Source organism: Escherichia sp. E14V7 (genome assembly GCF_004212225.1).
GTDB lineage: Bacteria > Pseudomonadota > Gammaproteobacteria > Enterobacterales > Enterobacteriaceae > Escherichia.
This window is the reverse complement of sequence record NZ_RHJJ01000002.1, coordinates 1-222,995: the sequence shown is the minus strand read 5'-3', so window position 1 is coordinate 222,995 and position 222,995 is coordinate 1. Positions and strand designations below refer to the sequence as shown.

The 222,995-nt window shown below is 51.5% G+C and carries 213 protein-coding genes and 3 pseudogenes; 99 read left to right on the top strand and 117 right to left on the bottom strand.

The features are described 5' to 3' along the window. The 9 genes from tuf to fkpA all read right to left on the bottom strand — a co-directional run. The coding region (gene tuf / locus D9741_RS03640) for an elongation factor Tu (protein ID WP_001364266.1) at positions 1–1,154 on the bottom strand (1,154 nt) is incomplete at its 3' end. 70 nt (positions 1,155–1,224) lie between these two features. Further along, entirely contained in the window at positions 1,225–3,339 is a 2,115-nt protein-coding gene (gene fusA / locus D9741_RS03635) for an elongation factor G (protein ID WP_000124701.1), read from the bottom strand. 96 nt (positions 3,340–3,435) lie between these two features. Continuing rightward, positions 3,436–3,906: a 30S ribosomal protein S7 gene (gene rpsG / locus D9741_RS03630; RefSeq protein WP_001138043.1), complete on the bottom strand. Its 471-nt coding sequence runs from the start codon at positions 3,904–3,906 to the stop codon at positions 3,436–3,438. Positions 3,907–4,002: 96 nt separating this feature from the next. Beyond that, positions 4,003–4,377, bottom strand: coding sequence for a 30S ribosomal protein S12 (rpsL, locus tag D9741_RS03625; protein ID WP_000246815.1), 375 nt, complete (start codon positions 4,375–4,377; stop codon positions 4,003–4,005). 125 nt (positions 4,378–4,502) lie between these two features. Beyond that, the gene (tusB, locus tag D9741_RS03620) at positions 4,503–4,790 is read right to left on the bottom strand and encodes a sulfurtransferase complex subunit TusB (protein WP_130217612.1); all 288 of its coding nucleotides are present in this window, start codon (positions 4,788–4,790) and stop codon (positions 4,503–4,505) included. A gap of 7 nt (positions 4,791–4,797) precedes the next feature. Then, complete coding sequence (gene tusC / locus D9741_RS03615; RefSeq protein ID WP_130217614.1) at positions 4,798–5,157, bottom strand: sulfurtransferase complex subunit TusC; 360 nt, start codon at positions 5,155–5,157, stop codon at positions 4,798–4,800. After that, positions 5,157–5,543, bottom strand: a complete 387-nt coding sequence (gene tusD, locus D9741_RS03610) for a sulfurtransferase complex subunit TusD (protein WP_001209689.1) — start codon at positions 5,541–5,543, stop codon at positions 5,157–5,159. The genes tusC and tusD overlap by 1 nt, the downstream gene beginning before the upstream one ends. Next, on the bottom strand, positions 5,543–6,265 hold the full coding sequence (locus D9741_RS03605) for a transcriptional regulator (RefSeq protein WP_000091466.1): 723 nt from the start codon (positions 6,263–6,265) through the stop codon (positions 5,543–5,545). Before D9741_RS03605 ends, tusD begins: the two co-directional genes overlap by 1 nt. 166 nt (positions 6,266–6,431) lie before the next feature. Next, positions 6,432–7,244 (bottom strand): FKBP-type peptidyl-prolyl cis-trans isomerase, encoded by an 813-nt coding sequence (gene fkpA, locus D9741_RS03600; RefSeq protein ID WP_130208921.1) that lies wholly within the window; start codon positions 7,242–7,244, stop codon positions 6,432–6,434. Positions 7,245–7,464: 220 nt separating this feature from the next. On the opposite strand from fkpA, the gene D9741_RS03595 reads away from it, so the two are divergent. Continuing rightward, on the top strand, positions 7,465–7,683 hold the full coding sequence (locus D9741_RS03595; protein WP_064527535.1) for a protein SlyX: 219 nt from the start codon (positions 7,465–7,467) through the stop codon (positions 7,681–7,683). A 48-nt stretch (positions 7,684–7,731) separates the two neighbouring features. Here D9741_RS03595 and slyD read toward each other — a convergent pair whose 3' ends face one another. From slyD to kefG, 4 genes are all read right to left on the bottom strand, one after another. Next, positions 7,732–8,322 (bottom strand): peptidylprolyl isomerase, encoded by a 591-nt coding sequence (gene slyD / locus D9741_RS03590; RefSeq protein WP_000861334.1) that lies wholly within the window; start codon positions 8,320–8,322, stop codon positions 7,732–7,734. A 94-nt stretch (positions 8,323–8,416) separates the two neighbouring features. Next, positions 8,417–8,617: a YheV family putative zinc ribbon protein gene (locus tag D9741_RS03585; protein ID WP_001007734.1), complete on the bottom strand. Its 201-nt coding sequence runs from the start codon at positions 8,615–8,617 to the stop codon at positions 8,417–8,419. 9 nt (positions 8,618–8,626) lie between these two features. Then, positions 8,627–10,432: a glutathione-regulated potassium-efflux system protein KefB gene (gene kefB / locus D9741_RS03580; RefSeq protein WP_000399122.1), complete on the bottom strand. Its 1,806-nt coding sequence runs from the start codon at positions 10,430–10,432 to the stop codon at positions 8,627–8,629. Beyond that, on the bottom strand, positions 10,432–10,983 hold the full coding sequence (gene kefG, locus D9741_RS03575; RefSeq protein ID WP_130217848.1) for a glutathione-regulated potassium-efflux system ancillary protein KefG: 552 nt from the start codon (positions 10,981–10,983) through the stop codon (positions 10,432–10,434). Before kefG ends, kefB begins: the two co-directional genes overlap by 1 nt. A 130-nt stretch (positions 10,984–11,113) precedes the next feature. Between kefG and D9741_RS03570 the strand changes: the two genes are divergently transcribed. From D9741_RS03570 to D9741_RS03555, 4 genes are read left to right on the top strand one after another with little or no spacing between them, the layout of a single operon-like run. Further along, positions 11,114–13,027, top strand: coding sequence for an ABC transporter ATP-binding protein (locus tag D9741_RS03570; protein ID WP_042002854.1), 1,914 nt, complete (start codon positions 11,114–11,116; stop codon positions 13,025–13,027). Then, positions 13,027–14,049 (top strand): hydrolase, encoded by a 1,023-nt coding sequence (locus D9741_RS03565; protein WP_130217616.1) that lies wholly within the window; start codon positions 13,027–13,029, stop codon positions 14,047–14,049. The genes D9741_RS03570 and D9741_RS03565 overlap by 1 nt, the downstream gene beginning before the upstream one ends. Further along, positions 14,043–14,261: a YheU family protein gene (locus tag D9741_RS03560; protein WP_064527543.1), complete on the top strand. Its 219-nt coding sequence runs from the start codon at positions 14,043–14,045 to the stop codon at positions 14,259–14,261. Before D9741_RS03565 ends, D9741_RS03560 begins: the two co-directional genes overlap by 7 nt. A gap of 53 nt (positions 14,262–14,314) precedes the next feature. Continuing rightward, the gene (locus D9741_RS03555; protein ID WP_130217618.1) at positions 14,315–15,184 is read left to right on the top strand and encodes a phosphoribulokinase; all 870 of its coding nucleotides are present in this window, start codon (positions 14,315–14,317) and stop codon (positions 15,182–15,184) included. 54 nt (positions 15,185–15,238) lie between these two features. On the opposite strand, the gene D9741_RS03550 is transcribed toward D9741_RS03555, so the two are convergent. Beyond that, positions 15,239–15,643 (bottom strand): OsmC family protein, encoded by a 405-nt coding sequence (locus tag D9741_RS03550; protein WP_001148908.1) that lies wholly within the window; start codon positions 15,641–15,643, stop codon positions 15,239–15,241. 301 nt (positions 15,644–15,944) lie between these two features. On the opposite strand from D9741_RS03550, the gene crp reads away from it, so the two are divergent. After that, positions 15,945–16,577, top strand: coding sequence for a cAMP-activated global transcriptional regulator CRP (crp, locus tag D9741_RS03545; protein ID WP_000242755.1), 633 nt, complete (start codon positions 15,945–15,947; stop codon positions 16,575–16,577). A gap of 50 nt (positions 16,578–16,627) precedes the next feature. Beyond that, positions 16,628–18,718 (top strand): YccS/YhfK family putative transporter, encoded by a 2,091-nt coding sequence (locus D9741_RS03540; protein ID WP_130217850.1) that lies wholly within the window; start codon positions 16,628–16,630, stop codon positions 18,716–18,718. 149 nt (positions 18,719–18,867) lie between these two features. Here the strand turns inward: D9741_RS03540 and argD are convergent, their stop codons facing one another. The 5 genes from argD to ppiA all read right to left on the bottom strand — a co-directional run bounded on the left by argD (position 18,868) and on the right by ppiA (position 22,205). Next, a complete protein-coding gene (gene argD, locus D9741_RS03535) occupies positions 18,868–20,088 on the bottom strand; it encodes a bifunctional acetylornithine/succinyldiaminopimelate transaminase (protein ID WP_130217620.1) in 1,221 nt (406 codons plus the stop codon). 85 nt (positions 20,089–20,173) lie between these two features. Then, positions 20,174–20,737 carry an aminodeoxychorismate synthase component 2 gene (pabA, locus tag D9741_RS03530; protein ID WP_130217622.1) on the bottom strand — a complete coding sequence of 188 codons (564 nt, stop codon included), beginning with the start codon at positions 20,735–20,737 and terminating at the stop codon, positions 20,174–20,176. Between the two features lie 31 nt (positions 20,738–20,768). Continuing rightward, positions 20,769–21,371: a putative adenosine monophosphate-protein transferase Fic gene (locus tag D9741_RS03525; protein ID WP_130217624.1), complete on the bottom strand. Its 603-nt coding sequence runs from the start codon at positions 21,369–21,371 to the stop codon at positions 20,769–20,771. Then, positions 21,361–21,528, bottom strand: a complete 168-nt coding sequence (locus D9741_RS03520; protein ID WP_000736860.1) for a YhfG family protein — start codon at positions 21,526–21,528, stop codon at positions 21,361–21,363. Before D9741_RS03520 ends, D9741_RS03525 begins: the two co-directional genes overlap by 11 nt. A gap of 104 nt (positions 21,529–21,632) precedes the next feature. Beyond that, complete coding sequence (gene ppiA / locus D9741_RS03515; protein WP_064527557.1) at positions 21,633–22,205, bottom strand: peptidylprolyl isomerase A; 573 nt, start codon at positions 22,203–22,205, stop codon at positions 21,633–21,635. Between the two features lie 264 nt (positions 22,206–22,469). Between ppiA and tsgA the strand changes: the two genes are divergently transcribed. From tsgA to D9741_RS03485, 6 genes are all read left to right on the top strand, one after another. Further along, positions 22,470–23,651 (top strand): MFS transporter TsgA, encoded by a 1,182-nt coding sequence (gene tsgA, locus D9741_RS03510; RefSeq protein ID WP_130208935.1) that lies wholly within the window; start codon positions 22,470–22,472, stop codon positions 23,649–23,651. A 261-nt stretch (positions 23,652–23,912) separates the two neighbouring features. Beyond that, positions 23,913–26,456 carry an NADPH-nitrite reductase large subunit gene (gene nirB / locus D9741_RS03505; RefSeq protein ID WP_000049213.1) on the top strand — a complete coding sequence of 848 codons (2,544 nt, stop codon included), beginning with the start codon at positions 23,913–23,915 and terminating at the stop codon, positions 26,454–26,456. Then, positions 26,453–26,779, top strand: coding sequence for a nitrite reductase small subunit NirD (gene nirD / locus D9741_RS03500; protein WP_000084764.1), 327 nt, complete (start codon positions 26,453–26,455; stop codon positions 26,777–26,779). The genes nirB and nirD overlap by 4 nt, the downstream gene beginning before the upstream one ends. A 125-nt stretch (positions 26,780–26,904) precedes the next feature. After that, positions 26,905–27,711 carry a nitrite transporter NirC gene (gene nirC, locus D9741_RS03495; RefSeq protein WP_130217626.1) on the top strand — a complete coding sequence of 269 codons (807 nt, stop codon included), beginning with the start codon at positions 26,905–26,907 and terminating at the stop codon, positions 27,709–27,711. Between the two features lie 18 nt (positions 27,712–27,729). Then, positions 27,730–29,103: a siroheme synthase CysG gene (cysG, locus tag D9741_RS03490; protein ID WP_130217628.1), complete on the top strand. Its 1,374-nt coding sequence runs from the start codon at positions 27,730–27,732 to the stop codon at positions 29,101–29,103. Positions 29,104–29,379: 276 nt separating this feature from the next. Beyond that, positions 29,380–29,547: a YhfL family protein gene (locus D9741_RS03485; protein WP_064527562.1), complete on the top strand. Its 168-nt coding sequence runs from the start codon at positions 29,380–29,382 to the stop codon at positions 29,545–29,547. A gap of 107 nt (positions 29,548–29,654) precedes the next feature. Here the strand turns inward: D9741_RS03485 and D9741_RS03480 are convergent, their stop codons facing one another. From D9741_RS03480 to hofM, 20 genes are all read right to left on the bottom strand, one after another. After that, positions 29,655–30,740, bottom strand: coding sequence for an aminotransferase class I/II-fold pyridoxal phosphate-dependent enzyme (locus D9741_RS03480; RefSeq protein WP_130217630.1), 1,086 nt, complete (start codon positions 30,738–30,740; stop codon positions 29,655–29,657). An 11-nt stretch (positions 30,741–30,751) separates the two neighbouring features. Continuing rightward, on the bottom strand, positions 30,752–32,056 hold the full coding sequence (locus D9741_RS03475) for a YhfT family protein (RefSeq protein WP_000366844.1): 1,305 nt from the start codon (positions 32,054–32,056) through the stop codon (positions 30,752–30,754). Positions 32,057–32,067: 11 nt separating this feature from the next. Then, positions 32,068–32,421 carry a DUF2620 domain-containing protein gene (locus tag D9741_RS03470; protein WP_000719728.1) on the bottom strand — a complete coding sequence of 118 codons (354 nt, stop codon included), beginning with the start codon at positions 32,419–32,421 and terminating at the stop codon, positions 32,068–32,070. 10 nt (positions 32,422–32,431) lie between these two features. Beyond that, positions 32,432–33,310: a phosphotriesterase-related protein gene (locus tag D9741_RS03465; protein WP_130217632.1), complete on the bottom strand. Its 879-nt coding sequence runs from the start codon at positions 33,308–33,310 to the stop codon at positions 32,432–32,434. Beyond that, positions 33,307–34,533 carry a phosphopentomutase gene (locus tag D9741_RS03460; RefSeq protein ID WP_130217634.1) on the bottom strand — a complete coding sequence of 409 codons (1,227 nt, stop codon included), beginning with the start codon at positions 34,531–34,533 and terminating at the stop codon, positions 33,307–33,309. Before D9741_RS03460 ends, D9741_RS03465 begins: the two co-directional genes overlap by 4 nt. Beyond that, entirely contained in the window at positions 34,512–35,696 is a 1,185-nt protein-coding gene (locus D9741_RS03455) for a YhfX family PLP-dependent enzyme (protein ID WP_130217636.1), read from the bottom strand. The genes D9741_RS03460 and D9741_RS03455 overlap by 22 nt, the downstream gene beginning before the upstream one ends. Positions 35,697–35,779: 83 nt before the next feature. Continuing rightward, complete coding sequence (locus D9741_RS03450) at positions 35,780–36,142, bottom strand: PRD domain-containing protein (RefSeq protein ID WP_130208951.1); 363 nt, start codon at positions 36,140–36,142, stop codon at positions 35,780–35,782. A gap of 16 nt (positions 36,143–36,158) precedes the next feature. Further along, the gene (gene yhfZ, locus D9741_RS03445) at positions 36,159–37,064 is read right to left on the bottom strand and encodes a GntR family transcriptional regulator YhfZ (RefSeq protein WP_064527578.1); all 906 of its coding nucleotides are present in this window, start codon (positions 37,062–37,064) and stop codon (positions 36,159–36,161) included. 290 nt (positions 37,065–37,354) lie between these two features. Further along, the gene (gene trpS / locus D9741_RS03440; protein ID WP_130217638.1) at positions 37,355–38,359 is read right to left on the bottom strand and encodes a tryptophan--tRNA ligase; all 1,005 of its coding nucleotides are present in this window, start codon (positions 38,357–38,359) and stop codon (positions 37,355–37,357) included. Then, the gene (gene gph / locus D9741_RS03435) at positions 38,352–39,110 is read right to left on the bottom strand and encodes a phosphoglycolate phosphatase (protein WP_130217640.1); all 759 of its coding nucleotides are present in this window, start codon (positions 39,108–39,110) and stop codon (positions 38,352–38,354) included. Before gph ends, trpS begins: the two co-directional genes overlap by 8 nt. Next, a complete protein-coding gene (gene rpe / locus D9741_RS03430; RefSeq protein WP_000816280.1) occupies positions 39,103–39,780 on the bottom strand; it encodes a ribulose-phosphate 3-epimerase in 678 nt (225 codons plus the stop codon). The genes gph and rpe overlap by 8 nt, the downstream gene beginning before the upstream one ends. Before the next feature lie 17 nt (positions 39,781–39,797). Further along, a complete protein-coding gene (gene dam / locus D9741_RS03425) occupies positions 39,798–40,634 on the bottom strand; it encodes an adenine-specific DNA-methyltransferase (RefSeq protein WP_130217642.1) in 837 nt (278 codons plus the stop codon). Between the two features lie 106 nt (positions 40,635–40,740). Then, on the bottom strand, positions 40,741–42,039 hold the full coding sequence (gene damX / locus D9741_RS03420) for a cell division protein DamX (protein ID WP_130217644.1): 1,299 nt from the start codon (positions 42,037–42,039) through the stop codon (positions 40,741–40,743). 91 nt (positions 42,040–42,130) lie between these two features. Beyond that, on the bottom strand, positions 42,131–43,219 hold the full coding sequence (gene aroB / locus D9741_RS03415; protein WP_130208963.1) for a 3-dehydroquinate synthase: 1,089 nt from the start codon (positions 43,217–43,219) through the stop codon (positions 42,131–42,133). A 56-nt stretch (positions 43,220–43,275) separates the two neighbouring features. Further along, complete coding sequence (gene aroK / locus D9741_RS03410; protein WP_001507994.1) at positions 43,276–43,797, bottom strand: shikimate kinase AroK; 522 nt, start codon at positions 43,795–43,797, stop codon at positions 43,276–43,278. 400 nt (positions 43,798–44,197) lie between these two features. Continuing rightward, positions 44,198–45,436: a DNA uptake porin HofQ gene (gene hofQ / locus D9741_RS03405; RefSeq protein WP_130217646.1), complete on the bottom strand. Its 1,239-nt coding sequence runs from the start codon at positions 45,434–45,436 to the stop codon at positions 44,198–44,200. Beyond that, positions 45,348–45,752: a DNA utilization protein HofP gene (gene hofP / locus D9741_RS03400; RefSeq protein WP_130217648.1), complete on the bottom strand. Its 405-nt coding sequence runs from the start codon at positions 45,750–45,752 to the stop codon at positions 45,348–45,350. Before hofP ends, hofQ begins: the two co-directional genes overlap by 89 nt. Next, entirely contained in the window at positions 45,742–46,182 is a 441-nt protein-coding gene (locus tag D9741_RS03395; RefSeq protein ID WP_130217650.1) for a DNA utilization protein HofO, read from the bottom strand. Before D9741_RS03395 ends, hofP begins: the two co-directional genes overlap by 11 nt. Continuing rightward, on the bottom strand, positions 46,166–46,705 hold the full coding sequence (locus D9741_RS03390; RefSeq protein ID WP_130217652.1) for a PilN domain-containing protein: 540 nt from the start codon (positions 46,703–46,705) through the stop codon (positions 46,166–46,168). Before D9741_RS03390 ends, D9741_RS03395 begins: the two co-directional genes overlap by 17 nt. Beyond that, positions 46,705–47,484, bottom strand: coding sequence for a DNA utilization protein HofM (hofM, locus tag D9741_RS03385; protein WP_130217654.1), 780 nt, complete (start codon positions 47,482–47,484; stop codon positions 46,705–46,707). Before hofM ends, D9741_RS03390 begins: the two co-directional genes overlap by 1 nt. Before the next feature lie 119 nt (positions 47,485–47,603). On the opposite strand from hofM, the gene mrcA reads away from it, so the two are divergent. Continuing rightward, entirely contained in the window at positions 47,604–50,156 is a 2,553-nt protein-coding gene (mrcA, locus tag D9741_RS03380) for a peptidoglycan glycosyltransferase/peptidoglycan DD-transpeptidase MrcA (RefSeq protein WP_130208973.1), read from the top strand. Positions 50,157–50,322: 166 nt separating this feature from the next. On the opposite strand, the gene nudE is transcribed toward mrcA, so the two are convergent. Then, positions 50,323–50,883 carry an ADP compounds hydrolase NudE gene (gene nudE, locus D9741_RS03375; RefSeq protein WP_126511443.1) on the bottom strand — a complete coding sequence of 187 codons (561 nt, stop codon included), beginning with the start codon at positions 50,881–50,883 and terminating at the stop codon, positions 50,323–50,325. Between the two features lie 321 nt (positions 50,884–51,204). On the opposite strand from nudE, the gene igaA reads away from it, so the two are divergent. The 4 genes from igaA to hslO all read left to right on the top strand — a co-directional run bounded on the left by igaA (position 51,205) and on the right by hslO (position 55,388). Continuing rightward, positions 51,205–53,340, top strand: coding sequence for an intracellular growth attenuator protein IgaA (gene igaA / locus D9741_RS03370; protein ID WP_130217656.1), 2,136 nt, complete (start codon positions 51,205–51,207; stop codon positions 53,338–53,340). A gap of 64 nt (positions 53,341–53,404) precedes the next feature. Continuing rightward, on the top strand, positions 53,405–54,073 hold the full coding sequence (gene yrfG, locus D9741_RS03365) for a GMP/IMP nucleotidase (protein WP_130208977.1): 669 nt from the start codon (positions 53,405–53,407) through the stop codon (positions 54,071–54,073). A gap of 10 nt (positions 54,074–54,083) precedes the next feature. Continuing rightward, complete coding sequence (hslR, locus tag D9741_RS03360) at positions 54,084–54,485, top strand: ribosome-associated heat shock protein Hsp15 (RefSeq protein ID WP_000660487.1); 402 nt, start codon at positions 54,084–54,086, stop codon at positions 54,483–54,485. A 24-nt stretch (positions 54,486–54,509) separates the two neighbouring features. Then, positions 54,510–55,388, top strand: coding sequence for an Hsp33 family molecular chaperone HslO (gene hslO, locus D9741_RS03355; RefSeq protein ID WP_130217658.1), 879 nt, complete (start codon positions 54,510–54,512; stop codon positions 55,386–55,388). 130 nt (positions 55,389–55,518) lie between these two features. On the opposite strand, the gene D9741_RS03350 is transcribed toward hslO, so the two are convergent. After that, positions 55,519–57,243: a DUF4153 domain-containing protein gene (locus D9741_RS03350; RefSeq protein ID WP_130217660.1), complete on the bottom strand. Its 1,725-nt coding sequence runs from the start codon at positions 57,241–57,243 to the stop codon at positions 55,519–55,521. Positions 57,244–57,621: 378 nt separating this feature from the next. On the opposite strand from D9741_RS03350, the gene pckA reads away from it, so the two are divergent. The 3 genes and pseudogenes from pckA to nadS all read left to right on the top strand — a co-directional run bounded on the left by pckA (position 57,622) and on the right by nadS (position 59,843). Next, positions 57,622–59,244: a phosphoenolpyruvate carboxykinase (ATP) gene (gene pckA / locus D9741_RS03345; RefSeq protein WP_130208983.1), complete on the top strand. Its 1,623-nt coding sequence runs from the start codon at positions 57,622–57,624 to the stop codon at positions 59,242–59,244. 61 nt (positions 59,245–59,305) lie between these two features. Further along, a pseudogene (locus D9741_RS03340) lies at positions 59,306–59,488 on the top strand (type II toxin-antitoxin system RelE/ParE family toxin); the annotation flags it as partial. Positions 59,489–59,546: 58 nt separating this feature from the next. Then, entirely contained in the window at positions 59,547–59,843 is a 297-nt protein-coding gene (gene nadS, locus D9741_RS03335; RefSeq protein WP_130208987.1) for a NadS family protein, read from the top strand. A gap of 30 nt (positions 59,844–59,873) precedes the next feature. Here nadS and envZ read toward each other — a convergent pair whose 3' ends face one another. Then, entirely contained in the window at positions 59,874–61,226 is a 1,353-nt protein-coding gene (gene envZ / locus D9741_RS03330) for a two-component system sensor histidine kinase EnvZ (RefSeq protein ID WP_130217662.1), read from the bottom strand. After that, positions 61,223–61,942: a two-component system response regulator OmpR gene (ompR, locus tag D9741_RS03325; RefSeq protein ID WP_001157751.1), complete on the bottom strand. Its 720-nt coding sequence runs from the start codon at positions 61,940–61,942 to the stop codon at positions 61,223–61,225. The genes envZ and ompR overlap by 4 nt, the downstream gene beginning before the upstream one ends. A gap of 227 nt (positions 61,943–62,169) precedes the next feature. On the opposite strand from ompR, the gene greB reads away from it, so the two are divergent. The 8 genes from greB to D9741_RS03285 all read left to right on the top strand — a co-directional run bounded on the left by greB (position 62,170) and on the right by D9741_RS03285 (position 70,118). Then, on the top strand, positions 62,170–62,646 hold the full coding sequence (greB, locus tag D9741_RS03320) for a transcription elongation factor GreB (protein WP_000856744.1): 477 nt from the start codon (positions 62,170–62,172) through the stop codon (positions 62,644–62,646). A 96-nt stretch (positions 62,647–62,742) separates the two neighbouring features. Continuing rightward, positions 62,743–65,064, top strand: a complete 2,322-nt coding sequence (locus tag D9741_RS03315; RefSeq protein ID WP_130217664.1) for a Tex family protein — start codon at positions 62,743–62,745, stop codon at positions 65,062–65,064. Positions 65,065–65,520: 456 nt separating this feature from the next. Further along, a complete protein-coding gene (feoA, locus tag D9741_RS03310; protein ID WP_001200455.1) occupies positions 65,521–65,748 on the top strand; it encodes a ferrous iron transporter A in 228 nt (75 codons plus the stop codon). A gap of 16 nt (positions 65,749–65,764) precedes the next feature. Next, a complete protein-coding gene (feoB, locus tag D9741_RS03305) occupies positions 65,765–68,086 on the top strand; it encodes a Fe(2+) transporter permease subunit FeoB (RefSeq protein WP_130217666.1) in 2,322 nt (773 codons plus the stop codon). Positions 68,087–68,096: 10 nt separating this feature from the next. Further along, positions 68,097–68,333 carry a [Fe-S]-dependent transcriptional repressor FeoC gene (gene feoC / locus D9741_RS03300; RefSeq protein ID WP_000157586.1) on the top strand — a complete coding sequence of 79 codons (237 nt, stop codon included), beginning with the start codon at positions 68,097–68,099 and terminating at the stop codon, positions 68,331–68,333. A gap of 203 nt (positions 68,334–68,536) precedes the next feature. Then, positions 68,537–69,415: a recombination-promoting nuclease RpnA gene (rpnA, locus tag D9741_RS03295; RefSeq protein ID WP_130217668.1), complete on the top strand. Its 879-nt coding sequence runs from the start codon at positions 68,537–68,539 to the stop codon at positions 69,413–69,415. A 71-nt stretch (positions 69,416–69,486) separates the two neighbouring features. Next, positions 69,487–69,756 carry an AbrB/MazE/SpoVT family DNA-binding domain-containing protein gene (locus D9741_RS03290; RefSeq protein WP_130217670.1) on the top strand — a complete coding sequence of 90 codons (270 nt, stop codon included), beginning with the start codon at positions 69,487–69,489 and terminating at the stop codon, positions 69,754–69,756. Next, a complete protein-coding gene (locus tag D9741_RS03285; protein WP_130217672.1) occupies positions 69,750–70,118 on the top strand; it encodes a type II toxin-antitoxin system PemK/MazF family toxin in 369 nt (122 codons plus the stop codon). Before D9741_RS03290 ends, D9741_RS03285 begins: the two co-directional genes overlap by 7 nt. Positions 70,119–70,132: 14 nt before the next feature. Here the strand turns inward: D9741_RS03285 and bioH are convergent, their stop codons facing one another. After that, entirely contained in the window at positions 70,133–70,903 is a 771-nt protein-coding gene (bioH, locus tag D9741_RS03280) for a pimeloyl-ACP methyl ester esterase BioH (RefSeq protein WP_130217674.1), read from the bottom strand. A 37-nt stretch (positions 70,904–70,940) separates the two neighbouring features. Between bioH and gntX the strand changes: the two genes are divergently transcribed. From gntX to gntT, 3 genes are all read left to right on the top strand, one after another. After that, positions 70,941–71,624 (top strand): DNA utilization protein GntX, encoded by a 684-nt coding sequence (gntX, locus tag D9741_RS03275; protein ID WP_130217676.1) that lies wholly within the window; start codon positions 70,941–70,943, stop codon positions 71,622–71,624. A 58-nt stretch (positions 71,625–71,682) separates the two neighbouring features. After that, complete coding sequence (gene nfuA, locus D9741_RS03270; RefSeq protein ID WP_000619389.1) at positions 71,683–72,258, top strand: Fe-S biogenesis protein NfuA; 576 nt, start codon at positions 71,683–71,685, stop codon at positions 72,256–72,258. A gap of 349 nt (positions 72,259–72,607) precedes the next feature. Further along, positions 72,608–73,924, top strand: a complete 1,317-nt coding sequence (gntT, locus tag D9741_RS03265; protein WP_001131744.1) for a gluconate transporter — start codon at positions 72,608–72,610, stop codon at positions 73,922–73,924. A gap of 110 nt (positions 73,925–74,034) precedes the next feature. Here the strand turns inward: gntT and malQ are convergent, their stop codons facing one another. Then, positions 74,035–76,119, bottom strand: coding sequence for a 4-alpha-glucanotransferase (gene malQ, locus D9741_RS03260; protein ID WP_130217678.1), 2,085 nt, complete (start codon positions 76,117–76,119; stop codon positions 74,035–74,037). Between the two features lie 9 nt (positions 76,120–76,128). Beyond that, on the bottom strand, positions 76,129–78,522 hold the full coding sequence (malP, locus tag D9741_RS03255; protein WP_130217680.1) for a maltodextrin phosphorylase: 2,394 nt from the start codon (positions 78,520–78,522) through the stop codon (positions 76,129–76,131). A 623-nt stretch (positions 78,523–79,145) separates the two neighbouring features. Here malP and malT point away from each other — a divergent pair. Then, positions 79,146–81,851 (top strand): HTH-type transcriptional regulator MalT, encoded by a 2,706-nt coding sequence (gene malT, locus D9741_RS03250; protein WP_130217682.1) that lies wholly within the window; start codon positions 79,146–79,148, stop codon positions 81,849–81,851. A 42-nt stretch (positions 81,852–81,893) separates the two neighbouring features. Here the strand turns inward: malT and rtcA are convergent, their stop codons facing one another. Together rtcA and rtcB are read right to left on the bottom strand one after the other, a co-directional pair. After that, positions 81,894–82,910, bottom strand: coding sequence for an RNA 3'-terminal phosphate cyclase (gene rtcA, locus D9741_RS03245; protein WP_130217684.1), 1,017 nt, complete (start codon positions 82,908–82,910; stop codon positions 81,894–81,896). Between the two features lie 3 nt (positions 82,911–82,913). Then, the gene (gene rtcB, locus D9741_RS03240) at positions 82,914–84,140 is read right to left on the bottom strand and encodes an RNA-splicing ligase RtcB (RefSeq protein ID WP_130217686.1); all 1,227 of its coding nucleotides are present in this window, start codon (positions 84,138–84,140) and stop codon (positions 82,914–82,916) included. A gap of 188 nt (positions 84,141–84,328) precedes the next feature. Here rtcB and rtcR point away from each other — a divergent pair, with 188 nt between their 5' ends. After that, positions 84,329–85,927 (top strand): DNA-binding transcriptional regulator RtcR, encoded by a 1,599-nt coding sequence (rtcR, locus tag D9741_RS03235; RefSeq protein ID WP_130217688.1) that lies wholly within the window; start codon positions 84,329–84,331, stop codon positions 85,925–85,927. Here rtcR and D9741_RS03230 read toward each other — a convergent pair. Genes D9741_RS03230 through glpE form a run of 3 tightly spaced genes read right to left on the bottom strand, consistent with a single transcriptional unit; the run spans position 85,909 to position 87,885 of the window. After that, on the bottom strand, positions 85,909–86,667 hold the full coding sequence (locus D9741_RS03230) for a DeoR/GlpR family transcriptional regulator (protein WP_021550071.1): 759 nt from the start codon (positions 86,665–86,667) through the stop codon (positions 85,909–85,911). The genes rtcR and D9741_RS03230 overlap by 19 nt on opposite strands. A gap of 16 nt (positions 86,668–86,683) precedes the next feature. After that, complete coding sequence (gene glpG, locus D9741_RS03225) at positions 86,684–87,514, bottom strand: rhomboid family intramembrane serine protease GlpG (protein ID WP_032223910.1); 831 nt, start codon at positions 87,512–87,514, stop codon at positions 86,684–86,686. 44 nt (positions 87,515–87,558) lie between these two features. Continuing rightward, positions 87,559–87,885 (bottom strand): thiosulfate sulfurtransferase GlpE, encoded by a 327-nt coding sequence (gene glpE, locus D9741_RS03220; protein ID WP_130217690.1) that lies wholly within the window; start codon positions 87,883–87,885, stop codon positions 87,559–87,561. Between the two features lie 189 nt (positions 87,886–88,074). On the opposite strand from glpE, the gene glpD reads away from it, so the two are divergent. Beyond that, the gene (gene glpD / locus D9741_RS03215; RefSeq protein ID WP_130217692.1) at positions 88,075–89,580 is read left to right on the top strand and encodes a glycerol-3-phosphate dehydrogenase; all 1,506 of its coding nucleotides are present in this window, start codon (positions 88,075–88,077) and stop codon (positions 89,578–89,580) included. Between the two features lie 231 nt (positions 89,581–89,811). Here the strand turns inward: glpD and D9741_RS03210 are convergent, their stop codons facing one another. From D9741_RS03210 to asd, 17 genes are all read right to left on the bottom strand, one after another. After that, positions 89,812–90,411: a hypothetical protein gene (locus D9741_RS03210; protein WP_130217694.1), complete on the bottom strand. Its 600-nt coding sequence runs from the start codon at positions 90,409–90,411 to the stop codon at positions 89,812–89,814. A 2-nt stretch (positions 90,412–90,413) separates the two neighbouring features. Continuing rightward, positions 90,414–91,190 carry a hypothetical protein gene (locus tag D9741_RS03205; protein WP_130217696.1) on the bottom strand — a complete coding sequence of 259 codons (777 nt, stop codon included), beginning with the start codon at positions 91,188–91,190 and terminating at the stop codon, positions 90,414–90,416. Positions 91,191–91,293: 103 nt separating this feature from the next. Further along, on the bottom strand, positions 91,294–92,271 hold the full coding sequence (locus D9741_RS03200) for a PstS family phosphate ABC transporter substrate-binding protein (protein ID WP_130217698.1): 978 nt from the start codon (positions 92,269–92,271) through the stop codon (positions 91,294–91,296). A gap of 25 nt (positions 92,272–92,296) precedes the next feature. Next, the gene (locus D9741_RS03195; protein ID WP_130217700.1) at positions 92,297–93,802 is read right to left on the bottom strand and encodes a PstS family phosphate ABC transporter substrate-binding protein; all 1,506 of its coding nucleotides are present in this window, start codon (positions 93,800–93,802) and stop codon (positions 92,297–92,299) included. An 83-nt stretch (positions 93,803–93,885) separates the two neighbouring features. Then, the gene (locus D9741_RS03190; RefSeq protein ID WP_130217854.1) at positions 93,886–95,016 is read right to left on the bottom strand and encodes a fimbrial protein; all 1,131 of its coding nucleotides are present in this window, start codon (positions 95,014–95,016) and stop codon (positions 93,886–93,888) included. Positions 95,017–95,029: 13 nt separating this feature from the next. Then, a complete protein-coding gene (locus D9741_RS03185) occupies positions 95,030–95,806 on the bottom strand; it encodes a molecular chaperone (RefSeq protein ID WP_130217702.1) in 777 nt (258 codons plus the stop codon). After that, positions 95,772–96,296, bottom strand: coding sequence for a fimbrial protein (locus D9741_RS03180; RefSeq protein ID WP_130217704.1), 525 nt, complete (start codon positions 96,294–96,296; stop codon positions 95,772–95,774). The genes D9741_RS03185 and D9741_RS03180 overlap by 35 nt, the downstream gene beginning before the upstream one ends. Before the next feature lie 7 nt (positions 96,297–96,303). Beyond that, positions 96,304–96,867 (bottom strand): fimbrial protein, encoded by a 564-nt coding sequence (locus D9741_RS03175; RefSeq protein WP_122991110.1) that lies wholly within the window; start codon positions 96,865–96,867, stop codon positions 96,304–96,306. After that, positions 96,867–99,458: a fimbrial biogenesis usher protein gene (locus D9741_RS03170; RefSeq protein ID WP_165383437.1), complete on the bottom strand. Its 2,592-nt coding sequence runs from the start codon at positions 99,456–99,458 to the stop codon at positions 96,867–96,869. The genes D9741_RS03175 and D9741_RS03170 overlap by 1 nt, the downstream gene beginning before the upstream one ends. A 41-nt stretch (positions 99,459–99,499) precedes the next feature. Next, on the bottom strand, positions 99,500–100,252 hold the full coding sequence (locus tag D9741_RS03165) for a fimbria/pilus periplasmic chaperone (protein WP_130217706.1): 753 nt from the start codon (positions 100,250–100,252) through the stop codon (positions 99,500–99,502). Positions 100,253–100,372: 120 nt separating this feature from the next. After that, positions 100,373–101,077, bottom strand: coding sequence for a fimbrial protein (locus D9741_RS03160; protein WP_130217708.1), 705 nt, complete (start codon positions 101,075–101,077; stop codon positions 100,373–100,375). Positions 101,078–101,560: 483 nt separating this feature from the next. Continuing rightward, entirely contained in the window at positions 101,561–104,008 is a 2,448-nt protein-coding gene (glgP, locus tag D9741_RS03155; RefSeq protein WP_130217710.1) for a glycogen phosphorylase, read from the bottom strand. Between the two features lie 18 nt (positions 104,009–104,026). Beyond that, the gene (gene glgA / locus D9741_RS03150) at positions 104,027–105,460 is read right to left on the bottom strand and encodes a glycogen synthase GlgA (RefSeq protein WP_130217712.1); all 1,434 of its coding nucleotides are present in this window, start codon (positions 105,458–105,460) and stop codon (positions 104,027–104,029) included. Beyond that, positions 105,460–106,755: a glucose-1-phosphate adenylyltransferase gene (gene glgC / locus D9741_RS03145; RefSeq protein WP_130217714.1), complete on the bottom strand. Its 1,296-nt coding sequence runs from the start codon at positions 106,753–106,755 to the stop codon at positions 105,460–105,462. Before glgC ends, glgA begins: the two co-directional genes overlap by 1 nt. Before the next feature lie 17 nt (positions 106,756–106,772). Then, entirely contained in the window at positions 106,773–108,746 is a 1,974-nt protein-coding gene (gene glgX / locus D9741_RS03140; protein ID WP_130209041.1) for a glycogen debranching protein GlgX, read from the bottom strand. Beyond that, entirely contained in the window at positions 108,743–110,929 is a 2,187-nt protein-coding gene (gene glgB / locus D9741_RS03135) for a 1,4-alpha-glucan branching enzyme (RefSeq protein ID WP_130209043.1), read from the bottom strand. Before glgB ends, glgX begins: the two co-directional genes overlap by 4 nt. A 271-nt stretch (positions 110,930–111,200) precedes the next feature. Then, on the bottom strand, positions 111,201–112,304 hold the full coding sequence (gene asd / locus D9741_RS03130) for an aspartate-semialdehyde dehydrogenase (protein WP_130217716.1): 1,104 nt from the start codon (positions 112,302–112,304) through the stop codon (positions 111,201–111,203). Positions 112,305–112,495: 191 nt separating this feature from the next. On the opposite strand from asd, the gene yhgN reads away from it, so the two are divergent. Next, on the top strand, positions 112,496–113,089 hold the full coding sequence (gene yhgN, locus D9741_RS03125; protein ID WP_130217718.1) for an NAAT family transporter YhgN: 594 nt from the start codon (positions 112,496–112,498) through the stop codon (positions 113,087–113,089). A gap of 45 nt (positions 113,090–113,134) precedes the next feature. Here the strand turns inward: yhgN and D9741_RS03120 are convergent, their stop codons facing one another. The 7 genes from D9741_RS03120 to D9741_RS03090 all read right to left on the bottom strand — a co-directional run bounded on the left by D9741_RS03120 (position 113,135) and on the right by D9741_RS03090 (position 121,527). Then, positions 113,135–114,430, bottom strand: coding sequence for a DNA-processing protein DprA (locus D9741_RS03120; protein ID WP_130217720.1), 1,296 nt, complete (start codon positions 114,428–114,430; stop codon positions 113,135–113,137). Beyond that, a complete protein-coding gene (locus tag D9741_RS03115) occupies positions 114,337–116,433 on the bottom strand; it encodes a RecQ family ATP-dependent DNA helicase (protein ID WP_130217722.1) in 2,097 nt (698 codons plus the stop codon). The genes D9741_RS03120 and D9741_RS03115 overlap by 94 nt, the downstream gene beginning before the upstream one ends. 139 nt (positions 116,434–116,572) lie before the next feature. Beyond that, complete coding sequence (gene gntU, locus D9741_RS03110; protein WP_000210111.1) at positions 116,573–117,913, bottom strand: gluconate transporter; 1,341 nt, start codon at positions 117,911–117,913, stop codon at positions 116,573–116,575. Positions 117,914–117,916: 3 nt separating this feature from the next. Next, positions 117,917–118,444 (bottom strand): gluconokinase, encoded by a 528-nt coding sequence (gntK, locus tag D9741_RS03105; RefSeq protein ID WP_000108330.1) that lies wholly within the window; start codon positions 118,442–118,444, stop codon positions 117,917–117,919. 138 nt (positions 118,445–118,582) lie between these two features. Beyond that, positions 118,583–119,578: a gluconate operon transcriptional repressor GntR gene (gene gntR / locus D9741_RS03100; RefSeq protein WP_130209047.1), complete on the bottom strand. Its 996-nt coding sequence runs from the start codon at positions 119,576–119,578 to the stop codon at positions 118,583–118,585. A gap of 93 nt (positions 119,579–119,671) precedes the next feature. Then, entirely contained in the window at positions 119,672–120,367 is a 696-nt protein-coding gene (gene yhhW / locus D9741_RS03095; protein WP_130209049.1) for a quercetin 2,3-dioxygenase, read from the bottom strand. Positions 120,368–120,489: 122 nt separating this feature from the next. Continuing rightward, positions 120,490–121,527, bottom strand: a complete 1,038-nt coding sequence (locus tag D9741_RS03090; RefSeq protein WP_130217724.1) for an oxidoreductase — start codon at positions 121,525–121,527, stop codon at positions 120,490–120,492. A 455-nt stretch (positions 121,528–121,982) separates the two neighbouring features. Between D9741_RS03090 and yhhY the strand changes: the two genes are divergently transcribed. Then, positions 121,983–122,471 (top strand): N-acetyltransferase, encoded by a 489-nt coding sequence (gene yhhY, locus D9741_RS03080; protein WP_130217728.1) that lies wholly within the window; start codon positions 121,983–121,985, stop codon positions 122,469–122,471. Positions 122,472–122,531: 60 nt separating this feature from the next. Here yhhY and ggt read toward each other — a convergent pair whose 3' ends face one another. Continuing rightward, a complete protein-coding gene (gene ggt / locus D9741_RS03075; protein ID WP_130217730.1) occupies positions 122,532–124,265 on the bottom strand; it encodes a gamma-glutamyltransferase in 1,734 nt (577 codons plus the stop codon). A gap of 120 nt (positions 124,266–124,385) precedes the next feature. Here ggt and D9741_RS03070 point away from each other — a divergent pair, with 120 nt between their 5' ends. Next, the gene (locus D9741_RS03070) at positions 124,386–124,826 is read left to right on the top strand and encodes a DUF2756 family protein (protein ID WP_130209058.1); all 441 of its coding nucleotides are present in this window, start codon (positions 124,386–124,388) and stop codon (positions 124,824–124,826) included. Here D9741_RS03070 and ugpQ read toward each other — a convergent pair. The 12 genes from ugpQ to livK form a co-directional block, all read right to left on the bottom strand. Continuing rightward, positions 124,813–125,556 carry a glycerophosphodiester phosphodiesterase gene (ugpQ, locus tag D9741_RS03065; protein ID WP_130217732.1) on the bottom strand — a complete coding sequence of 248 codons (744 nt, stop codon included), beginning with the start codon at positions 125,554–125,556 and terminating at the stop codon, positions 124,813–124,815. The two genes, D9741_RS03070 and ugpQ, sit on opposite strands and share 14 nt — an antisense overlap. Then, the gene (gene ugpC / locus D9741_RS03060; RefSeq protein WP_130217734.1) at positions 125,553–126,623 is read right to left on the bottom strand and encodes a sn-glycerol 3-phosphate ABC transporter ATP binding protein UgpC; all 1,071 of its coding nucleotides are present in this window, start codon (positions 126,621–126,623) and stop codon (positions 125,553–125,555) included. The genes ugpQ and ugpC overlap by 4 nt, the downstream gene beginning before the upstream one ends. A 1-nt stretch (position 126,624) precedes the next feature. Next, on the bottom strand, positions 126,625–127,470 hold the full coding sequence (gene ugpE / locus D9741_RS03055) for a sn-glycerol-3-phosphate ABC transporter permease UgpE (protein ID WP_000572183.1): 846 nt from the start codon (positions 127,468–127,470) through the stop codon (positions 126,625–126,627). Further along, a complete protein-coding gene (gene ugpA / locus D9741_RS03050) occupies positions 127,467–128,354 on the bottom strand; it encodes a sn-glycerol-3-phosphate ABC transporter permease UgpA (RefSeq protein WP_000099289.1) in 888 nt (295 codons plus the stop codon). The genes ugpE and ugpA overlap by 4 nt, the downstream gene beginning before the upstream one ends. A gap of 97 nt (positions 128,355–128,451) precedes the next feature. Then, positions 128,452–129,768, bottom strand: coding sequence for a sn-glycerol-3-phosphate ABC transporter substrate-binding protein UgpB (gene ugpB / locus D9741_RS03045; protein ID WP_000803190.1), 1,317 nt, complete (start codon positions 129,766–129,768; stop codon positions 128,452–128,454). A 242-nt stretch (positions 129,769–130,010) separates the two neighbouring features. Continuing rightward, entirely contained in the window at positions 130,011–130,694 is a 684-nt protein-coding gene (locus D9741_RS03040; protein WP_130217736.1) for an SMI1/KNR4 family protein, read from the bottom strand. A 20-nt stretch (positions 130,695–130,714) separates the two neighbouring features. Continuing rightward, a complete protein-coding gene (locus tag D9741_RS03035; RefSeq protein ID WP_130217738.1) occupies positions 130,715–131,461 on the bottom strand; it encodes a hypothetical protein in 747 nt (248 codons plus the stop codon). A 117-nt stretch (positions 131,462–131,578) separates the two neighbouring features. Next, on the bottom strand, positions 131,579–132,292 hold the full coding sequence (gene livF / locus D9741_RS03030) for a high-affinity branched-chain amino acid ABC transporter ATP-binding protein LivF (protein WP_000416895.1): 714 nt from the start codon (positions 132,290–132,292) through the stop codon (positions 131,579–131,581). Between the two features lies 1 nt (position 132,293). Continuing rightward, complete coding sequence (gene livG, locus D9741_RS03025; protein WP_000082101.1) at positions 132,294–133,061, bottom strand: high-affinity branched-chain amino acid ABC transporter ATP-binding protein LivG; 768 nt, start codon at positions 133,059–133,061, stop codon at positions 132,294–132,296. Further along, the gene (livM, locus tag D9741_RS03020; RefSeq protein ID WP_130217740.1) at positions 133,058–134,335 is read right to left on the bottom strand and encodes a branched chain amino acid ABC transporter permease LivM; all 1,278 of its coding nucleotides are present in this window, start codon (positions 134,333–134,335) and stop codon (positions 133,058–133,060) included. The genes livG and livM overlap by 4 nt, the downstream gene beginning before the upstream one ends. Then, entirely contained in the window at positions 134,332–135,258 is a 927-nt protein-coding gene (gene livH / locus D9741_RS03015; protein WP_001295111.1) for a high-affinity branched-chain amino acid ABC transporter permease LivH, read from the bottom strand. The genes livM and livH overlap by 4 nt, the downstream gene beginning before the upstream one ends. Positions 135,259–135,305: 47 nt before the next feature. Continuing rightward, positions 135,306–136,415 carry a high-affinity branched-chain amino acid ABC transporter substrate-binding protein LivK gene (gene livK / locus D9741_RS03010; RefSeq protein ID WP_130217742.1) on the bottom strand — a complete coding sequence of 370 codons (1,110 nt, stop codon included), beginning with the start codon at positions 136,413–136,415 and terminating at the stop codon, positions 135,306–135,308. A gap of 423 nt (positions 136,416–136,838) precedes the next feature. On the opposite strand from livK, the gene panM reads away from it, so the two are divergent. Next, positions 136,839–137,222, top strand: coding sequence for an aspartate 1-decarboxylase autocleavage activator PanM (gene panM, locus D9741_RS03005; protein WP_130217744.1), 384 nt, complete (start codon positions 136,839–136,841; stop codon positions 137,220–137,222). Here panM and D9741_RS03000 read toward each other — a convergent pair. From D9741_RS03000 to ftsY, 7 genes and pseudogenes are all read right to left on the bottom strand, one after another. Further along, positions 137,219–137,416 (bottom strand): annotated as a pseudogene (locus D9741_RS03000) (N-acetyltransferase); the annotation flags it as partial. The gene panM and the pseudogene D9741_RS03000 overlap by 4 nt on opposite strands. Before the next feature lie 6 nt (positions 137,417–137,422). Then, entirely contained in the window at positions 137,423–137,707 is a 285-nt protein-coding gene (locus tag D9741_RS02995; RefSeq protein ID WP_130217746.1) for a DUF1778 domain-containing protein, read from the bottom strand. 273 nt (positions 137,708–137,980) lie between these two features. Next, positions 137,981–139,084 (bottom strand): branched chain amino acid ABC transporter substrate-binding protein LivJ, encoded by a 1,104-nt coding sequence (gene livJ, locus D9741_RS02990; RefSeq protein WP_094322783.1) that lies wholly within the window; start codon positions 139,082–139,084, stop codon positions 137,981–137,983. 270 nt (positions 139,085–139,354) lie between these two features. Continuing rightward, the gene (rpoH, locus tag D9741_RS02985; protein ID WP_000130217.1) at positions 139,355–140,209 is read right to left on the bottom strand and encodes an RNA polymerase sigma factor RpoH; all 855 of its coding nucleotides are present in this window, start codon (positions 140,207–140,209) and stop codon (positions 139,355–139,357) included. A gap of 244 nt (positions 140,210–140,453) precedes the next feature. After that, positions 140,454–141,512, bottom strand: a complete 1,059-nt coding sequence (ftsX, locus tag D9741_RS02980) for a permease-like cell division protein FtsX (RefSeq protein ID WP_130209080.1) — start codon at positions 141,510–141,512, stop codon at positions 140,454–140,456. Then, positions 141,505–142,173: a cell division ATP-binding protein FtsE gene (gene ftsE / locus D9741_RS02975; protein WP_000617723.1), complete on the bottom strand. Its 669-nt coding sequence runs from the start codon at positions 142,171–142,173 to the stop codon at positions 141,505–141,507. Before ftsE ends, ftsX begins: the two co-directional genes overlap by 8 nt. 2 nt (positions 142,174–142,175) lie before the next feature. Beyond that, positions 142,176–143,714: a signal recognition particle-docking protein FtsY gene (gene ftsY / locus D9741_RS02970; protein WP_130217748.1), complete on the bottom strand. Its 1,539-nt coding sequence runs from the start codon at positions 143,712–143,714 to the stop codon at positions 142,176–142,178. 149 nt (positions 143,715–143,863) lie between these two features. Here ftsY and rsmD point away from each other — a divergent pair, with 149 nt between their 5' ends. Then, positions 143,864–144,460 (top strand): 16S rRNA (guanine(966)-N(2))-methyltransferase, encoded by a 597-nt coding sequence (rsmD, locus tag D9741_RS02965; protein WP_130209084.1) that lies wholly within the window; start codon positions 143,864–143,866, stop codon positions 144,458–144,460. Then, positions 144,450–144,719: a DUF1145 family protein gene (locus D9741_RS02960; RefSeq protein WP_130217750.1), complete on the top strand. Its 270-nt coding sequence runs from the start codon at positions 144,450–144,452 to the stop codon at positions 144,717–144,719. The genes rsmD and D9741_RS02960 overlap by 11 nt, the downstream gene beginning before the upstream one ends. 2 nt (positions 144,720–144,721) lie before the next feature. On the opposite strand, the gene D9741_RS02955 is transcribed toward D9741_RS02960, so the two are convergent. Then, entirely contained in the window at positions 144,722–145,081 is a 360-nt protein-coding gene (locus D9741_RS02955) for a DUF2500 domain-containing protein (protein ID WP_130217752.1), read from the bottom strand. Between the two features lie 141 nt (positions 145,082–145,222). Here D9741_RS02955 and D9741_RS02950 point away from each other — a divergent pair, with 141 nt between their 5' ends. Then, entirely contained in the window at positions 145,223–145,849 is a 627-nt protein-coding gene (locus tag D9741_RS02950) for a lysoplasmalogenase (protein ID WP_064527705.1), read from the top strand. Between the two features lie 73 nt (positions 145,850–145,922). Then, on the top strand, positions 145,923–148,121 hold the full coding sequence (zntA, locus tag D9741_RS02945; protein ID WP_130217754.1) for a Zn(II)/Cd(II)/Pb(II) translocating P-type ATPase ZntA: 2,199 nt from the start codon (positions 145,923–145,925) through the stop codon (positions 148,119–148,121). A 32-nt stretch (positions 148,122–148,153) separates the two neighbouring features. Here zntA and D9741_RS02940 read toward each other — a convergent pair whose 3' ends face one another. Further along, the gene (locus D9741_RS02940; protein ID WP_130217756.1) at positions 148,154–148,453 is read right to left on the bottom strand and encodes a hypothetical protein; all 300 of its coding nucleotides are present in this window, start codon (positions 148,451–148,453) and stop codon (positions 148,154–148,156) included. A gap of 263 nt (positions 148,454–148,716) precedes the next feature. After that, positions 148,717–148,962 carry a sulfurtransferase TusA gene (gene tusA, locus D9741_RS02935; protein WP_000130621.1) on the bottom strand — a complete coding sequence of 82 codons (246 nt, stop codon included), beginning with the start codon at positions 148,960–148,962 and terminating at the stop codon, positions 148,717–148,719. Between the two features lie 220 nt (positions 148,963–149,182). Here tusA and D9741_RS02930 point away from each other — a divergent pair, with 220 nt between their 5' ends. Both D9741_RS02930 and dcrB read left to right on the top strand, forming a co-directional pair. Continuing rightward, positions 149,183–149,848 carry a 7-cyano-7-deazaguanine/7-aminomethyl-7-deazaguanine transporter gene (locus D9741_RS02930; protein ID WP_130217758.1) on the top strand — a complete coding sequence of 222 codons (666 nt, stop codon included), beginning with the start codon at positions 149,183–149,185 and terminating at the stop codon, positions 149,846–149,848. A 72-nt stretch (positions 149,849–149,920) separates the two neighbouring features. Then, complete coding sequence (dcrB, locus tag D9741_RS02925; RefSeq protein ID WP_130217760.1) at positions 149,921–150,478, top strand: phage sensitivity protein DcrB; 558 nt, start codon at positions 149,921–149,923, stop codon at positions 150,476–150,478. A gap of 3 nt (positions 150,479–150,481) precedes the next feature. Here dcrB and D9741_RS02920 read toward each other — a convergent pair whose 3' ends face one another. Continuing rightward, positions 150,482–151,732: an MFS transporter gene (locus tag D9741_RS02920; protein WP_130209098.1), complete on the bottom strand. Its 1,251-nt coding sequence runs from the start codon at positions 151,730–151,732 to the stop codon at positions 150,482–150,484. 98 nt (positions 151,733–151,830) lie between these two features. Here D9741_RS02920 and D9741_RS02915 point away from each other — a divergent pair, with 98 nt between their 5' ends. The 33 genes from D9741_RS02915 (at position 151,831) to D9741_RS02755 (ending at position 180,113) form a co-directional block, all read left to right on the top strand. Next, positions 151,831–152,880 carry an AI-2E family transporter gene (locus D9741_RS02915; RefSeq protein WP_130217762.1) on the top strand — a complete coding sequence of 350 codons (1,050 nt, stop codon included), beginning with the start codon at positions 151,831–151,833 and terminating at the stop codon, positions 152,878–152,880. A gap of 395 nt (positions 152,881–153,275) precedes the next feature. Further along, on the top strand, positions 153,276–153,653 hold the full coding sequence (locus D9741_RS02910; protein ID WP_130209208.1) for a hypothetical protein: 378 nt from the start codon (positions 153,276–153,278) through the stop codon (positions 153,651–153,653). 68 nt (positions 153,654–153,721) lie between these two features. Beyond that, entirely contained in the window at positions 153,722–154,780 is a 1,059-nt protein-coding gene (locus D9741_RS02905) for a methyltransferase (protein ID WP_130217764.1), read from the top strand. A 40-nt stretch (positions 154,781–154,820) separates the two neighbouring features. Then, complete coding sequence (locus D9741_RS02900) at positions 154,821–155,543, top strand: beta-ketoacyl synthase chain length factor (RefSeq protein ID WP_130217766.1); 723 nt, start codon at positions 154,821–154,823, stop codon at positions 155,541–155,543. Then, the gene (locus tag D9741_RS02895) at positions 155,540–156,361 is read left to right on the top strand and encodes a lysophospholipid acyltransferase family protein (protein WP_130217768.1); all 822 of its coding nucleotides are present in this window, start codon (positions 155,540–155,542) and stop codon (positions 156,359–156,361) included. Before D9741_RS02900 ends, D9741_RS02895 begins: the two co-directional genes overlap by 4 nt. Then, positions 156,336–156,593: a phosphopantetheine-binding protein gene (locus D9741_RS02890; protein WP_047643688.1), complete on the top strand. Its 258-nt coding sequence runs from the start codon at positions 156,336–156,338 to the stop codon at positions 156,591–156,593. The genes D9741_RS02895 and D9741_RS02890 overlap by 26 nt, the downstream gene beginning before the upstream one ends. Before the next feature lie 11 nt (positions 156,594–156,604). Further along, complete coding sequence (locus D9741_RS02885) at positions 156,605–156,856, top strand: acyl carrier protein (RefSeq protein WP_000139646.1); 252 nt, start codon at positions 156,605–156,607, stop codon at positions 156,854–156,856. Positions 156,857–156,860: 4 nt separating this feature from the next. After that, a complete protein-coding gene (locus D9741_RS02880) occupies positions 156,861–157,442 on the top strand; it encodes a hypothetical protein (protein ID WP_130217770.1) in 582 nt (193 codons plus the stop codon). Next, the gene (locus tag D9741_RS02875) at positions 157,439–158,800 is read left to right on the top strand and encodes an acyl-CoA synthetase (RefSeq protein ID WP_130217772.1); all 1,362 of its coding nucleotides are present in this window, start codon (positions 157,439–157,441) and stop codon (positions 158,798–158,800) included. Before D9741_RS02880 ends, D9741_RS02875 begins: the two co-directional genes overlap by 4 nt. After that, positions 158,787–159,140, top strand: a complete 354-nt coding sequence (locus tag D9741_RS02870) for a beta-hydroxyacyl-ACP dehydratase (RefSeq protein ID WP_130217774.1) — start codon at positions 158,787–158,789, stop codon at positions 159,138–159,140. The genes D9741_RS02875 and D9741_RS02870 overlap by 14 nt, the downstream gene beginning before the upstream one ends. Further along, the gene (locus D9741_RS02865; RefSeq protein WP_130217776.1) at positions 159,131–160,807 is read left to right on the top strand and encodes a glycosyltransferase; all 1,677 of its coding nucleotides are present in this window, start codon (positions 159,131–159,133) and stop codon (positions 160,805–160,807) included. The genes D9741_RS02870 and D9741_RS02865 overlap by 10 nt, the downstream gene beginning before the upstream one ends. Positions 160,808–160,810: 3 nt before the next feature. Next, on the top strand, positions 160,811–161,233 hold the full coding sequence (locus D9741_RS02860; protein WP_130217778.1) for a thioesterase family protein: 423 nt from the start codon (positions 160,811–160,813) through the stop codon (positions 161,231–161,233). Next, positions 161,230–161,835, top strand: coding sequence for an outer membrane lipoprotein carrier protein LolA (locus tag D9741_RS02855; protein WP_130217780.1), 606 nt, complete (start codon positions 161,230–161,232; stop codon positions 161,833–161,835). Before D9741_RS02860 ends, D9741_RS02855 begins: the two co-directional genes overlap by 4 nt. After that, positions 161,804–164,122 (top strand): MMPL family transporter, encoded by a 2,319-nt coding sequence (locus D9741_RS02850; protein ID WP_130217782.1) that lies wholly within the window; start codon positions 161,804–161,806, stop codon positions 164,120–164,122. The genes D9741_RS02855 and D9741_RS02850 overlap by 32 nt, the downstream gene beginning before the upstream one ends. Continuing rightward, positions 164,119–164,703, top strand: coding sequence for a DUF3261 domain-containing protein (locus D9741_RS02845; RefSeq protein ID WP_000595148.1), 585 nt, complete (start codon positions 164,119–164,121; stop codon positions 164,701–164,703). Before D9741_RS02850 ends, D9741_RS02845 begins: the two co-directional genes overlap by 4 nt. A gap of 1 nt (position 164,704) precedes the next feature. Continuing rightward, positions 164,705–165,874 (top strand): beta-ketoacyl-[acyl-carrier-protein] synthase family protein, encoded by a 1,170-nt coding sequence (locus D9741_RS02840; protein ID WP_130217784.1) that lies wholly within the window; start codon positions 164,705–164,707, stop codon positions 165,872–165,874. After that, complete coding sequence (locus D9741_RS02835) at positions 165,871–166,335, top strand: 3-hydroxy-fatty acyl-ACP dehydratase (RefSeq protein WP_130217786.1); 465 nt, start codon at positions 165,871–165,873, stop codon at positions 166,333–166,335. Before D9741_RS02840 ends, D9741_RS02835 begins: the two co-directional genes overlap by 4 nt. Then, positions 166,335–167,066: a 3-ketoacyl-ACP reductase FabG2 gene (locus tag D9741_RS02830; protein WP_000091664.1), complete on the top strand. Its 732-nt coding sequence runs from the start codon at positions 166,335–166,337 to the stop codon at positions 167,064–167,066. Before D9741_RS02835 ends, D9741_RS02830 begins: the two co-directional genes overlap by 1 nt. Next, a complete protein-coding gene (locus D9741_RS02825; protein ID WP_000198472.1) occupies positions 167,063–168,292 on the top strand; it encodes a beta-ketoacyl-ACP synthase in 1,230 nt (409 codons plus the stop codon). Before D9741_RS02830 ends, D9741_RS02825 begins: the two co-directional genes overlap by 4 nt. A 1-nt stretch (position 168,293) precedes the next feature. Beyond that, a complete protein-coding gene (acpT, locus tag D9741_RS02820; RefSeq protein WP_130217788.1) occupies positions 168,294–168,881 on the top strand; it encodes a 4'-phosphopantetheinyl transferase AcpT in 588 nt (195 codons plus the stop codon). A 110-nt stretch (positions 168,882–168,991) separates the two neighbouring features. Further along, complete coding sequence (gene nikA / locus D9741_RS02815; RefSeq protein ID WP_130217790.1) at positions 168,992–170,566, top strand: nickel ABC transporter substrate-binding protein; 1,575 nt, start codon at positions 168,992–168,994, stop codon at positions 170,564–170,566. Next, entirely contained in the window at positions 170,566–171,510 is a 945-nt protein-coding gene (gene nikB / locus D9741_RS02810; RefSeq protein ID WP_000947068.1) for a nickel ABC transporter permease subunit NikB, read from the top strand. The genes nikA and nikB overlap by 1 nt, the downstream gene beginning before the upstream one ends. Then, positions 171,507–172,340 (top strand): nickel ABC transporter permease subunit NikC, encoded by an 834-nt coding sequence (gene nikC / locus D9741_RS02805; protein ID WP_130217792.1) that lies wholly within the window; start codon positions 171,507–171,509, stop codon positions 172,338–172,340. Before nikB ends, nikC begins: the two co-directional genes overlap by 4 nt. Continuing rightward, positions 172,340–173,104: a nickel import ATP-binding protein NikD gene (gene nikD, locus D9741_RS02800; protein WP_130217794.1), complete on the top strand. Its 765-nt coding sequence runs from the start codon at positions 172,340–172,342 to the stop codon at positions 173,102–173,104. The genes nikC and nikD overlap by 1 nt, the downstream gene beginning before the upstream one ends. Beyond that, on the top strand, positions 173,101–173,907 hold the full coding sequence (gene nikE, locus D9741_RS02795) for a nickel import ATP-binding protein NikE (protein WP_130217796.1): 807 nt from the start codon (positions 173,101–173,103) through the stop codon (positions 173,905–173,907). The genes nikD and nikE overlap by 4 nt, the downstream gene beginning before the upstream one ends. Before the next feature lie 5 nt (positions 173,908–173,912). Beyond that, complete coding sequence (gene nikR, locus D9741_RS02790; protein ID WP_001190062.1) at positions 173,913–174,314, top strand: nickel-responsive transcriptional regulator NikR; 402 nt, start codon at positions 173,913–173,915, stop codon at positions 174,312–174,314. A gap of 198 nt (positions 174,315–174,512) precedes the next feature. Then, on the top strand, positions 174,513–175,259 hold the full coding sequence (locus tag D9741_RS02785) for a GntR family transcriptional regulator (protein ID WP_001308115.1): 747 nt from the start codon (positions 174,513–174,515) through the stop codon (positions 175,257–175,259). Positions 175,260–175,283: 24 nt separating this feature from the next. Continuing rightward, positions 175,284–175,757: a PTS sugar transporter subunit IIA gene (locus D9741_RS02780; RefSeq protein ID WP_130217798.1), complete on the top strand. Its 474-nt coding sequence runs from the start codon at positions 175,284–175,286 to the stop codon at positions 175,755–175,757. Further along, the gene (locus tag D9741_RS02775) at positions 175,754–176,035 is read left to right on the top strand and encodes a PTS sugar transporter subunit IIB (protein WP_000084025.1); all 282 of its coding nucleotides are present in this window, start codon (positions 175,754–175,756) and stop codon (positions 176,033–176,035) included. The genes D9741_RS02780 and D9741_RS02775 overlap by 4 nt, the downstream gene beginning before the upstream one ends. 76 nt (positions 176,036–176,111) lie before the next feature. After that, a complete protein-coding gene (locus D9741_RS02770) occupies positions 176,112–177,470 on the top strand; it encodes a PTS galactitol transporter subunit IIC (protein WP_001308116.1) in 1,359 nt (452 codons plus the stop codon). Then, positions 177,463–178,971, top strand: a complete 1,509-nt coding sequence (locus D9741_RS02765; protein ID WP_130217800.1) for an FGGY-family carbohydrate kinase — start codon at positions 177,463–177,465, stop codon at positions 178,969–178,971. The genes D9741_RS02770 and D9741_RS02765 overlap by 8 nt, the downstream gene beginning before the upstream one ends. Next, positions 178,961–179,230 (top strand): HPr family phosphocarrier protein, encoded by a 270-nt coding sequence (locus D9741_RS02760; protein ID WP_130217802.1) that lies wholly within the window; start codon positions 178,961–178,963, stop codon positions 179,228–179,230. The genes D9741_RS02765 and D9741_RS02760 overlap by 11 nt, the downstream gene beginning before the upstream one ends. Before the next feature lie 31 nt (positions 179,231–179,261). Next, positions 179,262–180,113: a class II aldolase gene (locus D9741_RS02755; RefSeq protein WP_001131787.1), complete on the top strand. Its 852-nt coding sequence runs from the start codon at positions 179,262–179,264 to the stop codon at positions 180,111–180,113. Positions 180,114–180,224: 111 nt separating this feature from the next. Here D9741_RS02755 and D9741_RS02750 read toward each other — a convergent pair whose 3' ends face one another. The 4 genes from D9741_RS02750 to D9741_RS23520 all read right to left on the bottom strand — a co-directional run bounded on the left by D9741_RS02750 (position 180,225) and on the right by D9741_RS23520 (position 185,324). After that, positions 180,225–181,349, bottom strand: a complete 1,125-nt coding sequence (locus tag D9741_RS02750) for an ABC transporter permease (protein ID WP_001314210.1) — start codon at positions 181,347–181,349, stop codon at positions 180,225–180,227. Continuing rightward, the gene (gene rbbA / locus D9741_RS02745; protein ID WP_130217804.1) at positions 181,349–184,084 is read right to left on the bottom strand and encodes a ribosome-associated ATPase/putative transporter RbbA; all 2,736 of its coding nucleotides are present in this window, start codon (positions 184,082–184,084) and stop codon (positions 181,349–181,351) included. Before rbbA ends, D9741_RS02750 begins: the two co-directional genes overlap by 1 nt. Further along, positions 184,081–185,148: an HlyD family secretion protein gene (locus D9741_RS02740; RefSeq protein ID WP_130217806.1), complete on the bottom strand. Its 1,068-nt coding sequence runs from the start codon at positions 185,146–185,148 to the stop codon at positions 184,081–184,083. The genes rbbA and D9741_RS02740 overlap by 4 nt, the downstream gene beginning before the upstream one ends. Positions 185,149–185,210: 62 nt before the next feature. After that, positions 185,211–185,324 (bottom strand): hypothetical protein, encoded by a 114-nt coding sequence (locus D9741_RS23520; protein WP_214251098.1) that lies wholly within the window; start codon positions 185,322–185,324, stop codon positions 185,211–185,213. A gap of 552 nt (positions 185,325–185,876) precedes the next feature. On the opposite strand from D9741_RS23520, the gene D9741_RS02735 reads away from it, so the two are divergent. Then, positions 185,877–186,929: a DUF2776 family protein gene (locus D9741_RS02735; protein ID WP_130217808.1), complete on the top strand. Its 1,053-nt coding sequence runs from the start codon at positions 185,877–185,879 to the stop codon at positions 186,927–186,929. Between the two features lie 99 nt (positions 186,930–187,028). On the opposite strand, the gene D9741_RS02730 is transcribed toward D9741_RS02735, so the two are convergent. Continuing rightward, complete coding sequence (locus D9741_RS02730; RefSeq protein ID WP_130217810.1) at positions 187,029–188,222, bottom strand: NAD(P)/FAD-dependent oxidoreductase; 1,194 nt, start codon at positions 188,220–188,222, stop codon at positions 187,029–187,031. A 230-nt stretch (positions 188,223–188,452) separates the two neighbouring features. Here D9741_RS02730 and pitA point away from each other — a divergent pair, with 230 nt between their 5' ends. Then, complete coding sequence (gene pitA / locus D9741_RS02725) at positions 188,453–189,952, top strand: inorganic phosphate transporter PitA (RefSeq protein WP_130217812.1); 1,500 nt, start codon at positions 188,453–188,455, stop codon at positions 189,950–189,952. 67 nt (positions 189,953–190,019) lie between these two features. Here the strand turns inward: pitA and uspB are convergent, their stop codons facing one another. After that, positions 190,020–190,355, bottom strand: a complete 336-nt coding sequence (uspB, locus tag D9741_RS02720; RefSeq protein WP_000626187.1) for a universal stress protein UspB — start codon at positions 190,353–190,355, stop codon at positions 190,020–190,022. A gap of 390 nt (positions 190,356–190,745) precedes the next feature. Between uspB and uspA the strand changes: the two genes are divergently transcribed. Both uspA and dtpB read left to right on the top strand, forming a co-directional pair. Then, a complete protein-coding gene (uspA, locus tag D9741_RS02715) occupies positions 190,746–191,180 on the top strand; it encodes a universal stress protein UspA (RefSeq protein WP_000323571.1) in 435 nt (144 codons plus the stop codon). 354 nt (positions 191,181–191,534) lie between these two features. After that, entirely contained in the window at positions 191,535–193,004 is a 1,470-nt protein-coding gene (dtpB, locus tag D9741_RS02710) for a dipeptide/tripeptide permease DtpB (RefSeq protein WP_130209158.1), read from the top strand. 48 nt (positions 193,005–193,052) lie between these two features. Here the strand turns inward: dtpB and rsmJ are convergent, their stop codons facing one another. Together rsmJ and prlC are read right to left on the bottom strand one after the other, a co-directional pair. Then, entirely contained in the window at positions 193,053–193,805 is a 753-nt protein-coding gene (rsmJ, locus tag D9741_RS02705; protein ID WP_130217814.1) for a 16S rRNA (guanine(1516)-N(2))-methyltransferase RsmJ, read from the bottom strand. 7 nt (positions 193,806–193,812) lie between these two features. After that, a complete protein-coding gene (gene prlC / locus D9741_RS02700) occupies positions 193,813–195,855 on the bottom strand; it encodes an oligopeptidase A (protein WP_001298719.1) in 2,043 nt (680 codons plus the stop codon). Positions 195,856–196,057: 202 nt separating this feature from the next. On the opposite strand from prlC, the gene rlmJ reads away from it, so the two are divergent. Then, positions 196,058–196,900, top strand: coding sequence for a 23S rRNA (adenine(2030)-N(6))-methyltransferase (gene rlmJ, locus D9741_RS02695; RefSeq protein ID WP_130209162.1), 843 nt, complete (start codon positions 196,058–196,060; stop codon positions 196,898–196,900). Between the two features lie 71 nt (positions 196,901–196,971). Continuing rightward, positions 196,972–198,324: a glutathione-disulfide reductase gene (gorA, locus tag D9741_RS02690; RefSeq protein ID WP_130217816.1), complete on the top strand. Its 1,353-nt coding sequence runs from the start codon at positions 196,972–196,974 to the stop codon at positions 198,322–198,324. A gap of 53 nt (positions 198,325–198,377) precedes the next feature. Here the strand turns inward: gorA and dinQ are convergent, their stop codons facing one another. Further along, complete coding sequence (dinQ, locus tag D9741_RS02685; protein ID WP_001295215.1) at positions 198,378–198,461, bottom strand: damage-inducible type I toxin DinQ; 84 nt, start codon at positions 198,459–198,461, stop codon at positions 198,378–198,380. A gap of 742 nt (positions 198,462–199,203) precedes the next feature. Here dinQ and arsR point away from each other — a divergent pair. From arsR to D9741_RS02655, 5 genes are all read left to right on the top strand, one after another. Then, positions 199,204–199,557 carry an As(III)-sensing metalloregulatory transcriptional repressor ArsR gene (arsR, locus tag D9741_RS02675; protein ID WP_130217818.1) on the top strand — a complete coding sequence of 118 codons (354 nt, stop codon included), beginning with the start codon at positions 199,204–199,206 and terminating at the stop codon, positions 199,555–199,557. 54 nt (positions 199,558–199,611) lie between these two features. Continuing rightward, positions 199,612–200,901 carry an arsenite/antimonite:H(+) antiporter ArsB gene (gene arsB / locus D9741_RS02670; RefSeq protein ID WP_130217820.1) on the top strand — a complete coding sequence of 430 codons (1,290 nt, stop codon included), beginning with the start codon at positions 199,612–199,614 and terminating at the stop codon, positions 200,899–200,901. Positions 200,902–200,913: 12 nt separating this feature from the next. Beyond that, positions 200,914–201,339 carry a glutaredoxin-dependent arsenate reductase gene (gene arsC, locus D9741_RS02665; RefSeq protein WP_130217822.1) on the top strand — a complete coding sequence of 142 codons (426 nt, stop codon included), beginning with the start codon at positions 200,914–200,916 and terminating at the stop codon, positions 201,337–201,339. Positions 201,340–201,792: 453 nt separating this feature from the next. Continuing rightward, complete coding sequence (gene slp, locus D9741_RS02660) at positions 201,793–202,359, top strand: outer membrane lipoprotein Slp (RefSeq protein WP_130217824.1); 567 nt, start codon at positions 201,793–201,795, stop codon at positions 202,357–202,359. Positions 202,360–202,501: 142 nt separating this feature from the next. Beyond that, positions 202,502–203,032: a LuxR C-terminal-related transcriptional regulator gene (locus D9741_RS02655; RefSeq protein WP_130217826.1), complete on the top strand. Its 531-nt coding sequence runs from the start codon at positions 202,502–202,504 to the stop codon at positions 203,030–203,032. A 61-nt stretch (positions 203,033–203,093) separates the two neighbouring features. On the opposite strand, the gene chuS is transcribed toward D9741_RS02655, so the two are convergent. The 3 genes from chuS to D9741_RS23320 form a co-directional block, all read right to left on the bottom strand. Next, positions 203,094–204,122 carry a hematinate-forming heme oxygenase ChuS gene (gene chuS, locus D9741_RS02650; RefSeq protein WP_130217828.1) on the bottom strand — a complete coding sequence of 343 codons (1,029 nt, stop codon included), beginning with the start codon at positions 204,120–204,122 and terminating at the stop codon, positions 203,094–203,096. Positions 204,123–204,170: 48 nt separating this feature from the next. Next, on the bottom strand, positions 204,171–206,153 hold the full coding sequence (gene chuA / locus D9741_RS02645; protein WP_130217830.1) for a TonB-dependent heme/hemoglobin receptor ChuA/ShuA: 1,983 nt from the start codon (positions 206,151–206,153) through the stop codon (positions 204,171–204,173). A gap of 416 nt (positions 206,154–206,569) precedes the next feature. After that, the gene (locus tag D9741_RS23320; RefSeq protein ID WP_165383436.1) at positions 206,570–206,770 is read right to left on the bottom strand and encodes a hypothetical protein; all 201 of its coding nucleotides are present in this window, start codon (positions 206,768–206,770) and stop codon (positions 206,570–206,572) included. Between the two features lie 55 nt (positions 206,771–206,825). Here D9741_RS23320 and shuT point away from each other — a divergent pair, with 55 nt between their 5' ends. Genes shuT through D9741_RS02610 form a run of 6 tightly spaced genes read left to right on the top strand, consistent with a single transcriptional unit; the run spans position 206,826 to position 212,037 of the window. Then, positions 206,826–207,740: a heme ABC transporter substrate-binding protein ShuT gene (gene shuT, locus D9741_RS02635; RefSeq protein WP_130217858.1), complete on the top strand. Its 915-nt coding sequence runs from the start codon at positions 206,826–206,828 to the stop codon at positions 207,738–207,740. Positions 207,741–207,759: 19 nt separating this feature from the next. Next, on the top strand, positions 207,760–209,097 hold the full coding sequence (gene hutW, locus D9741_RS02630) for a heme anaerobic degradation radical SAM methyltransferase ChuW/HutW (RefSeq protein WP_130217832.1): 1,338 nt from the start codon (positions 207,760–207,762) through the stop codon (positions 209,095–209,097). A 12-nt stretch (positions 209,098–209,109) separates the two neighbouring features. After that, a complete protein-coding gene (gene hutX, locus D9741_RS02625) occupies positions 209,110–209,604 on the top strand; it encodes a heme utilization cystosolic carrier protein HutX (RefSeq protein WP_021550030.1) in 495 nt (164 codons plus the stop codon). Further along, positions 209,604–210,227: an anaerobilin reductase gene (gene chuY / locus D9741_RS02620; RefSeq protein WP_130217834.1), complete on the top strand. Its 624-nt coding sequence runs from the start codon at positions 209,604–209,606 to the stop codon at positions 210,225–210,227. Before hutX ends, chuY begins: the two co-directional genes overlap by 1 nt. A 50-nt stretch (positions 210,228–210,277) precedes the next feature. Continuing rightward, positions 210,278–211,270 carry an iron ABC transporter permease gene (shuU, locus tag D9741_RS02615; RefSeq protein WP_214251097.1) on the top strand — a complete coding sequence of 331 codons (993 nt, stop codon included), beginning with the start codon at positions 210,278–210,280 and terminating at the stop codon, positions 211,268–211,270. Next, on the top strand, positions 211,267–212,037 hold the full coding sequence (locus D9741_RS02610) for a heme ABC transporter ATP-binding protein (RefSeq protein WP_130217836.1): 771 nt from the start codon (positions 211,267–211,269) through the stop codon (positions 212,035–212,037). Before shuU ends, D9741_RS02610 begins: the two co-directional genes overlap by 4 nt. A gap of 51 nt (positions 212,038–212,088) precedes the next feature. On the opposite strand, the gene D9741_RS02605 is transcribed toward D9741_RS02610, so the two are convergent. The 3 genes from D9741_RS02605 to hdeA form a co-directional block, all read right to left on the bottom strand. Next, complete coding sequence (locus tag D9741_RS02605; protein WP_130217838.1) at positions 212,089–212,736, bottom strand: MgtC/SapB family protein; 648 nt, start codon at positions 212,734–212,736, stop codon at positions 212,089–212,091. A gap of 63 nt (positions 212,737–212,799) precedes the next feature. Further along, positions 212,800–213,126 carry an acid-activated periplasmic chaperone HdeB gene (gene hdeB / locus D9741_RS02600; RefSeq protein ID WP_130209187.1) on the bottom strand — a complete coding sequence of 109 codons (327 nt, stop codon included), beginning with the start codon at positions 213,124–213,126 and terminating at the stop codon, positions 212,800–212,802. A 116-nt stretch (positions 213,127–213,242) separates the two neighbouring features. After that, positions 213,243–213,575 carry an acid-activated periplasmic chaperone HdeA gene (gene hdeA / locus D9741_RS02595; protein WP_130209189.1) on the bottom strand — a complete coding sequence of 111 codons (333 nt, stop codon included), beginning with the start codon at positions 213,573–213,575 and terminating at the stop codon, positions 213,243–213,245. Positions 213,576–213,829: 254 nt separating this feature from the next. Here hdeA and hdeD point away from each other — a divergent pair, with 254 nt between their 5' ends. After that, on the top strand, positions 213,830–214,399 hold the full coding sequence (gene hdeD, locus D9741_RS02590; protein ID WP_130217840.1) for an acid-resistance protein HdeD: 570 nt from the start codon (positions 213,830–213,832) through the stop codon (positions 214,397–214,399). A 721-nt stretch (positions 214,400–215,120) separates the two neighbouring features. Beyond that, a complete protein-coding gene (gene gadE, locus D9741_RS02585; RefSeq protein ID WP_064527778.1) occupies positions 215,121–215,648 on the top strand; it encodes an acid resistance transcriptional activator GadE in 528 nt (175 codons plus the stop codon). A gap of 19 nt (positions 215,649–215,667) precedes the next feature. On the opposite strand, the pseudogene D9741_RS23825 reads toward gadE, so the two are convergent. Beyond that, positions 215,668–215,952 (bottom strand): annotated as a pseudogene (locus D9741_RS23825) (hypothetical protein); the annotation flags it as partial. Between the two features lie 107 nt (positions 215,953–216,059). Between D9741_RS23825 and mdtE the strand changes: the two are divergent. Both mdtE and mdtF read left to right on the top strand, forming a co-directional pair. Further along, positions 216,060–217,169, top strand: coding sequence for a multidrug transporter subunit MdtE (gene mdtE, locus D9741_RS02575; RefSeq protein ID WP_346461577.1), 1,110 nt, complete (start codon positions 216,060–216,062; stop codon positions 217,167–217,169). Positions 217,170–217,193: 24 nt separating this feature from the next. Continuing rightward, a complete protein-coding gene (mdtF, locus tag D9741_RS02570) occupies positions 217,194–220,307 on the top strand; it encodes a multidrug efflux pump RND permease MdtF (RefSeq protein WP_130217844.1) in 3,114 nt (1,037 codons plus the stop codon). Between the two features lie 363 nt (positions 220,308–220,670). Here mdtF and gadW read toward each other — a convergent pair whose 3' ends face one another. Both gadW and gadX read right to left on the bottom strand, forming a co-directional pair. Further along, positions 220,671–221,399, bottom strand: coding sequence for an acid resistance transcriptional activator GadW (gene gadW / locus D9741_RS02565; RefSeq protein ID WP_130217846.1), 729 nt, complete (start codon positions 221,397–221,399; stop codon positions 220,671–220,673). A 368-nt stretch (positions 221,400–221,767) separates the two neighbouring features. Then, the gene (gene gadX, locus D9741_RS02560; protein WP_130217862.1) at positions 221,768–222,583 is read right to left on the bottom strand and encodes a DNA-binding transcriptional regulator GadX; all 816 of its coding nucleotides are present in this window, start codon (positions 222,581–222,583) and stop codon (positions 221,768–221,770) included. Positions 222,584–222,995 lie beyond the last annotated feature (412 nt).

The window sequence follows — 222,995 nt, the reverse complement described above, 5'->3', positions numbered from 1 at the left end:
CCAACGGTACGGCCGCCTTCACGGATTGCGAAACGCAGACCGTCGTCCATCGCGATCGGGTGGATCAGGGTAACAACCATTTTGATGTTGTCGCCCGGCATTACCATCTCTACGCCTTCCGGCAGTTCGATGGTACCAGTCACGTCAGTAGTACGGAAGTAGAACTGCGGACGGTAGCCTTTGAAGAACGGAGTATGACGGCCGCCTTCATCTTTGGACAGAATGTACACTTCAGATTCGAACTTGGTGTGCGGCTTGATGGTGCCCGGCTTAGCCAGTACCTGACCACGTTCGATTTCTTCACGTTTGATACCACGCAGCAGAACACCTACGTTCTCACCAGCACGGCCTTCGTCCAGCAGTTTGCGGAACATTTCAACGCCAGTACAGGTAGACTTCTGAGTCTCTTTGATACCAACGATTTCAACTTCTTCACCAACTTTGATGATACCGCGTTCTACACGACCGGTAACAACGGTACCACGACCGGAGATGGAGAATACGTCTTCGATCGGCAGCAGGAACGGCTTGTCAATCGCACGCTCTGGTTCCGGAATGTAAGAATCCAGGAAGCCAGCCAGTTCCAGGATTTTCGCTTCCCACTCTGCGTCGCCTTCCAGCGCTTTCAGAGCAGAACCACGAACGATCGGAGTGTCGTCGCCCGGGAAGTCGTACTGAGACAGAAGTTCACGAACTTCCATTTCAACCAGTTCCAGCAGCTCTTCGTCATCAACCATGTCACATTTGTTCAGGAACACGATGATGTACGGAACGCCTACCTGACGACCCAGCAGGATGTGCTCACGAGTCTGCGGCATCGGGCCGTCAGTCGCAGCAACTACCAGGATCGCGCCGTCCATCTGAGCAGCACCAGTGATCATGTTTTTAACATAGTCGGCGTGCCCCGGGCAGTCTACGTGTGCGTAGTGACGGGTCGGGGTGTCATATTCAACGTGAGAAGTGTTGATGGTGATACCACGAGCTTTTTCTTCCGGCGCGTTATCGATCTGGTCGAATGCACGAGCAGCACCGCCGTAGGTTTTAGCCAGTACGGTGGTGATTGCAGCGGTCAGAGTAGTTTTACCGTGGTCAACGTGGCCGATAGTACCAACGTTAACGTGCGGTTTTGTACGTTCAAATTTTTCTTTAGACACGGCTATATTCCTTACTATAGTGCTCTCCCCTTCAGGAGAGAGCACGGGACTTTGGTATTAACCCTTAGGCTTATTTACCACGGGCTTCAATTACGGCCTGAGCAACGTTACTCGGCGCTTCATCATACTTCAGGAATTCCATGGTGTATGATGCACGACCTTTGGTCAGAGAACGCAGCTGAGTTGCATATCCGAACATTTCAGACAGCGGTACTTCAGCGTGGATCTTAACGCCAGTAACTTCAGATTCCTGACCTTTGAGCATACCACGACGACGGCTCAAGTCACCGATAACGTCACCGGTGTTCTCTTCTGGAGTTTCTACTTCAACCTTCATGATCGGCTCAAGCAGAACTGGTTTCGCTTTCTTAAAGCCTTCTTTAAAGGCGATAGAAGCAGCCAGTTTAAACGCCAGTTCAGAGGAGTCAACGTCATGGTAAGAACCGAAGTGCAGACGAACACCCATGTCTACTACCGGGTAGCCTGCCAGCGGACCTGCTTTCAGCTGTTCCTGGATACCTTTATCAACGGCCGGGATGTATTCGCCAGGGATTACACCACCTTTAATGTCGTTGATGAACTCGTAGCCTTTCGGGTTTGAACCCGGCTCCAGCGGGTACATGTCGATAACAACATGACCATACTGACCACGACCACCAGACTGTTTCGCGTGTTTACCTTCAACATCGGTAACTTTCTGGCGGATAGTTTCACGGTAAGCAACCTGCGGTTTACCTACGTTCGCTTCAACGTTGAATTCACGCTTCATACGGTCAACGATGATGTCGAGGTGCAGTTCGCCCATACCCGCGATGATGGTCTGGTTAGATTCTTCGTCAGTCCATACACGGAAAGACGGGTCTTCTTTAGCCAGACGGCCCAGAGCCAGACCCATTTTTTCCTGGTCAGCTTTGGTTTTCGGTTCAACTGCGATGGAGATTACCGGCTCAGGGAATTCCATACGTTCCAGAATGATCGGCGCATCCGGGTCACACAGGGTGTCACCAGTGGTTACGTCTTTCAGACCGATTGCAGCAGCGATGTCGCCCGCGCGAACTTCTTTGATCTCTTCACGTTTGTTAGCGTGCATCTGAACGATACGACCGAAACGCTCACGTGCAGCTTTCACGGAGTTCAGTACGGTATCACCAGAGTTAACCACACCGGAGTAAACACGGAAGAAGGTCAGGTTACCAACAAACGGGTCGGTAGCGATTTTGAACGCCAGTGCAGAGAACGGCTCGTCATCACTTGCGTGACGTTCAGCCGGAGTGTCTTTACCGTCGTCCAAGATACCGTTGATCGCAGGTACATCAACCGGGGATGGCAGGTAATCAATTACCGCATCCAGCATCGCCTGAACACCTTTGTTCTTGAACGCAGAACCACAGGTTACCAGGATGATTTCGTTGTTCAGAACGCGCTGACGCAGAGCACCTTTGATTTCTGCTTCAGTCAGTTCTTCACCACCCAGGTATTTTTCCATCAGCTCTTCAGAAGCTTCAGCTGCGGATTCGATCAGGTTCTGGTGCCATTCGTTAGCCAGTTCAACCATGTCTGCCGGGATATCTTCGTATTCGAAGGTTACGCCCTGGTCAGCGTCGTTCCAGTTGATAGCTTTCATTTTCACCAGGTCAACAACACCGGTGAAATGTTCTTCAGCACCAATCGCCAGCTGCAGCGGAACCGGGTTCGCGCCCAGACGGGTTTTGATCTGGTTAACAACTTTCAGGAAGTTCGCACCCATGCGGTCCATTTTGTTAACGAACGCAATGCGCGGAACTTTATATTTGTTTGCCTGACGCCATACGGTTTCAGACTGCGGCTGAACACCACCAACTGCGCAGTAAACCATTACCGCACCATCGAGAACACGCATGGAACGTTCTACTTCGATTGTGAAGTCAACGTGCCCCGGGGTGTCGATGATGTTGATGCGATGCGGCTCATACTGCTTAGCCATACCAGACCAGAATGCAGTAGTTGCAGCGGAAGTGATGGTAATACCACGTTCCTGCTCCTGCTCCATCCAGTCCATGGTTGCAGCGCCGTCATGAACTTCACCGATTTTATGGTTTACACCGGTGTAGAACAGAATACGTTCGGTAGTAGTGGTTTTACCGGCGTCGATGTGCGCACTGATACCGATGTTACGGTAACGTGCGATGGGTGTTGTACGAGCCATTTGTTTCCTCGTTTATCTTTTAGGCGTTCAATTTAAGTAGCCCAAAGCGGGCTGCTTACTGGAAGCGCCCGCCTGGTGACTAAAACTCCGAAGGGATTACCAACGGTAGTGTGCGAACGCCTTGTTGGCTTCGGCCATACGGTGAACGTCTTCACGTTTCTTAACTGCAGTACCTTTGTTTTCTGCAGCATCGGAAAGTTCGTTCGCCAGGCGCAGAGCCATGGATTTATCACCGCGTTTACGAGCAGCTTCAACGATCCAACGCATTGCCAGAGCATTACGACGAACCGGACGGACTTCAACTGGTACCTGATAAGTAGAACCACCAACGCGGCGAGACTTAACTTCTACAGTCGGGCGCACGTTTTCGAGAGCTACTTCGAATGCTTCCAGTTCAGATTTACCAGAGCGCTGAGCCAGGGTCTCCAGCGCGCTGTATACGATAGATTCGGCAGTAGATTTTTTACCATCTACCATCAGGATATTTACAAATTTAGCCAGCAGTTCTGATCCGAACTTCGGATCCGGCAGAATTTTACGCTGACCAATGACGCGACGACGTGGCATGGAAATACTCCGTTGTTAATTCAGGATTGTCCAAAACTCTACGAGTTTAGTTTGACATTTAAGTTAAAACGTTTGGCCTTACTTAACGGAGAACCATTAAGCCTTAGGACGCTTCACGCCATACTTGGAACGAGCCTGCTTACGGTCTTTAACGCCGGAGCAGTCAAGCGCACCACGTACGGTGTGGTAACGAACACCCGGGAGGTCTTTAACACGACCGCCACGGATCAGGATCACGGAGTGCTCCTGCAGGTTGTGACCTTCACCACCGATGTAGGAAGTCACTTCGAAACCGTTAGTCAGACGAACACGGCATACTTTACGCAGTGCGGAGTTCGGTTTTTTAGGGGTGGTAGTATATACACGGGTACATACGCCACGTTTTTGCGGGCATGCTTCCAGCGCAGGCACGTTGCTTTTCGCAACTTTGCGAGCACGTGGTTTGCGTACCAGCTGGTTAACTGTTGCCATTAAATAGCTCCTGGTTTTAGCTTTTGCTTCGTAAACACGTAATAAAACGTCCTCACACAATATGAGGACGCCGAATTTTAGGGCGGTGTCGAAAAGGTGTCAAGAAATATACAACGATCCCGCCGTCACCAGGCCATCTGGCTGGTGTGCTTAACCGTAAGTCTGACGAAATCAGTATAGTCAATTGGGATGATATCGTTCGAAATTTGAGCAGTCAAACCGCGGGCAATGAGGTCTTCGTTCAGGGCATAAACCTTAATGGGGGCATTACGCAGACTTTCAAGGTAGCGGTTGCCGTCAACTGCGGCAGTTACGCCATCCTGTAATAACAGCAGTTCGTCGCCCTCACTGAGCAGACGCAGCAGCGCAGGAAAATCTGTCAGCCAGGGAGAGCGATGTAATGTGTGCAACATGTACGCCTCAAAATTTCAAAATAACATCGTAGTTGGCGAGTTCGCGGCGTAAGGCATCTGCTTCGAGCGGCGTGGCTTCGACAACAAAGGGTGTCTGCGGATCTAACCCTCGTTCGCGCAGAGAAGCCGCACAAACCCAGCACTGTTCAATGTCATACAGACCCAGCAATTTAAAAGTGGCAATGTAATCACGCGCCAGCACCGCATCGGGCTTTTGTTCTGGCAGAAGCTGAAAAACGCCATCGGCGATAAAGAAGACGGCGAGATCGTCAGTTAAAGCGGAAGTTGCGAGTAAAGCATCTAATCCCTCGCGACCAGCCGCGGTGCCATGAGGCGCAGTAGAAAAGACAAACGCTATTCTTTTCATCAGAACTGTACCACCCTGTCACAGGTTAGCGAGGCTTCTGCCAGAGCGCCAAGTCCGCTTAAGGTAAATCCCGGCTGAAGGTTTGACGAGGCCAGTCCCAGTCTTCCAGCTTCAGTTTCATCGACGATACCGCGGCGTAACGCTGCCGCCACGCAGATATTCAGTGCCACACCATGTTGCGCATTCAACTGTTGCCAGCCGCGCACAAGGTCAAATTCGTCGCTTGCCGGTGAGGTCAATTGGTTAGCGTTATAGACCCCTTCCCGGTAGAAAAAGACGCTACTCAACTCATGGCCTTCTGCTATCAGCGCCTGTGCAAACTGAAAAGCACTACTCGCCTGTTGCGTTCCGTATGCTGGCCCGGTTACCACGATGGCAAAACGCATTACTTATCTTGCCCCTGGAAATCACCGCTCTTGAACTGACGGATATAGAGATAAACAGTATGTTTGGAGATGTTGAGACGATCAGCAACCTGGTTGATCGCATCTTTGATATCGAAAATGCCTTTCTCGTAAAGATTCAACACGATTTGACGATTTTTGGCGTTATTAGAAACATTACGATCGGCGTTCACTTCTTCAATGGTGAACTCCAGTGTTTGGGTAACCAGATCTTCAACCGAAGACGCAAAGTTGACACTTGAACCGACGTCCGGGGTTTCTGGCGGCACAAAGGTACTCATAATCTGCGAGAAGGGAACATCAAGATTCATATTGATGCACAGCAGACCAATTACACGCTGTTCGCGGTTACGAATCGCGATGGTCAGGGACTTCATTAATACGCCGCTTTTGGCGCGAGTAAAGTAGCATTTAGAAACGCTGCTATCCGCTCCCGTCATGTCGTGCAGCATACGCAGTGCCAGATCGGTAATTGGCGAGCCAATCTTCCGGCCTGTATGTTCGCCGTTGGCAATACGAATGGCTGAACATTTTAAATCCTGCAAAGAGTGCAAAACGATTTCACAGTGGGAACCAATGAGCATCGCTAACCCGTCCACCACCGCTTCGTAGGATTTCAGAATATCAAAATCGGTCTGGTCGAAAGGACGTTGATCCAGTAAATCCAACTCACTGGTTTCGTTGGTTAAAAGCGACCTGGACATGAAAAAAAACACTCCTTTTCAGGAGCCTGTCGTTAACTTTTCAGGGCAGGCTCATTAATGATGCGGGTAATTAAATTAATACAGCGGAGGTTCCGCTTTCCAGCACTAATTATATCCGGCCTGCAATAAAAAAACCGCCGCCTGGTCAGGCGGCGGTTTTTAATGCTTATTTTTTAGCAGAATCTGCTGCTTTAGCATCTGCTTCTGGCTTCGTATCAGCCTTCGGTGCTGGTTTCACATCCAGCAGTTCTACGTCAAATACCAGAGTAGAGTTCGGTGGGATCCCCGGAACGCCCGCTTTGCCGTAAGCCAGCTCTGGTGGAATAACCAGTTTGATCTTACCGCCTTTCTTGATGTTCTTCAGACCTTCAGTCCAGCCAGGGATCACGCCGTCCAGACGGAACGAGAGCGGTTCACCACGGGTATATGAGTTATCGAACTCTTTACCGTCAATCAGCGTACCTTTGTAGTTCACTACTACAGTATCGCTGTCTTTCGGTGCTTCACCTTTACCGGCTTCCACTACCTGATAAACCAGGCCAGTTGAAGAGGTTTTTACACCTTTCTCTTTGGCAAATTTCTCGCGGTACTCTTTACCTTTCGCTTCGTTATCAGCAGCATCTTTTTCCATCTTCGCCTGAGCGGAGGACTTCACGCGTGCTTCAAACGCTTGCAGAGTCTGTTCGATCTCTTGATCAGAGAGTTTGCTTTTATCAGCAAATGCATCCTGAACACCCGCGATTAGCTGATCTTTATCCAGTTTGATGCCCAGCTTTTCTTGTTCTTTCAGAGAATTGTCCATGTAACGACCGAGCGAAGCACCCAGCGCGTAAGCTGATTTCTGATCGTCATTTTTGAACGCTGCTTTGCTGTCAGCAGTTGCAGTTGGTTTCGCCGCTTCGGCAGCAAAAGTGATTGGTGCATGCAGGGCAACGGCCATTGTGGTCGCCAGCAGCGTTACTTTAAACAGTGATTTCATCCATATCTCCAGGATCGGGGCATCTCACCCCTGGGTTAACTATTATCAGAAAGGTACTATAAAACGTTGTCGAACAAATCTACATACAGATACGCCCTATTATCATCTATTTTCAGACTCTTTTTGTTTAAATTAGTTTCGATGACTGCGAAATGAGTGCTGTCTCGGGCAGCAAAGTTAAGTAGAATCCGCGGCGACCATTCGACAAAAGAGGTGAATCATGCAGGATTTAACTTTGGAAGCACGCCTGGCAGAACTGGAGAGCCGGCTGGCTTTTCAGGAAATCACCATTGAAGAACTGAACGTCACGGTGACCGCTCATGAAATGGAGATGGCGAAACTGCGCGATCATCTGCGTCTGCTGACCGAGAAGTTAAAAGCCAGCCAGCCGTCGAACATCGCGTCGCAGGCTGAAGAAACGCCACCGCCGCATTATTGAGGCGTAAAAAAAGCGGGGATTCCCCGCTTTTTTGTCGCTTTTTCGGTATTAGTGGCAACCGCAACCGCCGTTACCTTTACCGCCACAGCAGCCTTCGCCACCGTGTTCATGACCGTGATCGTGGCCATGACCGCCGCAGCAACCGTCGTGGTCGTGATCGTGGTGATGATCGTGCGCGCCATGAACGTGACCATGAGCCAGTTCTTCTTCAGTCGCTTCGCGAATCGCCACAACTTCAACGTTAAATTTCAGGTTCTGACCGGCCAGCATGTGGTTACCATCAACCACGACGTGATCGTCTTCAACCGCAGTGATTTCAACCGGTACCGGCCCCTGGTCGGTTTCAGCCAGGAAACGCATACCTACCTGCAGTTCATCAACGCCCATAAATACGTCTTTAGGAACGCGCTGCACCAGGTTTTCGTCGTACTGACCGTAAGCGTCGTTCGCGCCAACAGCGACATCAAATTTGTCGCCAACTTCATGACCTTCCAGCGCTGTTTCCAGGCCAGAGATCAGGGAACCGTGACCATGCAGATAGTCCAGCGGCGCACTCACCGGAGACTCATCAACCAACACACCGTCTTCTGTACGTACCTGATAGGCCAGGCTGACCACCAGGTCTTTTGCTACTTTCATGATATCTCCTGAGCATGGGAAGAATAGTGGCGCAGATTGTAGCGGAATTCTGCAGCCGTGTACTCACTAGCTTAAAAAAACTCGGCGCATATCGCTAGTCCGGATGAAAAATCCCGATCACTTGCTCATCTTTGCGAACGTGATCGCGGGCTTCTTTATCGACTTCACGCATCTGGTGTCCACACTTAACACATTCAACAATATCAATATTATTTTCGCGCCACATCGCCATGGAATCTTGCGCCTGACAGGCCGGGCATTTTGCGCCCGCGATAAAACGTTTTCGGATTGCCATCTTTACCCTCTACTCAAATTCATCCCAGCCGTCCAGCTGGCGTCGTTCTTGTTGCATTTCACGCTGGAAAATCTCTTCCAGTTCGCGTCGGGCTTCCCTGGCGCGAGAAATTTGTACGGTATCAGCATGCATCGGGATTAACTCCCGCAGCATTCGCATATCCAGGCGGCGAAAATGCAGTTGCGCGCGCTGCGCCTGATGCGGATGCATGCCAAGCGTGACCAGCGTTTTGCGCCCCAGCTCTAACGCACTGGAGAATGTCTCACGGGAAAACTGCGTCACCCCGGCCTGTAATAACTCATGCGCTTCCACACGTCCGCGCGCTCGCGCAAGAATATGCAAATGCGGAAAGTGTTGCTGGCAAATCTCCACCAGCTTCATGGTGTCTTCCGGCTCGTTACAGGTAATGACAATAGACTCTGCGGCCTCTGCACCCGCAGAACGTAAAAGATCTACCTGCGTGGCGTCGCCGTAATAAACTTTGTAGCCATATTTACGCATCAGGTTAACGGCACTGATATCCCGCTCCAGCACGGTAATGCGCATTTTATTTGCCATCAGCAAACGACCAATCACCTGACCAAAACGCCCAAAGCCCACGACTATAACCTGCGGTTTATCATCGTTGACCCACGGTTTTTCATCCTCTTCTTCCGGTCCGTTAAACTGGCGGGATAGCCATTTATCCACCAGCTTCATCAGCAACGGCGTGGTCATCATGGAAAGCGTCACCGTCACCAGCAACAGCGCCATCTGGTCGCCCTGGAATAAGCGTTGTGAAGAAGCGGTAGAAAAGAGGACAAAGGCAAACTCACCGCCCTGACTCAACACGCCAGCAAACTGCATCCGCTCTGAGCTACGCACGCCATACAATCGCGCCAGCAGATACAGCACGAGAATTTTCACCGCCACCAGCACAACCACGCTTATCACTACCCACAGCAGATGGGTATAAAGCACACCGAGGTTGAGCGACATGCCGACAGAGATAAAGAACAAACCGAGCAGCAAGCCTTTGAAGGGATCGATAGCCGTTTCCAGTTCATGGCGATATTCACTTTCCGCCAGCAGCACGCCCGCAATAAACGTACCGAGCGCCATCGACAGTCCCAGCGCATCCATAAACAATGCGGAACCCAACACCAGCAGCAGCGTCGCGGCGGTGAACACTTCCCGCACGCCAGAAGCTGCAATAAAGCGGAATACCGGACGCAGTAAATAGCGCCCGCCAATCAGCATGCCGACAAACGCCAGCACCTTCATGCCGATCTTCATCCAGTCGAAATGTTCATCTGCTGACCCCGCCAACAACGGCACTAACGCCAGTGCCGGGATCACCGCCAGATCCTGAAACAGTAACACCGAGAAACCTAACTGGCCGGATTCGCTGCGATTCATCCCTTTCTCACGCATCAATTGCAACGCCATTGCAGTTGAAGACATCGCAAGGCCAATGCCACCGACCACTGCCGCCTGCCAGGCGAAATCCGTCAGCATCAATAATCCCGCCAGCAACGCCGCGCTTAACAGCACCTGTGCCGCGCCTACGCCAAAAATCGAGCGTCGCAATTGCCAAAGTTTGGAAGGATTCAACTCCAGGCCGATGATAAACATCAGGAACACCACGCCGAGTTCCGAAAAGTGGAGGATCTCATCGACGTCGCTAATAAACCCCAGCCCCCACGGGCCAATTGCAATCCCTGCCAGCAAATATCCCAACACAGCGCCAATACCCAGCCGCGATGCCAGCGGCACCGCAGCCACCGCCGCGAAGAGAAACAGCACTCCTGCGAGTAAAAAATCGGAACCTTCCATCAGCGGCCTCCTGGAGACAGCGGATTTGCCAGCCAGTCACTGTAGGCTCTGGCGTGGCTCGCCAGCTCCTGTGCGCTTTGCCGTCTCGCCCAGTAAATAATGATGGGGCTTAACCAATGCATCCGGCACATGCCCGCCGCCAGTTCAAAGGGGCGCAGAACATCGCTCATCGGGTAGCGATTCAATGCGTCATAACGGTAAGCACTTTCCGGCTCGCCGGTGGTAATCACGCTACGCCAGTACTTTCCCGCCAGTTGGTTTCCCCCCGGCCCGCTGGCAAAACCACGACTTAATACCCGGTCCAGCCACTCTTTCAGTAGCGCCGGGCAGCTATAGGTATAAAGAGGATGCTGAAAGACAATCACCTCGTGCTTGCGCAGTAATGCCTGCTCACGGGGGATATCAATAAAAAAATCGGGATAGTGCGCGTAAAGGTCGTGCACGGTAACATTGCTGAGCTGCGTGGCCGGTTTAAGCAGTACCCGGTTTGCCACCGAGTCCTGAGATTCCGGATGGGCATACAGCAGCAAAACTTTCGCTGGCTGAGACATCATCCCCCTCCCGGTATGGTTTTTGTGTATAGTCGCTGTTTTGGGCTACCATTGCGCCCGGTGCGGCAGCTCGCCCATACATTACATTATCATAATGATAAGTTAACATAGTCTGAACATACGGCGCCTTATGATTGTTTTCTCCTCGTTACAAATTCGTCGCGGCGTGCGCGTCCTGCTGGATAATGCCACCGCCACCATCAACCCCGGGCAGAAAGTCGGCCTGGTGGGTAAAAACGGCTGTGGTAAATCTACCCTGCTGGCATTGCTGAAAAATGAAATCAGCGCCGACGGCGGCAGCTACACCTTTCCGGGAAGCTGGCAACTGGCGTGGGTGAATCAGGAAACGCCGGCGTTACCGCAAGCGGCGCTGGAATATGTCATTGACGGCGACCGTGAATATCGTCAACTGGAAGCGCAGCTGCACGACGCCAACGAACGTAACGACGGGCACGCCATTGCGACCATTCATGGCAAGCTGGATGCTATTGACGCATGGAGTATTCGCTCCCGTGCCGCCAGCCTGCTGCACGGCCTCGGTTTCAGCAATGAACAACTGGAGCGCCCGGTGAGTGATTTCTCCGGTGGCTGGCGTATGCGTCTTAACCTTGCCCAGGCGCTGATTTGCCGTTCAGACTTGCTGCTGCTCGACGAACCGACTAACCACCTCGATCTTGATGCCGTTATCTGGCTGGAAAAATGGCTGAAGAGCTATCAGGGCACGCTGATCCTGATCTCTCACGACCGCGACTTCCTCGATCCGATAGTGGATAAAATTATTCATATCGAACAACAAAGCATGTTCGAGTACACCGGTAACTACAGTTCGTTTGAAGTACAGCGCGCCACCCGTCTGGCGCAACAACAAGCGATGTATGAAAGCCAGCAGGAACGCGTAGCGCATCTGCAAAGTTATATCGACCGTTTCCGTGCCAAAGCCACCAAAGCGAAGCAGGCCCAGAGCCGCATTAAGATGCTCGAGCGTATGGAGCTGATTGCCCCCGCGCACGTCGACAACCCGTTCCGCTTTAGCTTCCGCGCGCCGGAAAGTCTGCCAAATCCGTTACTGAAGATGGAAAAAGTCAGTGCGGGCTATGGCGATCGCATTATTCTCGACTCGATTAAACTGAATCTGGTCCCCGGCTCGCGCATTGGTCTGTTAGGCCGCAACGGCGCGGGTAAATCGACATTAATCAAACTGTTAGCCGGTGAACTTGCGCCAGTCAGCGGTGAAATTGGTCTGGCGAAAGGGATCAAGCTCGGCTACTTCGCCCAGCATCAACTTGAATACCTGCGCGCCGACGAATCGCCTATTCAACATCTGGCACGTTTAGCGCCGCAGGAGCTGGAGCAAAAACTGCGTGACTATCTCGGCGGCTTTGGTTTCCAGGGCGATAAAGTGACGGAAGAAACGCGCCGCTTTTCCGGTGGTGAAAAAGCCCGCCTGGTGCTGGCATTAATTGTCTGGCAGCGTCCGAATCTGCTGCTGCTCGACGAACCGACCAACCACCTTGACCTCGACATGCGTCAGGCACTGACAGAAGCGTTGATCGAGTTTGAAGGCGCGCTGGTTGTTGTTTCGCACGACCGTCATTTGCTGCGTTCCACCACTGACGATCTCTATCTGGTTCACGATCGTAAAGTCGAACCGTTCGACGGCGATCTGGAAGATTATCAACAGTGGTTGAGCGACGTACAAAAGCAGGAAAACCAGGCCGACGACGCGCCAAAAGAGAACGCGAACAGCGCCCAGGCGCGTAAAGATCAGAAGCGTCGGGAAGCGGAGCTGCGTGCGCAAACCCAGCCACTGCGTAAAGAGATCGCCCGTCTGGAAAAAGAGATGGAGAAGCTGAATGCGCAACTGGCGCAGGCGGAAGAGAAACTCGGCGACAGCGAGCTGTACGACCAGAGCCGTAAAGCGGAACTGACCGCCTGCCTGCAACAACAAGCGAGCGCTAAATCCGGGCTGGAAGAATGCGAAATGGCATGGCTGGAGGCCCAGGAGCAGCTTGAGCAGATGCTGCTTGAAGGCCAAAGCAACTGATGGCGCAGATAACGACGACCGATGCCAATGAATTCAGCAGCAGTGCTGAATTCATCCCTATGCGCGGTTTCAGCAATTGCCATCTACAAACCATGCTGCCGCGTCTGTTTCGTCGTCAGGTGAAATTTACTCCGCACTGGCAGCGGCTGGAGTTGCCCGACGGTGATTTTGTCGATCTCGCGTGGAGTGAAGATCCTGCACAGGCGCAACATAAACCGCGTTTAGTGGTGTTTCACGGGCTGGAAGGCAGCCTCAATAGCCCTTACGCCCACGGCCTGGTTGATGCGGCGAAAAAGCGCGGCTGGCTGGGTGTGGTGATGCATTTTCGCGGATGCAGCGGTGAACCTAACCGCATGCACCGCATTTACCATTCGGGCGAAACCGAAGATGCCAGTTGGTTTTTACGCTGGCTGCAACGCGAATTTGGTCATGCGCCAACGGCTGCCGTCGGCTATTCGCTCGGCGGTAATATGCTGGCCTGTTTGCTGGCAAAAGAAGGCAATGATCTCCCGATTGATGCGGCGGTGATTGTCTCCGCGCCGTTTGTGTTGGAAGCCTGTAGTTACCATATGGAAAAGGGCTTTTCCCGCGTTTATCAGCGTTATTTGCTGAACCTGCTAAAAGCCAATGCTGCGCGCAAGCTGGCGGCCTACCCCGGTACGCTGCCGATTAATCTCGCGCAGTTAAAATCGGTACGTCGCATCCGTGAATTTGACGATCTGATCACCGCCAGAATTCACGGCTACGCCGACGCTATCGACTATTATCGTCAGTGTAGCGCCATGCCGATGCTCAATCGGATCGCCAAACCGACGCTGATTATTCACGCCAAAGACGATCCGTTTATGGATCATCAGGTGATCCCGAAACCGGAAAATCTTCCTCCGCAAGTAGAGTATCAACTGACCGAACATGGGGGTCATGTTGGTTTTCTTGGCGGTACATTACTTCACCCGCAAATGTGGCTGGAGTCACGCATTCCTGACTGGTTAACAACGTATCTGGAGGCGAAATCATGTTGATTCCCTGGCAAGACATCTCCCCTGAAACGCTGGAAAATTTAATTGAAAGCTTTGTGTTACGTGAAGGCACCGATTATGGTGAACAAGAGCGTACGCTTGAACAGAAAGTCGCCGACGTCAAACGCCAGCTACAGTGCGGAGAAGCGGTACTGGTCTGGTCGGAACTGCACGAGACGGTCAATATCATGCCGCGCAGTCAGTTTCGCGAATAACCTGCAACCGTCGGCGGACGAAATAATAATGATAGCCAAGTCATGGAGTTACTATGTCTGCCAAACATCCGGTCATTGCGGTAACAGGATCCAGCGGCGCGGGGACTACCACCACCAGCCTCGCGTTTCGTAAAATATTCGCCCAGTTAAATCTGCAAGCCGCCGAGGTGGAAGGCGACAGTTTTCACCGCTACACCCGCCCGGAAATGGACATGGCGATCCGCAAAGCGCGCGACGCCGGGCGGCATATCAGCTACTTCGGTCCCGAAGCCAACGACTTCGGCCTGCTGGAACAGACCTTTATTGAATACGGCCAGAGCGGCAAAGGGAAATCTCGCAGATATCTGCATACCTACGACGAAGCCGTACCGTGGAATCAGGTACCGGGGACATTCACCCCCTGGCAACCTTTACCGGAACCGACTGATGTACTGTTTTATGAAGGTTTACACGGCGGCGTAGTCACGCCACAGCATAACGTTGCGCAGCATGTAGACTTACTGGTTGGCGTGGTGCCTATCGTTAACCTTGAGTGGATTCAAAAACTGATCCGCGACACCAGCGAGCGCGGGCACTCACGAGAAGCAGTGATGGACTCTGTAGTGCGTTCAATGGAAGACTATATCAACTACATCACGCCGCAGTTTTCCCGCACCCATCTTAACTTCCAGCGCGTTCCCACCGTCGACACTTCAAACCCGTTCGCGGCAAAAGGCATTCCATCGCTGGATGAAAGCTTTGTGGTGATCCATTTTCGTAATCTGGAAGGGATCGATTTCCCCTGGCTACTGGCGATGTTGCAGGGCTCATTCATTTCCCACATCAATACATTAGTGGTGCCGGGCGGCAAAATGGGTCTGGCAATGGAGTTAATTATGCTGCCGCTGGTGCAACGACTGATGGAAGGGAAGAAAATCGAGTAGCGCCGCTAATAAGCCGGATAAAATACTATCCGGCGTCACAACGGGATAGTTAAATCACGCAGCAACCACTTCATACGAGTGGGTAATATTCACGGCTTTTTCCAGCATCAGCGCCACTGAACAATATTTCTCAGCAGAGAGATCCACCGCACGCGCAACCGCTGCGTCCTTCAGGTCGCGACCTGTGACGATAAAATGCAAATTGATATGGGTAAACAGGCGCGGGGCCTCTTCGCGGCGTTCAGAGGTCAGTTTTACTTCACAATCAACCACATCCTGACGCCCTTTTTGCAGGATAGAAACCACATCAATGGCGCTACAGCCACCCGCCGCCATCAGCACCATTTCCATCGGGCTGGGCGCTTTATCGCCGGAGTTGCCATCCATTAAAATCTGGTGACCAGAGGCGGATTCGCCCAAAAAAGTTAACCCTTCAACCCACTTCACACGCGCTTGCATAATCGGAACTCCATTGCGTCAATTTTCCTGACAGAGTACGCGTACTGACCAAATCGCGCAACGGAAGGCGACCTGGGTCATGCTGAAGCGAGACACCAGGAGACACAGAGCGAAAGCTATGCTAAAACAGTCAGGATGCTACAGTAATACATTGATGTACTGCATGTATGTAAAGGACGTCACATTACCGTGCAGTTCAGTTGATAGCCCCTTCCCAGGTAGCGGGAAGCACATTTCGGCAACCCAGAGACAGCGCCGTTTTCTGGCTCTGGAGAAAGCTTATAACAGAGGATAACCGCGCATGGTGCTTGGCAAACCGCAAACAGACCCGACTCTCGAATGGTTCTTGTCTCATTGCCACATTCATAAGTATCCATCCAAGAGCACGCTTATTCACCAGGGTGAAAAAGCGGAAACGCTGTACTACATCGTTAAAGGCTCTGTGGCAGTGCTGATCAAAGACGAGGAGGGTAAAGAAATGATCCTCTCCTATCTGAATCAGGGTGATTTTATTGGCGAATTGGGCCTGTTTGAAGAAGGCCAGGAACGTAGCGCATGGGTACGTGCAAAAACCGCCTGTGAAGTAGCTGAAATTTCCTACAAAAAATTTCGTCAGTTAATTCAGGTTAACCCGGATATTCTGATGCGTCTCTCCGCGCAGATGGCGCGTCGTCTGCAAGTCACTTCAGAGAAAGTGGGCAACCTCGCTTTCCTCGACGTTACAGGTCGCATCGCGCAGACGCTGCTGAATCTGGCAAAACAACCGGATGCCATGACTCACCCGGACGGTATGCAAATTAAAATTACCCGTCAGGAAATTGGTCAAATTGTCGGCTGTTCTCGTGAAACCGTGGGGCGCATTCTGAAGATGCTGGAAGATCAGAACCTGATCTCCGCACACGGTAAAACCATCGTCGTTTACGGCACCCGTTAACCCCATCGGAGTGGCGCGTTACCTGGTAGCGCGCCATTTTGTTTAAACCGATGTGGCGCAGACTGATTTATCATCCTGATATCAACTATGCACTACGACAAACACTGGTGCTATGTTTGCCCGTGGCCGTTGGTCTGTTGTTTGGCGAATTAAGACTCGGCCTGCTGTTTTCACTCGTCCCTGCCTGTTGCAATATTGCGGGGCTTGATACCCCCCATAAACGTTTTTTCAAACGCTTGATTATTGGCGCGTCGCTGTTTGCTACCTGTAGCTTACTGACACAGCTGCTGTTGGAAAAAGATATCCCCCTACCCTTTCTGCTGACTGGGTTAACGCTGGTACTTGGCGTCACTGCTGAGCTTGGGCCATTACACGCAAAATTGCTTCCTGCATCGCTGCTGGCTGCCATTTTTACCCTCAGTCTGGCGGGATATATGCCGGTATGGGAGCCATTGCTCATTTATGCGTTAGGCACACTCTGGTACGGGCTGTTTAACTGGTTTTGGTTCTGGATCTGGCGCGAACAACCCCTACGCGAATCACTTAGTCTGCTCTACCGTGAACTGGCTGATTACTGTGAAATCAAATACAGTCTGCTCACTCAGCACACCGATCCCGAAAAAGCGCTCCCGCCACTACTGGTACGCCAGCAAAAAGCGGTCGATTTAATTACCCAGTGCTATCAGCAAATGCACATGCTTTCCGCGCAAAATAATACTGACTACAAGCGGATGTTGCGCATTTTCCAGGAAGCTCTGGATTTACAGGAACATATTTCGGTCAGTTTGCATCAACCTGAAGAGGTGCAAAAGTTGGTCGAGCGTAGCCATGCGGAGGAAGTTATCCGCTGGAATGCGCAAACCGTCGCCGCTCGCCTGCGCGTGCTGGCTGATGACATTCTTTACCATCGCCTGCCGACGCGTTTTACGATGGAGAAGCAAATTGGCGCACTGGAGAAAATCGCCCGTCAGCACCCGGATAATCCTGTTGGGCAATTCTGCTACTGGCACTTCAGCCGCATCGCTCGTGTGCTGCGTACCCAGAAACCGCTCTATGCCCGCGATCTGCTGGCGGATAAACAGCGGCGGATGCCATTACTTCCGGCGTTAAAAAGTTATCTTTCATTGAAATCTCCGGCACTGCGCAATGCCGGGCGACTCAGTGTGATGTTGAGCGTCGCCAGCCTGATGGGCACCGCGCTGCATCTGCCGAAGTCGTATTGGATCCTGATGACGGTGTTGCTGGTGACACAAAATGGTTACGGCGCGACCCGTCTGAGGATTGTGAATCGCTCCGTGGGAACCGTGGTCGGGTTAATCATTGCGGGCGTGGCGCTGCACTTTAAAATTCCCGAAGGTTACACCCTGACGCTGATGCTGTTTACCACCCTCGCCAGCTACCTGATATTGCGCAAAAACTACGGCTGGGCAACGGTCGGCTTTACCATTACTGCGGTGTATACCCTGCAACTGTTGTGGCTGAACGGCGAGCAATACATCATTCCGCGTCTTATCGATACCATTATTGGTTGTTTGATAGCCTTCGGTGGCACGGTATGGCTGTGGCCGCAGTGGCAGAGCGGGTTATTGCGTAAGAACGCCCATGATGCTTTAGAAACCTACCAGGAAGCGATTCGTCTGATCCTGAGTAAAGATCCGCAACCAACACCACTGGCCTGGCAGCGAATGCGGGTTAATCAGGCACATAACACTCTGTATAACTCATTAAATCAAGCGATGCAGGAACCCGCATTTAACAGCCATTATCTGGCTGACATGAAACTGTGGGTAACACATAGTCAGTTTATTGTTGAACATATTAATGCCATGACCACGCTGGCGCGAGAACACCGGACATTACCACAGGAGCTGGCGCAAGAGTATTTGCAGTCTTGTGAAATCGCTATTCAACGCTGTCAACAGCGGCTGGAATATGACGAGCCGGGCGGGTCTGGTGACGCCAATATCATAGACGCGCCAGAGATGCTGCCGCACGAAGGCGCGGCTGGTACCCTGGAACAGCATTTACAACGGGTTATTGGCCATCTGAATACCATGCACACCATATCGTCGATGGCGTGGCGTCAGCGACCGCATCACGGGATTTGGTTGAGTCGCAAGTTGCGGGATTCGAAGGCGTAATCAATTCATTGCCAGAAGCGACCCCCTTTGCCTGATACGACGCTAACGCGTCTTATCAGCCGACAAGCATACACTCGAACCGTAGGTCGGATAAGGCGTTCACGCCGCATCCGACATCTTTTGCCTGATGCGACGCTGACGCGTCTTATTTACGCCCCAACCACCTTCGCCACCGCGTGGGCGAAACGTTGCATCCCTTCATCGATATCCGCATCTTCCACCACCAGCGACGGCGCCAAACGCATCACATCCGGCCCGGCGTTCAGCACCATTACGCCAGCCTCTGCGCCCGCATAAAGGAAATCACGCGCCTGACCTTTGTATTGTGGTTTCAGCTCCGCGCCAATCAACAACCCCATGCCGCGAATATCGCTAAACACATCAAACTGCTGGTCAATCTTCTGCAAATGGTCAACAAAACGCTGACGTTTCACCTGAATGCCTTCCAGCACATCCGGTGTATTGATGATATCAAATGCCGCGCCCGCGACTGCACAGGCCAGTGGATTACCGCCGTAGGTGGAACCGTGAGAACCAGGATGAAACGCTGAAGCAATCTCCGCCGTGGTCAGCATGGCGCTAATCGGGAAGCCGCCGCCCAGGGCTTTCGCAGAGGTCAAAATATCTGGCGTCACGCCGTAGTGCATATAGGCAAACAAATCGCCAGTCCGCCCCATTCCACACTGCACTTCATCAAACACCAGCAATGCCTGATGCTGATCGCACAACTCACGCAAGCCCTGCAAAAACGCTGGCGTCGCCGCTGTCACGCCGCCCTCGCCCTGAATCGGCTCAACCACCACCGCGCAGGTATGGTCATCCATCACCGCTTTCACTGCGTGAAGATCATTAAAAGGCACGTGGATAATATCTGCCGGTTTTGGCCCAAAGCCGTCGGAATATTTCGGCTGCCCGCCCACAGAAACGGTAAACAACGAGCGACCATGAAAGGCGTTATGGAAGGCGATGATTTTGGTTTTGAACGGGCTATGACGCACACAGGCGTAATGGCGTGCCAGTTTAAAGGCGGTTTCGTTAGCTTCCGTGCCGGAGTTCATAAACACCACGCGTTCGGCAAACGTCGTCTCAATCAGTTTACGCCCAAGACGCAGTGCCGGTTCATTGGTGAAAACGTTGCTGATATGCCACAGGGTTTCCCCCTGGGTTTTTAACGCTTCCACCAGCGCCGGATGGCAATGGCCTAACGCCGTTACCGCAATCCCACCCGCGAAATCGACATACTCCTTGCCTTGCTGATCCCAGACTCGGCTGCCCTGACCTTTTACCGGAATAAACTCTGCCGGTGCATAAATCGGCAGGATCACTTCATCGAAAGTCGCGCGTGTAATTGCTGCTTGTTCAGTTGCCATCTCATGATCACCCTGTTACGCATAAACCAATGTGAAATTATAATCACAAAATATGCATAAAAAATCACTAGATAGCAACCAGAAATCAGCGATGCAGAAAATTCGCCAGCAGTTGATGCCCCTGCTCGCTGAGAATGCTTTCCGGATGGAACTGCACACCTTCAAGATCCCACTGGCGATGACGAATCCCCATAATCTCCCCGGTTTCGCTCCAGGCAGTCACGTCAAAGCACGCTGGCAATGAGTCAGGTTCCACCACCAGCGAATGGTAGCGCGTCACGGTGAGTGGATTCGCCAGCCCCAGGAATACGCCCTGGCCGTTATGCGTAATCGGTGATGTTTTACCGTGCATGACCTTTGCGGCGCGCACAACTTTGCCGCCAAAAGCCTGCGCCATCGCCTGATGACCGAGGCAGACGCCAAGAATCGGCAAGCGCCCGGCATAGTGGCGAATAACGTCAAGGGAGATCCCGGCTTCATCTGGCGTACAGGGGCCGGGTGAGATGACAATTTTTTGTGGTTTAAGGGCGTCGATATCCACCAGTGTCAACGCATCGTTGCGCTTAACCAGCACATCGGCCCCCAGTTCACAAAAGTACTGGTAGAGGTTCCAGGTGAAAGAATCGTAGTTATCAATAAGCAGGATCATGGCGGCTCCGGTACGAAAGAACCGCGCTATTTTACTCAGATTCCCCGGCTTCGCTTACCACTTTGCTAAATATCGTCTGCAGAGCCGTAAGGTCTCCCATTGCCCCATTCTGATTCGCCTGATTCCAGGCCTCTTCACCAATACCTTGCCAGTTCAGTTGATAGCCGGCATGAATCGCCAGTTGCTCGAAGAAGATCCGCTGTGCCAGGCCACTTCCCGCACGGAATGGGTGCAGGACGTTGATTTCACAATAGTAGTGCGCCAGCCGCTCGACGAACTTCGCTTTCTCAAGACCAACCAGATAACCTTCTTCCTCCAGATCCTGCATCAGGGCATTGCCCTCTTTTTCGATATAGGCAAAGTGGCAGAACGGCGTATCGCCCTGATAAATATCAACTTCGCGCAGTTGCCCTGCCCAGTCGAAAATATCCTGATACAGCTGGCGGTGAATAGCACGCAAATGCGGTAAACCGCGCACCAGTGGACCAAGCTCAATGGTCGCGGCACGCAGTGCCGTCATTTCGTAAGCGGCCTGTTCCAGCCGCTGCTGCTGGTGAATGTTCAGTCGATTACGCATGATATCAAGGCCAGGATAAAGATACGGGTCGCGCCCTTCGCCGAATTTATCGCTCATAGTGCCTCCTCAGCTCTTCAAGGCGTGCTAAAGCCTCTGCGGCAGTAAGAGTGACTAATGGCATCTCGACGCCTTCAAGGCGGCGGCTGGCCTGGAAATTACGATTACGCTGAAGCTCCCAGAGACGGGACTTTTGCTTATCGGTGAGTTTCTTCACTTGATGCCTCCCTGAACGTGTCCGTTTGCCACAAGTATAAGCGGCAAATCCAGGTTACGCCGGGAGAGCAGAGGCGCGGGCAAGATTACCCGCGCGAGAAATCCTTACGGCAGGACTTTAGCGGAAAGGATAACTACCGGTTTTGACGGCACATTCTGGTACGGGCCAACATCATGGGTTGGGACCTGGGAAATCTTGTCAGCAACATCCATGCCTTTCACCACTTTACCAAATACCGCGTAACCAAAATCACGCTGACCGTGGTCGAGGAAGGCGTTATCGGCAACGTTGATGAAGAACTGGCTGGTAGCGCTGTCTTTGTCGGCAGTACGCGCCATCGCGATGGTGCCACGGGTGTTACGCAGACCGTTATCAGCCTCATTTTTGATCGGCGGATTCGGTTTTTTCTGCTGCATCTGCTCGGTAAATCCACCACCCTGAATCATAAAGCCCGGGATCACCCGGTGAAAAGTGGTGTTGTTATAAAAGCCGCTGTTCACATAATCGACGAAATTTTGCACTGATACTGGCGCTTTCTGGCTATCCAGCTCCAGTTCGATATTACCAGCAGAGGTTGTTAACAATACGTGCGGATCCCCTTTCGCTGCCATTGCTTCAGGTGAGAGAGCAGAAAGAGCGAAAACAGCTACAACAGCTGCCAGGGTCGATTTGAACATGAGATTTCCTTAACAGAGCAGAAAAAAAGCAAGTGGAGAGATTCTAAATAGCCTTCAATGACAAGGCCATTCCTTTACCTAATTTTACGCACTTGAAATATATGTAACCTGATGATCACGTATATTTCGTGATGAGAATCACTTTAAACATTGCAAATTAGCAACCGTTTGCAATTAAATATTTAATCAGATCACAAAATCACCTAAAATCGCCCGCTCGCAGCATATCCACTATGCCATTTTATCTTTTAACGCAGGCCAATCATGACTAACAGCAATCGCATCAAGCTCACATGGATTAGCTTTCTCTCCTACGCACTGACCGGTGCGTTGGTTATTGTCACCGGGATGGTGATGGGAAACATCGCCGATTATTTCAATCTGCCTGTTTCCAGTATGAGTAATACCTTCACCTTCCTCAATGCCGGCATTTTAATCTCTATCTTCCTTAACGCCTGGCTGATGGAAATCGTCCCGTTGAAAACGCAGTTACGTTTTGGCTTTCTCCTGATGGTGCTGGCGGTTGCCGGTTTGATGTTCAGCCACAGCCTGGCGCTGTTCTCGGCGGCGATGTTCATTCTCGGGGTGGTTAGCGGCATCACCATGTCGATTGGTACGTTCCTGATAACGCAAATGTATGAAGGGCGTCAGCGCGGTTCCCGCCTGTTATTTACCGACTCCTTCTTCAGTATGGCCGGGATGATTTTCCCGATGATCGCCGCGTATCTGCTGGCACGCAGCATTGAGTGGTACTGGGTTTATGCCTGCATCGGACTGGTTTACGTCGCTATCTTTATTCTGACCTTCGGCTGTGAGTTCCCGGCGCTGGGCAAACATGCGCCAAAAACGGACGCTCCGGTAGCGAAAGAAAAATGGGGGATCGGCGTGCTGTTTCTCTCCATTGCGGCACTGTGCTACATCCTCGGTCAGTTAGGTTTTATCTCCTGGGTGCCGGAGTATGCCAAAGGTTTGGGCATGAGCCTGAATGACGCTGGCACGCTGGTGAGTAACTTCTGGATGTCGTACATGGTTGGCATGTGGGCATTCAGCTTTATTCTTCGCTTCTTTGATCTGCAACGCATTCTGACCGTACTGGCTGGTCTGGCTGCGATTCTGATGTATGTCTTTAACACCGGAACACCGGCACATATGGCGTGGTCAATTCTCGCCCTGGGCTTCTTCTCCAGCGCGATCTATACCACCATCATCACCCTGGGTTCACAGCAGACCAAAGTACCATCGCCAAAACTGGTTAACTTTGTCCTGACCTGCGGAACCATCGGCACCATGTTGACCTTTGTGGTTACCGGACCGATTGTTGAACATAGCGGTCCACAGGCAGCACTGCTCACTGCAAACGGTCTGTACGCTGTGGTATTCGTGATGTGCTTCCTGTTAGGTTTTGTCAGCCGTCACCGTCAGCACAACACCCTGACCTCTCATTAATTGCTCATGCCGGGCGGCGCTATCGTCGTCCGGCCTTTTCTTCTCTTCCCCCGCAACGTGCCTTCATCTCTATAAAACCTTTCATTTTGTGTGTTTTTTACACAAACATGAAATGTCAGACAATTCCGTGACTTAAGAAAATTTATACAAATCAGCAGTATACCACTTAAGGAGTATATAAAGGTGAATTTGATTTACATCAATAAGCAGGGTTGCTGAATCGTTAAGGTAGGCGGTAATAAAAAAGAAATCGAGGCAAAAATGAGCAAAGTCAGACTCGCAATTATCGGTAACGGTATGGTCGGCCATCGCTTTATCGAAGATCTTCTTGATAAATCTGATGCGGCCAACTTTGATATTACCGTTTTCTGTGAAGAACCGCGCATCGCTTATGACCGCGTACACCTCTCGTCTTACTTCTCTCACCACACCGCCGAAGAGCTGTCGCTGGTGCGCGAAGGCTTCTACGAGAAACACGGCATCAAAGTTCTGGTCGGCGAACGCGCTATCACCATCAACCGTCAGGAGAAGGTGATCCACTCCAGCGCCGGGCGTACCGTTTTTTATGACAAGCTGATCATGGCGACTGGTTCCTATCCGTGGATCCCGCCAATCAAAGGTTCTGATACTCAGGACTGCTTTGTCTATCGCACCATTGAAGACCTCAACGCCATTGAATCCTGCGCCCGTCGCAGCAAGCGCGGTGCCGTTGTTGGTGGCGGCCTGTTAGGTCTGGAAGCCGCTGGCGCGCTGAAAAACTTAGGTATTGAAACCCACGTTATCGAATTTGCCCCTATGCTGATGGCAGAACAGCTTGATCAGATGGGTGGCGAGCAGCTGCGTCGCAAAATCGAGAGCATGGGTGTACGCGTTCACACCAGCAAAAACACCCTTGAGATTGTGCAGGAAGGTGTCGAAGCGCGTAAAACCATGCGTTTTGCCGACGGCAGCGAGCTGGAAGTTGACTTTATCGTCTTCTCTACCGGTATCCGTCCGCGCGATAAGCTGGCAACCCAGTGTGGTCTGGACGTAGCGCCGCGTGGGGGTATCGTCATTAATGATTCCTGCCAGACTTCCGATCCGGATATCTACGCCATCGGTGAATGCGCAAGCTGGAACAACCGTGTATTTGGTCTGGTAGCACCGGGCTACAAAATGGCGCAGGTCGCCGTTGACCACATTCTCGGTAGCGAAAACGCCTTTGAAGGTGCTGACCTTAGCGCCAAGCTGAAACTGCTGGGCGTAGACGTAGGCGGTATTGGTGATGCGCACGGTCGCACGCCTGGCGCACGTAGCTACGTTTACCTCGACGAAAGCAAAGAGATCTACAAACGCCTGATTGTCAGCGAAGACAACAAAACCCTGCTCGGTGCGGTACTGGTGGGCGATACCAGCGACTACGGTAACCTGCTGCAACTGGTGCTGAACGCTATCGAGCTGCCGGAAAACCCGGATTCCCTGATCCTGCCGGCGCACTCTGGTAGCGGTAAGCCGTCTATCGGTGTTGATAAACTGCCGGACAGCGCGCAAATCTGCTCCTGCTTCGACGTCACTAAAGGCGACCTGATTGCTGCCATCAACAAAGGCTGCCACACCGTTGCGGCGCTGAAAGCCGAAACCAAAGCAGGTACTGGCTGCGGTGGCTGTATCCCGCTGGTCACTCAGGTACTGAACGCGGAACTGGCGAAACAGGGCATCGAAGTTAACAACAACCTGTGCGAACACTTTGCTTATTCGCGTCAGGAACTGTTCCATTTGATCCGCGTTGAAGGCATTAAAACCTTCGAAGAACTGCTGGCGAAACACGGCAAAGGCTACGGTTGTGAAGTTTGTAAACCGACCGTCGGTTCGCTGCTGGCCTCCTGCTGGAACGAATACATTCTGAAGCCGGAACATACTCCGCTGCAGGATTCTAACGACAACTTCCTCGCTAACATCCAGAAAGACGGCACCTACTCGGTGATCCCGCGTTCTCCGGGCGGTGAAATCACCCCGGAAGGGCTGATGGCAGTGGGTCGTATCGCGCGTGAATTTAATCTCTACACCAAAATCACCGGCTCCCAGCGCCTGGCGATGTTTGGCGCACAAAAAGACGATCTGCCGGAGATCTGGCGTCAGCTGATTGAAGCAGGCTTCGAAACCGGCCATGCCTATGCGAAAGCACTGCGTATGGCGAAAACCTGCGTGGGTAGCACCTGGTGCCGCTACGGCGTTGGCGACAGCGTCGGCCTCGGCGTGGAACTGGAAAACCGCTACAAAGGCATCCGTACTCCGCACAAAATGAAGTTCGGTGTCTCCGGCTGTACCCGTGAATGTTCAGAAGCTCAGGGTAAAGACGTGGGTATTATCGCCACTGAAAAAGGCTGGAACCTGTATGTTTGCGGTAACGGCGGCATGAAACCGCGTCATGCGGATCTGCTGGCGGCGGATATCGATCGCGAAACGCTGATCAAATATCTCGACCGCTTCATGATGTTCTACATCCGTACCGCCGACAAACTGACGCGTACCGCACCGTGGTTAGAAAACCTTGAAGGCGGCATTGATTACCTGAAAGCGGTGATCATTGACGACAAACTGGGGCTGAACGCACATCTGGAAGAAGAGATGGCGCGCCTGCGTGAAGCGGTAGTGTGTGAGTGGACTGAAACGGTCAATACGCCGTCTGCGCAGACTCGCTTCAAACACTTCATCAACAGCGACAAGCGTGACCCGAACGTGCAGATGGTGCCAGAGCGCGAACAGCACCGTCCGGCAACGCCGTATGAACGTATCCCGGTAACTCTGGTGGAGGACAACGCATGAGCCAGTGGAAAGACATCTGCAAAATCGATGACATCCTGCCTGAAACCGGCGTCTGCGCGCTGTTAGGTGACGAGCAGGTAGCAATTTTCCGCCCGTATCACAGCGACCAGGTGTTTGCGATCAGCAACATCGATCCGTTCTTCGAGTCCAGCGTGCTGTCACGCGGGCTGATTGCAGAACACCAGGGCGAGCTGTGGGTCGCCAGCCCGCTGAAAAAACAGCGTTTTCGCTTAAGCGACGGCTTGTGCATGGAAGACGAGCAGTTTTCCGTCAAGCATTACGAAGCGCGAGTGAAAGACGGCGTGGTACAGCTGCGCGGTTAATGTTTTAACGGGAGGCGCAATGCCTCCCCTTTTTGCATTGTCCTGTAATGACCTTCGGTATATTGCAGGACATTTTTTAAACTTTTTGTTTTATTTTTTGTTTTTATTTTTTAAAGGATAATCAAATGTTTACAGACACTATTAATAAGTGTGCGGCTAATGCTGCGCGCATTGCACGCCTGTCGGCAAATAACCCGCTCGGCTTTTGGGTCAGCTCCGCCATGGCGGGTGCATATGTGGGTCTTGGGATCATCCTGATTTTCACGCTCGGTAATTTGCTCGATCCGTCCATACGTCCTCTGGTGATGGGCGCGACCTTTGGTATCGCCTTAACGCTGGTGATTATCGCCGGTTCTGAACTGTTCACCGGACACACCATGTTCCTCACCTTAGGGGTGAAAGCGGGCACCATCAGCCACGGGCAAATGTGGGCAATCCTGCCGCAAACCTGGCTGGGTAACCTGGTCGGTTCCGTCTTTGTTGCCATGCTTTATAACTGGGGCGGCGGTAGCCTGCTGCCGGTAGATACCAGCATCATTCACTCCGTCGCGCTGGCTAAAACTACCGCTCCGGCAATGGTACTGTTCTTCAAAGGCGCATTGTGTAACTGGCTGGTTTGTCTGGCAATCTGGATGGCGCTGCGCACTGAAGGGGCGGCGAAATTTATCGCTATCTGGTGGTGTCTGCTGGCATTTATCGCGTCCGGCTACGAGCACTCCATCGCTAACATGACGCTGTTCGCGCTCTCCTGGTTCGGCAACCACAGCGAAGCCTACACGCTGGCAGGCATTGGTCATAACCTGCTGTGGGTGACGCTGGGTAATACTTTATCGGGCGCCGTATTCATGGGATTGGGTTATTGGTATGCTACGCCGAAAGCGAATCGTCCGATTGCGGACAAATTTAATCAAACTGAAACGGCTGCCGGTTAATTACTAAGGGGTTTTTACGTGGATCATTTGCCTATATTTTGCCAATTACGCGATCGCGACTGTCTGATTGTCGGCGGTGGTGATGTCGCGGAACGCAAAGCAAGGTTGCTGTTAGACGCAGGTGCTCGCTTAACGGTGAATGCATTAGCGTTTATTCCACAGTTCACCGCATGGGCAGATGCAGGCATGTTAACCCTCGTCGAAGGGCCATTTGATGAAAGCCTTCTCGACACCTGCTGGCTGGCGATCGCAGCGACGGATGATGACGCGCTTAACCAGCGTGTCAGCGAAGCCGCTGAAGCTCGTCGCATCTTCTGTAACGTGGTCGATGCGCCGAAAGCCGCCAGCTTTATTATGCCGTCGATTATTGACCGCTCACCGCTCATGGTAGCGGTCTCCTCTGGCGGCACCTCTCCGGTTCTGGCACGCCTGTTGCGCGAAAAACTCGAATCACTGCTGCCGTTGCATCTGGGCCAGGTAGCGAAATACGCAGGGCAATTACGCGGTCGAGTGAAACAACAGTTCGCGACAATGGGTGAACGTCGCCGTTTCTGGGAAAAACTGTTCGTTAACGACCGCCTGGCGCAGTCGCTGGCGAACAACGATCAGAAAGCCATTACTGAAACCACCGAACAGTTAATCAACGAACCGCTCGATCATCGTGGTGAAGTGGTGCTGGTTGGCGCAGGTCCGGGCGATGCCGGGCTGCTGACGCTGAAAGGTCTGCAACAAATTCAGCAAGCTGATGTGGTGGTCTATGACCGTCTGGTTTCTGACGATATTATGAATCTGGTACGCCGTGATGCGGATCGTGTCTTCGTCGGTAAACGCGCGGGATATCACTGCGTACCGCAGGAAGAGATTAACCAGATCCTGCTGCGGGAAGCGCAAAAAGGCAAACGCGTGGTGCGTCTGAAAGGCGGCGATCCGTTTATTTTCGGCCGTGGTGGCGAAGAGCTGGAAACACTGTGCAACGCGGGCATTCCGTTCTCGGTGGTTCCGGGTATTACCGCAGCTTCTGGTTGCTCTGCCTATTCGGGTATTCCACTTACGCATCGCGATTATGCTCAGAGCGTACGCTTAATTACCGGACACTTAAAAACCGGTGGCGAGCTGGACTGGGAAAATCTGGCGGCAGAAAAACAGACGCTGGTGTTCTATATGGGGCTGAATCAGGCCGCGACCATTCAGCAAAAACTGATTGAACACGGAATGCCTGGTGAAATGCCAGTGGCGATTGTTGAAAACGGCACGGCGGTCACGCAACGCGTGATTGACGGTACGCTCGCGCAGCTAGGTGAACTGGCTCAACAAATGAACAGCCCATCATTAATTATTATTGGTCGGGTCGTTGGCCTGCGCAATAAATTAAATTGGTTCTCTAACCATTAATTTAAAAAAAATTAACTAAGGCCGGATATTTCTGGCCTTTTTTTATTTACAAACATACTTATATTAATGTTTATTTTCAGCATACATAAAACAAACTTTTAACTAATTTATTTTAATAACGCCCTGCAGTTACAGCGGCTTACAAATATAAGCATAATATTCATAGTCCGTTCACTGACGCATAATAGATATTCCTGTATCGTCTTTAGCGAGCTGTTTGCTTATATTCACATAATCAATGAATATTACTCGATATATTTTACATAGGGAATGAAAATGAACAAGTTTATTAAAGTGGCACTGGTTGGTGCAGTTCTGGCAACATTAACTGCATGTACTGGTCATATTGAAAACCGTGAAAAGAACTGCTCTTACGACTACTTGCTGCACCCGGCAATTTCTATTTCTAAAATCATTGGCGGCTGCGGTCCTACTGCACAGTAAGTCTCTGACTGAAATTAGCTAACGCTGATTTAATTACCTGACGCCCTCGGGATTACCTGAGGGCGTATTTGTTTTTGTATTAACTCCGTAAACGTCATTCACAACGATTAAATACTGCCAATACTCTCACGTAAAATCCGCAGTACCGTCTCCTCACCGCTACGATTTGGATTAATGCGAATCGCGCAATGTTCTAATTGCGGATTCGCCTGACGAAACGTTCCGGAAAGACGGTAAAAGAGCGGTGGGATCTCATATTTCGACTCCGCACCCACCGGGTAAGGCAACGCGCCGCGCTTTTGCGCCTCTTCCAGCACCCTGGCGGCAATCGGCTGATGAAACTCCACAATCAACACCTTCGACTGCGCATTGGCAATGACGGCGCTTTTCACTTCCGCCACCGCGCCACCGTTGAGCAAGGCCAGCAACCGTTCAGATACCCCCGCCTGCACCGCGTGCATCACTGGCGCGAACACCAGCCCACGCAACACTTCCAGCGCCTGAGCGCCCTGAATCTGGCTGCCGCCGGAGTAAAGCGTGGCGCGAATCCGACGAATAACATCGGCATCACCTACCACCGCGCCAACACCCTCTGGCCCAAACAGCTTGAAGCAGGAGAATGTCGAGACATTCGCCCCGCATTCGCAGCCGATTCGCGCTACCTTCATCACCGCATAGTTGTCATCGGTTAACGCTGGCACGCCAGACGAGCGCAACGTTGCCAGCACATCTGCCAGCACGTAGCTGTCCTGTGGCTGCTGGCGCGTATGCTGTACCAGCGCCGCATCCGGTTGTTGCGCTTCAATGGCCTGCTTCAGTGCCGCCAGGTCATTGAAATCAGCAGTGATAAGCGTCAGCCCCATCTGCTCAACAATGACCTGAGTCGTCGGATAAACAGGCGCGTCATGCACCAGAAGACGCTGCCCCGGTTTGAGCAAAGCCGCCAGCCCGGCGCGAATCGCTCCAGTCCCCGCGCCCTGCACCAGCGCCGCGGCCTGTGCGTGAAATGCATCAGCCAGCACCTGCTCCACCCGTTGGGTAATACGCGGTTGATTCAGACCTGGAGTTAACCCTAAATCACCGCCAGTAAGAAACTCGCTGCCGGGGAAATGGCGACAAATGCTATCCACCAGCGCAAACTGCTTTTGCTGCGCCTCAATAATCGTCAGGCTTTGCAGAGGAAACGTCTTCATCGATGCCTTCCTTAAGCCGGAACGAACAGGCCAAGCCAGTAAAGAACATTCAGCAGGATGCCGGTGATCATTACTGCCACGACCGGTGCCGCCATTTTCTGTACCGGACGGCCCAGAGATTCGTTGAGGAAGTAAATGGCAACCGCGATAGAGAATCCGGTATAACCCGCCATCTTAATTGCTGCGAAAATCGAACCGACCAGCAGAGCCACTTCCATCAGCATATTCATGGCGTTACGGATGTTATCCGACGCATTACGCACCGACGGGTAGCGCCCCAGCCATTTGCCGATCGAACGAAGCAGCAAGACTTCTGCCGAAATAACCACTGCACCTAATACCGCTGCAACCATCGGATTCGGCGAGAGATAGCCCACCGCATAAACAAAGGTAAAGCCCGCAACTGCATATACGCCGGTGGCTAACGCGGTGGTGGCAATCAACGGCACAAATCCCAGTCCGCGCATGAATTCTGCCAGAGCTGCCTGGTTAATCAGCGTTTGTGATTGTTCCGGCGTTACGCCTGCGGAGTACGCTTTCTCCAGTGTGAAGATCGAAACTTCGCTACCAGCAAAAATCTTCATGCTGGCAACGGCAGCAATCAATGCCCCCACGATAGCGATATAGGGTAAGTTTTTGATAATCCGCGACGTACGTTCTTCAAACACCGAAAGCCCGCTGGCATCGATGTCATTTTCATCACGATGACGCAGGTCGTGAGTTATCGCGATCCCCAGCAGCATTACCATGCCAATAAAGATTTCGATGGATTCCGGATTGAGATGCGGGAAATAGCGCACGACTACCACACGGGTCATCAGCACAACCACGGCGGCGATCAGACTTTGCTTCCAGCCAAACTGGTAGAAAATCGCCACCAGTGGGAACAGTGCAAAAGCTGAAACCACCGGCGAGCTTAATTCCCCCAGACTACCTAATACATCCACCGGTAGCGCGGTCAGCAGCTGGTTTACTGGCAACAGGCAGGTGAGGATCAATATCCCCCAGATAGCGCCAAGGCCAAACGCCATCAGGCTGTTTATCGCCAGTACGCCGAGGATATCGGTAGGAAGAAAGAGTAGCCATGCGTTTAGCAGCCCGGTTTTCAGGGTAAAAGAGATCCCCACCGAGGCCACAAAACCAATGCTCAGACCAAAAGCGATACTCCCCGCCTCGCGACGGTTCATATAGCCTTCAATCAGTTGCGGCAGGATCGGGCGGATACCGTCATGAAAAACAGCCGCCGAGCGATGCGCCAGAAGCGATGTCATACCCGTCAGGCACGCCACCACGATAATCTGAATATACAGATCCATAGTCGTGCCTTTTATTTCAGATGGTTAATCAACATCGGAATCGCGTGTTCGACGTGCTCAACGGAAAGCCCAAACGCCACTTTCCCTTCGGCGATCATTTTGGCGATATGCTCGTCTTTCGCTTTAATGCCCGGCTTGGCAATGGTGCAACTTTTGTTATAGCCAATCACCGCGATGGCAATCGACAATGCCGCGCCCGCACCGGTATTACACGCGCCGATGTAGTAATCCAGTTGCCCGGATTTCACTTTCATTGCCGCTTCCATGTCGTTGTGAATGAAAACTTCAAAACAGCCAGGAGCCGTCGCTTCGATGGTTTTTTTAATCTGCTCACGCTGTAAGCCTGCAACGCCAATCTTTTTCATTAGTCTGTCCTTATTGGAAAAATTGAGAGGGATTTTCACGTAACATCACATCCACATCGGCCTGACTGAATCCTGACTGGCGCAATTGCGGAATAAAGGTGGTCAATAAAAAGTCATAGCCATAACCACCGTTGGCTTTTAAATGGGAGCGGCGCGTAATATCCATCGACAGCATGACGCGGTTCAGCAACCCACGGTCACGTAGCGCGTGGAGCATCGCAATGCGCTTTTCGTCCGGGTAGTAGCTGTTCTTGCCGATGGTGTCGAACTGCACATACGCGCCGAGATCGATCATCTTCAAAATGTTGTCGAGGTTGTCTTTCAGATCGCAGTGACCAACGGTGACGCGCGAAAGATCAACTCCGTGGGCTTGCAACAGAGCCAGTTGTTCCAGCCCCATCGTGCTAAAAGAGGTATGTGTGGAGATCGGGCGTCCGGTCTGGTTATGTGCCAGCGCGGCGGCAATAAACACTTTCTCTTCCAGCGGCGTAATCTTTCCTTCGCTGGAGCCAATCTCCGCGATGATCCCGGCTTTCAGCTCCGTGCCATCGATACCCTGCTCAATTTCATCGACCATCTCCTGCGCCAGTTCCTGCACGCTGCGGGTCGCCACATGTTCCGGGAAAAACGCGTCCTGGTAATAACCGGTACAGGCCACCACGTTGATCCCGGTTTCGCGCATTACATCGAGCATAAATTGCGTATTGCGCCCCATGTAACGGTTGGTCATCTCAATCACATTACGCACGCCCTGGGCCATCAGGTCGTTCATCTCCTGGCAAATGAACGCATACTGATCAAGGCGGCAGTCCACGTTGTTTTTAAAGCCGGAGAGATCAATATGCAGATGCTCATGGGCCAGGGTGTAGCCCGTTGAATCAAAACTCATAGGGTGTCTCCTGCAAACCGGAGGGAGGAAAGAAAAGAGCGACCATTTTGTGGCGGTGGCGCACGGAAAAATTCACACACGGTAGCCCCCACATCAGAAAGCGTGGTGCGAACACCTAGCTGAGTAGCAGCCAGGCCTTGCTGAAAAACCAGCACCGGCACGACTTCGCGGGTATGGTGGCTGTGACCGATTGTCGGGTCGTTGCCGTGATCAGCCATGACGATCAGGCAGTCATCTGGCTGCATCGCCTCAACCAGGAGAGCAAGATTACGGTCAACGACCTGCAAACGTTCGGCATAACGTGCGACGTCTTCTGCGTGACCAGCGAGGTCGGTTTCCTGAATGTTGGTGCAAATAAACGCTGTCTGATGGGTGATAAATTCGTCGAGGGTGATATCCATAATCCGCTGGCTATCCACCAGGTTTTGCCAGCTCACGCCATAAGGATTGTTGACAATATCTGCCACCTTACCCACCAGCACGGTTGGCACGCCTGCTTCATACAGTTTTTGCGGCACCTGCACTTTTTCATCGACGCCGTAGCCCATATGCACGACCTGGAAACCATTGTCATAAGCGCCAGAACGCGGCGCATTAATACCAATAAAGCGCCCTTCTTTGCTTTCTGCGGCATCGAGAATACGCTGACTGTCGGTTAACAGGCCACCAAATGTAATGACCCGACCGACCTGTACCTGGTCACGCACGATACGACCAATTTTGATTGCGTCGTCAAAAGAGATCACAGAGAGATTGGCGGTAATGTTATAGACTTGGCCTAAATCCGCCTCGAGATTATCGCCAATCGCAACCGCCTGATTGACCCACAGAAATTGCAGATCATCACCACGACGCTCCACCTGCCAACCAGCGTTAAGTAATGCTTGCTCAACACGGTCAATCACATCGCGAAAGGGCATCCGTAGCGGCGGTAACGGGCGCGTGCCTAAAATTTCCTGATGCCCCATAAAGGTATCGCCACCTTCATGTTGCAGCTCTGCCACGCCCCAGGTTGCAGAATCTGACGGCTGCATATCTCCAGGCGCATAACCTAATGCGTTGATTAGCCCCATTTTCTCCAGCGTTGGCAGCTGCAAATGCGGCAGCTGGCTCAAAATGTGACCACAGGTATTCGCTCCCGCATCTTGCGGGCGCACCAACGTGACATCTTTCATTGCGCCTACGCCAAAGCTATCAATCACTAACACCACGAATCGCGCCAATACGCCCCCAGAGAGTTTCCAAGACTGTCATAACGACCGACGATTTCCGGTTCGCCACGCTGAATACCCGATACCAGCACCACATCACTGCGGGTAACAAAAATTTGTGTACGAAAACAGAACACTACGGCACTACTCACCGGAAACTCGCCTGCTAACGGCAGGGTGTAGTCGATACTGCTGTCATCTACAGTTTTGAGGTTGGTTTCAGTAATCTTTTGATTTTCTTTAGTAAAAACCAGAGCGCGGTGAGCATGACCACGACGGTAGTAACCGCCGCCGTAGCAGTAGCTGTCGCCACGGAAATGGTGGGAAATTTCGCTCAGCCAAAGCATCGCGACACGTTCAGGTTGGTCGCCCTGCTGGTTTGTCGGAATAGTGCCCGTCAGCGCATGACCGGGTTCGGCATGAGTCACACCGTATTGCGCCAGCAATGGCAGCGAAGTGCAGCTGGTCGCTGAAGGCGCGTTCAGTTGCTCAATCGCAATACCAGATTTCGCCAGTTGATCCCGTGCTTGTACCAGCGTGTGAAGATTCGGTGTCGGCAAAACTTTCCCGGCAGCCTCATCCCAAAGCAGGCAAGGGAAATGGGTAAGTCCCGCCAAATGTAGTCCTGGTAGTTTTTGGATTTCAGCGACAATGTCATGCAGCGTGTTTTGGGGAAAACCGCTCTCCTGGCCCGGATAAAGAAAATCATCATCGCTATAAACTTTGAGCAGCACAGACTGCACACGTCCGGCCTTCACCGCTGCTGCAGAGACTTCCCGCGCTTTATCGAGAGTAAACACGGTGATGACGTCAGTTCCCTGTGCAACGGCGTCAGAAACCTGGTGACAAGGGATTTGCACCAGATGTCCCTGATGCGCCACCGGCAGACCGGCGCGGCGCATGACCCGCGCCTCTTTGTAATCCACCGCCACAATGCCGCTGTAGCCCAGTGCCAGAAGTTTTTCCGCCAGCCACGGATTACGGCCAAACTGCTTGGTCATCAGATACAGCTCAATGCCGTAAAGTCGCGCCGTCTCAATCAGCCTCTTACCGTTTTCCAGTATCTGATCCACGTCGACAACCCAACTGTCCGGGGCGATCTTGCCCTGTTGCCACAAGCTTAGTGCGGCGGAAATCAGCGCTGGGTTCTGGCGTTTCAATGCTTCTACAAACATCTTGTTGCCTCGTTTCTATTCCTTGAATTAAACATTCATTTTTTTGAATATTTAAGTTATGTGACGCGGGTTTGCCGTATAACTCAGACACCTTCGTTGGCGGCCATCCATAATCCATAGAGATTGGCCAGCAAATACCCTTCTTCACACGGGTTAATTTCCAGCGCGAATTCCTTCAATAGCACCTGATGCAATTGCACAATCGCTGGCCAGTATGTGGATTGCGCCAGTTCCGCCAGTAATTCGTCATCCAGCGGCAGTATGTGTTCGCCCCGACGACTGCGCATCAGCGCACTCGCCATATGCGTCATCGCCATCGTTCCCTGCTCGCTGCGTATGGGAAGATGGCATTCTGTTTCCAGTACTTTGACGACCTGCATCATGCCTTTGCAGATGTCCTTATCAATGACGCCTGCCTCGCAAAGCAGGTTGAGTCTGTTTTCCATTTAAGACGCCTTTCGCTTAATAACTGGGTTCAAGTTCCCCACTGACGACTCGCTGTTGATGAGCAAGCAGGGCATGTTTATCAACAACCGCACGTAGCAATTGTTGCATCGGGTAATCATCGGCTCGCGTTAGCACCACGGCTTCAGTGGCCTGTAAAAATCGTGGATCGTTCGTCAGCGGCGTCGCTTCTAATCCCAGCATGGCCAGTTCGCTTTCCGCCACCACGTTCCAGATAACCGCATCGACATCGCCTTTTACAATGCGTTGTAAACTCTCGTGATATGAGAGGTCAACGCGCTCCACATCACTATTGCCAAAAAAGACATCGGTCATGATTTTCTGATCCGCCGAGCGGTTATCCAGCCCCACGCGTTTCACGTTGCCGGACGCCCCTTTACGGCAAATCAGCTGGTGCTCGCCAACATAGGTATGCGGCCCCAACTCCAGCGCGAGGCATAACCCTTTTTGCGTGAGATAACTTTCTGCCGCCAGACGGGACACTACCGCCATGTCATACACGCCGTTAAGCAAACACTCCACGCGAATATCCGCGCCACGCATATGCGCATAGTAAAAAGGAATGCCATCAAACTGGGCTTTCAATCCGCTCGCCAGTCCTTCGTACAAACGGGTATAGGGCAAGGGCATCGCACATACCACGTTGTTGATATCCACATGAGTCAGCAATGCTTTGTTATCCATCTCGACCAGATAACTGCCATTGCGCCCACGGCGTTCAATTCGTATCGCGCCGCTTGATTCCAGCGTTTTCAGCGCGGCCTGTGTCAGACCAACCGATGAATGGCATTCAGTTGCCAGTTCATCTATTGTTTTCAATCGATTACCGCACTTTTCACCTAACAGATAACGAGCCAGAGTCGTGATGACGACGCCTTCTTTTTTAATAAACGTTCGACGCATAGTATATTTTCAATAAAGTGAATATTTATATCTTCATTAAAATGAAGATAAGTGGCAACCAAGAGATGTGGAAACGGCGAGGCACTTCACATTTTTTCGGGTTGTTGCGAAAAGAGGATGAAAAAACCGGGTTTCCCCGGTTTCAGAGTGATGATAAAAGCAACATTGCCTGAGGCGCTACACTTATCAGGCCTACATTTCCTTGCAATATGTGCATTACTTTGTAGGCCGGATAAGGCGTTCACGCTGCATCCGGCATGAACAAAGCGCAATTTGCCAGCAAGAGTGAATTACGGCTTCGCCACAAAACCAATCGCTTCATACACCGCTTTCAGCGTACGGGAAGCGTGCGCGCTGGCTTTTTCTGCGCCGTCTTTCATCACCTGTTGCAGGAAGGCTTCGTCATTGCGGAAACGGTGATAGCGTTCCTGCAATTCAGTCAGCATACCGGAAACGGCATCAGCCACTTCGCCTTTCAGATGACCATACATCTTGCCTTCGAACTGTTTTTCCAGTTCCGGGATGCTCTTGCCAGTAACTGCAGAAAGGATATCCAGCAGGTTGGAAACGCCCGCTTTGTTCTCCACATCGTAGCGAACTACCGGTGGCTCGTCGGAGTCAGTAACCGCACGTTTGATTTTCTTCACTACCGATTTCGGATCTTCCAGCAGGCCGATAACGTTATTGCGGTTATCGTCAGACTTGGACATCTTCTTGGTCGGCTCCAGCAGCGACATTACACGCGCGCCAGATTTTGGAATAAACGGCTCCGGCACCTTAAAGATATCGCCGTACAGCGCGTTGAAACGCTGGGCGATATCGCGGCTCAGTTCGAGGTGCTGTTTCTGGTCTTCACCCACCGGTACCAGATTAGTTTGATACAGCAGGATGTCCGCAGCCATCAGCACCGGATAGTCAAACAGACCTGCGTTGATGTTCTCGGCATAACGCGCAGATTTATCTTTAAACTGCGTCATGCGGCTCAGTTCGCCGAAGTAGGTATAGCAGTTCAGTGCCCAGCCTAACTGCGCATGTTCCGGTACGTGGGACTGAACAAAAATGGTGCTTTTCTCAGGATCGATGCCACATGCCAGGTACAACGCCAGCGTATCCAGCGTCGCTTTACGCAGTTTCTGTGCGTCCTGGCGCACGGTGATCGCGTGTTGGTCAACGATACAGTAAATGCAATGGTAGTCATCCTGCATGTTTACCCACTGACGCAGCGCACCCATGTAGTTACCAATGGTCAATTCACCTGAGGGCTGTGCGCCACTAAAAACGATGGGCTTAGTCATTTTTCGATTCCTGATTTTCGCTATGCGGAAGCCCTAATGCGGGCAGAAGGTCATTTATAGAGTGATAAATTACATCAGGCTGGCTGAGATCGATAGCCTCGCCGTAGTTATATCCGTAGGTTAAGCCAACTGATGGGCAACCTGCCGCTTTTGCCGCCTGAATATCATTGCGTGAGTCGCCAACAAACAGCATCTGTTGTGGGGCAATTCCCATCCGCTCAGCCACCAGTAACAGCGGGTCCGGATGCGGTTTTTTGTTTTGCACGTCATCGCCACCAATCACCACGCTGAAGTATTTGGCGATATCTAAGGCTTCGAGCAGCGGCGCGACGAACGGCGTCGGTTTGTTGGTAACCAGGCCTAGCGGCAGGCCTTTAGCCTGCAACGCGCCCAGCGTATCGGCAACGTGCGGGAACAAAAACGTCCCCTCTTCGGCAACTTCGCCATAGTAGCGATCGAACAGTTTACGCAGAATACGTACCTGTTCTTCTGCCGGAATGTCGTCATCAACGGGCGGTTTCCCCATTGTTTTACGCAGAGTCGCACGTTCCTGACGCGCCCAGGTCAATGCGCGCTCCATCAGAACATCTGCGCCGTTACCAATCCAGGTAATAACGCGTTCTTCACCTGCAACAGGCAACTCCAGCGCATACAGCGCCATATCTACCGCAGCAGCAAGACCAGGAGCACTGTCCACCAGCGTACCGTCGAGATCAAATGCGACGCCGCGAATATCTTCAAACTTATTCATGACTTACCTTTGCCAGTTCACTGCGCATTTCATCAATGACTTTTTTGTAGTCTGGCTGGTCGAAGATTGCCGAACCGGCGACGAACATATCCGCTCCCGCCGCAGCGATTTCGCCAATGTTGTTCACCTTCACGCCACCGTCCACTTCCAGACGGATATCAAAGCCCGACTCATCGATGCGGCGGCGCACTTCGCGCAGTTTATCCAGTGTTTGCGGAATGAAAGACTGACCGCCGAAACCAGGGTTGACGGACATCAGCAGGATCACATCCAGCTTGTCCATCACATAATCCAGATAGCTCAATGGTGTCGCCGGGTTAAATACCAGCCCCGCTTTACAGCCATTTTCTTTAATCAGTTGCAGCGTGCGGTCAACATGCTCGGAGGCTTCTGGATGAAAGGTAATGATACTGGCGCCAGCAGCAGCGAAATCCGGCACAATGCGATCGACGGGTTTCACCATCAGATGCACGTCGATAGGGGCGGTAATGCCGTAGTTACGCAAGGATTTCAGCACCATTGGCCCAATTGTCAGGTTGGGAACATAGTGGTTATCCATGACGTCAAAATGCACGACATCAGCGCCAGCTGCCAGGGCCTTTGCGGTATCTTCACCCAGGCGGGCAAAATCAGCCGACAGAATTGAGGGGGCAATCAAATACTGTTTCATCCGCTTCTCCTTGAGAATTATTTTTTCGCGGGTGAAACGACTCCTGGTTTGTACAAAGCCAGCAGTTCGTCCACCTTTTTACGTGTGCCGCCGTTGCTGCTTATACTGCGTCGAACTTTGACGACATGCAATTTTGCGCGCTGATACCACTCACGCGTTAACATCGTATCGTGATTGGAGATCAGCACAGGAATATGGCGATCAACCAGACCTTCTGCGATCTCCGCCAGATGGGCTTGTTGTTCAAGCGTAAAACTGTTTGTGTGATATGCCGTGAAGTTAGCGGTCGCAGAAAGCGGCGCATAAGGCGGATCGCAATAAACGACGGATGCATCATCTGCGCGCGCCATGCTGTCGGCGTAAGACTCACAATAGAAAAAGGCATTCTGCGCTTTTTCGGCAAAATGATACAACTCAGCTTCCGGGAAATAGGGCTTTTTATAACGGCCAAACGGCACGTTAAATTCACCGCGCAGATTGTAACGGCACAAACCGTTGTAACCGTAGCGGTTCAAATATAAAAACAGTACTGCCCGACGCAAGGGATCCTGGCTTTTGTTGAACTCTTCGCGGAACTGATAGTAGACCTCCGCGCAATTTGTTTCGGGAACAAACAGCTCGCGGGCAGCCTGCACATACTCTTCAGTACGCGTCTTTACAATGTTGTAGAGACTAATCAGATCGCTGTTGATATCAGCAAGGATATAACGAGAAAAGTCGGTGTTAAGAAACACCGACCCGGCACCCACAAAAGGCTCAACCAGACATTCGCCCTTAGGCAAATGCCGTTTAATATCATCAAGCAAGGGATATTTGCCCCCTGCCCACTTCAAAAAAGCGCGATTTTTCTTCATGCTGACTAACTAATTACACCTTCTCCGGCTGTGGAGAAAGCTCCGACAGCATCCAGCGCTTCAGGCAGTTCCCGCAACGGTTATCCATTGCGGGAAATAGCCTTGATTACTTCAGATCGGCCTGTACCTGACGCAGCGGTTTCGCCCAAGGATTTTTGGCCTGGACATCGGCTGGCAATGTAGATACCGCTTTTTTCGCTTCTTCTTTCGAAGCGTACACGCCAGAAACCAGGACATACCACGGCTGACCATTACGCGTCGTTTCATAGACAACGTAGTTTTTCAGGTTCTCTTTCTTCGCCCAACCGTTCAGGTTGTCGTAGTTAGAGGAACTGCTCAACTGCAGAGTGTAATGGCTTGACGGTGCCGATTTCAACGAACCAACATTACCCGCGCTCTTCGCCCCAGCAGCTGGTGTTGTTGTGGTTTGCGCCGGAGATGCCGTTTGTGCCGGCTCCGTGCTGGCAGTCGCATTCGGCGCTGGCGTTGCCGCTGGCGTAGAAGTCGCAGCCGGTGCCTTCGAGCTCGCCACTGGCGCTGCTGGTTCGGTACGCTTCGGTTGCTGTGCTACCGGCTTCGGTTCGGTTTTCACAGTTGCTTGCGGTTTTTTCGGTTCAATCACTGCCTGCTGACGAGGCGGACGCGTGGTGGTCGGACGTTCAGCGGTTTGCGTTTTTGCCGTGTCGCGCGATGCATTGCCATTGCGTACTGGCGCAACCGTTGCGGGTTCGGTCGGCAATGTCGAATTTACCGCCACATTGTTCAGCTGTTGCTGATTTTGCGGCTGGGTCAGGGCATTGTTCAGATCACCCTGTACTTCAACACGCTGTTGACCATCCGTTGTCGCCGGGGTTTGCCCCTGGGTCGGCGTAGAAGAAATCGGCGGCAGAGAAACATCCTGCTGAGTATTTTCCGCAGACGTGGTTCCCGGTGCTGGCTGCACGCCATTCGCCTGATCGGTCGCATTGCCAGCAAGATCAATACTCTTCTCGCCAGACGCAGTTTGATCGCTGGAAGAGGTCGAGGGGGCTTTTAACGCAGAACCGATACCGATGATCAACAGCAACAGAACCAGAATACCGACGCCCATCATCATATACTGACGAGAAGCGGGTTTACTGGCTGCTTTTTTGCGCTTACGCGGACGCCGCTCTACGCGCTCTTCATCCAACGTTTCATCTTCGGATTCGTCATATTCTTGTTCGATTTCCGGTTCCTCATCGCGCTCTTTTTGCGCGCGGGTCGGACGGCGATCATCCGTATCATCAAGTTCAATATCATCAAAATTGATCTGCGGTTCGCCACGTTCAGTACGTTCAGAACGCTCAGAAGATTGACGAGAACGACCAGTACGACGATCGCTGGGATCGGGTTTCAGCTCGTCTTCTGGTTTGAATTCATCCATTTAACACCCCACTAAAAGGTTAATGCTTACCACGTTGCAATTAACCTGAAGCTAATAAACCGCCGGATAAGCGGCCTGACCTTTCTTGTTGTTACGCTAACTGACAATCAGCAATGGCGTTAAGAACGATATCGTGCGAAACACCGCCGCGAACTTCGCTCTTACCAATTGCCAGCGGAAGAATTAAGCGCATTTCTCCCGCAAGAACTTTCTTGTCACGCAGCATATGCGGTAAATATGCCTGCGCGGACATTTCGCGCGGCCCATTGACCGGTAACCCAGCCCGCGTGAGCAGGGTAATAATACGCTGCGTTTCGGCAGAACTGAACTGCCCGAGACGTTCCGATGTGCGCGCCGCCATTACCATACCCGCAGCAACCGCTTCACCGTGTAGCCAATTACCATAGCCCATTTCAGCTTCAATGGCATGACCAAAGGTATGTCCAAGATTGAGTAAAGCACGTAAGCCAGCTTCACGCTCGTCGGCGGCGACAACTTCTGCTTTCAGCTCACAGCAGCGGCGAATACAGTACGCCATTGCAGGGCCATCCAGACGAAGCAGCGCGTCGAGATTCTCTTCCAGCCAATGGAAAAACTCGCCGTCAAGAATAATGCCGTATTTGATGACTTCCGCTAGCCCCGAAGCCAACTCACGCTGAGGAAGCGTTTTCAGACAATCGAGATCTACCACCACCGATGCAGGTTGGTAAAACGCGCCAATCATGTTTTTACCGAGGGGATGGTTTACCGCGGTTTTGCCGCCAACGGAGGAGTCAACCTGCGACAATAGCGTCGTTGGGACTTGAATGAAGCGAACGCCGCGCTGATAGCTCGCCGCCGCGAAACCGGTAAGATCGCCCACCACGCCGCCGCCAAGTGCAACCAGTGTAGTATCGCGGCCATGCGGCTTTTGCAACAACGCTGTAAAGACGGTGTCGAGTACTGCCAGGCTTTTATACTGCTCGCCGTCAGGGAGGATAACGCTATCGACGTTAACACCCGCCTGTTCAAGTACGCCGCGGACCTTATCGAGATACAGAGGAGCCAGGGTTTCGTTGGTGACCAACATCACCTGCTCGCCCGATTTCAGCGGTAAGAATGAAGCTGGTTCGTTAAACAAACCAGATGCGATGGTAATTGGGTAACTACGTTCCCCGAGAGTGACGACTATCCTCTCCATAACGCGACATCCACCTTAATTACTGTACCCGCAGACGAGTGTATTTAAAGCCAGAATTAGTTGCTTTCCAGCATGTTAATAATCTGGTTTGCGACCACTTTAGCGCTTTGGTCATCAGTACGAATGGTCACGTCGGCAATCTCTTCATACAGCGGATTGCGTTCATTGGCCAACGCTTCCAGAACTTCACGTGGCGGTGTTTCAACGTGCAGCAACGGGCGTTTTTTATCACGCTGCGTGCGTGCAAGTTGCTTTTCGATGGTCGTTTCAAGATAAACGACAACGCCACGAGCGGAAAGACGGTTACGCGTTTCGCGGGATTTCACAGAGCCGCCGCCAGTAGCCAGCACAATACCCTGCTTCTCGGTCAATTCATTGATGACCTTTTCTTCGCGATCGCGGAAGCCTTCTTCGCCTTCTAAATCGAAAACCCAGCCCACATCAGCTCCGGTTCGTTTCTCAATCTCTTGATCGGAATCGTAAAATTCCATATTGAGTTGTTGAGCTAACTGGCGCCCAATAGTGCTTTTTCCGGCACCCATAGGCCCAACCAGAAAGATATTGCGTTTCTCTGCCATTTTTTCGGTACTACTAAGACTATTCGTTAATGATAAACCCGCTTCGCTCAGAGAGCGCAGCAGGACATGAACTGAAACCTCATAAGATATTGCGAGAGTCAGACTGAAAATTATCTCAATACTCCAGCAGGTTTGGCAACTGAATAAATCGCCCATCCCTCTGCATATCTGGTCGCTGCAGGCATGCTGCCTTGCTATCACCGCTTTGGCGATAAATCACCGGGTAAGATTAGCGTAAAAAAGACAGCAAAATGCCGCCTGAATGATAAATCATCATCATAAAACGCAGGCAGCTAAGAGCACCAACTCTCAAATCGGTACTCCTTGTATGCTAAATACCTGCGCGCGTCAAATAGATGAAACACGTTCAACGTAAAAACATCACCGCTTTTGCGGCGGTTTACTCACTGGAAACCAGTCGTGGCGTGATAAACACCACTAACTCACGTCGTTCATCTTCTTTTCCGTCATGACGAAATAATTGCCCGAACCAGGGAATGTCACCCAACAGCGGTACGCTATCCTGACCCGATTTATTTTTACGGGTAAAAATGCCGCCCAGCGCCAACGTTTCTCCGCTTTTGACCTCGACTTGCGTTTCGATCTCCTGCTTATCAATTGCCAGCACTTCGCCATCGGCTTGTTGAAGGACCTGCCCCGGAACGTTCTGGCTGATGTGTAATTTCAGCCGGATGCGACCTTTTTGTAACACCGTGGGCGTGACCTCCATTCCCAGTACCGCCTCTTTAAACTCCACCGATGTTGCACCACTTTCACCACTGGAAACCTGATACGGAATTTCGCTTCCCTGTTTAATGCTGGCAGGCTGGAGATGCGAAGCCAGTAAACGAGGGCTGGCGATGATATCCAGTTGCTGTTTCTGTTCTAGTGCGGAAAGCTCCAGATCCAGCAAACGTCCGTTGATCCGCCCAATGTTAAAACCGATATGCGTCGTCGCCGTCGCCACCGCGAGATCGCTACCGAGCGTAGTCACTTGCCCAACGCCGCCAGCGTGTTGCGCATCGGCCAGCGTCCATTTCACGCCTAACTCACGCAAACTTTTTTCATTAATGGTGACAATATGCGCCGACAGTTCAACCTGGCCTACCGGCAAATCCATTTGCATGACCCACTGTTCCAGTGCAGTTAACGCCGCCTGGTTATCGCGCAGCAAAAGGCGATTGGTGCGTTTATCAACGGTCATGCTGCCTTTGGCACTCAGTAGCTTCTCCCCCGCTTTCGCCAGCTCTCCGGCGTCGGCGTATTGCAGAGTAATATTGCGATTTTCCAGCGGCAGATTTGCCTGCGCCCGCGCCTGCTCCGCCTCCTGGCGGGCGATATTGTCATTCTGCCAGGCAATGGAATGCACTGAGAGAATGTTGCCCTCCTGGCGCGTTATCAGTCCGGCGCTTTTCACTACCGTTTGTAGTGCCTGCTTCCAGGGAACATCTGTTAGATGTAACGACACCGTACCGCTGACGTCTGGCGACACCACCAGGTTTAGCTTCTCCTGTTCGGCCAGCGCCTGCAAAACCTGAGCAACCGGAACGTCATCCACCATCAGCGTCACTTTTTGCGGCTTTGCCGCCTGTACGCCGGGTATCAGCATCAACAGTAGTGCGGCTATCCATTGCTTCATTTGTATCTCCTTGCCGTTGCCACAACCACTGTGGCGGTTCGCAGTTTGTCCCGGTTCCCAGCGTTAGTGTGTCTGGCGTCAGCTGTAAGATCGTCCAGCCGTTTTCCAGCACATCGTTTTGCTGCACCCGTCGCCATTTCTTTTGCCCATCTTTTATTACGCCGATAACGCGCTCGCCTCTTCCTACCATCCCCTGATAGCGCCACTGGGTAAGTTCGCTAATCCGGCATAGATCTTCCGGTGGTTTAAACGGGTCGCGCATGCCGGTTAATAGCCATAATGCAACACCAGCCAGCAGCCAACGTTTAGCCATCATTCGCCCCCTCCAGTTGGAGCGTGAACAAGAGTTCATCACCTTCCACACTTAACGAAAAACGACTTACGCTGACGTTGCGCTCTGCCAGTCGTGTAAATGCCGACGGCACCGCTTCCCAGAGCGTTTTCAACGCCAACTCCCCTCCCTGGGCGGACGGATGCCAGTAAACCAGTTGCGCGCCAGGCAACTGAAAATCCAGCGGCGAAAAGGGCAACGTCTTTTCTTCGCGGATGGGTGTGGTGTCTACCAGGCGATGCAGTGCAGCCCACTGCTGGTGATTACTTGCCCGCAGTCGAATTAATGCGTCGCTCTCTTCCTGATGAGCCAATGAAAGAACGATGATTGTGAACAACACCAGCAACCAGACTGCCCAGCCAAACTGACGGGTACGAGGAGATGTGGCAAACCACCAGTCAAAGAGCGAGTTCATCACTAACCTTCCTTGTTAACTGATACGCAAATTGCCAGCGCCCTTGTGCATCCTGCTGCGTGGCCCCTCGCTGGTTGAGCTGAAAAGAGGCATCCTCACGGAGTGACTTCTCCAACACATTTAGTGCGGTGATGTTCGACGTAAGTCCTTTGACTTCCAGCGTTCCCTGCTGCCAGCTCAGCGTGGTCAGCCAGGCTTTTTCTGGTAAAAGCATCGCCAGCGCTTCCAGCGCTGGTTGCCAGTCGCGGGTAAATTGTCGCTGACGCTGACGTCGCAAATGCTGTTCGCGTAACTGTTGGCGTTCCAGCAAACGTGGCTTAGTGACCTGTAAGCTACGGGCGAGTTGTTGTTCTCCCTCGAGCAAAATGGCGTCTACACGTGCTTCGGCGTTATATGCCAGACGCTGCATTAGCGTTATCCCTACGGTCAGCAGCAGAGGGGCAACAAACATCTGCAACCAGAAGCGAAAAAAGGCCGCACGGCGTTGCTGTCGCCAGGGCAAAAAATTGATTGGTGGGTTCATTAGCGACTCTCCCCAAGCGCCAACCCCAGCGCAATGGCGAAGTCTCCACCTGGTGGCGGTAGCGGCGGCTGACGAACAGAAACCGCCTCCCAGGGGTCAAATCCGCCTTCGCCGCATATTGCGATACTGTCGGGGTCCACGGATAACATCGCTGCAAGGTCATTCGCGCTTGTCATCCCCACCACCAGCTTGCGCCCCCAGTTATAACGCGTCGCCCACAACCACTGTTCGTGGTCACACCAGGCCAGACATTGCTTGTGAGGGGGTAAAAAAGGCAGAAACCGTTGTAAAGCGCAGGCATCTGGGGTAATCGCGCTAACGTGAACACGCAATCTTTCTGCCAGGGTAAGTAACGTTGCCAACTCTTTGCTTTGCGCGGCGGTCACGTTATAGGCCGGGCTTAGTGAATCTTCGCTATAATCGAAGCGCAGAGAGTCCGGTTCCATATCCAGCTCGCGTGCCATTGTGCCTGCCAGCCATGCCGTTTGCTCTCGCTCACCGAGAGACATCGCCGGGCGTGGAAATGCCCTCTGTAACGTTCGACCAGCAGGAAATGCCAGCATAATGTGATGTCGATGCGGCAGTTCACGACTCCACGGTAACAACGTTTTTGCCAGCCGCTCTGTATCGAGAATGCGTCCATCTTTGATAATGTCTGTCGCCAGCGGCAAACGCCACCAACGTTGCAAAAAACATTCTTTTGCACCACGCACGATAGCAACCGCCACCGCTTCTTGCTGTTGTAAATGCAACCCAATTTGCCAGTTCTTAAATGCCATTGTGATGATCTCCTTATCACCCGTCACTCTGACGGGTATATCAATGCGTCTGGCTTGCCTTTATACTACCGCGCGTTTGTTTATAAACTGCCCAAATGAAACCAAATCGGAAATTTCCAGTGAAGTTCGTAAAGTATTTATTGATCCTTGCAGTCTGTTGCATTCTGCTGGGAGCAGGCTCGATTTATGGCCTCTACCGCTACATCGAGCCACAACTGCCGGATGTGGCGACATTAAAAGATGTTCGCCTACAAATTCCGATGCAGATTTACAGCGCCGATGGCGAGCTAATTGCGCAATATGGTGAAAAGCGTCGTATTCCGGTTACGTTGGATCAAATCCCGCCGGAAATGGTGAAAGCCTTTATCGCGACGGAGGACAGCCGCTTTTATGAGCATCACGGCGTTGACCCGGTGGGGATCTTCCGTGCGGCAAGTGTGGCGTTGTTCTCTGGTCACGCGTCACAAGGGGCGAGTACCATTACCCAGCAACTGGCGAGAAACTTCTTCCTCAGTCCGGAACGCACGCTGATGCGTAAGATTAAGGAAGTCTTCCTCGCGATTCGTATTGAACAGTTGCTGACTAAAGACGAGATCCTCGAGCTTTATCTGAACAAGATTTACCTCGGTTACCGTGCCTATGGTGTCGGTGCTGCGGCACAAGTCTATTTCGGTAAAACGGTCGACCAACTGACGCTGAACGAAATGGCGGTGATTGCCGGGCTGCCAAAAGCCCCATCCACTTTCAACCCGCTCTACTCAATGGATCGCGCCGTCGCGCGGCGTAACGTTGTGCTGTCACGTATGTTGAGCGAAGGGTATATCACCCAGCAGCAATACGATCAGACGCGTAGTGAGCCGATTAACGCCAATTATCACGCACCGGAAATTGCGTTCTCGGCGCCGTATCTCACCGAAATGGTGCGTCAGGAGATGTATAGCCGTTACGGCGAAAGCGCTTATGAAGACGGTTATCGCATTTACACCACCATTACCCGCAAAGTTCAGCAGGCCGCGCAGCAAGCGGTGCGTAACAACGTGCTGGACTACGACATGCGTCACGGTTATCGCGGCCCGGCTAATGTGCTGTGGAAAGTGGGTGAGACGGCGTGGGACACCAAAAAGATAACCAATACTCTGAAAGCGTTGCCGACTTACGGTCCGCTGCTGCCTGCCGCAGTTACCAGCACCAATCCGCAGGAAGCGACAGCGATGCTGGCTGACGGAACGTCCGTAACGTTGCGTATGGAAGGCGTTCGCTGGGCGCGTCCTTACCGTTCAGACACTCAACAGGGACCGACGCCGCGTAAAGTGACTGATGTGGTGCAAACGGGTCAGCAAATCTGGGTTCGCCAGGTTGGCGATGCCTGGTGGCTGGCGCAGGTGCCAGAGGTGAACTCGGCGCTTGTGTCGATCAATCCGCAAAACGGTGCCGTCATGGCGCTGGTGGGTGGCTTTGACTTCAACCAGAGCAAGTTCAACCGCGCAACTCAGGCGCTGCGTCAGGTGGGTTCGAATATCAAACCGTTCCTCTACACCGCAGCAATGGATAAAGGTCTGACGCTGGCAAGTATGCTGAACGATGTGCCGATTTCCCGCTGGGACGCCGGTGCTGGTTCTGACTGGGAGCCGAAAAACTCACCGCCGCAATATGCCGGTCCAATCCGTTTACGTCAGGGACTGGGCCAGTCGAAGAACGTAGTGATGGTGCGTGCAATGCGGGCTATGGGCGTTGACTACGCTGCAGAGTATCTGCAACGCTTCGGCTTCCCGGCGCAAAACATTGTTCATACCGAATCGCTGGCGCTGGGTTCCGCGTCCTTCACGCCGCTGCAGGTGGCGCGCGGCTACGCAGTAATGGCGAACGGTGGCTTCCTGGTGGATCCGTGGTTTATCAGCAAAATTGAAAACGACCAGGGCGGCGTGATTTTCGAAGCGAAACCGAAAGTAGCTTGCCCGGAATGCGATATCCCGGTGATTTACGGCGATACGCAAAAATCGAACGTGCTGGAAAATAACGACGTTGAAGACGTGGCTATCTCCCGCGAGCAGCAAAATGTTTCGGTGCCGATGCCGCAACTAGAGCAAGCTAATCAGACATTAGTCGCGAAGACCGGAGCGCAGGAGTATGCACCGCACGTTATCAGCACTCCGCTGGCATTCCTGATTAAGAGCGCACTGAACACCAATATCTTTGGTGAACCAGGCTGGCAAGGTACTGGCTGGCGCGCAGGTCGTGATTTGCAACGTCATGATATCGGCGGGAAAACCGGGACCACCAACAGCTCGAAGGATGCATGGTTCTCGGGTTACGGACCAGGCGTAGTAACCTCAGTATGGATTGGCTTTGACGACCACCGTCGTAATCTCGGTCATACCACGGCTTCAGGGGCAATTAAAGATCAGATCTCTGGTTATGAAGGTGGTGCTAAAAGCGCGCAGCCTGCATGGGACGCTTATATGAAAGCCGTTCTGGAAGGCGTACCGGAACAACCGCTGACGCCGCCGCCGGGTATTGTGACGGTGAATATCGATCGCAGCACTGGGCAACTGGCCAGCGGCGGCAACAGCCGCGAAGAGTACTTCATTGAAGGTACACAGCCTACACAGCAGGCGGTGCGCGAGGTGGGAACGACCATTATCGATAATGGTGAGGCACAGGAATTGTTCTAATTAAAAAGGCGCTTCGGCGCCTTTTCAGTTTGCTGGCAAAGTGCGCGTTGTTCATGCCGGATGCGGCATGAACGCCTTAGCCGGCATGCAACACATTGAAAATTCAATACATTGCAGGAATCCCGTAGGCCTGGTAAGCATGGCGCATCAGGCAAGCTCTACATATTTACAACCGCCCCTGCCCCTTCAACCACTCACGTACCAGAAACAGCGCACTGACATTGCGCGCTTCATTGAAGTCAGGATCTTCAAGCAAATCCATCATATGCGCCAGCGGCCAGCGAACCTGCGGTAGCGGCTCTGGCTCATCGCCTTCCAGCGACTCCGGGTAGAGATCCTGCGCCACCACAATATTCATTTTGCTGGAAAAGTAAGACGGCGCCATGCTGAGTTTCTTCAAAAAAGTCAGATCGTTCGCACCAAATCCCACTTCTTCTTTTAGCTCGCGGTTAGCTGCTTCGTAGACGCTTTCACCGGGATCAATCAGCCCTTTCGAAAACCCTAACTCATAGGATTCAGTTCCCACCGCATACTCACGAATCAGGATCAGATGGTCGTCCACAATAGGCACAATCATCACCGCTTCCCTGTTGGTTGGACGCATTCGTTCATAAACACGCCGCACGCCATTGCTGAACTCCAGATCCACGCTTTCGACGGTAAACAGTCGGGAACGGGCTACAGTTTCAACATTCAGAATGGTGGGTTTTTGTAATGATTTTCTCATTGTGGAATCTTTGCAGTGAAATCAGTATTTATTGTGCGATATCGGACACCGTTTCGGCAATGTGAATTGCATGTTATTTACATTTATGCAACCTGATAAATAATCGTTCTCAAATCAAATTAAAAGTCAATAGGTTGAAATAACTCCAGGAATTTGCTGATATTCCGCCCTCAGAGGGTTTGCTATGATCAGCGGTTACTGGGATGCGCTTAATGATGCTCAAGTTCAACTCCACGCTTGCCGATAGCCAACCGCAGAATCCTATATTGTGTCCAGGGTGCGAATAATCACGCCTGACAAATTAAGTAAGATGGGGAAAGCATGAGCACCATTGTGATTTTTTTAGCTGCTTTGCTGGCCTGCTCACTACTTGCGGGATGGCTGATAAAAACCCGCACCAGGCGGCGACAATTGCCCTGGGCTAACGCCTTCGCTGATGCGCAAACGCGCAAACTCACTCCGGAAGAACGTAGCGCTGTTGAAAATTATCTCGAGAGCCTGACGCAGATTTTGCAGGTTCCCGGCCCGACGGGTGCCAGCACGGCGCCTGTCTCTCTGACGCTGAACGCCGAAAGCAATAATGTGATGATGCTGACGCACGCTATCACACGTTATGGCATCTCTACCGACGATCCCAATAAATGGCGCTACTACCTTGACTCGGTAGAAGTCCACCTGCCGCCTTTCTGGGAGCAGTACATCAACGACGAAAACACCGTTGAACTGATTTATACCGACTCACTCCCATTAGTCATTTCACTCAACGGCCATACGCTGCAAGAGTATATGCAGGAGACTCGCGGTTACACGTTACAACCTATTCCATCAACACAGGCATCGATTCGCGGTGAAGAGAGCGAACAAATTGAGTTGCTCAACATTCGCCAGGAAACGCACGAAGAGTATGCACTTAGCCGCCCACGAGGATTGCGGGAAGCGCTGCTGATTGTCGCCTCATTCCTGATGTTCTATTTCTGCCTGGTGACCCCAGATGTATTTGTCCCGTGGTTGGTTGGCGGCGCGCTACTGCTGCTGGGCGCGGGCCTGTGGGGATTATATGCGCCACCTGCCAAATCTTCCCTAAGGGAAATCCACTGCCTGCGCGGGACACCGCGTCGCTGGGGGCTGTTTGGTGAAAACTCTCAGGAACAGATTAACAATATTTCGCTTGGTATTATCGATCTGGTCTACCCCGCGCACTGGCAACCTTACATTGCCCAGGATCTCGGACAACAAACCGATATAGATATCTACCTCGACCGTCACGTCGTGCGCCAGGGGCGCTATCTTTCGCTACATGACGAAGTAAAAAACTTCCCGTTGCAACACTGGCTACGCAGCACGGTTATCGCAGCCGGTTCGCTGATAGTCTTGTTTATGCTGCTGTTCTGGATCCCACTGGATATGCCGCTGAAATTCACTCTCTCGTGGATGAAAGGCGCGCAGACTATTGAGGCCACCAGTGTTAAACAACTTGCGGACGCTGGCGTACGCGTAGGCGATACCTTACGTCTAAGTGGTACAGGCATGTGTAATATCCGCACTTCCGGCACCTGGAGCGCGAAAACCAATTCACCGTTTTTGCCGTTTGACTGCTCGCAAATCATCTGGAATGACGCCCGTTCATTGCCATTACCAGAATCGGAACTGGTTAACAAAGCTACGGCGTTGACCGAAGCAGTAAACCGCCAGTTGCACCCGAAACCGGATGATGAATCTCGCGTCAGCGCCACATTGCGTTCAGCAATTCAGAAATCCGGCATGGTTTTGCTTGATGACTTTGGCGACATCGTACTGAAGACCGCCGATCTCTGTGCCGCCAAAGATGATTGTGTTCGGTTGAAAAATGCGCTGGTGAATCTCGGCAACAGTAAGGACTGGGACGCACTGGTAAAACGCGCCAACGCAGGAAAACTTGATGGTGTGAATGTATTACTCCGCCCGGTGAGCGCAGAATCGCTGGATAATCTGGTGGCGACTTCCACCGCACCGTTTATCACTCATGAAACGGCGCGAGCGGCACAATCACTGAATAGCCCAGCGCCTGGCGGCTTCCTGATTGTCAGCGACGAAGGCAGCGATTTTGTCGATCAACCGTGGCCAGCAGCCTCGCTTTATGACTACCCGGCGCAAGAACAATGGAACGCTTTCCAGAAGCTGGCGCAAATGTTGATGCATACACCGTTTAACGCCGAGGGGATCGTCACCAATATTTTCACCGATGCCAACGGTACGCAGCATATCAGCTTGCACCCTATTCCGGACCGTTCTGGCCTGTGGCGCTATCTCGGCACCACATTACTGCTACTGACGATGTTCGGCTGTGCCATCTATAATGGCGTGCAGGCCTGGCGTCGTTACCAGCGTCATCGCACCCGCATGATGGAGATTAAGGAGTATTACGAAAGCTGCCTGAATCCGACGCTGCTCACGTCTTCAGAAAGCCTCATCGAATAACACGTTTGCGCGGCAGGTTATGCTACCCTGTCGCGCAAATTGCTTCACTCTGGAGATTTCCCCCATGCATATCAACATTGCCTGGCAGGACGTAGACACCGTTCTGCTGGATATGGACGGCACGTTGCTCGACCTCGCCTTCGATAACTATTTTTGGCAAAAGCTGGTGCCTGAAACATGGGGCGCGAAAAACGGTGTTACGCCACAGGAAGCAATGGAATATATGCGCCGGCAATATCACGACGTGCAGCATACGCTAAACTGGTACTGTCTTGATTACTGGAGCGAGCAACTGGGTCTGGATATCTGTGCGATGACCACCGAGATGGGGCCGCGTGCTGTGTTGCGTGAAGATACTATTCCGTTTCTCGAAGCGCTGAAAGCCAGCGGCAAGCAGCGAATTTTGCTCACTAACGCCCATCCACATAACCTGGCCGTTAAACTTGAGCATACGGGTCTGGACGCACACCTTGATTTATTACTTTCCACCCACACATTTGGTTATCCGAAAGAGGATCAGCGGTTATGGCATGCGGTGGCCGAAGCTACGGGTCTGAAAGCTGAAAGAACGCTGTTTATTGATGACAGCGAAGCCATTCTCGATGCTGCCGCGCAATTTGGTATTCGTTACTGTCTCGGCGTCACCAACCCTGACTCTGGAATAGCCGAAAAACAGTATGAACGCCATCCGTCACTGAATGACTACCGCCGCCTGATCCCCTCGCTAATGTGAAGGAGACGCCATGAAAGAAAAACCGGCTGTTGAGGTTCGACTGGATAAATGGCTATGGGCCGCCCGTTTTTATAAAACCCGCGCGCTGGCCCGCGAAATGATTGAAGGCGGTAAGGTGCATTACAACGGGCAACGCAGCAAGCCGAGTAAAATCGTCGAGCTGAATGCCACGCTCACGCTGCGCCAGGGAAATGACGAACGAACGGTGATTGTAAAGGCGATTACTGAACAGCGTCGCCCCGCCAGCGAGGCGGTCTTGCTGTATGAAGAGACTGCGGAAAGTGTAGAGAAACGCGAAAAAATGGCGCTGGCACGTAAACTTAATGCCTTAACCATGCCGCACCCGGACCGGCGCCCGGACAAAAAAGAGCGCCGCGACCTGTTACGATTTAAACACGGCGACAGTGAATAACTGTCACCTGCAAGAGAGATGATTATGCCGCAACATGACCAATTACATCGCTATCTGTTTGAAAACTTTGCCGTTCGCGGCGAACTGGTAACCGTTTCGGAAACCCTGCAACAGATCCTTGAGAATCACGATTATCCGCAGCCCGTGAAAAACGTGCTGGCAGAACTGCTGGTCGCGACCAGCCTGTTGACCGCTACGCTGAAGTTTGATGGTGATATCACCGTACAGCTGCAAGGCGACGGTCCGATGAATCTGGCGGTTATTAACGGTAACAACAAACAGCAGATGCGCGGTGTGGCGCGCGTGCAGGGCGAAATTCCAGAAAATGCCGACCTGAAAACGCTGGTTGGCAATGGTTACGTGGTGATCACCATTACCCCGAGCGAAGGCGAACGCTATCAGGGCGTAGTTGGTCTGGAAGGTGATACCCTGGCGACTTGCCTGGAAGATTACTTTATGCGTTCTGAACAGCTGCCGACGCGCCTGTTTATTCGCACCGGTGACGTAGATGGCAAACCGGCTGCGGGCGGTATGTTGTTGCAGGTAATGCCTGCGCAAAATGCCCAGCAAGACGACTTCGACCACCTGGCGACGCTGACCGAAACCATCAAAACTGAAGAGCTGCTGACGTTACCGGCAAACGAAGTTTTGTGGCGTTTGTATCACGAAGAAGAGGTGACGGTTTATGATCCGCAGGATGTTGAATTCAAATGCACCTGCTCGCGTGAACGTTGCGCAGGCGCGCTGAAAACGCTGCCGGATGAAGAAGTTGATAGCATCCTCGCGGAAGAAGGCGAAATTGACATGCATTGTGATTACTGTGGTAACCACTATCTGTTCAATGCAATGGATATTGCCGAGATCCGCAACAATGCGTCTCCGGCAGATCCGCAGGTTCATTAATCGCCATGTCCGGCAGAGGTGACTCTGCCGGATATCATAACTAAATTGCCTGATGCGCTGCGCTTATCTGGCCTACGGATTAAATGCAATTTATCGCAGGTAAGATAAGGCGCAGCATCCAAACGCGCTGTCACTCATTCAGATTCAAATCCAGCGTTTCACCATCCACCGTAAGATCGCGCCACACCTTAGGCTTCGTCCCCAGTTTTCCATTCTTCGCCGCTGTGAGTAATTTCTCTTTCGTTATTACACGCGGGAGTGAACTCATCGTAATCTCTTTCCATTCTTTCCCGGCAGGATCAATACCATAGACAATGACTCTTTCATCATTAAAGGCAAACAGGATCCGCTCTGCCCTACCATCACTATTCAGATCTTGCTCTACCAGCACGCAGGCATCTTTTTCAATACATATCATTGCGTTATAGCGATTTTTCATCACTGCCGACCAGAATGTCATATCCGGCTTTCCAGAACCTGGGGCAATAAATACATTATCAGCTAATGCTTTTTCCGATATCTGCTGCTGAAGACGTTGCACTCCATCAAACGCCATCAGCAGACCCCACCTGCGTTTCGGGTCTTTCATATACTCGACATCGCTTTTCAGCGACTCAAGCGCTGCACGTCCATAGCGACCGCTATGTTCGAGCATGTAGATACTTACCTGGTCTGGCATGTTCTTGCCACTCTGATAACGCGCCATATGGCTGTTCACGCTAATGCGCATACTGTCCAGCACCGGCGAATTAAGAAGCACCAGTATCACCAGCACCAATAACGAAACCGTAAGGTTCACTTTGCCCTGAAGAACAAGGGGATTTTGCCCTTTACGCCAGGCAATACTGACGAAATACCCCAGCGACCAGACCAGTAACACCACCACCGCCAGTGCGCCGTGCAAGCGTTCGGTAGTCCAGCCGTATTGAGCGACCCGCATCCATATAGCCCAGGCGGCGATCAGCACATAGAGCGGCGCCACCAGCAGAGACATTTTTATCAGGCAACGCAATGGGCCAGTCCAGGGAAGCGATGCTTTTCGCGGATCGCGGACAATGGCCATTAAGAGCAACTGCAAAAAGGCCAGAGTTAAAAGCAGCCCAGCGGCGGAGATGTGGCGGGAAATCGCATTCAAACCAGCAAAGGGCAAAGTGATAATAAACAGCAGCGTCAGCAGTGAAACCAGTGGTAGCAAACCTGTGGCGATTAACGTGAAGAGCTTTTGAATAGAGGCGATTAACCGCGATTGAGTCCGCGCAAGAATGACTGCCAGCGCGGTAACCAGGCCCAGCGTAAGATAAATAAACCAGTCGGTTGAAAAAAAGAGGATACTGAAAAACGTGATGCCAACAAGTTTAAATAACTCACTCCACAGTAAAAGTACCAGCCATGTCAGACCATTAGTGATCAAAATCACCATCAATATTAGAGCGTTATGCCACGCTGACTGGTAAAAAAAGCTATAGTTCGTTTGCTCTTTTCTGTCGTGCAAATTCAGTTGTATCCAGGGCAATAACAACATCGCCATTAACAGCAGATAACAACCAAATTCCCAGAGTTCCTGGTCCGCTCGCCAGGGACTCATGCCATCAATTTGCCATTTCAGCCAGCCGCTCATCGCCAGGGTGGCAATAAATACCAGCGCCAGCCACCCCCACAAACGCTTCTGTTTGAAGGATTCCACGGTGAATAACAAAACGGATGAAAGCGCCACGGTCGCAGGAATGCCGTAAACAAGCCAGTTGTTATTGTCCACAGCCAGCCAGGTTATCAGAAAATAGCAAACCAGCCCCTGGATTAATCCAGTGGCGACCATTCCCCACCGTGTTGCAGGTGAAAGTTCAACGTTATCCATGTTCGTGATCCGGAATCAAAAGGAAGGTTAATTATTGCATTCAGGCAGTACTAATATTTATTTTAAGAAAAATTTACAAAAAATTTTGCGGTGGTGAATCGATACTTTACTGATTGATTTTGCATAAATTTCAATCAGGAATGAGATTTAACTCACATTATAATGGCCAATTAAACTAACTTTTAACCTTTTAGGAACATTTTCCACACCTGGAATGCCATTTCTGCGATAATAGCAACCGTTTCGTGACAGGAATCACGGAGTTTTTTGTCAAATATGAATTTCTCCAGATGCGTAAATCTATGAGCCTTGTCGCGGTTAACACCCCCAAAAAGACTTTACTATTCAGGCAATACATATTGGCTAAGGAGCAGTGAAATGCGCGTTAACAATGGTTTGACCCCGCAAGAACTCGAGGCTTATGGTATCAGTGACGTTCATGATATCGTTTACAACCCAAGCTACGACCTGCTGTATCAGGAAGAGCTCGATCCGAGCCTGACAGGTTATGAGCGCGGGGTGTTAACTAATCTGGGTGCCGTTGCCGTGGATACCGGGATCTTCACCGGGCGTTCACCAAAAGATAAGTATATCGTCCGCGACGATACCACTCGCGATACTTTCTGGTGGGCAGACAAAGGCAAAGGTAAGAACGACAACAAACCTCTCTCTCCGGAAACCTGGCAGCATCTGAAAGGCCTGGTGACCAAACAGCTTTCCGGCAAACGCCTGTTCGTGGTTGATGCTTTCTGTGGCGCTAACCCGGATACTCGCCTTTCCGTACGTTTCATCACCGAAGTGGCCTGGCAGGCGCATTTCGTCAAGAACATGTTTATTCGCCCGAGTGATGAAGAGCTGGAAGGTTTCAAACCTGACTTTATCGTCATGAACGGCGCGAAGTGCACCAACCCGCAGTGGAAAGAACAGGGTCTGAACTCTGAAAACTTCGTGGCGTTTAACCTCACCGAGCGCATGCAGCTGATTGGTGGCACCTGGTACGGCGGCGAAATGAAGAAAGGGATGTTCTCAATGATGAACTACCTGCTGCCGCTGAAAGGTATCGCTTCTATGCACTGCTCCGCCAACGTTGGCGAGAAAGGCGATGTTGCGGTGTTCTTCGGCCTTTCCGGCACCGGTAAAACCACCCTTTCCACCGACCCGAAACGTCGTCTGATTGGCGATGACGAGCACGGTTGGGACGATGACGGTGTGTTTAACTTCGAAGGCGGCTGCTACGCGAAAACCATTAAACTGTCGAAAGAAGCAGAGCCAGAAATCTATGGCGCTATCCGTCGCGATGCACTGCTGGAAAACGTCACTGTACGTGAAGATGGCACCATCGACTTTGATGATGGTTCAAAAACCGAGAACACCCGCGTTTCTTATCCGATCTATCACATCGATAACATCGTTAAGCCAGTTTCCAAAGCGGGCCACGCGACTAAAGTTATCTTCCTGACCGCAGATGCTTTTGGCGTACTGCCACCGGTTTCTCGCCTGACTGCCGATCAAACTCAGTACCACTTCCTCTCAGGCTTCACCGCCAAACTGGCTGGTACAGAGCGTGGCATCACCGAACCGACGCCAACCTTCTCTGCCTGCTTCGGCGCGGCATTCCTGTCGCTGCACCCGACTCAGTACGCAGAAGTGCTGGTAAAACGTATGCAGGCAGCGGGCGCGCAGGCATATCTGGTTAACACTGGCTGGAACGGCACTGGCAAACGTATCTCCATTAAAGATACCCGCGCCATTATCGACGCCATCCTCAACGGTTCGCTGGATAACGCAGAAACCTTCACTCTGCCGATGTTTAACCTGGCGATCCCAACCGAACTGCCGGGCGTAGACACGAAGATCCTCGATCCGCGTAACACCTACGCTTCCCCGGAACAGTGGCAGGAAAAAGCCGAAACGCTGGCGAAACTGTTTATCGACAACTTCGATAAATACACCGACACCCCTGCAGGTGCCGCGCTGGTAGCGGCTGGTCCTAAGCTGTAATCGGTTAATATTTCACTGACCCCTTATCCAAACGGATAAGGGGTTTTTTTATATCTGCAGTTTCAGAAAAATTCGCTGGAACCGTTCTGGAATGGGGAAACGGGGCGGCATTCGGATAATTTATTACAACGTGACACGCAATGGCCGAATTTATCTGGCATTGATTTATCCTAAAAATGAACAGGATGATTTAACAGAAGAACAAAAAAAGGCATTGAAACTATTGTCCGAAAAGCGGCTTTAATGTTGAAGCTCAACAAATCCCATCACGGCCGCAACGCCAACGGAGGCATTGGAAATAGATGAAAGACGAATTATTTGCTGATCTTCTTGCCAGCGCAGAAGAAATGGTACGCATCGAAAAGGGTGAAAAAACGCCTGAGCCAGAACACGTCCATACTTTTAGCGAAATCGATGTAAAAGCGATCCGTGAAGCAACTGGCTTACGTCAGCAAGATTTCGCTGTCGCCGTGGGGGTGAGTTACGACCTGGTAAAAAGCTGGGAAACCAAACGCCGTCAACCTACCGGAGCACCTCGAAAATTGCTCCTGCTTTTGCAAGCGAATCCTTTCATTATCAATCAATTGAAAACAATCTAAAAACGGGAGGCACCTTCGCCTCCCGTTTATTTACCCTTCTTTTGTCGTGCCCTGCGCCCGCGTTACCGGTAATGGCAGCCAGGCGCGAATGGAAAGCCCGCCCCGCTCGCTGGTGCCAAGCTCCAGCATCCCGTTATGGTTATCCACGATACGCTGCACAATCGCCAGGCCTAGTCCCGTGCCGCTAATGGTGCGCGCACTGTCGCCGCGGACAAAAGGCTGGAACAGATGCTTACGCTGTTCAGGCTCGATACCCGGACCGTCGTCTTCCACCTGGAACCAGGCGCGATTTGGCTCCGTTCCGCTGCTGACTTTGATCCAACCATTGCCATAGCGGGCAGCGTTCACCACCATATTCGCCACCGCACGTTTGATTGACAGCGGATGCATTTTCACTTCTATGCAGCCAGGATAAAGCGCGGTATCAATTTCACGCTCATAGCCACTTTCGGCAGCAATCACTTCACCAAGCACCGCGTTAAGATCCGCCAACTCCATCGGCATTTCCTGCCCGGTGCGCAGGTAGTCGATAAACTGCTCAATGATGGCGTTGCACTCTTCGATATCTTTGTTGATCGATTCTGCCAGGTAGCCATCCTGCTCGCTCATCATCTCGGTCGCCAGGCGAATACGCGTCAGTGGCGTGCGCAGGTCATGACTTACCCCCGCCATCAGCAGCGTGCGGTCATCCGCCAGTTGCTTAACACCAGCCGCCATATGGTTGAAGGCGCGGGTAACCGAACGCACCTCCGAAGCGCCATATTCACGCAGCGGCGGCGGAATAATCCCTTTACCGACCTGCAAAGCAGCATGTTCAAGATCGACCAACGGTCGGTTCTGAATACGAATAAACAGCCACGCCCCGCCAATCGCCATCAGCATAATCGCCAGCGTATAGCGGAACAGCGGGGAGAAATCGCCCTGATGAATTTCGGTCAGCGGCACACGTACCCAGATATTGGGCGACAGCCAGGTTTTCAGCCAGACAACAGGCGAGCTTTTGTTAACCTCGACGCGAACTTCCGTCGGACCGCCCAGCTGCTGCGCCATCTGATGGCTTAAGAATTCATAGTGTTGCGCCCAACGCAGCCCGGCCTCTTCGGCAGCTTCGTTGGAATAGAGAGAGATCCCCAGCTCACGGTAGATCTCCCGACGGAAAGCGGGAGGCACAACCAACTGCGTGCCGTCCTCCAGTTGCAGTTTGTCGGTCATCAACATACGCACTTCGTACGCGAGGACTTTATTAAACTGCTGGAGGCTCGGCAAAATCGCGAAGTTCAGCACCACCAGATAAGTCGTCACCAGGCTGACGAACAGCAAGGTGACGATGAGCAATAACGTGCGGGCAAATGAACTTCGTGGCGAGAAGCGCAATCGCCTCATGCTTTAGAACCGTCCGGTACAAAGACGTAGCCCAGACCCCAGACGGTCTGAATGTAACGCGGATGTGCCGGATCTTCTTCCACCATGCGGCGCAGACGAGAGATCTGCACGTCGATGGAACGTTCCATTGCGGAATATTCACGGCCACGGGCAAGGTTCATCAGCTTATCGCGGGAGAGCGGCTCACGCGGATGGCTGACCAGCGCCTTCAGGACCGCAAATTCACCGCTGGTCAGCGGCATCGGTTCATCTTCGCGGAACATTTCACGCGTCCCCAGGTTAAGTTTGAACTTACCGAAAGCAATCACAGCTTCTTCCTGTGACGGCGCGCCCGGCAGTTCATTCGCCTGACGACGCAGCACCGCACGGATGCGGGCCAGCAATTCACGCGGGTTAAACGGTTTTGGAATGTAATCGTCAGCACCAATTTCCAGGCCAACGATACGGTCAACTTCTTCCCCTTTCGCCGTTACCATAATGATCGGCATCGGGTTACTCTGGCTACGAAGACGTCGGCAAATCGACAAACCATCTTCACCAGGTAACATCAAATCCAGTACCATAAGATGGAAAGATTCACGAGTCAGCAGGCGATCCATCTGTTCTGCATTAGCGACGCTTCGAACCTGGAAGCCTTGTTCGGTGAGATAACGCTCCAGCAGCGCACGCAAGCGCATGTCGTCATCGACCACCAGAATCTTGTAGTTCTCTTGCATTGTTTGTACTCCCAAAGGTTCGCAACAATTTGTAAGCGTGTATTCTTAAAAAAGCTCACGTTCGTCACCAGCTAAATCTGGTATGAATTTCAGCCTAAATTGTTACAAAGCATATTAAACAGCGGCTTAAGTATACAATTTATTCAGCGAAACATTATTGATTCTGTTGATATGATCACGTTATACCCAATGTGCGCATTATCAAACAGACAAAGGGAATCAACGAGATGAAAACGCCCCTGGTTACCCGGGAAGGGTATGAAAAACTCAAACAAGAGCTAAATTATCTCTGGCGTGAAGAGCGCCCGGAAGTCACAAAGAAGGTGACCTGGGCCGCAAGTCTGGGCGACCGCAGCGAAAACGCTGACTATCAGTATAATAAAAAGCGCCTGCGTGAAATCGACCGTCGTGTGCGCTATCTCACTAAATGCATGGAAAATCTCAAAATCGTCGATTACTCGCCCCAGCAGGAAGGCAAAGTTTTCTTTGGCGCGTGGGTAGAGATTGAAAACGACGATGGCGTGACTCACCGTTTCCGTATCGTCGGCTATGATGAAATCTTTGGCCGTAAAGACTACATCTCTATCGATTCCCCGATGGCCCGCGCATTGCTGAAAAAAGAGGTGGGCGATCTGGCGGTGGTGAATACCCCTGCCGGGGAAGCGAGCTGGTATGTTAATGCTATCGAGTACGTGAAACCGTAAGGAAGAGTCTTAACCTCCTGCCGATGGCTGGCATTTTTGCCAGCCAGTCCGTATAACTATCCCCTGATTTTTGATCCGAAAAGATGAACTCACACCATGATGAATGATTCGTTCTGCCGCATTATTGCGGGTGAAATTCAGGCGCGCCCGGAACAGGTTGACGCTGCCGTTCGCCTGCTTGACGAAGGGAATACCGTGCCGTTTATCGCACGTTATCGTAAGGAAATCACCGGCGGTCTGGATGACACGCAGCTGCGTAATCTGGAAACACGTCTGGGATATCTGCGCGAGCTGGAAGAGAGACGTCAGGCTATTCTCAAGTCCATTTCTGAGCAAGGTAAACTCACCGACGAGCTGGCGAATGCCATCAACGCTACCTTGAGCAAAACCGAACTCGAAGACCTCTACCTGCCTTACAAACCTAAACGTCGTACCCGCGGGCAAATCGCCATTGAAGCAGGGCTTGAGCCGTTGGCTGACCTGCTGTGGAGCGATCCATCACACATGCCAGAAGTCGCCGCTGCACAATATGTTGATGCCGATAAAGGCGTGGCAGATACCAAAGCCGCGCTGGACGGCGCGCGTTATATCCTGATGGAACGCTTTGCCGAAGATGCCGCGCTGCTGGCAAAAGTGCGTGATTATCTGTGGAAAAACGCGCATTTGGTTTCTACGGTGGTGAGCGGTAAAGAAGAGGAAGGGGCGAAATTCCGCGACTATTTCGATCATCACGAACCGCTGTCAACGGTGCCTTCGCACCGTGCGCTGGCGATGTTCCGTGGGCGTAACGAAGGCATACTCCAGCTTTCGCTGAATGCCGATCCGCAGTTCGATGAGCCGCCAAAAGAGAGCTATTGCGAGCAAATCATCATGGATCATCTCGGCCTGCGCCTGAACAATGCCCCGGCGGATAGCTGGCGCAAAGGCGTGGTGAGCTGGACGTGGCGCATCAAGGTGCTGATGCATCTGGAAACCGAACTGATGGGCACCGTGCGCGAACGTGCGGAAGATGAAGCGATTAATGTCTTTGCCCGTAACCTGCACGATCTGCTGATGGCGGCCCCTGCCGGACTGCGTGCGACGATGGGCCTCGATCCGGGTCTGCGTACCGGGGTAAAAGTAGCGGTAGTCGATGCAACCGGCAAACTGGTGGCAACCGATACCATTTACCCGCACACCGGACAAGCCGCAAAAGCAGCGATGACCGTTGCTGCCCTGTGTGAAAAGCATAACGTTGAACTGGTGGCGATCGGCAACGGTACAGCTTCCCGCGAAACCGAGCGTTTCTATCTTGATGTCCAGAAGCAGTTCCCGAAAGTGACCGCGCAGAAAGTGATCGTCAGCGAAGCTGGCGCATCAGTTTACTCGGCTTCCGAGCTGGCAGCGCAGGAGTTCCCGGATCTCGACGTTTCTCTGCGTGGCGCAGTATCTATCGCCCGCCGTTTGCAGGATCCGCTGGCGGAGCTGGTGAAAATCGATCCGAAATCTATCGGCGTGGGTCAATATCAGCATGACGTCAGCCAGACGCAACTGGCCCGCAAGCTGGATGCAGTAGTAGAAGACTGCGTAAACGCCGTTGGCGTTGATCTCAACACCGCTTCTGTTCCGCTGTTAACTCGCGTAGCGGGCCTGACGCGCATGATGGCGCAAAACATCGTGGCCTGGCGCGATGAGAACGGCCAGTTCCAGAATCGTCAGCAACTGTTAAAAGTGAGCCGTCTGGGGCCGAAAGCCTTCGAGCAGTGTGCGGGCTTCTTGCGCATTAACCACGGTGATAACCCGCTGGACGCGTCTACCGTTCACCCGGAAGCCTATCCGGTGGTGGAACGCATTCTGGCAACAACACAGCAGGCGCTGAAAGATCTGATGGGTAACAGCAGTGAACTGCGTAATCTGAAAGCGTCTGATTTCACCGATGAGAAATTCGGTGTGCCGACAGTAACCGACATCATCAAAGAGCTGGAAAAACCGGGTCGCGATCCGCGTCCGGAATTTAAAACCGCTCAGTTTGCCGATGGCGTCGAGACAATGAACGACCTGCAACCGGGTATGATCCTCGAAGGCGCGGTCACCAACGTCACCAATTTTGGTGCTTTTGTTGATATCGGCGTACATCAGGACGGCCTGGTTCACATCTCTTCTTTGTCGAACAAGTTTGTGGAAGATCCGCATACCGTGGTGAAAGCGGGCGACATTGTGAAGGTGAAAGTGCTGGAAGTGGATCTTCAGCGTAAACGTATCGCCCTGACCATGCGTCTGGACGAGCAGCCTGGCGAAACCAACGCTCGTCGCGGCGGCGGTAACGATCGCCCGCAAAACAACCGCCCGGCAGCCAAACCGCGTGGGCGTGAAGCGCAGCCTGCCGGTAACAGCGCGATGATGGATGCGCTGGCGGCAGCAATGGGTAAAAAGCGTTAAACACCCTGATTGGCCTACGGTTCAAATTTTCACGAAATCGTAGGCCAGATAAGGCGTTCACGCCGCATCTGGCAACGAACGCCTTGCCTGACATAAATATGCCGGAGATATTCTCCGGCATATTTATTCCACAGCCAAACTCACAATATATTCCGTTAATATTTATCACATCATTAACAACTGAAACCTTAATTAAACATTAACCCGCCCTAATAATTCGTCATTCGAATTATATTTTGGCTGCGATATAACCTTGAGCCACATCAACATTGAGTCAGATTATTATCTAAACCAACATTCGCACACATTTTAAGTATTGCTGATAGAAACCATTCTCATTATCATTGTACTGTTGATTATTTAATCTCTCCTTCGTTGGCAAATCATCTGGTCTCATGTCGCTGTCAAACGCCCCATGAGGTAGTTATCCAGTTAGTGAGAAACAAGTAGGCACCTATGCAATACACTCCAGATACTGCGTGGAAAATCACTGGCTTTTCCCGTGAAATCAGCCCGGCATATCGCCAAAAACTGCTTTCTCTTGGCATGTTACCTGGCTCCTCTTTTAATGTGGTGCGCGTCGCTCCACTCGGCGACCCCATTCATATCGAAACCCGTCGTGTAAGCCTGGTATTACGCAAAAAAGATCTGGCCTTATTAGAAGTGGAAGCGGTTTCCTGTTAATACGGTGATAACAACAATGAAAAAATTAACCATTGGCTTAATTGGTAATCCAAATTCTGGCAAGACAACCTTATTTAACCAGCTCACCGGAGCACGTCAGCGTGTAGGTAACTGGGCTGGCGTTACCGTCGAACGTAAAGAGGGTCAGTTTTCCACCACCGATCATCAGGTCACGCTGGTGGATCTGCCCGGTACTTATTCTCTGACTACTATTTCATCGCAGACGTCGTTGGACGAGCAAATCGCCTGCCACTACATTTTGAGTGGCGACGCCGATCTGCTGATTAACGTGGTGGATGCGTCTAACCTTGAGCGTAACCTGTACTTGACGCTACAGCTGCTGGAACTCGGCATTCCCTGCATCGTGGCGCTGAACATGCTCGACATTGCCGAGAAACAAAATATTCGCATCGAAATTGATGCGCTGTCGGCGCGTCTTGGCTGCCCGGTAGTTCCACTGGTTTCCACGCGTGGTCGCGGTATCGAAGCTCTGAAACTGGCGATTGACCGCTACAAAGCCAACGACAATGTAGAACTGGTGCATTACGCCCAGCCGCTAATCAATGAAGCCGACTCGCTGGCAAAAGTGATGCCGTCCGACATCCCGCTCAAGCAGCGTCGCTGGCTGGGCCTGCAAATGCTGGAAGGCGATATCTACAGCCGCGCCTACGCCGGTGAAGCGTCGCAGCATCTGGATGCCGCCCTTGCCCGTCTGCGTAATGAGATGGACGATCCGGCGCTGCACATTGCCGATGCGCGTTACCAGTGTATTGCTGCTATCTGCGATGTGGTAAGCAACACGCTGACGGCAGAACCCAGCCGTTTCACCACTGCGGTAGATAAAATCGTGCTCAACCGTTTTCTCGGGCTGCCGATTTTCCTCTTTGTGATGTACCTGATGTTCCTGCTGGCTATCAACATCGGCGGGGCGTTACAGCCGCTGTTTGACGTCGGCTCCGTAGCACTCTTTGTGCATGGTATTCAGTGGATTGGCTACACGCTCCACTTCCCGGACTGGCTGACTATCTTCCTCGCCCAGGGCCTGGGCGGCGGTATTAACACCGTGCTGCCACTGGTGCCGCAGATCGGCATGATGTACCTGTTCCTCTCCTTCCTTGAGGACTCCGGCTATATGGCGCGTGCGGCGTTTGTGATGGACCGTCTGATGCAGGCGCTGGGCTTGCCGGGGAAATCCTTTGTACCGCTGATCGTTGGTTTCGGTTGTAACGTACCGTCGGTAATGGGCGCACGTACGCTTGATGCACCGCGTGAACGTCTGATGACCATCATGATGGCACCGTTTATGTCCTGCGGCGCGCGTCTGGCTATCTTCGCAGTATTTGCGGCTGCCTTCTTCGGGCAGAACGGCGCGCTGGCGGTCTTCTCGCTGTATATGCTGGGTATCGTGATGGCGGTGCTGACGGGCCTGATGCTCAAGTACACCATCATGCGCGGTGAAGCGACGCCGTTCGTCATGGAGCTGCCGGTCTATCACGTACCACACGTTAAGAGTCTGATTATCCAGACCTGGCAGCGTCTGAAAGGCTTCGTGATGCGCGCAGGTAAAGTGATCATCATCGTCAGCATTTTCCTGAGCGCCTTCAACAGCTTCTCGTTGAGCGGGAAAATCGTCGATAACATCAACGACTCGGCGCTGGCTTCCGTCAGCCGTGTGATCACTCCGGTCTTCAAGCCGATTGGCGTACATGAAGATAACTGGCAGGCAACGGTTGGCCTGTTCACGGGCGCAATGGCGAAAGAAGTGGTGGTGGGTACGCTCAACACCCTCTACACCGCAGAAAATATTCAGGACGAAGAGTTCAATCCGGCAGAATTTAACCTCGGTGAAGAGCTGTTCAGCGCGGTAGATGAAACCTGGCAGAGCCTGAAAGACACCTTCAGCCTTAGCGTACTGATGAACCCCATTGAAGCGAGCAAAGGCGACGGCGAAATGGGTACCGGGGCGATGGGCGTGATGGATCAGAAATTCGGTAGCGCAGCTGCCGCATACAGCTACCTGATTTTCGTCCTGCTGTATGTACCGTGCATCTCGGTGATGGGTGCTATCGCGCGTGAATCAAGCCGTGGCTGGATGGGCTTCTCCATCCTGTGGGGGCTGAATATCGCTTACTCGCTGGCAACATTGTTCTATCAGGTCGCCAGCTACAGTCAGCATCCAACTTACAGCCTGGTGTGCATTCTGGCGGTTATCCTGTTTAACATCGTGGTTATCGGTCTGCTGCGCCGCGCGCGTAGCCGGGTGGATATCGAACTGCTGGCAACGCGCAAGTCGGTAAGCAGTTGCTGTGCAGCCAGCACGACTGGCGATTGCCACTAAGGATACAGCAATGGCTTCGCTCATTCAGGTGCGTGATTTGCTGGCGTTACGGGGTCGTATGGAAGCGGCCCAGATAAGCCAGACATTGAACACTCCACAGCCAATGATTAACGCCATGCTGCAACAACTGGAAAGTATGGGCAAAGCCGTGCGGATTCAGGAAGAACCTGACGGCTGCCTCTCCGGCAGTTGTAAAAGCTGCCCGGAAGGAAAAGCCTGTCTGCGCGAGTGGTGGGCGCTGCGTTAACCATACTCCACCGCCTGTTTTGAAAAGCCCGGTATGCGTTTGCAACCGGGCTTTTTTTGCGTGCGGCTTTCCATAAAAATGCAATTCTTGCAGCACGACGGAAGTTCCTCTGAAAGTGTCTCGCAGGGATGAAAACTGGCTAATGCACAGGTGTGGAGTGGCGCGTAGAGTCGCGGCATTCAAACAACAGGTGAAGGAACGCCATGAGCAAAAAGCAGAGTTCCACCCCACACGATGCACTGTTCAAACTCTTTTTACGCCAACCGGACACGGCACGCGATTTTCTTGCGTTCCATTTACCGGCCCCCATTCACGCGCTCTGTGATATGAAAACCCTCAAGCTGGAGTCGAGCAGTTTTATTGATGACGATCTGCGTGAAAGCTACTCCGACGTGCTGTGGTCGGTGAAAACGGAACAAGGACCGGGATATATCTATTGCCTGATTGAACATCAAAGCACCTCAAACAAACTGATCGCATTTCGCATGATGCGTTACGCCATTGCCGCAATGCAAAATCACCTTGATGCCGGATACAAAACGTTGCCGATGGTGGTGCCGTTGTTGTTTTACCACGGTATTGAAAGCCCCTATCCCTATTCGCTGTGTTGGCTGGATTGTTTCGCCGATCCCAACCTGGCCAGGCAGCTTTACGCCTCTGCATTTCCGCTGATTGATGTCACCGTCATGCCTGATGATGAAATCATGCAACACCGACGCATGGCGCTGCTGGAGTTAATTCAAAAACATATTCGTCAACGCGACCTGATGGGGCTGGTAGAGCAAATGGCCTGCTTATTAAGTAGTGGATACGCTAATGACAGACAAATCAAAGGGCTGTTTAATTACATATTGCAAACCGGCGATGCGGTGCGTTTTAACGATTTTATCGACGGTGTGGCCGAACGTTCACCGAAACACAAGGAGAGTTTAATGACTATTGCGGAAAGATTGCGGCAGGAGGGGTTTCAGAAAGGTATACGTGCTATTGCCAAAACCATGCTGGATGCCGGAGTCCCTCTTGAGGACGTTCTGCGATTTACCGGGCTGTCAGAGGAAGAATTGGCTGCGGCGAACCAGTAGACACTATCCCCTGCTTAAGTGCTACTTTGTGCTATCTTACGTGTAACACAAAGTAGCACTTAGGAACTGATATGCAGACAGTGAAATTACGGCAACAAGGAGGAGCCATGATCGTTACTATCCCACGAGATGTTGCCACCGATCTTGGCTGGTCACCGGGCACAGAGCTTACCGTGGAGAAAAAAGGCGATAGCGTTAATTTGCGCGCAACAGAGCACAAACCACGTGGGCGTCTTACCGTCGCGCAGTTGTTGAGTCAGATCGATGAAAGCGAAATTACGGAGCTAAATCAGTCCACAGAAGGATGGGCTGAAGGGAAAAAAGGTAATGAAGCATGGTAAAGGCACGGACGCCACATCGTGGTGAGATTTGGTGTTTTAACCCTGATCCGGTTGCCGGGCATGAACTTCGGGATCCACATTATTGCATTGTGGTAACAGACAAAGAACTCAACAATGTTTTAAAAGTTGCTATGTGCTGTCCGATTTCAACAGGGGCAAATGCAGCACGTTCCACAGGGGTGACGGTGAACGTCCTCCCCCATGATACGCAAACCGGTAACCTGCATGGCGTTGTGCTTTGTCACCAGCTGAAAGCAGTCGATCTTATTGCCCGTGGCGCTAAATTTCATACTGTTGCCGATGAAGCATTGATTAGTGAGGTGATCGGTAAACTGGTGAATATAATCGACCCACAACAGTAACCCTCACTTCCTGCCTACACCCTCTGCTTCAATGCCACCAGCAGGTGACAAAACTCGTCCGGATGCGAAATAAACGGCGCATGGGCCGCTTTGGCGAAGATGTATGACTCGCTGTGCGGCCAGAGTTTATCCAGCATCGGCACCACTTTGCGCGGCACCAGACCGTCGAGATAGCCATACAATCGCAAAAACGGCATAGGTACGTTTTGCAGCGGCTGACGGAGATCGACCGTTTTCAGAATTTCCAGCCCACCATTAAGCACGTCAACCTCCGGCATCGGTAACGCCAGAACGGTTTTCTTCAGCGCTCGCGCATCCTGGCGTGCCGTTTCTGTACCCATGGTTTGTAACGCAAGGAACCGTTCTACTGTCCGCTGAAAATCTTCACTCAGTTGCTGCTGGAAACCTGCTAGCACGTCCGGTTTTATCCCAGGCCAGCCGTCACAAGCACTGAAACACGGTGACGATGCCACGGTAACCAACGCCTGAACACGCTCGGGATGGGTTAACGCAATCTGGCTTGCCACCAGTCCACCCAGACTCCAGCCCAGCCAGATGGCCTTATCTGGTGCCTGTCGCAGCACGACTTCTGCCATCTCAGCAAGCGACATCGCACCAAATCCCTGGCTGCGCCCGAAGCCGGGCAGGTCAACAAGGTGCAGCGTAAAATGCGAGCTAAGTTCCTCGTCAATGCAACGCCACACTTCAGCATTCAGTCCCCATCCGTGCAGCAGCACAAGATGAACATTCCCCTGACCTTTGGTCTGCCACCAGATGTTATTCATCCGCTATTGTTCTCTTTTTACTTACAAGGATGAACATATGCTAACAGTACCGGGATTATGCTGGCTATGCCGAATGCCGCTGGCGTTAGGTCATTGGGGGATTTGTTCGGTCTGTTCACGCGCCGCCCGTACAGATAAAACGTTATGCCCACAATGTGGATTACCTGCCACACACTCACATCTTCCTTGCGGCCGCTGCCTGCAAAAACCGCCGCCCTGGCAAAGACTGGTCACGGTCGCCAACTATGCGCCGCCATTAAGTCCGCTCATCCACCAGCTTAAGTTTTCCCGGCGCAGCGAAATCGCCAGCGCCCTGGCACGTCTGTTACTATTGGAAGTCTTACACGCCCGTCGGACTACCGGATTACAACTGCCGGATCGCATCATCAGCGTTCCGTTATGGCAGCGGCGTCACTGGCGTCGGGGATTTAATCAGAGCGATTTGCTGTGTCAGCCGTTATCACGCTGGTTGCACTGCCAGTGGGATAGCGAAGCCGTCGTACGAACACGGGCCACCGCTATCCAGCATTTTCTCAGTGCCCGGCTGCGCAAGCGCAACCTGAAAAATGCTTTTCGCCTTGAATTGCCTGTGCAAGGTCGCCATATGGTGATTGTGGATGATGTCGTTACCACCGGAAGTACCGTCGCAGAGATTGCGCAGCTGCTTTTACGCAATGGTGCGGCGACAGTCCAGGTCTGGTGCCTTTGTCGAACCTTGTAGAGCCTCGATGATGGGCGTATTATAACCAACTAAAATAGTCAACTATTAGGCCATTACTATGATCCGTATTTCCGATGCTGCACAAGCGCACTTTGCCAAACTGCTGGCAAACCAGGAAGAAGGGACACAAATCCGCGTATTTGTGATTAACCCTGGCACGCCTAACGCTGAATGTGGCGTTTCTTATTGTCCGCCGGACGCTGTGGAAGCCACCGACACCGCCCTGAAATTTGACCTGCTGACTGCGTATGTTGATGAGTTAAGCGCGCCATACCTGGAAGATGCAGAGATCGACTTTGTTACCGACCAGTTGGGTTCTCAGCTGACGCTGAAAGCCCCGAACGCCAAAATGCGTAAAGTGGCTGACGATGCGCCACTGATGGAGCGTGTGGAGTATATGCTGCAATCGCAGATCAACCCGCAACTTGCCGGTCACGGTGGTCGCGTTTCGCTGATGGAAATCACCGAAGACGGTTACGCCATTCTGCAATTCGGCGGCGGCTGTAACGGTTGTTCTATGGTCGATGTGACGCTGAAAGAAGGGATCGAGAAGCAGCTGCTGAACGAATTCCCGGAGCTGAAAGGTGTACGCGATCTCACCGAACACCAGCGCGGCGAGCACTCTTACTACTAAGTCACCCCTCTTTTGTAGATAGCCCGATGCGACGCTAAAGCGTCTTATCGGGCCGTCTGCCAGGCATTGGCTCTACATTGACTCGGCAAATCCATCCCTTCGTTTCCCCGCGATAATATGACCAACCTCTCATAATTTAAATTTACCCCGCTCTGGTGATTCTCAAGCACACAATGTTACCCGTATCATTTGCGTGGGCACCAAACACACTCATAACATCTGACTACACTAATTAGTTTTAGAAGTCGTCAGCCATGGTGCTGTTATATCTCTGTTCCCAGTTGGGACGATCAGAATTTATCGTCAGAAGCCTGACGTTACCCATAACAAATGAAAGGCCAGGTAAATCATGCCATTAGTCATTGTTGCTATCGGTGTAATCTTGTTATTACTCCTGATGATCCGCTTCAAAATGAACGGCTTCATCGCTCTCGTCCTGGTGGCGCTTGCTGTTGGATTAATGCAAGGTATGCCACTGGATAAAGTTATTGGCTCTATCAAAGCCGGTGTCGGCGGTACGCTCGGTAGCCTTGCCCTGATCATGGGTTTTGGCGCAATGCTGGGCAAAATGCTGGCAGACTGCGGTGGTGCACAACGTATCGCCACCACGCTGATTGCCAAATTTGGTAAAAAGCACATCCAGTGGGCAGTGGTACTGACCGGTTTCACCGTTGGTTTTGCCCTGTTCTATGAAGTGGGTTTCGTACTGATGCTGCCTCTGGTGTTCACTATCGCTGCAGCGGCGAATATTCCACTGTTGTACGTTGGTGTACCGATGGCTGCTGCGCTGTCTGTTACTCACGGTTTCCTGCCGCCGCATCCGGGTCCGACTGCGATTGCCACCATCTTCCAGGCCGATATGGGTAAAACCCTGCTGTACGGCACCATTCTGGCAATCCCGACCGTGATTCTCGCGGGTCCGGTTTACGCTCGCGTGCTGAAAGGTATCGATAAGCCAATCCCGGAAGGTCTGTACAGCGCGAAAACCTTCAGCGAAGAAGAGATGCCGAGCTTTGGCGTCAGCGTCTGGACCTCTCTGGTGCCGGTTGTGCTGATGGCGATGCGTGCGATTGCCGAAATGATCTTGCCGAAAGGTCACGCGTTCCTGCCGGTGGCGGAGTTCCTCGGTGACCCGGTAATGGCAACGCTGATTGCTGTGCTGATTGCGATGTTCACCTTTGGTCTGAACCGTGGCCGTTCAATGGATCAGATTAACGACACGCTGGTTTCTTCCATCAAAATCATTGCGATGATGCTGTTGATCATCGGCGGTGGCGGTGCGTTCAAGCAGGTGCTGGTAGACAGCGGCGTGGACAAATACATTGCTTCCATGATGCACGAAACCAACATTTCTCCGCTGCTGATGGCATGGTCGATTGCTGCCGTACTGCGTATCGCGCTGGGTTCCGCAACCGTTGCGGCAATCACTGCGGGTGGTATCGCGGCACCGCTGATTGCAACGACAGGCGTTAGCCCAGAGCTGATGGTTATTGCGGTTGGTTCCGGTAGTGTGATTTTCTCGCACGTGAACGATCCGGGCTTCTGGCTGTTCAAAGAGTACTTTAACCTGACTATCGGCGAGACCATCAAGTCCTGGTCGATGCTGGAAACCATTATCTCAGTGTGCGGTCTGGTTGGCTGTCTGCTGCTGAATATGGTGATTTGATAATACTGATGGCCGGATGCGGCGTGAACGCCTTATCCGGCCTACGATTCGGCATTAATTAGTAGGCCGGATAAGACGCGTCAAGCGTCGCATCCGGCATCAACCGCACTCTACTTCTTCTTCCCTACCGCCCTGCGCCGCTTGTCCAGATCCTTAATCAACTTGTTCACCCCATCATCGGCAAACATCGTCTCAAACGTTGCGGAAAGCTTGCGTCGCCAGTTTTTGTACTGGTAACTGGTTCCAGGAATATTTACCGGTTCCGCCATATCGAGCCAGTCTTCCGGCTGTAGCCCTAACAGGGCGCTGTTACTGTCGGCAATGTAGCGTTGCAAACCACGATTAAGCGTCGGCGTCATCGCCATCAGCGACGCCTTATGCCCGGCGCGTTTAGGCAGACAACCGTATTTATGCAGTGCATCCAGCAGCCCCTGCTTCGCCAGTTCGCGATCATGATACAAACCGCGTAGCACCTCTTCATCCGGATACAGCCCCAGCGTTTTGCCCAGCGTTAAATCACCGCTCTCCCAGTAACCGCGAAGCGTTGGCAGGTCGTGTGTCGCCGCAACTGCCATCGACTGCTCCGGGTACGCTTTCGGCGCGCGGAATGTCTTCTCATGGTCGCTTTCGAAATAGAGCACTTTATAGGAGTAAACACCGCTACTGCGCAGTTTACCGACAATCTCTACTGGTACAGTGCCGAGATCTTCCCCAATCACCATGCAGCGATGACGCTGACTTTCAAGTGCCAGAATCGAGAGCAGATCATCCACCGGATAGTGAACATATGCCCCCTGATCCGCCGTCTCGCCATACGGTATCCACCACAAACGCAGCATCGACATCACATGGTCAATTCGTAATGCGCCGCAGTTTTGCATATTGGCACGCAGCAGCTCGATAAACGGTTCATAGGCGCGCGCGGTGATGATATGCGGGTCCATCGGAGGCAATCCCCAGTTCTGCCCCAACGGGCCGAGGATATCCGGCGGCGCGCCAACCGACGCTTTCAGGCAATACAGTTCACGGTCGCACCAGGTTTCTGCCCCACCTTCTGCTACACCAACCGCCAGATCACGATACAAGCCAATCGGCATTTCATAGCCCTGGCTTATCTCCCAGCAGGCGGCAAACTGGCTGTAAGCCAGCCACTGCAACCAGAGATAAAAATCGACGTCATCGCGATGTTCTTCGCAGAACTGACGCACTTCTGGCGAATCCACGTTCTGATACATCTCAGGCCATACTGGCCAGCCCCAGCGCATTTCGTCTTCTTTCACTTGCTGGGCATGTAGCGCATCAAAGGCTGCCTGCCAAAACAGGCTGTCGCCTTGCTCTGCAACAAACTGGCGAAACGCGGTCATCTGCTCATCATCACGTTGCGCGAAACCTTTCCACGCCATGCGCAATGCTGTCATTTTTAAGGCGGTAACCGTGGAGTAATCGACCCAGTCGGCATCCCGCGCCTGTTGCAGCGTCTGCTGCGTCGTCGGCATGTGCCACCAGGTTTGCGCCTCTTCGCTCAGCTGAAAATCTTCAACGGCGTTGACGTCGATATAAATCACGTTCAGCCAGCGGCGAGAAGACGGGCTATATGGGCTGGCGCTTTCCGGGTTTGCCGGATAGAGCGCATGAATCGGATTCAGGCCGATAAACGCTCCACCACGTTTCGCCACATCCACCAGCATCGCTTTGAGATCGCCAAAATCCCCAATACCCCAGTTTTTTTCCGATCGCAGCGTATAAAGCTGAACGCAGGCCCCCCACAGCTTTTGCTTGTTGAGCAATGCCTGCGGTTCGTAGCAGCGTTTCGGGGCGACAATCACCCGACAATGAGCACGCTGTTCATCCTGGGTAAGCGTCAGCGTGTGATAACCTTCCGGCAGCTTCGTCGGTAGATTGAATGCGTTACCACCGCTCACGTGGCCTTTGTACTGCGTACCTTCTTCGGTGGTCAGCAACCAGCTAAATTCGCCGCTGCCCTCTACCGCCATTGGCATTTTTTTCCCGGAGGTATACACCATGACATTTGGCACTGGTGTTACCGCCACTTTCGTGGCGGTACTTTGATGCATCGCATCAAGCAAACGCCGTTTGGTTTCGGCGCTAATCGACTGCGGTTTTCCGTGGGCATTGATGTAATTGGGGCTGATCCCCGCCGCCAACGCGGCTTTATCCAGACGTTTGCTTTCCATCGCGCTTCCTTAGCGTTTTGCCTGCCAGATACGAGCCTGATAATCACGGATTGAGCGATCCGAGCTGAACATACCGCAGCGGGCGGTATTGAGGATCGCCGCGCGAGTCCAGGCCTCATGGTCGCGGTACAGCACATCCACGCGTTTTTGCGCTTCGACATAAGCCGCAAAGTCCGCCATCACCAGATACGGATCGCCGCCCTGCTTACCGAGGCTATGCAGCATCTGGTCAAACGCGTGTTTATCGCCATCGCTATATTTACCGCTTTCCAGCTCTTTTAATACCGCATCAAGGACCTTATCTTTCTTCCGCCATTTCACCGGGTCATAGCCCTTCGCTTTCAGCGCCTTAACCTGCTCGACAGTATGACCAAAGATAAAGATATTCTCTTCACCGACTTTCTCAGCGATTTCGACGTTTGCGCCATCCAGCGTGCCGACAGTGAGCGCACCGTTAAGCGCCAGTTTCATATTGCCAGTACCAGAAGCTTCTTTACCTGCGGTGGAGATCTGTTCGGAGATATCCGCCGCCGGGATCAGCATTTCCGCAGCAGATACACAATAATCTGGCAGGAATACAACCTTCAGCTTGTCGCCCACCTGTGGATCGTTGTTGATCACATCTGCCACTTTGTTGATCGCAAAGATAATGTTCTTCGCCAGGTAGTAGCCCGGTGCCGCTTTCGCTCCAAACAGGAACACGCGCGGTACGCGGTCAGCCTGTGGGTTCTCGCGAATCTCTTTGTACAACGCCAGAATATGCAGCAGATTCAGGTGCTGGCGTTTGTACTCGTGCAGGCGTTTGATCTGAATATCGAAAATCGCCTGAGGATTGATTTCAATACCAGTACGGACTTTCACAAACTCCGCCAGACGAACTTTATTCGCCTGTTTTATCTCGCGATATTGCTGACGGAATTTCGCGTCATCAGCGAATTTTTCCAGATTAATCAGTTGATCGAGATCGTTAGCCCACTCTTTTTTCAGTGATTTATCCAACAGAGCCGCCAGTGCCGGGTTGCACTGTTTGATCCAGCGACGTGGCGTAATACCGTTGGTGACGTTATGGAATTTGTTCGGCCATAGCTGGTGATATTCCGGGAACAGATCTTTCACCACCAGATCCGAGTGCAGCGCCGCCACACCGTTCACCGCAAAGCCGCTTACCACGCACATATTGGCCATGCGAACTTGTTTGTCATGCACCACCGCCAGCTTCGCCCATACCGCTTTATCGCCCGGCCAGGTTTTTTCCACCAACTTCTTAAAGCGGTTGTTAATTTCGTTGATTACCTGCATATGGCGTGGCAGCAGGGCTTTTACCAGTTTCTCATCCCAGCACTCCAGTGCTTCTGGCATCAGGGTATGGTTGGTATAAGCAAAGGTATTGCTGGTGATTGCCCATGCGTCATCCCAGCTCATCTGGTGCTCATCGATTAGCACACGAAGCAGCTCCGGAATAGCGATAGTCGGGTGGGTATCGTTCAGCTGAATAACTTCGTAATCCGCCAGTTCGTGCAGTTTACGCCCCGCCAGATGGTGACGACGCAGAATGTCGGCAACCGAACAAGCGCACTGGAAATATTGCTGCATCAGACGCAGTTTTTTACCGGCAGTATGGTTGTCGTTTGGATAGAGCACTTTAGTCAGTTTTTCAGCGTCGATGCCCTGTTGTTCAGCACGCAGGAAATCGCCGTCGTTGAATTTGGTGAGGTTAAACGGATGCGCATGTGTCGCTTGCCATAAACGCAGCGGCTGCGCCACACCATTTCGGTAGCCCAACACAGGTAAATCCCACGCCTGGCCGGTAATGGTAAATGCGGGCTCCCAACGTCCGTCTTTCGTGACCTTGCCACCAATCCCAACCTGCACGTCAAGCGCTTCATTATGGCTGAACCACGGATAGTTACCGCGATGCCAGTCATCTGGCGCTTCCATTTGTTGACCGTCAACAAATGACTGACGGAACAGACCGTATTGATAGTTCAGACCATAGCCTGTTGCGGACTGTCCGACGGTCGCCATTGAGTCGAGGAAACATGCCGCCAGACGGCCCAGACCGCCGTTGCCCAGCGCCGGGTCAGTCTCTTCTTCCAGCAAATCTGTCAGGTTGATGTCATAAGACTTCAGCGAATCCTGAACAGCCTGATACCAACCGAGATTTAACAGGTTGTTGCCCGTCAGACGACCAATCAAAAACTCCATTGAGATGTAGTTAACATGGCGCTGATTCGCCGTCGGTTTGGCAAAAGGCTGGGCACGCAACATTTCCGCCAGCGCTTCACTCACGGCCTGCCACCACTGACGAGGGGTCATCTCAGCTGCAGAAGTTAAGCCATAACGCTGCCATTGACGTGACAGGGCTTCCTGAAATTGCTTTTCATTAAAAATGGGTTGTGACATAGGAGTTCCAGTTTTCTTAGACATTAAACACAACGTTATCGTTAGTTTGCCAGGCTCCATGTTGACCTTCCTCATCCTACGGGGGATTAGGCGGGGAGGAGTGACGGGGATGAGCAAGAAAATGTGATCGCGAACACTTAAAGGTAGTGCAATCAACTGCAAAAGCATCGGCCCAGTGCCAAAGAGCGCAAAAAAATCGACGATTAACAGTAAGAAAGGGCGTCGCGTATTATCAAAAAGCGGAAAGCCACTCTATAAATTAAGTAAAGCAGCGAAATAGTTTCAGCAATGAAATACCAATCGTGATTCATCTCATTCTTAATAGATTTATTAAGATCATCTTTTTAGATAGACCTTTCATCATGAATTAAGGAAGCATCATTGCTTTAATAACACTATTGAACCACGAGAAAACACCATAAGATCCAGTATCTACGCTGGATCAGCGTAGTTTTAAGATGAAACATTAATAAAGGTTTTGAATTGTGACAGAGTGCAAATTCAGACACATAAAAAACCGTCATCGCTTGCATTGCACAGATTTCTGGCCGACCTTATAACCATTAATTACGAAGCGCAAAAAAAATAATATTTCCTCAATTTCCACAGTGAAGTGATTAACTATGCTGATTCCGTCAAAATTAAGTCGTCCGGTTCGACTCGACCATACCGTGGTTCGTGAGCGCCTGCTGGCTAAACTTTCCGGCGCGAACAACTTCAGGCTGGTGCTGATCACAAGTCCTGCGGGCTACGGAAAGACAACGCTCATATCCCAATGGGCGGCAGGCAAAAACGATTTGGGCTGGTACTCGCTGGATGACGGCGATAACCAGCAAGAACGTTTCGCCAGCTACCTGATTGCCGCAATTCAACAGGCCACCAACGGGCATTGCCCCGCCAGTGAAGTGATGGCGCAAAAGCGGCAATATGCCAGTCTATCCTCACTTTTTGCCCAACTGTTTATCGAACTGGCAGAGTGGCACCAGCCGCTCTACCTGGTTATTGACGATTATCATCTGATCACCAACCCAGTGATTCACGAGTCAATGCGCTTCTTTATTCGTCATCAACCAGAAAATCTGACCCTGGTGGTTTTGTCGCGCAATCTTCCGCAACTGGGTATTGCCAATTTGCGTGTACGTGACCAACTGCTGGAAATTGGCAGCCAGCAACTGGCGTTTACCCACCAGGAAGCCAAGCAGTTTTTTGATTGCCGTCTGTCTTCGCCCATTGAAGCCGCTGAAAGTAGCCGGATTTGCGATGACGTTTCTGGTTGGGCAACGGCTTTACAATTAATCGCCCTCTCCGTCCGACAGAATACCCACTCTGCGCACAAATCCGCACGTCGCCTGGCGGGCATTAATGCCAGCCATCTTTCTGATTATCTGGTCGATGAAGTGTTGGATAACGTTGATCTGGCGACACGCCATTTTCTACTGAAAAGTGCCATTTTACGCTCGATGAACGATGCGCTAATCACCCGCGTGACCGGTGAAGACAACGGGCAAATGCGCCTCGAAGAAATTGAACGTCAGGGACTGTTTTTGCAACGGATGGATGATACCGGCGAGTGGTTCTGCTATCACCCGTTGTTTGGCAACTTCCTGCGCCAGCGCTGCCAGTGGGAACTGGCGGCGGAACTGCCGGAAATTCACCGTGCTGCCGCAGAAAGCTGGATGGCGCAAGGTTTTCCCAGCGAAGCTATTCATCATGCGCTGGCCGCAGGCGACGCGCTGATGCTGCGCGATATTCTGCTTAATCACGCCTGGAGTTTGTTCAACCATAGCGAACTGTCACTGCTGGAAGAGTCGCTCAACGCCCTGCCGTGGGACAGCCTGCTGGAAAACCCACAGCTGGTGTTGTTGCAGGCGTGGCTGATGCAAAGCCAACATCGCTATGGCGAAGTGAACACCCTGCTGGCGCGTGCCGAGCATGAGATCAAGGATATCAGGGAAGGTACCATGCACGCAGAATTTAACGCTCTGCGCGCCCAGGTGGCTATTAACGACGGCAATCCGGATGAAGCCGAGCGGCTGGCAAAACTGGCGCTGGAAGAACTGCCCCCGGGCTGGTTCTACAGCCGCATTGTGGCAACCTCCGTGCTTGGCGAAGTGTTGCACTGCAAAGGCGAATTGACCCGTTCACTGGCGTTAATGCAGCAAACCGAACAAATGGCGCGCCAGCACGATGTCTGGCACTACGCTTTGTGGAGTCTGATTCAGCAAAGTGAAATTCTGTTTGCCCAAGGGTTCCTGCAAACTGCATGGGAAACACAGGAAAAAGCGTTCCAGTTGATCAACGAGCAGCATCTGGAACAGTTGCCGATGCATGAGTTTCTGGTGCGCATCCGTGCACAGCTGCTATGGGCCTGGGCGCGGCTGGATGAAGCCGAAGCCTCGGCGCGAAGCGGGATTGAAGTCTTGTCGTCTTATCAGCCGCAGCAACAGCTTCAGTGCCTGGCAATGTTGATCCAATGCTCGCTGGCCCGTGGTGATTTAGATAACGCCCGTAGCCAGCTAAACCGTCTGGAAAACCTGCTGGGGAATGGCAAATATCACAGCGACTGGATTTCTAACGCCAACAAAGTCCGGGTGATTTACTGGCAAATGACCGGAGATAAAGCGGCTGCCGCCAACTGGCTGAGCCATACTGCGAAACCAGAGTTTGCGAACAATCACTTCCTGCAAGGTCAATGGCGCAACATTGCCCGCGCACAAATCTTGCTGGGAGAGTTTGAACCAGCGGAAATTGTCCTCGAAGAACTGAACGAAAACGCCCGCAGTCTGCGGTTGATGAGCGACCTCAACCGTAACCTGCTTTTACTCAATCAGTTGTACTGGCAAGCCGGGCGTAAAAGCGACGCCCAGCGTGTGCTGCTGGATGCATTAAAACTGGCAAACCGCACTGGATTTATCAGTCATTTTGTCATTGAAGGCGAAGCGATGGCGCAACAACTGCGCCAGCTGATTCAGCTTAATACGCTGCCGGAACTGGAACAGCACCGCGCGCAGCGTATTCTGCGGGAAATCAATCAACATCATCGACATAAATTCGCCCATTTCGATGAGAGTTTCGTTGAACGTCTGCTAAATCATCCGGAAGTGCCAGAACTTATCCGCACCAGCCCGCTGACACAACGTGAATGGCAGGTACTGGGGCTGATTTACTCCGGTTACAGCAACGAACAAATTGCCGGTGAACTGGAAGTCGCAGCGACCACCATCAAAACGCATATCCGCAATCTGTACCAAAAACTCGGCGTCGCCCACCGCCAGGCTGCGGTACAACACGCGCAGAAACTGCTGAAGATGATGGGGTATGGAGTGTGAATTTAGCCGGATAACGCGCCAGATCCGGCTTACATCTCTGCATCATTCAACGCTCACTCGCGTTACGCCGTCTGTTTCTGTCAGACTGAACTGCACGGGCAAGAAACGCTCCACCACGGCGATATTGGTCAGCAGATGACATGAGGGATGGGCGACCGTAAATTCTCCCGCGCCCGCCAGCGCCATCGGCAGTACCAACTGGTCAGCGAGATATTCCCCCACCGCCGCTGGGCTTGCCAGGTAGCGTTTCACCTCTTTCACTAACTGTGCCGCGACCACCTCGGCACTGACGCGCTTTTCACCGACGACAAAAAAGCGTTCGGTGATATTTTCACTTTCGACTTCAAGCGAGACGGTATTACCCGGCCCCTGGTCGCGCGGCAGGTTATGAATATTCTGCTCATGCAGGGAAAAACTACCCACCAGTGTAGCGATTTCACGCTCAGCAACATGGCGCGGCACACCAGCCAGTAGCACCTCTCCACGCATCTGCACAATGTTCCCGCGCTCGCCAAGTTGCAAGGTGTTAAACGATGCCACGGGCGAGACATCCGTTGCCACCACGCCGCCTCCGGCAGGGTAAAAACCGTGGCGTAATAATGTGGTTTGCTGATGAACTCCTATTTTCGCCAGCAGCGGCTCCAGCACCCGGCGGATAAAATCCGCAGGCGGGGCCGACGGGTTATCGGTGCCGCCGCTCACTTCAACACGCGAAGGCCCATCGGCAAACCACAGCGCGGGCAGCACCGTTTGCAGCACCAGCGTACAACTTCCGGCGCTACCGATAGCAAAGCGGTAATCGCCGCCGCGCACGGTACCAGGCCGGAAGACCAGGCGCTGCGATCCCAGCTCCGCGCCTTCCACCGTTGCTCCGCAAATTTCCGTCGCCGCCTTTACCGCAGTCAGATGCTGGCGCAACAGCCCCGGTTTCGCCCGCCCGGCACGAATGCCGGTGATGGTAAATGGCTGGCCGGTTATCATCGACAGGCTCAGCGCCGAACGCAGGATCTGCCCGCCGCCTTCGCCCTGTGCGCCATCCAGCGCAATCATCCTTTTCATCATTTATCCTTTTACGCACACCACCTGACGCAGGGTGTAGATAACTTCCACCAGATCGCTTTGTGCCGCCATCACCGCATCAATATCTTTATACGCCATCGGGATTTCGTCGATCACTTCGGCATCTTTACGGCATTCCACATGCGCGGTGGCACGAATTTGATCTTCCACGCTGAACAGTTTTTTCGCTTTAGTACGGCTCATTACCCGCCCGGCACCGTGGCTGCATGAACAGAACGACTCTTCATTTCCCAGCCCACGGACGATAAAGCTTTTCGCTCCCATCGAACCGGGAATAATTCCATATTGACCAGCACGCGCAGACACCGCGCCTTTACGCGTCACATAGATCTCTTCGCCAAAGTGCTGTTCTTTTTGCACATAGTTGTGGTGACAGTTGATCTCTTCCATCGCCAGCGTTTGTGGCTGTCTTACCGTTTTCTGCGTAATGCTCTGCAACGCCGTTACCACGTTTTCCATCATCGCATCGCGGTTAAGGCTGGCAAAAAGCTGCGCCCAGGCCACGGCTTTCAGGTAATCATCAAAGTATTCCGTACCTTCCATAAAGTACGCCAGATCACGCGACGGCAACGTCTCAAGCTGGTCCTGCATCTCTTTTTGTGCCAGATCGATAAAATATGTTCCGATGGCGTTACCGATTCCGCGTGAACCGGAGTGCAGCATAATCCACACCTGGTCCGACTCATCAAGGCAGATTTCAATAAAGTGGTTACCCGTTCCCAGCGTTCCCAGGTGTTTATAGTTGTTAGTGTTAAGGAAACGGGGATATTTTTGCGTTAACCACTGATAACCGGCTTCAAGCTCAGCCCATTTCGCATCGACGTTAACAGGCGGATTTTCCCAGGCACCTTTATCACGTTTACAACGGCCAGTGGTACGCCCGTGCGGTACGGCCGTTTCAATCGCCTGACGCAGCTCCACCAGGTTTTCAGGCAGGTCTGCCGCCGTTAACGCGGTACGCAGTGCGTTCATTCCACAACCGATATCCACGCCCACCGCTGCCGGAATAATCGCCCCTTTGGTCGGGATCACGCTACCAATGGTGGAACCTTTACCCAGGTGTACATCAGGCATTACCGCAATATGTTTGAAAATAAACGGCATCTTCGCCGTATTAATAAGTTGCTGACGTGCATCGGCTTCTACCGGCACGCCTTTGGTCCACATTTTTACCGGGGCATTTTCAGTGGTCAGTAATTCGTAATTCATTTTGTTTTTCTCTTTTCGTTGTTTGCTGTCCTGATAATTGCAACCGTCGTGCCAGAAAATTAAATATGCAGGTTAATTTTTTAATTCATTGTTTTTAAATAGGTTAAATCTTTACGTCCGTAAACGGAGATTTTCCACAAAACCAATTCACCGATAATGAAATATCGTCTTTTATAAGGATATCTAAGATGCGTAAAACAGTGGCTTTTGGCTTTGTCGGAACGGTGCTGGATTATGCCGGGCGCGGTAGTCAGCGCTGGTCGAAATGGCGTCCGACGCTTTGTTTATGCCAGCAAGAATCGTTAGTCATCGATCGACTGGAATTATTGCACGATGCCCGCTCGCGCTCGCTGTTTGAAACGCTTAAACGCGATATCGCCAGCGTTTCGCCAGAAACAGAAGTGGTGAGCGTTGAGATTGAACTGCATAACCCATGGGATTTCGAAGAGGTTTACGCCTGCCTGCATGATTTCGCCCGTGGCTACTCGTTTCACCCTGATAAAGAAGACTATTTAATTCACATCACCACCGGTACCCACGTCGCGCAGATTTGCTGGTTTCTGCTGGCAGAAGCGCGTTATCTACCCGCCCGGCTGGCGCAGACCTCGCCTCCGCGCAAAAAAGAGCAGCCCGATAGTCCAGGCGCGGTGACGATTATCGATCTCGATTTAAGCCGTTATAACGCCATCGCCAGCCGCTTTGCCGAGGAACGCCAGCAAACGCTCGATTCCCTCAAATCCGGCATCGCCACGCGTAACCCCCACTTCAACAGCATGATTGAGCAGATTGAAAAAGTGGCGATTAAATCCCGCGCACCGATCCTGCTTAACGGCCCAACCGGTGCGGGCAAGTCATTTCTGGCGCGACGCATCTTCGAGTTAAAACAGGCACGGCATCAGTTTAGCGGCGCGTTTGTGGAAGTGAACTGCGCCACCCTGCGCGGCGATACCGCCATGTCGACGCTGTTTGGTCATGTGAAAGGCGCGTTTACCGGGGCGCGGGAATCTCGTGAAGGATTATTACGCAGCGCCAACGGTGGAATGTTGTTTCTTGATGAGATTGGCGAACTGGGCGCAGACGAACAGGCAATGCTGCTGAAAGCCATTGAAGAGAAAACCTTTTACCCGTTTGGCAGCGATCGCCAGGTGAGCAGTGATTTTCAGCTTATCGCCGGAACGGTGCGCGATTTGCGCCAGCTGGTTGCCGAAGGCAAATTCCGCGAAGATCTGTACGCGCGGATCAATCTCTGGACCTTCACCCTACCGGGGCTGCGCCAGCGTCAGGAAGATATTGAACCTAACCTGGATTATGAAGTGGAGCGCCACGCCTCACTCACCGGCGACAGCGTGCGTTTTAACACCGAAGCGCGGCGCGCCTGGCTGGCCTTTGCGACATCTCCCCAGGCAACATGGCGCGGTAACTTTCGCGAACTTTCTGCCAGCGTCACGCGGATGGCAACCTTTGCCACTAGCGGACGCATCACTCTGGACGTGGTTGAAGATGAGATAAACCGTCTGCGCTATAACTGGCAGGAGAGCAGCCCCTCCGTGCTTGCACAGCTGCTGGGCGCTGAAGCGGAAAACATCGACCTCTTTGATCGGCTGCAACTGGAACACGTAATAGCTATCTGCCGCCAGGCAAAGTCGCTTTCTGCTGCCGGACGACAGCTCTTTGATGTTTCGCGCCAGGGCAAAGCCAGCGTCAATGACGCGGATCGGCTACGCAAATACCTGGCGCGTTTTGGTCTGACGTGGGAAGCCGTGCAGGATCAGCACAGCTCCAGTTGAATATGATGGTCCGTCAGCACCTGCATCACGCCCGCTGGCGGCGGGGCGTCGGTGTAGACGGCATCAACCATGCTGATGCTACCCATATTGACCATCGCATTACGGCCAAATTTCGAGTGATCGACAACCAGCATAACGTGACGCGAGTTCTCAATAATGGCGCGTTTGGTGCGAACTTCGTGGTAATCGAACTCCAGCAGCGAGCCGTCGCTATCGATGCCGCTGATCCCCAGAATGCCAAAGTCCAGACGGAACTGAGAGATAAAATCGAGCGTCGCTTCGCCAATGATCCCGCCATCGCGGCTGCGTAATTCGCCTCCGGCGAGAATGATGCGAAAATCGTCTTTTACCATCAACGTGTTAGCAACGTTGAGATTGTTGGTGACAATGCGCAAATTGCTGTGATTGAGCAGCGCGTGCGCCACCGCTTCCGGCGTGGTGCCGATATCGATAAACAGCGTCGAGCCGTTGGGGATTTGCTCCGCCACTTTACGGGCGATGCGCTCTTTTTCTTCGGTCTGGGTGGCCTTGCGATCGTGCCACGGCGTGTTAACCGAACTGGAAGGCAGCGCCGCTCCGCCATGATGGCGCAGGATCAGGTTTTGCTCTGCCAGCTCGTTGAGGTCGCGGCGAATAGTCTGCGGGCTGACGGAGAAATGTTCTACCAGCTCTTCGGTGCTGACATAACCCTGCTGTTTAACCAGTTCGATAATACCGTTGTGACGTTGTGTTTGTTTCATTTATAAATCCCTGGAATTATTTTCGTTTTCGCGCATTGAGCGAATCAACAAAAGCCATCGCTAAACCCACGGCTAACCCGGCGATATGTGCTCCATTCGCCATCGACATCCCAAACAAATCAAACCATCCGGCGACAATCCAGATCAGCGCAAAGATAATTAACCCACGTTGCAGGTAAATGCCACTTTGCGGATCGCGTTCGCCACGTAGCCAGACGTAGCCCATCAGCGCATACACCACGCCAGAAAGCCCGCCAAACCACGGCCCGCTGAATTTTTGCTGCACATAGCCACTTAACAGGGCGCTAATGAGAGTAATGACAATTAGCTTACCGCTGCCGAGGCGTTTTTCCACCGCACCGCCGAGATACCACCACCAGAGCAGGTTAAAGAGGATATGCATCAGCGAGAAGTGCATTAACGCGTGGGTGAAGTAACGCCAGAACTCAAATTTCAGTGTTGGATCGAATGGCCAGGCCAGCCATAACATCACTTCCTGATCGCCGAGAATTTGCATGGCGATAAACACCACCACGCAGGCGATCATCATCACCCAGGTTACCGGACCTGCACGTTCACGCAAGGCAGTAAAGAAAGGATAACGGCGATAATGCAGGCCACTGCCGGTATGGCCCGCCTGCCAGCTCGCCGCCAGATAACGCGGATCTGCCGGGTTTTCGAGAAAACGCGCCAGCTCCGCCCGCACGCGCTCGGCCTGGGACTCATCCGCCAGCCAGACATCGCTTTGGTTATGTTGTTGAATCGTGAGGATAACACCCTGCGTCGCCATATAATCAACAAACGCCTGCGCCACGCGGGGGTTAGCAAAAGAGGTAATCATCAACATCGTTGCTGTCGCTTATTCCACACAAAAGGGGACAGTATAAAGCGTTACGCGCCGTACGCCACCTCTGCAGGAAACTGACGCTGCCAGGCTTCAAAGCCGCCATCAATGCTATAGACCACATCGTAGCCCTGTTGCAGCAGATACTGCGCCGCGCCTTTGCTGCTATTACCGTGGTAACACATCACCATCACCGGTGTATCGAAGTCGTTATCACGCATAAACGCGCCCAGCGTGTCGTTAGTCAAATGGAAAGCCTGCGCCGCATGCCCTATTGCGAAACTCTGTGGATCGCGAATATCGACCAGCACCGCCTCTTTTTCCTGCAACTTCTGGTGCGCGTCGGCAACGTTAATACATTCGAACTGATCCATGCGTCTCTCTTTCTTTACAAACAAGTGGGCAAATTTACCGCACAGTTTACGTCGAAGCGGCAGATAAACGCCATAATGTTATACATATCACTCTAAAATGTTTTTTCAATGTTACCCAAAGCGCGATTCTTTGCTAATATGTTCGATAACGAGCATTTATGAGCTTTAACGAAAGTGAATGAGGGCAGCATGGAAACCAAAGATCTGATTGTGATAGGTGGCGGCATCAATGGTGCTGGTATCGCGGCAGACGCCGCTGGACGCGGTTTATCCGTGCTGATGCTGGAGGCGCAGGATCTCGCTTGCGCGACCTCTTCCGCCAGTTCAAAACTCATTCACGGTGGCCTGCGCTACCTTGAGCACTATGAATTCCGACTGGTCAGCGAGGCGCTGGCCGAACGTGAAGTGCTACTGAAAATGGCCCCGCATATCGCCTTCCCGATGCGTTTTCGCTTGCCGCATCGTCCGCATCTGCGCCCGGCGTGGATGATTCGGATTGGTCTGTTTATGTACGATCATCTGGGTAAACGCACCAGCCTGCCGGGATCAACCGGTTTGCGTTTTGGCGCAAACTCAGTGTTAAAACCGGAAATTAAGCGCGGATTCGAATATTCCGACTGTTGGGTTGACGACGCCCGTCTGGTACTCGCCAACGCCCAGATGGTGGTGCGTAAAGGCGGCGAAGTGCTTACTCGTACTCGTGCCACTTCTGCTCGCCGCGAAAACGGCCTGTGGATTGTGGAAGCGGAAGATATCGATAACGGTAAAAAATACAGCTGGCAGGCACGCGGCCTGGTGAACGCCACCGGCCCGTGGGTGAAGCAGTTCTTCGACGATGGGATGCATCTGCCTTCGCCTTATGGCATTCGCCTGATCAAAGGCAGCCATATTGTGGTGCCACGCGTGCATACCCAGAAGCAAGCCTACATTCTGCAAAACGAAGATAAACGTATTGTGTTCGTGATCCCATGGATGGACGAGTTTTCCATCATCGGCACCACCGATGTGGAATACAAAGGCGATCCAAAAGCAGTGAAGATTGAAGAGAGTGAAATCAATTACCTGCTGAAAGTGTATAACACGCACTTTAAAAAGCAGCTAAGCCGTGACGATATCGTCTGGACCTACTCCGGCGTGCGCCCGCTGTGTGATGATGAATCCGACTCACCGCAGGCAATCACCCGTGATTACACCCTTGATATCCATGATGAAAACGGTAAAGCACCGCTGTTGTCGGTATTTGGCGGTAAGCTGACCACCTACCGCAAACTGGCGGAACATGCGCTGGAAAAACTAACGCCGTATTATCAGGGTATTGGCCCGGCGTGGACGAAAGAGAGCGTGCTGCCGGGTGGTGCCATTGAAGGCGACCGCGACGATTATGCCGCGCGTTTGCGCCGCCGTTACCCATTCCTGACCGAATCGCTGGCACGTCATTATGCGCGCACTTACGGCAGCAACAGCGAGCTGCTGCTCGGCAATGCGGGGGCGATAAGCGACCTCGGGGAGGATTTCGGTCATGAGTTCTACGAAGCGGAGCTGAAATATCTGGTGGATCACGAATGGGTCCGTCGCGCCGACGATGCCCTGTGGCGTCGCACAAAACAAGGCATGTGGCTGAATGCGGAACAACAGTCTCGTGTGAGTCAGTGGCTGGTGGAGTATACGCAGCAGAAGTTGTCGCTGGCGTCGTAAATTAACGTAAGGTGGCCAGGTCAGATTTCAATCTGACCTGAGACTGATGATAAACAAAAAAACTGCCTGATGCGCTACGCTTATCAGGTCTACGTGATTTATGCAATATATTGAATTTGCATGGTCTTGTAGGCCAATAAGACGTTCATGTCGCATCCGGCATGCACAAAGCGCACTTCGTCAACAATCTGAGGTCAAATTTCAATCTAACCTACTTTTTGATTCAGGGAATTACCGCAAAGCCCACGCCATCATACCCAACGTAACAAAACTCAGACACATTACCCACTCGCCCCACTTCTTCCTCTGGCTTCTATTTTTGCTACGCCACTGGCAATAATATCCCAACGCAAAACCAAGCTGTGCACTTATCGGGCCGACAAAGCCAGTCCACGGTTGGGACCAAAATGGCGAAAAATTCAGTGGGAGCCAGACGACTGTCAGAAAGAAACTGCGCATATTTTCCAGCAAAGCAATTTGCGCTGGCGCGACATAAAAAATGATATTCCACAGGAGCAACCAGAAATAAACTGGTGCGAATACCAGCCAACAATGGAGTCTGCTTTTCAATTCAGATTGAGTTCTGCGAGCAAATTGCCAACCGACGCAGCACATTACACAGAAGAAAAGCGCATATTCGACCGATAACCAAAGTTGTAATTGCAGAAGTGAAATACGCCTGATCATGAGCGGGATAGAGAACAGTATCTCCCCCAGAAAACTCAGCGTTATAACAGAAGCAGCCAGCGCAACTACCGTCGGCCATATCAACAACGGTACAATAATAAAGCCGAGAATTAGCGGGGGAATATAAAGTCTGATTTTATTCATCTTTATTGCCCTGGTGATTCGGATGATGCGTCATACATCGCGCATAAACACTCATCAATCAGCCAGTCATCTTCCCAGACCTGATATCGTGTGCCCTGTTCAGGCTGCCTAAGCGGGTTCTCAATCGCTTGCCGCGAGCGTTCTTTCAGGATGGATTGATTGTTGTCAGCCCAGGTATTGATTTGGGCGGTAATAGCTTTATCGTCATCATCCTGCTCAAAGCTACTATTCTGGATATTCTCTTCCCTGTTATGCCACAGTAAACATGCCACTGACACTGTGGGCTGGTAACCGGGTACAGAGATAACGGCATCAAGCAATGGCGCAAGGGCGATATCGGCACGGAAAAACATTTCCAGCATGTACTGTAATTCGACAGCTTCATCGCCAGATACCCAATCAGCCATATACTGGCAGGCAAATTGCTGCAATATCGCCAGTTCATCCGCACGCCAGTTTGCTTTATTAGCCAGGTTGATACGGCGCAGAGAAAAGACTTCGTGAATATTGTCAAAATACCCCTGCGCAACAAATTCCAGTAGACGCGGCAGAAAATAACGGACTTCATCGCTGTTTTGCGGATCAGGACCAGGACTACTATTCCAGGCATTGATTAAAGAATAAGGGATCGCTCGTAACGATGTATTCCGTAATGCCTTTTGTTCCTGCTGACTCAGGCAATATTCACAACAAACCACAAATTGCTTCGGCACCGGATAACGGTGAAAGGTGTGATATATCTGCTCAATTAATGCCTGCATGGCGGGGCTGGGTTGCATAATTACCCCCTCGCCCGCTGGTCGCGTGTAAACGGTTGATAAACAAAACGAGCATTCGCCGCGTTCAGGCGAATAATGGTAGTATCCATATTATTTCCCTGCTCTAAGGTTGCGTTTTATACAGCGGCACATAGCCCACATCCTCTACCAATTGCTGCCCCTGCGGGCTTAAAAACCAGTCAACGAATTTCTGCGTTTCCGGCGTGGGGTTTTCACGCGTCACCATATAGGCATCCACAACATAGGGATAAGATCCGTTACGAATATTTTCCTCTGTAGGCGCAACGCCGTTTATAGCCAACAGTTTGATCTGTTTGCGCATTTTAAGCATATTGTCATTCATACGTGTGACGTAATAGTGGAAGGTGTATCCAATGGAAGATGGTGTATTTTGGTAGTCGGCGACTTCGGTAATTAAACCGCCCATAAGATCAATAACAGTGGATTTTTTGGCTGGCAGCATTGGAGTATCTTGCATAACCAGTCCCTTCATAACCGTTTGGCTTCCTGAATCTTCTGGCCGCTGCCAGACTTTTATACTTTCGTCACTGCCGCCCACTTTATTCCAGCGACTCACTTTACCGCTAAAAATGTCTTTGACCTGCCGTTCGCTAAGTGAATTAACCGGGTTTTTGATATCAACGATAAAGACAAAGGCTTCGCGGGCAAACGCGGTATATTTCAGCTTAACGCCCGCTTCTCCTGCACGTTTTTTCTGCCCTTCAGAGGGTTGCGCGACAAAAATAACAGTCGCAGTACCTTTAATCAGACTATCGTAGGCTTCCGCTGTTCGGGTTTGCTGTAAACCATACGCCTGCCAGGCCAGCGAGGTTTGATCCGCATCTTTCGGCTCCGGTACTAATTCATAATATGCAGAAGCATACAGCGGGTATAAAGCTGTTGCACCGTACACTCTCGGCCATCTTGTCCAATCTTCGCTGTAACGGAATTCAGGTTGTCCCCGCAGAGACGTCAGGCCATGGCTCTCTTCTTCCCTGACGCTGTTATAGTACCCTTCCCGGTCGGCGCATCCCGCCAGTAATACTGCACCTAACAGTAAAACGCCTGTGAATTTATTCATCGCGTTGATTCCTTTCCCTCGAGGGTTATTTCATTGTTGGATACATCGGCACATATCCCACATCTTCCACCAGGCTCTGCCCTTGCGGAGTTAAAAACCATTCCACCAATTTTTGTGTCTCTGACGTCGTATTTTCCCGCGTTACCATAAAGGCATCGACGATATACGGATATTTGCCGTTACGGATGTTTTCCGCAGTCGGTGTAATACCGTTAATCGATAACAATTTGATATTTTTGTCAGCATTCATTTGCGTCGCGTAATAGCGGAAGGTGTAGCCTATTGCGTTGTTTGTATTACGGTATTCGGCAACAACTTTAATCATTCCTCCCATCATACTAGCCACCTCAGTTTCCTGTGGTGAGATCATGCGGACATTTTTCATAACCTGTGATTGCATCACCGTCTGACTGCCAGAGTCTTCCGGGCGTTGCCAGGTCTGGATCTCCTGATCATTACCGCCAACCGTGCGCCAGTTGGTAATTGAGCCACTGAAGATGTCACGCACTTGTTGTTCAGTCAGGGAATTAACCGGGTTATCCGCATTGACGATGAAAACAAACGCTTCACGGGCGAAAGGTGTGTAGTTCAAAGTGACGCCCGATTCCCCTGCGCGTTTTTTCTGCCCACCGGAAGGTTGAGCCACAAAGATAATATCGGCATCACCTTTAACAATCTTATTATATGCTTCGGGGGTACGAGAGTTATCCAGATATTCCCAGACGTGAAAATCCTCTGGTATTACGCTTAACGCATAAAAGGCAGAAGCATAAATTGGGTACGCTGCCGTGGCGCCATCGAGTCGCGGCCAGTTTTGAGTGAACTGAATTTGCGGTTTACCACGCAGTGGCGTCAGTTGATTATTGAGTTTATCGGGTTGCCAGGCCCAGGTATCAATATTTTCGCGTACACCAACGCCTGGATTAAGTTCTTTATATAAATGAGCCTGATAACCAGCGATAAAACCAAGCATGAGAAGGATAAACAGGAGGGAATTACGGCAACGTAGCCCGGATGTGCCGGTTAAAGAATGTCTGGTTGGCCAGCTGTATCCTAGCGAAAAACTGATATGCGCCCCAACGGGAATAATGACTACCCACCAGTACTCACCACCGACTAGTGAGACTAACAAAACGCCCAGCCAGGGGAGCATAAGGTCTGCCAACCAACCTGATCCCATCTGGCGAAATTGATAATCTGCCAGATGCAGCGTGATTATCCAGCCAATCAGGGTTAATAAAGCGGGAACTAAAAAAAGACATTGCCGCCAGGCGGCTATTTCTCTTTTTTCTGGTGCACTATCGCCCGCCCATACTCGCCCCGAGAAAAATAGCATTATCGCACCCAGCGCCAACATAAAAATGTTAAGCAGAAGGTAAATTGTTGGCGTGAAGAGTAAATTGCAAACTTCAAGAATGGCGGCAAGCCCGGCACCCAGCATGGCAACAACCGCTGCCAAAAATTGCGTCAGTATGGGGATGCCGAAAAAAGTCATTACCAGCGAGGTCAAAATCCATTTTCTGTTTTGCATATTATTCATCCTTGCTGTTACTGTGCTTTATTTTGCACCGATGGCTAAAAGCGGGCTAATCCGTTTCTGCACTGACTCATACATCACTGGTATTCCACCCGCAAAACAGCCAGGGCATTATAACGACCCGCAGCGGGTAGTCGCCCTGTGGTACTAACGGGTAGAGACAAAAAAGTCACGTCTGCCGTCTGAGCTGACTCAGCTCGGTTTTCAATTAACTTAAATGGCACACCAACATGCGCAGCAAGGGCGTTCAAGTCTACGGATTCCTGTTGGCTATCCATAATCATAATGCCAACGTCTGGGTTATCCTCCGCCTGAATAATGCTTTGCCGGCCATTAACATCTCTCGTGGATGAGATATTGCCATCAAAAACCAGCGTCATTACGGCATCAATATCCTTATTCGTACAATTTATCGGAATAGTGGTTGCAACTGGAGAAACACCTGTTGGCTTTGCTCCAGCGCCAGCACGACTTAACTCACTGGCCCAAACATCCGGCATATTAACCGTGAAGCTGGTGCCCTCATTAATTGTGCAGCCTTGTGGAACCTCAATATTTAAGTTGCCAATATAAGCATTAAATACGGGAATTGGTCCGTGCTCTGTTGGGAATTGGCTGACATACAAAGAAACCAGCAATACGTTATTTATCGATATATCGGATATTATTTTTTTATCAAGTCTAATTTTTATATAACCTTCTGTTCCAGAGGACCAATTATCTGGTTTACTTCTGTCCGCTGGATAATTGGTGCTATAGTTCTCAAAAGGTACCGTCTTATCTGTCATTGTGCCGTTTTTATTATAAAGTTTAATATGTGTCGAAACAGATATCTCATGTGTCAAAGGGATAAATATATCGCTCCCCTGATGATCACCAGATGCGCCTGACGGATCTATGCCAGATGTAGCTGTAAAATAAATTTCATAATCATCCAATGAATTACAATAAGCCTTGTAACGCCCTATTTTCCAGTTCTGTGCTGGCAATACTGTTCCGGGAGAATTATTATTAACATCTGAGACAGTCACCGTACCAAAGTTATAAGAAAATGTCGCAGGAGTAGTATTATTACCTGGTGCACCAGGATAACAAAAAGCGCGATCCCGTCCCATATCTTCCGCATATACGATGTTATAGCAGCTACTGACTAAAAGAATAAACAATATACAAATTGCTTTTATATTTCCCCAAAAATAAGTAAGCATCATGCTTCTCCGGTTATCCATGTATCGCTACTGCACCCATAGCATTATTTTGTAAAACATTTAATTTTACGCTCCAAACAGGTAAAGCATTATTGTAAAGATCCAACGTTTGCCAGTTAATCTCACAATTTCCTTGCCGCTGACACCAATTCTGTTGACGATGACTAAATGGTGCGACCATGCCACCATTTACGCTTTTACCATCAATAGATAAATTATAGAGTGTCACATACCAGGGCGTAGGGTTAAAAATGGTGACAGCTTCATTGTGTCGCGACCACCGTAACTGTTGATAAGCATCAAGTGGATTACCTGATAACGTCTCCGGGCGATAAAATATTTTCATCCTATTGCGTACAGCTACCTGGAGTTGATTTTCGTTCTTAAGTTGTGAGTTTTGTTCCTGAGCAGGTAACGCTGCAACATTCAGTATAAATAAACTCTCACGATCCACAGGTAACTGACCACCCACGCGATTAATTCTTATTTTGGTATTTTTATCTTGTTTAAGTACCAATAATGGTGGTGTGGCAATAAACGTCTTATTTGGTAGTAAAGGTTGGGATTCCAGTGTGCCTTTTAACTGGCGGCCATCATCAGGTATCACGGAAATTTTAACCAGCATATCTTTACTGGCAGTATTTTTAAGCTCGACCGAAATTGATGACTGCTTTTCTGGGTAAACAAAACGGGTACCGCCAACAACAACTCCTGCCTGCGCATTTGTGCAACATATAAAAAAGCATATCAGCACATTAATCATAAGTGACGATAAAGGAAACTGATGCATTCGCCTCTCCTGGTTGTACATCATTTTTTATAGCTTTATAAGCAGCAAAGAAATGCAATGTATTATCTACCAATGGTGTAAGGGCATAACTTGTACTCTTTATACCATTACTAATACTTTGTTTGTTGTTGTCAAAAATAGCCAGTGCTAACCCCTCGACTGAGCCCTCTTCCAGTTTATATAGGGCCGTGTCTTCACTAACTGATGTTCCATCAAACGTGACATTGGCATGACCGACATCACTGCCACAACGGGTTAACTTTACAGAGAAGCCAACTTTTTCAGTAACACTCCCTGAATTTCTCACCCTATAACTGGGAACATCAGGCATGTTAACTGTGAAATTTTTAGACTCATCGGCAACAATACAAGTCTTTGCCGTTATTATTCCTTCTATCCGTACAACACCTGTATGTGTTGTATCATCAGCAATGGATTGCATTGATATCACAGAGAATAACAGAGCAATTAAATTCCAGGAGCGCGTCATATTATCCTCACTGATAATCTATATCAAAGTACAACAGCGCATTCGCCTGCCCCGCATGTACGTTTTGCTGAGTTGACTTATAGCGGAGTTTAAAGGCTAAACTGGCATCGCCATTATTATCTAAAATTAATTCTTTGAACCCTGACTCACTATTAATCGCTATAATTTTATCATTGCTATCTAAAATTTCGACGCCCACTCCAGTTGCACTATCTGCACTGGAAGTAAGGCGTAATAAAGTGGTATTAATAGCATCAGTATCTCCAGTAAACCTCACATTAGCACTTACTCCTGAACTATACACAGTACTGGTTGTTGTAGGACATCCTTCCAGATTAATCGTAAATGTATGGCTGCCAGAAACATCTCCTACATTCAAAAAATCATTGACGTCATAAGTTCCCATATTTACTGGCTGGTCTTTGCTTCCAGCTGTAATATCACACGTTTTTGCTAATAATTGTCCTGTAAATGTGACTATTACGGTATCGTTAGCCAGTGCGTTACATGAAATCACCATCATGAACAATGATGTAAAAATTAATAGAATAAATTTCTGTAATATATTCATTAGCGGCACTCCAGATTTGCATAGCTAATGGCATTATCCAGCTCGCTTTCTGGTAATTGATAGCTTGCCTGACATTGCTGATAAGAACTTTCTCCCCACTGTATATTTATTATGCCTTGTAAAGGCAAACCGGAGAGATAAACCTGCCCACTGTCACCCACTATTCCTGTAATCTGAGTGGTCCCCTCAGTGGGTACACTGGCCGTCGCACCAAATGGAACTGGTTTATTACGATAGTGAACATTAAATAAACCACGAATACCGACATGTGCATTAAACTCAGCGCGAACTAAAGCACCTTTACTGGGTATCACTTCCATAGTAGTGGCATCTAATTCTGTATGCATACTCATAGACATAGGGTCTAAAGAGATATTATTACGCCGATATTCCGTGGCATAAGGCACGACAGCATAGCCACGCCAGTCTGTTTTAACCCCCGTTCCGCGCTCCACATTTACATTGTTTGCTCCTGGTGCTTTTATCAGTATATTTGTTTCACCTAACGGCTGACTTAGCGTTAAACCATTTTCGTGAACAACCATGGCACCACTTAAACCATAGTTAAATTGCTGGTTACCATTATTATCGTAGCTGTATCCGGAATTTAGTGAACCATAAGTACCGCGGTAATTTAACCCTACCGAGCCATTTTCGCCATTATTCTGGTTGGCAAAATTTTGTTGAATATTATAGTTGAGATTATGTTGTTCCAGCAGTGAACCAGATACTCCAGCATACTGATTCACATGACCGCTATTATCTTGACTGTAACCATAGGTCGCAGTCATAGAATTTGTCGCAGTGCGCCCATCGACTGCTGGTGATAACCAATTGCTGATCGGCAATGATATGTTGACGGATAAGATTCTGTCCGCATCTGAACCTGGTGATTTGCTGTAATTATAAGCAATATTTAAATAAACCCCATGCACACTCGTATTATAGCCAACCTGGTATAAGGTATCTTTATTATTCGTATTCCAGTAAGTTTGTTGACTCGCTGCCAAATACATAGAGCCATATTCACCCAATGGTTGTGATATATTCGCCTGAAATTTTCCTCTTTTGTTATAACGTAAATTATAAAAATCATTCCAGTTATAAACATAGTCTTTTTCATTAAGGGTATCTGGATCGATAACCGTACCCGACATTTGTTTGTATGTCGTATCACTCAACGAATAAAATCCCTCCGTCGAGTAACGATAACCAATAACCTGAAAAGCCGTACCTGTTTGCACTAACGATTTTGAGTATAGAAAACGGTACGATTGCCCTTGATGTTTACTGCCATCAGCAAGTGTGCTATTGGCTTGCGTCAAATCAAATGAGGTCGCACCAAACATACCAAGGTTGAACCCAAGCCCGAGTGCTATTGCCCGATAATTATTAGAGTATTGTATTCCTCCATAGGCGGTAATATCCCAGGGTAACCCCCAAATCAAATCTCCTTGAAAGATATTCGGATTGTTTTGATTATAGCTATTACTACGATATTTACCGGCAGTTGCGGAATATTTAATATGTCCTTCGCGTTGAAGGATGGGTACAGCGGCGTAAGGAATGGTATAGATAGTTTCGGAATTATCAGACTCTTTGATCGTAACTTCTAAATCCCCTGCGGAAGACGTAGGGTTCAGATCGTTGATTTCAAAAGGCCCAGGGGGAGTATATGTCTGATAAATAACATAGCCATTTTGTTTAATCGTGACCTGGGCATTACTTTTAGCAATGCCGCGCACAGTCGGGGCAAAGCCACTTTGGCTATCCGGCAGCATGTTTTCATCGGACTCAAGTTTGACACCCCGAATACTCACGCTGTCGAAAACATCTGATGAAGACCAGGTATCACCCAGTGTTAATTCACTTTTGAACGGAATAATGACCCGTTGTAACGTACTACTCACATGTGCAATTTTACCCGGTGAATTACCTGAACGACTCCATGTAGAATAATCACGAAAACGCCACGCTCCTAAGTTTAAACCTGAACGAAGATTTAAATAATAACTATCAGACGCATAGTCTCCACGATCGCTGTTGCCAGAAAAATCATAATTAATAAGAATGGCTGGGATACCATTATCCCATTCCTCAGGTGGAATATAACCACGTGCTTCATGCTTTAATATTGCCTGCGGAAAGGTCAGTTTGAGTCGTTGCGCATCCAGTTCAGGAGTATATTGAACTTCTGCAAACCATTTACGTAAATCGAGACAATTATTCCCCTCTGCTTGCGCCTGCTCCGGCAATGCACTTTTGTTAATTCCTAAAGTAACTAACTCATCGAGCGAAAAACAGGGGATCAACTGATTCTGATCATCAGCTTTGAAAGTAACCTTACGTGATGTCAAAGGCGAATCATTGACCCATATTTCAACCTCATAGCTACCAGGAAGATACGTCATCCCTTTCTCAAAACGAGATAAATCAGCAACAGCTTCAGTATCACCCGACAGGAATGCAGGGTTAAAGCGCATACCCGCCACTGAACACGTAGGCAAAAGTGTCAGTAGAAGCAGCACACACCGCCTCATCTGCTTGCGCCTTGCCATCCTGTGTTCGAGTTTTCTGAGCTTTAGGTTCATATCCCTGACCTGAGTTGCTTTAACGTTTTAATCTTCCAGGTTTATTGCATCGTTCCCTTTTGCCTGGCCGTTGTGGCACCGTAATCATTGATAGTTTGATAAGTAATTTCACCGGCTAACGTCACTGATGAAGACACTGTTACGTCACTTTTTGGGGGAACAAACGCATTAGGTAATTTTGCCCCTTGCACCCTGATTCCAGTCACCGTCAGATAATAGGGAGAAGGGTTAATGACTCTCAGCTGTTTACCTTCGTATTTAAATCGCAGCATATCCCGTGCTTTACCAGCTTGAACGGATAAATTAGTCGGACGGTAAAATAATTTAATTCTGTTTTGTAACGCCAGTTGTAACGTGTTTTTCTGGGTATTCTTCTCGTCCGTTGGCGGAATCGCTTTCACATTCATCCAGAATAATGTTTCGCGATCAGTCGGTAACTGCGATTTACCAATAAACATTATCCTCAATGAGGCTTCTTTTCGCGTTGGCAACATAAATAAAGGAGGCGTAACCACAAAATCCTGACTTTTTTTACTGCTTTGATTGTCATCAATCCATGACTGGATTAAATAGCTGGTGTTAGCCCCACCATTCTGTACACTTAACGTAATTTGCTGACTGTCAGATGGATAAACCAGACGCGTAGAACCAAGACCGAAGCCACCCGCAGCAATAGCATTGATAGATATGGCGGATAGTAAAAATAGAACCGCTGCTCTTATGGCATATTGAGTCTTTAGCAAAGAATTTATATTTCTATTGGCTAAACATTTATTTTTTGAAATCCATCTCATACTGCATCCTTGTAGATGAAATTAATTGTAATTACTGATACGAGTCTATTTATTACAAATAAACACGTAATATTAATTTCAGGCTACAAGTAACTGTAACCTGAAATTATTTTGCTGTAATTATTCGTACAGCACGACGAAACTTGCCGTAGCTTTCACCAGACCTGGTGCAACGGAACTACCGTTCTGCGCATAGCCTGCGGTAAATGCGGCAGTAAAATCATGGGTAGCAGCATCGCCAGGAATCACGTAAGCTGCCGAAGAACCACTCCCCTGAGGAGTTTGTGTATTCAGTTTAATCAGGCCATCAGTTGTCGTGTTTTTAGAATAAATACGAATCCCTACACCTGTTGCTCCCGTTTCGCCAGTACCATCAGCATTAGCAAGTCCTTCCACTTCATTGGCAAGCGTCTGGTTGGCACCGTCTGCGGCGCCAGTAAAACGAAACTCAATGTCTTGACTGTCCGTATTGCTACAATCGGTCAGCTTAATGTTGAAGTCAGTCTGGTTACTGGCGCCCGTCGCTTCGGTATCAATGCCCGTGAAAGCGTTAGAAGGTACGACTGGCAGTACCACTTCAATCTGTTTTGATTCTGTAGCGACCTTACACGTCGCTTTAACCACTCGACCAGTAAAGCGAATGTTTCCGCCCATCGCATCAGTGTTGTCATCCATATCGGTGAGTTTTGGATAATCAACGGTGCTCCAGTTTTTATCCGCACCACCAAATTGTGATGCATCGTCTGGCGCAGCGGTTACCGCAGTTGACATCAGCATTCCTGATGCGAGTAAAACCACGGATAAATTAGATAGATTGAATTTCATTTATACCTTTCCTTTTGTTAAAAAATCCAAGCAATATTGGCGATTATTTTTACATTCAGCTTTAACAAAGCACATTATTTAAATGAATAAAGCTGGTGTGGTTAACCCCAGAAAATTAAGAGATATAATGGCTGGAAAATATTATATAAGCTGCCTGGTAATGTAACTAAAAGAATCCATGCTCGCAATGATTGACTTTATATAAAAATACAGTCATTTGAAAACAAAGAGATTTATTTTAGGCAGTATAACTGAGGAGCGCGGCAATATATAAATATAATAAATAATTTATTAGTCACTTATAATGCTTATTATATGATACATACTCAGATGAGGATTTTTATTAAGAATTAATAAATATTAATTATATATCGATACTGTATGTAAATTATCATGACATATCGTTTATCTGATATAAAAATGCCGTGTGCCCATTAACGATAGCTTTAAGGGAACACACGGCAGTGATCACACTTTGCGAACTTATAATCTCACTGGATCAATATGCCAGATATGATCGGCGTACTCTTTGATCGTACGGTCAGAAGAGAAGTAGCCCATATTGGCAATGTTCAGCATCGCTTTTGCGGTCCACTCTTCCTGACGCTCGTAGAGTTCGTCGACTTTATCCTGACAATCGACATAGCTGCGATAATCCGCCAGTACCTGGTAGTGATCGCCGAAGTTGATCAGCGAATCAACCAGATCGCGATAGCGTCCCGGATCTTCCGGACTGAATACACCGCTGCCGATTTGCGTCAGCACCAGATGCAGCTCTTCATCTTTCTCGTAGTATTCACGCGGTTTGTAACCCTGACGACGCAGTTCTTCCACTTCTTCCGCTGTGTTACCAAAGATAAAGATATTGTCATCACCGACATGATCCAGCATTTCGACGTTCGCACCGTCCAGCGTACCGATAGTCAGCGCGCCGTTAAGGGCAAACTTCATGTTACTGGTGCCGGAGGCTTCCGTCCCCGCCAGCGAAATCTGTTCAGACAGATCGGCCGCCGGAATGATCAACTGCGCAAGACTAACGCTGTAGTTCGGGATAAACACCACTTTCAACTTGTCGCCAATCTGCGGATCGTTGTTGATCACTTTAGCTACGTCGTTGATCAAATGGATAATGTGCTTCGCCATGTAATAAGCCGAAGCGGCCTTACCGCCAAAAATATTCACGCGCGGTACCCAATTAGCCTCCGGATCGGCCTTGATACGGTTATAACGCGTGATAACGTGCAACACATTCATCAATTGACGTTTGTATTCGTGAATACGTTTGATCTGCACATCGAACAGAGCCTTCGGATTCACCACCACATTCAACTGCTGGGCGATGTACTCGGCCAGACGTTTTTTGTTATCCAGCTTCGCCTGATGCACCGCATGGTTGACCATCGGGAAATCACAGTGCTGTTGCAGCTCGCTCAGCAGGCTAAGGTCGGTGCGCCAGTTACGGCCCAGGTGTTCGTCCAGCACGGCTGAAAGCGATGGGTTAGCTACCGCCAGCCAGCGACGCGGCGTCACACCGTTGGTAACGTTGGTGAAACGACCCGGGAAGATTTTCGCAAAATCAGCAAACAGCGACTGCACCATCAGGTTAGAGTGCAACTCTGAAACACCGTTAACTTTATGACTCACGACAACCGCCAGCCAGGCCATCCGCACACGACGCCCGTTGGATTCATCAATGATTGACGCCCGTCCCAGCAGGTCAGTGTCGTTCTGATACTGCTCTTGCAAGGTTTTCAGGAAATAGTCATTGATTTCAAAGATTATCTGCAAGTGACGCGGCAGAATTTTACCCAGCATATCGACCGGCCAGGTTTCCAGCGCCTCGCTCATCAGCGTGTGGTTGGTGTAAGAGAAGACCTCGCAACACACTTCAAAAGCGTCATCCCAGCTGAATTTATGCTCATCAATCAGCAGACGCATCAGCTCAGGAATCGACAGCACCGGATGGGTGTCATTGAGATGAATCGCGATTTTATCTGCCAGATTATCGTAGGTTTTATGCAGCTGATAATGGCGGCTTAAAATGTCCTGAATGGTCGAGGAAACCAGGAAGTATTCCTGACGCAGACGCAGTTCACGCCCGGAATAAGTGGAGTCGTCCGGGTACAGTACGCGGGATACGTTCTCAGAGTGGTTTTTGTCTTCCACCGCCGCGAAGTAGTCCCCCTGGTTGAATTTACCCAGGTTAATTTCGCTACTGGCTTGTGCGCTCCATAAACGCAGGGTATTAGTTGCGTCAGTGTCATAGCCGGGGATTATCTGGTCATAAGCAACGGCCAGAATTTCTTCAGTTTCAATCCAGCGAGTTTTCTTGCCTTCTTGCTGAATACGTCCACCAAAACGCACTTTGTAGCGCGTATTGTGTCGTTTAAATTCCCACGGGTTGCCGTATTCCAGCCAGTAGTCCGGTGACTCTTTCTGACTGCCGTTAACGATGTTCTGCTTGAACATGCCGTAGTCGTAACGAATACCGTAGCCGCGACCTGGCAACCCTAAAGTCGCCAGTGAATCCAGGAAGCAAGCTGCCAGACGTCCCAGACCACCATTCCCGAGGCCCGGGTCATTTTCTTCATCAATCAACTCTTCGAGATTTAACCCCATCGACTCCAGCGCCCCCTGAACATCGTCATAAATACCTAACGACAACATGGCGTTGGAGAGAGTACGGCCAATCAAAAACTCCATCGACAGGTAGTAAACCTGGCGAGTTTCTTGCGACAGTTGGGCACGGTTCGAGCGCAACCAACGCTCCACGAGACGATCGCGCACAGCAAATAACGTTGCGTTCAGCCACTCATGTTTATTGGCAACGACAGGATCCTTTCCAATCGTAAACATCAGCTTATAAGCGATAGAGTGCTTAAGCGCTTCTACGCTAAGGGTGGGCGATGAATATGTAAACGGAGCATTCATATAGGCGTTTCCTGAAAACTATTTCAAGCGATAGTAAAGCTCACGGTACGACTTCGCCGCGACCTGCCAGCTAAAATCCATTGCCATAGCCTGACGTTGCACAAACCGCCAAAGTGAAGGACGGGACCAAAGTACAAAAGCACGTCGAATAGCCCGTAACAGCGACCAGGCATTACTATCTTCAAAGACAAACCCACTGGCGACGCCATCTGCGAGGTTCTCTAGAGAACTGTCAGAGACTGTATCAGCAAGCCCACCGGTACGCCGCACCAAAGGCAGCGTGCCGTACTTCAATCCATAAAGTTGTGTTAAACCGCACGGTTCAAAACGACTGGGCACCAAAATGACGTCCGCGCCGCCCATAATGCGATGCGAAAATGCTTCGTGATAACCAATCTGTACACCAACCTGACCGGGGTGCTCCGCTGCTGCAGCAAGGAAACCTTCCTGCAATACCGGATCGCCCGCGCCGAGCAGCGCCAGTTGTCCGCCCTGTTCCAGAAGGCCCGGTAAGGCTTCTAACACCAGATCCAGGCCTTTCTGGCTGGTCAGACGGCTCACCACTGCAAAAAGCGGCACTTTATCGTCAACCTTAAGCCCCATTGCGATTTGCAACTGGCGCTTATTCTCCGCTTTATCCTCCAATGAATCGCGGGTGTAACGCGAGGCTAAAAGTAAGTCCGTCTCGGGACTCCATATTTTCTCGTCCACGCCGTTCAGTACGCCGGAAAGTCGTCCTTCACGATGACGCTGCTGGAGTAAACCTTCCATACCGTAGGCAAACTGTGGTTCAGTAATCTCGCGAGCGTAGGTCGGACTAACCGCTGTAATATGGTCAGCGTAATACAGTCCGGCTTTCAGGAAAGAGATTTGCCCGTTGAACTCCAGCCCATGAACATTAAAGAATGACCATGGCAATTGGATGTCATTCATGTGATGTGCATAAAACATGCCTTGATAGGCCAGATTGTGCACAGTAAACACAGACTTCGCCGGACGCCCGCGTGCCGCCAGATACGCAGGCGCAAGGCCTGCATGCCAGTCGTGCGCGTGCACTACATCAGGGCGCCAGAATGGGTCCAGCCCACTGGCCATTTCTGCCCCGACCCACCCCAACAGCGCAAAACGCAACACGTTGTCGGTGTAGGCAAATAAGTTGGTATCGTGATACGGGCTTCCGGGACGATCGTAGAGATGCGGCGCGTCAATCAGGTAAATACCAACCCCGTTATAATGTCCGAACAGCAGCGTGATATGCCCGGCAAAGGTATCACGACGAGATACCACCTGCGCATCGGTCACGCCACGGCGAATATCGGGAAATGCAGGCAACAGTACGCGAGCGTCAACGCCGTCTGCGATTTGTGCTGCGGGTAATGCCCCAATAACATCAGCCAGACCGCCGGTTTTAAGCAGCGGGAACATCTCTGAACATACATGTAAAACCTGCATTATCGCTCCTGTTTATACCCTAACTTCCGTAGCATTTCGCGCGTAACCAGCACGATGCCTTCTTCTGAACGATAGAAACGACGTGCATCTTCCTCTGCATCCTCACCAATCACCATGCCTTCCGGAATGACACAAGCGCGGTCAATGACACAGCGGCGCAGACGGCACGAGCGACCTACCCATACTTCCGGTAACAATACGGCGGAATCAATGTTGCAGAATGAATTAACACGAACGCGCGAGAACAGAACGGACTGCACCACCACTGAACCAGAGATTACACAACCGCCGGAAACCAGTGAGTTAAGGGTCATCCCATGACTACCGGAGCGATCCTGAACAAATTTCGCTGGTGGCAATGATTCATTGTAGGTGCGAATTGGCCAGTTGCGATCGTACATATCCAGTTCCGGCACCACAGAGGCCAGATCAAGGTTCGCTTTCCAGTAAGCTTCCAGCGTACCCACATCGCGCCAGTACGGCTCGGCGTCTGGGTCAGACTGTACGCAAGAGAGAGGGAATGGATGCGCATAAGCCAGGCCTGCTTCGGTGATTTTTGGAATCAAATCTTTACCAAAGTCGTGGCTGGAATTTTCATCGCGATCGTCTTCTTCCAGCAATTCATATAGATAGTCGGCGTCAAAGACGTAGATACCCATACTCGCCAGAGATTTGCTCGGATCGTTTGGCATTGATGGCGGGTTAGCCGGTTTTTCAACAAATTCGATAATTTTATCGTTTTCATCGACTGCCATAACGCCAAATGCAGAGGCTTCTTCAATCGGTACTGGCATACAAGCAACGGTACAACGCGCACCTTTTTCGACGTGGTCGATAAGCATTCGCGAGTAGTCTTGCTTGTAGATGTGGTCACCAGCCAGGATCACCACATACTCCGCTTTATAGCGGCGGATGATATCGAGGTTTTGAGTGACCGCGTCTGCGGTACCGCGATACCAGTTTTCCCCTTTCATTCTCTGCTGCGCGGGCAGCAGGTCGACAAACTCGTTCATTTCTTCATTGAAGAACGACCAGCCGCGCTGAATATGCTGCACCAGGGTGTGAGACTGGTACTGGGTGATCACGCCCATACGACGGATCCCAGAGTTGATGCAGTTGGACAGCGCAAAGTCGATAATGCGGAACTTACCGCCGAAGTGTACGGCAGGCTTTGCTCTCTTATTGGTTAAATCCTTCAGGCGGGTACCACGTCCTCCCGCCAGTATCAGGGCAACAGATTTCAATGGCAGCTGGCGCGCCAACATTAAGTGATCGTTCTTCTCTAAACTAACCATGACTAACTCCTTTTTTATCATCTCTGGAACACACACAATCCGTGTGCAGGTCCCGGCCAGACAGCCGTAATCACTGGGTTATCCTCTCCAGCGAATGGGGGAATGGCGTGCCACTCCCCAGCAGGTAAAACAATCTCTGTTACCTCAAGCGTGGCGTTTATTGCGATCAAAAAACGATCCGAAAGCAAAATTTGCAGCTGCTTTGGCCCGTTTTGCCACTCGTCCGAGCTTAAAGGTTGAGCATATCGATTCAGCCAACGGACATTGCCATCGCCTTCTTCCCACCAGCGATCCTCTACCAAAGCAGGAATGCGCTTGCGCAAATGGATTAACGCGGCGGTAAACCCCGTTAACCCACTGTTTGCCTGCGACCAGTCCAACCACGTTAGTTGGTTATCCTGGCAGTAGGCATTGTTATTGCCATGCTGGCTGTGACCATGTTCATCACCTGCCAGTAACATCGGCGTACCCTGGGAGAGCAACAACGTCGTTAACAGGGCGTGAATGCTGTCGCGCCGCCGTTCAATCAAATCAAGAGTACCGCCTAACCCTTCTTTACCATGATTGTTACTGTAATTGTTGTTGGTCCCGTCGCGATTTTCCTCTCCATTTGCTTCATTGTGTTTATGGTTGAAACAAACGCAGTCGCGAAGCGTAAAACCGTCATGCGCAGTGACGAGATTAATCGCAGCACTCGGCAGACGGCCATTACGTTTAAAAACATCGCTGGAGGCGGCAAAACGCCCGGCAAACTCACCCAGCGACAGGTTATAGTGCAGCCAGAAACGGCGTGCGGCGTCGCGGAAATGATCATTCCACTCGGCAAACAGCGGTGGGAAATTGCCCACCTGATAACCACCTGGCGCGATATCCCACGGTTCGGCAATTAACTTCACTTGCGAAAGCACAGGGCAATTCTGGATAGCCGTAAACAGCGGCGCATCCTGACGAAACTCCGGTGTTCGCCCCATGACTGCTGCGAGATCGAAGCGGAAACCATCAACGTGGCAGGTTTCCACCCAGTAGCGTAGACAGGCGCTGGCGTACTCCACTACCGCCGGATGGCTCAAATTGAGCGTATTACCACAACCAGTCCAGTTGTGATAATCGCCGTCTTCTCTTATCCAATAATAGCTACGGTTGTCGATCCCGCGCAGTGAGAATACCGGGCCGTCGAGGTCCAGTTCCGCACTGTGGTTGAGTACGATGTCGAGAATGACTTCAATACCCGCCTTGTGCAGGGCTTTCACTGCGTCGCGAAACTCGTCCAACGCCGTTTCGGGCGAGCTGGCATATGCCGGATGCAGCGCAAACAGCGCCACCGGATTGTAGCCCCAGTAGTTACTTAGCCCCATGCGTTGCAGGCGCGGTTCACTGGCAAACTGCGCCACTGGCAACAGTTCCAGCGCGGTAATGCCCAACCGTTTTAAATAGTTGATCATCACCGGATGGCCGAGCGCTTTATAGGTGCCGCGGATCTCAACCGGGATCTCCGGATGCAGATAGGTTAATCCTTTGACATGGGCTTCATAAATGATGGTGCTGCCCCACGGCGTGCGCGGCGGGGCATCATCCTCCCAGTCATAGTGATCGACCACCACCACGCATTTCGGCGCAATGGCGGCGTTGTCACGATAATCAGGTTCATTATGGCCTGCATGCAGCAGCGGGTTATCTTTAAACTCACCCTCAATTTGCCGCGCGCAAGGATCAATCAACAACTTCGCCGGGTTAAAGCGATGCCCCACGGCAGGTTGCCAGGGGCCATGTACGCGATACCCATAGTGCAAACCCGGGCGCGCATCCGGCAAGTAACCGTGCCAGACATCGCCGCTGCGTCCTGGCAAGTCATACCGGTGTTCTATGCCCTGAGCGTCAAACACACATAGCTCTACCCGCTCAGCATGAGCGGAAAAGAGCGTGAAGTTGACGCCCTGGCCATCATAGTGCGCGCCAAGGGGAGCAGGTTTGCCAATGGCGAGTTGTGTCATTCTCCCTCCCGCACCAGCCAGATAGTAGCCAGCGGTGGTAGAGTAAGGCTCAATGAATGCTGACGACCGTGGCTGGCGATCTCATCGCTATGTACCGCGCCGCCATTGCCAGCATTGCTGCCGTGGTAGTGCATGGAATCGGTGTTGAGAATCTCACGCCACTTACCTGGCTGATTAATGCCAAAGCGATAATCATGGCGCGGCACCGGCGTAAAGTTGCTGGCAACGATAATTTCGTTACCCTCTTTATCGCGACGCACAAAGATCAGCACCGAGCGTTCATGGTCATCCACCACCAGCCATTCAAAGCCGTAGGCGTCGAAATCCAGCTCGTGCAGAGCTTTGTGGTGACGATAAGTATGGTTCAGATCGCGTACCAGTCGCTGGACACCGTGATGCCAGTTGTCGCCACCTTCCAGCAGATGCCAGTCGAGGCTGGCATCGTGGTTCCACTCACGCCCTTGGGCAAATTCATTACCCATGAACAACAGTTTCTTGCCCGGGAACGCCCACATCCAGGCATAGTAGGCTCGCAGATTGGCAAACTTCTGCCATGCATCGCCTGGCATCCTGTCGAGAATCGATTTTTTGCCGTGCACCACTTCGTCGTGCGACAGCGGCAGGACGAAGTTTTCAGTGTAGTTGTAGAGCATCCCGAAGGTGAGTTTATTGTGGTGGTATTGACGATAAACCGGGTCGAGCTTCATGTAATCCAGAGTGTCGTGCATCCAGCCAAGGTTCCACTTGTACCAGAAGCCCAGACCACCAATATCCTGCGGGCGGGAAACGTTCGGGAAGTCGGTAGACTCCTCCGCCATCGTTACTGCACCAGGAACTTGTTCACCGATAATACGGTTGGTATTGCGAAGGAATTCAATCGCTTCCAGATTCTCGCGTCCACCATACTCGTTCGGGATCCACTCGCCTTCTTTACGGCTGTAATCACGATAAATCATCGAAGCAACCGCATCGACGCGCAGCGCATCGATACCAAAACGCTCGATCCAGTACAGCGCATTACCAACAAGGAAATTGCTGACCTCACGGCGGCCATAGTTGTAAATCAGGGTGTTCCAGTCCTGATGGTAGCCTTCACGCGGATCGCTGTGTTCATACAGATTTGTGCCGTCAAATTCGGCAAGTGCAAAGTCATCTGTCGGGAAGTGACCCGGCACCCAGTCGAGAATCACGTTCAAACCTGCTGCGTGGGCGGCATCAATGAAATAGCGGAAATCATCGCGAGTGCCAAAACGGCGAGTTGGCGCATACAAACCTGTCGGCTGATAGCCCCAACTGCCATCGAATGGATGTTCGTTAATTGGCAGCAGTTCGAGGTGGGTAAAGCCCATCCATTTCGCGTAAGGCACCAACTGATCGGCAAGTTCACGGTAGCTTAACCAGAAGTTGTTGTCGGCGTGACGACGCCATGACCCCAGGTGAACTTCATAGATAGAAATTGGCGCATCAAACTGATTCGCTTTTTTGCGCTCTTCGGTCTGCACGACCTTTTCAGGCAGTCCGCAAATAAGGGAAGCGGTTTCCGGGCGCATCTGTGCTTCGAAGGCATAAGGATCAGACTTCAAACGCAGATTGCCATTGGCATCAATCATTTCGTATTTATAGAGCTGACCGTTATGCGCGCCAGGGATAAACAGTTCCCAGATGCCGCTCTCTTTACGCAGGCGCATCGGGTGACGACGACCATCCCAGTAGTTGAATTGCCCAACAACCGAGACACGGCGGGCATTTGGCGCCCAGACAGAAAAACGCGTGCCGGTAACGCCATCCATAGTATCTGCGTGCGCACCTAAGGTTTCATACGGGCGCAGGTGGGTACCTTCAGATAACAGCCAGGCGTCCATTTCCTGGATTAAAGGGCCAAAACGGTAAGGATCATCAATCAGATTCTGCTGGCCATGCCAGACAACCGCCAACTGATAGCGGAAAAAATTTTTACGCCGAGGAACGACGCCGCTGAAGAATCCACGAGAGTCGAGACACTCCAGTTTAGCGACTTTGCGTCCAGTTTTTGGTTCAATTACCCACACATCGGTGGCGTCAGGTAAAAGGGCACGGACTTCCAGTCCCGCTGTGGTTTTATGCATTCCAAGTACGGAAAAAGGATCCGCAAAATGACCTGCAATTAGCGCGTTAATCACGTCTCTATCGATACGATCGGACATGCTTGTCTTCCTGTTTTATTGTGTCACCCCATCCAACTAATTTTTGACATCTGGTTGTGACATTTTTTTGACCTGAACGGCGCAGCACTCTGTGCATCCTCTCTACGCCGTCCTCACTTCAGGTAAGGCATTGAATACGTATGTATCCCGCCACCCTTAAAGAATAGCCAATGCTCTATTTAACTCCCGGTAAATCATGAAACATCTGCGCTTACTCCTGTACTACGCACTAAAAGGGGCAGCATTACGCCCCAAATTTAATGAATAAACATTACGCCAGTTGACGAAGCATCCGGCGTAGCGGCTCCGCGGCCCCCCACAGCAGCTGGTCGCCCACGGTAAAGGCTGACAGGAACTCAGGTCCCATATTCAGCTTACGCAGACGCCCTACCGGCGTGGTCAGCGTACCGGTGACGGCAGCTGGGGTTAGCTCACGCATAGTGATTTCGCGATCGTTTGGAACCACTTTTGCCCACGGGTTATGGGCCGCCAACAGTTCTTCCACGGTCGGAATAGACACATCTTTTTTCAATTTGATGGTGAATGCCTGGCTGTGGCAGCGCAACGCCCCGACACGCACACACAAACCATCTACCGGAATAACGGAAGATGTGTTGAGAATCTTGTTGGTTTCCGCCTGACCTTTCCATTCTTCGCGGCTCTGACCGTTATCAAGCTGTTTGTCGATCCACGGAATCAGGCTGCCTGCCAATGGCACGCCAAAGTTATCCACTGACAACTCGCCGCTGCGGGTTAAGGTCGTGACTTTGCGTTCAATATCGAGAATAGCAGAGGACGGTGTCGCGAGTTCATCCGCCACATGGCCATACAGTTGGCCCATCTGGGTTAACAACTCACGCATATGTCGCGCACCACCGCCGGAAGCCGCCTGGTAGGTTGCAACGGAAACCCAATCAACAAGATCATTGGCGAATAAACCGCCCAACGACATCAACATCAGGCTTACGGTACAGTTACCGCCAACAAAAGTCCTGATGCCTTTATTTAATCCATCAGTAATGACGTCCTGATTGACTGGGTCAAGAATGATGATGGCGTCATCTTTCATGCGCAGAGACGATGCTGCGTCAATCCAGTAACCTTGCCATCCGCTCTCACGGAGCTTTGGATAGATTTCGTTGGTATACTCGCCGCCCTGACAGGTTACGATGATATCGAGAGCCTTCAGCGCCTCCAGATCAAAGGCATCCTGAAGTGTGCCAGAAGCACCGCCGAAGGAAGGCGCAGCCTGACCAGACTGTGAAGTCGAAAAGAAGACAGGGCGAATGGCGTCGAAGTCGCGCTCTTCAACCATGCGTTGCATGAGAACGGAGCCGACCATACCGCGCCAGCCGATAAAACCAACATTTTTCATAAGCGTTTTTTCCTGCAAAGATGTGTGCTGTATATATGTGCCGGTGTCCTCATGGCACATCTTTCACCATACAAAAAGCAGCCAAAGTCGCAAGTGAAATTAATCAATGATAGCGAAGCCATCAGTAATGCGACTTATCCTGCTTTCGTAGCACGCAGAAAGTCCACGGCAATTATCAGGGAACTTGAGTTATGAATGAAATCATTTCTGCAGCAGTTTTATTGATCTTGATTATGGATCCGCTCGGAAACCTACCTATTTTTATGTCCGTACTGAAACATACAGAACCGAAAAGACGTCGGGCAATCATGGTACGAGAGTTGCTTATTGCTCTCATGGTGATGCTGGTGTTCCTGTTTGCGGGTGAGAAAATTCTGGCATTTCTTAGCCTGCGGGCGGAAACCGTCTCCATTTCTGGCGGCATCATTCTCTTTCTGATCGCCATTAAGATGATTTTCCCCAGTGCTTCAGGCAATAGCAGTGGGCTTCCGGCAGGTGAAGAGCCGTTTATTGTGCCGCTGGCAATCCCATTAGTAGCAGGGCCGACTATTCTCGCCACATTAATGTTGCTGTCTCACCAGTACCCGAATCAGATGGGACATCTGGTAATTGCTCTGCTGCTGGCCTGGGGCGGCACCTTTGTCATCCTGCTACAGTCTTCGCTATTTTTACGTCTGCTGGGCGAGAAAGGGGTGAACGCGCTGGAACGCCTGATGGGATTGATTCTGGTGATGATGGCAACCCAGATGTTCCTCGACGGCATTCGGATGTGGATGAAGGGGTAAGGTTCAAACAGGTGCTGCAAACAATCAGACGCGGCACCTGTTTTATTACCTGAACTGATAATGACCTTCGCCCAATCGGATAACCCTTCCCTCTTCTTCTGCGCGATTCAGCCATACACTAGCTTGTTCGATGGTTAAACCAGTACAAGACGCCAGCCTTTCAATACTTATCGATTCCTTTGCAAGGATCGCCAGTTCCGCTACAAAGAGTTGATAAAAATCGACAGGCGTATGCGCAGGCATTACTGCATAATTTGCGTCATCTTCATGCAGCGAAAACAGTTCTGGTTGAGCGTTACGGAATGCTCTGTCATACATCTGCCCAGGAACGTCTGGCAGTCTGATCGTCACATTTTCAGCCTGTTCAGCACTCCATGACGCCCCATTTTCTACTAATCGTGAATTGGCTGATTGCACATCCTGATTTGGTTTAACCAGGACAGGCAGCCACTGATGTTTTAATGCCTCCATCGCCCCAGTTATCGTTCCACCGGTCATTCCCGCACGTACAACCATTGCGCTTTCAGCAAGGCAATAAACATATTTATTCCGCGCCATCGCATTGCCGACAGTGAAACGTACCTCTGGGTAAAACGGCGAAATCAACACCAGGTTGCCTGCTATAAACCCTTCACGCCATTTCACTAACGTGCTCGTTTTTAACAAGCTATCAGCTAATACGCCAACGGCAGTTCCCCCGGCCTCTAGTGCCGACGCCATTGCACACTCATCAATACCTCGCGCACCACCAGAGATAACGCAAATCCCCTGTTGGGCCAGTTTCGCTGCCAGTTGTTGGGTATAGCGCAAATCGTCAGTCGGAGCGTCTCGCGAGCCAACAATCGCCATACCTTCCGCTTGCAGTAATGCTTTATTCCCGCAGCCAAATAAAACGGGAGGTGCATCCGTTCGCAATCGGTTTTTCAAGCGAACGGGATAATCGGCATCTCCTCGGGTTAAGATCCATAAACCGGCGCGTTGCCACTTATCTACCGCCAACGCCAGACTATGACCACGCGCCAGCAAGCCAAGAATACGCTCCTGAGAAATACGCGGATCGCTCCAGCCTGTAAGTTTCTCTTGCGGTTGCGGCACCAGAAGATCGGCGGGACTGATACGTTGGTGCTTCAGCCATAATGCAAACTTCCCCCATTCACTATTACTAAGAGGTTTATACTCACTCGCCGCCGCGCGAGAAAAATCGCTGGTTAGCAGGAGAGTTGCTTGTGCATTGGCTGAAAGATTCATCAATTTTTTACCGAGGTAGAAGCAAGGGCAAGAGGATAAACCGTCGGGCAACCTGCCTGGCGTAACAGTGCTGTCAGAACTGTCAGCGTCCATGCAGAATCCACGATATCGTCAACCAGCAACGCCGGACCTGGCATCAAAGGAGGGGTAATCACAAACGCCCCGTCGAGATTTTGACACTGGTGAAAACGGTTTTGCTGCATTTTCTGCGGTGGATTGTCCACGACTTTTCCAATGGCATCAATAAAAGGTAAGCCTAGTTTCGCCGCCAGTCGCCGGGCAAAATCAGGAACCAGGTCGAGGTGCCTTAATGAAGGAACGCAGCATACCCAGGTTGGTTCAGGATGCGGATTCCAGCGTTGGCGAACCATTTCCGCACATGCCTCCACCAGCTCATCACTGAAGCGCCCCATTTTTTTCTCCTGTGCTACCTGCTTTCCCCACCCGGAATCGCCCCAACGAGAAAGGACTCGCCCCGTAGATCCTTGTAAACCCGCAGGCAAGTTCCCTTTAAATCCGTATTGCGTAAAAGCCCCAGCTGCCACCTGTTTATTGAGATTTAATGGCAGGTCAGCGTGTTTAATAAATAAATTTGCCGCATGGAGTAAGCCGCTATCAATGTCGGGCGACAACAACGGATGCTGAAAACAACTGCTACATTTACCACAACGTTCGGCACTTGGCTCATCGAGTGCGCGGCGCAGAAATTGCATTTTGCACTCCTTGGTCGTGATATAGCTTTCAACGTCTTCCAGCTCACTTTTTCTCTGATTCATCAAATGGTTAATTCGTTCATGGTCAGGAGAAAAACTGACAATTGTTCTGCGCCATAATTTCTCGGTATACACCACAGGCGATGGATTTTCAGCTACCAGTAACTTCAGTGCTTTTTCTATTTGCCCATAACGAAGATTCGTCCGTTGTTCAATGCCTCGTAGGGTAAGACCGTCATTCTCGCTAAGTACGTTGAGTATTTCATGAATTTGCGCCTCCGCAGGAAAGGCGCTTTCACGGAAGAATTTATGAATAGCGCGGTCTTCACTGCCACAAAGCAGTATGCCAACAGCAGAATCGATACCGCGACCGGCACGCCCCACCTGTTGGTAGTAACCAACTATCGAACCTGGCATCTGGTAATGAATAACAAACCCCAAATCCGGTTTGTCAAAGCCCATTCCCAGCGCCGTCGTCGCGACCAGAACTTTAATTTTATTTGCCAGCAGTGCCTGCTCCAGATATTCCCTGGCAGTATTAGAATCTTCCGCGCCTTCACAAGTCACGCCACTGTAGTAAGCAAATGCACTGATACCATTTTTCCTTAACCACTCGGCGACAAGTTCGGCATCGCGAGTAGTCAGGGTATAAACAATTCCCGATTTGGAAAACTGAGGGATAACCGTTGCTAACCATGCCAGACGGGATGACTGTTCACCTAAGACTAAGGCATCAAGCGCCAAACTTTCGCGAGCCAGCGTTCCACGCTGAATCACAATGTCACCCAATTGCTGACGGATATCCTCAACGACACGGTTATTCGCTGTCGCGGTTGTACCCAGAACAGGGGTATTCGCAGGCAGTTGGCGCAAAATATCTAATATACGTCGGTAATCCGGGCGAAAATCGTGGCCCCAATCAGAGATGCAGTGCGCCTCGTCGACCACAAGCAAGCCAATACGATCGGCTATAGGATATAAAACCGTTTCGATAAAGTCCTGGTTTGCCAAACGTTCCGGGGAAACCAGCAAGCAATCGACCTCACCTTGCAGCAACTTATCGCTAATGCGCTGCCATTCTTCTCTGTTTGTAGAATTAAACGTTTCAGCCGTAATACCTAACCGTTCAGCGGCGGCAACCTGGTTACGCATCAGGGCAAGCAAAGGAGAGATGATAATTGTCGGGCCAACGCCGCGATCGCGGAAGATTTTACTGGCGATGAAGTACACGGCACTTTTCCCCCAGCCAGTGCGTTGGACAACCAGCAGTTTTCGCCGTTGGTTCACCACCGCGTCTATGGCTTCCCATTGCCCTTCCCTGAAAGTAGCGGTGGTATTTCCTAACATCCGCTTTAAAAGCAATTCAGCTCCGTGCTTTTCCATCTTTATCTCCTGCGATCTTTAGGCAGTGATTAGAACGGATTATTAGCAGGTAAATTTGCGAGAGAGATCAAAAAGATGAAGAGGGGAGAAAAGAGAAATGAATTACTGCGAGCAAGCTCGCAGTAATTTGTCGCAGTAATTAACTCAACAGCTGGAACGCAATCATCCCAACGATGGCACCGACAGTGCCGAGGATGGTTTCCATCATGGTCCAGGTTTTCAGCGTTTCGGCTTCGGTCGCGCCGGTAAATTTACCGAACAGCCAGAAACCAGCGTCGTTAACGTGGCTGACGACAATCGAACCACCAGCGATACAAATCGACAGTGCCGCCATTTGCGCACCGGAGTAGTTCAGTTGTTCAATGACCGGCATCACCAGCCCCACCGCCGTTAAACAGGCAACGGTGGCAGACCCCTGAATGATGCGCACTGCAGCTGCCAGCACGAAGCAGGTGATAGCAATCGGCAGGCCCATGCCGGTTAATGCTTCGCCCAGCGCCGGACCTACGCCAGAGTCAACCAGCACCTGTTTGAACACGCCGCCTGCACCAATCACCAGCAGAATAATCCCCGCTGGTTGTAGCGCGTGACCGCAAATCTCCATCACTTTGTCTTTTGGCATGCCCTGACGCATTGCCAGGCCATAAATTGCTACCAGACAAGCAACCAGAATCGCAGTAAACGGATGGCCGATAAATTCAAACCATTCGTAAGCAGTTGATCCTTCTGGTACAAAACGCGCAGCAATGGTTTTAAGACCTACCAGCACCAGCGGTAGCAGGATCAGCGACAGGCTGAATCCAAAAGACGGCATTTTGCCTTCGCCGAGATGCGGTTCGCTGATGTCGTCAGGAATATGCAGCTCCACGTAGCGGCTGATGAAGTTACCCCACAGCGGCCCGGCAATAATCATCCCCGGAATTGCCGCACACAGGCCAATCAGGATCATCCAGCCAAAGTCGGCATTCATCTGCGATGCCAGCAGCATCGGCGCTGGTCCAGGCACCAAGAACGCAGCCGCTGCTGCCACGCCTGCGAATAATGGGATTACCAGTTTCACCAGGTTCGTGCCGGTGTGGCGCGCCATTGAGAAAGCAACGCTAATCAGCAGAACAATCGCCACTTCAAAGAACAGCGGTAGCGCGCAGACCAGCCCCGCAAGGCCGATGGCATAATGCGCGCGGCTGTGACCGAAGGATTTGAGCATTTTGACGGCAATCTGATCGACTGCGCCGGTTTCATGTAAGATCTTGCCAAACATGGCTCCCAGGGCGACAACCACCGCCAGGAAGCCGAGGGTGCCTCCCATCCCTTTTTCCATCGTCGCTGCGATTTTATCGAGCGGCATACCGGAAAAAAGGCCAGCCCCCATAGACACCACCATCAAAGCCAGGAAAGCGTGCATACGCGCCTTCATGACTAAAAACAGCAGCAGTAAAACAGACCCTACTGCTGTTAAAACAAGCGTTAATGTAGTCACTACTTATTTGCCTTTTTTAATAACCTCAATGGTGCTTGCCACAACACCTTCCAGCGGTTGATCGATATCCACCACCAGTACATCGGTTTCGTCCGCACCCGGCTCCTGCAGCGTTTCAAACTGCGTCACCAACATTTGGGTTTTAAAGAAATGGCCTTTGCGCGCTTTCAGGCGGCTTTCAATCACATCAAAATCGCCTTTCAGGTAGATGAAAGAGAGATTCGGATTACCTTCACGCAGCAGGTCGCGATAGTGTTTTTTCAGTGCAGAGCAGACGATCAGCGACACTTTATTGGTACGCTGCATAGCAAACGCGGCGTCGTTCAGCGCCTGCAACCACGGTTTGCGATCGTCGTCATTCAGCGGTTCACCAGACGCCATTTTTTCGATATTGCGGCGCGGATGGAGGAAATCGCCATCAAGAAACGCGGCATGAAGTTGATGCGCCACTTCACTGGCGACCGCAGATTTGCCGCTGCCCGATACGCCCATTAAGACGTAAATGTGGTGATCATGATTAGTCGTGCTCAAAGTGGTGCCCCCACAGTACAAGAATTAAGAATGTTACGGGTAACTGTTATCGGTAACATTCTCCAGCCGGACAAAAACAGAAGCAATATCCATCCGTGCCTTAAGTGTATAAGTGTGAGCTACTTCAAATTTGTAGGCTTAAATAGATCCACCCGGTGACAAGGTGAAACCTAAATCTAACATTTTCGGCGTCACCGCTTCGCCACGAATACGCGCCAGCAGGCGTTCAGCGCCAATGCTGCCCATCCGCTCACGCGGCGTCAGCACACTTGCCAGCCGTGGCTCCATCACCTGGCCGATGTCATGACCGTGGAAACCGGCAATCGCCATATCGTCAGGAACTTTCAACCCCAGACGCTGACATTCAAACGCCGCGCCGACCGCCAGGTCATCGTTGGTACAGAACACGCCATCCAACTGTGGATATTCCCGCCGCGCCTGACGAATCAGTTCAATACCGGAAGAGTAAGAAGAAGATTGTTCAACCATCACGCTATATGGCACCAGGCCTGCATCCAGCATCGCCTGCTCATATCCCTTCTGTTTGATGATAGTACGTTCGTCGAGACGTGCGCCGAGATAAGCAATGTGACGATGCCCGCGAGCAATAATAGCGGCAGTCATCTGGCGTGCCGCTTCAAAGTTATTAAAACCGACAGCGATATCGAGGCACGGCGACTGGCTGTCCATCAGCTCCACCACCGGAATACCCGCCACTTCAATCATCTTTAAGGTGCGTGGCGTGTGGGTGCGTTCGGTAAGGATCAGGCCATCGATATTCCAGGAGAGCATCGATTCAAGGCGTTCTTGCTCCATTTCCGGTTTATAACCGTAGTGCGCCAGCATGGTTTGATAACCGTGCGCGTCGGTGACGCTTTCGATTCCGCGTAATACTTCCGCAAAAACCTGGTTGGTGAGAGAAGGTAACAGGACGCCAATCGCCCGGCTGGTGGCGTTAGAGAGGATATCGGGCGCGCGATTGGGAATATAACCCAGTTCATCAAGAGCGGCGGCAATCTTGCCACGTAGAGCGACGGAAACTTGCTCCGGGTTACGCAAAAAGCGGCTGACCGTCATTTTGGTCACGCCTACACGGTCAGCCACATCCTGAAGTACGGGTCTTTTCTTTTTCATCGTCCTGAAAGGTACAAAAGGGATAGATTCCTTTAGTTTACCACGGACGCATCACAACCTTCCTGATTCCTCAGGAAGGTTTGTGAGATAAATTTAGACTGGCGGTAAATCGAACAGCAGGATTTCACTGTCGCTATCAGCGTGGACGGAAATCGCCTGCTCATCCCAAATCGCCAGACCATCGCTGGTCGAGGCTTTTACGCCGTTAATAGTGACATTACCTTTCACCACCTGGATCCAGACGCGGCGTTCAGCGGCAATCTGATGTATCGACTGCTCATCTTTTACCAGCGCCCAGCGGTACAGTTCCATATCCTGATACACTTTCAGCGAACCGTCACGCGCATCCGGCGAGAGCACCAGTTGTTTACCCTGCACGGCATCGAAGCGACGCTGTTCATAACGCGGCGTAATGCCGTTTTCTTCCGGCATGATCCAGATCTGATACAGATGCAGACGCTCGGTGCTGCTTGGGTTGTACTCTGAGTGACGAATACCCGTACCCGCACTCATAATCTGGAACTCGCCCGCCGGAACCTGTTCTTTATTGCCCATGCTGTCCTGGTGCTCAACAGTACCTTCCAGCACGTAGGTCAAAATTTCCATATCTTTATGCGGGTGAGTGCCGAAGCCCTGCCCTGCTTCAATCACGTCGTCGTTAATCACGCGCAGCGCGGAGAAGCCCATAAAGTTCGGATCATAATAGTTGGCAAAAGAGAAAGTATGCCAGGAGTCCAGCCAGCCATGATTTGCATGACCGCGTTCATTTGCTTTGCGTAAGTAGATCATTTGTATTCGCCCCCTGAATGATTTCGATGGGCTTAGTGTGGACCCGATCTGCCTGGGATGATAGAGGGTGAAAATTGACCCCTCTGTTCAAAAAAATTGAACTATTCGAGGGGCCATCAAACTTACTTCTCGAGAGTCACTGTGGAGGGAGAGGCTTGTTCAAAACCGCGTTCAAGGATTTCCAGATTGGTAAGAACTTCAGATTCCTTGACGTAATTTGGCGCACCGCTGGTGATGGTTTGGTACAACGCATCATACACACGTCCATAGTCGCCCATCTCCGGCTTCATCTCTTCTCTGACCGTCACGCCCTCGTCATTGACATACTCCAGCACACCGACCGAATCATCCGCCGCAAATCCAGGTTCGCCCGGCATAATATTAGCCTTCAGGCTGGTTTCCTGCTGGTCGATGCCGTATTTAATAAATGTACCTTTCTTACCGTGAACGATAAATTTCGGATAATCGATTTTCACCAGATGACTGGTTTTAACGATCGCTTTCAGGTCGCCATAAAACAGCTGCGCTTCAAAGGTATCGTCAGGATTGGCTTTATTACGCAGGCTGCGGATGTCATAAGCGACGTGATCCGGGCGACCAAACAGCGAGATAACCTGGTCCAGGGTATGCACACCAAGCCCATAGAACGCGCCATCCTGCGGCAGTCCAGGTTTGGTTTCTGCCACTGGGCGGTAATAGTCAAAATGGCTTTCCACTTCGACAATCTCTCCCAGCTTGCCGCTTTCAATCGCTTTTTTCGCCGTCAGGAAGCAGGAATCAAAGCGACGATTCTGATACGGCGTGACGGTCAGCCCTTTACTTTTCGCCAGCGCAAACAGCTCTTTCGCCTGCGCAAGCGTCGGGGTGAACGGTTTTTCGACCAGTACATTTTTCCCGGCTTCCAGTGCGCGCTTCGCGTACTCGAAGTGGCTGTCCGCGTGGGTGCAGACGACAACCAGCTTAACATCGGGATCGTTTAACACTTCGTCGAGATCGCTGGTGAAATGAATATGGGAATAAATGGGGGCCTGTTCTTCCGGCTTCGCATGGCGGCGAAAAATATGCGCGACATGCCAGCTATCCTTGCGGTTAAGTACATACGGCAGATGGTAACGGGTGGTGCTTTTGCCGAAGCCAATAAAGGCACAGTTGATGACCATGATTTCGTCCTTTTTAAGGTGGTTATTTACACCTTAGCGCAAAGCGGACGCGGTTCCTATGCCTGGGCTTCAGTACGTCAGATTGTTGGCAAAGTGCACTTTATTCATGCCGGATGCGGCGTGAACGCCTTATCTGACCTACGGTTCAGGACTATTTGTAGGCCTGATAAGCGTAGCGCATCAGGCGATTTTGCATTTGTCTCAACACGAGGAACACTTCCCGTGGACAAAATGACAAGCAAAAAAAAGCCAGCACCCGGCTGGCTAAGTAATACTGGAAGCAATGTGAGCAATGTCGTGCTTTCAGGTTCTCCGCGAGGGTCTTCCTGAACGCGAGACAATAATAATCATTCTCATTCGCACTTGTCCAACACTTTTTGCAAAAAAATGCATTTGACTCGTATTTGAAAGTCAATGATGTTGAAAGGGACATTTACCCTAAAGAGGACAGAGGAATGAGTGAGATAGTAATACGCCACGCAGAAACGCGCGATTATGAGGCCATTCGACATATCCACGCCCAGCCGGAGGTGTATTACAACACACTACAGGTGCCTCATCCTTCAGAACATATGTGGCTGGAACGACTCGCCGATCGCCCCAGCATCAAGCAACTCGTCGCCTGTATTGATGGAACTGTAGTAGGTCATCTCACCATTGATGTACAGCAACGCCCACGCCGCAGTCATGTTGCCGATTTTGGTATCTGTGTCGACGCCCGCTGGAAGAATCGCGGCGTCGCCAGCGCCCTGATGCGAGAGATGATTGAAATGTGCGACAACTGGTTGCGGGTAGATCGTATTGAACTAACGGTGTTCGTCGATAACGCGCCAGCAATTAAGGTCTATAAAAAATTCGGCTTTGAGATTGAAGGGACCGGCAAGAAGTACGCATTGCGTAATGGTGAATATGTTGATGCGTATTATATGGCGCGGGTGAAGTAGAGGATTTGCAATCTAAGTTTGTCATTTAAGCCCTCACCTACCAGGAGAGGGCTTAAGATATTAGTACCCCGCCGTTAAATCATCCTCCGAGCGCGGGTCGGATGCGCCGTACAACTCACCGTCAGGCCCAACCATAATGCTTTGCGTGCTGCCCATCGCCTCTTTAAGCGCCACTTTCTGACCTTTTGCTTCCAGCAGCTTGATCGTATCCGGGCTAAATCCTTTCTCGACACGCAGCTCGTCCGGCAGCCACTGATGGTGGAAACGCGGCGCATTGGTCGCTTCGGCGATATTCATGCCATAATCGATGCTGTTCACTACCATTTGCAGCACGGTGGTGATAATCCGACTCCCGCCTGGGCTTCCGGTGACCAGCCAGGTTTTACCGTCTTTCACCACAATGGTGGGCGACATTGACGACAGCGGACGTTTATTCGGCCCTACGGCGTTGGCATCACCGCCCACCAGCCCGTAAACGTTCGGTACGCCCGGTTTGGCGGAGAAATCATCCATCTGGTTATTGAGCAAAATACCGCTCTCGCCTGCGACAATACCCGTACCGAAGGTGGTGTTCAGCGTATAGGTCACCGCTACCGCGTTACCGTCTTTATCCACCACTGAGTAATGGGTAGTTTGATTACTCTCATAAGGCGCAAGCTTGCCTGGGCGAATTTCGCTGGATGGCTTCGCTTTATTGATATCGATTTTCTCGGCAATGGATTTGGCATAGGCTTTATTGGTCAGCGCCTGCCACGGGACTTTGACAAAATCCGGGTCGCCAAGATATTCCGAGCGGTCGGCGTAGGCGTATTTCTCAGCTTCTGCCATGATTTGCATCGCATCGGCGCTGCCAAAGCCGTATTTCTGCATATCGAAGTTTTCCAGAATATTGAGGATTTGTACGATATGAATACCGCCGGAAGATGGCGGTGGCATGGAGTAAACCTGATACCCGCGATAATCGCCGCTTATCGGTGTACGTTCGACCGCTTTATACGCCGCTAAATCTTCTTTCGTGATCAAGCCACCGTTTTTCTGCATCTCCTGGGCAATCTGTTCCGCTATCGTGCCTTTGTAGAATTCATCCGGGCCGTTTTCGGCAATCATCTCCAGGCTCTTTGCCAGGTTCGCCTGCACCAGCTTGTCGCCCTTTTTCAGCGGCTCGCCCTCTTTCCAGAAGATAGCTTTACTGTTTTCGTGATTCGGCAACACTTCGCTACCGTAGGTTTTGAGATCGTCTGCCAGCGCGTCGTTAACGATAAAACCATCGCGTGCCAGTTTAAACGCTGGCTGCACCACTTTGTTCAACGGCATGGTGCCGTATTTATCCAACGCCAGCGAGAAACCTGCTACCGTACCGGGCGTGCCGGAAGCCAGATGCGAAGTGAGTGATTTTTTGCTGTCCGGGTTGCCCTGATCATCAAGGAACATATCGCGGGTCGCTTTGGCCGGCGCCATTTCGCGGAAATCGATAGCCGTGGTATTGCCATTTTTCGAGCGGATTAACATAAAACCACCGCCGCCCAGATTCCCCGCCTGCGGATGCGTTACCGCCAGCGCGTAGCCCACCGCCACGGCAGCATCAACGGCATTCCCGCCCTCCTTGAGGATATCCACCCCCACCTGAGTGGCAGTAGCATCTACAGACGCCACCATCCCCTGCTTTGCGCGTACCGGATGGAAGACATCTTCCTCCACACCATAAGAAACAGGTGGCGCGGCTGCCGCACTAAAACAACATCCTGAAAGCAAAGCTGCAATCGCCGCCCGGCGTAAAAACGTCGGTTTTATCATCGTTATTCTCCAGTTATGTGTGGGGCAACCCCAGCTAAGCCTGGTATATAACTCTGAATTAATCATCGTTTTGCCGGGAAGCGAGTAAACTTAAAGGATATCTTCAGAGGAGGATACGCGATGAAACGACTTCTGCTTTTGACGGCACTCCTGCCGTTTGTCGGCTTTGCACAGCCCATTAATACTCTGAATAATCCTAACCAGCCGGGGTATCAGATCCCCAGCCAGCAGCGGATGCAAACTCAAATGCAGACTCAGCAAATCCAGCAAAAAGGGATGCTGAATCAGCAACTGAAAACTCAGACGCAATTACAACAGCAGCATTTAGAAAATCAGATTAACAGTAACTCGCAACGGGTATTGCAGTCGCAGCCGGGGGAGCTAAATCCCGCCCGGCAGCAAATGCTGCCCAACACCAACGGCGGGATGTTAAACAGTAACCATAATCCGGATAGTTCGCTAAATCAGCAGCATATGCTGCAAGAGAGGAAAAACGGCGACATGCTGAATCCGCCCAGCACGTCGCAGCCTGACATTCCGTTGAAAACTATTGGGCCGTAAAGTTCGGACCAATTACATCAATCGCATCGGTACAGATGCAATCCACGCCCCAGCGCAGCAACTCTGCCGCGCGCTGGGGTTTGTTGACGGTATACACCAGAATCCGCAGTCCGGCGTCTTTTAACTGCATCACTCGCGCTTTATCGAGCAGCTTATGATTGAGATGAATAGAGACGCAGCCCAGCCGCGTGGTCAGTTCGCGCCAGTCGTCGCGCCACTCATCAAGCAACAAACCACGCGGCAGTTCCGGTGCCGCCAATTGTGCGGCTTCTAAAGCATCAATCTCAAACGATGACAGCAGCGGCGGCGTCATACCGGCCCACAGTTCGCGTGCCGCCAGCGCCACCATTTTGCCCGTTAATGGCCCGGTGCCAGTGGTGGGTTTGATTTCGATATTCGCCATCATCCCGTGTTTGCGACAGCGTTCCGCCACCTGCGAAAGCAACGGCAGCGGCTCACCTTTAAACGCTTTGCTGTACCAACTGCCCGCATCCACGCGCAGTAAATCCTGCCAGTTCAGCTCACCCGCGACGCCCCAGCCGTTGCTGGTACGTTCGAGGTTGTCATCATGGAGCAGAAAGATCTCGCCATCTTTCGATAACTTCGCGTCAAATTCGATCATCTTATGACCGTATTTTGCCCCTACGTCGATTGCCGCCAGGGTGTTTTCCGGGGCCAACTTACCGCCGCCACGATGAGCGACGATGCGGGGATAAGGCCAGTTACTCATACTCGTTGTCCTGTTTCACCATCAAAAAGATGTAGCTGATTTTCCGGCAGATGCAGCCACAGCGTGCTGCCTGCCGTCGGGCGCTCCTGATGCGCCAGTCGCACCACCAGCTTCTGTTCGCCCCAGCGTCCGTGCGCCAGGTTATCTGCGCCGAGGATCTCCAGCGTGTCCATCACCAGCGGCACGCCACCTTCTGCCTGCGAGCTTAGCGCTATATGTTCCGGGCGAATGCCGAGAGTCATTTTACGCCCGGCATACTGGCGATAGTAACCGTTTAGCGGCAGCACAATACCGCCTTCCAGTTCGAAATGCGTGCCTTCGTTATTCACGCGGCCAGCCAGCAGGTTCATCGCCGGACTGCCGATAAAGCTCGCCACAAACAGGCTGGCGGGCTTTTCGTACACTTCAACCGGTGTGCCAATCTGTTCGGCAACGCCGCCGTTCATTACCATCACTCGCTGGGCGAGGGTCATCGCTTCAACCTGATCGTGGGTAACGTAGAGTGAAGTTGTTTTCAGGCGACGGTGCAGTTGTTGTAGCTCAAGCCGCATCTGCACGCGCAGCTTGGCATCGAGGTTAGAGAGCGGCTCATCAAACAAGAACACCGCCGGCTCACGCACAATCGCGCGCCCCATCGCCACACGCTGGCGCTGACCGCCGGAAAGCTCACGCGGGCGACGCTTGAGCAGGCCATCCAGTTCCAGAATACGCGCCGCTTCTTTAACGCGCTCGGCAATTTGCTGCTTGCCCATGCCGCGGATTTTCAGCCCCCACGCCATGTTTTCTTCGACGCTCATATGCGGATAAAGCGCGTAGTTCTGGAATACCATCGCAATTCCACGATCTTTCGGCTCCATTTCGGTGACACGCTTGCGGTCGATCCAGATATCGCCCGTCGTTACCCGCTCCAGTCCGGCCACCATGCGCAATAACGTCGATTTCCCGCAGCCAGACGGCCCGACCATCACGATAAATTCGCCATCCGCAACATCAAGGGTCAGCGGTTTAATGACCTGGGTTTTGCCATCCCAGCTTTTGGTTACTGCCTGTAATTTCAGTCCTGCCATCTTATTTCTCACTATCGACCAGGCCGCGCACAAAGGCACGCTGCATCACTAAAACAATCACTACTGGTGGGATCAGGGTTAACAACATCGCCGCCATCACCGAGTTCCATTCCGTGGTGCCTTCGCCAGTGGCGATCATCCCTTTAATCCCTGCCACGGTGGTGCCGAGATCAACGTCGGTAATAATCAACAACGGCCACAAATACTGGTTCCAGCCGTAAATAAAGGTGATCACAAACAGCGCCGCCAGATTGGTTTTTGACAGCGGAAAAACGATGTCGCAAAAGAAACGCATTGGCGACGCGCCGTCGATCCGCGCCGCTTCCACCAGTTCATCCGGCAGCGTCATAAAGAACTGGCGGAACAGGAAGGTAGCGGTCGCCGAGGCCATCAGCGGCAGCGTTAAACCGGCGTAGCTGTCGAGCATCTTCAGGTTGGCGATGACTTCCACCGTCGGGAAGATACGCACTTCAACCGGCAACATCAGGGTGATAAAAATCATCCAGAAGAAGAGGTTACGTAGCGGAAAACGAAACCAGACAATGGCAAATGCCGAGAGCATCGAGACGGTAATTTTGCCGAGCGTAATGCTGAACGCCATCACAAAGCTGTTAAGCAACATCCGCCAGAACGGCGCGCTATTCGTGCCTACCCCGTTCACCCAGATGTTGTGGATGTTTTCCAGCAGATGCGTGCCGGGAATAAGCGTCATCGGCGCGGCGTAGACTTCTTGTTTATCCAGCGTCGCCGCGACAAACGCCACGTACAGCGGGAAGAGGATCACCGCGATCCCGAGGATCAGCATGGTATGGCTGAATATCGTCAGCCACGGACGGTTCTCAATCATTGGTAACGCACCTTGCTTTCAACATAGCGGAACTGCACCACCGTCAGCACGATGACGAGGAACATCAACACTACCGACTGCGCGGCAGACGAAGCCAGATCCAGTCCGGTAAAGCCTTCGCGGTAGATCTTATAAATCAGCGTCGTGGTAGCCTGAACCGGCCCGCCGGACGTGGCGGCGTCGATCACCGGGAAGGTGTCGAAGAAGGCATACACCAAGTTCACCACCAGCAGGAAGAAACTCACTGGAGCAATAAGCGGCAGCGCAATCTTAAAGAAGCGGCGAATCGGCCCTGCGCCATCGATGGCTGCGGCTTCAATCAACGAACGGGGAATGGATTGCAGCGCGGCATAGAAGAACAGGAAGTTGTAGCTGATTTGCTTCCACACCGAGGCAAATACCACCAGAAACATCGCCTGACCGCTGTTTTGCGCGTGGTTCCAGTCGTAGCCGAACTCTGCGAGAAAATGGGTGATCAGCCCGCGACCGGGGTTAAACAGGAAGATCCACAATACGGCGGCAACGGCGGGAGCCACGGCATACGGCAGCAGCATTAAGGTTTGATAGAAACGGCTGCCGCGCACGATGTACTCCACCAGCGCCGCGAAGAATAGCGACACCAGCAAACCGCTGACGGTGACAAAGGTGCTGAATTTTATCGTCGTCCAGAAGGAGTCGAGATAGTAGCTGTCATGGAACAGCGTGACGAAGTTATCCAGGCCGACGAACTGGCTGGAGAAACCAAACGGATCGACGCTTTGTAGCGAGTACCACAACGCTTCGCCCGCAGGCCAGATAAAAAAGATAACAGTGATGATGAGCTGCGGCGCGACCAGCAGATAAGGCAGCCAGCGCGAGCGGAACACCGGACGGGATGATGACATTACGGTTAATTCCTGAACTGTGCCGGATGCGCTTCGCTTATCCGGCCTACACGCGATGCCAGGTCAGATAAGCGAAACGCATCCGACATTACACTGATTAAGACTTCGTCGATTTCTCAAAGCGGCGCAGTAACTGGTTCCCACGCTCAACGGCGGTATCCAGTGCCTGCTGCGGTGTCTTCTTACCGGTCCACACGCTCTCCAGCTCTTCATCCACAATCACGCGGATCTGCGGCATGTTGCCCAGACGCAGCCCTTTGGTGAACGGCAACGGCGGCTTATTCAGCATCTGACGCGTCGCGGTATCCGCCCCTGGGTTTTTCTCATAAAAGCCCTGCTCACGGGTCAGGTCATACGCTGCTTTGGTGATTGGCAGATAACCGGTTTTCTGATGCCACTCGGCAGCGTTTTCTGGCTTCGCGAGGAAGTCGAGGAACTTCGCCACGCCGGTATACGTTTCTTTATCTTTGCCCTGCATCACCCACAGGCTGGCCCCGCCGATAATGGCGTTTTGCGGTGCATCTTTCGCATCGGCGTCGTAAGGCATCATGCCTACGCCATAGTTAAATTTGGCGTACTCACGAATATTAGCGAGAGAACCGGAAGAGGCGGTGGTCATCGCGCAATCACCGTTATAGAACTTCTCGGTGGATTCATCCTTACGCCCGACGTAGCTGAAATCGCCCTTCTTGTTCATCTCTTCGAGCATGGCGATGTGTTTCACCTGCTCCGGCTTGTTGAACTCCAGTACCGCATCCGTGCCGTCAAAGCCGTTGTTTTTGCTGGCAAACGGCAGACCGTTCCAGGCGCTAAAGTTTTCCAGTTGGATCCAGCCCTGCCAGCCGCTGGCGTAGCCGCACTTCATACCGGAGGCTTTCAGTTTCGCGGCATAGTCCGCCAGATCCTGCCAGGTTTTCGGCGGCTGTTCCGGGTCTAGCCCAGCTTTCTTGAAGGCGTCTTTGTTGTAATAGAGAACGGGGGTCGAGCTGTTGAATGGCTGGGAGAGTAAGTGGCCCGTTTTGCTGTCGGAGTAGTAACCAGAAACCGTCGGCACAAACTGCGACTCATCGAATTGAATCCCCGCCTCTTTAAACACGTCATACACCGGTTTAATGGCTTTCGACGCCATCATGGTGGCAGTACCAACTTCATAAACCTGCAAAATAGCCGGCGCGTTACCGGTACGGAATGCGGCAATCCCCGCGCTTAAATTCTGTTCGTAGTTGCCTTTATAGGTCGGTACAATTTTGTAATCCGGGTTTTCGGCGTTAAATCGTTGGGCCAGAGAGTCCACCTCTTTCCCCAGTTCCCCTTCCATAGAATGCCAGAACGGAATGGTCGTCACTGCCTGTGCATTCCCCATTAACGCCAGTCCGAGCGCCAGTGCTGAAGCTGTATAATGTAACGGTTTCATCGTTTATCTCTCTTGTTGTACCGAATGCGCGAATTCACGCGTTTTATGCTCGCGGGGTAACATGACATGCTCGAATTACAGAAAAATAACTTTTTTGTTACATTTGTAAGATAGTAAGGTGTCAGAAAGATGACAAGGCGGTGACGGTACGGGTGAGGGAAAATGGGATATGGGGCACGGATAATGGTCTTACTTAAGCCAGGCTTGTCTGGATGAGCAGACAAATCCGCTTCATCCTAACTCTATATATTATTGTCCGGGGAAAAAGGTTCCCCATCAGGTATGAATCTCCCACTTTCATCGTAATATCGCGTACTCCGATAAAAGAAGCTATTAATGCTATGATAAACAAAGGTGTTATATGCAGGGAACGGTTCTGGCATAGTTTTTAGATTAATGTGAATGTCACATTCATCTTCGCTGACATACATCTTAGTAAAGTAATCCCATAAATTCTCACCATAACAAATCACATCATCTCCCTCGTGAATTGAATAGACAGGATTTCCACTATCAGCCGGAGAAAGTGCAAGATAGCGATTTGATTTTATTGGAATAAATAAGGGATTTTTCTTGATTTTCTCACGCGAAAAATTGAGTCGCTCCTCCAGATTATCTGGACGGTTTCCCCAAGCTTGTGGCCACGCGTCGAACTTATCGATGCAATACAAAATGCCCGAAATAGTTTCATCGAACATTTTATATTGAATGTATTCCACATACTCATCAGAGAGGTTGCGCCAGTCAGTAAAATCATAGTCATACAAAGGCATTCCCTGTATAAGCAATGCTTTGTAATCGTTCGGGAATTTAAAATTGTAGCGCTTTTCTGCGGCGTCTATTTCTGCCGCTGTTAACCCCCGGGTAATAAATATGCCATTCTCGCGCAATAATTTAAAACTTTGCTCAACTTGCTGTGTATACATAACCTCATCCCTGGTTACCTTTATCGAACAATACTCTGCTTCAGCCGATCATTGGCGGTCTTAATCCATTCCCGGTGGTGTTTTCTATAATGCGCTCTTGAGCGTTTCGCCGTATCAACCACAGCAGCATACTGCTCGTTGGCTTCACGTAACCGACTCATTTTCGCCAGCATTTCCGCATAGTAAATACGCGCCTGCGGGCCGGGGTAATAAGAAACAAGCACCTCAAACTCGCTTTCCGCATCAGCGTATTTTTCCTGAGCGGCTAAGGTTCTGGCGAATAACAAGTGCCCTTCTGCCGACTGAAAATCAGGGTTATAACGCATCACATCTTCCAGCGTCTGCTGACAGGCGGCGAACTCCAGAAGGGCAAACTGCGCCTGCGCCAGACTTAACATCATTGCCGCTTCATGGGCAGATACCCCGCGTAACGCCTGCTGATAATGGAGAACGGCGTCGTAATAACGCCCCAGACGCGCCAGTTCATTAGCCAGCGCATAATGGTTTTGATTGGTCTCGGCAATCGCCAGCTCTTCACCTAATTTGTGCAGGTGGCGTTCCGGGCTGATTTTATCCTGCAGGCGCATCAGCAAAGTACGCCCGTGACGGTCAGCGCCCGTTTCAGGCAGCATCACCATGACAAAATACGCCACGCAGCCAATCACCGGAAAGCAGAAGATGATAAAAATCCAATACCGCTCTTGTCCGGAGCGATAAGCGTGGATACAGCAAAGCAGATCAAGCATGACGACAACGGCATAATGCATGGGAGGGAACCTTTCCGTGGTAAATAAGTGGTCTGGTTTTAATCTTCCCGGTCAGTTGAAACAAGTCTGTATTCGGACAAAAACCCGGCAGAACGTGGCTACCGGGTTATTGATAATTTACCCGCCTAAATACGCACTTCTCACTGCTTCATTCGCCAGTAGTGCATCACCAGTATCGGAGAGCACCACATGACCGTTTTCCAGCACGTAGCCGCGATCAGCGAGCTTCAGCGCCTGGTTGGCGTTCTGCTCGACGAGGAAGATAGTCATCCCCTGCTCGCGCAGCTGCTCGATGGTGTCGAAAATTTGCTGGATGATAATCGGCGCAAGACCGAGCGATGGCTCATCAAGCAACAACAAACGCGGGTTGCTCATCAGCGCGCGACCAATCGCCAGCATCTGCTGTTCACCGCCGGACATGGTGCCCGCCCGCTGAACACGACGCTCATGCAGACGCGGGAACAGTTCATACACCCACTTTATGCGCTCCTGGAACTGGTCGCGTTCGGCAAAGAAGCCGCCCATCGCCAGGTTCTCTTCCACCGTCATCCGCGAGAAGACGCGACGCCCTTCCGGGACAATTGCTACCGCTTCGCGCATGATTTTCGCCGTCTGCCAGTCGGTAATGTCTTTATCATCAAACACAATTCGCCCGCTGGTGGCGCGCGGATCGCCGCATAACGTGCCGAGCAAGGTGGTTTTCCCCGCCCCGTTCGCGCCAATGAGGGTGACAATCTCGCCCTGATTGATATGCAGGCTCACCTCATGCAGCGCCTGGATTTTGCCGTAGTGGGCGCTGACTTTGTCAAAGGACAACATGACTTTTTCCATCTTATGCCTCACCTAAATAGGCACGGATCACGTCCGGGTTATTACGGATCTGCTCCGGCGTACCGTTTGCCAGCGGCGTCCCCTGATTGACCACGTAAATTCGGTCCGAAATTCCCATCACCAGCTTCATATCGTGTTCAATCAACAAGATAGTGGTGTTGTGATGATTGCGCAGTTCGGCAATCAGCTCATCCAGCTCTTTCGTCTCTTTCGGGTTAAGACCTGCCGCCGGTTCGTCGAGCATTAAAATCTCCGGCTGCGTCACCATGCAACGGGCAATCTCCAGACGGCGTTGGTCACCATAGGCCAGGTTACTCGCCTGACGGTTGGCGTGTTCCAGCAAACCAATACGCTCAAGCCAGGTGGCGGCGCGGTCGAGCGCTTCACTTTGGGCGCGACGGAAGGATGGCGTTTTCAACAGGCCAGAGAACAGCCCGGTTTTCAGTTGCTGATGCTGTGCCACCAGCAGGTTTTCAATTACCGTCATTTCACGGAACAGACGCACATGCTGGAAGGTGCGCACCACGCCCATGCGGGCAATTTGCTGCCCCGGTAAACCTTCCAGATGCTGATCGCGCAGTAAAATGGTGCCGCCGGTGGGTTTGTAGAATCCGGTCAGACAGTTAAAAACCGTGGTTTTTCCGGCACCGTTAGGGCCGATTAACGAGACGATCTCCTGCGGGTACAGTTCAAGATTGACGTTGTTCACCGCCAGCAGGCCGCCGAAGCGCATCATCAGGCCGTTAACAGATAATAATGGCTGACTCATGCCTGCTCTCCTTTCGCTGCGCCGTTTTTCAGCTTGAGTTGCGGGCGCGTCATGGGCAGCAAGCCCTGCGGACGCCAGATCATCATCAGCACCATCAAACCACCGAGCATTAACATGCTGTATTCGTTAAAGTCGCGCATCAATTCGCGCGACACCACCAGCAGAACTGCCGCCAGAATCACTGCGAATTGCGAGCCCATACCGCCGAGCACCACTATCGCCAGCACAAAGGCTGATTCAGCAAAAGTGAAGGATTCCGGGCTGACAAAGCCCTGACGCGCAGCAAACAGCGTTCCGGCAAAACCGGCAAACGCGGCACTGATGGTAAAAGCGGTCAGCTTGATACGACGCGGGCTTAAACCCAGCGAACGGCAGGCGATCTCGTCTTCACGCAACGCTTCCCACGCACGCCCCAGCGGCATCCGCAGCAGGCGGTTAATGACAAACAGGCTTAGCACCACCAGCAGCAACGCCACCAGGTAGAGGAAGATGACACGATCGGAGGGATCGTATTTCAGGCCAAAGAAATTACTGAACGTGTCCCAGCCGCCTTCACGAGCGGTACGGCTGAACTCAAGGCCGAAGAAAGTCGGTTTCGGGATCTGACTGATTCCGTTCGGGCCGCCGGTAATTTCGGTGTTATTGAGCAGCAATATGCGCACAATTTCGCCGAAACCGAGGGTAACGATCGCCAGATAGTCACCGCGCAAGCGCAGCACCGGAAAACCGAGCAGGAAGCCCGCCGCCGCTGCCGTTAACCCGGCAATCGGCAGACAGGTCCAGAAGCCCAGACCGTAATAGTGATTGAGCAGCGCAAAGGTGTAAGCGCCGATGGCGTAAAAGCCGCCGTAACCCAGCACCAGCAGGCCAGACAGCCCTACCACCACGTTCAGCCCAAGGCCAAGAATAATGTAGATCATGGTCAGGGTGGCGATATCCACCGTCCCACGCGACACCATAAATGGCCACGCCACCGCAAGCACCAACAGCGCCACGAGGAACAGTTTCTGTTTCACCGTGGAGCCATCAATCGCGGGCAGAATAAACTTCGGCCCGGAAACGCTTTTCAACCCTTTCTGGAAAACAGGTCGCAAAAGCTGGAAGAAAAAGACCACCGCCGTGCCGATAAACACCCACTCCCAACGGACATCCGAAGCCGTGTCGACCACCAGTTTGGTGCCATCCAGCTCCAGTTGCACGCCCATAAAAACGCCTGCGAGGACAAAGAACATCGCGGCAGAGAGCAGCGCCATTGCAATATGCATCGGTTTCATACTTTCTCTACCTCCGGGCGACCCAGAATACCGGTCGGCATCACCAGCAGCACCAGAATCAGCAGGGCGAATGAGACCACATCTTTATATTCCGTACTCAGATAGGCAGAAGAGAGCGCCTCCGCAATCCCCAGGATCAGCCCGCCAATCATCGCCCCTGGAATACTGCCAATCCCACCGAGCACCGCCGCGGTAAAGGCTTTCATCCCGGCCATAAAGCCGATATAGGGGTTAATTACGCCGTAGAACTGACCGAGCAGTACGCCCGCCACCGCCGCCATCGCCGCACCAATCACAAAGGTCAGCGCAATCACCCGGTCGGTGTTGATGCCAAGCAGACTCGCCATTTTCAGATCTTCCGCGCAGGCACGGCAGGCGCGCCCCATACGGGAATAACGAATGAAAATCGTCAGCGCCAGCATGGCGAGGAAGGTGACAATCCAGATCACCGCCTGCATGGTGGTAATAGAGGCAGAGAAGTTTTCGCTATGACCCACTACCCACTGACCATTAAACAAGCTGGGCAGCGCCACATCGCGCGAACCTTCGGTCAGACTGACGTAGTTTTGCAGGAAGATGGACATACCGATTGCCGAGATGAGCGCAATCAGGCGCTTAGAGTTACGCACCGGGCGATAGGCTACCCGTTCGATACTCCAGCCGTAGGCGCTGGCAATGACGATTGCGCCGACGAATCCCGCCGCCACCAGCAGCCAGCCGGTATCAATGCCCATCATCATCAGCGCGGCGATGATCATAAAGGAGACATAGCTACCAATCATATAAACCTCGCCGTGGGCGAAGTTGATCATGCCGATAATGCCGTAAACCATGGTGTAGCCGATGGCTATCAGCGCGTAGGTACTGCCCAGCGTGACGCCGTTAAACATCTGCTGCAAGAAATATAAAAACTGCTCAGACATAAGGTAACCTTTCTAAACCCGCCCGCATTTCACGGGCGGTGGGATTTTCACTTGGCTGCCGTGGATGAACCGTCGGCATGCCACTGGAAGACACCAAAATCAAATCCCTTAAGATCGCCTTTTTCATCCCAGTTCAGCGGCCCAATCACGGTGTTTGCACCGTTAGCTTTTAAATCTTTCACCAGCGCCAGCGGCTCATCGCTGCCGGTACGCTCAAGGGCAGTTGCCAGAGATTGCACCGCCGCGTAGGTGATCCAGACATAAGGCCCGGACGGATCTTTCTTGTCCGCTTTCAGCGCATCAACGATGCCCTGGTTTGCCGGATCCTGGTCATAGCGTTTTGGCATAGTGACCAACATGCCTTCGGCAGCATCGCCAGCAATATTCGACAGCGACGCATTACCCACTCCTTCCGGCCCCATAAACTGGGTTTTCAGGCCAACGGAACGGGCCTGGCGCAGCATCTGCCCCATTTCCGGGTAGTAACCGCCGTAGTAAACGAAGTCGATGTTTTCTTTTTTCAGGCGGGCGATCAGTGCGGAGAAATCTTTCTCGCCAGCGGTAATGCCGTCGAAGAAGACGACGTTGGCGTTAGCCGCTTTCAGCCCGTCCTGCACCGAACGTGCCAGCCCTTCGCCATACTGTTGTTTGTCGTGAATGATGGCGATGCGCTGGGGCTTCACCGTCTCAAGAATGTATTTTGCCGCCGTAGGCCCCTGGGAAGAGTCCAGCCCGGCAGTACGCATAATGTATTGATAACCGCGTTGAGTCAGCTCCGGGTTGGTCGCTCCCGGCGAGATCATCAGAATACCTTCGTCTTCGTAAATATCTGATGCAGGCTGGGTAGAAGAAGAACACAGATGACCAATAACATATTTAATGCCGTCGTTAACGATTTTGTTGGCGACCGCAACGGCTTGTTTCGGGTCGCAGGCGTCGTCATATTCCACGCCAACCAGCTTGTCGCCCTTAATTCCCCCTTTGGCATTAATGTCTTTAATCGCCTGACGCGCGCCGTTAAATTCCATATCGCCCCACTGGGCAATCGGGCCGGACATCGCACCGACAACGGCGACTTTAATATCGTCGGCTAAAGCGGTGTGTGATATTGCCAGTGCAATCATCCCTGCGATGATAGTTTTCGCATTCCGTTTCATTATTCAAAATCCCCACTCGTAATGTTGTGTTGCTTTGTTTTTATGTGTTAACAAATCAGACTGTTCTTTTTTTATACTGCACTGTTTTTACCTGTCTGATTAAGGGTTTAGCACAGCATATTGTGATAATAGCGATTAAAATCCCTATTTTTCAGTCGATTAAGAACAGATAATATTCTGAATGTGCTGATAGATAAACAGAAAAAAGCGTCGTTGTCAGCATAAAATAACGGCATAAAGGGCGGAATAATTCACTACCATTCAGGGGATTATGCTGGGTATTTTTCATTCTCTAATGTTTTAACTTTGTAATTATTGCTGAAAAAAAATTAATCACCTGCCAAAAGAAATAAAAAAGAGAAAGCCTCCGATTAAATTATTTCGCTACACTGGTTCCACTTTTGTGATTTACACGGGTTACCCATGAAGCTGACCATCATTCGATTAGAAAACTTTAGCGACCAGGACCGGATTGACCTGCAAAAGATCTGGCCAGAGTATTCCCCTTCCTCTTTACAGGTTGACGATAACCACCGTATCTACGCCGCGCGTTTTAACGAGCGCCTGCTCGCTGCCGTACGGGTAACCTTAAGCGGCACCGAGGGGGCACTGGATTCCCTGCGCGTGCGGGAAGTCACCCGACGTCGCGGTGTGGGGCAATATCTGCTGGAAGAGGTTTTGCGTAACAATTCTGGCGTTTCAGGCTGGTGGATGGCGGATGCAGGCGTGGAAGATCGCGGTGTGATGACGGCGTTTATGCAGGCGCTGGGGTTTACGGCACAACAGGGCGGCTGGGAGAAGCGTTAATCGCTCTGTGTGAAAAGCAGTTCGATGGATTTGGTTGGGAAAAATAACGCATTTTCGTTTTCCCCGACCAACGGGATTAAGCCCAGCGACTGATAAAACGTATGGGCTTTTTCATTCAGAGCCTCGACAAAAAGACAGTGAATACCTACTGCTAAAGAGGCTGACCAGACGACTTTCATGGCATGAGCAACAACTAGCGTTCAATCACTAGTTATCCTGGAAAACACCTCAAGTTGTTTTGCTGCGCGTTGTAATTTTTCGCCAGGTGAAGGCGATTTACCCAGTGCATCCATCACTCGCGCCCATGACGCCTCATTAAGTATTATGCGCTGATGTTGTTCATTAATTTCTAACGCCTGCAGGTGAGCACTACTCAATATAAACTGGCTTAAGGACTGTTGGGATATCGCAGCTGCCGTTTCAAACAAACATTTATCATCATCAGTTAAACACAGCACAATATGCTGATTTTCAACAACAGACATAGTGATTTCCCTTCCACTCATCAAATGTACGAAATACTATCGAGTCTCCAGCATAACTCAATTGATCAATCTTTCTACAACCATTTCGACAAACATAAAAAACCCGATGGCAGTGCAGCGCATCGGGCATTTTCATTTACGAGATTGCTGGCAAACTAGCTCACTTATTAATACGGGTACGGTTTTACCCCTCACCCTAACCCTCTCCCCGAAGGGGCGAGGGGACTGTCCGAGCGCTTTTGAACTTTGTCATCAATCTGATTTATCTAACAATTACTTCGCATCGGTCGCCGTGCCGTTGGCGTGCCAGTCAAATACGCCGAACTCAAAGCCTTTCAGATCGCCTTTCTCATCCCAGGTCAGCGGTCCCATTACGGTATCCACGGAGTTCGCTTTCAGGTATTTGGCAATCTCCGCCGGATCGTCAGACTGATTCAGGCCCGCCAGCAAAGATTGCAGCGCGGCGTAGGTGGTCCAAACGAATGCGCCGCTTGGGTCCTGTTTTTTCGCTTTGATCGCATCAACAATGGGTTTGTTCGCCGGAACCTGATCGTAGTTCTTCGGCTTGGTCACCAGCAGCCCTTCCGCTGATTCGCCCGCAATGTTAGACAGCGAAACGTTAGCCACACCTTCCGGCCCCATAAACTGAGTTTTCAGCCCTGCCGCGCGTGCCTGACGCAGGATTTGCCCCATTTCCGGGTGATAACCGCCGTAGTAAACGAAGTCGATATTCTCTTTTTTCAGACGCGCCACCAGCGTTGAGAAATCTTTTTCCCCGGCGGTGATACCATCAAAGAACACCACGTTAGCATTGCCTTTCTTCAGGCCGTCCTGCACCGCTCGCGCCAGACCTTCGCCGTATTGCTGTTTGTCGTGAACGATAGCAATACGCTGCGGTTTCACTTTCTCAAGAATATATTTCGCCGCCGTCGGCCCCTGGTCGGAGTCCAGGCCGGTGGTGCGCAGGATCAGCTGATAGCCACGGGCGGTCAGCTCCGGCGCGGTTGCCGCTGGGGTGATCATTAAAATGCCTTCGTCTTCGTAGATGTCAGACGCAGGCTGCGTTGATGAAGAGCAGAGGTGACCAATCACGTATTTAATGCCGTCGTTAACGACTTTGTTCGCCACCGCAACCGCCTGTTTCGGGTCACAGGCATCGTCATATTTTACGATTTGCAGTTTGTTGCCTTTAATGCCGCCTTTAGCGTTGATATCCGCAACCGCCTGCTCTGCGCCGGTAAACTCCTGGTCACCGTACTGTGCAACCGGACCGGACATTGCGCCCACGACCGCGACTTTAATATCTTCTGCCAGAGCCATATTGCTGAATGCCAGCGCGATACATCCTGCCAGTAACGCTTTACCCTTTATGTTCATCCTGAGAATCCCCATTCTTCTGGTTATTACGTGTGTTGTGATGTTGTTGTTCAGCACTTTATTTCGTTTTATGCATGACTACCCGTGCTTTAGCAGCATACTCTGCTAAAACATACCCGATTTTTATGATATTGGAATAGCTATTTTGACAGTTTATTAACAATCTGCGTGGGGATTGGCGTTTTGCCGGAGGGGGAATTGATTATTGTAGAGGCCCAAAAAACAAAAACCCCGGACTCGCATCCAGGGTTCTCTGCTTAATAGCGGAAATTACGCTTCTATAGCAGCGCGCAGTTTTTTCATCGCGTTCTTTTCCAGCTGGCGCACACGCTCAGCGGAAACGCCGTAACGGTCAGCCAGTTCCTGCAACGTGGACTTGTTGTCTTCGTCCAGCCAGCGCGCGCGGATGATATCCTGGCTACGCTCGTCCAGACCTTGCATCGCGTCGGTCAGACGGTTTGCCGCCTGCTCTTCCCAGTTATCATCTTCGATGCCGTCGGCAAAGTTAGATGATTTATCCTGCAGATAGAGCACCGGAGCCATCGGCTGGCTGTCGGAATCGTCGTCGGAAGACAGGTCAAAGGTCATGTCCTGTGCCGCCATACGTGATTCCATCTCACGTACGTCTTTGCTGGTTACGCCCAGTTCACGGGCCACCATTTCGACTTCATCCTGGTTAAACCAGCCCAGACGCTGCTTGGTTTTACGCAGGTTGAAGAACAGTTTGCGCTGCGCTTTGGTGGTCGCAACTTTGACGATACGCCAGTTACGCAGAACGTATTCGTGGATCTCTGCTTTGATCCAGTGAACGGCGAAGGAGACCAGGCGCACACCCACTTCCGGGTTGAAACGGCGCACTGCTTTCATCAGGCCGATGTTACCTTCCTGAATCAAATCCGCCTGTGGCAGGCCATAGCCCGCATAATTACGAGCAATATGAACAACAAACCGCAGGTGAGACAGGATCAGCGTTTTAGCTGCTTCCAGATCGCCATGGTAATGCAGCTTTTCAGCCAGCGCCCGCTCCTCGTCAGCCGACAACATCGGCCACGCGTTAGCTGCCCGGATGTAGGAATCCAGGTTGCCAACTGGGGCTAAAGCTAAACTTTGCATTTTGTCAGTCATTCAAATCCTCTCAATCGATATCTTCTGGCGCTTCAGTGGTAGCAACAACTGTGCCAGAGCTTAAGAGCAACGAGGTTATCATTCACTGTTTTATCAGACCGTGATTTTATCCACAAGTTCAATGCAAGCTTGTGAATAAATTACGCACAAAATGTGACATAGAGATGAAATACCGGGAAGAGACAACGGGGTCTCTTTCCCTGCTACGGAACCCATTGCAGGGAAAGAGTATAACACGCTTTTATTATTCAGGCGTAAAGTGGCGTAAATGTTGTACCGTGGCAAGCCACGCTGCCACCCAGCCAATCATCGAGCATACCAGCAACAACAGCAGGCATTCATCGAACGATAAGCCATTGATATCAAACTTCGTTCCGAAAACCTGTGCCACTTCCGCAACCGCCGATGACAATCGCAGCACCAGAATTTCTGACAAAATTAATGACAACAATGCGCCAGAAAATCCCAGCAGTGCGCCACCGTACAGGAACGGGCGCAGGATGAAACCATCCGTCGCACCAATCAGTTTCTGCACGTTAATGGAGTCACGGCGAGCAAAGATACTCAGGCGCACACTGTTACCGATGACGAGGAACACTGCCGCCACCATCAACACGCCGATCATCGCCGAAACGCGCCCGACCAGCCCGGTCAACGCCGCCAGACGGGCAAACCAGCTGTCATCCATCCGCACTTCGTCAATGCCGTTAATCTGCGTGATACGATCACGCAGCGTATTCAGAGACTCCGTACCCTGGAAATCGAGTTTCGGGATCACCACCGCCACTGCCGGAAGCGGGTTTTCTTCCAGCATATCCAGCGCACCACCAAAACCAGACCAGTTACGGAACTCACCCAGTGCGTCTTCACGAGAAAGATAATTCACTTTCTCCACGCCTTGCTCGGCCTGCAACTGTGCCACCACGCCCGCAGCGGCGTCATCGTCCAGCGTTTTTTGCAGATAAACAGTGATTTGCGGTGACGGATAATACTGCGTCGCCGCCTGATTAACGTTTTTGTACACCATATAACAGACGCTGGGCAGCGTCAGGGAGATGGCGATAACCATCACCGTTAAAAATGTGGCGAAAGGTTTGCTTTTCAGATCCTGCAAAGCGCCGTGGAACGCATAGCGCACCTGTTCGTTGAAAACGTTGGTTTTGCGATTTGCCGGTTTTGGCGAGGACTTCGCGCGTTTCGGCGCGTTACGCCCACCGTCGCCAGAGCCGCCAGCCGATTTACGGAAGCGATCAAGACGCCCGCCAAACTGCCGGATATGATTGATTGCATCGCGCTTATTCATGGCCCACGCCTCCATGCAAGTGACCATCGCTCAGGGTGAGCATGCGATAGGAACGTCGTGAAATCAGGTTGATGTCGTGTGTTGCCATCAATACTGTTACCCCAACGCGATTAAACTCTTCAAACAGACGTAAAATCCCTTCTGACAGCGCATCATCCAGGTTACCGGTCGGTTCGTCAGCCAGCAGTACCGCAGGTTTGTTCACCACCGCGCGGGCAATGCCAACGCGCTGCTGTTCACCGCCAGAAAGCTGTATTGGAAAGTTTTTCGCTTTGTCCAGTAGCCCGACTTTGTCCAGCGCCGCCGATACACGGCGACGAATATCGTCACCGCTGGCACCGGCGATAATCAACGGGATCGCCACGTTATCATAGACAGTACGGTCCATCAGTAGATGGTGATCCTGGAAAATCATGCCGATCTGGCGGCGCAGAAACGGAACCTCACGGTTTTTCAGACGCGTGATGTCATGGCCGCTAAACCAGATTTTCCCGGCGCTTGGCCGCTCAATCCCACAGATCAGCTTCAGGAGGGTACTTTTCCCTGCACCGGAATGACCGGTCAGAAACGCCATCTCACCCGGCTGCATATGAAACGTAACGCCCTGCAGCGCCTGTCTCCCACCGAGATAAGCCTTGCTGACATGTTCAAAGCGAATCATTGTTAATCCTCTCGGGCAAAAAGTGCCTCTATAAAGTCGTCCGCTTTAAACGGACGCAAATCCTCAATACGTTCGCCGACACCAATATAGCGGATAGGAATACCAAACTGGTCAGCCACCGAGAAAATTACCCCGCCTTTCGCCGTGCCGTCCAGTTTCGTTAACGTGATGCCGGTTAAGCCAACCGCTTCGTGGAACAGTTTGGCCTGGCTTACCGCGTTCTGCCCGGTGCTGGCGTCGATAGTCAGCATAACTTCATGCGGGGCTTCAACGTCGAGTTTCTTCATCACGCGGACGATTTTCTTCAGCTCTTCCATCAGGTGCGATTTGTTCTGCAAGCGTCCGGCGGTATCGGCAATCAGAACGTCAACATTACGCGCCTTCGCAGCCTGAATGGCGTCGAAGATAACAGAGGCGGAATCCGCACCGGTATGCTGAGCAATCACCGGGATATTGTTGCGCTGACCCCAGACCTGAAGCTGCTCAACCGCTGCCGCACGGAAAGTATCGCCCGCCGCCAGCATCACCGATTTACCTTGCTGTTCAAACTGACGCGCCAGCTTGCCAATCGTCGTGGTTTTCCCCACGCCATTGACGCCGACCATCAGGATCACAAACGGCGCTTTGCCTTCGACGTTCAGTGGTTCATCGACTTTCGCCAGAATCTCGCCCATCTCTTCTTTCAGCAGGCCATAGAGCGCCTCGGCGTCACGAAGCTGCTTGCGGGATGCGCCTTCTGTCAGATTGGTGATGATTTTACGCGTGGTTTCCACACCCACATCGGCGATCAAAAGCTGCTCTTCCAGCTCCTCAAACAGATCATCGTCGATTTTTTTACCGCGGAACAGGCTGATAAATCCGGAACCGAGATTTTCTTTGGTTTTTAACAGGCTGCGTTTCAGGCGCGCGAAGAAACCTTCTTTGGTCGGTTTTTCCTGCTCCTGGGCAATTTCTTCCACCGGCTGCTCTTCTTCTGCCGGAGGAACCACCATCACCGCCTCTTCTGCCGCTTCGGCAGCCAGCGCCTGTGCTTCCAGCTCTTCGTCGGTGATTTCTTCTTTAGCCGCTTCTTCTTGTGCCGCTTCGACAATCTCTACGGTTTCCGCTTCGGCCTGCCACTCTTCTGGCGAAACCTCTTCGGCGTTGACGTCTTCCGGCAATGGCAGCTCTTCACGTTCAATAGCCACTGGCTCCGGCGTAACTTCAGGTTCAACTACCGGTGCTGGCGATTCTTCCACTACGGGTTCTGGCTGCGCACTGACTTCCGCTTCGATAACAGCTTCAGGCTGCACTTTCTCGCTTTCGACAACCTGTTCAGTCACTTCCACCACTTCGGCAGCAAAAGTTTCCGCCTCGGCTTCAGTATGGGCCTGCGGCAACGCCTCAACAGGTTGTTCAGCAACCTTCGCAGGCTCTTCTGCCTGGACAGTTTCTTCTACAACCGATTGATCATTTTGGACTTCTGTCTCTTTTTCCGGGGTCTGCTCTTTTTGACCAAAGCCCAGCCAGGAAAAAAAGCCACGTTTTTTTTCTTTCGCCATCTGCGACTACACTCCTCGCTGTTGCTTCATGGCACAGCGTTAACGCTATGTACATAGCAGCTAAAAAAATGATGAAATAGTCTATCACTTAACTGAATACACATCACCGCCTGCAATTATGTGTTATCTGGCGGATTGAGCAATTTATCATGAAAAAACCGAATCATTCCGGTAGCGGCCAAATCCGCATTATTGGCGGGCAGTGGCGAGGCCGTAAACTCCCGGTTCCGGACAGCCCAGGCCTGCGCCCCACCACCGATCGCGTGCGCGAAACGTTATTTAACTGGCTTGCTCCGGTTATCGTCGATGCGCAATGTCTGGATTGCTTCGCCGGTAGCGGCGCGCTGGGGCTGGAAGCCTTGTCTCGCTACGCTGCGGGCGCCACGCTGATTGAGATGGATCGTGCGGTGCATCAGCAATTAATCAAGAATCTGGCAACCCTGAAAGCAGATAATGCGCGGGTGGTTAACAGCAATGCAATGTCATTCCTGGCGCAAAAAGGCACGCCGCATAATATCGTGTTTGTCGATCCGCCATTCCGCCGAGGCTTGTTGGAAGAAACCATTAATTTACTGGAAGACAACGGCTGGCTGGCTGACGAAGCCTGGATATATGTCGAGAGTGAAGTAGAAAATGGCCTGCCTACAGTTCCGGCAAACTGGTCGTTATATCGGGAAAAAGTGGCGGGTCAAGTTGCTTATCGGTTGTATCAGCGTGAAACACAAGGAGAAAGTGATGCTGATTAATATTGGACGTTTGTTAATGCTTTGCGTATGGGGATTTTTAATCCTCAATCTTGTTCAGCCATTTCCGCGACCGCTGAATATTTTCGTTAACGTGGCGCTGATTTTTACCGTGCTGATGCATGGTATGCAGCTGGCGCTATTGAAATCCACTTTGCCGAAGGATGGTCCGCAGCTAAGCAGTGCCGAAAAGGTGCGTATTTTCCTTTTCGGCGTGTTTGAACTGCTGGCCTGGCAGAAGAAATTTAAAGTTAAAAAATAACCTTATTGTTCGCCAACAAAGCTGATAAAACGCGTGCCTTTATAGCTCAGCGTACCTTTATCGCCCACTGTCAGGGCGTGGTACTGCTGGGCGTCGAGGCGGAACGTCTGCTCCAGTCCACCGCTTTGCGGTTTGAAGCTTGCCTCATAGCGCATACTGGTGCCAGCCGGAGTCACTTCCTGCTGGCGCGAACGGCGATCGTTAATTGGTTTTTCCCGCTTGTTACTCACCACCACCAGCTTTTGCTGGAGCGGTGCCATATCATTATCAACTTTTTCCCGCCGCTGCTGCATAAAGCGAAACGATGCAGCGACAACAATTAAGCCAATGATAACAATAAAGAAAAGAGGTGGTTTACTCATCTTTGTACCTTATCGGAAAATGCGGAAATAAGCATACCCTGCCCGTTATGGTGTTGTCATCTGTCCGCCCTCGCCACTAAACTGAATAGCAAGACTGTAGGCATTCCGCTTACTAAATAATAACGAATTCAAGGAACTAAGATGCTTTGGTCGTTTATCGCTGTCTGTCTTTCCGCATGGCTATCTGTGGATGCCTCCTATCGTGGTTCAACCTGGCAACGCTGGGTGTTTAAACCGTTAACTCTTCTTCTCCTGCTATTACTGGCCTGGCAAGCGCCGATGTTCGACGCCATTAGCTATCTGGTACTGGCGGGGCTATGTGCGTCGCTGCTGGGCGATGCGCTAACGCTATTACCACGTCAGCGTCTGATGTACGCCATTGGCGCATTTTTCCTCTCTCACCTGCTGTACACCATCTATTTCGCCAGCCAGATGACGCTCTCTTTCTTCTGGCCATTGCCGCTGGTGCTGCTGGTACTGGGCGCGCTATTGCTGGCCATTATCTGGACACGCCTGGAAGAGTTACGTTGGCCCATTTGTACCTTTGTCGGTATGACGCTGGTGATGGTGTGGCTGGCAGGTGAACTGTGGTTCTTCCGTCCGACCGCTCCGGCGCTCTCTGCGTTTGTCGGCGCTTCGTTACTGTTTATCAGCAACTTTGTCTGGCTGGGTAGCCACTATCGCCGCCGCTTCCGGGCCGATAACGCCATTGCTGCTGCCTGCTACTTTGCCGGTCACTTCCTCATCGTCCGCTCGCTGTATCTCTGATAAAACTTGACTCTGGAGTCGACTCCAGAGTGTATCCTTCGGTTAATGAGAAAAAACTTAACCGGAGGATGCCATGTCGACTCCTGACAATCTCGGCAAGAAAGCCCCCCAATTTGCTGCGTTCAAACCGCTAACACCGGTAAAGAACGCCAACGACTGTTGCTGCGACGGCGCATGTTCCAGTACGCCAACACTCTCCGAAAACGTCTCCGGCAACCGCTATAGCTGGAAAGTCAGTGGCATGGACTGTGCCGCCTGTGCGCGCAAGGTAGAAAATGCCGTGCGCCAGCTTGCAGGCGTGAATCAGGTGCAGGTGTTGTTCGCCACCGAGAAGCTGGTGGTTGATGCCGACAATGACATCCGCGCACAAATTGAATCTGCGGTGCAAAAAGCAGGCTATTCCCTGCGCGATGAACAGGCCACCGACGAACCACAAGAATCACGCCTGAAAGAGAATCTGCCGCTGATTACGCTTATCGTGATGATGGCAATCAGTTGGGGACTGGAGCAGTTCAATCATCCGTTTGGTCAACTGGCGTTTATCGCGACCACGCTGGTTGGGTTGTACCCAATTGCTCGTCAGGCATTACGGCTGATCAAATCCGGCAGTTACTTTGCTATTGAAACGTTAATGAGCGTAGCCGCCATTGGTGCGCTGTTTATTGGCGCAACGGCTGAAGCTGCGATGGTGTTGCTGCTGTTTTTGATTGGCGAACGACTGGAAGGCTGGGCCGCCAGCCGCGCACGTCAAGGGGTCAGCGCGTTAATGGCGCTGAAACCAGAAACCGCCACGCGCCTGCGTAACGGTGAGCGGGAAGAGGTGGCGATCAATAGCCTGCGGCCTGGCGATGTGATTGAAGTTGCGGCAGGTGGGCGTTTGCCTGCCGACGGTAAACTGCTCTCACCGTTTGCCAGTTTTGATGAAAGCGCCCTGACCGGCGAATCTATTCCGGTGGAGCGCACAACGGGCGATAAAGTCCCTGCTGGTGCCACCAGCGTAGACCGTCTGGTAACGCTGGAAGTGCTGTCAGAACCGGGTGCCAGCGCCATTGACCGGATTCTGAAACTGATCGAAGAAGCCGAAGAGCGCCGCGCGCCCATTGAGCGGTTTATCGACCGTTTCAGCCGTATCTATACGCCCGCGATTATGGCCGTCGCTCTGCTGGTAACGCTGGTGCCGCCGCTGCTGTTTGCCGCCAGCTGGCAGGAGTGGATTTATAAAGGGCTGACGCTGCTACTGATTGGTTGCCCGTGTGCGTTAGTTATCTCCACGCCCGCGGCGATTACCTCCGGGCTGGCGGCGGCGGCACGTCGTGGGGCGTTAATTAAAGGTGGCGCGGCACTGGAACAGCTAGGTCGCGTTACCCAGGTGGCGTTTGATAAAACCGGAACGCTGACCATCGGGAAACCACGCGTTACCGCCATCCATCCGGCAACGGGTATTAGCGAATCTGAACTGCTGACACTGGCGGCGGCGGTCGAGCAAGGCGCAACGCATCCACTTGCGCAAGCTATAGTTCGTGAAGCGCAGGTCGCAGCACTCGCCATTCCCGCCGCCGAGTCACAGCGGGCGCTGGTCGGGTCAGGTATTGAAGCGCAGGTTAACGGTAAACGCGTATTGATATGCGCTGCTGGTAAACATCCTGCTGATGCATTTGCTGGTTTGATTAATGAACTGGAAAGTGCCGGGCAAACGGTAGTGCTGGTGGTACGTAACGATGACGTACTTGGTGTCATTGCATTGCAGGACACCCTGCGCGCCGATGCCGCAACTGCTATCAATGAACTGAACGCGCTGGGCGTCAAAGGGGTGATCCTCACTGGCGATAATCCACGCGCAGCGGCGGCAATCGCCGGGGAACTGGGGCTGGAATTTAAAGCTGGCCTGTTGCCGGAAGATAAAGTCAAAGCGGTAACCGAGCTGAATCAACATGCGCCGCTGGCGATGGTCGGTGACGGTATTAACGACGCGCCAGCGATGAAAGCCGCCGCCATCGGGATTGCAATGGGCAGCGGCACAGACGTGGCGCTGGAAACCGCAGATGCAGCATTAACCCATAACCACCTGCGCGGCCTGGTGCAGATGATTGAACTGGCGCGCGCCACTCACGCTAATATCCGCCAGAACATCACTATTGCGCTGGGGCTGAAAGGGATCTTCCTCGTCACGACGCTGTTAGGGATGACCGGCCTGTGGCTGGCGGTGCTGGCAGATACGGGTGCGACGGTGCTGGTGACAGCGAATGCGTTAAGATTGTTGCGCAGGAAGTAAAGGTGTTGCCTGATAGCCTCTGGCTATCAGGCTTAGTGCTGAGGCGGGAACGGCGGCATGGTCAGGAAAGCGTAATATAGCGCTAACATCAGAATGACGGAGATAACACAGAATGCTGCAACCAGACGGGATGCTAATGATGGCCTTTTGAACATCAACCACAGGGCATAAGCAAGCCCGACACCGTTAAGTAAAGGTAAAAAAATCATTAGCCAGAGCCAACCCCAGGCAAGTACCCCCAGCCATCCCCCCATGATGATAAAAACAGGCATCAGCCAATTGGGGGCGAATATCGCCAGCAATCCCAGACAAACTGGAATTAAATAATCCATTTGTGCATTCCATTACACTTGCGTGCCGGATGCGGCGTGAACGCCTTATCTGGCCTACACAGAGCATCGAACTCGTAGGCATGATAAGACGCGGCAGCGTCGCATCAGGCATTGTGCACCGTATCGCAGATGCAGCTTGAACGCTTTATCCGTCCTGCAAACCGGTTGCAAGCCGCAACATTGAGCACGTTCGGTCCCCTCGCCCCTCTGGGGAGAAGGTTAGGGTGAGAGGAAAAGGCGGCATCGAAGCCCGTCTGCCCCTATCAACCGCCTTTACGAATCAAATAACGATAAGGCAAGCCATCCGTCTCTTTAGCAACCAGTTCGTGTTCCATAAAGGTACAAAACCCAGGAATATCGCGAGTCGTCGCCGGATCATCGGCGATAATCAGTAACGTTTCGCCAGGCTGCATATTGCGCACGGTTTTGCGCACCATCATCACCGGTTCCGGGCAGCGCAGGCCAAGCGCGTCGAGTGTGTGGTCAGGGCTGGAAAAGAGATCGGTCATTTTCTTCTCATCACATAAAAAAACGGCGCTAGTTTACGCTCTGTATGTCCGTTAGCAAACCAGGTTAACGATTGCGTGAAAATTAGCCATTGCATTGTCAACGTAAAGCAGTATCATGCGGCGGCTCGAAAAAAGGGTAAGCACGTTATTATGTTAAGGTAACAGACGTGTCGTACGTATTGGGTTCCCTCACCCCAATGGCTAATCAAAAAGGTACAATATGAACGTTTCCTCACAAACTCAACGCTATAAGGCGTTGTTCTGGTTATCGTTATTTCATCTGCTGGTGATCACCTCCAGTAACTATCTGGTTCAGCTTCCGGTCTCCATTTTTGGTTTTCATACCACCTGGGGCGCGTTTAGCTTTCCGTTTATTTTTCTTGCTACCGACCTGACCGTGCGTATTTTTGGCGCACCGCTGGCCCGTCGTATCATCTTTGCGGTGATGATCCCGGCGTTATTGATCTCCTATGTCATCTCGTCGCTGTTCTATATGGGTTCATGGCAGGGATTCGGTGCTCTCGCCCACTTCAACCTGTTTGTCGCTCGTATCGCTACCGCCAGCTTTATGGCCTACGCGCTGGGGCAGATCCTCGACGTGCATGTCTTTAACCGCCTGCGTCAGAGTCGTCGCTGGTGGCTGGCGCCGACGGCGTCCACACTGTTTGGTAACGTCAGTGACACACTGGCCTTCTTCTTCATTGCTTTCTGGCGGAGTCCGGATGCCTTTATGGCCGAACACTGGATGGAAATCGCGCTGGTTGATTACTGTTTCAAAGTGTTAATCAGCATCGTTTTTTTCCTGCCAATGTATGGCGTATTACTCAATATGCTATTGAAAAGACTGGCAGATAAATCCGAAATCAACGCTTTGCAGGCCAGTTAAAGGTTCGTTATCAGACTTGTGATAAGATGGATGAATGAGCCGTTATGGCCGTTTATCGAAAGGAAGATGTCAATGCGCAATCTGGTTAAATATGTCGGAATTGGCCTGCTGGTTATGGGGCTTGCGGCCTGTGATGATAAAGACACTAACACTACAGCGGAAGGTACAGTCGCGGAAAGTAACGCTACCGCGAATCCCGTCAACCTGCTTGATGGCAAGTTAAGCTTCTCGCTGCCAGCGGATATGACCGACCAGAGCGGTAAGCTGGGAACACAGGCCAATAACATGCACGTCTGGTCCGACGCCACCGGGCAGAAAGCGGTGATTGTTATTATGGGCGATGGTCCGAAAGAAGACCTGGCTGTGCTGGCGAAGCGTCTGGAAGATCAGCAACGTAGCCGCGATCCACAGCTGCAAGTGGTGACCAACAAAGCCATTGAGCTGAAAGGTCACAAAATGCAGCAGTTAGACAGCGTTATCTCTGCTAAAGGCCAGACGGCGTACTCTTCCGTCATTCTGGGTAACGTGGGCAACCAACTGCTGACCATGCAAATCACACTGCCTGCTGACGATCAGCAAAAAGCGCAGACCACCGCAGAAAACATCATTAACACGCTGGTTATTCAGTAAGTTTTAAGATGACGAAACGGCCTCAGGTGCTTCCACCGGAGGCCGTTTTTTTAATCGCCACGTCAGCAATAACGCGATTGCGACCAGCCCCGCCGCCGCCAGATAAATCACCGGTACGCCCGCCCAACTCATCACCAGCCCTGCCAGTGGTCCGGTCACGCCAAGCGATAAATCCATAAATACGGTGTAGGTTGCCAGCGCCGCCCCCTGATTCTGCTGCGGCACCGCTTTGACCGCCACTACGCCCAATGCCGGGAACACCAGCGAAAAGCCCGCTCCCGCCAGTAAGACGCCGATTTTCGCCATCCACGGCATAGTCGCCACGCCAACCAGCAGCAGGCCGATTATCTCAACGCTAAAGCAGAGCATCGCCACGTTTAAGCCACCAATGCGGTTTATGCCGTTAGGGAATAACAATCGCGTTCCAACAAACGCACAGCTAAACAACGTCAGCGCGAAGGCCGCACCATCCCAGCCTTTAGCGTCATAAAACAGCGTGATAAAGGTGGCGATAACGCCAAACCCGGCGGAAGCCAACGCCAGCGCCATACCGTACAGCCAGACGCGCCCAAGCACCGCGCGAAACGGCAGAGGTTTGCCTTTACTGGCTTTCACCGTCGGACGCGGTATTGCCAACAAAATAGCCACCAGCGCCACGCCCATAATGATTAATGCTAACGCCTGCAAACCGCCCCAGTGATAAAACACCACACCTAACGGCGCGCCCATCGCCATCGCTCCGTAAGTGACAATGCCATTCCACGAAATCACTCGTCCGATATGCAGCGAACCGACCACGCCAACGCCCCACAGTGTCGACCCCGTTCCGGCAAAACTTTGCCCAATCCCAAGAATCACGCGCCCCAGGCAAAGTAATAACAGACTGATAATTGGCAGACTGGCGGTTAACCCAGCCACCAGATAACCCAACCCGCTCAAAAAGCAGCCGCACAAACCGAAGACGACAATCTTTTTTGGCCCCAGCAAATCAGCATAACGCCCGGCATGAGGACGACTCAGCAACGTGGCGAAATATTGCAGACTGATAACCAACCCCGCCCAGAAGGCGCTAAAGCCCATCACATCATGGACATAGCCCGGTAGCACGGCGAGCGGTAACCCAATGGTCAGATAGCTGGCGAAGTTAAACATGACAATGGAGACAATGCGCAAATTCAGACGCATTCCGTTAAGCGCCGGTTCGGCAACAGGTACGGGCATGAGAAGCACCACATTTTTACAACAGTGTTTCATTTTTACCACGTGGTGGCGTGTAAATCAGCAAGAAGAATCAGAATATTGCTGGCGTGACTCCCGCTACACTTAATACAAAAAGTCATAAGGAAGCCCCAATGGAAACATCTCAACCCGATAAAACGGGCATGCACATTCTACTCAAGCTGGCTTCACTGGTAGTAATCCTCGCGGGTATTCACGCAGCGGCAGATATCATTGTGCAATTGTTACTGGCGCTGTTTTTCGCCATCGTCCTCAATCCCCTGGTGACCTGGTTTATTCGTCGCAGAGTTCAGCGTCCCGTTGCCATTACGATTGTGGTCGTAGTGATGTTGATTGCGCTTACTGCGCTGGTCGGTGTGCTGGCGGCATCGTTTAACGAATTCATCTCTATGCTGCCGAAGTTTAATAAGGAGCTGACGCGCAAGCTTTTTAAATTGCAGGAGATGCTGCCTTTTCTTAATTTGCATATGTCGCCGGAACGAATGTTGCAGCGGATGGATTCAGAAAAAGTGGTTACCTTCACCACCGCTTTAATGACCGGGCTTTCCGGGGCCATGGCGAGCGTACTTCTGCTGGTGATGACCGTTGTTTTTATGCTGTTTGAAGTACGCCACGTCCCTTACAAAATGCGTTTTGCGTTGAATAACCCACAGATTCACATCGCCGGATTACACCGCGCATTAAAAGGCGTTTCGCATTATCTGGCATTAAAAACGCTGCTAAGTTTATGGACGGGCGTTATCGTCTGGCTGGGGCTGGCGCTGATGGGCGTGCAGTTTGCGCTGATGTGGGCGGTACTGGCGTTTTTACTCAACTACGTCCCCAATATCGGCGCGGTAATTTCCGCCGTACCGCCAATGATTCAGGTGCTGCTGTTTAATGGTGTTTACGAATGTATTCTGGTCGGCGCATTGTTTTTAGTTGTCCATATGGTCATCGGCAATATTTTAGAACCACGGATGATGGGCCATCGCCTGGGGATGTCCACCATGGTGGTATTTCTTTCGTTGTTGGTTTGGGGATGGCTGCTCGGTCCGGTAGGGATGCTACTTTCGGTGCCATTAACCAGCGTCTGTAAAATCTGGATGGAAACCACTAAAGGCGGTAGCAAACTGGCGATTTTACTGGGGCCAGGCAGACCGAAAAGTCGGTTACCGGGGTAATAGCGCACCCTGATCAAACAATGGCCACCGTTTATCTAACGGTGGCTATTTGATTCGAGAAAATGATGCAATATTATTCAGAAAATTAATTTCTAAAAACCACTCCTTAAGTCAAATATATATAAACACCGAATAATCATTAAAATCCCATCCCAGAGAACGCACTGATTATATTGTGTTATTTTTATTGCCTCATTTTTCTCACTCACTTATAGTTGGTCCCCGCTGGCAGTAATTTAGTCATCTCAAAATGATTTGTTCTGATGTGCACTTACTGACTTATCTCATAAGTAAATTTTTCGCTAAATAAAGAATATAGTGATACCAGCAATTACAGTTAAATCCTGCTTTACTCGTAAAAACAATACTTTAATGGGGTTATAATGAAACACTACATGAAATGGTTTGCTGCTATTGCTGTTGTGGGCGCTTTAGCGGGTTGTGCGCGTACTGCGCCAATTGATCAAGTTCACTCAACCGTCAGCGCCGGTCATACTCAGGATCAAGTTAAAAAAGCGATTCTGAAAGCTGGCGTTGAACGCAAATGGATTATGTCCGAAGCCGGACAAGGTGTAATTAAAGCACGTCAACAGTCACGCGATCATTCAGCAGAAATTCGCATTAACTACACGGCATCCAGCTACGATATCAATTATGAAAATAGTCAGAACCTGCAAGCATCAGGCGGACAAATTCATAAAAACTATAATCGCTGGGTCCGCAATCTCGACAAAGATATTCAACTGAATTTGTCGGCTGGCGCAGATTTGTAATTTCCCCTAAAGTCGGGCCGCTTCGGTCCGATAATAATTTAATTCCCTCTTAACAGGTTGTGCCCAACATGTACGAACAGGATTCTCTTAGCGCACTGGATGCGATTACCGAAGCTCAACGCATTGCCTTTGCCCCCATGCTTTTTCAAACAGCTCTCTGCCTGCGTAATGCGGGTGTACTTTCTTATCTGGATCGGCAAGGCAAACATGGCGCAACGCTGGCTGATATCACCGAAAATAGTCATATCAACGAATATGCTGCCAGCGTTCTGTTAGATATGGGCTTAAGCGGGCGAATTATTACCTGCAAAGAGGGAATTTATTACCTGGCGAAAATCGGTCATTACCTCCTGCATGACACCATGACGCGCGTGAATATGGATTTTACCCAGGATGTCTGTTATCAGGGGTTATTCTTCCTCGCCGATTCACTCAATGAAGGCAAACCTTCCGGGTTAAAAGTATTTGGCGACTGGCCGACGATATATCCGGCACTTTCACAATTACCTGACGCCGCCCGTGAAAGCTGGTTCGCCTTTGATCATTACTATTCAGATGGCGCATTTAACGCCGCACTGCCTTATGTATTCGCCAACAACCCCACAACCTTGTACGATGTAGGCGGCAATACCGGTAAGTGGGCTTTGCGCTGCTGTAAATACAACGAAAACATCACCGTTACGTTATTAGATCTGCCACAACAAATCGTGCTCGCCAAAGAAAATATCGCGAATGCAGGCTTTTCTGATCGTATAAATTTCCATGCTGTGGATATGCTAAGCGATGCGCCGTTACCGGGCGAGGCTGATATCTGGTGGATGAGTCAATTTTTAGACTGTTTTTCACCCGAACAAATAATTAGCATACTCAGCAAAGTTGCCAGCGTAATGAAGCCCGGCGCAAAACTTTGCATTATGGAGTTGTTCTGGGATGCGCAGCGGTTTGAAGCGGCATCGTTTAGCCTGAATGCCTCCTCACTTTATTTCACCTGCATGGCAAACGGTAACAGCCGTTTCTATAGCACAGAGAAATTTTACGACTATCTGAATAATGCAGGATTTCAGGTAGCAGAGCGCCACGATAATTTAGGCGTTGGGCATACATTACTGATATGCCAAAAGAAATAATCGTCACTTAATAATTTTGGTTTACCGCGGGCGCGCGTTGATGAAATTTACATTAAATATTACCGACTGGAAGGCACTGGCGCCTGGACTTAGCGAAGCCCAGCAATGGCAAGCATGGTCGCGCCAGCCGTGGGCGGTTGACCCTGCTGCACCGTTGGCAAAATTATGCGAATTGCCAATGATGACCGCCCGCCGTCTCAGTTCTGGCAGCAAACTGGCCGTGGAGTGCGGTCTGGCAATGCTACGTCGCCATCAGCCAGGCGCCGTTTTGTATACCAGTCGTCATGGCGAACTGGAACGCAATTACCGCATTGTTCATGCACTGGCAACCGAACAGGCACTCTCTCCGACAGACTTCGCGCTCTCCGTACACAACTCTTCTGTGGGTAACCTGACCATTGCGGCCAAACAACCGATCGTTTCGTCATCGCTTTCGGCTGGTCGCGACAGTTTCCAGCAAGGTTTATGTGAAGTGCTTAGCCTGTTACAAGCGGGATACCAGCGCGTGTTGATGGTCGATTTTGATGGCTTTCTGCCTGAGTTCTATCACCCACAACTGCCAGCAGAAATGCCGACCTGGCCGTACGCCGTCGCGCTGGTGATTGAAGCTGGCGATGACTGGCAATGTGAAACACAGCCAGTCATTGCGGGCAATGAAACATCACTGCCGCAAAGCATGTTGTTTTTACAGCACTTTTTACAAAACGTTGATAAATTTTCACTGCCTGGCGAGCGCGTGCAATGGCGCTGGAGCCGCAGATGAGTAAGCTGATGTCGCGCCTGGAGTGGACATGGCGACTGGTTATGACCGGGTTGTGTTTTGCCCTGTTTGGCCTCGGCGGACTACTGCTCTCTGTAGTGTGGTTTAACGTATTGTTGGTTTTGGTGTGGGATACTTCCCGCCGCCGTCGTTTGGCGCGTCGCAGCATTGCCGTCAGTTTTCGCCTGTTTTTAACAGTCGCAAAAGGGCTTGGCGTGCTGGATTATCGGATTAATGGGGCTGAAATCTTACGTCAGGAACGCGGTTGCCTCGTCGTAGCCAATCATCCCACACTGATCGATTACGTACTGCTGGCGTCAGTCATGCCAGAAACTGACTGCCTGGTGAAAAGCGCGCTGTTAAAAAATCCTTTTCTTGGCGGCGTCGTGCGGGCGGCAGATTATTTAATCAACAGCGAAGCTGAAACCCTGTTACCCCGCTGCCAACAGAGACTGGCACAGGGTGACACTATCCTGATTTTCCCCGAAGGCACGCGAACGAAGCCCGGTGAAAAAATGACGTTGCAGCGCGGGGCGGCGAATATTGCCGTGCGCTGCGCCAGCGATTTACGCATCGTGACGATCGGCTGTAGCGAGCATCTGCTGGATAAACAAAGTAAATGGTATGACGTTCCGCCTGCCAGGCCGTTTTTTACGGTTGAAGTCCGTGGGCGGGTAGAAATCAATAAATTTTACGATGCAACTTCACAAGAACCGGCGCTGGCAGCAAGGCAGCTAAACCGGCATCTTTTGCTTCAATTACAACAAGGTTGTTTACCTCTCTCAGGAATAAATAATGCAAGCGCTTTATCTGGAAATTAAAAATCTCATCATCAGCACCCTCAATCTCGACGAGTTGACTCCTGATGATATCGATACCGATGCGCCGCTGTTCGGCGACGGTTTAGGGCTGGATTCCATCGATGCCCTGGAACTGGGGCTGGCAGTGAAAAATGAATATGGCGTTGTACTTTCTGCGGAAAGTGAAGAGATGCGTCAGCACTTTTTCTCCGTCGCCACTCTGGCCTCTTTCATTGCTGCGCAACGTGCCTGAGGAAAGCCATCATGACAGAACAACAAACCGTCTATCAGGAAGTCTCTGCCCTGCTGGTTAAGCTGTTTGAAATCGATCCGCAGGACATCAAACCTGAAGCGCGCCTGTACGAAGATCTGGAACTGGACAGCATCGACGCCGTTGACATGATTGTGCACCTGCAAAAGAAAACCGGTAAGAAAATCAAGCCGGAAGAGTTTAAAGCAGTGCGTACAGTCCAGGATGTCGTAGAGGCCGTAGAACGCCTGCTACAAGAAGCCTGATCTGATGTCGGGCATTCGCTCGCTACCGATTATTAAGCTGCTGACCGGATTATTGCTGCTCACCTGGCCGTTTGTGATTTGGCTTGGTTTGGCACATAACGGCCTGCATTGGCTGTTGCCGCTGATGGCGCTGCTGCTTTTGTTGCGCCTGCGCCAGACCCGTCGCCAGGCGGGGCCGCTACAAGCCGTCACACAAATCGTCGCTGTCGTAGGCATCGCCTTGTGTGTCGCCAGCTTTGCGTTGAAAACGCACCAGCTACTGCTGTTTTACCCGGTAGTGGTTAATACGGTAATGCTGGCGGTTTTTGGCGGTTCGCTGTGGTCGGCAATGCCGATAGTTGAGCGGTTGGCGCGTTTGCAGGAGCCAGACCTTCCGGAAAATGGCGTGCGCTATACCCGCCACGTTACGCAAATCTGGTGCGGCTTTTTCATCATTAACGGCGGAATTGCCCTCTTTACCGCGCTGCATGGCGATATGTCGTTATGGACCGCCTGGAACGGCATGATTGCTTATTTGTTGATGGGAACGTTAATGGCAGGTGAATGGCTGGTGCGCCGTCAGGTGATGAAAAGAGATCGCTCATGAAGCAGACCTTACCGCTTGCACGCTGGCTGACTGCGCCACGCCCTGATGACACGCCCATTGCGTGGCTGGACGAAAGCACCTGGACGCTGGGCGATTTGCGTCACGATGTCGCGCAACTTATCTGTCGTTTACAGCAACAGCCCGGGAAACGCTGGGCGCTGTGCTTTGAGAACAGCTATCTGTTTATCGTTGCCCTGCTCGCCACGCTACACGCCGGAAAAACGCCGGTGCTTCCGGGACATAACCGCGTCATCCAGCTTAATGAGCAACGTGAACTGTTCGATGGTGTGCTTAGCGACAGCGAACTTAACTGGCAAGGTTCATTGCTGTTGGTAGCAAGTTCCCCACAAGTCGCGACACAATCATTCACCTTTGCCGCCATAGCGCCAGATGCTTATATCGAGCTGTTTACCTCCGGTTCTACGGGGCAGCCGAAGCGGGTGATTAAACCTGTTCATTTGCTGGACCGTGAAGCACAACTGCTGGCTGAACGATTAGGCGCACGTCTGGCGGGTTGTCGGGTGGTCGGTTCCGTATTGCCGCAGAATTTGTACGGCCTGACTTTTCGCATTTTCTTGCCAATGGCGCTGGGATTACCGCTGCACGCCGCCATGCTCTGGTATGTCGAACAGTTTGCCGCGTTGAGTCATCAGCATCGCTATATCTTCATCAGCAGCCCGGCATTTTTGAAGCGTCTGGATGCTCAGCTATCCCCGCCGCCTGTTCAGGTGCTTCTCTCTGCTGGCGGTGAGCTACCGTGGCAGGACGTACAACACACTGCGAGCTGGCTGCGCGTCTGGCCTGATGAAATCTACGGCAGCACGGAAACCGGCGTCATCGCCTGGCGTTACCGCGAACAAGAGCAACGCCGCTGGCAGCCCTTTCCAGGTATGCAGTTCCAGGCCGAATGTGATGCTTTTCGCCTCTTTTCACCGCTGATGGCGGAAGATACCGGCTTGTTACTCGACGATATCTTGCAGTTTAGCGAAGATGGTCAGTTCCATCTGATGGGGCGTCGCGGACGCATCGTTAAGATTGAAGAAAAACGTATTTCTCTGCAGGAAGTGGAACAACGTCTGCTGGCGCTGGACGGTATTCGCGAGGTAGCGGCAGTTCCCGTTACGCGCGGCGGGCGTCAGTGCATTGGCGTTTTGCTGGTGCTGGATGACGAAGCTCATCTGCAATGGCAGAACGGCGGCGGGCATAGCCAGGAAATGACCTGGCGGCGTTTACTGCGCCCGACGCTGGAGCCAGTTGCCATTCCGCGTTACTGGCGCGTTATTGATGAAATGCCAGTAAACAGTATGAACAAGCGTGTCTATGCGCAATTACAGGAGTTATTTCATGAAGCCCCATGAAATCGAGCGCCATCAGGCACAAGCGAATCACCTTGAGATTGTTTTGCATCTCAGGGCAGATCTGTTCTGGTTTCGCGGCCATTTTGCCGTGCAACCATTACTCCCAGGAGTTGCGCAAATCGACTGGGCGATGAGCTACGCGCTCAATCTGCTCGCGCCTGGCTGGCGTTTTCACTCCATTCAGAACATAAAATTCCAGTCTCCGTTACTGCCGGAAAACCACGTCACGCTCGCGCTTAACTGGCAGGAAGAACGCCAGATTCTGAGCTTTAGCTATCAGCGTCACGACGGTGACGCCCGCCACACCGCCAGTAGCGGGAAGATCCGCCTATGTCGGTAAACTTTTCTCCCTGCGTGTTGATTCCCTGCTATAACCACGGCGCGATGATGCCGGGCGTGCTGGCGCGTCTTAAGCCATTTAATCTCCCCTGTATTGTGGTGGACGACGGCAGCGATGCCGCCACGCAACAGCAACTGGATAATCTGGTTAGCGAACAGCCTGGCGTGACCTTAATTCGCTTAGCAGAAAACGCAGGTAAAGGCGCGGCAGTGATGCGTGGCTTACAGGCAGCGGCAGACGCAGGGTTCAGCCATGCGGTGCAGGTGGATGCTGACGGTCAACATGCGATTGAAGATATCCCCAAACTGCTGGCACTCGCTGAACAACACCCTGCGGCGCTGATCTCCGGCCAGCCAATTTACGATGACTCCATTCCCCGCTCACGGCTGTACGGGCGCTGGGTCACCCACGTCTGGGTATGGGTAGAAACGCTCTCCCTGCAACTGAAAGACAGCATGTGCGGTTTTCGCGTTTATCCGGTTGCGCCAACGCTGCAACTGGCAAAACACGCCACCATCGGCAAGCGGATGGATTTCGACACCGAAGTGATGGTGCGCCTCTACTGGCAGGGAAATACCAGCTATTTTGTGCCGACCCGCGTCACTTATCCGCTGGACGGGCTTTCGCACTTTGATGCCCTGAAAGATAACGTCCGCATCTCGCTCATGCACACGCGTCTGTTTTTCGGCATGTTGCCGCGTATTCCTTCACTGCTGATGCGCCGCTCTTCCAGCCACTGGGCGCGGCAGAGTGAAGTGAAAGGATTATGGGGAATGCGCCTGATGCTGCTGGTCTGGCGTCTGCTGGGAAGAACGGCGTTTACCGCGCTGCTTTACCCGGTAGTGGGCGTCTACTGGCTCACTGCCAGCCGGGCGCGTAAAGCGTCGCAAGACTGGCTCGCCCGTGTGCGCCAGCATCAACCACAAGCAGCAAAACTCAACAGCTACCAGCACTTTTTACGTTTCGGCAACGCCATGCTCGACAAAATCGCCAGTTGGCGCGGCGAGCTGCAACTGGGGCGCGATGTGCTGTTTGCGCCAGGCGCAGAAGCGGCGCTTGACGTCCGCGATCCGCGCGGCAAATTGCTGCTGGCCTCGCATCTTGGCGATGTGGAAGTGTGCCGGGCGCTGGCAAAAATTCAGGGCTACAAAACCATTAACGCGCTGGTGTTTAGCGAAAACGCCCAACGCTTTAAACAGATAATGCAGGAGATGGCCCCGCAGGCTGGCATCAACCTGATGCCGGTGACGGATATCGGCCCGGAAACCGCCATCCTGCTGAAAGAGAAGCTGGATAACGGCGAATGGGTGGCGATTGTCGGTGACCGCATCGCCGTCAACCCGCAGCGCGGCGGCGACTGGCGCGTCTGCTGGAGTCCGTTTATGGGCCAGCCTGCGCCTTTCCCACAGGGGCCGTTTATTCTCGCGTCTATTTTGCGCTGCCCGGTGAATCTGATTTTCGCCCTGCGCCAGCACGGCAAGCTGCATATTCACTGCGAAACCTTTACCGACCCGCTGCTGTTGCCGCGTGGCGAACGCCAGCAGGCGCTGCAAAACGCTATCGACCACTACGCCGCGCGTCTGGAACATTACGCGCTCCAGTCGCCCCTCGACTGGTTTAATTTTTTCGATTTCTGGCAACTGCCGGAAATTCAGGACAAGGAGTAAAGGGTGCTTAACGATCCCCGATTTACCGCTGAGGTCGAGCTGACCATTCCCTTTCACGACGTCGATATGATGGGTGTGGCCTGGCACGGTAACTATTTTCGCTACTTTGAAGTGGCCCGCGAGGCGCTGCTCAACCAGTTCAATTACGGCTATCGGCAGATGAAAGAGTCAGGTTATTTGTGGCCAGTGGTCGATGCGCGGGTGAAATATCGCCACGCCCTCACCTTTGAGCAGCGCATCCGCGTGCGTGCGCATATCGAAGAGTTCGAAAACCGTCTGCGGATTAGCTATCAGATTTTCGATGCCGAAACGGGCAAACGCGCCACCACCGGATACACCATCCAGGTCGCAGTAGACGAGCAAAGCCGCGAACTGTGCTTTGTCAGCCCCGATATTCTGTTTGAACGCATGGGAGTCAAACCATGAAATTTTTGCCGCTGCTGGCGCTGCTGATTAGCCCGTTTGTGAGCGCCCTGACCCTGGACGATCTTCAGCAACGCTTTACCGAACAACCGGTGATCCGCGCCCATTTTGATCAAACCCGGACGATTAAAGATCTGCCGCAGCCGCTGCGATCTCAGGGCCAGATGTTGATCGCCCGCGACCATGGGTTATTGTGGGATCAAACCTCACCATTCCCCATGCAGCTATTGCTCGACGATAAACGCATGGTGCAGGTGATCAACGGTCAGCCGCCGCAAATCATCACGGCAGAAAACAACCCGCAGATGTTCCAGTTTAACCACCTGCTGCGCGCGCTGTTCCAGGCCGATCGCAAAGTGCTGGAACAAAACTTCCGCGTCGAATTTGCTGACAAAGGCGAAGGCCGCTGGACGCTGCGCCTGACGCCGACCACCACGCCGCTGGATAAAATTTTCAACACCATCGATCTCGCCGGGCAAACCTATCTGGAGAGCATTCAGCTTAATGATAAACAGGGCGATCGCACCGATATTGCTCTTACCCAACATCAACTGACGCCAGCGCAACTGACCGATGACGAACGCCAACGTTTTGCCGCCCAGTAAACGCCCCGCGCTGTTATGGGGGATCGTCTGCCTGGTCATGGCGGCGGCGTTGCTGATCCTGCTGCCGCAATCACGGCTGAACAGTAGCGTGCTGGCTATGTTACCCAAACAGGCGATGGGCGATATTCCCCCAGCGCTGAATGACGGCTTTATGCAGCGTCTGGACCGCCAACTGGTGTGGCTGGTCAGCCCCGGTAAAGAGGCTAATCCCAGGGTCGCTCAGGAGTGGCTGACGCTGCTGCAAAAATCCGCTGCGCTCGGCGACGTTAAAGGACCAATGGATGCCGCCAGCCAGCAAGCGTGGGGAGCGTTTTTCTGGCAGCACCGCAACGGCCTGATTGACCCCGACACCCGCGCCCGCCTGCAAAACGGCGGCGAAGCGCAGGCGCAGTGGATCCTCTCCCAGCTTTATTCCGCATTCTCCGGGGTAAGCGGCAAGGAGCTGCAAAACGATCCGCTGATGTTAATGCGCGGCTCGCAGCTGGCGATGGCGAAAAACGGCCAGCGTTTGCGGCTGATGGACGGCTGGCTGGTGACGCAGGATCCCCAGGGCAACTACTGGTATCTGCTGCACGGCGAACTGGCGGGATCGTCGTTTGATATGCAGCAAACCCACAAGCTCATCACGACCCTGAATACGCTGGAAAAAGATCTAAAAACGCGTTACCCGCAGGCGCAGCTGCTCTCGCGCGGCACGGTGTTTTACAGCGATTACGCCAGCCAACAGGCGAAGCAGGACATCTCCACCCTGGGCGTGGCAACGCTGCTGGGGGTGATATTGCTGATTGTGGCGGTGTTCCGCTCTTTACGTCCGTTGCTGCTCTGCGTGATTTCCATCGGCATCGGCGCGCTGGCGGGAACGGTCGCCACATTGTTGATTTTCGGTGAATTACACCTGATGACGCTGGTGATGAGCATGAGCGTTATCGGCATTTCCGCTGACTACACGCTCTATTACCTTACCGAGCGGATGGTGCACGGCAACGATGTTTCGCCGTGGCAAAGCCTGGCGAAAGTGCGTAATGCCCTGCTGCTGGCGCTGCTCACCACCGTAGCAGCATATCTGATTATGATGCTCGCCCCTTTCCCTGGTATTCGCCAGATGGCGATTTTTGCCGCCGTCGGGTTGAGCGCCTCCTGTCTGACCGTCCTGTTCTGGCATCCGTGGCTGTGCCGTGGCCTGCCGGTGCGCCCGGTTCCGGCGATGGCGCTGATGCTGCGCTGGCTGGCAGCGTGGCGGCGTAATAAAAAACTGTCGCTGGGTCTGCCCGTCGCGCTGGCGCTGTTTTCGCTGGCAGGGATGTCAATGCTGCGCGTCGATGACGATATCTCGCAGTTACAGGCGCTGCCGCAGCATATTCTGGCGCAGGAAAAAGCCATTACCGCCCTGACCGGACAAAGCGTCGATCAAAAATGGTTTGTAGTTTACGGCAATTCGCCACAGCAAACATTGGGACGGCTGGAGACATTTACCGCTTCGCTGGAGAAAGTGAAAAAAGACGGCCTTATCAGCAACTACCGCACCATTCCGCTGAACTCCCTGGCGCGGCAGGAGGAAGATTTAGACCTGCTGAAAACAGCGGCCCCGACAGTAACAAAAGCACTGCAAAATGCCGGGCTGACGGCAGTGAACCCGGATCTCAACGCCATGCCGGTGAAGGTTGATGAATGGCTGGCAAGCCCCGCCAGTGAAGGCTGGCGTCTGCTGTGGTTGACGCTGGAAAACGGCGCAAGCGGCGTACTGGTGCCGGTTGAAGGGGTTAAAAGTAGCGCGTTGTTGCAGGAAATCGCCAGCTATTACCCTGGCGGCATTGCCTGGGTTGATCGCAAAAGTACCTTTGATGAATTGTTCGCACTTTACCGCTACGTCTTAACCGGCTTGTTGCTGGTGGCGCTGGCGGTGATTGCCTGCGGCGCGGTAGCTCGCCTCGGCTGGCGCAAAGGGCTTATCAGCCTGGTGCCTTCGGTGCTTTCTCTGGGCTGCGGTCTGGCAGTGCTGGCGATGAGCGGGCAGGCGGTGAATCTCTTTTCGCTGCTGGCGCTGGTGCTGGTGCTTGGCATCGGCATCAATTACACGCTGTTTTTCAGTAATCCGCGCGGTACGCCGTTAACTTCGCTACTGGCGATCACGCTGGCAATGCTCACCACCTTGCTGACGCTGGGTATGCTGGTATTCAGCGCCACCCAGGCCATCAGCAGTTTTGGCATTGTGCTGGTGAGCGGTATTTTCACCGCCTTCCTGCTTTCGCCGCTGGCTATGCCCGATAAAAAGAGAACAAAAAAATGATCAAACCTACCTTCTGGCGAGCGTTCGCCCTGACCGCTACGCTTATCCTCACTGGCTGTAGCCACTCGCAACCGGAACAGGAAGGCCGCCCGCAGGCGTGGCTGCAACCTGGCACGCGCATCACGCTGCCGGCGCCGGGGATTTCACCCGCCGTCAATTCCCAGCAACTGTTGACCGGCAGCTTCAACGGCAAAACCCAGTCGCTTTTGGTAATGCTTAATGCCGACGACCAGAAAATCACCCTTGCCGGGCTGTCGTCGGTCGGCATTCGCCTGTTTCTGGTGACCTACGATGCGCAAGGGCTACGCGCCGAGCAATCCATCGTCGTCCCGCAGCTGCCGCCCGCAAGTCAGGTGCTGGCTGACGTGATGCTCAGCCACTGGCCGATTAGCGCCTGGCAGCCGCAGCTTCCCGCAGGCTGGACGCTTCGCGACAACGGTGACAAACGCGAGCTACGTAACGCCAGCGGCAAACTGGTCACGGAAATCACCTATCTGAATCGCAAGGGCAAACGCGTGCCAATCAGCATTGAGCAGCATGTCTTTAAATACCACATCACCATTCAATACTTAGGTGACTGATATGATTTATATTTCCGCCGTCGGCATGATCAACGCCCTGGGAAATAACCTTGACGAAATCGCAGCCAACCTGACTCGCGGTGTTGCTCCCGGAATGCGCCCGCGCGCAGGCTGGTTGCAGGGGCATCCGCAGGCGGTCCTGGCTGGCGTGGATGGCGAGCTTCCGCTTATCCCGGAAAAATTCGCTGCGCACCGCTCGCGTAACAATCAGATCCTGCTGGCGGCGCTGGCGCAGATCCAGCCGCAGGTTGATGACGCTATTGCGAAATATGGCCGCGAGCGCATCGCGATTGTGCTTGGCACCAGCACCTCCGGCCTGCATGAAGGCGACACGCACGTTAACCTGCGCACCCACGGGCAGCCAAGCACCACATGGCACTATGCGCAACAGGAACTCGGCGATCCGTCGCGCTTTCTCAGCCACTGGCTGGCGCTCGACGGCCCGGCCTATACCCTTTCAACCGCCTGCTCCTCCAGCGCCAGAGCGATGATCAGCGGGCGCAGGCTTATCGAAGCAGGGCTGGTCGATGCCGCCATTGTGGGTGGCGCAGACACCCTGAGCCGGATGCCGATTAACGGTTTTCACAGCCTCGAATCGCTCTCGCCAACCTTATGTCAGCCGTTTGGTCATGACCGCGCGGGTATTACCATTGGCGAAGGGGCGGGGCTGATGTTATTAACCCGCGAACCGCAACCCATCGCGTTGCTGGGCGTTGGTGAATCAAGCGACGCTTACCATATTTCGGCCCCGCATCCGCAGGGCGAAGGGGCGATCCGCGCTATTAATCAGGCGCTGACCGATGCGCAGCTTACGCCAGATGACGTCGGCTATATCAACCTGCACGGCACCGCCACACAACTCAACGACCAGATTGAATCAATGGTGGTTAACGCCCTGTTTGGCGAACGCGTACCTTGCAGCTCCACCAAACATTTGACCGGACACACGCTGGGCGCGGCGGGCATTACCGAGGCGGCAATCAGCATGTTGATCTTACAGCGTGATTTACCGCTGCCCGCCCAGGATTTCAGCCTGTCGCCGCGCGATCCCACGCTGCCACCGTGTGGCATTATCGAAAAACCGCAGCCGCTGGCACGTCCGGTGATCCTGTCCAATTCCTTCGCCTTTGGCGGCAATAACGCCAGCATTCTGCTCGGGAGGGTTTCGTGAGCCACTATTTATCACCCGGCGCTTATCTGCCCCACGACGCGCCCATGTTACTGCTGGAAGACGTGGTGAGCGTCAGCGATGACAGCGCGGTCTGCCGCGTAACAGTCTCGCCCAGTGGCGTACTGGCACCGTTTCTCGACCCGGACGGCAATCTCCCTGGCTGGTTTGCCCTTGAACTGATGGCGCAAACCGTCGGCGTCTGGTCTGGCTGGCATCGCCACCAGCAGGGCAAAAACAGTATTGAGTTAGGGATGGTACTGGGCGCGCGTGAATTGCTTTGCACCACTGGCATTCTGCCCGCAGGCCAGACGCTGACCATTACCGTCAAACTGCTGATGCAAGACGATCGCTTCGGCAGTTTTGAGTGCAGCATCAACGACGGCGAGGCGACGGGCCGCATTAACACCTTCCAGCCGACCGCGGAAGAACTTACCACCCTGTTTCAACAAGGAGCGTCCTGATGAGTCGTTCAGTTCTGGTTACTGGTGCCAGCAAAGGCATTGGTCGCGCCATCGCCTGCCAACTGGCGGCAGACGGCTTTAACATTGGCGTTCACTATCACCGTGACGCCACAGGCGCTCAGGAAACGCTGAATGCCATTGTCGCCAACGGGGGTAACGGGCGTTTGCTCAGTTTCGACGTCGCAAACCGCGAACAGTGTCGGGAAGTGCTGGAGCACGAGATCGCGCAACACGGTGCCTGGTACGGCGTGGTTAGTAACGCCGGGATCGCCCGTGATGCCGCTTTTCCGGCTTTAAGCGATGACGACTGGGATGCGGTGATCCACACCAACCTCGACAGTTTCTACAACGTCATTCAGCCGTGCATTATGCCGATGATCGGCGCACGCCAGGGTGGGCGCATCATCACGCTGTCCTCGGTTTCCGGCGTAATGGGCAATCGCGGCCAGGTGAATTACAGCGCTGCCAAAGCCGGAATTATCGGCGCAACAAAAGCACTGGCTATCGAACTCGCGAAGCGCAAAATCACCGTCAATTGCATCGCGCCGGGGCTTATTGATACCGGGATGATCGAAATGGAAGAGAGCGCCCTGAAAGAGGCAATGTCGATGATCCCCATGAAACGCATGGGCCAGGCGGAAGAAGTTGCCGGGCTTGCCAGCTATTTAATGTCTGATATTGCGGGTTACGTCACCCGCCAGGTTATTTCCATCAACGGAGGGATGTTATGACACGTCGCGTAGTGATTACAGGAATGGGCGGCGTGACTGCCTTTGGTGAAAACTGGCAGGACGTTTCTGCACGTCTGCTGGCGTATGAAAATGCGGTGCGCAAAATGCCGGAGTGGCAGGTTTACGACGGCCTGCACACCCTGCTTGGCGCGCCTGTTGATGATTTCACGCTACCGGAGCACTACACCCGCAAGCGTATCCGTGCGATGGGCCGCGTGTCGCAAATGTCGACCCGTGCCAGCGAGCTGGCGTTAGAGCAGGCAGGGTTGATTGGCGATCCGATATTAACCAGCGGCGAAACGGGCATTGCGTACGGTTCATCAACCGGCAGTACCGGCCCGGTAAGCGAGTTCGCCACCATGCTGACGGAAAAGCACACCAATAACATCACTGGCACCACCTATGTGCAGATGATGCCGCACACCACCGCCGTTAATACTGGCCTCTTTTTCGGCCTGCGCGGGCGGGTGATCCCAACCTCCAGCGCCTGTACCTCCGGCAGCCAGGCAATCGGTTATGCGTGGGAAGCCATTCGCCACGGTTATCAAACGGTGATGGTTGCCGGTGGTGCCGAAGAGTTATGCCCTTCAGAAGCGGCGGTGTTTGATACCCTTTTTGCCACCAGCCAGCACAATGATGCGCCGAAAACCACACCTTCACCGTTCGATGAAAACCGCGACGGACTGGTGATTGGTGAAGGCGCAGGTACGCTCATTCTCGAAGAACTGGAGCACGCCAAAGCGCGCGGCGCGACCATTTACGGTGAAATCGTCGGCTTTGCGACTAACTGCGACGCGGCACATATTACCCAGCCGCAGCGCGAAACCATGCAGTATTGTATGGAGCAATCGCTGAAAATCGCCGGGTTAAGCGCACAAGATATCGGCTATATTTCGGCGCATGGCACGGCGACCGATCGTGGTGATATGGCAGAAAGTCTGGCGACAGCAACCATTTACGGTGATAATGTGCCGCTCTCCTCGCTGAAAAGTTATTTTGGTCATACGCTTGGTGCCTGTGGCGCGCTCGAAGCCTGGATGAGTCTGCAAATGATGCGCGAAGGTTGGTTTGCGCCTACGCTAAACCTGAATAAACCAGACCCGAACTGTGGCGCGCTGGATTACATCATGCATGAAGCCCGCAAGGTTGATTGTGAGTTTTTGCAGAGTAACAACTTTGCCTTTGGCGGCATTAATACATCCATCATCATTAAACGTTGGCCCTGATATGTATCGGATAGTTCTGGGGAAAGTTTCGACCTTAAGCGCAGCTCCACTGCCACCGGGTTTACGCGAGCAAGCACCGCAAGGTCCACGACGCGAACGCTGGCTGGCGGGGCGTGCATTGCTTTCGCACACGCTTTCCCCGCTACCGGAGATCATCTATGGCGAACAAGGCAAACCTGCATTCGCGCCGGAAACGCCGCTATGGTTCAACTTAAGCCATAGCGGTGACGATATCGCCCTGCTGTTGAGTGATGAAGGCGAAGTCGGCTGCGATATCGAAGTGATTCGCCCGCGCGCCAACTGGCGCTGGCTGGCGAACGCGGTGTTCAGCCTCGGGGAACACGCTGAGATGGACGCCGTGCATCCTGATCAGCAGCTGGAAATGTTCTGGCGCATCTGGACGCGCAAAGAAGCCATCGTTAAACAGCGTGGCGGCAGCGCCTGGCAAATCGTCAGCGTAGACAGCACCTATCAGTCCTCGCTGTCAGTCAGCCATTGCCAGCTCGACAATTTAAGCCTGGCAATCTGCACCCCTACCCCCTTTACGCTCACTGCCGACAGTGTGCAATGGATCGATTCAGTTAACTGATCCGCCCACCCGACTGTCCATCTCTTGATCCAGAACAGGTAATCAGTATGACGAATACTTAAAATCGTCATACTTATTTCCGCCATCTATTTTAATCCATTGGGGTTACCATGCTCTCCACACTCCGCCGCACTCTATTTGCGCTGCTGGCTTGTGCGTCTTTTATCGTCCATGCCGCCGCGCCAGATGAAATCACCACCGCCTGGCCGGTGAACGTCGGGCCACTAAACCCGCACCTTTACACGCCTAACCAGATGTTCGCCCAGAGCATGGTTTATGAACCGCTGGTGAAATATCAGGCTGATGGTTCGGTGATCCCGTGGCTGGCAAAAAGCTGGGCTCATTCAGAAGATGGTAAAACCTGGACCTTCACCCTGCGTGATGACGTGAAATTCTCCAACGGCGAACCGTTCGATGCCGAGGCGGCGGCAGAAAACTTCCGCGCAGTGCTCGATAACCGTCAACGTCACGCCTGGCTGGAGCTGGCAAACCAGATTGTTGATGTCAAAGCACTCAGTAAAAACGAGCTGCAAATCACCCTGAAAAGCGCCTACTATCCTTTCCTGCAAGAACTGGCCCTGCCACGTCCTTTCCGCTTTATCGCCCCCTCGCAGTTTAAAAACCATGAAACCATGAACGGGATTAAAGCGCCGATTGGCACCGGACCGTGGGTTTTGCAGGAATCGAAACTGAATCAGTACGATGTCTTCGTCCGTAACGAAAACTACTGGGGCGAAAAGCCGGCGATTAAAAAGATCACTTTTAACGTCATCCCGGACCCGACTACCCGCGCGGTAGCGTTTGAAACTGGCGATATCGACCTGCTGTACGGAAACGAAGGGTTATTACCGCTCGATACCTTCGCCCGCTTTAGCCAGAATCCGGCTTACCACACCCAACTGTCACAGCCGATCGAAACCGTGATGCTGGCGCTCAATACCGCCAAAGCCCCCACCAACGAGCTGGCAGTACGTGAAGCTCTCAATTACGCGGTAAACAAAAAATCGCTGATTGATAACGCGTTGTATGGCACCCAGCAGGTCGCAGACACTCTGTTTGCCCCTTCTGTACCCTACGCCAACCTCGGCCTGAAACCGCGCCAGTACGATCCGCAGAAAGCGAAAGAGTTGCTGGAAAAAGCAGGCTGGACGCTACCTGCGGGCAAAGACATCCGCGAGAAAAACGGTCAGCCGCTGCGCATTGAACTGTCGTTCATCGGTACCGATGCGTTAAGCAAATCAATGGCGGAAATCATTCAGGCTGATCTGCGCCAGATTGGCGCAGATGTCTCGCTGATTGGCGAAGAAGAGAGCAGTATCTATGCTCGTCAGCGCGACGGCCGTTTTGGCATGATTTTCCACCGCACCTGGGGCGCGCCATACGATCCACACGCCTTCCTGAGTTCAATGCGCGTACCGTCGCACGCTGACTTCCAGGCACAGCAAGGATTAGCCGACAAACCGCTGATTGATAAAGAGATCGGCGAAGTGCTGGCGACCCATGACGAAACGCAACGTCAGGCGCTGTATCGCGACATTCTGACCCGTCTGCATGACGAGGCGGTTTATCTGCCTATCAGTTACATCTCAATGATGGTGGTATCAAAACCGGAGCTGGGTAACATCCCCTACGCGCCGATCGCCACCGAAATTCCGTTCGAACAGATTAAACCGGTGAAACCTTAATGTTGCGTTACGTATTACGCCGCTTTCTGCTGCTGATCCCGATGGTGCTCGCCGCCTCGGTGATCATTTTCCTGATGCTGCGCCTCGGCACCGGCGACCCGGCGCTCGATTATCTGCGTCTGTCTAACCTGCCGCCGACGCCGGAGATGCTGGCCTCTACCCGCACCATGCTGGGGCTGGATCAGCCGCTGTACGTCCAGTACGGTACCTGGTTGTGGAAGGCGCTGCATCTCGACTTTGGTATCTCATTCGCCAGCCAACGCCCGGTGCTGGACGATATGCTGAACTTCCTGCCCGCCACGCTGGAACTGGCAGGTGCCGCGCTGGTATTAATTCTGCTCACTTCCGTGCCGCTCGGTATCTGGGCGGCGCGCCATCGCGACCGTCTGCCGGATTTCGCCGTACGTTTCATCGCGTTTCTTGGCGTGTCGATGCCTAACTTCTGGCTGGCGTTTTTACTGGTGATGGCGTTTTCGGTGTATCTGCAATGGCTACCCGCGATGGGTTACGGCGGCTGGCAGCACATCATTTTGCCTGCGGTTTCCATTGCCTTTATGTCGCTGGCGATTAACGCGCGTTTGCTGCGCGCCAGTATGCTGGACGTCGCCGGTCAGCGTCACGTCACCTGGGCGCGGTTGCGCGGCCTGAACGACAAACAGACCGAACGTCGCCATATTCTGCGCAATGCCTCGCTGCCGATGATTACTGCCGTGGGGATGCACATCGGCGAACTGATCGGCGGGACGATGATTATCGAAAACATCTTTGCCTGGCCGGGCGTCGGGCGCTATGCGGTGTCGGCGATTTTTAACCGTGACTATCCGGTCATTCAGTGCTTTACGCTGATGATGGTGGTGGTTTTTGTGGTCTGTAATTTAATTGTCGATTTGCTCAACGCCGCGCTGGACCCGCGCATTCGTCGTCATGAAGGAGCGCACGCGTGAACTTTTTCCTCTCTTCCCGCTGGTCGGTACGCCTGGCGCTGATCATTATCGCCCTGCTGGCGCTGATTGCGCTCACCAGCCAGTGGTGGCTGCCGTATGACCCCCAGGCGATTGATCTGCCGTCGCGCCTGCTCTCGCCGGATTCGCAGCACTGGCTGGGCACCGACCACTTAGGGCGCGATATTTTCTCGCGACTGATGGCGGCGACCCGCGTGTCGCTCGGTTCGGTAATGGCCTGTCTGCTGCTGGTGCTGACATTAGGGCTGGTTATTGGCGGCAGCGCCGGACTGATTGGCGGACGCGTTGATCAGGCCACCATGCGCGTCGCGGATATGTTTATGACCTTCCCAACCTCGATTCTGTCGTTCTTTATGGTTGGCGTGCTCGGCACCGGGTTAACCAACGTGATTATCGCCATCGCCCTGTCGCACTGGGCATGGTACGCGCGCATGGTGCGCAGCCTGGTGATTTCACTGCGCCAGCGCGAGTTTGTGCTGGCATCACGGCTTTCCGGCGCGGGCCATGTGCGGGTGTTTGTTGATCATCTGGCAGGTGCGGTGATCCCCTCGCTGCTGGTGCTGGCAACGCTGGATATCGGCCATATGATGCTGCACGTCGCGGGGATGTCCTTCCTTGGCCTCGGTGTGACCGCGCCGACCGCCGAATGGGGCGTGATGATTAACGACGCGCGCCAGTATATCTGGACCCAGCCGCTGCAAATGTTCTGGCCGGGGCTTGCGCTGTTTATCAGCGTGATGGCCTTTAACCTGGTGGGTGACGCACTGCGCGATCATCTGGATCCTCATCTGGTGACGGAGCACGCACACTAATGCCGCAACAGATTGAACTCCGTAATATCGCGCTACAGGCCGCGCAGCCGCTGGTGCACGGCGTATCGTTAACCCTGCAACGTGGGCGTGTGCTGGCGTTAGTCGGCGGTAGTGGCAGCGGGAAGTCGCTGACCTGCGCCGCGACGCTGGGCATTCTGCCTGCTGGCGTTCGCCAGACGGCGGGGGAAATTTTGGCCGATGGAAAACCGGTTTCTCCCTGCGCCCTGCGCGGCATCAAAATTGCCACCATCATGCAGAACCCGCGCAGTGCCTTTAATCCGCTTCACACCATGCAGACCCACGCGCGGGAAACCTGCCTGGCGCTGGGGAAACCCGCCGATGACGCTACGCTTACCGCTGCCATAGAAGCGGTGGGGCTGGAAAACGCCGCGCGCGTGCTGAAGCTCTACCCGTTCGAGATGAGCGGCGGCATGTTGCAGCGCATGATGATTGCGATGGCGGTGCTGTGCGAATCACCGTTTATCATCGCCGATGAACCAACCACCGACCTCGACGTAGTAGCACAAGCACGCATCCTCGATCTACTGGAAAGCATTATGCAAAAACAAGCACCGGGAATGCTGCTGGTTACCCATGATATGGGCGTGGTAGCGCGTCTGGCGGATGACGTGGCGGTAATGTCTCACGGTAAGATTGTTGAACAGGGCGATGTAGAAACGCTGTTTAACGCCCCCAAACATGCGGTGACGCGCAGCCTGGTTTCCGCGCATCTCGCCCTCTATGGTATGGAGCTGGCATCATGACTTTACTTAACGTCTCCGACCTTTCCCATCACTACGCACACGGTGGTTTCAGCGGTAAGCACCAGCATCAGGCGGTGCTTAATAACGTTTCCCTGACCCTGAAAAGCGGCGAAACCGTCGCCCTGCTGGGACGCAGCGGCTGCGGAAAAAGTACCCTCGCGCGGCTGCTGGTAGGGTTAGAGTCGCCCTCACAGGGAAATATTAGCTGGCGCGGCGAACCCTTGGCAAAGCTCAATCGCGCCCAGCGTAAAGCCTTCCGCCGCGATATTCAGATGGTATTTCAGGACTCCATCAGCGCCGTGAATCCGCGCAAAACCGTGCGCGAGATCCTGCGTGAACCGATGCGCCATCTGCTATCGCTGAAAAAATCCGAACAACTGGCGCGCGCCAGCGAAATGCTGAAGGCGGTAGATCTTGACGACAGCGTGCTCGACAAACGCCCACCGCAGTTAAGCGGCGGCCAACTCCAGCGCGTCTGCCTGGCACGCGCGCTGGCGGTCGAACCGAAACTGCTGATTCTGGATGAAGCGGTTTCTAACCTTGACCTCGTGTTACAGGCGGGCATCATTCGCCTGCTGAAAAAGCTACAACAACAGTTTGGCACCGCCTGCCTGTTCATCACCCACGACTTACGTCTTGTAGAACGCTTTTGCCAGCGAGTGATGGTGATGGACAACGGACAAATCGTCGAAACCCAAGTGGTGGGAGATAAATTAACCTTTTCCTCTGACGCCGGACGTGTGCTACAAAACGCGGTATTACCCGCATTCCCCGTGCGCCGTCGCGCCACAGAAAAGGTTTAACGCAAATGCAACGAGTCACCATCACGCTTGATGACGATTTACTGGAGACGCTGGACAGCCTGAGCCAGCGTCGTGGTTATAACAACCGTTCCGAAGCTATCCGCGATATTCTGCGTAGCGCCCTGGCGCAGGAAGCTACCCAGCAGCACGGCACACAAGGTTTCGCGGTGCTGTCGTATGTGTATGAACACGAAAAACGCGACTTAGCCAGCCGTATTGTCTCCACCCAGCATCATCACCACGATCTCTCGGTCGCCACGCTGCATGTGCACATTAATCACGACGACTGTCTGGAAATCGCCGTGCTGAAAGGTGACATGGGCGACGTGCAGCATTTTGCCGATGACGTCATCGCCCAGCGCGGCGTGCGGCACGGGCATTTACAGTGCCTGCCGAAGGAAGATTAACTCCTACCAACGCGCCGTTATTTCCTGACGGCGCAGTAAATTCCTGCCAAATTTCGACTTGCGTCACATTTTTTTGATCACGATTCGGTCCCTCAAAATGTGAGACGCTTCGATCCTCTTTTTCGCCTGTTCACCTACTATACGCTTGAAGTTGTCCATGATTGTCCATAGACAACTGTAAATGTTCAGGTGCGCGCCATGAAATCATTAAGTAAGTCGTCACAAATACCGCTCTATCAACAAGTGGTGGAGTGGATAAGAGAAAGTATTTATACCGGGGATCTGGTGGAAGACGATCGCATTCCTTCGGAATACCAGATTATGGATATGCTGGAAGTGAGTCGGGGAACCGTTAAAAAAGCGGTCGCCCAACTGGTAAAAGAAGGCGTGTTGATTCAGGTCCAGGGCAAGGGAACATTTGTCAAAAAAGAGAACGTGGCATATCCGTTAGGTGAAGGATTATTGTCATTCGCGGAATCGCTGGAAAGCCAGAAAATACATTTTACTACTGAAGTTATTACGTCACGGATTGAACCGGCTAATCGTTATGTGGCAGAGAAATTAAGAATAACGCCCGGTCAGGACATTCTTTACCTTGAACGTTTACGTTCAATTGGTGATGAAAAAGCAATGCTGATAGAGAACCGTATCAATATTGAGCTATGCCCCGGCATCGCAGAAATCGATTTTAATCAACACAATTTATTTCCAACAATAGAAAGTTTGTCGCAAAGAAAAATTCGTTACTCGGAAAGTCGCTATGCCGCGCGATTAATTGGTAATGAACGCGGTCATTTTTTAGATATCAGTGAAGATGCACCCGTTTTGCATCTGGAGCAGTTAGTCTTTTTCTCCCGTGGATTACCCGTTGAGTTTGGCAACGTCTGGTTAAAAGGAAATAAATATTATCTTGGCACCGTGCTGCAACGGCGGGAAGTGAGTTAAGTACACTTTTTTAAGAGGAATAAAATGCAAGGCATACAGTTTCAGGAAAATTATATTCAACGACTTCCGGCAGGGTTAAGTGTTGAACAGATCATCCGTCAGTTAGCGCAACCGTTGGTTGCCGCCGAGCTGGTGGTCCCTGACTTTGCCGATCACGTACTGAAACGTGAGGCGACGTACCCAACGGGGCTGCCTACCGAACCGCCGTGTGTCGCCATTCCACACACGGATCATAAACATGTCAGGCACAATGCGATTGCCGTGGGCATCCTGCCGGAGCCGGTAGAGTTTGCCGATATGGGGGGCGACCCTGACCCCGTACCTGTAAGAGTGATTTTTTTGCTCGCATTAAGCGAAAGCAACAAACAATTAAATACCCTGGGCTGGATTATGGAGATGATTCAGGATACGCCCTTTATGTGCGCCCTGCTTACGATGGAAACAACAGAAATACACACAGTAATCTTAAACAAAATGAAAGAACGAGGTGAAATATGAGTCAAACCATTTTATTTGTCTGCGCCACGGGTATTGCCACATCCACGGCGGTAACAGAAAAAGTCATGGAATATTGCAAAGAGCAAGGTCTTAACGTCAATTATTCCCAAACCAACGTTGCCTCTTTACCTGGAAATACCGACGGTGTAGCACTGGTAGTCTCAACGACTAAAGTGCCTTATGAACTCGACGTCCCGGTGGTTAACGGCTTGCCGATTATTACCGGTATTGGCGAAGAGAAAGTACTGGCGCAAATTGTTTCGATCCTTAAAAAGTAATTAATAATAATTAATTTCAACACACTCCATCAGGCGCTAACGCGAGGTGCGCTCTCGCCTGAAAAAGAGGTTTATTATGAACGATATCGCGCATACCCTCTATAATATTGTGCAATATATATTGGGATTTGGCCCCACGGTAATGTTACCGCTGGTGTTATTTATTCTTGCTCTCTGTTTTAAAGTAAAACCCGCTAAAGCCTTACGCTCATCATTAACGGTCGGCATTGGTTTTGTCGGTATTTATGCCATTTTCGATATTCTGACCAGCAATGTTGGGCCAGCGGCCCAGGCGATGGTTGAACGCACCGGAATTAATTTACCGGTGGTGGATTTAGGCTGGCCACCACTTTCCGCTATTACATGGGGTTCACCAATTGCCCCGTTTGTTATTCCCCTGACCATTCTGATTAACGTGGCGATGCTGGCGTTAAATAAAACCCGCACCGTTGACGTAGATATGTGGAACTACTGGCATTTTGCCCTTGCCGGTACGCTGGTTTATTACAGTACCGGCAGCCTGTTCTTTGGTTTGCTGGCAGCGGCGATTGCTGCGGTGGTAGTACTTAAACTCGCCGACTGGTCTGCGCCACTGGTACAAAAATACTTTGGCCTGGAAGGGATCTCATTGCCGACGCTCTCTTCGGTGGTGTTCTTCCCGGTCGGTCTGCTGGTCGACAAAATCATCGACCATATCCCTGGCCTCAATCGTATTCATATCGATCCGGAAACCGTACAGAAAAAGTTTGGTATCTTCGGCGAGCCGATGATGGTTGGCACTATTCTGGGCATTCTGCTCGGCGTAATTGCAGGATACGATTTCAAAAAAGTATTGCTGCTTGGCATCAGCATTGGCGGTGTGATGTTCATCCTGCCACGCATGGTACGCATCCTGATGGAAGGTTTATTACCGCTGTCTGAAGCCATTAAAAAGTATCTCAATGCCAAATACCCTGACCGTGACGATCTCTATATCGGCCTGGATATTGCCGTTGCCGTAGGTAACCCGGCGATTATCTCCACCGCCCTGCTGCTGACGCCAATCTCGGTCTTTATCGCGTTTGTCCTTCCGGGTAATGAAGTCCTGCCGCTTGGCGACCTTGCCAACCTGGCGGTAATGGCGTCGATGATTGCTTTAGCCAGCCGTGGCAATATTTTCCGCACCGTTCTGGCGGCGATTCCGGTGATTATTGCCGACCTGTGGATTGCTACTAAAATCGCGCCGTTTATTACCGGAATGGCGAAAGACGTTAACTTCAAATTTGCCGAAGGCTCCAGCGGCCAGGTTTCCAGTTTCCTTGATGGCGGTAACCCGTTCCGCTTCTGGCTGCTGGAAATCTTCAACGGCAATATCATCGCCATTGGTCTGGTGCCGGTTATTGCCCTGGTGCTGTATGGCATTTTCCGAATGACGCGGAGCACGGTTTATGCCTGATAACAGCGCAGCCATCGTTATCGATATTGGCACCACCAATTGCAAAGTCACCTGCTTTTCCTGCCTGGACGCAACGACGTTGGGCGCGCATAAATTCGTGACGGCAAAACAGATCTCCCCACAGGGCGATGTCGATTTCGATATCGACGCCCTCTGGCAGGAGGTCCGCCAGGCGATAGCGCAACTGAATGCCGCTTCGCCGCTACCGGTCAGGCGGATCAGCATTGCCAGTTTTGGCGAGTCAGGGGTGTTTCTTGACGAGCACGGCGAGATCCTGACGCCAATGCTGGCGTGGTATGACCGTCGCGGTGAAGAGTATCTGGCAACGCTTAGCGAGGCAGACAGTGCGGCACTTTATGACATCTGCGGGTTACCGCTGCACAGCAATTACTCTGCCTTCAAAATGCGCTGGTTGCTGGAACATTACCCACTGCGTAATCGCCGCGGCCTGCGCTGGCTACATGCGCCGGAAGTGCTGCTCTGGCGACTGACTGGCGAACAGCGCACGGATATCACCTTAGCCAGCCGTACGCTGTGTCTGGACGTGCGCAAAGGCGAATGGTCAGCGAAAGCGGCGGCGTTGTTACACGTTCCCTGTTCAGCATTTGCGCCATTAGTACAACCAGGCGAGCACGCCGGATGGGTCAGCGAGTCGCTCTGCAAAACGCTTGGGTTCTCACAACCGGCCAGCGTGACGCTGGCCGGACATGACCATATGGTGGGGGCGCGAGCGTTGCAGATGATGCCGGGCGATATCCTTAACTCGACGGGGACCACGGAAGGCATTCTGCAACTGGATACACAACCGACGCTGGATGAACAGGCCAAACGTGACAAGCTGGCAAACGGCTGTTATTCGCTTGCCAACCAGTTCACCCTGTTTGCTTCGCTACCCGTGGGCGGTTTCGCTCTGGAGTGGTTGCGTAACACGTTCCGGCTAACCGATGAGGAGATCGCCGCGTCACTCACTCGCGGACATGCGGATTATCTGGCGGGGAATTGGTTGCTCGATGACATTCCCGTCTTTATTCCGCATCTTCGCGGTTCGGGTTCGCCCTATAAAAATCGCCACACCCGAGGATTATTTTATGGGCTTGGCGATACGTTAAATATCGACATGTTAATTGCCAGTATTTCACTGGGATTAACCATGGAATTTGCCAACTGCTTTGCCTGTTTTAATGTGCCTGGCACCAGCGCGTTAAAAGTGATTGGTCCGGCGACCCATAATCCTCTTTGGCTGCAATTAAAGGCGGATATTTTACAGCGTCCGGTTGAAGCAATTGCATTTAACGAGGCGGTTTCTGTCGGAGCATTATTAACCGCCGCACCGGATATTACGCCGCCGAAGGTGACGATTGCCCAACGCCTGCAACCGAATCGGGCAAGATATCATCAATTACAGCGTTATCAGCACAAATGGAAAAGCTGGTATCAGTTGAAATTACAGCAAGAAGGCGTGATGCCATTACATCATCGGGAGGAGCACTATGTTGAGTAAAACCGTGGAGGTCAGAAACAGTACTGGCCTGCATGCACGTCCGGCGGCTTGTCTGGCGAAAGCCGCCAAAAAGTATAGCTGTAAAGTGACGCTGCATTATGAGGGTAATGATATTAATGCCACCAGCATGATGAATATTATGCGCGCCGGAATAAAAGGCGGCAAAACGGTGGAAATACGCTGCGAAGGCGATGATGAAAATGAGGCAATACAGACTCTCACCGCCTTATTTCGTGACCGCTTCGGTGAAGCTGAATAATTAACTGATATTAAAAGATGAGGTTTTCAATATGCCATTAGTTAATGGACGGATACTGCTCGACCGAATTCAGGAAAAACGGGTATTAGCGGGCGCATTTAATACCACCAATCTGGAGACGACAATTTCAATTTTAAACGCTATTGAGCGTTCGGGATTACCCAACTTCATTCAGATTGCACCCACCAATGCACAACTCTCGGGATACGATTACATTTATGAAATCGTGAAACGTCACGCCGATAAAATGGATGTTCCGGTCAGTCTTCATCTGGATCACGGGAAAACCCAGGAGGATGTTAAACAGGCGGTGCGCGCGGGCTTTACCTCGGTCATGATTGACGGTGCCGCATTCTCTTTTGAAGAGAATATCGCTTTCACCCAGGAAGCTGTCGATTTCTGTAAATCCTATGGCGTACCGGTTGAAGCGGAGCTGGGGGCGATTCTCGGCAAAGAAGACGATCACGTCAGCGAAGCCGATTGCAAAACGGAACCGGAAAAGGTGAAGACCTTTGTCGAGCGCACCGGTTGCGACATGCTGGCAGTTTCTATTGGTAACGTTCATGGTCTGGACGATATACCGCGTATCGATATCCCCCTGCTGAAGCGCATTGCCGAAGTCTGCCCGGTGCCACTGGTTATTCACGGCGGCTCCGGTATCGCCCCGGAAATATTACGCAGCTTTGTTAATTATCGCGTCGCTAAAGTAAATATCGCCAGCGATCTGCGCAAAGCGTTTATCACCGCCGTCGGCAAAGCGTATGTGAATAATCACAACGAAGCGAATTTGGCACGAGTGATGGCATCAGCAAAAAACGCCGTCGAGGAAGATGTGTATAGCAAAATCCTGATGATGAATGAGGGGCATCGGTTGGTTAAGTAAATCTTCGCCGGATGCGGCATAAACGCCTTATCCGGCCTACAAAACCACAAAAAATTCAATAAATTGCACCGATGCGTAGACCCTATAAGCTTACGCATCGGGCAACTGTAATTACGCCATTGTTCCAATCGTCTTCCTGAATCGCAGCAGCGCGATGGTGAAAAACGCGCCGCCAATTGCCATCAGCGTCAGGAACTGCGGCCAGACGATTTCGAATCCGGCACCACGGTAGAGAATAGCCTGCGCGAGGCTAACAAAATGTGTCGTCGGCATGGTCAGCATAATGTCCTGCACCATCTGCGGCATACTTTCGCGCGGCGTGGAGCCACCGGAAAGCATTTGCAGCGGTAGCAGCACCAGAATCACCAGCAGCCCCAGTTGCGGCATTGAACGCGCTATCGTCCCCATAAAAATGCCGATTGACGTGGTGGCAAACAGACTGAGCGCCACGCCCAGCATAAACAGTGGGATCGAGCCTTCAATCGGTACGCCCAGCACGCCTTTCACCATCAGCACCAGCGATAATCCCGATACCACCAGCACCACCAGCCCCATCGACCAGACCTTTGCCATCATGATCTCAAACGGCGTTATCGGCATCACCAGTAAGTGTTCCACCGTGCCGTGTTCACGCTCGCGGATCAGTGCCGATCCGGTCAGCACAATCGCCAGCATGGTAATGTTGTTGATGATCGCCATCACCCCGCCAAACCACGCAGGATCGAGGTTCGGGTTAAAGCGCATCCGGGTTTCCAGCGATACCAACGGTTCGCTGTTATCACGGTAGCGCGCGACAAAGCTGTTCACTTCACCGTTGATAATATTCTGGATATACCCGTTGCCGGTAAATGCCTGGCTCATGCGCGTGGCATCAACGTTCACCTGAATATCCGGCTGGCGTCCGGCGAGGACATCACGCTGAAAATTAGGCGGAATATTTATCGCGAAGGTATAGCGTCCGGCGTCCAGCCCGGCATCCATCTCATCGGCGGTGATCATCTCCGGTGGCAAAAACCACGGGCGATAGAAGCTGTTAACGATCCGGTTCGACAACTGCGATTGATCCATATCGGCAATAGCGATCGGCGCGAGGTTCAATGATCCTGGCGTGACGGTCGCTGATGAATACACCGACACCGTAAACGAGAAAACAATCAGCGTCAGCATCGCTTTATCACCGAGCAGACTGCGCAACTCTTTGATACCCAGATTAAAAATATTGCGTAAATGGCGCATCATCCCTCCTGTTTTTTCAGCAGCAGGATGCTTAAGCCCATCACCAGCGGGATGGCTATCAGCAACGGGATAAAAAGTTGCCACAAATCAGTCAGACCCAGCGCTTTCGAGAACGTCCCGCGGGCGATAGTCAGAAAATGACTGGTCGGGTAAACCTCGCCGATCCAACGTCCTGGACCTTCCAGCGAAGCTACCGGATCGATCATCCCGGAAAACTGTGTCGCCGGGATCAACGTGATAATCGCCGTTCCGAAAATGGCGGCAATCTGGCTTTTCATAAAGGTAGAGATCAGCAGCCCCATTCCGGTGGCAATGATGATATACAGCAGCGCCGCCAGGGTGAGCGTCAGGAAACTGCCTTTATGCGGCACGCCAAAAACAAACACCGACAGGCCGCAGAGCAGGAAAAAGTTCAGCATCCCCAGCGCGATGTACGGCAGCTGTTTGCCAAGCAAAAATTCGCTACGGGTGGTGGGGGTCACGTAAAGGTTGATAATCGACCCCAACTCTTTTTCCCGCACCACGCTAAGGGCGCTTAGCATTGACGGGATCATCATCAGCAGAAGCGGGATCACCGCCGGAACAATCGCTGGCAGGCTTTTTACGTCCGGGTTATAGCGATAGCGCGTCTCAATATTCATCAGCCCGCTTTGGCTGGCGGGCGTCGATTGTCGGCTCGCCACATCCTGTAGCCAGCTCTGGTGCATGGCCTGCACGTAGCCTTTTACCGTTTCGGCGCGGCTCGGCATCGCACCGTCGATCCAGACACCGAGTTCCACAGGCGTACCACGCGCGATATCGCGCCCGAAATTGGGCGGGATCTCAATTGCCACCGTGATATCGCCCGCACGCATCCGACGATCAAGCTCGTCATAACTGGTGAGCGGTGGCTGTTCGATAAAGTAACGGGAACCGGAGAGGTTGAGCGTCCACGCCTGGCTACTGACGGTCTGGTCGCGGTCGAGCACCGCAAAGCGCAGGTTTTCCACATCCATACTGATGCCGTAACCCATTATCAGCATCAGGATCACCGTTCCCATCAGTGCCAGCGTCGAACGCACCGGATCGCGTCGCAGTTCCAGTGCTTCGCGGCGACTGTAGCTAAACAGACGGCGCAGGCTAAATCCCTGACGCGGCGCGTGGGTGGTGTCGTGTACCACGGGCGGCGCTTCGACTTCGTTGCTCTGCCCTGCAGCTTCCTGCAAATAGGCGATAAATGCCTCTTCCAGACTGGCAGCCCCGCGTTTCTCAACCAGCTCCTGCGGTGTACCGCTGGCAAGCACTTTTCCGGCGTGCATCAGTGAGATGCGGTCGCAACGTTCCGCTTCGTTCATAAAGTGGGTGGAGATAAAAATGGTTACTTTGTCCTGGCGCGAGAGATCGACCATCAACTGCCAGAACATATCCCTCGCCACCGGATCGACGCCAGAAGTAGGTTCATCGAGGATTAACATTTCCGGGCGATGAATCACCGCCACCGCCAGCGAAAGCCGCTGGCGAATGCCGAGCGGCAATGACTCCGGCAGAACATCTTCAACGTCGTTGAGTTTAAAACGCTCGCTCATTTCAGCCACTCGCGCGGGAATTTCCGCTTCCGGGATGTGAAACAAACGGGCATGTAACTCAAGGTTTTGCCGCACGGTGAGTTCGTTATAGAGCGAAAACGCCTGCGACATATAGCCCACCCGACGGCGAGTATCGATATCTTTTGGATCAACCGGTTGCCCAAACAGCCACGCCTCACCTTCGCTGGCGGGCAGCAGTCCGGTAAGCATTTTCATGGTGGTGGATTTACCGCAGCCGTTCGAACCAAGGAATCCAAAAATCTCCCCGCGTGGAATGCGGAAATTGACGTGATCAACGGCAACGAAGGAACCAAAACGCATGGTCAGATCGCGCGCTTCGATGGCAATCTCTGCGTTTTCAGGTTGATACGGTGGGATCACTACCGCCTGATGCGCCTGGCGTTGTGCTTGCGGTAACAGATTTATAAATGCTTCTTCCAGCGTGGCGCTTTGCGTTTGCTGTCGCAACTCTTCGGCGCTGCCAGTTGCCAGCACTTCTCCGGCATTCATCGCCACCAACCAGTCAAAGCGTTCGGCCTCTTCCATGTAGGCGGTGGCGACCAGAACGCTCATATTGCTCTGCCGCTGGCGAATACTGTCGATCAGATCCCAGAACTGGGCGCGGGAGAGCGGGTCAACCCCCGTTGTTGGCTCATCAAGAATCAACAATTCCGGATCGTGGATTAACGCACAGCACAGCCCAAGTTTTTGCTTCATCCCGCCGGAGAGTTTTCCCGCCGGACGATCGCGAAACGGTGCTAACCCGGTGCTGGTCAGCAGCTCATTGATTCGGACTTCCCGCTCCGCTTTGTCGTGACCGAACAGGCGGGCGAAAAAATCGACGTTTTCATACACCGATAAGGTGTGGTAGAGATTTTTGCCCAGCCCCTGCGGCATCCAGGCGATGCGCGGGCAGACGTCGCGGCGATGCTTCGGGTCGCGCATATCGCCGCCCAGCACCATCACATTGCCCTGCTCAATGACACGGGCACCGGAAATCAACGACAACAAGCTCGACTTCCCGACGCCGTCCGGGCCAATCAGCCCGACCATGCAACGGGCCGGAATATCGAGTGTGATATTGTTCAGCGCAACGGTTTTTCCATAATGCTGGCTCACGCCCGCCAGTTGCGCGACAGGCGGGACGGGAACCAGTTCCAGATGCGTCATTGCGGCAACCTCACCACGAGGTCGTCAGGCCACGGAAGTTCTTCATTCACCCGCACCCACGCTACGCCCGGTAAACCGGTTTTGACATATTCCAGATGCTGCTGGAGTAATTCCGGTGGGATACGCGCTTTGACGCGAAACATCAGTTTCAGCCGCTCATCGCTGGTTTCGACAGTTTTTGGCGTGAACTGGGCAACACTGGCGACAAAACTGATGGTTGCCGGAATACGCAAATCTGGCGCGGCATCGAGGATCAGCCGGGCTTCACCACCCAGTTTCAGCGTGCCCGCTTGTTCGGTTGGCAGGAAGAAGGTCATATAGACGTCGCTGAGATCGACCATATTCAGCACCCGACCACCTGCTGCCAGCACTTCGCCTGGCTCGGCAACCCGATACTGCACGCGTCCGTCACGCGGGGCTTTCAGTTCGCTGTCATCGATATCTGCGGCAATGCGCCGCTCAGTGGCTTGTGCCGCTTCGACGCGCGTTTGCGCCTGAATGATATTGGTGCGTGCCGCCTCTATAGCGGCTTTAGAAGCCGAAACCTGGGCTTTTGCCGATTCCAGCGCAGCACGGGCGCCTTCGGCAGCGGCGCGGTCGTCATCCAGCTGTTGCGCAGAAATAGCCCCACGATGGGCGAGCGAGCGGGAACGGGTATGACGTTTGGCTACGGAGTCCAGTTCAGCCTGGCGTTGATTAACCAGCGACTGTGCGGCACGAGTTTCACTTTGCCGCTGTTCCAGCAAAGCCTGCGCGGCGGCAACGGCACTTTGCGCCTCTTTGATTTGCGCGATGGCTTCCAGTCGCTGTTCCTGCAACACACGAGTATCCATCTTCGCCAGCACTTCGCCTTTGCGAACAAACTGGCCTTCTTTCACCAGAATGGTGTCGATACGCCCGGCAATTTTGCTGGCGATATCCACTTCCGTCGCTTCAATGCGCCCATTGCTGACGGCAAAGCCTTCCGGCACACCTGCTGGACGCAACAGCCACCACGCCACGATAGCAGCCACCGCCAGTAACCCGACAACCCACCACGCCAGATGGCGCTTAATATTATCCATAATCGACCCGCCATAATCCCTGTAAGCAATCGACGCGTGTTACAACTGCCACCGAACGACGTTCAGCGAATTATTCCATCCGGGATAAGAAGGAAACGGCAAAGGCGGCCAGGGCGCAGCAAACTGAGCGCCAACGGGGAAGGTCTGGTGAAAACGGGTAGTAATGTTGTCATCATCAGCATTCCTGGCCGTAAATGAAACACGCATACTCATAAGTGAAATCAATTAAATACTAATAGTTATATTCATGTTGTCTATTTGATTACCATCAGCTTGTGATACATCGCGATGTTCTTCTGTTCGATAGCGTTTTTAACCAAAAATCTTCTGCACAGGTTCTCAGGTACTACTGCGTAGGTTTGCATAACAGAAAATCCGATGACTATCACATAGCGTTATTATCGCCGAGGTGCAAATATTTACCGAAAGCGAAATAATTTTTTGAAAAGATGATAAAGGCTTATGTATTAAATAAAGCAGTCTCGAACAAGGTCGTTTAAAGCAACAAAATAAAAATAGGATAAAGATATTAACTCGGAATTTACCTTAGGATAAATATTTATTTATCAGCATTAACTCACATCTAAAACTTAACACTCAGGGCAATAAATCCGGCTATAGTAAAGTTACTTGTTACATTTGGTGGTATCTCATTGTTATATTTAACTGACTAAAAATACTACTGATACGCTTTCTTATATTAGCAGAAAGTACACATGGAGTTTAAAATGAATATATATATCGGATGGCTATTTAAATTAATCCCTTTAATTATGGGGATAATATGTATTGCGTTGGGTGATTTTGTATTAGCAGGTTCCGGCCAAAGTGAGTATTTTGTGGCGGGCCATGTACTTATTTCGCTTTCTGCAATATGCCTGGCGTTGTTCACTACGGCATTTATTATTATCTCTCAGTTAACTCATGGTGTGAATAAATTATACAACACATTATTCCCTATTATTGGTTATGCTGGGTCTGTCGCAACTATGATTTGGGGATGGTTGCTGCTGGCAAGTGATAATGTCATGGCCGATGAATTTGTTGCCGGACATGTTATTTTCGGTGTTGGGATGATTGCTGCCTGCGTATCCACCGTGGCGGCGTCTTCCGGGCATTTTCTGCTAATTCCCAAAAACGCCTCGGGCAGTAAGAGTGATGGTACGCCGTTGCAGGCTTATTCTTCAACAATCGGTAATGGCTTAATTGCCGTTCCCGTTCTGCTTACTCTCTTTGGTTTCATTTGGTCAGTCGCGCTGTTACGTAGTGCAAATATCACACCACATTATGTTGCTGGTCACGTACTGCTGGGGTTAACGGCAATTTGCGCTTGTCTTATTGGCCTTGTCGCCACTATTGTCCATCAAACGCGGAATACGTTCTCAGTGAAAGAGCATTGGCTGTGGTGCTATTGGGTTATTTTACTTGGATCACTGACGGTTATTCAGGGGATCTACGTTTTGGTCAGTTCTGATGAAAGTGCCAGACTGGCCCCCGGCATTATTCTTATTTGTCTGGGAATGATCTGCTACAGTATTTTCTCCAAAGTGTGGTTGTTGGCGCTGGTATGGCGACGCACCTGTTCGTTAGCCAACAGAATACCCATGATTCCGGTATTTACCTGTCTGTTTTGCCTGTTTCTCGCAGCGTTCCTTGCTGAAATTGCGCAAACCGATATGGCTTATTTTATTCCTTCGCGAGTTTTGGTTGGCTTAGGTGCAGTGTGTTTTACACTGTTTTCCATCGTTTCTATATTAGAAGCGGGTTCTGCGAAAAAATAATAGAAAAGGCTTCAGATAAGGCGTCGAGCGTCTTATCTGGACTTTGTTCAGGTAATCCCCCCTGGTTACACCGCGAAAACGAGGGGGGCATTTTGCCTCTTATTCTGCCGCCAAATCCTGTGCACAAGCCCACGCACTGGACCACGCCCACTGGAAGTTATAGCCCCCCAGCCAGCCGGTAACGTCCATCACTTCACCGATAAAGTACAAGCCCGGAACTTTACGCGCTTCCATCGTCCGTGAAGAGAGTTCATTGGTGTCCACGCCGCCGAGCGTCACTTCGGCGGTGCGATAGCCTTCAGTGCCGTTAGGTTGTACGCGCCAGTCGGTCAATGTGGCAATGAGCGCCTGTTGGTCACGCACGTTGAGCTGTTTTAACGAGACGTCCGGGATCTGCCCGAGTTGTTGTAACCGTTCAACCAACCGTTTCGGCAGATGAACCGCCAGCGTGTTTTTCAGGCTCTGATTCGGATGCGCGTTACGCTGTTCATTAAGAAAGGCGTCCAGATCGACATCCGGTAGCAGATTGATGCTGACAAATTCACCCGGTTGCCAGTAGCTGGATATCTGCAATACCGCAGGACCAGACAAGCCGCGGTGGGTGAAGAGTAAGTTCTCACGGAACACGGTGCCGTTTTCAGCGGTGATCACTGAAGGTACTGCAACGCCTGCCAGCACCTGTAACTCTTCCAGCAACGGTTTATGCAGGGTGAATGGCACCAGGCCTGCGCGCGTCGGCAACACGTTCAGCCCGAATTGTTCGGCAATCTTATAACCAAATGGCGACGCGCCCAGACCCGGCATCGAGAGGCCTCCGGTCGCGATGACCAGTTTATCGCAACCTACGGTCATGCCGTTCAGTTCAAGCGTGAATCCCGCGTCATCCTTCGTCACGCTCAACACTTCGCTACGTAATCTGAAGGTCACATTGCCCTTCTCGCACTCATCCACCAACATGTCGACAATCTGCTGAGCAGAGTCATCACAGAAGAGTTGCCCTAACGTTTTCTCGTGCCAGGCGATACCGTGTTTATTGACCAGATCAATGAAATCCCACTGGGTAAAACGCGCGAGTGCAGACTTACAAAAATGCGGATTTTGGCTCAGATAAGCGCCTGGTTCGACATAAAGGTTGGTAAAGTTGCAGCGCCCACCGCCAGACATGAGGATTTTGCGCCCTGGTTTTTTACCATTATCGATCAGCAGAACCCGGCGTCCTACCTGACCTGCCAGCGCAGAACAGAACATACCCGCCGCACCAGCGCCTATAATAATGGCATCAAACCTTTCCACGTTGCGCTCCTCTTAGAAAAAATGGGCGTGAATTGTAAAGATTCCTCAGTGGCCGCACCAGCAGCAATATTACTTAGGGGAAGTATTTGCCTGAATTATATAAGATAATTATTTTTTGAGCGAAATTCATACAGGAGGCAAATCAAAAAAATCTATATTTCACTTTGCCCGCGCCGCGAAAGTCACTGATAATGCGCCGCGTTCATGTCCTCAAAATGGCGTAACGTCCTATGCTACATTTGTTTGCTGGCCTGGATTTGCATACCGGGCTGTTATTATTGCTTGCACTGGCTTTTGTGCTGTTCTACGAAGCCATCAATGGTTTCCATGACACAGCCAACGCCGTGGCAACTGTCATCTATACCCGCGCGATGCGTTCTCAGCTCGCTGTGGTTATGGCGGCAGTGTTCAACTTCCTGGGTGTTTTGCTGGGTGGTCTTAGTGTTGCCTATGCCATTGTGCATATGCTGCCGACAGATCTGCTGCTTAATATGGGATCGTCCCATGGTCTTGCCATGGTGTTCTCTATGTTGCTGGCAGCAATTATCTGGAACCTTGGTACCTGGTACTTTGGTTTACCTGCATCCAGCTCCCATACGCTGATTGGCGCGATCATCGGTATTGGTTTAACCAATGCGTTGATGACCGGTACGTCAGTGGTGGATGCACTCAATATCCCGAAAGTATTAAGTATTTTCGCATCTCTGATCGTTTCCCCTATTGTCGGCCTGGTGTTTGCTGGCGGTCTGATTTTCTTGCTGCGTCGCTACTGGAGCGGCACCAAGAAACGCGCCCGTATCCACCTGACCCCAGCGGAACGTGAAAAGAAAGACGGCAAGAAAAAGCCGCCGTTCTGGACGCGTATCGCGCTGATCCTTTCCGCTATCGGCGTGGCGTTCTCTCACGGCGCGAACGATGGTCAGAAAGGCATTGGTCTGGTTATGTTGGTTCTGATTGGCGTCGCACCAGCGGGCTTCGTGGTGAATATGAATGCCACTGGCTACGAAATCACCCGTACCCGTGATGCCATCAACAATGTGGAAGCTTACTTTGAGCAGCATCCTGCGCTGCTTAAACAGGCGACCGGTGCCGATCAGTTAGTACCGACACCAGAAGCAGGCGCAACACAACCTGCGGAGTTCCATTGCCATCCGTCGAATACCATTAACGCGCTCAACCGCCTGAAAGGCATGCTGACCGCCGATGTGGAAAGCTACGACAAGCTGTCGCTTGACCAACGTAGCCAGATGCGCCGCATTATGCTGTGCGTTTCTGACACTATCGACAAAGTGGTGAAAATGCCTGGCGTCACTGCGGATGATCAGCGTCTGTTGAAGAAACTGAAGTCCGATATGCTGAGCACCATCGAGTATGCTCCGGTGTGGATCATCATGGCGGTCGCGCTGGCGTTAGGTATCGGTACGATGATTGGCTGGCGTCGTGTGGCGACCACTATCGGTGAGAAAATCGGTAAGAAAGGCATGACCTACGCTCAGGGGATGTCTGCTCAGATGACGGCAGCGGTGTCTATCGGTCTGGCGAGTTATACCGGGATGCCGGTTTCCACCACTCACGTACTCTCCTCTTCCGTAGCGGGGACAATGGTGGTTGACGGCGGCGGCTTACAGCGTAAAACCGTGACCAGCATTCTGATGGCCTGGGTGTTTACCCTCCCGGCTGCAGTTCTGCTCTCCGGTGCGCTGTACTGGATCTCCTTGCAGTTCCTGTAATCGCACGCATAAAAACGAGCGGGTCAGTTTACTGGCCCGCTTTTTTTATGCGTTATTACCGTGGCGCTTAATGCCAAATCATCAACGCAATCAGGCTTACCACCACCAGGCCACACAATGCGCTGGTCAGAATAAACTGACGACGCACGCGCTCGCAGCGACGGATAAACTCATCATCGTGATGATCGCGATAACGTTGGGCATAGATATACCAAACGAGACGCACCTGTTTGTTGGGTTGGCCATGTGAGGTAAAAAAGCCCCCTCCATCAACATATTGATAGAGCAATGGATCGCAATTACGCAGTACCACTAACAACGCGCGTAGTGATGAGAAATAGCGCGCCATGTTAACAATGCAAACGACACATAAAGCCCAAAATAATGCGACGGTGCTTATCATACCCCCTCCCCGGCGACCTGCCCGCGGAGTTCCCCTCCGGGGCTACCGCTCCCGATACGCTGCCAATCAGTTAACACCAGGTCCTGGAGAAACCGCTTTTGTGATGGCAAACATCCGAGCGGCTCTATAGATAGTGTAGGAGATCAGGTTGTTTTTTTTCCATAAGGTTAACCACTATCAATACATTCATGTAGAAAATTTGATTATCTGATTGGTAAGCAAGGCGGATTGACGGATCATCCAGGTCGCTATAAGGTAAGGATGGTCTTTTCACTGAATCTTTACGGCTGGGTTAGCCCCGCGCACGTAGTTCGCAGGACGCGGGTGACGTAACGGCACAAGAAACGCAAGCTGGCCAGTCATCGACAACTTTATGGAAGGAGTAACACTATGGCTTATAAACACATTCTCATCGCGGTCGATCTCTCCCCGGAAAGCAAAGTTCTGGTAGAGAAAGCAGTCTCTATGGCTCGCCCCTACAATGCGAAAGTTTCTCTGATCCACGTAGATGTAAACTACTCTGACCTATACACCGGACTTATTGATGTAAATCTGGGTGACATGCAGAAACGCATTTCCGAAGAGACTCATCATGCATTGACCGAACTCTCCACCAACGCAGGATACCCCATCACTGAAACCCTTAGCGGCAGCGGCGATTTGGGTCAGGTTCTGGTTGATGCGATCAAGAAATACGACATGGACCTGGTTGTTTGTGGTCACCACCAGGACTTCTGGAGCAAACTGATGTCTTCCGCGCGTCAGCTGATCAACACCGTTCACGTTGATATGCTGATTGTTCCGCTGCGCGACGAAGAAGAATAATATCTCCCCTACTTGCTCCTGGACGCCCGCTTATGCGGGCGTTCTGCTTTTTGTGTTGTACCCGAATGCGACGTGCGGGGACAAACACGGGAGCGCTCAATCAAGCCGGTGTTCATCCGCAGTCAGAAAGTTCCACTACGCATCGAATAATTCAAATTTACATCACGACAAAATAGCATTTAGCGCCATCATATCTCAAACAACCAGCATGATTAGCTGGTTGTTTTTTGTTGTGATAGTGCATTAATGCATTCATTACATCAATATTAAGAATTTTAGACGTGTGTAAACTCTTTCGCACGCAATCACTTACGCGTTCATACTTTTCATGATGGTATTGAAAGGCTAAAAATTATGAATACAACAACACCCACTGGGATGCTGCAACAACCTCGCCCATTCTTCATGATCTTTTTTGTCGAACTATGGGAGCGATTCGGTTACTACGGCGTGCAAGGCGTCCTGGCCGTTTTCTTCGTTAAACAGCTCGGTTTCTCACAAGAACAGGCTTTTGTCACCTTTGGTGCCTTCGCTGCGCTGGTCTATGGCCTTATCTCGATCGGTGGTTATGTTGGCGACCATCTGTTAGGAACTAAACGCACCATTGTCCTTGGGGCAATTGTTCTGGCGATGGGCTACTTCATGACCGGGATGTCGCTACTCAAGCCAGACCTGATATTCATCGCGCTGGGAACAATCGCCGTCGGCAACGGCCTGTTTAAAGCCAACCCGGCAAGCCTGCTTTCGAAGTGCTATCCACCGAAAGATCCTCGTCTCGATGGCGCTTTCACCCTGTTCTATATGTCGATCAATATCGGCTCGTTGATTGCGCTGTCGCTAGCACCGGTTATCGCTGACAGATTTGGCTATTCCGTCACCTATAACTTATGCGGAGCAGGATTGATTGTCGCGCTACTGGTTTACATCGCCTGTCGCGGAATGGTGAAAGATATTGGTTCTGAACCAGATTTCCGACCGATGAACTTCAGCAAATTGTTGTACGTGCTGATGGGCAGCGTGGTGATGATTTTCGTTTGCGCATGGCTGATGCACAACGTGGAAGTCGCCAATCTGGTACTGATTGTTCTCTCTATCGTCGTGACCATTATCTTCTTCCGTCAGGCATTCAAGCTGGATAAAACCGGGCGCAATAAGATGTTTGTCGCCTTTGTGCTGATGCTTGAAGCGGTAGTGTTTTACATCCTCTACGCCCAGATGCCAACGTCGCTGAACTTCTTTGCTATCAACAACGTGCATCATGAAATTCTCGGTTTTTCCATCAACCCGGTGAGCTTCCAGGCGCTTAACCCGTTCTGGGTGGTGCTCGCCAGCCCAGTTCTGGCAGGCATTTACACGCATCTGGGTAACAAAGGCAAAGACCTCTCCATGCCGATGAAATTTACCCTCGGTATGTTTATGTGCTCGCTGGGCTTTTTGACAGCCGCCGCAGCGGGAATGTGGTTTGCGGATGCCCAGGGGCTGACATCGCCATGGTTTATCGTGCTGGTTTACTTATTCCAGAGCTTAGGTGAACTGCTTATTAGCGCCCTGGGCCTCGCAATGATTGCCGCTCTGGTGCCACAACATTTGATGGGCTTTATTCTCGGGATGTGGTTCCTTACGCAGGCTGCCGCGTTCTTGCTGGGCGGCTATGTGGCAACATTTACCGCAGTACCAGACAACATTACCGACCCGCTTGAGACGCTGCCTGTCTATACCAACGTGTTCGGTAAGATTGGTCTGGTTACACTGGCCGTTGCAGTAGTGATGCTGTTGATGGTACCGTGGCTGAAACGAATGATTGAGACGCCGGAAAGCCATTGATTATTCTTGCAGAAAACAGGGTAGCGATAACGCTACCCTGTTTTACTTTTACGCAGGTGTACCCGCATAAATATCAAAGCGATGCCCTTTGGTGACAACCGCGTTTGGCGTGGCGACGTTCGCCAGCGGCGGCGCGTAGTCCGGGCGTTTCACCACCACGCGTTTGGTTGCCAGCAGCCGCGCAGGCTCCAGCAATCCATCGGCATCAAGATCCGGCCCCACCAGCGACTGAAACACGCGCATCTCTTTTTTCACCAGCGCGCTTTTCTGCTTATGCGGGAACATCGGGTCGAGATAGACCACCTGCGGGCGCGGGGTAATATCAGTCAGCGCCGTCAGGCTGGAGGCGTGAATTAATTGCAAACGCTCCTGCAACCAGCCGCCGATCTCCGCATCCGCATAACCACGCGCCAGGCCATCGTCGAGCAATGCAGCAACCACTGGATTACGCTCCAGCATCCGTACGCGGCAGCCGACCGAAGCCAGCACAAAGGCATCGCGCCCCAGCCCTGCGGTAGCATCGACGACATCCGGCAAATAATCGCCTTTAATGCCCACCGCTTTCGCCACCGCCTCACCGCGACCACCGCCGAATTTGCGACGGTGCGCCATCGCCCCGCTGACAAAATCAACGTAAATGCCGCCAAGCTTTGGCTCATCGCGCTTACGCAGTTCCAGATGCTCCGGCGTTAACACCAGCGCCATCAGGTTGTCTTCATCATGCTCCAGCCCCCAGCGGGCCGCCAGAACAGATAAGGCACCGTCTCCGGTGCCTGTTTCATCAATTAAGCAGATTTTCACTGAATGATCAGCCCTTAATGCCGTAATGCTCCAGCATCGCATCCAGTTGCGGTTCACGACCACGGAAACGTTTGAACAGATCCATCGGCTCTTCTGAACCGCCACGGCTCAGAATATTGTCGAGGAACGACTGCCCGGTTTCACGGTTGAAAATGCCCTCTTCCTCAAAACGCGAGAAGGCATCTGCTGCCAGCACATCGGCCCACAGGTAGCTGTAGTAGCCTGCGGCATAACCACCAGCAAAGATATGGCTAAATGCATGTGGGAAACGGCCCCATGACGGAGACGGTACCACGGCAACCAGTTTCTTGATTTCTGCCAGAGTTTCGAGGATTTTCGCTCCCTGATCCGGGCGGAACTCGGCATGGAGGCGGAAATCGAACAGGCCGAACTCCAGCTGACGCAGAATAAACAGCGCCGCCTGGTAGTTCTTCGCCGCCAGCATTTTATCCAGCAACTCTTTCGGCAGCGGTTCGCCGGTTTCATAGTGACCGGAGATAAACGCCAGCGCCTCCGGCTCCCAGCACCAGTTTTCCATAAACTGGCTCGGCAGTTCGACCGCATCCCACGGCACCCCGCTGATACCAGACACTCCGGCGGTTTCGATGCGGGTCAGCATATGATGCAGGCCGTGACCGAACTCGTGGAACAGGGTGATCACTTCGTCATGGGTAAACAGCGCCGGTTTACCATTTACCGGGCGGTTGAAGTTACAGGTCAGATACGCGACCGGTTTTTGCAGCGAACCGTCGGCTTTGCGCATCTGGCCTACGCAGTCATCCATCCACGCCCCGCCGCGCTTGTTTTCACGGGCATACAGGTCGAGGTAGAAGCTACCGCGCAGTTCGTTGTTCTCGTCATACAGTTCGAAGAAACGTACATCCGGATGCCAGACATCAACATCTTTACGCTCTTTAGCGGTGATGCCGTAAATACGTTTCACCACTTCAAACAGGCCGTTAACCGCTTTGTTTTCCGGGAAGTACGGACGCAGTTGTTCGTCACTGATGCTGTAAAGGTGCTGTTTTTGTTTTTCGCTGTAGTATGCGATATCCCACGGTTGCAACTCATCGACACCAAATTCGGCTTTGGCGAAGGCGCGCAGCTGCGCCAGCTCTTTTTCGCCCTGCGGACGCGCGCGTTTTGCCAGATCGGTTAAGAAATCCAGCACCTGCTGCGGGTTTTCTGCCATTTTAGTGGCGAGGGATTTAAAGGCGTAGTTTTCAAAGCCCAGCAGTTGCGCCAGTTCGTGACGCAGCGCGAGGATCTCTTCCATCACCTTGCTGTTGTCCCACTTACCGGCGTTCGGGCCTTGATCGGAGGCGCGAGTGCTATAAGCGCGATACATCTCTTCACGCAAGGCCTGGTTGTCGCAGTAGGTCATTACCGGCAGATAGCTTGGGATATCCAGCGTCAGCAGATAGCCTTCCAGCTCTTTCGCTTCGGCCTGGGCTTTTGCCGCAGCCAGCGCGCTTTCTGGCATCCCCGCCAGTTCCGCTTCGTCGGTGACGAGTTTGGTCCAGCCCATCGTCGCATCGAGGACGTTGTTGCTGTATTGGTTGCCCAGCTCAGAAAGACGGGTGGCAATTTCGCCGTAACGCTGCTGTTTCTCTTTCGGCAGACCGATACCAGAGAGTTCGAAGTCGCGCAGTGCGTTATCAACCGCTTTTTTCTGAGCCGTATTCAGCGTGGCGTAATGATCGCCATCGCGCAGGTCGCGATACGCTTTATACAGCCCTTCATGTTGCCCTACCCAGGTGCTGTATTCTGACAGCAGCGGCAGGGTTTGTTCGTACGCTTCACGCAGTTCCGGGCTATTTTTCACCGAGTTCAGGTGGCTGACCGGGGAGAAGATACGCCCCAGCACATCGTCTACTTCTGCCAACGGCTGGCAGAGATTTTCCCAGGTGTACGGTGCCCCTTGCGCTACTACGCGCTCCACGTTTTCGCGGCAGTCATTCAGCGCCTTAGTCACGGCTGGAACGACATGTTCCGGGAGAATTTTAGAAAACGGAGGCAATTCAAAGGGAGTCAGTAACGGATTCGTCATTAGCGCAGTCCTGGTTAAAGAGGTTAAGGAAGCGCTCAACAGGCGCTTTACATAATGTGTGTAGCATGGGGTTAAGTGTAGTGAATTTCAATGAGAAACGTTACGCTTTCGCTGCGGCGGCCTCTTTTCGGTATACTGTCCTGATAGGCTTTTGTGCGCCCCGAATACGGGCCGATTTTTACTTACCGGAACACCTTTACCCATGCTCAGTTATCGCCACAGCTTTCACGCTGGCAACCACGCCGACGTCCTTAAACATACCGTTCAGAGCCTGATCATCGAGTCGCTGAAAGAGAAAGATAAACCGTTTCTCTATCTCGACACCCACGCAGGCGCCGGGCGTTATCAGTTAGGCAGCGAACATGCCGAGCGTACCGGCGAATATCTCGAAGGTATCGCCCGTATCTGGCAGCAGGAGGATTTGCCTGCGGAGCTGGAGCCGTACATCAATGTGGTAAAACACTTCAACCGTAGCGGTCAGTTGCGCTACTACCCCGGTTCGCCGTTGATTGCTCGTCAGCTACTGCGTGAACAGGACAGCCTGCAACTGACCGAGCTGCACCCGAGCGATTACCCGTTGCTGCGTTCTGAATTTCAGAAAGACAGCCGTGCGCGCGTGGAAAAAGCCGACGGTTTCCAGCAGCTTAAGGCCAAACTGCCGCCGGTTTCCCGCCGTGGTTTAATCCTTATCGACCCGCCGTATGAAATGAAAACCGACTATCAGGCGGTGGTCAGCGGGATAGCAGAAGGTTACAAACGTTTCGCCACTGGCACTTACGCATTGTGGTATCCAGTGGTGCTGCGCCAGCAAATTAAGCGCATGATCCACGACCTGGAAGCAACCGGCATTCGCAAAATTCTGCAAATTGAACTGGCGGTACTGCCAGACAGCGATCGCCGCGGCATGACCGCTTCCGGCATGATTGTGATTAACCCGCCGTGGAAGCTGGAACAGCAGATGAATAACGTGCTGCCGTGGCTGCACAGCAAACTAGTTCCGGCTGGCACCGGGCACGCCACCGTAAGCTGGATCGTGCCGGAGTAATTGCAGCCATTGCTGGCACCTATTACGTCTCGCGCTACAATCGCGGTAATCAACGATAAGGACACTCTGTCATGACTAAACACTATGATTACATCGCCATCGGCGGCGGCAGCGGCGGTATCGCCTCCATCAACCGCGCGGCTATGTACGGCCAGAAATGCGCGCTGATTGAAGCCAAAGAGCTGGGCGGCACCTGCGTGAACGTCGGCTGCGTACCGAAGAAAGTGATGTGGCACGCGGCGCAAATCCGTGAAGCGATCCATATGTACGGCCCGGATTATGGTTTCGATACCACTATCAATAAATTCAACTGGGAAACGTTGATCGCCAGCCGTACCGCCTATATCGACCGTATTCATACCTCCTATGAAAACGTGCTCGGTAAAAATAACGTTGATGTAATCAAAGGCTTTGCCCGCTTCGTTGATGCCAAAACCATTGAAGTAAACGGTGAAACCATCACGGCCGATCATATCCTCATCGCCACCGGCGGTCGTCCGAGCCACCCGGATATTCCAGGCGTGGAATACGGTATTGATTCTGATGGCTTCTTCGCCCTTCCTGCTTTGCCAGAGCGCGTGGCGGTTGTTGGCGCAGGTTACATCGCTGTTGAGCTGGCGGGCGTGATTAACGGCCTGGGCGCGAAAACGCATCTGTTTGTGCGTAAACATGCGCCGCTGCGCAGCTTCGACCCGATGATCTCTGAAACGCTGCTCGAAGTGATGAACGCCGAAGGCCCACAGTTGCATACCAATGCCATCCCGAAAGCGGTGGTGAAAAATGCCGACGGCAGCCTGACGCTGGAGCTGGAAGATGGGCGTAGTGAAACGGTGGATTGCCTGATTTGGGCGATTGGTCGCGAGCCTGCCAATGACAACATCAACCTGGAAGCCGCTGGCGTTAAAACCAACGAAAAAGGCTATATCGTCGTCGATAAATATCAAAACACCAACGTTGAAGGTATTTACGCGGTAGGCGATAACACAGGTGCAGTGGAACTGACACCGGTGGCAGTTGCAGCGGGTCGCCGTCTCTCTGAACGCCTGTTTAATAACAAGCCGGATGAGCATCTGGATTACAGCAACATTCCGACCGTGGTCTTCAGCCATCCGCCGATTGGTACTGTTGGTTTAACGGAACCGCAGGCGCGCGAGCAGTACGGCGACGATCAGGTGAAAGTGTATAAATCCTCTTTCACCGCGATGTATACCGCCGTCACCACTCACCGCCAGCCGTGCCGCATGAAACTGGTATGCGTTGGGCCAGAAGAAAAGATTGTCGGTATTCACGGCATTGGTTTTGGTATGGATGAAATGTTGCAGGGCTTCGCGGTGGCGCTGAAGATGGGTGCAACCAAAAAAGACTTCGACAATACCGTCGCCATTCACCCGACGGCGGCAGAAGAGTTCGTGACAATGCGTTAAATGTTAAAGGGCTAAGAGTAGTGTGCTCTTAGCCCTTAATTACGTTTCCGCTATCAGTTCAGAAGCTGAAGCAGGAAGCGGATCAGTTCCAGCAGCGCAATTAACGCTCCAAGAACGATGATTGCTTTGTCAATCACCCGTTTTCTCCATGCGATGGAGTGAGAATGCATCCGCTTACTCATCCATTGCCTGTCACGGCGCATGTCTCATTGTTAGATGACGACTATCTCACTCCGGCCAGAGCATCAGTGAACGGCACCACCCGTACTTCTGACCAGGACTTTGAAAGCGTTTATGCGCATTGCCAGAGTGAAAATGTCTCAGAGCTAACTGGATAATCATACAGTATATTCAGGTTATAAAACCAGCATGTCCTTGCAATAGTTTCAGTATGGTATTAGCATTGATGCGTTAGATGATGGCTATCTCACTCCAGCCAGAGCCACCAACTCTGGGCTTAAGAGTAAAAAAACCGACGCAAAGTCGGTTTTTTTACGTCCTGATTCGGACAAGCCTTAATACGGCGATAATCCGGTGAAAGTATATAAATCCTCTTTCACCAACATGTATAGCAAACTGTCCCTTCGCCAGCTGAAGAAATCGCTAACGCTTGTAATGTTAGCCACTGGCTAATAGTATTGAACCGTTAGATGTGGGCATTCTCACTCCAGCCAGAGCCACCAACTCAGGCTGAAGAGTAAAAAACCGACGCGAAGTCGGTTTTTTTACGTCCTGATTCAGACCTCCTTTCAAATGAATAGCCAACTCAAAATTCACACCTATTACCTTCCTCTGCACTTACACATTCGTTAAGTCATATATGTTTTTGACTTATCCGCTTCGAAGAGAGACACTACCTGCAACAATCAGGAGCGCAATATGTCATTTCTGTTACCCATCCAACTCTTCAAAATTCTTGCCGATGAAACCCGTCTGGGCATCGTTTTACTGCTCAGCGAGCTGGGAGAATTATGCGTCTGCGATCTCTGCACTGCCCTCGATCAGTCGCAGCCCAAGATCTCCCGCCACCTGGCATTGCTGCGTGAAAGCGGGCTATTGCTGGACCGCAAGCAAGGAAAGTGGGTTCATTACCGCTTATCGCCGCATATTCCATCGTGGGCGGCGAGAATTATTGATGAGGCCTGGCGGTGTGAGCAGGAAAAGGTTCAGGCGATTGTCCGCAACCTGTCTCGACAAAATTGTTCCGCAGACGGTAATAACATTTGCAGTTAAAAAATTTATCCAAACACATATGGATTTTCGAATGTGTTTCATCCGGGAGGCATTATGTTACTGGCAGGCGCTATCTTTGTCCTGACCATCGTATTGGTTATCTGGCAGCCGAAAGGTTTAGGCATCGGCTGGAGTGCAACCCTCGGCGCAGTACTGGCGTTAGTTACGGGCGTGGTCCATCCGGGTGATATTCCGGTGGTGTGGAATATCGTCTGGAACGCGACGGCTGCGTTTATTGCCGTCATTATCATCAGCCTGCTGCTGGATGAGTCCGGCTTTTTTGAATGGGCAGCGCTGCACGTTTCACGCTGGGGCAATGGACGCGGTCGCTTGCTGTTTACCTGGATTGTCCTGCTCGGTGCCGCCGTTGCGGCCCTGTTTGCCAATGATGGCGCGGCGCTTATTTTAACACCGATTGTCATCGCCATGCTGCTGGCTTTAGGGTTCAGTAAAGGCACTACGCTGGCGTTTGTTATGGCGGCCGGATTTATTGCCGATACCGCCAGCCTGCCGCTTATTGTCTCCAATCTGGTGAATATCGTTTCCGCAGATTTCTTTGGTCTTGGCTTTCGCGAATACGCTTCGGTGATGGTGCCGGTGGATATCGCCGCAATTGTTGCCACGCTGGTAATGCTGCATCTCTATTTCCGCAAAGATATTCCACAGAACTACGATATGGCGCTGCTGAAATCTCCCGCAGAAGCGATTAAAGATCCTGCTACGTTCAAAACTGGCTGGGTTGTTTTACTGCTTCTGCTGGTGGGATTTTTCGTCCTGGAACCGCTCGGCATTCCGGTGAGCGCCATTGCAGCTGTGGGCGCGCTGATTTTGTTTGTCGTCGCTAAACGCGGTCACGCGATTAATACGGGCAAGGTGCTGCGCGGTGCACCCTGGCAGATTGTCATCTTCTCGCTCGGCATGTATCTGGTGGTTTATGGCCTGCGCAATGCCGGGTTAACAGAATATCTTTCTGGCGTACTCAACGTGCTGGCGGATAACGGCCTGTGGGCGGCGACGCTCGGCACCGGATTCCTCACCGCCTTCCTCTCTTCTATTATGAACAATATGCCGACGGTACTGGTTGGCGCGTTGTCCATTGAGGGCAGCACGGCGTCTGGCGTTATCAAAGAAGCGATGGTTTATGCCAACGTGATTGGCTGCGATTTGGGGCCGAAAATTACCCCGATTGGTAGTCTGGCAACGCTGCTCTGGCTGCACGTACTTTCGCAGAAGAATATGACTATCAGCTGGGGATATTACTTCCGTACAGGAATTATCATGACCCTGCCTGTGCTGTTTGTGACGCTGACCGCGCTGGCGCTACGCCTCTCTTTCACATCGTAATGAGATACTGATATGAGCAACATTACCATTTATCACAACCCGGCCTGCGGCACGTCGCGTAATACGTTGGAGATGATCCGCAACAGCGGTACCGAACCGACCATTATCTATTATCTGGAAACACCACCGACGCGCGATGAACTGGTCAAACTCATTGCCGATATGGGGATTTCCGTACGCGCGCTGCTGCGTAAAAACGTCGAACCGTATGAGGAACTGGGCCTTGCAGAAGATAAATTTACTGACGATCGGTTAATTGATTTTATGCTGCAATATCCCATCCTGATTAACCGCCCGATTGTAGTGACGCCGCTGGGAACTCGCCTGTGTCGCCCTTCAGAAGTCGTGCTGGAAATTCTGCCAGATGCGCAACAAGGCGCGTTCACCAAGGAAGATGGCGAGAAAGTGATTGATGATGCGGGTAAGCGATTAAAATAAACAAAGGGGGCGGCTGCGCCCTCTCATTATTGACAAAAAATACATAATTTCGATCGTGCAATTTCAGTAAATTATTGATATCCACGCAGGACGGATAAACAATGTTTTTTAATGAACAGATAAAATGAGTCATATAATAAGCGTTTTAAAATTGAAGATCCCCAAAGTTAAAATTACGAATGGCTTGCATATCTAACATTTATAAACCATTATCATCACATCAATAACAATTTTTACGCCATGTGCCATTAGAAATAAGAGTCTCCTTATAATATCTCATATTATAAGGAGACGCATAATAACATCACACATCAATGCTTTCCGGAACTCATCTGCAAGGATATAAATATCAGACAGGTTTACGTTACTATCAGGCATATCACCTGAAAATCAGATGAAAACTATAAAGAAATATCTATTATGGTTTTAACATTTGTTGATAAGGATAGTAACATGAACAAGACAAAAGGTGCACTCATCTTCAGCCTTTCATTTTTTCTTGCCGCATGTAGTTCGATTCCGCAAAATATCAAAGGCAATAACCAACCTGATATTCAAAAAAGTTTTGTTGCTGTTCATAACCAACCGAATTTGTATGTTGGCCAACAGGCACGCTTCGGCGGGAAGGTTATCAACGTTATCAACGGTAAAACAGATACGTTGCTAGAAATCGCCGTATTGCCGTTGGATAGCTATGCGAAACCTGACATTGAGGCCAACTATCAAGGGCGACTGCTCGCCAGACAAAGCGGCTTCCTTGACCCAGTGAACTACCGTAACCACTTTGTCACCGTTCTCGGCACCATTCAGGGCGAACAACCTGGATTTATCAATAAAGTCCCATATAACTTCGTTGACGTAAATGTGCAGGGGATTCAGGTATGGCATTTGAGAGAAGTGGTCAATACCACCTACAACTTGTGGGATTACGGCTACGGCGCATTCTGGCCTGAACCCGGCTGGGGCACACCGTACTACACCAATGCAGTTAGCCAGGTAACGCCAGAACTGGTGAAATAATTTGGTTTAAAGATGCAGATATTTTTCAAATATCTGCATCTTCAATAAAATCATTTCTATATAACTATAATTACAAGCCCTGACCTTTTTATTACCTTTGGCGACCTGATTATAAAGTTAATGTTCGCAACGGGAGTCGGTTATGTTTCTTATAATTACCAAAGACACCATGTTTTTCACCGCGATGAAAAATATTATAAGTAAAGGTAATGTCGTTCATATACAGAACGAAAAAGAGATTGACTTAACGTTGCATCAGAATGCCTTAGTGATTATTGATACATTAATGAATAATGTATTCCACTCATCAATGCTCAACAAAATTGAACGCCTGCGGCCTGTTCATGTCATTGTTTTCTCGCCGTTTAATATTAAACGCTGTCTGGGGAAAGTTCCGGTAACCTTTGTCCAGAGAAATATTACGATTATTGACTTCGTCGCGCTGCTCAATGGCAGTTATTGCTCTGTACCAGAAGCGGACGTGTCACTCTCGCGCAAACAGCATCAGGTTCTGAGCTGCATTGCGAATCAAATGACGACAGAAGATATTCTGGGGAAACTCAAAATATCGCTGAAAACATTCTACTGCCATAAACACAATATTATGATGATCCTCAATCTTAAACGGATCAACGAACTGGTACGTCATCAACATATTGATTATCTGGTCTGAAATCTCCAGCTGATATTTATAAAGAGGCCCGGCGACAGCCAGACCTCCTGACAATGACTCGTTATGCAGCAACGCCTTCCTGCGTCAGCGCCGCAATCTGTTTACGCCATTGCGCCTGCTCCTGTTCCCCTTCAGTACGCTGACCATAAAGTTGCGCAATCTGCGTACCATCATGAGCAAACAGTTCCAGGCTGGTTACGTAGCCATCGCTGGTCGGTTTACGGGTAACCCAGGCTTCAGCAATGCTCTCTTCTAATAGATGAAGAGTAAACGTCGGGTTGAAAATATTCAGCCAACCTTTCATTGGCACCACTTTTTCGACCACTCCCGTGAAAATCTGTACGCAGCCACGGTTGCCAACAAACACCATGATTTCATTGCCATCCTGCTGTGCAGATTCAAGAATTTGCGCCAGCGCACTACCAGGTACTTTGCAGGCCAAATCGTCTGCCACCAGATTGAACGCCTGCTGACGAGTCAGGTTGTGGCGCTTGAGCAACGTAAAAAACTGATGGACATCCGTCATCGCACGCCACTCTTGTTCTACAACACTGGCATCGACGTCGGTTTGTGCGGCAGGCGCATCAATCGTTGTTAACTCAAGCGGCGTATTTTCCTCGACGATAAAGCGTGCCAGAAGCTCATTCCATGCCGCCATATCGGTATTGTCAGTAGCATAAACTTTCAGTAACGCATCGCCCTGATGATCAAAAAACTGAATACTCTGACGTTCACCGCGAGCCGTGTTTTCTTTTATATGGAAAACACTGGCCCACTGATTGAGAAACAGTCGCAAATCCAGCGCGCGCGGGTTGAGTATTAATCCGGCATGACCGTTCAAATGCTGGTTTGTGAACGAGCCAACTTGCTCATGGACTGCATATTCATTACGACAAATACATTTGGTTTCACCAACGCTTTCCAGCGCGGCCAGAATTTCACGAATATCGCCGCGCATCCGCCACGCGTCGTGCGTGACGCGCGCAAATGCCAGTTCTGCTTCGCTGATATTCATTAAACCTGCGATGTCACGCGCGTACTTTCCGGGATTTTGTTCTTTTAACTCAAGCCAGCGTGTGTAGTGGTTCATTGTCTCTCTTCCTTCCAGATAAATGCCCCGAAATATCGGGGCTGATGATTACCATTGATAACTCACGAAAATTTTGCCGTTACGTCCATCCTGTGGGATGCCCTGCGGCGACCAGTACTCTTTATCGAAGGCGTTGCCCAATACCAGAGTCGTGGTCATGCCTTTGAGCGCCTGCTGCCCTTGATAACTGACGTAGAAATCATTCACGCCGTAGCCAGGTTGTTTGCTGTAACTGCTGCTGATATGTGTTGAGCGATCGGCAAACGTACCGACCCAACCAACAGAGAAGCCACTGTGAGCGATCGGAATATTCAGGGTGCTGGTAACGGTATCCGGGTTAATGCTGGAGATATATTCCCCGGTATCGGTGTCTTTGCCGCGGGTACGGTTATAGGCCACATCAAGACTAAACAGGTCAGTGGTATATTTCGTCATCACATCCCAGCCCCAAATTTTGGCGTTCGGGACGTTATAAGACATGGTTGTCGCCGCCGCGAAATCGACGGTTGTGGAGATGTAATCCTTCGCTTTGGTATCAAAGTAGCTGGCTTTAAATTCCAGGGCATCATTGGACAACATCAGGTCATCAAAACGCAGCCCAAAGCCGTACTCCTGAGTTTCGTTGGTTTCCGGACGTAAATTCGGGTTTGGCACCCAATAGTTGGTATAGAAGCGACCAATCGAGAAGTGCTTTGAATCGTTATACATTTCGCCCATCGTCGGCGCGCGGAATGCCTGGGCATATGAACCAAATAACATCAGCCAGTTGGTCGGATTGATAGTCATCCCTGCACGAGACGACCATTTGTCGGCATCAACATCTTTGTAGCCGTCGCTGCTACCGCGATAACTGTCATAGCGGGTTCCGCTAAGCAGGGTAATCGGCAGATCGCGTAAGGTGATTTCATCCTGTAGCCAGCCGGAACTGAAATCAATTTTTGCTTGCGGGAAGCCCGTCGTCGCGCCGCCCGGATGCTGTTCCTGACGATAATACTCACCACCATACGTCAGCAGGTGAGAGGCAAAACTCTCGGCAAACAGAGTGGAACGGTTCTCCAGTTTGGCACCTTTCGTTGTCTGCTCGCGATACTCACCGGAACTTCCCGTGTTTTGCGCATTAATACGAACTTCCGACCAGTAAACTTTTGCATCAGCATTTAACCAGTCGTTGCCCACTGGAGAGAGCTTATAAGAAAGCTGTGCATCACGTTGAATCGTTGAACGATCAACCATCGGATTACTGCTGTCAGACGCTTCAACGGTCTGCGGATTTTTTGGTTCGCGCGCGTCGTTATTGTAGTAACGCACTAATCCGCTCAGAGCCTGGGCAGAATCAATTTGCCAGGTTCCTTTCGCCAGCATGTTATTAATAGCCTCATCATTCGGCGCGGTTTCGCCATTGCTCTGGCGTAAATCACCACGATCGCGACTGGACCAGGCCACAATACCATCCAGGTTTTCCGTTCGCCCAAACGCGCTCGCGCCTAATCCCAGGCTATGGTCCCCCGTGCCACCGGTGCCAAAAACGCGAAAACCGCTGCTTTGTCCTTCCTGCAATAAATCTTTTGCATCGACCGTATCGTAGGAGATAACCCCACCCAGCGCGCCACTGCCATACAATAATGCCGAAGGTCCACGGACAATCTCGACACGTTTGATCAGCGCTGGATCGAGGAAAGTCCCATTCAGGTGTCCGGTATCCGTTCCCTGGCGAACGCCATCGACAAGAACCAGCACGCCGCGATGGTCATAACCACGCATATTTACATCCTGACCGTTGGTTCGTCCGGTACCATCAAGGGTAATTCCAGGAACATGACGCAGCAGATCGGTGGCTGAAGTCGCCGTTTGGTTTTCAGGAGCGGAAGTGTCGAGGACGCTGACCATCATTGGTGCTTCGAAGGAACTACGGGCATTCCCCGTTGCCGTAACGGTCATGGTTTCAGTAGCAAAAGCAAACGTTGGCAAGGTGGCAGAAACAGCCAAAGCCAACAAACTCAAGCGCAACGAGGTAAATTGCGGACGTGACATAGCGATTCTCCATGAGGAAAATAAAAAATGCTGGCTACCTGGATTAATACCGGGATGGCTGGCGAAAAATAAATTTATTTACAATTCAAAGCGATAATATTCGCCGGGTGAGTTAACAGGCGTTTATATTCCGTGAAATTGTCTGGTATCCCGGACAATTCGCCCTCTTTGTCAGGCAAAGCGATATGCCGCATCTGGAGTGAAGAGCGCTGTGCGTTATCCCTTGCAAAAGCTATGATTTTGTTATCCATATAGTCATATTTTGTTAAAGCCAGACGTGATAATGAGAATTATTATCGATCATTTTTTTATGATCAAGCTTTTTTTTAACCGCCATTAACACAATAAACAGGGGGTTATGAAAGCTATCCTGTATCCAGAAAACCATTTTTTTCTTGTGGCAGTCCCCCACGACCTCATAACGAAACGTTGTCGTTAACCGCGATAATTTTCTCTTCTCTTTGCTCTGCAAGCCGCGATATCTCTGAGATCTCAGCTTTTTCCCGCCCTGAAATTTTGTCGGTAACAAGAACGTTAGCTGACGAAGCATCTTGATAAAAATCAAAAATAAATACGCTTGTAACGCCTTGCGTATTGAATCGACGGTTGTGTTTCATATATAACTCAAATGATAATCATGATCATTCTCAATTCGATAAGAGTTCTCATATGATGCCAAGGATCACCAACAGGCCGTATCTTTTTTCCCCACTAACGTTATGTATTTCAGCCGTGGCCTCTGCCGCGAAGACTGCGGTAAAACGAAAAAAATTGTTTACGGCAGTACTGGCTCTTAGCTGGGCTTTTAGCGCAACGGCTGCCGAACGCATTGTGGTCGCAGGAGGATCACTGACGGAGCTAATCTACGCGATGGGCGCTGGCGAGCGCGTGGTGGGTGTCGATGAAACGACATCTTATCCACCAGAAACCGCCAAACTGCCGCATATTGGTTACTGGAAACAACTCAGCAGCGAAGGCATTTTGTCACTTCGCCCGGATAGCGTAATTACCTGGCAGGATGCAGGACCGCAAATTGTGCTCGACCAACTGCGGGCGCAAAAGGTCAACGTCGTCACTCTGCCGCGTGTACCAGCCACCCTTGAGCAGATGTACGCCAACATTCGCCAACTGGCAAAAACGCTACAGGTTCCTGAACAAGGCGAGGCGCTGGTGACACAAATCAGCCAACGCCTGGAGCGAGTACAGCAAAGCGTGGCGGCAAAAAAAGCCCCGGTTAAAGCGATGTTTATTCTCTCTGCTGGCGGCAGCGCGCCACAGGTCGCCGGTAAAGGCAGCGTCGCAGACGCCATTCTGTCGCTTGCCGGAGCAGAAAACGTCGCTACCCACCAGCAGTACAAAAGCTACAGCGCGGAATCGCTGATTGCGGCTAATCCTGAAGTGATTGTCGTAACCTCACAAATGGTCGATGGCGATATTAATCGGCTACGTTCTATTGCCGGAATTACCCACACCGCCGCCTGGAAGAACCAGCGCATTATCACCGTTGATCAAAACCTGATTCTGGGAATGGGCCCGCGTATTGCTGATGTCGTTGAGTCTTTACACCAGCAACTTTGGCCGCAATAAACGGATTTAAATCAGACGTATGAACATGAAAAACACCCTGGATCTCACGCCTCATTTTGCTTTAGATGGTGACCAGCCATTTAAAGACAGGCGTGCCATGATGCCGTTTCGTGGGGCCATTCCGGTCGCCAAAGAACAACTGGCACAGACCTGGCAAGAGATGATCAGTCAAACAACCTCACCTCGTAAGCGACTGGTTTATCTTCATATTCCTTTTTGCGCGACACACTGCACGTTTTGTGGTTTTTATCAGAATCGTTTTAATGAAGATGCGTGTGCTCATTATACCGATGCCCTGATTCGAGAAATCGAACAGGAGGCAGACAGCGTATTGCATCAGTCCGCGCCCATCCATGCGGTCTATTTCGGTGGCGGTACGCCTTCCGCACTCTCCGCGCGCGATTTGGCAAGAATCATCACCACACTACGAGAGAAATTACCACTGGCACCCGATTGTGAAATCACCATTGAAGGCCGGGTACTGAATTTTGACGCTGAGCGAATCGACGCTTGCCTTGATGCGGGAACAAACCGCTTCTCAATTGGTATTCAGTCGTTTAACAGCAAAATCCGCAAGAAAATGGCCCGCACCTCGGATGGTCCAACCGCCATTGCGTTTATGGAAAGCCTGGTCAAACGCGACCGTGCTGCGGTGGTGTGCGATTTGCTGTTTGGCCTGCCAGGTCAGGATGCGCAAACCTGGGGAGAAGATCTGGCTATTGCCCGCGATATCGGTCTTGACGGCGTCGACCTCTATGCGCTCAACGTCCTGCCCAACACGCCACTGGGCAAAGCCGTGGAAAACGGGCGCACTACCGTGCCCTCTCCGGCGGAGCGTCGCGATCTTTACCTGCAAGGATGTGATTTTATGGACGATGCCGGTTGGCGCTGCATCAGTAACAGCCACTGGGGCCGTACCACACGCGAACGCAATCTCTATAACCTGCTGATTAAACAAGGTGCCGATTGTCTGGCCTTTGGTTCTGGCGCCGGCGGTTCGATTAATGGTTACTCCTGGATGAATGAACGCAATCTGCAGACCTGGCATGAATCCGTCGCGGCAGGCAAAAAACCGCTGATGATGATCATGCGTAACGCTGAACGTAACGCGCAGTGGCGTCATACCTTGCAATCGGGCATTGAAACGGCGCGTGTACCGCTGGACGAACTTACGCCACATGCCGAAAAACTCGCACCATTACTGGCCCAGTGGCACCAAAAAGGCTTAAGCCGCGATGCTTCAACGTGTCTGCGATTGACCAATGAAGGTCGTTTCTGGGCAAGCAACATTTTGCAGTCTCTTAATGAACTGATTCAGGTACTTAATGCGCCAGCGATTGCGCTTGAAAAACCATAACAGGAGTGATTTATGAGCCATGTCTCGTTACAGGAATTTTTGAAAACGGAGCCAGACGGTACGCTGGAGGCGATCGCCGAACAATACAACACCACGCTGCTGGAGGTAGTGAAAAATCTGCCCTCTCCGACTGTTGTGTCAGGCGATAAATTCGATACTGTCTGGGATACCGTCTGCGAATGGGGCAACGTCACCACGCTGGTGCATACTGCCGATGTGATCCTCGAATTTAGCGGCGAACTGCCTTCGGGTTTCCACCGCCACGGCTATTTCAATCTGCGTGGAAAGCACGGCATGTCCGGGCATATCAAAGCAGAAAACTGCACGCATATTGCCTTAATCGAACGTAAATTTATGGGCATGGACACCGCATCCATTCTCTTTTTCAACAAAGAAGGCAGCGCCATGCTGAAAATCTTCCTCGGCAGGGATGACCATCGTCAGCTCCTGAGTGAACAGGTCAACGCCTTCCATGCTCTGGCAGCATCGTTAAAGGAACACGCCTGATGACACCGTGGCTACTCTTTGGCGCGGGCGGAAAAGGTGTGGGCGCCAGAACGCTTGAACTGGCGCTGGCAGAACAACGTCCGGTCGTCGCTGTCGTTCGCCGTGCAGACGCTGCGGCTCAACTGGCGCAACAAGGTGTGCAGGTTTTTACTGGCGACGCTTGTGACGCCAGCGTAGTCGCAGCCGCCTGCCGCGCGGCTGGTCCGCAAGCACTTATCATCTCAACAATGGGCGGCGCACAGGATTATCTGGCCCACAGAACGGTGATTGATGAGGCCGAAAAAGCAGGCATCCGTCGCATGATTCTGGTGACTTCTTTGGGATGCGGCGATAGTTGGCCGTTCTTATCGGATCGGGCAAAAGCCGCGTTTGGCCAGGCGGTGCGCGAAAAAACGCTGGCGGAAAGCTGGTTGCAAACCAGCCAGCTAGACTACGCCATTCTCCGCCCTGGCGGTCTGCTTGACGGCGCAGCAACAGGCAAAGCACAACGGATACAAAATCAGGAGTGTCATGGTTTTGTTCACCGTGCCGATGTCGCCGCACACATTCATGAACTGGCAAACGCGCCAGCACTCAACAAGCAGATCTACAGTCTGATTGAACCGGACCTGAAACCGGCGTAATCCCATGCGGCGCAGACTCTCCGCGCCGCAACGTCATAACGGAGTTTTGCGTGCTCAAGGATTCATTTTCATCCGCCAGTGTCTTTATGGGGCTATCACTATTATTGCTTGCCCTGGTGCTGTTCGGTGCCAGTCAGGGCGCGTTAAAAATCAGCTTTAGCGCCCTTCTTGATGAGGAATACCGCGATATCTGGCTCAATATTCGTCTACCACGGGTTTTGCTGGCGGTGCTGGTAGGTGCAGCGTTGGCAACCGCAGGGGTAATTATGCAGGGGCTTTTTCGCAACCCAATGGCTGACCCTGGATTGCTCGGCGTCAGTAGCGGTTCGGCATTAATGGTCGGCGTTGCTATTGTGCTGCCCTTCTCCTTCCCCGTGGTGCTGGTGCTTTATGAACAAATGGTGTTTGCCATCGCCGGAAGTTTAGTGGTCTGCACCATCATTTTTCTCATCACGCAGCGCCATCGCGATGGCAGCATGATGCAATTGTTACTCGCCGGTATCGCCATCAATGCCCTGTGCGGCGCAGCGATCGGCATACTGAGCTATATCGGCGATGAGCAACAGCTACGACAACTCACGTTGTGGATGATGGGCAATCTCGGTCAGGCGCAATGGCCAACGTTATTGGTTGCCAGCTCCTTCATTCTGCCCGCCATTATGGCAACAACGTGTCTCGCCGGAACGCTGAATTTGCTGCAACTTGGTGATGAAGAAGCCCATTACCTCGGCGTGAACGTAAAGCGTAAACGCCAACAATTACTGTTGATTAGCTCACTGCTCGTTGGCGCGGCCGTATCGGTAAGCGGCATTATTGGCTTTATAGGCCTGGTGATCCCGCATCTGATTCGCATGACAACCGGAGCAAATCATCGCTGGCTAATTCCTTGCTCTGCCCTTGCCGGAGCCTGCTTATTACTGATGGCAGACACGCTTGCCCGCACACTGGTACAGCCCGCAGAAATGCCTGTAGGATTACTAACCAGCCTGCTTGGCGGTCCGTATTTCATGTGGTTGATTCTGCGCAACCGGAGGATCGCATGATTAGCGCCCGGAACCTGGTTTATAGCCTTCATGGGCGACGCCTGACTGACAATGTCTCGCTGACTTTTCCCGGCGGGGAAATTGTTGCCATTCTCGGCCCTAATGGTGCGGGAAAATCTACGTTGCTTCGCCAGCTCACCGGCTATCTTCAACCTGATAGCGGTGAATGCCGGTTATTTAATAAGCCATTAAATGAATGGTCAATTACCGAACTGGCGAAACACCGGGCCGTGATGCGTCAGAATAGCCATATGGCGTTTCCATTCAGCGTACAAGAAGTGATCCAGATGGGGCGCCATCCGCATCGTACCGGTAATCAGGGGGATGAAACGGCACAGATAATGGCGCTATGCGACTGTCAGGCGTTAGCAAACCGCGACTATCGGCAATTATCCGGCGGTGAACAACAGCGTGTGCAATTAGCGCGCCTGCTGGTACAACTTTGGGAAGTAATACCCTCGCCGAAATGGTTATTTCTTGATGAACCAACGTCGGCGCTGGATATTCACCATCAGCAGCATCTGTTTCGTTTATTACGTCAGTTAGTTCGCGAACGGCAATTCAACGTCTGCTGTGTATTGCACGATCTTAATCTTGCCGCCCGCTATGCCGACCGTGTTGTATTGATGCAAAAAGGAAAGGTTATCGCCAATGGTAAACCGCAGGACGTGTTGACACAGCAGGCGCTGACTATGCTCTACGGCGCGGATATTACCGTGCTAAAAGATCCTGCCAACCACTCACCACTGATCGTCCTCGATCATTAAACCAACAGGAGTACCGCTCTGGTACTCCTGCCGAATAAATAGCGATACAGATTAGCTAATTGAAACGCCTTTCACCCCTGCCATGCCTTTTAATAATCGCAACAGGTCGTCTATCGACGTCGTGGCATGAAGCTGAATATCAATGGAAACCACCTCATGATCTTCATTTTCTTGCAACGAAAATAAATCAGTTTTTATTTTTTGTTGGTTAAACCAGTTGAGCATCGACAGCGTATTACCGTTCACCAACGTCAGCTGTAAATGGTAATTCTTGTTCATCAGCCGGAAAGTTAATTGATGGAAGACTTCCAGTACCAACAAGGTCATTACAGAACCGTAAATCCCCAGCTCATACATGCCGCTACCAATCACCATACCGATTGCTGCTGTTACCCAGATATCCGCAGCGGTGGTGAGGCCGACAATATTTTGATTACGAACGAGGATATTACCCGCGCCTATAAAACCGACGCCAGTGACAACCTGAGCGGCAATACGGCTGGGATCAAGCCCGACATGATCCAGCGCCAGCACATCAGCGAAACCATATTTCGACACAATCATAAACAGGGCGCTACCCATACCGATTAAGACATGTGTACGAAGCCCTGCCCCTTTGCCGCGGATTTGCCTTTCCATGCCAATAGCACCACAGGCAATAGCAGCCAGGATTAGACGAATAATAAATTCTGCAGTCATATAAAAATGCAAAAAGGAGCAGCAAGATGGCTCAACTTGCTACTCCTTTTTGCTATATTCCTGTTAATTCGGCAGGACATTTGCCAATTTATCTTTGAAGGTATACAAATTTTTCTGCGGATTTTTCTTACAATATTCAATCACTTTAGGAATCTGAGTCAGATCAGTTTCATTTAAGGTTACAGTATCACCACCTTTGTAAACCGTTTCCTCATGCAGCATCCACCATGCAACCGGTGTCATCGCTTTTGGATTCAGGTCAATAAATTCCTGACAAGTCATATCTTTAGCAGATTCATTAGCAGCCAGTGCAGATTGTGCATTAACCAGTGAAAGTGCCGCTACAGCGCCAACGAAAATCATGGCTTTACGTAGAGATGAAATATTCATTTTACAACCCATTCAACAAATAAAGTATATATGAACAGGAGGATTATCTGCTTTTAACGCGAGGTATTCCTGCCTGTTCAATATTCAAGGAAATACGATGCAACGCATTCCATGAATTACATATCTTTCTTAATCTTGTCCCATTCGCCTTTAACTTTATCTTTAAAGCTGGCTTGTTTATCCTGAGTACAAGCCTGAACGATAGCTGGGGTTACGGTTGCAATGCCCTGAACATCCATAACCGCATCTTCTGGTTTATCTTTGTTATTCAGTGCTTCAGCAAAACCGACTGCAGTCGGCTGGAAGGATTCGTCCACAGCCAGGAAATCTTCACAGGTCCAGGAGTTGACAGGTTTTTTATTGTCAGCTGCTTTTTGTGCATCCGCGGCATTGCTCACAACTGGCAGAAGAAGCAGGCCACCAAGAATTACACCTAATACTTTTTTCATCGTAATATCCTCAACTATAAAGTGAAAGAGCCGTCACGAATCAATTTCGACATTGAGGTTATAACCTGGTTTTTTGGGTATGTCATGTTGAGATAAAATATCAAAATCAGATATTTTTATTTAAATACAACAAGTTACATGGGTGTCGGACACATTAATTAGGAAATTTTTATTAAATCACATGCATTCCTGGATGCATTTTTGGCATAGATTGATAGCAGGGGTTTTTCTTCTTAAATTTATAGGGTGGTTCTATGTTATATATAGATAAGGCAACAATTTTGAAATTTGATCTGGATATGCTTAAGAAGCATCGGAGAGCAATCCAGTTTATTGCTGTGCTACTGTTTATTGTCGGTTTGCTGTGTATAAGCTTCCCGTTTGTCTCTGGCAATATCCTTAGCACAGTCGTTGGCGCATTATTAATCTGCTCAGGCATTGCGCTTATTGTCGGTTTATTCAGCAACCGGAGTCATAATTTCTGGCCTGTATTATCCGGCTTCCTTGTCGCTGTCGCCTATTTGTTGATCGGCTATTTCTTCATCCGCGCACCAGAACTGGGAATTTTTGCTATTGCGGCGTTTATTGCTGGCTTGTTTTGTGTCGCTGGGGTTATTCGCTTGATGAGCTGGTATCGCCAGCGTTCAATGAAAGGCAGCTGGCTACAACTAGTCATTGGTATCCTGGATATCATCATCGCATGGATATTCCTGGGTGCAACGCCAATGGTTTCTGTAACACTAGTTTCTACACTGGTGGGGATAGAACTAATATTCAGCGCTGCCAGCTTGTTTAGCTTCGCTAGTTTATTCGTTAAAAAATAATCAATATCAGACCGTCGACACAGTATTTCCCACACCGCCTCATAATCACTTATGGTGACTATGAGGCATATAACACTCCCGCTTCATATCGCCACCATGGCAAAACATAAACCATCGTTGAAATAATTACCGTGCGACTCATTAAACAACTCGCTGAAACCTTTATGGTTTTATAAATTTCACAGCAAATTAGCCATTTCAAACATTATCATGGCTGATATTTTCTGTAGTCAGGTTTAATGTTTAAAAGTGCTGTGGGAAAATGAAATCAAGATTTGGCAAGCATTGACTCAATAAGAAGGTAATTAATGCAGCTGATGTTAATTTTCCCCAAAAATTAAAAAGAAAGCTGGCAATCCAATTGCCAGCTTAAGTAGAAACAAGGAGACTCGATATTTAAATCGGATTACTTTTTTATTTTAGTTTTATCATTCAGAAATCACAAACTTTAAATTGATAACTTATTCTTGGTAAAAATATGGGAGTTGTTAATTTCCTGTTAGCACTAACAAATTTATAACAACCAGGAATATTACCTAGGATCAATATATGGAGTGCGTGATGGATAAATCTCAAGTTTTGATTAGTGTTAATAGACGTATTAGTTCACGAAGGGCAACGTTCTTATAGGCGTTTACTATATTGAACAACGAATTCGGACATGGATGTAAATAATGAAAAGGATGACATGTTCGAAACAATAACGGCTAAGGAGCAAGTTATGATTTTTCTCATGACGAAGGATTCTTTTCTTTTACAGGGCTTTTTGCAGTTGAAAGATAATCACGAAATGATAAAAATCAATTCCCTGTCAGAGATAAAAAGCATAGGTAACAAACCATTCAAGGTGATCATTGATACCTATCATAATCATATCCTTGATGAAGAAGCGATTAAGTTTCTTGAGAAGTTAGATGCTGAAAGAATCATTGTTCTGGCACCTTACCACATCAGTAAACTTAAAAGTCAGTCGCCTATCTTTTTCATCAGCCGTAAAGAAAGCATTAAAAACCTGATTGATATTACTTATGGAAAACACTTGCCTCATAAGAATTCTCAATTATGTTTCTCGCATAATCAATTCAAAATTATGCAATTAATCCTTAAGAACAAAAATGAAAGTAATATCACGTCAACACTGAAAATTTCACAGCAGACATTAAAGATCCAGAAATTCAATATTATGTACAAGCTGAAACTTAGACGTATGAGCGACATCGTGACTCTGGGGATCTCTTCTTATTTTTAAGAAGGCGTTGATGTGGCCCAGCGATAAGTGCCTGAAATTGACGGCTGGCATGACGAGGGATGCAAATGCTGACTCCATTACTCCCGGTGATAACCAAAGGAGAAGCAAAAACGAACTTATTCCCCTGGTTTATGTATCCACCAGTAGAAACATTCGTTGCCCGGACGCAGGCAGAGACTGTCAGCAGAACGGCAACATTTTTTTTGCCATCTAAATCACCACATTGGTCACTCGGCCTGCATGCGCCATCACAGGCATACATCCCCATGGCTTGCACTATGCCGCAGGTCTGTAAATCCCTCATGCCTCTCCCCGCACACATTCAAAAAATCCGTAATTTTTCACGAATTTTCAGGGAATAAAATGAACAGAAAAAGAAAACTGTTAATACCGTTGTTATTCTGCGGCGTAATACTCACCGCATGCGACGACAAATCAGCGCAAAATGCTGCCGCCATGACGCCAGAAGTGGGCGTGGTGACGCTCTCCCCCGGCTCAATCAATGTCATGAGCGAATTGCCTGGCAGAACTGTTCCTTATGAAGTTGCTGAGATTCGCCCGCAGGTGGGTGGCATCATCATTAAACGCAATTTTATCGAAGGCGATAAAGTTAACCAGGGCGATTCGTTGTATCAGATTGACCCTGCGCCCTTGCAGGCAGAGCTGAACTCAGCCAAAGGTTCGCTGGCGAAAGCCCTCTCTACCGCCAGCAATGCCCGCATTACCTTTAATCGCCAGGCATCGTTGCTGAAAACCAACTACGTCAGCCGTCAGGATTACGACACCGCGCGCACCCAGCTGAATGAGGCGGAAGCCAATGTCACCGTTGCTAAAGCGGCTGTTGAGCAGGCGACCATCAATCTGCAATACGCGAATGTCACCTCGCCCATTACGGGCGTCAGCGGGAAATCATCAGTGACCGTCGGCGCACTCGTTACCGCTAATCAGGCGGATTCACTGGTTACCGTACAGCGTCTGGACCCGATTTATGTCGATCTCACGCAGTCAGTGCAGGATTTTTTGCGCATGAAAGAAGAGGTCGCCAGTGGGCAAATCAAACAGGTTCAGGGAAGTACACCAGTACAGCTCAATCTGGAAAATGGTAAACGTTACAGCCAGACCGGTACGCTGAAATTCTCTGACCCGACGGTAGATGAAACCACCGGCTCCGTCACGTTGCGCGCGATTTTCCCCAATCCAAATGGCGACTTACTGCCAGGCATGTACGTCACAGCATTAGTGGATGAAGGTAGTCGCCAGAATGTGTTACTGGTGCCTCAGGAAGGCGTTACTCACAACGCTCAGGGCAAAGCAACGGCGCTCATTCTTGATAAAGATGATGTCGTGCAGTTACGTGAAATTGACGCTACCAAAGCCATCGGCAACCAATGGGTTGTTACCTCTGGCTTGCAAGCTGGCGATCGGGTGATCGTTTCCGGTTTGCAACGCATTCGCCCAGGTATCAAAGCACGCGCAATTTCCTCCAGCCAGGAAAACGCCAGCACCGAATCGAAACAATAACGTTGCAGGCTTAAGGGGACTTTCATGGCTAACTATTTTATTGATCGCCCGGTTTTTGCCTGGGTACTTGCCATTATTTTGATGCTCGCAGGCGGGCTGGCGATCATGAACTTACCGGTGGCGCAATATCCGCAGATTGCACCACCGACCATCACCGTTAGCGCCACCTATCCGGGTGCTGATGCGCAAACGGTAGAAGATTCAGTCACTCAGGTGATTGAGCAAAATATGAATGGACTTGATGGCTTAATGTATATGTCATCAACCAGTGATGCTGCGGGTAATGCGTCCATCACACTGACCTTTGAGACAGGAACATCGCCCGATATTGCGCAGGTTCAGGTGCAGAATAAACTGCAACTTGCCATGCCATCACTCCCCGAAGCAGTACAGCAACAAGGGATTAGCGTCAATAAGTCGAGCAGCAATATCCTGATGGTGGCAGCGTTTATCTCTGAAAACGGCAGCCTCAACCAGTACGACATTGCAGACTATGTGGCTTCTAATATTAAAGACCCATTAAGTCGTACCGCAGGTGTCGGTAGCGTGCAGCTCTTTGGTTCAGAGTATGCCATGCGTATCTGGCTGGACCCGCAAAAACTCAATAAATACAACCTTGTTCCTGCCGATGTTATTTCCCAAATCAAGGTACAGAACAACCAGATTTCCGGCGGTCAACTGGGCGGAATGCCACAGGCGGCAGACCAACAACTGAACGCCTCGATCATTGTGCAGACACGTCTACAAACACCGGAAGAATTTGGCAAAATCCTGCTGAAAGTTCAGCAAGATGGTTCACAAGTGCTGCTGCGCGACGTTGCCCGCGTCGAGCTGGGAGCGGAAGATTATTCCACCGTAGCGCGCTATAACGGCAAACCTGCCGCCGGGATCGCTATCAAACTGGCTACCGGAGCAAACGCGCTCGATACCTCGCGGGCGGTAAAAGCAGAGCTCAACCGTTTATCGGCCTATTTCCCCGCCAGCCTGAAGACGGTTTATCCTTACGACACGACACCATTTATTAAAATTTCAATCCAGGAAGTTTTCAAAACGCTGGTTGAGGCCATCATCCTCGTCTTCCTGGTCATGTATCTGTTTTTACAAAACATTCGCGCTACGATCATCCCGACTATTGCCGTTCCGGTCGTTATTCTCGGCACATTTGCGATTTTGTCGGCGGTCGGTTTTACCATCAACACCCTCACCATGTTCGGGATGGTGCTGGCGATAGGGTTGCTGGTTGATGATGCTATCGTGGTGGTAGAAAACGTCGAGCGCGTGATAGCAGAAGATAAGCTGCCGCCGAAGGAAGCGACGCATAAATCAATGGGGCAAATCCAACGTGCGCTGGTCGGGATTGCCGTTGTGCTTTCCGCGGTGTTTATGCCAATGGCCTTTATGAGCGGCGCGACCGGGGAAATTTATCGTCAGTTCTCCATTACGCTGATCTCCTCCATGTTGCTTTCGGTGTTTGTGGCGATGAGTCTAACGCCTGCCCTTTGCGCCACCATTTTGAAAGCCGTTCCAGAAGGCGGTCACAAACAGAATGCGTTATTTGTGCGATTTAACCATCTGTTTGAAAAATCAACTCAACACTATACCGACAGTACCCGCTCACTGCTGCGCTGCACGGGTCGTTATATGGTGGTTTACCTGCTGATTTGTGCCGGGATGGCGGTGCTGTTTCTGCGTACACCGACCTCCTTCTTGCCGGAAGAGGATCAGGGGGTATTTATGACCACCGCGCAGTTACCTTCCGGTGCCACGATGGTTAACACCACGAAAGTGCTGCAACAGGTGACTGATTATTATCTGACAAAAGAGAAAAATAATGTTCAGTCGGTGTTTACCGTTGGCGGCTTTGGTTTCAGCGGCCAGGGGCAAAACAACGGTCTGGCGTTTATCAGCCTGAAGCCGTGGTCTGAACGCGTCGGCGAAGAAAATTCGGTGACCGCGATTATTCAGCGGGCGATGGTGGCTCTTAGCCGCATCAATAAAGCAGTTATTTTCCCGTTCAACTTACCGGCGGTAGCAGAACTGGGGACAGCGTCAGGTTTTGATATGGAACTGCTGGATAACGGTAACCTGGGACATGAAAAGCTGACCCAGGCGAGAAACGAGTTACTGTCTCTGGCAGCACAATCCCCTGACCAGGTCACCGGGGTACGCCCGAACGGCCTGGAAGATACACCGATGTTCAAAGTCAATGTCAACGCCGCGAAAGCTGAGGCGATGGGCGTGGAGTTGTCCGATATCAACCAGACCATTTCCACCGCTTTCGGTAGTAGCTACGTGAACGACTTCCTTAACCAGGGACGAGTGAAAAAAGTGTATGTCCAGGCGGGAACACCGTTCCGCATGCTGCCAGCCAATATAAACCAATGGTATGTGCGCAACGCCTCCGGCACGATGGCGCCGCTTTCTGCTTATTCTTCAACAGAATGGACCTACGGCTCACCACGTCTGGAACGCTACAACGGTATTCCAGCAATGGAGATTTTAGGTGAAGCGGCGGCAGGAAAAAGTACTGGTGACGCAATGAAATTTATGGCGGATCTGGTCGCAAAACTTCCGACTGGCGTTGGCTATTCATGGACCGGACTGTCATATCAGGAAGCGTTATCTTCCAACCAGGCTCCCGCACTGTATGCCATCTCGCTGGTCGTGGTGTTCCTTGCCCTCGCCGCACTTTATGAAAGCTGGTCAATTCCATTCTCAGTAATGCTGGTCGTACCGCTTGGGGTAATTGGCGCGTTAATGGCTACAGACCTGCGCGGCTTAAGCAATGACGTCTACTTCCAGGTTGGTCTACTGACCACCATTGGGCTTTCCGCCAAGAACGCCATCCTGATTGTCGAGTTTGCGGTTGAGATGATGCAAAAAGAAGGGAAGACACCGATGGAAGCGATTATCGAAGCGGCACGGATGCGCTTACGCCCAATCCTGATGACCTCTCTGGCCTTTATTCTCGGCGTGCTGCCGCTGGTTATCAGTCATGGCGCAGGCTCCGGTGCGCAAAACGCAGTAGGTACAGGCGTTATGGGGGGGATGTTTGCAGCAACGGTGCTGGCGATTTACTTCGTTCCGGTCTTTTTCGTTGTGGTGGAACATCTCTTTGCCCGCTTTAAAAAAGCGTAACGCGTAAACGAGAGTAAGGTTGAGCGTGAGGGTTCAGCCTTACTCTTTCCCGCTAACCACTCGCCACTCAACAGCCAGCTTACCGCCAGGAACATCAGACTCAGTAAACAGCATTGAAAGTAGAACCCGCTCCAACCGTTGGTTATCAATTTAAACAACACGACACTGACCAGAATTCCCGTAATTGTATGAATTGCAAACTTAATAATCCTGAACATGCCGCGTCTTTTCCTCCTGAAAATACGTTTACTGTTTTGCAAACTGCGAAAGCAAACTTGCCGGTGACCCGGCAGAGTTAATGAGGAAAGATTTTCACATGAAGTGTGAGGGAGATCCTGACCGACTTTCGAATGAGAAATCCAGTCAGTTAAAGGTCCCAGTTGACTGTTGCGCAAACTGGTGCGGTGTTACGCCATAGTACTGGCGGAAAGTATTAATAAAGTACGACGTACTGCTATAGCCACATTTTTCTGCGACCATCGGCAGCGGGATTTGTCGTAACTCGAGTAATCGTCTGGCCATCGACATTCGCGAGGCCAACAATATTTTACTGAAGCAGGTATTTTCATCCTGCAATTTTTTCTTGATTAGGCTTTCACTGGTATACATTTTTTCGGCGATATCACGCAGATACCAACGTTTGGCTATATCACAGCCAATAATGCGTTCAACTTTACCTGAAACGGTACTAATGCTATTAAAAAGGAAAGGAATAAGTTCTTTATTTCGTGAAAACATCGAAAGGCAGGAAAAGTAAAGCATATTACTTAATGTCCTGGACGCAATATCTTCTTGAGCAAAACTATCAAATATCGCAGTGACCAGCGGCATTGGTGGTGTTGGGTTAACTAGCAACCGTTTTTTACCATGCAGCCCTAAACACCGCCCCGAAAGACGGATATTGTGCAAGTAATAGCTAATGATCCTTTCATCGATATCTAGTCTGCGGGCATAGGATTCATCAAAAGGAAAACTCTCCACCATATTTTTGTCCATCAAAAGAATACTCTCTTTTTGCAAATAGAGTTTTTGCTGCTCATGATAAATATCAAATGAACGGCGGGTGAGGATCACTGAGCAAACGTGTGTCATGACAAGCCCTTATATTCCATTACTACAACCATTACAATTTCAGTATACAAATGAAATGATGTATGACTCCTGTAAAAATCCAAAACTGCCAAAATTGGTAGGACCAAAAAGTAATCACATACATAAGCGCATATATCAGTTAAGCCATAAAAAGTAAATGCATGCGTGATATATCTTAAATTTGTGTATAGCTTATGTTTATAAAAAATTGGCTGATCTTATCTCCAGCAAAAGTTATATTTAACCCACTGAGAGCACAAAGTTTCCCGTGCCAACATGGAGTGTTATAACGGCTTATTAGTCTGGAGACGGCAGACTATCCTCTTCCCGGTCCCCTATGCCGGGTTTTTTTTATCTTCAAAAAGCAATTATAACCTTACTATCCTTTCAGGGTGACAACACTTTTCTGCTACACAAATATCCATTATCAGATGGTTATCACACCCTCTTTCAGCTATTCGTTCATGATACTCTGTCGGTGTCATACCATAATAATTGCGAAAAACATAAATAAAATACGACACACTGTTATAGCCACACGACACGGCCACTCGCTTTATAGAAAAGCCATGTATTACAATGAGTTGTAACGCTCGTCGCATTCTACATTCGGTAAGCAGTTGCGAATAAGACGTCTCTTCTTCACGCAATTTTTTCTTTAACAAACTTGGACTCATCAATAACTCGCTGGCTATTTTCGCCAATGACCATTCATGAGCGATATTACGGTTAATAACCGTACAAACCCGCGTTCGCATATTGGGCTGTAGGATATTCATGAGTAGCGCTATAAACTGTTCATCTTCAAGAAAAACCGACAATATCGCGAATATTAATGCCCTGTTACGTAAAACCTCACCATAGCGGAGATTTTTACTCTGTGAAAGCTGTACAACTTCCTGAAAAACAGGGATATCTCGGGTACAGTGATGCACAATTAACGAAGGAACTTTTTTACAGGCATGAAGAGTTAATGCCTTCTCCTTGAGCATCGGGAGAAATAATGAAAGTGTTTCCTTAGTGACAAAGACGACGTTCTCTGCACATTTATCAACTAAAATCTGGTTTGCATCCGCAAAAACCAAATCACCACCGTTAAAACAGCGATATTCACCATTCTGCATGGTGAGAATATATTTATGCTTTGCGTACGCAATTAAACAAGTTCCATGTAGTGATTGCATCATTAATACACTATAACAGAAACATATTATTGTATTTAATGTAGCACGCCGACACCCTAAGTCAAATCGCGACTTAAACAAAGCTTAAATGAAAAAAAGAATAGCATCCTAAGTGATTAGAAGCATTGTTCCGGGTCACTTATTTTTCAATCTGTTAGAGAAGAAAATAAGCAATAATAACGGATATGAATAATAACTGATGCATTCTATTTTAATTTGTACAAGGTTTAATTTACATTGCAAATTATTCAATTATATGAATTTCCCAAAAAACAAAAAAATGATCAGAATTAGCATCCTGATCATTACGCCACTGCTCTTATTTATAGGATATATTTCTTTACCATGAATGAATTACACCCGCATGCTCCTGGCATGCAGGTGACATTCTGTTATCAGGTATGTTTAAAGC

Bases quoted from the DNA above. Each gene is read 5' to 3' on its own strand.
- fusA (WP_000124701.1), bottom strand. From the start codon at position 3,339: ATGGCTCGTACAACACCCATCGCACGTTACCGTAACATCGGTATCAGT.
- rpsG (WP_001138043.1), bottom strand. From the start codon at position 3,906: ATGCCACGTCGTCGCGTCATTGGTCAGCGTAAAATTCTGCCGGATCCG.
- rpsL (WP_000246815.1), bottom strand. From the start codon at position 4,377: ATGGCAACAGTTAACCAGCTGGTACGCAAACCACGTGCTCGCAAAGTT.
- tusB (WP_130217612.1), bottom strand. From the start codon at position 4,790: ATGTTGCACACATTACATCGCTCTCCCTGGCTGACAGATTTTCCTGCG.
- tusC (WP_130217614.1), bottom strand. From the start codon at position 5,157: ATGAAAAGAATAGCGTTTGTCTTTTCTACTGCGCCTCATGGCACCGCG.
- tusD (WP_001209689.1), bottom strand. From the start codon at position 5,543: ATGCGTTTTGCCATCGTGGTAACCGGGCCAGCATACGGAACGCAACAG.
- D9741_RS03605 (WP_000091466.1), bottom strand. From the start codon at position 6,265: ATGTCCAGGTCGCTTTTAACCAACGAAACCAGTGAGTTGGATTTACTG.
- fkpA (WP_130208921.1), bottom strand. From the start codon at position 7,244: ATGAAATCACTGTTTAAAGTAACGCTGCTGGCGACCACAATGGCCGTT.
- D9741_RS03595 (WP_064527535.1), top strand. From the start codon at position 7,465: ATGCAGGATTTAACTTTGGAAGCACGCCTGGCAGAACTGGAGAGCCGG.
- slyD (WP_000861334.1), bottom strand. From the start codon at position 8,322: ATGAAAGTAGCAAAAGACCTGGTGGTCAGCCTGGCCTATCAGGTACGT.
- D9741_RS03585 (WP_001007734.1), bottom strand. From the start codon at position 8,617: ATGGCAATCCGAAAACGTTTTATCGCGGGCGCAAAATGCCCGGCCTGT.
- kefB (WP_000399122.1), bottom strand. From the start codon at position 10,432: ATGGAAGGTTCCGATTTTTTACTCGCAGGAGTGCTGTTTCTCTTCGCG.
- kefG (WP_130217848.1), bottom strand. From the start codon at position 10,983: ATGTCTCAGCCAGCGAAAGTTTTGCTGCTGTATGCCCATCCGGAATCT.
- D9741_RS03570 (WP_042002854.1), top strand. From the start codon at position 11,114: ATGATTGTTTTCTCCTCGTTACAAATTCGTCGCGGCGTGCGCGTCCTG.
- D9741_RS03565 (WP_130217616.1), top strand. From the start codon at position 13,027: ATGGCGCAGATAACGACGACCGATGCCAATGAATTCAGCAGCAGTGCT.
- D9741_RS03560 (WP_064527543.1), top strand. From the start codon at position 14,043: ATGTTGATTCCCTGGCAAGACATCTCCCCTGAAACGCTGGAAAATTTA.
- D9741_RS03555 (WP_130217618.1), top strand. From the start codon at position 14,315: ATGTCTGCCAAACATCCGGTCATTGCGGTAACAGGATCCAGCGGCGCG.
- D9741_RS03550 (WP_001148908.1), bottom strand. From the start codon at position 15,643: ATGCAAGCGCGTGTGAAGTGGGTTGAAGGGTTAACTTTTTTGGGCGAA.
- crp (WP_000242755.1), top strand. From the start codon at position 15,945: ATGGTGCTTGGCAAACCGCAAACAGACCCGACTCTCGAATGGTTCTTG.
- D9741_RS03540 (WP_130217850.1), top strand. From the start codon at position 16,628: ATGTGGCGCAGACTGATTTATCATCCTGATATCAACTATGCACTACGA.
- argD (WP_130217620.1), bottom strand. From the start codon at position 20,088: ATGGCAACTGAACAAGCAGCAATTACACGCGCGACTTTCGATGAAGTG.
- pabA (WP_130217622.1), bottom strand. From the start codon at position 20,737: ATGATCCTGCTTATTGATAACTACGATTCTTTCACCTGGAACCTCTAC.
- D9741_RS03525 (WP_130217624.1), bottom strand. From the start codon at position 21,371: ATGAGCGATAAATTCGGCGAAGGGCGCGACCCGTATCTTTATCCTGGC.
- ppiA (WP_064527557.1), bottom strand. From the start codon at position 22,205: ATGTTCAAATCGACCCTGGCAGCTGTTGTAGCTGTTTTCGCTCTTTCT.
- tsgA (WP_130208935.1), top strand. From the start codon at position 22,470: ATGACTAACAGCAATCGCATCAAGCTCACATGGATTAGCTTTCTCTCC.
- nirB (WP_000049213.1), top strand. From the start codon at position 23,913: ATGAGCAAAGTCAGACTCGCAATTATCGGTAACGGTATGGTCGGCCAT.
- nirD (WP_000084764.1), top strand. From the start codon at position 26,453: ATGAGCCAGTGGAAAGACATCTGCAAAATCGATGACATCCTGCCTGAA.
- nirC (WP_130217626.1), top strand. From the start codon at position 26,905: ATGTTTACAGACACTATTAATAAGTGTGCGGCTAATGCTGCGCGCATT.
- D9741_RS03485 (WP_064527562.1), top strand. From the start codon at position 29,380: ATGAACAAGTTTATTAAAGTGGCACTGGTTGGTGCAGTTCTGGCAACA.
- D9741_RS03480 (WP_130217630.1), bottom strand. From the start codon at position 30,740: ATGAAGACGTTTCCTCTGCAAAGCCTGACGATTATTGAGGCGCAGCAA.
- D9741_RS03475 (WP_000366844.1), bottom strand. From the start codon at position 32,056: ATGGATCTGTATATTCAGATTATCGTGGTGGCGTGCCTGACGGGTATG.
- D9741_RS03470 (WP_000719728.1), bottom strand. From the start codon at position 32,421: ATGAAAAAGATTGGCGTTGCAGGCTTACAGCGTGAGCAGATTAAAAAA.
- D9741_RS03465 (WP_130217632.1), bottom strand. From the start codon at position 33,310: ATGAGTTTTGATTCAACGGGCTACACCCTGGCCCATGAGCATCTGCAT.
- D9741_RS03455 (WP_130217636.1), bottom strand. From the start codon at position 35,696: ATGTTTGTAGAAGCATTGAAACGCCAGAACCCAGCGCTGATTTCCGCC.
- D9741_RS03450 (WP_130208951.1), bottom strand. From the start codon at position 36,142: ATGGAAAACAGACTCAACCTGCTTTGCGAGGCAGGCGTCATTGATAAG.
- yhfZ (WP_064527578.1), bottom strand. From the start codon at position 37,064: ATGCGTCGAACGTTTATTAAAAAAGAAGGCGTCGTCATCACGACTCTG.
- trpS (WP_130217638.1), bottom strand. From the start codon at position 38,359: ATGACTAAGCCCATCGTTTTTAGTGGCGCACAGCCCTCAGGTGAATTG.
- gph (WP_130217640.1), bottom strand. From the start codon at position 39,110: ATGAATAAGTTTGAAGATATTCGCGGCGTCGCATTTGATCTCGACGGT.
- rpe (WP_000816280.1), bottom strand. From the start codon at position 39,780: ATGAAACAGTATTTGATTGCCCCCTCAATTCTGTCGGCTGATTTTGCC.
- dam (WP_130217642.1), bottom strand. From the start codon at position 40,634: ATGAAGAAAAATCGCGCTTTTTTGAAGTGGGCAGGGGGCAAATATCCC.
- damX (WP_130217644.1), bottom strand. From the start codon at position 42,039: ATGGATGAATTCAAACCAGAAGACGAGCTGAAACCCGATCCCAGCGAT.
- aroB (WP_130208963.1), bottom strand. From the start codon at position 43,219: ATGGAGAGGATAGTCGTCACTCTCGGGGAACGTAGTTACCCAATTACC.
- aroK (WP_001507994.1), bottom strand. From the start codon at position 43,797: ATGGCAGAGAAACGCAATATCTTTCTGGTTGGGCCTATGGGTGCCGGA.
- hofQ (WP_130217646.1), bottom strand. From the start codon at position 45,436: ATGAAGCAATGGATAGCCGCACTACTGTTGATGCTGATACCCGGCGTA.
- hofP (WP_130217648.1), bottom strand. From the start codon at position 45,752: ATGATGGCTAAACGTTGGCTGCTGGCTGGTGTTGCATTATGGCTATTA.
- D9741_RS03395 (WP_130217650.1), bottom strand. From the start codon at position 46,182: ATGAACTCGCTCTTTGACTGGTGGTTTGCCACATCTCCTCGTACCCGT.
- D9741_RS03390 (WP_130217652.1), bottom strand. From the start codon at position 46,705: ATGAACCCACCAATCAATTTTTTGCCCTGGCGACAGCAACGCCGTGCG.
- hofM (WP_130217654.1), bottom strand. From the start codon at position 47,484: ATGGCATTTAAGAACTGGCAAATTGGGTTGCATTTACAACAGCAAGAA.
- nudE (WP_126511443.1), bottom strand. From the start codon at position 50,883: ATGAGAAAATCATTACAAAAACCCACCATTCTGAATGTTGAAACTGTA.
- igaA (WP_130217656.1), top strand. From the start codon at position 51,205: ATGAGCACCATTGTGATTTTTTTAGCTGCTTTGCTGGCCTGCTCACTA.
- yrfG (WP_130208977.1), top strand. From the start codon at position 53,405: ATGCATATCAACATTGCCTGGCAGGACGTAGACACCGTTCTGCTGGAT.
- hslR (WP_000660487.1), top strand. From the start codon at position 54,084: ATGAAAGAAAAACCGGCTGTTGAGGTTCGACTGGATAAATGGCTATGG.
- hslO (WP_130217658.1), top strand. From the start codon at position 54,510: ATGCCGCAACATGACCAATTACATCGCTATCTGTTTGAAAACTTTGCC.
- D9741_RS03350 (WP_130217660.1), bottom strand. From the start codon at position 57,243: ATGGATAACGTTGAACTTTCACCTGCAACACGGTGGGGAATGGTCGCC.
- pckA (WP_130208983.1), top strand. From the start codon at position 57,622: ATGCGCGTTAACAATGGTTTGACCCCGCAAGAACTCGAGGCTTATGGT.
- nadS (WP_130208987.1), top strand. From the start codon at position 59,547: ATGAAAGACGAATTATTTGCTGATCTTCTTGCCAGCGCAGAAGAAATG.
- envZ (WP_130217662.1), bottom strand. From the start codon at position 61,226: ATGAGGCGATTGCGCTTCTCGCCACGAAGTTCATTTGCCCGCACGTTA.
- ompR (WP_001157751.1), bottom strand. From the start codon at position 61,942: ATGCAAGAGAACTACAAGATTCTGGTGGTCGATGACGACATGCGCTTG.
- greB (WP_000856744.1), top strand. From the start codon at position 62,170: ATGAAAACGCCCCTGGTTACCCGGGAAGGGTATGAAAAACTCAAACAA.
- D9741_RS03315 (WP_130217664.1), top strand. From the start codon at position 62,743: ATGATGAATGATTCGTTCTGCCGCATTATTGCGGGTGAAATTCAGGCG.
- feoA (WP_001200455.1), top strand. From the start codon at position 65,521: ATGCAATACACTCCAGATACTGCGTGGAAAATCACTGGCTTTTCCCGT.
- feoB (WP_130217666.1), top strand. From the start codon at position 65,765: ATGAAAAAATTAACCATTGGCTTAATTGGTAATCCAAATTCTGGCAAG.
- feoC (WP_000157586.1), top strand. From the start codon at position 68,097: ATGGCTTCGCTCATTCAGGTGCGTGATTTGCTGGCGTTACGGGGTCGT.
- rpnA (WP_130217668.1), top strand. From the start codon at position 68,537: ATGAGCAAAAAGCAGAGTTCCACCCCACACGATGCACTGTTCAAACTC.
- D9741_RS03290 (WP_130217670.1), top strand. From the start codon at position 69,487: ATGCAGACAGTGAAATTACGGCAACAAGGAGGAGCCATGATCGTTACT.
- D9741_RS03285 (WP_130217672.1), top strand. From the start codon at position 69,750: ATGGTAAAGGCACGGACGCCACATCGTGGTGAGATTTGGTGTTTTAAC.
- bioH (WP_130217674.1), bottom strand. From the start codon at position 70,903: ATGAATAACATCTGGTGGCAGACCAAAGGTCAGGGGAATGTTCATCTT.
- gntX (WP_130217676.1), top strand. From the start codon at position 70,941: ATGCTAACAGTACCGGGATTATGCTGGCTATGCCGAATGCCGCTGGCG.
- nfuA (WP_000619389.1), top strand. From the start codon at position 71,683: ATGATCCGTATTTCCGATGCTGCACAAGCGCACTTTGCCAAACTGCTG.
- gntT (WP_001131744.1), top strand. From the start codon at position 72,608: ATGCCATTAGTCATTGTTGCTATCGGTGTAATCTTGTTATTACTCCTG.
- malQ (WP_130217678.1), bottom strand. From the start codon at position 76,119: ATGGAAAGCAAACGTCTGGATAAAGCCGCGTTGGCGGCGGGGATCAGC.
- malP (WP_130217680.1), bottom strand. From the start codon at position 78,522: ATGTCACAACCCATTTTTAATGAAAAGCAATTTCAGGAAGCCCTGTCA.
- malT (WP_130217682.1), top strand. From the start codon at position 79,146: ATGCTGATTCCGTCAAAATTAAGTCGTCCGGTTCGACTCGACCATACC.
- rtcA (WP_130217684.1), bottom strand. From the start codon at position 82,910: ATGAAAAGGATGATTGCGCTGGATGGCGCACAGGGCGAAGGCGGCGGG.
- rtcB (WP_130217686.1), bottom strand. From the start codon at position 84,140: ATGAATTACGAATTACTGACCACTGAAAATGCCCCGGTAAAAATGTGG.
- rtcR (WP_130217688.1), top strand. From the start codon at position 84,329: ATGCGTAAAACAGTGGCTTTTGGCTTTGTCGGAACGGTGCTGGATTAT.
- D9741_RS03230 (WP_021550071.1), bottom strand. From the start codon at position 86,667: ATGAAACAAACACAACGTCACAACGGTATTATCGAACTGGTTAAACAG.
- glpG (WP_032223910.1), bottom strand. From the start codon at position 87,514: ATGTTGATGATTACCTCTTTTGCTAACCCCCGCGTGGCGCAGGCGTTT.
- glpE (WP_130217690.1), bottom strand. From the start codon at position 87,885: ATGGATCAGTTCGAATGTATTAACGTTGCCGACGCGCACCAGAAGTTG.
- glpD (WP_130217692.1), top strand. From the start codon at position 88,075: ATGGAAACCAAAGATCTGATTGTGATAGGTGGCGGCATCAATGGTGCT.
- D9741_RS03210 (WP_130217694.1), bottom strand. From the start codon at position 90,411: ATGAATAAAATCAGACTTTATATTCCCCCGCTAATTCTCGGCTTTATT.
- D9741_RS03205 (WP_130217696.1), bottom strand. From the start codon at position 91,190: ATGCAACCCAGCCCCGCCATGCAGGCATTAATTGAGCAGATATATCAC.
- D9741_RS03200 (WP_130217698.1), bottom strand. From the start codon at position 92,271: ATGAATAAATTCACAGGCGTTTTACTGTTAGGTGCAGTATTACTGGCG.
- D9741_RS03195 (WP_130217700.1), bottom strand. From the start codon at position 93,802: ATGCAAAACAGAAAATGGATTTTGACCTCGCTGGTAATGACTTTTTTC.
- D9741_RS03190 (WP_130217854.1), bottom strand. From the start codon at position 95,016: ATGCTTACTTATTTTTGGGGAAATATAAAAGCAATTTGTATATTGTTT.
- D9741_RS03185 (WP_130217702.1), bottom strand. From the start codon at position 95,806: ATGCATCAGTTTCCTTTATCGTCACTTATGATTAATGTGCTGATATGC.
- D9741_RS03180 (WP_130217704.1), bottom strand. From the start codon at position 96,296: ATGACGCGCTCCTGGAATTTAATTGCTCTGTTATTCTCTGTGATATCA.
- D9741_RS03175 (WP_122991110.1), bottom strand. From the start codon at position 96,867: ATGAATATATTACAGAAATTTATTCTATTAATTTTTACATCATTGTTC.
- D9741_RS03170 (WP_165383437.1), bottom strand. From the start codon at position 99,458: ATGAACCTAAAGCTCAGAAAACTCGAACACAGGATGGCAAGGCGCAAG.
- D9741_RS03165 (WP_130217706.1), bottom strand. From the start codon at position 100,252: ATGAGATGGATTTCAAAAAATAAATGTTTAGCCAATAGAAATATAAAT.
- D9741_RS03160 (WP_130217708.1), bottom strand. From the start codon at position 101,077: ATGAAATTCAATCTATCTAATTTATCCGTGGTTTTACTCGCATCAGGA.
- glgP (WP_130217710.1), bottom strand. From the start codon at position 104,008: ATGAATGCTCCGTTTACATATTCATCGCCCACCCTTAGCGTAGAAGCG.
- glgA (WP_130217712.1), bottom strand. From the start codon at position 105,460: ATGCAGGTTTTACATGTATGTTCAGAGATGTTCCCGCTGCTTAAAACC.
- glgC (WP_130217714.1), bottom strand. From the start codon at position 106,755: ATGGTTAGTTTAGAGAAGAACGATCACTTAATGTTGGCGCGCCAGCTG.
- glgX (WP_130209041.1), bottom strand. From the start codon at position 108,746: ATGACACAACTCGCCATTGGCAAACCTGCTCCCCTTGGCGCGCACTAT.
- glgB (WP_130209043.1), bottom strand. From the start codon at position 110,929: ATGTCCGATCGTATCGATAGAGACGTGATTAACGCGCTAATTGCAGGT.
- asd (WP_130217716.1), bottom strand. From the start codon at position 112,304: ATGAAAAATGTTGGTTTTATCGGCTGGCGCGGTATGGTCGGCTCCGTT.
- yhgN (WP_130217718.1), top strand. From the start codon at position 112,496: ATGAATGAAATCATTTCTGCAGCAGTTTTATTGATCTTGATTATGGAT.
- D9741_RS03120 (WP_130217720.1), bottom strand. From the start codon at position 114,430: ATGGACGCTGACAGTTCTGACAGCACTGTTACGCCAGGCAGGTTGCCC.
- D9741_RS03115 (WP_130217722.1), bottom strand. From the start codon at position 116,433: ATGGAAAAGCACGGAGCTGAATTGCTTTTAAAGCGGATGTTAGGAAAT.
- gntR (WP_130209047.1), bottom strand. From the start codon at position 119,578: ATGAAAAAGAAAAGACCCGTACTTCAGGATGTGGCTGACCGTGTAGGC.
- yhhW (WP_130209049.1), bottom strand. From the start codon at position 120,367: ATGATCTACTTACGCAAAGCAAATGAACGCGGTCATGCAAATCATGGC.
- D9741_RS03090 (WP_130217724.1), bottom strand. From the start codon at position 121,527: ATGGTCATCAACTGTGCCTTTATTGGCTTCGGCAAAAGCACCACCCGT.
- yhhY (WP_130217728.1), top strand. From the start codon at position 121,983: ATGAGTGAGATAGTAATACGCCACGCAGAAACGCGCGATTATGAGGCC.
- ggt (WP_130217730.1), bottom strand. From the start codon at position 124,265: ATGATAAAACCGACGTTTTTACGCCGGGCGGCGATTGCAGCTTTGCTT.
- D9741_RS03070 (WP_130209058.1), top strand. From the start codon at position 124,386: ATGAAACGACTTCTGCTTTTGACGGCACTCCTGCCGTTTGTCGGCTTT.
- ugpQ (WP_130217732.1), bottom strand. From the start codon at position 125,556: ATGAGTAACTGGCCTTATCCCCGCATCGTCGCTCATCGTGGCGGCGGT.
- ugpC (WP_130217734.1), bottom strand. From the start codon at position 126,623: ATGGCAGGACTGAAATTACAGGCAGTAACCAAAAGCTGGGATGGCAAA.
- ugpE (WP_000572183.1), bottom strand. From the start codon at position 127,470: ATGATTGAGAACCGTCCGTGGCTGACGATATTCAGCCATACCATGCTG.
- ugpA (WP_000099289.1), bottom strand. From the start codon at position 128,354: ATGTCATCATCCCGTCCGGTGTTCCGCTCGCGCTGGCTGCCTTATCTG.
- ugpB (WP_000803190.1), bottom strand. From the start codon at position 129,768: ATGAAACCGTTACATTATACAGCTTCAGCACTGGCGCTCGGACTGGCG.
- D9741_RS03040 (WP_130217736.1), bottom strand. From the start codon at position 130,694: ATGTATACACAGCAAGTTGAGCAAAGTTTTAAATTATTGCGCGAGAAT.
- D9741_RS03035 (WP_130217738.1), bottom strand. From the start codon at position 131,461: ATGCATTATGCCGTTGTCGTCATGCTTGATCTGCTTTGCTGTATCCAC.
- livF (WP_000416895.1), bottom strand. From the start codon at position 132,292: ATGGAAAAAGTCATGTTGTCCTTTGACAAAGTCAGCGCCCACTACGGC.
- livG (WP_000082101.1), bottom strand. From the start codon at position 133,061: ATGAGTCAGCCATTATTATCTGTTAACGGCCTGATGATGCGCTTCGGC.
- livM (WP_130217740.1), bottom strand. From the start codon at position 134,335: ATGAAACCGATGCATATTGCAATGGCGCTGCTCTCTGCCGCGATGTTC.
- livH (WP_001295111.1), bottom strand. From the start codon at position 135,258: ATGTCTGAGCAGTTTTTATATTTCTTGCAGCAGATGTTTAACGGCGTC.
- livK (WP_130217742.1), bottom strand. From the start codon at position 136,415: ATGAAACGGAATGCGAAAACTATCATCGCAGGGATGATTGCACTGGCA.
- panM (WP_130217744.1), top strand. From the start codon at position 136,839: ATGAAGCTGACCATCATTCGATTAGAAAACTTTAGCGACCAGGACCGG.
- D9741_RS02995 (WP_130217746.1), bottom strand. From the start codon at position 137,707: ATGTCTGTTGTTGAAAATCAGCATATTGTGCTGTGTTTAACTGATGAT.
- livJ (WP_094322783.1), bottom strand. From the start codon at position 139,084: ATGAACATAAAGGGTAAAGCGTTACTGGCAGGATGTATCGCGCTGGCA.
- rpoH (WP_000130217.1), bottom strand. From the start codon at position 140,209: ATGACTGACAAAATGCAAAGTTTAGCTTTAGCCCCAGTTGGCAACCTG.
- ftsX (WP_130209080.1), bottom strand. From the start codon at position 141,512: ATGAATAAGCGCGATGCAATCAATCATATCCGGCAGTTTGGCGGGCGT.
- ftsE (WP_000617723.1), bottom strand. From the start codon at position 142,173: ATGATTCGCTTTGAACATGTCAGCAAGGCTTATCTCGGTGGGAGACAG.
- ftsY (WP_130217748.1), bottom strand. From the start codon at position 143,714: ATGGCGAAAGAAAAAAAACGTGGCTTTTTTTCCTGGCTGGGCTTTGGT.
- rsmD (WP_130209084.1), top strand. From the start codon at position 143,864: ATGAAAAAACCGAATCATTCCGGTAGCGGCCAAATCCGCATTATTGGC.
- D9741_RS02960 (WP_130217750.1), top strand. From the start codon at position 144,450: ATGCTGATTAATATTGGACGTTTGTTAATGCTTTGCGTATGGGGATTT.
- D9741_RS02955 (WP_130217752.1), bottom strand. From the start codon at position 145,081: ATGAGTAAACCACCTCTTTTCTTTATTGTTATCATTGGCTTAATTGTT.
- D9741_RS02950 (WP_064527705.1), top strand. From the start codon at position 145,223: ATGCTTTGGTCGTTTATCGCTGTCTGTCTTTCCGCATGGCTATCTGTG.
- zntA (WP_130217754.1), top strand. From the start codon at position 145,923: ATGTCGACTCCTGACAATCTCGGCAAGAAAGCCCCCCAATTTGCTGCG.
- D9741_RS02940 (WP_130217756.1), bottom strand. From the start codon at position 148,453: ATGGATTATTTAATTCCAGTTTGTCTGGGATTGCTGGCGATATTCGCC.
- tusA (WP_000130621.1), bottom strand. From the start codon at position 148,962: ATGACCGATCTCTTTTCCAGCCCTGACCACACACTCGACGCGCTTGGC.
- D9741_RS02930 (WP_130217758.1), top strand. From the start codon at position 149,183: ATGAACGTTTCCTCACAAACTCAACGCTATAAGGCGTTGTTCTGGTTA.
- dcrB (WP_130217760.1), top strand. From the start codon at position 149,921: ATGCGCAATCTGGTTAAATATGTCGGAATTGGCCTGCTGGTTATGGGG.
- D9741_RS02920 (WP_130209098.1), bottom strand. From the start codon at position 151,732: ATGAAACACTGTTGTAAAAATGTGGTGCTTCTCATGCCCGTACCTGTT.
- D9741_RS02915 (WP_130217762.1), top strand. From the start codon at position 151,831: ATGGAAACATCTCAACCCGATAAAACGGGCATGCACATTCTACTCAAG.
- D9741_RS02910 (WP_130209208.1), top strand. From the start codon at position 153,276: ATGAAATGGTTTGCTGCTATTGCTGTTGTGGGCGCTTTAGCGGGTTGT.
- D9741_RS02905 (WP_130217764.1), top strand. From the start codon at position 153,722: ATGTACGAACAGGATTCTCTTAGCGCACTGGATGCGATTACCGAAGCT.
- D9741_RS02900 (WP_130217766.1), top strand. From the start codon at position 154,821: ATGAAATTTACATTAAATATTACCGACTGGAAGGCACTGGCGCCTGGA.
- D9741_RS02895 (WP_130217768.1), top strand. From the start codon at position 155,540: ATGAGTAAGCTGATGTCGCGCCTGGAGTGGACATGGCGACTGGTTATG.
- D9741_RS02890 (WP_047643688.1), top strand. From the start codon at position 156,336: ATGCAAGCGCTTTATCTGGAAATTAAAAATCTCATCATCAGCACCCTC.
- D9741_RS02885 (WP_000139646.1), top strand. From the start codon at position 156,605: ATGACAGAACAACAAACCGTCTATCAGGAAGTCTCTGCCCTGCTGGTT.
- D9741_RS02880 (WP_130217770.1), top strand. From the start codon at position 156,861: ATGTCGGGCATTCGCTCGCTACCGATTATTAAGCTGCTGACCGGATTA.
- D9741_RS02875 (WP_130217772.1), top strand. From the start codon at position 157,439: ATGAAGCAGACCTTACCGCTTGCACGCTGGCTGACTGCGCCACGCCCT.
- D9741_RS02870 (WP_130217774.1), top strand. From the start codon at position 158,787: ATGAAGCCCCATGAAATCGAGCGCCATCAGGCACAAGCGAATCACCTT.
- D9741_RS02865 (WP_130217776.1), top strand. From the start codon at position 159,131: ATGTCGGTAAACTTTTCTCCCTGCGTGTTGATTCCCTGCTATAACCAC.
- D9741_RS02855 (WP_130217780.1), top strand. From the start codon at position 161,230: ATGAAATTTTTGCCGCTGCTGGCGCTGCTGATTAGCCCGTTTGTGAGC.
- D9741_RS02850 (WP_130217782.1), top strand. From the start codon at position 161,804: ATGACGAACGCCAACGTTTTGCCGCCCAGTAAACGCCCCGCGCTGTTA.
- D9741_RS02845 (WP_000595148.1), top strand. From the start codon at position 164,119: ATGATCAAACCTACCTTCTGGCGAGCGTTCGCCCTGACCGCTACGCTT.
- D9741_RS02840 (WP_130217784.1), top strand. From the start codon at position 164,705: ATGATTTATATTTCCGCCGTCGGCATGATCAACGCCCTGGGAAATAAC.
- D9741_RS02830 (WP_000091664.1), top strand. From the start codon at position 166,335: ATGAGTCGTTCAGTTCTGGTTACTGGTGCCAGCAAAGGCATTGGTCGC.
- D9741_RS02825 (WP_000198472.1), top strand. From the start codon at position 167,063: ATGACACGTCGCGTAGTGATTACAGGAATGGGCGGCGTGACTGCCTTT.
- acpT (WP_130217788.1), top strand. From the start codon at position 168,294: ATGTATCGGATAGTTCTGGGGAAAGTTTCGACCTTAAGCGCAGCTCCA.
- nikA (WP_130217790.1), top strand. From the start codon at position 168,992: ATGCTCTCCACACTCCGCCGCACTCTATTTGCGCTGCTGGCTTGTGCG.
- nikB (WP_000947068.1), top strand. From the start codon at position 170,566: ATGTTGCGTTACGTATTACGCCGCTTTCTGCTGCTGATCCCGATGGTG.
- nikD (WP_130217794.1), top strand. From the start codon at position 172,340: ATGCCGCAACAGATTGAACTCCGTAATATCGCGCTACAGGCCGCGCAG.
- nikE (WP_130217796.1), top strand. From the start codon at position 173,101: ATGACTTTACTTAACGTCTCCGACCTTTCCCATCACTACGCACACGGT.
- nikR (WP_001190062.1), top strand. From the start codon at position 173,913: ATGCAACGAGTCACCATCACGCTTGATGACGATTTACTGGAGACGCTG.
- D9741_RS02785 (WP_001308115.1), top strand. From the start codon at position 174,513: ATGAAATCATTAAGTAAGTCGTCACAAATACCGCTCTATCAACAAGTG.
- D9741_RS02780 (WP_130217798.1), top strand. From the start codon at position 175,284: ATGCAAGGCATACAGTTTCAGGAAAATTATATTCAACGACTTCCGGCA.
- D9741_RS02775 (WP_000084025.1), top strand. From the start codon at position 175,754: ATGAGTCAAACCATTTTATTTGTCTGCGCCACGGGTATTGCCACATCC.
- D9741_RS02770 (WP_001308116.1), top strand. From the start codon at position 176,112: ATGAACGATATCGCGCATACCCTCTATAATATTGTGCAATATATATTG.
- D9741_RS02765 (WP_130217800.1), top strand. From the start codon at position 177,463: ATGCCTGATAACAGCGCAGCCATCGTTATCGATATTGGCACCACCAAT.
- D9741_RS02760 (WP_130217802.1), top strand. From the start codon at position 178,961: ATGTTGAGTAAAACCGTGGAGGTCAGAAACAGTACTGGCCTGCATGCA.
- D9741_RS02755 (WP_001131787.1), top strand. From the start codon at position 179,262: ATGCCATTAGTTAATGGACGGATACTGCTCGACCGAATTCAGGAAAAA.
- D9741_RS02750 (WP_001314210.1), bottom strand. From the start codon at position 181,349: ATGCGCCATTTACGCAATATTTTTAATCTGGGTATCAAAGAGTTGCGC.
- rbbA (WP_130217804.1), bottom strand. From the start codon at position 184,084: ATGACGCATCTGGAACTGGTTCCCGTCCCGCCTGTCGCGCAACTGGCG.
- D9741_RS02740 (WP_130217806.1), bottom strand. From the start codon at position 185,148: ATGGATAATATTAAGCGCCATCTGGCGTGGTGGGTTGTCGGGTTACTG.
- D9741_RS23520 (WP_214251098.1), bottom strand. From the start codon at position 185,324: ATGATGACAACATTACTACCCGTTTTCACCAGACCTTCCCCGTTGGCG.
- D9741_RS02735 (WP_130217808.1), top strand. From the start codon at position 185,877: ATGAATATATATATCGGATGGCTATTTAAATTAATCCCTTTAATTATG.
- pitA (WP_130217812.1), top strand. From the start codon at position 188,453: ATGCTACATTTGTTTGCTGGCCTGGATTTGCATACCGGGCTGTTATTA.
- uspB (WP_000626187.1), bottom strand. From the start codon at position 190,355: ATGATAAGCACCGTCGCATTATTTTGGGCTTTATGTGTCGTTTGCATT.
- uspA (WP_000323571.1), top strand. From the start codon at position 190,746: ATGGCTTATAAACACATTCTCATCGCGGTCGATCTCTCCCCGGAAAGC.
- dtpB (WP_130209158.1), top strand. From the start codon at position 191,535: ATGAATACAACAACACCCACTGGGATGCTGCAACAACCTCGCCCATTC.
- prlC (WP_001298719.1), bottom strand. From the start codon at position 195,855: ATGACGAATCCGTTACTGACTCCCTTTGAATTGCCTCCGTTTTCTAAA.
- rlmJ (WP_130209162.1), top strand. From the start codon at position 196,058: ATGCTCAGTTATCGCCACAGCTTTCACGCTGGCAACCACGCCGACGTC.
- gorA (WP_130217816.1), top strand. From the start codon at position 196,972: ATGACTAAACACTATGATTACATCGCCATCGGCGGCGGCAGCGGCGGT.
- arsR (WP_130217818.1), top strand. From the start codon at position 199,204: ATGTCATTTCTGTTACCCATCCAACTCTTCAAAATTCTTGCCGATGAA.
- arsB (WP_130217820.1), top strand. From the start codon at position 199,612: ATGTTACTGGCAGGCGCTATCTTTGTCCTGACCATCGTATTGGTTATC.
- arsC (WP_130217822.1), top strand. From the start codon at position 200,914: ATGAGCAACATTACCATTTATCACAACCCGGCCTGCGGCACGTCGCGT.
- slp (WP_130217824.1), top strand. From the start codon at position 201,793: ATGAACAAGACAAAAGGTGCACTCATCTTCAGCCTTTCATTTTTTCTT.
- D9741_RS02655 (WP_130217826.1), top strand. From the start codon at position 202,502: ATGTTTCTTATAATTACCAAAGACACCATGTTTTTCACCGCGATGAAA.
- chuS (WP_130217828.1), bottom strand. From the start codon at position 204,122: ATGAACCACTACACACGCTGGCTTGAGTTAAAAGAACAAAATCCCGGA.
- chuA (WP_130217830.1), bottom strand. From the start codon at position 206,153: ATGTCACGTCCGCAATTTACCTCGTTGCGCTTGAGTTTGTTGGCTTTG.
- D9741_RS23320 (WP_165383436.1), bottom strand. From the start codon at position 206,770: ATGAAACACAACCGTCGATTCAATACGCAAGGCGTTACAAGCGTATTT.
- shuT (WP_130217858.1), top strand. From the start codon at position 206,826: ATGCCAAGGATCACCAACAGGCCGTATCTTTTTTCCCCACTAACGTTA.
- hutW (WP_130217832.1), top strand. From the start codon at position 207,760: ATGAACATGAAAAACACCCTGGATCTCACGCCTCATTTTGCTTTAGAT.
- hutX (WP_021550030.1), top strand. From the start codon at position 209,110: ATGAGCCATGTCTCGTTACAGGAATTTTTGAAAACGGAGCCAGACGGT.
- chuY (WP_130217834.1), top strand. From the start codon at position 209,604: ATGACACCGTGGCTACTCTTTGGCGCGGGCGGAAAAGGTGTGGGCGCC.
- D9741_RS02610 (WP_130217836.1), top strand. From the start codon at position 211,267: ATGATTAGCGCCCGGAACCTGGTTTATAGCCTTCATGGGCGACGCCTG.
- D9741_RS02605 (WP_130217838.1), bottom strand. From the start codon at position 212,736: ATGACTGCAGAATTTATTATTCGTCTAATCCTGGCTGCTATTGCCTGT.
- hdeB (WP_130209187.1), bottom strand. From the start codon at position 213,126: ATGAATATTTCATCTCTACGTAAAGCCATGATTTTCGTTGGCGCTGTA.
- hdeA (WP_130209189.1), bottom strand. From the start codon at position 213,575: ATGAAAAAAGTATTAGGTGTAATTCTTGGTGGCCTGCTTCTTCTGCCA.
- hdeD (WP_130217840.1), top strand. From the start codon at position 213,830: ATGTTATATATAGATAAGGCAACAATTTTGAAATTTGATCTGGATATG.
- gadE (WP_064527778.1), top strand. From the start codon at position 215,121: ATGATTTTTCTCATGACGAAGGATTCTTTTCTTTTACAGGGCTTTTTG.
- mdtF (WP_130217844.1), top strand. From the start codon at position 217,194: ATGGCTAACTATTTTATTGATCGCCCGGTTTTTGCCTGGGTACTTGCC.
- gadW (WP_130217846.1), bottom strand. From the start codon at position 221,399: ATGACACACGTTTGCTCAGTGATCCTCACCCGCCGTTCATTTGATATT.
- gadX (WP_130217862.1), bottom strand. From the start codon at position 222,583: ATGCAATCACTACATGGAACTTGTTTAATTGCGTACGCAAAGCATAAA.